The following is a 177,718-nucleotide window of genomic DNA, read 5'->3' as shown; positions in this document are numbered from 1 at the left end:
AGCCTGTGCTCCCTTCATTTGATAATTTATTATATCATTCTAATGAAGTTTACACAGACTATTTTACACTCTCATGTTTTTTGTTATATTAAGAAAATTATAATGTTAGCATTAAATATCATGTTTGTGAAATCTATGACTTCACAGTCAACTAAGATTTTTATGGATTTTATTGATAAATCATTTTAGGTTGAATAACTTTAGGATCATATCCGCTATCCTTGAGAGCTCTAATGATTGCTTCTTTGTGATCATGTCCGAAGGTTTCCATTGTGATATCAAGTTCAACTGCACTGTTACGATTAATGCTTACAAATTGATTGTGATCAAGTTTGATTATATTACCATGAGCTTCTGCAATTACCTTAGATACATTGGTTAATTCTCCAGGTTTATCTGGAAGTAAAACAGAAACTGTACAAATACGTTCTCTTTCTATTAAACCATGTTGCACTAGGGATGCAAAGGTGATTACATCCATATTACCACCGCTTATAATTGATACAATCTTTTTATCTTTTACATCTAAGTGTTTTAAAGCTGCTACAGTTAATAAGCCTGAGTTTTCAGCAAGCATTTTGTGATTTTCGAGCATATCTAGGAATGCTCCTATAAGTTCGTGATCCTCGATAGTTATGATATCGTCGAGATTTTGTTGTATATATGGAAAAATCTTAGAACCAGGGGTTTTGACGGCAGTACCATCAGCTATTGTATCTACTGAAGGAAGAGTAGTTACATCTCCATTCTTTAAAGAAACTTGCATGCAGTTTGCGCCAGCAGGCTCTACCCCTATAACTCTTATATTAGGGTTTAGAAGTTTTGCAAGTGTAGAAACACCTGTAGCAAGTCCGCCGCCACCTATTGGAACTAAGATTATATCAACAGTTGGCAATTCTTTTATGATCTCCATTGCTATTGAGCCCTGACCAGTTGCTACGTCTAAGTCATCAAAAGGATGAATAAAAGTATAACCTTCTTCTTCAGCAAGTTTTAAAGCGTAATTGCAAGCCTCGTCATAAACATCTCCGTGTAAAATGACTTCTGCGCCATAGGCTTTTGTACGATTAACTTTCATTAGAGGAGTAGTGGTTGGCATTACAATTATTGCTTTTGTGTTATAGGCTTTGGCAGCATAAGCTACCCCTTGAGCATGATTGCCAGCAGAAGCTGTCACAAGACCTTTGCTTCTATCTTCCTCTGAAAGCGTGCTGATCTTATAGTATGCCCCTCTGATTTTATACGCCCCCGTTTTTTGCATATTTTCAGGCTTAAAGTAAACTTTATTTCCTGTAATATCTGAGTAATAGTCGCTAAACACTAACTTGGTTTTTAAGATTACTTTTTGTACGATTTCATATGCTTCTTCAAATTTATCAAGTGTCATCATTTTTGTAATATCCCCTTTATATGTATATTGCTTTTAGCTAATAGTTTTATGATAACATGTTAGCATTTTATGTCAAGTAAGAGTTTTTAAGACAATAAGTTTTGTGAATTTAAATCAAAAGGTAACTCTAGGAATAAGGAATAATAAAAAATAACAAGTTAAGATGATGCTGTAATACTATAATTAAATAAATATATTTATCAAAAAGATATATTTATTAGTATTAAAGTGTTAATAGCATTTTTAACTTGTTATTTCTGAGCATTTTAGATAGGAAAAAATTCATAATATATAGTTAAGATATATGATTTTCATAAAGAACTTTTATTGTTAATGTCCTTTATGCTTTTCAAGCTTTTTCTTTTTTCTTAACTCGAACTTTCTTTGCTCTTCTTGCTCCTTTTGTTCTTTTGATTTTTGTTTGCGTACAATTTTGCTTTGTTTATGCTGTAATTGCATTGCTATTTGGGCTTTAGTTCCTATGCCTTTAACATTAACCTCTTTTCTAATGCTTCGTTGAAGCCTTTTAGGATTAGGTTTTGCTGGTGATTCAAAGTCATCAGACAATACTGGCGAACTAAAATTTAGACGATAGAATTTTTTCAGTATGAGCTCGTAAACTTCCTCGTCTTTTGGTTCTGAGCCGAAGGTAACTTTGCATACCTTATATTCACCATTTTCAATACTTTCAAAGACACCAATCCAAAATGGATCATCAAAAAGAACTGTTAATTTAATTATTGTTATCATAATTAAATCCTCCTGTAGTATAGAAATTCACAGAGAATGGACAACCCCAGGAGGGCAGGTTACTGCTATATTATAATATAGGTTCTGACTACCAACAGAAACAGTGTTTTTATCTCTTTAAATATTATTATAGTAGAAGAGTATACTAATGAAAAGAGAGGTTGTTATTAATTATATTTATATTATGTCTTCTATGACTTAGTAGATAATCTAGATAAAGCCTATAAAAATAGAATTATTGATAAGTTTTATAGAGAAATTTAGGTTGAAACATAAAAAAAATAGCCGGTTTTAATAAACTGACTACATTTTTTTATTAACTGACTATATTATTTTAGTTGTCCAATCTTCGCAATTCCAAGTTTCTGTTATTATATCTCTATAAAATTCAGGTTCATGCGAAACTAACAGAATTGTTCCTTTATATTCTTTAAGCGCTCTTTTTAACTCATCTTTTGCGTCAACATCTAAGTGATTAGTAGGTTCGTCAAGTATTAATATATTAGTTTCATTATTTATAATTTTACAAAGTCTAACTTTTGCAGCCTCACCACCAGATAGAACTCTTATTTGTGATTCTAATTGCTTAGTTGTAAGTCCACATTTAGCAAGAGCAGCTCTTATTTGATATTGAGTATATCCAGGGAATTCCTGCCATAATTCATCTATACATGTATTGCTATTATTGCCTCTATCTTCTTGTTCGAAATAACCTATGTATTGATAATCTCCTAAATGAACTTCTCCACTTATTGGTTTTATTATACCAAGTAAACTTTTTAGAAGAGTTGATTTACCAAGCCCGTTAGCCCCGACTAATGCTATTTTTTGTCCTCTTTCCATATATAAATTTAATGGTTTTGTAAGAGGAGAGTCATAACCTATAACTAAATCTTTAGTTTCAAAAATAACTTTGCCTGAAGCTCTAGCAGATTTGAAGTTGAATTCTGGCTTTGGCTTTTCTTTTGAAAGTTCAATTATATCCATCTTATCTAGCTTCTTTTGTCTAGACTTAGCCATATTTGCAGTAGCAACATTAGCTTTATTTCTTGCTACGAAATCTTCAAGTCTTGAGATTTCTTTTTGTTGCTTTTCATAAGCAGCTTCTAATTTTTCTTTATTTATTGCATATATCCTTTGGAATTCATCATAATCTCCAACATATCGTGTAAGTTTTCTTTCATCTACATGATATATTAAATTAACTACTGAATTTATAAATGGAACATCATGGGATATTAATATAAACGCATTTTCATATGATTGAAGATATCTTTTTAGCCATTCGATATGTTCTTCATCCAAGTAGTTTGTAGGCTCATCTAAAAGTAAAATATCAGGAGATTGTAATAATAGTTTTCCTAGAAGGATTTTGGTTCTTTGTCCACCAGATAAATCATCAACGTCTTTATCTAACCCTAGGTCTAAAAGCCCAAGACCCTTTGCAACTTCTTCAACTTTTGGATCAATAACATAAAATCCGTTATGATCAAGCATGTCTTGAATTACAGCAGTTCTTTCCAGCATTTTATTTAACTCATCCTCAGTACAATCCCCCATCTTTTCGTATAAAGAATTCATTTCTGCTTCTAGATCAAAAAGATATTTAAAAGCATCTCTTAAGGCATCTCTTATACTTTGACCTTTCATTAATGCTGCATGCTGATCCATGTAACCAACTCTAACATTATTAGACCAAATAACATTCCCTTCATCAGGCATTAGCTTACCAGTTACTATATTCATAAATGTAGATTTACCTTCTCCATTAGCACCAATAAGACCAACATGTTCACCCTTTAATAATCTAAATGAAACATCTTCAAAAATAGCTCTATCTCCAAATCCGTGATTCATATTTTTAACAGTAAGTATGCTCATCAATTACCTCCAAAAAACTTATAAAATTTGCAACTAAGTGAAAAGACTCCTAAAATAAGAGAAAAATAATAAGCTTATAATCACTTTTTGTAGTTGCGTATCCATAATAGTTTAAAGTATAAAAAGCCAGTATGTCAAAGTAAATTTAAGAAAATTTGTGTATATTAAAAATATAGATGAGAAGAGTATTGAAACTATAACAATATATTCATAAAATAGTAAAATTCATTAAAGCTAATATTTATCAATTGCCCAAAGCACCCTGGGTATAAATTGTAGTTGCATATTTACATAATATGTTATAATTTTAGTAATAAAATCCGTGTGTCTATAAATTAAAGAATGTTAATAATTGTTTAGAGAATTTACTCGATAAAACTTTTAGTTCAATGTGTTAGAAACGAAAAGAGGATATGCTGGAGGCGTAATTAGATATTTGACCAGATTATATAAGGGGGAAGCAAGATGGAGGATTTGGTTACTGATAGATTGCTATTAAGAACATGGAAAGAGGATGATTACAAAGATTTATATGAATATGCCAAAAGTGAGTTGGTGGGTCCTAACGCTGGTTGGATGCCGCATAAAGATGAGGATGAAAGTAGAAAAATAATAAGAATGTTTATTAGAAATAATGAAACATATGCTATAGTTTTAAAATCAGAAAATAAAGTTATTGGTAGCATAGGGCTTCATGATAGAAAGCCTGATAATAATTTGTTGAAACTAAATCAGAAAGAAGTGGGGTATGCTCTCAATCCTAGATACTGGGGAAAAGAAATCGTTCCTGAAGCTGTAAAATCTTTAGTGGACTATGGGTTTAATAAACTAAATTTAGAATTAATTTGGTGCGCACATTTTGATTTTAACAACAACTCAAAAAGAGTAATTGAAAAGTGCGGATTCAAATATAAATTTAAAAAGTTCGAGAGATTAAAATTTCTAAATAATAAAGAGGTAACCACATTGTATTATTGTATTTTTAGAACTGAGTATAAAAATAACTTAAGAATATAACCAAATGTTATGAATTTACATGATTCTGACTACAATAGAATGTCTAAAGAACTTTTAGAATAATTAGTTAGTAAATTAATATTTTGTTTAATAGTAAGAGAAAAGGCACGAAATTAAGCTAATGGATAAGAAAATATCTATTAGCTTAATTTTTATATTCAGATAAAAGTTGTTTTTGTTTGCAAGTAATTAAGAAAATAATTTAGCCGAATTTCTATAATAATATTCCTATTTTGGGGCAAACTTTTAGTATAAAAAAATTTTTTATTGATGGTATTATAAATTGCGTAAATTATTATATGAAAGGAGATACTATGATGTTAGATTTAACTAAGGAAATAAAAGAAATGGCAGAAAAAATTGGTTACGAAATGAAAGGCTTGGCAGAAGATATGGGGAATGAAATGAGAAACGTAGGAGAATTAGTAAAGTCAAAAGCAGAAAAATTAACTGATGAAATAAAGAATAGAATGACAAGGTGAATATAAAGAAGATAGTAATTACATTATTAGTGTGAATGCTATCTTCTTTATATTTATTTAAAAGTAACATAAAAAAGTAGAAATCATATTATATAGTGGACATGGTTATAGGGTAAATAGACTACCTCGATCTATTAATTTCCCTTTTCTTAGTGCAATGGGTAAGACGTCATATTTAAAAAGAAATTTCTTTATTTGATCTCCCCATGTGTAACTATCTAAATCACCAAAGAAAGCCATCTTATTATTAGAGACCATACCACCGACCCCGCCTATAAAACCATAATTTAGTGAAGGTAGTAGTATATCTCCAGGAGGAAGCAGAAGGATGTCAAAATCGTAATTTTTAAGAGAATTAAAAATCCCTTTATCACTTGTGATTAAGGCTTTTTCTCTAACATGGAGAATAGAACATTTTGTGTAACCTTGAGGAACATCAATGTGTATTTTTGAATTTTGAGAGTTTAAGAGATTTTCATCGCTATATTTTAAAGTATGTATAAAATAGTTTTCTAAAATTAAAGAATTTAAAATAATATCGTTTGGATATGTATTGGACAATGTGTTTTTTGAAACAATATAATTTATGTCGTTTAATTTAAGGATCTCTTTGAAATTTTCTGAGATATTTCGTTGGATAATTATCTTATTAAATGAATCATTTTTTAGTACATTTAATTGAATATCAGGATGACCATTTATGGCATCATAAACATCATTACATTTAGGGACTAATATTGGTTTTAGGTCTAGTTTGGAAAGGCTAAGTAATTCTTCTTTAGTAATTCTATAATCGACAAAACAATGCATATAAATTCTCCTTATAAGAATGTATAACTGATATTTAAAGGCAAAATAATCAATACTGAAATTATTATTTTAAATTATATTTTGCACTTTAAAGACAGATATGTCAATTAAGTAACTGCTAGAATGTATAAAAATTAATATTTTATCAACTAGAAATATATCATATGAATTTTGCATATCCTCAAATTTTTAATACATACTAATATTAAGAAGGGAGTGAAATCCATGCTTATTTTAAAATTAGCTTATAGTGAAGACTTGACTTTTTCCCGTGACCTGCAAGAGCTAAAAGAGCTACTAAAGAAGAAGGAGATTTTAATAGGATTTGTTGAAAGTATAGAAGGAAAAACTCATATAATAAAGATAATTTGTGAAGAAAATTGTTATAATGAAAAAGTAAAAGAGATTATTAACTTATATGTTAGTAATATTTTATATAGAATAGTTATTGATAATTATAGAAAAAAGGAAATGTTTGAATTTATAACGGATAATTATTTTTTCTTAAAGCAATCTGAAATATTAGAGGTTGAAGATCAAATACTAAAGGTGTTAAAGTATGAAGAAGTAGATGCAAATGAGGATACTATATTTTGTTTAAATAAAATTAATTCTATGGTAGAAAAGATTAGAGACTGCATAAGTGAAAAACAAGAGATTAATATAGATGGATTTATAACTTTTAGGATGAGAAAATTAAGAGAGGATATAGAAAAAGTTATAGATAAAGTAGTAGAAAGATATATGGTGGAAAAAGAATATAAGGAATTTATAAAACTACTAAAGTACTTTGTAGAAATACAGGAATGTAAAATAGAAGAAATAAATATAATAGTAGAAGATAATAATTATATAGTAAGAGATAAGGAAGGCAAAGATTTATATTACGATTTTTTCAGTGAAATTGCAACAGATCAAAATAAAGCTGAATTAAATATGGAAGATATATTAATTAGCGGACTAATAACAAGTGCACCTGAAAATATAAATATCTATGGAAAAGAAAAATGTAGCAATAAAGAATTTTTAGATACTATTCAAAATGTATTTGGAGATAAGGTTCATTTTTATGAAGCAAATAGCGACTATAATAAAATTGGTCAAATAATAGCAAAAAAATATTGACATGGATTAACAACAATGATATACTCATACATGTTAAGAAGAAACAGCCGTTTCTCACCCTGCAGTGTTGAATTTACTAGTATGGGTTTTATGTGATGTCTATACATTGAGTATTGATAATTTGAGGCGGCAGTTATGCCGTCTTTTTATTATGTATATAGTTTTTCGGAGGTGAAAAATATTAATAAAGATTTTTCTATGAATGAAGAAATTAGAGAAAAAGAGATTAGACTAATAGGAAGTAACGGGGAACCATTAGGGATTGTCCCAACTATTGAAGCAAAAAAACTTGCTGAAGAAAAAGATATGGATTTAGTTATGATGTCTCCTACTGCGAAACCACCAGTTTGTAGAATTATGGACTATGGTAAGTATGTATATGAGCAATCTAAAAAAGAAAAAGATGCTAAGAAAAAGCAAAAAATCATATCTATTAAAGAAGTAAGATGTAGTCTAACTATTGAGGAACATGACATTGATATAAAAGCAAAAAATGCTAGAAAGTTCCTATTAGAAGGAGATAAAGTTAAAATCACTGTAAGATTTAGAGGTAGGGAAATGGAACTTGCCCACATGGGACAAAAGATTCTTGATAACTTTGCAGCTAAATTAGAAGATGTCTGCCTAGTAGAAAAAAGACCTAAAAGAGAAGGCAGAAATATGACAATGGTTTTAGGGCCTAAAAAGGCGTAACTTGAGAGGAGGATTTAATCATGCCAAAAATGAAAACTCATAGAGGTGCAGCAAAAAGATTCAGAAAAACAGGTACAGGAAAACTTAAGAGAGGTAAGGCATTTAGAAGCCATATCTTAACAAAGAAGAGTTCAAAAACTAAGAGACATCTTAGAAAAGCTGGATATGTTTCAGATTCACAATTAAAAGTAATGAAGAAATTATTACCATACCTATAATATAGGGGTAATGCAGGAGGTTTAAGTAATGGCAAGAGTAAAGAGAGCGAAGAATTCTCGTAAAAATCATAAAAAAGTTTTAAAACTTGCAAAAGGATACTACGGTGGAAAAAGTAAGTTATATAAAACTGCTAATGAATCAGTAATAAGAGCATTAAGAAATTCTTATGTTGGAAGAAAGAATAAGAAGAGAGATTATAGAAGTTTATGGATAGCTAGAATTAACGCAGCTACAAGAATAAACAACTTATCATATTCTAAATTCATGAATGGAATCAAATTAGCTGGAATAGACATCAACAGAAAGATGTTATCTGAAATAGCTATAAATGATCCAAAGGCATTTACTGAATTAGTAGAAGTTGCTAAGAAACAATTAAATGCTTAGTACATAAAATGCGGCTTATGTCGCATTTTATTTTTATATTCAAATATAAATAATAATACTATTATTTTTCCATAATCCTATAGTTTTGAGGTGTAAAACTTTGATATATATAGAAAGTAAAGAAAATAATTTGTTTAAGAATACAAAAAAGCTTAAAGAAAGAAAGAATAGGACTAAAACAAGTAGATATATAATTGAAGGATTTAGATTAGTTCAAGAGGCATTTAAGGCCAAAGTCGATGTAGATTACCTAATTGTGACTGAAGATGCACAGGATAAAGTAGACGAATTTTTGGGCAAATATATAAATGATGAAATTAAGATTTATGAAATTTCTAGCAATTTATTTAAAGAACTTATTTCTACAGAAAATCCCCAAGGAATACTTGCTGTTATAAAAATGAATACAATGGAATTGAAATTCGATGGAGATTTTTACTTGCTTTGTGACAAGGTGCAAGATCCAGGGAATCTAGGGGCTATAATAAGAACTGCACATGCAGCTGGAGTACAAGAAATTATATTAACAAAGGGTACTGTGGATATATATAATGAAAAGACAATTAGATCTACAATGGGATCTATATTTTATATTCCTATTTATTATGATGATGAGAATCTCTCTTTGGTAAAAGAATTAAAGGGGAAAGGTTTTAATTTAGTAGTGACATCCTTAGATGCAGATAAAAATTTCTTTCAAGCAGATTTAAGAGGGAGAGTTCTCTTAACTGTTGGGAATGAAGGAAATGGAGTGAGTAGAGAAGTGTTAGAGATGGCGGATACTAAGGTTAAGATACCAATGCCAGGCAATGCTGAATCTTTAAATGTAGCAGTAGCTTCATCTGTTATAATGTATGAGAAAGTAAGACAAAATCAATTGTGATTAAATCTTATTAAAATAGGAAAGTATATTAATAGGTTTCTAGGAAAATTTGAAACTATTTAAGAATGAAAGTAGATTTGAATATTTCTAGGAATCTATATTAATATGAAAAAATTTTAAAATTTATATATTTATCTATGTAAATAGTAAAATATATAAATATTTATAGGAAACATCTGGTGTTCAGAGGTTTTATATTTAAAATAGAATAATTATGTTAAGATAAAATATTTAATTTGATTTGGGAATATACTTATAAATATGGTATATTAGAAAAGCAGTAGATTTATATATAAATTTTGAAAATAGTATTGATATTTTATATATTTATTTGTATAATGAGTTGTATTAATTGAACATTGAAAAACTGTGAATGAGAGAGTAGATATTAGAAAAGTTTTAAGGGAGAGAGGGTCATGGACTGTAAGCCTTCTTAAATAATATAATATTGAAGTTCGCTCAGGAGTTCTAGCTGTGAAATTTATAGTAGTAGCTAGCGGCGAGAAGAGTCGTTAATTAAATTGAGTTGGGTACTTTTTTAGTTCCAATTAGGGTGGTAACGCGGATAATTCGTCCCTTTTTATGAGGTGGCGTTTTTTTTATGCAAAAAATCTTTTTAATTGCCAACAAATGATTTTTAAAGAAATATTTATAGGTCTATTATTATTTTTATATGTCTTATTGAAAGGAGAAACAATCAATGAAAGAAAAACTTAAAGAATTACAAGAACTTGCATTAAGCAAAATTGAAGCTGTTAAAACCAGCAGTGAATTAGAAGAAATTAGAGTTAAGTTCTTAGGAAAAAAAGGGGAACTTACTACAATATTAAGAGGTATGGGGAATCTTTCTCCAGAAGAAAGACCGATTGTAGGAAAATTAGTTAATGAAGCTAAAGCTGCTGTTGAAGAAAAATTAGAAAGCGTATTAAAAGCTATTAAAGATAAAGAAAAGGCTGAAAAGCTTGCAGGTGAAACTATAGATATTTCTCTTCCAGGAAGAAAGAAGGTTATAGGAAAGAGGCATCCGTTAGATTTGACTCTTCAAAGTATGGAAGAAATTTTCGTTTCAATGGGGTTCACAATTGAAGATGGACCTGAAGTTGAATATGATCACTATAATTTTGAAGCTTTAAATATCCCTAAGGATCATCCGGCTAGAAGTGAACAGGATACTTTATATATAAATGATAAAATAGTACTTAGAACGCAGACTTCACCAATTCAAGTTAGAACTATGGAGAATCAAAAGCCACCAATAAAAATGATTTCCCCTGGTAAAGTATATAGATCAGATTCAGTAGATGCTACACATTCACCTATATTCTATCAAATGGAAGGATTAGTTATAGATAAAGGAGTTACATTTGCTGATTTAAAAGGAACATTAGAATTATTTGCAAAAAAAATGTTTGGAGACAAGGTTCAAACTAAATTCAGACCACATCACTTCCCATTTACAGAGCCATCTGCTGAAATGGATGCAACATGCTTTGTATGTGGCGGTGAAGGCTGTAGAGTATGTAAAGGCAGCGGTTGGATAGAGCTTTTGGGTTGCGGAATGGTTCATCCAAATGTTCTTAGAAACTGCGGACTTGATCCAGAAGTATATAGTGGATTTGCTTTTGGTTTTGGTGTTGATAGAATGGTAATGCTAAAGTATGGAATAGATGATATAAGATTATTATATGAAAGTGATATGAGATTCTTAAATCAATTCTAAAAGCTTAATTTTATTTGAAATTCAAGAATTTAAGAATATACATTCTTAGGAATATTTATTCTTTAGAATATTACCATAAATATTCTAAAGATATGCCCATATGAAAAAAGCAGCCATGCTGCAACTAAGAACTTATTAACTTGAAAAAGCAGCTATACTGCAATCAAGAACTTTTGAAACTAAAAAAAGCAGTTATGTTTCAATTAAGAACTTATCACCTTAAAAAAGTAGTTATGCTGCAATTAAGATTTTTTGAATATTAAAAATGGTGTAGCTATGCTACCCATTAAGAACTTTTGTATATTTAAAATGAGGGTTAGTGAAGAAATTGGATTAAAATAAGATGCTATACCCAGCAATAAAAGGAGGAAACAAAATGAAAGTACCATATAATTGGCTTAAAGATTATGTTGATATAAATGTTAGTCCTAAGGAATTAGGAGATAAATTAACTCTAACTGGTTCACAACTAGAAGAACTTGTTATCCAAGGAGATGTAATTCAAAATGTAGTTACAGGAAAAATTACTAATATTGAAAAACATCCTGATGCAGATAAGTTAAGCATATGTAAAGTTGATATAGGAAGTGAACAAATACAAATAGTTACAGCTGCAACGAACATGAAAGAGCAAGATGTTGTGCCGGTTGCTCTTCATGGTTCAACACTTGCCGACGGAACTAAAATAAAAAAAGGAAAACTTAGAGGAGTAGTATCTAATGGTATGTTCTGCTCAGAAGAAGAATTAGGTACAGCTGGAGATGAGCCGGTTCATGGATTGATGATCTTACCTACTGATACTAAGCTTGGAGTTGATATTAAGGAACTTTTAGGATTAAATAAAGCTATCTTAGATTTTGAAATTACTTCAAACAGACCTGACTGCCTAAGTATGGTAGGGATGGCAAGAGAAACAGCAGCAGCTCTTAGAACAACTTATAAAATGCCAAATTTAGAATATCAAATTAAAAATTCTAAAAATATAAATGAAGAGTTAACTGTTGAAGTTAAAGATACTCTTTGCAATAGATATATGGCAAGAGGAGTAAAAAATGTTAAAGTTCAGCCATCACCAGGCTGGATGCAAGAAAGACTTCTTGAAGCTGGTATAAGACCAATAAATAATATAGTTGATATAACAAATTTTGTTATGCTTGAAACTGGTGAACCAATGCATGCTTTTGATAAAAGAGAAATTGCTACGAATAAAATAGTAATTGAAAGAGCAAAGCAAGGAGAAAAGTTTACAACTTTAGATGAAGTAGAAAGAGAATTAGATGATTCGATGCTTTGTATTAAAGATGGAGAAAATATTATCGGTCTTGCTGGAATAATGGGTGGTTTAAACTCGGAAATAAAAGAAGATACTACAGAAGTTGTTTTTGAATGTGCAAATTTTGATGGAACTAACATAAGAGTGAATTCAAAGAAATTAAATCTAAGAACAGAAGCTTCTGGAAGATTTGAAAAAGATATAGATCCTAACTTAGCTGAAATTGCATTAAATAGAGCATGTAGCTTAATCTGTGAATTAGATGCCGGAGAAGTTATGGAAGGTACTATAGATGTTTACAACAACAAGAAAGAAGTATCAACTGTAACTGTTGACTCAAATTGGGTAAACAGCTTCCTTGGAACAGATCTTTCTAAAGAAGAGATGAAGAGATGTTTAGATAGTGTTGATTTATTTACAGAAATAAATGGTGATAACTTAGTTGTGACAGCTCCAACTTTTAGAGTTGATATTGCAATTAGAGAAGATATAGCTGAGGAAATTGCAAGAATTTATGGATATGAAAAAATTCCTACAACAATTTTTAAAGTTTCTACAGAAAGAGAGCCAAGATATAGAAAAGGATTATTAGATAATAGAGTAGTGATGCTTGCTACAGGAAGTGGATTAAATCAATCTATTAGTTATTCATTTGTATCTCCAAAGGTTTTTGATAAAATTAATTTACCAGAAGATAGTGATCTTAGAAATGTAGTTAAGATAAGAAATCCATTAGGGGAAGATTATAGTGTAATGAGAACTTCAACACTTCCATCAATGATGGAATCACTTGGAAGAAATTATTCTAGAAATAACTCATATGTAAGATTGTTTGAAATGGGGAAAGTTTACATTCCAAATGTGGATGAAACAAAACTTCCGATAGAAAAGAATATTTTAACTATAGGTATTTATGGAGATTGTGACTACTTAGATCTTAAAGGTGTTGTTGAAAATATAACTGATGGATTAGGTATAAAGAGTGTTAAATATGAAAGAGAGAGCGAAAATGTAAGTTACCATCCTGGAAAAACAGCTAAGATAGTTGTTGGTAGAACTAATGCTGGAACTTTAGGAGAAGTTCATTTAGATGTATGCGAAAATTACGGTTTGGATGTGCCTTGTTATGTGGCAGAATTAGATTTGGACGTTTTATATGAAAATGCTGATATGGATAAAAAATATAAAGCACTTCCAAAATTCCCAGCAGTAACACGAGATATTGCATTACTTGTTGATGATAGTCTTTTAGTTCAAGAAATTGATGATACAATAAAAAGAGCTGGTGGAAATTTAGTTGAAAAAGTAGAATTATTTGATATATATAAAGGAAAACAAATTCCAGATGGTAAAAAGAGTATAGCTTATGCAATCTGGTACAGAGATGAAAATAAAACATTAACAGATAAAGATGTTAATAAAGTTCATGAAAAAATCCTAAAATCTTTAGAATATAAGCTTGGAGCTACATTAAGAGATTAAAATATAATAACTCAAGCTTTGCTCCATGAAAGCTGCTTCAGAAATAAGTTTTATTATTTTTGAAGCAGCTATTTTTATTTATACAAAAAAATATAAGTTTAAAGAAGGAAATATCATGTTTCTATAGAATAAGTATAGATAAAGTGGTTAAAAGTGGTGTTAAGTGGTTTAAAATAGAGGGAAATTACCTAATCAATAAAAGTAGGAGCTGAGAATATTGTTCATTGGGGAATATCAACATGCGTTAGATCCTAAAAATAGAATAATTGTTCCAGCAAAACTAAGAGATGGACTTGGTAATAAATTTGTTATTACCAAAGGACTTGATGGGTGTTTGTACGCTTATCCACTTGAAGAATGGAAAATATTGGAGAATAAATTAAAAACTTTACCTTTAACAAATAAGGATGCTAGATCCTTTGTGAGGTTCTTTTTTTCTGGAGCTTGTGAAGTCGAGTTAGACAAGCAAGGAAGAGGATTGATTCCACAAAATTTAAAGGAATATGCAGGTATAGAAAAGGACATAGTAAGTATTGGAGTATTATCTAGAGTAGAAATATGGAGCAAGGAAAAGTGGAGCGAATATAACGAATCAAATATAGACTTTGATTCAATTGCAGAAAAAATGAATGATTTAGGAATATAAGGAGTTTTTATTATGGAATTTAAACATGTATCGGTCTTATTAAATGAATGTATAGAGGCATTAAACATAAAGGAAAATGGGATTTATGTTGATGGTACTTTAGGAGGAGCAGGACACTCATCTCATATCTTAAGCAATCTTTCCAAAGATGGGATGCTTATTGGGATAGATCAAGACCAAGACGCTCTAAAGGCAGCAAAAGAAAAACTTAAGGATTTTGAAAATGTAAAGTATGTTCATAGCAATTTTTATAATATTGATAGTATTTTAAACGATCTAGATATTGAAAAGGTTGATGGAATTTTGATGGATCTTGGAGTTTCATCATATCAACTTGATGAAGCATCAAGAGGTTTTAGTTATATGAAAGATGCTCCGTTAGATATGAGAATGAATAGAGAAAGTGATTTTTCCGCGTACAATATTGTAAATAATTACGATGAGGACAGCTTATATAAAATAATAAAGGACTATGGTGAAGAAAGATTTGCTAAAAGGATTGCGAATTTTATTATAAATAGAAGAATTGAGAAGCCGATAGAAACAACTTTTGAACTTGTAGACATTATCAAGGCTGCAATTCCAGCAAAGATGAGAAGAGAAGGGCCTCATCCGGCTAAAAGAACTTTTCAGGCAATTAGAATAGAAGTTAATTCAGAATTAAAGATACTTAATAAAACTATAGAGGATGGAGTGAATAGATTAAATAAAGGTGGAAGAATGGCTATTATAACTTTCCATTCTTTGGAAGATAGAATAGTGAAATTAAAGTTTAGAGAATTAGAGAATCCATGTAATTGTCCAAAAGAATTTCCAATGTGTATATGTGGAAAATCACCATTAGTTAAAAATATAGCTAAAAAAGGTATTGCACCAACTAAAGAAGAGATTGAAGAAAATCCAAGGAGTAGAAGCGCTAAGCTTAGAGTAATTGAGAAATTATAATTATTATTATGTTATAAATGAGTTGGGATGTGAATAAATTGGGAAGAAGAGAATATGATTATATAAAAGGGAATACAGTATTAGCTCCAGAAAGAAAAACAAGAGTACGTAAACCGGATAAAAAATATAAACAAATACAAAGAAGAAAACAAATTATAAATAAAAATATCCTATTAAAAAACAGGAGAAAAAATGATAGGAAATACTTACTAACTGTGGCAGTTGTCATATTTAGTTTAGGGTTTATTACTATTCACGGAGATAACAAGGTTTATACTATGGAAAGCAATGCGAGAAACTTGGATACTCAAATAAAACAAACACAAGAAGATAATGAGGCATTAAAAGTAAAAATATTGAAATTTTCTTCATTAAATAATATTCAAAAAAGTGCTGAAAGTAAATTGGCAATGGCTATTCCAAAAAAAGAACAAACTATAAAAGTTGATTTTTCACAGAATTATTTTGAAGATTTAAAACCTAAAAGTTCCGAAAATACTGCTAAAAGTAAGAACATATTCTCTAAATTAATAAGTTTAATAAAATAATAAGTTACTTAAAATAATAAAAAATAAGTAATTATATTAGAAAATTAATTGGCTTTATCTTGGTTCTTTTGGGTTTTATGTAAAAGAAAGTGTGCATGGGGGAAATAAAAGTTGAAAAAAAAGAATTATAAAGATAGGGCAAAGATGCGCCAAAGGATGAGTATAGCAGCTTTTGCGTTGACAATTGTTTTTGTAATATTAACTCTTAGACTTTCTTATATAATGATAGTTAAAAGAGCTGATTATGCAGCAAGAGCAGAAGAACAGTGGACAAGTGAGGTAAAAATAGATGCCATAAGAGGAAGGATATTAGATAGGAATGGTAAAGAATTAGCGGTATCTGCGAATGTTTATAGAGTAGACTTCGATTTGAACTCTATAAGAGCATATTTATCAAGAGGATTAAAGGATTTATCAAAAACAGAAATAGAGCATATGAAAAGTGTAGGAATTCCAATACCTTCTGGAGATGATGGATTAAAAACTGATGATATTGCGCCTGTTATTGCAAAGGCATTAGATTTAGATGTAGATAAAGTAAAAGATAAGCTTGAAACAAGGCTTCCAAGTGGAGCAAAGGCTGGATCTGCTACTTTAATTAGAAGGATAGAAAAAGAACAGGCAGATAAGGTAAAAGATCTTAATATAAGTGGAGTTTTAGTATCACCAGATACTAAAAGATATTATCCGAATAATAATTTCTTATCACATGTACTTGGAAGTACTAATGTTGATGGTAAAGGGCTTACAGGAGTAGAGCTTCAATATAATTCGTATTTATCAGGAATTCCTGGAATGAAGATAGCAGAACTTGATAAAAATAATAGAGATTTACCTTATACAATATCTCAGTTTACAGCACCGGTAAACGGTAAAGATGTTACACTTACAATTGATGAGAATATACAAAATTTTGCGGAAAAAGCTGCCACACAAGCTTATAATGATACAAAAGCTAAGGCAGTCTCAATTCTTGTTATGGATCCTAAAACAGGTGAAGTTTTAGCAATGGTAAATAAACCTGATTTTGATCCTAATAATCCGCGTGATGGTGCAGATAAATTTGATGGAGCAAATTCAGATGACAAAGTACAAAAAATGTGGAGAAATAGGCTTGTAAATGATACTTTTGAACCTGGTTCAATATTTAAGGTAGTAACAGCTATTACAGGTCTTGAAGAAAACATTGTAAATAAGGATAGTAAGTTTTATTGTGGAGGTTCATTAAAAGTTGGAGGAATTACTCCTAAGTGCTGGAGAACTCAGGGGCATGGAGCAGAAGTATTCCCAGACATAATTCAGAATTCATGTAATGTAGGCTTTATGGAGCTTGGAGCAATGATTGGAAAAGAAAAATTATGTGAATATATTAATAAATTCGGTTTTGGAAAAGCGAGTGGAATTGATTTACCTGGAGAAGCAAAAGGAATTGTTAAACCAGTTGATAAGGTTTCTGAGGCAGATCTTGCTACAATATCTTTTGGTCAAACTAATACGGTTAATTCAGTTCAATATATGACTGCGTTTAATGCTATTGCTAATGGTGGAACTTTGATACAACCACATGTAATGAAAGAAATCACTCATGAAGATGAAAATAATGTTAATATTGTCGATGAAGCTTTTAAGCCTAAGACAACAACAGTTGCAAGTACTGAAAAGACAGCAGAACTTAGAAGTTATCTTGAAAGGGTTATTACTGGGGGATCTGGAACAGGAACATTTATAGAAGGTTACCATATAGGCGGTAAAACAGGTACAGCTCAGAAAGTTATTGATGGAAGATATCAAGAAGGTAAGTATATATCTTCATTTGTTGGAATGGCGCCTGTGGATGATCCTAAAATTACTATGATGGTGACTATTGATGAACCAAGTAATGGTGCTTATTATGCGGCACAAGTAGCTGTACCGCCAGCAAAACCATTATTTACTGATATTTTTAATTACCTTAATAACAAATTTTCTGATGAAAATATGGGACAAATTACTAGAGATGTTATTATTCCAGAAGTTAGAGGAATGAAAGTTGATGATGCTAAAAAAGCGTTGAAGGATGCCAAGTTAGATTTTAATATAGATGGTGATGGGGAGTCAGTAGTAAACTTAACACCATATCCAGGATATTCGGTAAAAGAAGGGTCAAAAATAAATCTTTATACAAGTAGCGATGGAACAAATAATAATAATGTTGTAATGCCTGATGTTAGGGGATATTCAAAGGAAGATGCTAATACACTATTGAAGAAGCTTGGAATAGTGCCTGCCTTTGAAGGAAGTGGAGCAGTCTCAGAACAAGATATTTCTCAAGGTGAAGTTATAACAAAGGGAACAACTGTTAAGTTGACATTAAGTTCAGACTATAAGGATTAAAAAGTGAGAATAAATTAATACTAAAACTTTAAAACGAAACGGGTATGTTTTGTAAGGGGGTTGGTATGAATTATACAAATGAAAAAATATTAGTATGTGAGAATTCTCGCATACTAATATTTTTTAGTAATAATATCCGTTATATATTTAGGTATTTTATTAGAATTGTTAAAAGCAATACTCAGCTAATAGGTGAATATCTAAATTAGTGCTTTATTCAGAGGAAAATAAATGGAGGAACAGGCATTGAAAAAGAAAAAACATGTAAGTAAAGTAAAAATACGAAAGAGAACGAGAAGTGTCGCTTTTTCATTAACAGCTATTTTTGCTATATTAATAATTAGACTCTCTTATATAATGATGGTTGATGGAAAAGACTATTCTGCAAGAGCTGAAGAACAGTGGACAAGTGAAGTGAAAATAGATGCTAAAAGAGGAGAGGTTCTGGATAGAAATGGAAATGAGCTGGCTGTATCTGCTAATGTCTATAGAGTGGATTTTGATTTAAATTCAATAAGGAATTACTTGAAAAGATCTGTAAAATCCATTCCAAATAAAGAGCTTACCAATATGAAAAGTGTAGGAATTCCGATCCCTACAGAAGGAAGTGGCTTAACAAACGATGATATTGCACCCGTAATTGCGAAAGTATTGAATATGGATGTGTCAGAAATAAAAGCGGATTTAGAAAAGAAGCTTCCAAGTGGGGCAGATGCATTTTCTGTGACTGTAGCACGGAAAATAGAAAAAGATATAGCGGATAAAGTAAAAGAACTTAATATAAATGGAATTATAGTTTCGCAAGATACTAAAAGATATTATCCTAATAATAATTTTCTATCGCATGTTTTAGGAACTACTGATCCTGATGGCAAAGGATTAAGTGGTGTAGAACTTCAATATAATTCATATTTGTCGGGAATTCCTGGAATGAAGGTTGCGGAGCTTGATAAAAATAATGAAGATTTGCCTTATACAGTTTCTCAATATACGGAACCTGTAAATGGAAAAGATGTTACTTTAACTATCGATGAAAATATCCAGAACATTGTTGAAAATATAGCGCAAAAGGCCTATAAAGATGATAAAGCTAAAGAAGTTTCGATATTAATAATGAATCCTAAGACTGGAGAAGTTCTAGGAATGGTAAATAAACCAGATTTTGACCCTAATAATCCATATGATGGAGCAAGTAAATTTGATGGAGCAGATCTCACTGATAAGATACAGAAAATGTGGAGAAATAGGTTGGTAAGTGATACGTTTGAACCAGGATCAATATTTAAAGTGATCACTACCATATCTGGTTTAGAAAACAATGTTGCAAATAAAGATACACAATTTGTGGATAATGGATCAATATCTGTAGGTGGAATTGTAGTGAAGGATGCGGAACGAGAAAATAAACTTCAAAATTTACTTCAAATCATTCAGAATTCATCAAATGTGTGTTTTGTAAAATTAGGACAAATGATTGGTAAAGATAAATTATATGAATCTATTAATAAGTTCGGATTCGGAAAAGTAAGCGGAATTGACTTACCAGGGGAGGCATCTGGAATTGTGAAACCAATCGATAAAGTTTCAGAAGCGGATCTTGCAACAATATCATTTGGACAGACTAATACAGTAAATTCTGTTCAATATATGGCTGCATTTAATGCTATTGCTAATGGAGGTACTCTAATTCGACCTCATGTAATGAAAGAAATTACTCATAATGATGAAAATAGTGTTAAGATTGTTGATGAAACTTTTAAGCCTACGACTGCTACAGTCGCAAGTGCAGAAAAAACAGCAGAACTTAGAAGTTATCTTGAAGGTGTTGTAACTGGAGGAACAGCAACTGGAACTTTTATAGAGGGATATCACATTGGGGGTAAAACAGGAACTGCAGAAAAGGTTGTTGGTGGTAAGTATGGAGAAGGCAAATATATATCTTCATTTGTGGGAATGGCTCCAGCTAATGATCCTAAAGTTACAGTTATGATAACTGTTGATGAGCCTAGTAACGGTGAATACTATGCTTCACAAGTAGCAGTACCATATGCAAAAATGCTGTTTACAGGTATCTTTAACTATTTAGATAGTGCATCTTCTAATGAGAAAATTGTTAAGGATATTATTATCCCAGAAGTTAGAAACATGAAAGTTTCAGATGCTGAAAAAGTATTAAAGGATAAAGGCCTAGATTTTAATATAGATGGAAATGAAGAAACAATATTAAGTATGAAGCCATATCCAGGTTCATCAGTAAAGGAAGGTTCTAAAATAACTCTTTACACAAGTGGGGATGCGACTTATAATAATAATGTTGTAATGCCAAATGTTAGGGGATATTCAAAAGAGGATGTGACTACTTTATTAAAAAATCTTGGAATAACAGCAACTTTTGAAGGGAATGGAGTTGTTTCAGTACAGAATATTTCAGAAGGTGAAGTTATACCTAAAGGAACAACTGCCGAGTTGATTTTAAGTTCGTATTATGAAGATTAAGAATAATGGTAGATATATAGGGAATTTAAATTAAAATCGCTTTTTGCGGAAAATTTAAAGTAAATTGGCGAATGATAAAATACTAGCATGTGGGGGTGCTCGCATGCTATATTTTTTTATCATATAAGTTCTAATTAATGGATTTCATAGTTCATAAGATCATTACATACAAAATAAATCATATTCGTTGAGATTAGATAATAATTGCGCATTTAATTTTCTTAAACGTAATAATTATTAATATAAAATATAAATTAAAATATTCATATACGATAAGTTAATTAGGAGGAATTCAATATGAATTTGAAAAGTATTTTAAAAGGAATAGATTATGAATCAATTCAGGGTGATATTGATATTGAAGTTAACAAAATAAACTATGATAGCAGAAAAGCTGGCAATGATGATGTTTTTGTCTGTATAAAAGGATATGCAACTGATGGCCATAAATATATAGAAAAAGCTATTGAAAACGGAGTAAAAGTTATAGTAATCCAAGATGATATAGAAATAAAGGATGAGAATATTACCATTATTAAATGCAATGATACAAGAAAAGCATTGGCATTAATGGGAGCAAATTATTATGATAATCCTAGTTCTAAAATGAAGATAATTGGAGTTACTGGAACTAATGGGAAAACTACTACAGCTTTTATGATTAAGCATATTTTAGAAGAAAGCAATAAAAAAGTTGGTCTTATCGGAACTATTGCAAATTTTATAGGTGATGAAAAAATTCATACTGAAAGAACAACTCCAGAATCATTAGAGCTTCAAGAATTATTTTCTGAAATGGTTGATAAAGGTGTAGAGTATTGTGTTATGGAAGTGTCTTCCCATTCATTAGCATTAGATAGAGTTTATGGTATTGAATTTCAGGTTGGAATATTTACTAATTTGACTAGAGATCATTTGGATTTTCACAAGACTTTTGAAAATTATTATAAGGCAAAGTTTAAATTGTTTGAAAGATCTAGAATAAAAATTGTTAATGTTGACGATAATTACGGGAGACAAGTAATTAATGATTTAAACAATTTAAAATGTGATGATATATATTCATTCTCAGTAAAAAGCATTTCAGATTTTAAAGCTTTTGATGAAGAAATGGGAAGTAGAGAAATCAAATTTAAACTCAACTTGAAAGAAGATGAGCAATTTGTTTTAAATATACCAGGTGAATATAATATATATAATGCGTTAGGTGCAATAGCAGCGTGTTTTAAACTAGGTATGCCTATAAAGGATATAAAAAGCGGCATTGAAAATGTAGTAGTTTTGGGAAGATGTGAAAGAGTAGCAAAAGAATATAATTTAGGTTATGAAATCATCATAGATTATGCACATACTCCAGATGGTTTAGAAAATATATTAAAGACAGCTAAGGCATTTACAAAAGGAAGATTGATATCTGTGTTTGGTTGTGGGGGAGACAGGGATAAGGTAAAAAGGCCTGAAATGGGTAAAATATCTACAGATATTGCAGATATTACAATTGTGACATCAGATAACCCTAGAAGTGAGGAACCTCTAAGTATAATAAAAGATATTGAAGCTGGAATTGATAAGGATAATTATTTTGTAATAGAAAATAGAAAAGAAGCAATAAAAAAATCTATAGATATAGCTCTAGATAATGACGTAATAGTTATTGCGGGTAAGGGTCATGAAACTTACCAAGTATTGAAAGATGAAACTATACATTTTGATGAAAGAGAAATTGTAAAAGAAATATTAGATAACATGAACAATTAGGGAGCTTATTCATAATGTAACAATGACGGATTTAAGCGATATTTAGGATTGTTATTTTGGTGATGAAGTTAACAGGAAAATAAGGGGTGGATGAACTTGGATTTAAATTTAGCGGAAATAATTAAGGCAGTGGATGGAGAAATAATAGTTAAAAATAACGAAGGTATTTTTAATAAGATTTCAACTGATACTAGAAAAATTCAGGAAAATAATTTATTCATTGCATTAAAAGGAGAGAATTTTAATGGCAATGATTATACAATACAAGCTATCGAAAAAGGGGCATCTATAATAATAATTGATGATGTGAAGTTTAAAATTGAAGAGTTAAAAAATAGGGGAACTATTATTAAAGTAAAAGATACTAAAGAAGCTTTAGGAGATTTGGCTAGGTTTTACAGAAAGAAAATTGGAGTAAAGGTAGTTGGAATAACAGGATCTACTGGTAAGACTTCAACAAAAGATTTAGTAGCTGCATTTCTAAGTGGAAAATACAAAGTTTTTAAAACTCAAGGAAATTTCAATAACGAAATTGGATTACCACTTATGATATTTGAACTTTCTAAAGATTATGATATAGCTGTCCTTGAAATGGGAATGAGTAATTTTGGAGAGATAAACAAGTTAGCGAGTATTGCACTTCCGGATGTTGGTGCAATAACTAATATTGGAGTGGCTCATATAGAATATTTGAAGACTAGAGAAAATATACTTAAAGAGAAGATGTCTATAACAGATTTCTTTGAAAACAAAAACTCATTAATAGTGAACTGTGAAAATGATATGCTAAAAACAATAGTTGAGTGTGATAAGTTTAATTTAGAGAGAGTAGGTTATGATTCTACTTATAATCTTTACTCTAAGAATATAAAATTAACATCTGAAAATACTTCATTTGATGTAGTTACTGATGATAATGAAAATTATAGATTTACTCTAAATATGGTCGGAGAACATAATGTTTTAAACGCACTTATAGGAATACAAATAGCAAGAAATTTTGGGTTGACTTTTGAAGAGATGGAAAAGGGGTTAGGGAATTTTAATGCTACTTCTATGAGACTTGAAGTTATAAATAAAGATAAGTTTACTATTATAAATGATTCTTATAATGCTAATCCAGATTCAATGAAAGCTGCACTTGAAGTGCTAAAAAATTATTCTGGATCAAGGAAAATCGCAGTACTTGGAACTATGGGTGAACTTGGAGATTATGCGGAAGAAGCACATATCCAAGTTGGTGAATTTGCGAAAGATAAGGCAGATATTTTATTGACTACTGGTGAATTTAAAGAGTATTATAAGAAAGGCTTTGGAGAGCGTACAATGGTGTTTGAGAGTAAACAAGAATTAATGCAGAGGTTAACTGATATGATTAAAGTAAATGATACTATTTTAATTAAAGCATCTAGAAGTGCAAAATTTGAGGAAATAACCAAATATCTATAGAATTTAAAATAACACGAAGGAGGTGACTTGCCTTAATTAGGATCTTCAAGAAAATAATTACTTAGCATGATTATTTTCTTTCGGATATTTTAGGCAACACTGGATGGGGGAAGCAATAAACTTATTAATTAACTCAAAAATTTTAGCACCATTAATTATGGGGTTCTTATTTTCAATAGTACTTGGACCAATATTCATACCGATATTACACAAGTTAAAATTTGGTCAAAATATAAGAAAAGAAGGACCTAAAAGTCATCAGAAAAAATCTGGAACACCAACAATGGGCGGTCTTATATTTTTTATAGCTACAGCTACAGCTATATTAATTATGGGGCAAAAACCTATGAGTAGAGAAATGATATTACTTTATTCATTTTTAGCTTTTGGATTTATTGGATTTTTAGATGATATTTTAAAAATAATTCATAAAGATAATCTAGGATTAAGAGCAGCGCAAAAGATGATTTTGCTAGTCTTATTTTCAGTAGCTTTAGCATGGTATGGATATACAAATGTAGGTACAGATATTTTGATTCCATTTATAAATCAAAATTTTAGATTGAATTTAGGAATACTATACATACCATTCATAGTAGTATATTATGCAGCAGTAACTAATGCTGTAAACTTAACTGACGGAATAGATGGACTTGCAACTTCAGTTACGGTTATAGTGTTAACTTTCTTTGCTATCATTGGTTTTAGAACACAGAATGTTGAAGTAGCAGTTTTTGCAATAGCATTAGCTGGAGCATTACTTGGATTTTTAAAATTTAATGCTTTCCCTGCAAAAATATTTATGGGTGATACAGGTTCGTTAGCTCTAGGGGGAGTTATCGGAACAATAGCATTAATGTTAAAAATGGAGCTGTTTGTGATTATAGTTGGAGGAATATATTTAATTGAAACATTATCTGTTATAATTCAAGTTACATCATTTAAATTAACAGGTAAGAGAGTATTTAGAATGTCTCCAATCCATCATCACTTTGAGCAAGTTGGGTGGAGTGAAGTAAAAATAGTAACGATTTTTTCAAGTATTACAGCAATTTTATGTATAATTGGCTTTGTAGCACTTTAAGTTAAGTAGTAGATTTGGAGGATTTATGTATGAAGGTCATTGGGTCCAAAAGAAAATCAAAAATGGGTGAAATAGATTATGGAATATTTTATACCGTAGCATTACTTTTAACAATTGGTGTGGTTATGGTATATTCTGCAAGTTCTTATTATGCCATGTTTATGTATAAGGATAGTATGTTTTTTTTGAAAAAAGAATTGATGGCAGGTGTTGTTGGAGTTATAGCGATGGCAGTAGCGATGAGTGTTGATTATCATAAGATAAAGAAATATACGGCTATAATAATGATAGCGACTATACCTATACTATTAGCAGTATTTCTTTTTCCAGGAACTAATGGAGCGCAAAGATGGATTAATTTAGGTCCGTTAAGCTTTCAACCATCTGAGCTTGCGAAATATGTTGTGGTGCTCTTTTTAGCAAGAAGCCTTGAAGTGAAAGGTGAAGGAGTAAAAGATTTTAAAACTGGAATAGTTCCTTATTTAGCTACATCAGGATTTTATGCAGCTATTGTATTAGCTGAAAAAAATTTAAGTATAGCTTCTGTTATAATGATAGTTACATTTCTTGTTTTGTTTGCAGCAGGTGGAAGAATAAAGCATTTATTTGGAATTGTTGCGCCAGCATTAGTTGCAGCAGCAGTTGCATTTACAGTATTAGAACCATATAGAATGAAAAGGTTAATGAGTTTTACAAATCCATGGAAAGATCCAATAGGAGATGGATATCAACTTATACAATCATTTTATGCATTAGGTGCTGGAGGAGTTACAGGGCTTGGCCTTGGCCAATCAAGGCAAAAAACTTTGTATATGCCAGAGCCACATAATGATTTTATTTTCTCCATTATCGGCGAGGAATTAGGGCTTATTGGGTGTATATGTATAATATTACTTTTTGTAATATTTGTTTGGAGGGGAATAAGTGTAGCTATGAAAGCTAGAGACACATATGGTACTCTTCTTGCAATAGGCATAACTGGAGTTGTAGCAGTTCAATCTTTAATAAATATTGCAGTTGTTACAGGATCGATGCCAGTTACAGGGGTTCCGCTACCGTTTATTAGTTATGGGGGAACTTCATTAGTAATAAATATGACGGCAATAGGAATACTTTTAAACATATCAAGGCAAACTGAAGGAAAAGATGAATTTAAGGAAATATAAGAAAATACAGGGCAAAGAATTAGAATACAAGTCTTTGCCCTGTATTTTTTAGGTAATTATTTAAAGTAGTTTTAAATTTTAGATGAAAATATATCGTTAAAGTGGTATTATTATATATGAAATTTATACTAAAGATTATAAAATAATAAGTGTTAGAATATATAAGGCATAGATAAGAATAGGGATGGGTATGGTAAAAACGAATAATAATAAATTGATCTTGAGGTCGCAAAGAAGAAGACTAATAAGGAAAATAATTATGACTATTATAGTCCTATTTATAGTGGGAACAATTTTTGCAATAAAATCGAATTTTTTCATTATTAAAAAGGTTTCTATTTTAGGTAATCCAGTAATGAGTGGAGAAGATGTTAAGAATGGTACAGAGAATCTAATAGGACAGAATATTCTATTTATAAATAAACAAAATATAATAAGCAATGCTAAAAAGAATCCATACGTAGAAAATGTTGAAATAAGCAAGTCGTATCCTAAACAAGTTAATATAAAGATCTCAGAAAAAGAGGGGATTTATTATGTTGAAAAAGATGGATATAAATATGTTTTGGATAATGATGGAAATTTTCTTGAAAAAACAGATAGCGTTGAAAATAGAAGTTTAGTTAATGTTAAAGGAATAGATTTAAAAGATGTAGCGCTAGGACAAAAGATGATAGATGACAGTAGAGTATTAGATTTTTTAGATGTTTTTTATCAAATTATAAAGATCAATCCGACAAATTATAAAATTGATTATGTTGATATAAGTGATTTTACTAACATAAAAGTATATGTTGGTAAGGTAGAAGGAAGAATTGGTAATGATGAAAATATACCAGATAAAATGAATAAATTATTACATATAATTCAAAATCCTGATATAGGGATTGTTAAGGGATATGTAGATGTAGGATTTAATGGTGCGCCTGTATATTATAAGGAAGAAAGGTAGGTAATTAATGAAGATATCTAGATCACAATTATTTATAGCAATTGTTTGTGGACTTTTAGGCTTTTTATTAGCATATCAATTTAAGGTATTATCAAATAAGAATATAGAGTCAAAAATTAGTAATTATGATAAAAACGATATTATTTCAGAAGTTGAATCTCTAAAAAAAGAAAAAGAAGAATTAGCGTCAACAAATTCAAAGTTATCCGATCAGTTAAAACAAATGGAAGAAACAGCAGCTAAAAATGGTGACATGGGGCAAGATATAAAAAATCAACTTGATGAGGCTAGAATGCATTTAGGTATAGTTGATGTTAAAGGGCAGGGCATTGTTCTTACAATAACACCTAAAACATCTATTTTTGGTTCTACGACAAATGATAGTAGCAGAGATCTAGGAGAAGATGAATTGGTTCATATAGTTAACTTACTTTGGTATTCAGGAGCTGAGGCAATATCTATAAATGATATTAGAATAACACCACAAACGGGAATAAAAACTGCTGGAAATGGAATAGCCATAGGTTCGACTGGGAAAGTTTATCCTAGAGATAAAATTATAATTAAGGCAATTGGAGACAAGGGCAGACTTAACGTTGGAATTTCTTTCCCAGGTTCATTAGAATATCTTGCTCTTCCTAACTACAATAATGAAGTTAAATCAGAAGATGATATATTTATAGGAAAATCAAAGCAGTCATTGAAGAGTGACTTTATTAAATCAGTTAAAGAATAGGAGAGAGTTAATTTGATAGCAATTATAGGACTACTAATCGGAATAATACTTGGATTTGTATTAGATGTTAATATATCTGATAAATTGTCACCATATATGTCTGTCGCAATACTAGCATGTTTAGATTCAGTTTTTGGAGCAGTCAGAGGAAATCTCTCTAAAAACTTTCAAGCAGATATATTCATATCTGGCTTTTTTGGAAATGCATTACTTGCAGCAGGACTTGCTTATTTAGGTGATAAGCTTGGAATACCTATATATATGGCAGCGGTAATAGTTTTCGGAGGAAGAATATTTGATAACTTCGCAATAATACGCAGACTATTATTAGAAGAATTTAAAATAAGAAGAAGAAATAGGTCTAGAAATAATTCTATAGATAAAGAAAATCATGATGATAAATAGAGAGGTGATGTGATGAAAAATAATAAAGGTTTTTTCTTTGTTTTCATTGCAACCATAATATTAGGGGTTTTAATATCAATGAATTTTAATTTTAAAGGTATTCAATCCTATAGTCAATTAAATGCAACAGAGTACCAAAATGCCGTTGAAGAAAGGGCAGCATTATATAGAGACATTGGAAATCTTCAAGAAGATAATAATGAGAAAAAAGATAAGATTAGGAATTATGCTCAGAATGATAAAAAAAATGATAAGATCCTTGATGATATGAAAACTCAAATTAGTGATTATAAATCATTTATTGGGTCAAATAACGTAGAGGGACCAGGAATTATACTTAAGATAAATGATGGAACTACAAATGCTCTTGAAGAAAATACAGATGAAATAAATAATAAGCTTTTACATGATAATGATATGGCTCTTGTTTTAAATGAACTTAGAGTGGCTGGAGCTGAGGCGATTAGTGTCAATAACCATAGAATACTTCCATGGTCTGGAGTAATTTGTAATTGGGCATTTTTAGGGTTTGATGATGGTGGAATGGAGTATGCTCCTTTTAATATATATGCCATAGGAGATCCAGAAAAATTGAAGGCGGCTTTACTTGAAGATGGAAGTCATGTTAAACAATTAATGCTTAGAAAACTTTATGTTGATATTAAAGTTGTAGATAAAATAATTATGCCACCAACGACAGCAAATTCAAATGTAAAATATATGAGTAGAGATGAAAGTAAAAAATGAAATTAATTGATATTTAGGAAGGAAATTTTAAGTTTATATAGAATATTATACAAAGTGATAAAGAAAGGAATAATTTAGTAAGGTGTTATAGTATGGGAATTAAGCAAAATATTGAAGAACTAAGATCCAAAATTCCAGAACAAGTAACGCTCTTAGCTGTTTCAAAAACGAAGCCATTAGAGTATCTAGAAGATGCGTATATGGCAGGAATGAGAGATTTTGGGGAAAATAAAGTTCAAGAATTAGTAAAAAAATCAGAAAATTTTCATGAGGATGTACGATGGCATTTTATAGGACAGCTTCAAAGTAATAAAGTTAAGTATTTAGTAGATAAGGTACATTTGATACATTCTTTATCTAGTATTAGTTTGCTAAATGAAATTGAAAAGCAGTTTAGTAAAGTTAACAAGGTTGCTAATACTTTAATCCAAATTAATATTGGAAGAGAGGAAAGCAAAAGTGGAATTTTGGAAGAAGATTTATATGAATTCATAGAAGCAATTGAAAAATGCAAATTTGTTTCTGTAAAAGGTATAATGGTTATTATTCCAATAGGGGATGAAGAAAGCAATAGAAAATATTTTAAGAAAACAAAAAAAATATTTGATGAGCTTAAGGAAAAAAATTATAATAATATTAGTATGAAAATATTATCAATGGGGATGACTCATGATTTTATGACAGCTATAGAAGAAGGTTCTAACTTAGTAAGAATAGGAACAGGAATATTTGGAGAAAGAAATTATAATTTAGGAGGCGAAAATAATGGGTAATGTTATATCAAAAGTTAAATCTTTATTAGGGTTTGAGGACTACGAGGAGTATGACGAGTACGAAGAAGAACAATACGAAGAGCAGGTGAAGGATGAAGACGAAATAGAACCTGTTATTACCAATAAGAAGAATAGCAAGGTTGTAAATATCCATACATCTTCGACTACAAAGGTAACAATAACTAAGCCAATCGATTATGAAGAGGCTACTGAAATTTGTGAAGCACTTAAGAATAGAAGAATAGTATTAGTAAACACAACAGTTTTAGAACTAAAGATTGCACAAAGATTATTAGATTTTATCAGTGGTTCATGTTATGCTTTAGGCGGAGAATTACAACAAATTGAAAAGGGAGTATATATTCTTTCACCATCAAATGTAGAAGTAACAAATGAATTAAAAAATGAACTAAGTTCAAAAGCTCTATTTAATTGGTCAAAATAGGAGGTATAAATTATGATATATAGTGTTTACATAGTTATTGATATGTTTCTAAACATATTAGAGCTAGCTATATTCATAGAATGTATAGTTTCGTGGATACCACAAATTCAGGGGAATAAATTTATTGATTTACTACACAGTTTTGTTAATCCCGTTTTAGAACCAATTAGAAAGTTACAATATAGATTAAGTCCTGGATTACCATTGGATTTTTCACCTATATTTGCATTGATTATTATAAATTTTTTACAAAGGATTATACAATAAATTATGAAAGAAAGAATAGCAAAGTATTTTACAGATGATGATAGAAATGATGCATTGAATTTATATGAGAAATATTTACTAGCTAGAGATAAAAACATGACTGTATTTGGAAAAAGTTTTTATACACCAAATATATGGATGTGGTTTGAGAAAAACCTCTCTAGCAATGATTTAAAAATTGAAAGTAATGGACTTTTAGATGATTCTGAAAGAAGGATGGTATCTTTTAATAACATATATAAAAGTCCATTTCCTATGAAATTGATTAAAATTGAAAGTACTTCGAAATTTTCTAATCTTACTCATAGAGATTTTTTGGGCGGAGTTCTATCTCTAGGAATAGAAAGAAATAAAATAGGTGATTTATTAGTAAATAATAATACATGTTATGTGCCAGTTCACGAAGAAGTAGAAGATTTTATTATATATAATTTAAACAGAATTTCTAAGGTTATTTGTAATGTAAAAGTGGTGGATGATTTTGAATTTTTACCAAGAGTTAATTTCGAAGAAGTAGTAGTTTTAGTTTCTTCTTTGAGAATTGATGGAATTGTCTCTAAGATTATAAATATATCTAGATCTAAAGCTCAAGCAATGATCGAGCAGGGTCAAGTGCTTATAGATTACGTTAAGATAAAAGATAAAAGTTATGAACTAAAAGGACAAGAAAGAATTACTATAAGAGGTTTTGGAAAATTTATAGTTGGTAATTCTATTGGGAATAGCAAAAGTGGAAGGATAAAAATTATTATCAAAAAATATACATAATAGAGGTGAAAGTATGAAGTTGACACCAATGGATATAAACAACAAGGAATTTAAAAAGGGATTAAGAGGATATAATTCTGATGAAGTTGATGAATTTTTGGATGAAGTAGTAGATAACTATGAAGAGCTTTATAAAGAAAATGCAAATCTAAAAGAGAAGCTTGCTAATTTGAATGAAAAGGTAGAGCATTACTCTAAAATCGAAAGTACTATACAAAATACATTGATATTAGCTCAAAATGCTGCAGAGCAAGCAAAAAATTCGGCTAAAAAAGAAGCTGAATTTATGATGAAAAATGCTAACGAAACTGCTCAGAAGGTTATGGATAAGGCACATAATGATGTTATTCAAATAAATGATGAATATGAAAGAGTTAAACAAGAATTTATTAAATTTAGAGCAAAATATAGAAACTTCATGAATGCACAATTAGAAACATTTGATGATTTAGAGAAGGATTTTATAAAAAATTATAATGTATCTGATCCTATAGAAGATGATGAAGTAACTAATATAGAAAAAATAGTTGAAAAAGAAGTTACAAGCATTACGAGTGGATTAAGTGAAAATATAGAGGCTGAAGAAAATGATCCTTCATTGAATGATGAATTAAATGAGATTAAAAGTTTTTTTGTTCAAGGTGAATAAATTTACTATCCCACAGAAATAATGAATAAAAATTATACATATTTTATTTACATAACGTAATAAAATGAAGATTATGTATTTTTTGAATAATAGAAAAGCTATCCTGAAGCGATTAAGGATAGCTTTTCTATATTGGCTTAATTAATGTTATTCTTTTGGGATTTCAGAATTATTAAATTTAGTATTTAGTATTACTATATCAACTCTTCTGTTTGCAGCTCTGCCATCTTCGGTATTGTTATCTTTAACAGGCCTATACTCTCCGTAGCCTACTGAAGATAATCTCTCGGGTTTAACGTTTCCCTTAGAAATTAAAAACTCTACTACATTTGCGGCTCTTACAGCTGAAAGCTGCCAGTTAGAATGAAAATAATCATTATTAATAGCAACATTATCAGTATGTCCTTCAACATGTATATAGTTATCAATATCGTTTAAAATCTTTGAAATAGATATTAATTTACCTTGCCAATCAGGTTTGATAGTAGATTGTCCACTATTAAAGAATACGCTATCATTGAAGCTTATTATGAGTCCTCTTTCTTGAATGGATGTAGTAACACTTCCTTTTAGCTCGGAATCATTGACAAGATCATCTACTTTCTTTTTTACATCGGATAGTTTTTCTTCTTCTGCTATAGAGTCTGAATTGTTCTGAGTATTTTGTTGATCAATTACAGTAGGAGGAGAATTTGAGCTATCAGATACTGCTATTACGTTTTCTCCATTACCACTATTAAATCCGATTTTCAATGAATTTGCTAGAGTTTGAGATTTTTTAGTATCCACATTAGAAATAGCATACAGCATTAAAAAGAAAATCATCATTAATGTTATGAAATCTAAATAAGATAACATCCATCTCTCGGTATTATCTTTTTCTTTCTTTGTATTTTTTTTCATAATCATACCTCTTTAAATTTCTTCTAAATCTCTAGCTTCATCTTCAGTTAGATAGCTAACAAGTTTACTTACTAGTGTATTTGGGTTAATTCCTTCTTGAATAAGTAATACAGCTTCAATGATCATTTCTTTTTCAGCGATTTCCTCTTTATCGATTTCTCTTAATTTACTTGCTATAGGAAGCCAAAAAAGATTTGCAGTAGCAAGACCATATAGAGTAGCTACAAATGCAACAGCAATTTTTTCTCCCATTGCGGCAACGTCACTTAAAGAACTCAGTATTATAACTAAACTAGTTATAGTTCCTACTATTCCCATAGTAGGAGCATAGCCACCAGCAGATGTAAACATTTCGATACAGTTTTCATGTCTTGTAGAAAGCTGCTCCAGTTTTGTATTTAAGATGCTTTTCACAGAGGATGGATCTATACCATCCACAACCATTTGTAGCCCTTTTTTTACAAATGGATCTAAGGCATCATCTGTTAGCTCAGATTCTAAACTCAAAAGCCCATCTCTTCTAGTTTTAAGTGATACTTCTTTGAAATAGGCTATATATCCCTTAAGATCAATTTCTTTCTTTTTGAAAGCTATTGCTAATACTCTTGGGAATTTTTTTAATGTCGAGGAAGGAAATGAAATTCCTACGGCACCTATTGTTCCTCCAATAACTATCATTGCAGCAGTGGGTTGTAATAAAGCTACCGGATTTCCTCCTTCAATGATAAAGCCTACTATAATACAAATAAATGCAAATAGTACACTTAAAATTGTCATAATATCCATAAAATTATCCCCCTTGAATATATGAAATTCTAGCTCATATGTAGCATTTTTCATACTGGTTAATATATATTTATGTAAATCTGATACAGTATATGAATTTATATACTTATACAAAAATAATAGCATATTATAAAAAATATGTAAAATAATTATATATTTAGGGGAGAAGTTTATGTATGACCGTTAATTCACATAAATTAATCTAATAAATTTCAGGTGTTAAGTAATTGTAAAGTCTAAGTTATTATATTATAATGTTGAAAGAATATGCTAAATAGGAAGGGATATTGATTTATGGAGAAAAATGTTTTTATAGTTGATGAAAAAGATAGAGGAGAGCGAATCGATAAGTATTTAGCTGAAATTTTTGTTGATAAATCAAGATCTTTTATTCAAGGACTTATTGAAAAGGATGGTATTAAGGTTAATAATAAAACTCCTAAGAGTAATTATAAACTAAGAGCTCTTGATGAAATAGAAGTAACATTTAGCGAGCCTGAAGTATTAAAAGTAGATGCTGAAGAAATACCTATTAATATACTTTATGAAGATAAAGATGTAGTAGTTGTTAATAAACCACAGGGGATGGTTGTGCATCCTGCGCCAGGAAACTATAATGGAACATTAGTTAATGCTCTGCTTTATCATTGTAAAGATTTATCTAGCATAAATGGAATTATAAGACCAGGAATAGTTCATAGAATTGATAAAGATACATCTGGAGTTTTGGTTGTAGCAAAAAATGATGAGGCTCATAATAAGCTTTCAGATCAATTAAAAGATCACTCAATGAAGAGAGAATATTATGCTTTGGTTGAAGGAAGACTAAAGAATGATAAAGGTATAATTGATAAACCTTTGGCTAGAAATAAGAGAGATAGATTAAAGATAGGAATTGTAGAGGGAGGCAAAAGAGCTGTAACACATTATGAAGTCTTAGAAAGATTCAATGGCTACACATTGATAAAATGTGTATTAGAAACTGGAAGAACACATCAGATAAGAGTTCATATGGCATCTATCGGATTTCCGCTAGTTGGTGATCCTCTTTATGGATTTAAGAAACAAAGATTCAAATTGAAAGGTCAAGTGTTACATGCGAAGACATTAGGTTTTGTTCATCCAAGCAAAAATGAGTATATGGAATTCACAACAGAATTGCCAGAATACTTTCAAGAAATAATAGAAAAATTAAGAAATGAAGTAAGATAAAAATATGGAGGAATAACATGAAATTAAAATCAGTTTTATTAGATGAAAAAGCTGTTAATAGAACACTAATAAGAATTTCTCATGAAATAATTGAAAGAAATAAAGGAATAGATGAACTAGTTTTACTTGGAATTAAGACTAGAGGGTATCCGCTTGCAAAAAGAATTGCTAGCTATATAAAGGGAATAGAAGGGGTAGATGTTCCAGTTGGATCTGTAGATATAACATTGTACAGAGATGATTTAACTAAGATAAGTGAAGATTTAGAGATTAAGAATTTAGATTTAGGTCTTGAAATAAAAGATAAAAAGATAATTATAATTGATGATGTTTTATATACATGTAGGACAGCAAGAGCAGCTATAGATGCAATTATGGATGTAAATAGACCTAGAGGTATTCAATTAGCAGTTCTTATAGACAGAGGGCATAAAGAACTACCAATTAGAGCAGATTATGTGGGTAAAAATATTCCAACTTCTAAAAATGAGGTTATAGCAGTATCTCTAAAAGAAATTGATGGAGAAGATTCAGTGAAAATATTTGATAAATAGATAAAAAGGGAGAATGCAAAAATATGTATGAGTTAATTGCAACAAGTACTTTCGGAATAGAAAGCATAACTGCAAAAGAATTAAGGGCACTTGGTTATGAAGATTTGAAAATTGAAAACGGAAGAGTAACTTTTGAGGGAGACGAAATGGATATAGCAATTTGCAATATTCACTTAAGAACTGCGGATAGAGTACTTATAAAAATGGCAGAATTTGAAGCTAAATCTTTCGAAGAACTTTTTCAAGGGACCAAAAAAGTAGAATGGAGTAAGATAATTCCTGAAGACGGAGTTATGCATGTTGTTGGCAAAAGTATTAAATCAACGCTTCATAGTGTTCCTGACTGCCAATCTATAGTTAAAAAAGCTGTTGTTAAAAGTATGAGTGAAAGCTATGGAATAGAGACATTCAGCGAAAGTGGACCAGTTTATAAAATAGAAGTAGCTATCTTAAAAGATATAGTTACGCTTACTATAGATACAACAGGACCAGGATTACATAAAAGGGGTTATAGAGAACTTGCTGGAGCAGCACCATTAAAAGAAACTTTAGCAGCTTCAATGCTTCTAATCTCAAGATGGAATGACGGGTTTGAATTAATAGATCCATTTTGTGGTTCGGGGACAATTTTAATTGAAGCGGCTATGATAGCTCAAAATATTGCACCAGGAGTAAACAGAAGTTTTGTATGTGAAACATGGCCTTCAATTACTAAAGATATATTTGATTCAGTAAGAGAAGGTGCAAAGAAATCTGAAAAGAATAAGGATATAAAACTAATAGGATACGATATAGACTATAGAGTTCTTAAAGTTGCTATGGAAAATGCAAAAAAAGCAGGAGTTGATAAATATATACAATTTCAAAAGAGAGATTTTATGGAATTTTCAACTTCAAGAAAGTATGGATTTATAATTTCAAATCCACCATATGGAGAAAGAATCGGTGAGAAGGAAATATTACCTACACTATATAAACATATGGGAAATGCAAAGAAAAAGCTGGAAGATTGGGATTTTAACATATTAACATCTTTCGAGCCATTTGAAAAAACATTTGGATTAAAATCAACAAAGAATAGAAAATTATACAATGGAAAAATAAAATGTTATTATTATCAATATTTTCACAATGATAAAATTAAAAATGCTGGTGATATATTAATAAATGAGTTAATAAAGTAAAGTTTAAGGCATCAGAAAGATTTGAAAACATATTTACAAAGTTTTCTTAAAGTGATAAAATAAATTTAAATAAAATTTGATAGCAAAGGCGCTAACAATCAGTTGGAATTGTTAGCGTCTTTTTTTGTTAAAGAGTTTCTGCATATGATAATTGAAATAAAAATATATAAGATATACAAGTTTCAATAACAAATTTAAATTTAGAAATTTAATAATCTAAATTTTTAGTTACAAGTAAAATGTAGAGAATCAATTGTAATATGCATATTAGAAATTAATAATTTGAGAAATGAGATTGTAAAGAACTTGAAACTAGTAGTCAGATAGATACTCTTAAATTGCCAAAAGAAAGGAGTTTAAACTATGTCAGAGGTATATCAAAAAATGGCAGAAAAAATACCGAATATGAGCAAAGCACAAGAAAAAATAGCAAAATATATATTAGCGCACCCAAATAGTACGCCTTTTCTAACTGTTGAAAAGTTAGCTAAATTATCAGGAGTAAGCATAGCAACTGTCACGAGGTTTGTGATTTTTTTGGGATACAAAGGTTATCCTGAATTTTTAAGAGATACTCAAGAATCCATGCAACAGCAAGTATCTAAAGCTAAGCGTATAAGGATTGATTCTGATTCAAGTGATAGTGAAGAAAGAGATATTTATAACATATTTGAAGATGACGTAAATAATATTAAGCTGACAATGGAGGACTTAAATATATATGAATTAAGAAAGTCTGTTAATTTGCTATTAAATGCGAAAAGAATATATATAGTAGCAAGAAGAAGTTCTGCTGTACTCGGAATGTTTCTAAAATATTATCTGGATTTAATGTTTAATAACGTAAATTTAATTGAGCATATAGAGCAAATTCCAAAGCAGATTAGTGGAGTTAATAATGAAGATGTAATTATAGGGATTACCTTTGAGAAATATGCAAGAAGTACAGTAGAAATTTTTACACATCTAAAAAGAAAAGGAGCTACAACAATATCAATAACTGACAGTATGTTGTCTCCGCTTGTTCCATATTCTGATATAACGCTAACAGCTATAAGCAAGGGAACAAGGTTTATAGAATCTTTTGCTGCACCATTGAGCCTGATTAATGCTTTGATTGCATCTATTGAAAAAGAAAAGAAAGACTTTTTTAATAGTAATGTAGAATTGCTAGAGGAAGCGTGTAGAAAGTTTGATTTGTTCATTTAAATCTAAAAATATTATATGTTTACTAAAAAAGAGATATATCCTAGGATTAAGATATATCTCTTTTTCAGTAGATTATGAATTAAATATGTTATTAAAGTCAGCAGGGGTTACAATTAGAGTTTTATTAGTATGGTAAATTACCATTCCAGGTTTTGCCCCATTAGGCTTTTTTAATTCTTTAACTTTTGTGTAATCAATAGGTAATTTTAATGAATCTTTTCCTTTGCTATAATAACCTGCGATTATAGCTGCTTCCTCAAGAGTTTTGTCTGGTACATCAAAAGAGCAAACTATAACATGAGATCCAGGAATATCTTTTGCATGGAGCCACAGATAGTTTTTATTTGCAAATTTTAAACTTAGATAATCATTTTGCAGATTGTTCTTACCAACATAAATATCAATTCCATCGCTTGAAACAAAGTGATTAGGCTTAGAAGTCTTTACCTTTTTTGAATTCTTGTTGTTTTTTCTAAATCTTATATATCCAGTTTCAATAAGTTCGTTTTTTATTTCATCAATTTCATTATAGCTTTCAGCATTTAGAATATTAGTAAGTACAGAATTTAAATATTTCATTTCTTCATCATTTTTCTTGAGTTGAACTTTAGCGTATTCCTCAGATGTCTTTAACTTATTATATTTTTTATAATAATACTGAATATTTTCAGCAGGTGTTTTGGTTTTGTTTAAAGAGATAGTAATATATTCTTCTTGATTTTCGTTATAAAAATTTAGTAGAGTACATTCGCTATCACCTTTTTTTATACTATAAATATATGAAGTTAAAAGATCACCTTTTATTCTAAATGATTCTTTTTCATCGCACTCACTAAGAGTTTCATTAAGTATTTTTAATTTTTTATTACATCTATCGATATTTGTATGAATAAGCTTTTGTAAGTCAGTAGATTTATTTTGTAATCTATCTTGTTTATCTTTCTTCTCATAAAAGGCATCCATTAATATATTAGGATCATCATATGAAATTGATAAATAATCTTCATTTAGTGAATTTAATTTTAGAGAATAAAAATCTTTTACAATTCCTAATTTATTTGTATACATATTGTAAGAGATATTTTGATTTGAATCATAAATGAATTTATTAAAATTTTCATAAATTTCACTTATTGTAGGTGAATTATTATGATTTGTAATGTTATAATATAAATCATTAGACAGTAGATTACTTATTCCTGTGAAACAATTAAAATAAAATTTATTATCAAAAACAATAGAATTTTTGTTTGTAAAAGAGGATAGTTCTTCTAAAGTAATAGAAAAAGGATTTAACTTAGTAGAAGATGGGGGATAAATAAAATTAACACCAGGATATAATACTCTATAACTATTTATATCAGCAGTTATATGTTTTATTGATTCCATAACTTTATTATCTCTATTTCTAACAAGTGTGATATTAGAGTGTCGTCCCATAATTTCAACTATAAGAGAATATAAACTATCAAATCCTAGTTCGTCTCTATTTTCAATTTCTATTATTAAGATTCTATCGTTATCTTTTTGAGTAACATTTGTAATTCTACCGCCTAGTATATATTTTCTAAGAACCATTAAATACATAGGAGCTTTAATAGGATTCTCTTTCGTGCTATTTGTTAAATGTATTCTGGCAAACCTAGGGGATGCTGAAATTAAAAGTTTGATATTCTGACGATCTTTTCTTAGAGTCAGAATAATTTCATCTTTTTCAGGTTGATTTATCTTATCTATTTTGGAATTTAATATTGATTTTTCTAAATTATTTACTAAACTATATAGGTAGATACCATCTAATGCCATTTTATGTCATCCTTTCTTAGTGTAACTATAAATAGTATAACATTATAGGCATATAATTATCAATTAATAGCAAAAATGAGAAGAAGGGTGAATCAAATTCATACATAGATGTTATATTGATGTATTATAATATAGTTTTATCATTGTAATCCTAATTGAGTTTTTGGATTGCTAAAATACCAAATGTAAACTTATATTAAAAAATTATATATTATAAATGTAAAATTAGAATAATAGAATGAAAAAAGAGCTAAATATTATAAAAAAATTTAAAAAAGTATATAGAAAAATTTTTAAATAAGTTATAATTTAAACTTGGTGATATTATTAATGATTAAATACAAAAGTTTAATATTAAATAGTTGAAGCTTATGAAATTATACAATTACTAATTATAAGAAATACAGTTAATCAGTAGGGGGAATTTAGATGAACTTTTATAAAATGCAAGGGGCAGGAAATGATTTCGTATTTATTGAGGATTTCGATAATAAGATTAAAGATGAATGCTTATTAGCAAAGAAGCTTTGTGACAGACATTTTGGAATTGGTGCCGATGGTCTTGTGATTGTCAGAAAATCAGAGCTAGCTCATGCTAGAATGGTTATAATAAATGCCGATGGTTCAAGAGCTAATATGTGTGGAAATGCTATAAGATGTTTTGGAAAATATGTTTATGAACATAAAATAGCTACGGGTGATAAATTTTCAGTTGAAACTGGTGATGGAATTAAAGAGATTGAAATAATATTAGAAAATGAAAAGGTTAAGTATGTGAGAGTTTATATGGGGAATCCATCTTATAACGGATGCGATATACCTTTAAATAATTTGGAAAGTCTTATAGAAAAAGAAATTGCAGTAGATGATAAAAAGTATAAGATGACTACGTTGCTCCTTGGAGTTCCTCATACAATAATTTTCGAAAGTGATAGAGAATACAATGTTATTCAAGAGGGATCAAAGATAGAAAAATTGGATATTTTTGGTGAAGGAAGTAATGTGAATTTTGTGAAAATAGTTGATGATACCCATATAAGAGTTAATACATGGGAGAGAGGCGCTGGAGCTACGTTAGCTTGTGGAACAGGATGCAGTGCTTCAGTAGTAGTTGCTAAGAAGTTGGGATTTGTTAATAAGGATAAAGAAATTTTTGTTAAAGCTCCTGGAGGAGAGTTAATCATAGAAGTTTTAGGTCAAGATGTTTATATGAAAGGTCCTGCAGAAGTGGTTTTCAAGGGTGAACTTTCTTTATAAAATTATAAAAAACGAGGAAACAAAAAATGAATTCATTAGTAAGAAAGTGCTTAAGCATTTTTGCTTTCATTGCAATTCCACTGTTTGTCTTAGGATGTGCATCTAAAAAAGAAGACATACCTAATGTGACAGAGGATATTAAGTTAAATATAGGAGCAGTTCTAAAAAGCGAAGACGGTAATTATAAACTATATAATTATGACAATGGTAAGTATGTGGAGACAAAGGAAAATAAGGTTATCATAGATTATGATAAAAGTAGTTCTAATTATATATATGTAGATAGTGGTAAAAATTATGTAGTTAATAACGGAAATAGATATGAAATCCAAGATGAAAATTATAGTGGATTAAAATTATCAAAAGGTGGAAATTATATTTCTTACTTTATAGATGATAATGGGCTTAAGTTAAAAATATTCAATACAAATGGAAATAAAGAAATTGAAATGAAATCTAATGTTTCAATATCGGGAACATTATATGATTGGTATGATACAGATACATTGGTTTATTATGGAGTAAGCAATGATGGCGTTAATGGATTATTTACTTATAATATAAAAGAAAATAAAGAAGAGTTACTTTATAAGATTAATGAAGGCTATTTAGCATTTATAAAATCAAGAGATGACGATGTAGTATTTTTACAATTAACACTGGAAAATAAAAGAGAAGTAATGATGATAAACAAAAAAACAAAGGATGTTAAGCTTTTGGCAGATAACATAGAAGAGATTTCAGATATAATTATAAATAAAGATAAATTGTATTTTACAGGAAAAGCGTATAATAATGTTAATTCTTTATATGAATTAATAGATAATAAGGTAAAAAGATTAGTTTTTGATTTTCCGGGTACTGTAAAAATAGAAAAAGGATTAGAGGTAAGTGAAAATGGAGATGTTTTATTTATAGGTTCTAGTAATGGAGATCTCAAGAAAGAGCAAATTTATACATACACTCAAGATGGTAGCATAAGTGAAATAGGGAATAGTTCATCAGAATATGTTTTTTTAGCATATACGCGGTAATTTAAATTTAGAATTCTTTATCATGTTTTTATATGATGGAGGATTCTTTATTAATATAAAAAAGTATTGACTCTTACCTTAGGTAGGAGTATATGCTATTCTTATCATAAAAATAATAATATACATATTGCAAAAATAATTCTTCATCATAATTCTAAAAATATTAAAAGAATTTTAGCTGTAATTGTGAATTATGAAATATGCATTGCGAATTGCAACATATATATTAAAAAAGGAGATAGTAGAATGGATCTAAAATTACAATATAACTGTAGTAATATAGATTGGGAAGAGGTATCTAGTATACTAGAAAAAGTAGGGATGAGTCATTATGAAGGCGAAATACATAAGAAAGCATTTGAAAATAGTTATGCTGCTGTATTTGCTTTTGATAATGATAAGTTGATTGGCTTTGGACGAGCAATCTCTGATGGAGTTTATCAATCTGCAATTTATGATATAGCTGTGCTACCTGAATATCAAGGTAAGAGTATAGGAAGTAAGATTGTTAATAAAATCTTAGAATGCGTTCCTACATGTAATGCTATATTATATGCTTCACCTGGAAAAGAAAAATTTTATGAAAAATTAAATTTTAAAAAGATGAAAACAGGAATGGCTTTTTTCAGAAATTCAATTAAAATGCAAATGAAAGGTTTTATAGAATAATAAAAGAATAAGTAAGAGTTAATGGATAAACTAAAGCTTTAAAGATAATAATATCTTTAGAATTTAAAATTGTGATATAGGAGCGTAGAAAATGAATAAATTTGATAAAGCTATTAACCAAAAGACGAGTGAATTAATAACAAAGAACTTACTTGGGCAAGAAGTTAATGAAGAAGAGTTTAGAAAATTTAAAATTATTGCTAGAGCAATTGTTAGAGAAGAAATGAGGGGAGTTAAGCCAAATAAAAATCCTAAGTCATTGTACGGTAAAACATGGAAAGCTGCAAGAAAATATAGTGATGTTAAGAAATAAAAAGTATGTATTAGAATTTGATTCGTTAAGTTATCATGAAATCCTAGGCATTTTAATTAATGTCTAGGATTTTTAATTTAAAAGTTTAGTAATTTCTATTATTTAGGCGATAAAAAAGATTACATTATTTGGAATGTAATGAATAATTACTGAGATTTTGGTTCAAAATTTAAAATAGAAACTAAAAAATATAAAATTAGATAGGTGTGTTTAAAATTAAGGAATATGAAATTGAAGATGTAGATTTAGGAACCGCTAAAAATTTAAAAAAAGAAATTTGTGAGAAGTATAGAGTTATTCCAATAAAGGAAAAATTGGACGAGGTAATAGTTTTGTCATATGGAGTAACTGAAGAAGCAAAAGAATATCTAAGATTTATATATAACAAAAACATAGTTATCAAGGAAATCGAAGAGAGAAATTACGAAAGCTTAAAAAATATAATATTTGGTATAGATGACAAATCATTAGAAGAAATATTGATAACTAATGCAATAAAGGTTAATGCCAGCGACATTCATATAGAACCTCAAAATGGTTGTGTTTATGTACGATATAGAATTAACGGTAGTTTAGTTTTGGTGCACAAAATAGATTCTGATGAATATATAACTCTTGCATCGAAGATCAAGCTGAAAGCTAATATGGACATAACTGAAAAAAGAAGACCTCAAGATGGAAAAATAATAGTTAATTATAATAATCTAAAATACGATTTAAGAGTATCTTCAATACCTGTAGTATACGGAGAAAAATTAGTAATTAGAATATTATATTGTGATAACTTTGACTATAATCTTGAGGATTTAGGATTCTCAGAAAGTCAAATTAAACTAATTAGAAAAATAATATCTTTGAAGAATGGACTTATATTAATTAGCGGCCAAACTGGTTCGTGAATAAAAGTGCAACAAAAGAGGATCGTTAGTAATCTCTTTTATGAAGGTATTATAGCGTTTTTTTTTACTTCCACCAGAACCTATAGGATATATTTCTAGTAGCTCAGTTTCAGCATCATATATTATTTCTTCGATTAAAAAATTTATAATCCTTCTTTTACTTTCAACAGATTCATTTTTTATGTTTACACATTTATCTAATACTGCATTTATAAATTCAATATCATAAAGCTCAGAAGAATTATTTTCTATATTTTCTCCTATGGATTTCAAGTTTTCTTCTAACTGGGAGATCTCACTTTTTAGTGATCTTATTTTATTCATGAAAATATCTAGTAAATCATCGGCTACAGATAATTTATCAAGTAATCCATTCAACTGTTTTGTTTTATTTGCTATTTGCTTTTCGAGAGTTGATTTTTTTAATTTATCTTCTTTTAACTTTTTATTTTCTTTTTTAGACTTTAGTATTCTATCTAAAAAGGCTTTTTTATTTTTAGCCATTTCTACTAAGCTATCTAATACGCACTCATCTACTTTGTCTCCAATTAAATTTTTACTATTACAGAGATGGCCACTGCTACGCCTTTTTAAATTACATCTATAATAAACTTTACATAATCCGGTTTCATTAAGCCTACGGCCAAGTGCTACTCCCATTGAGCTTCCGCAGCATTTACACTTTAATTTGCTAGTAAGTAAAGCATTATTAGTCTTACCAAGGTTAGGAGATAGAGCACTATTAGTCTTAAGTTGCTTTTGAGTTTTTAGCCAAGTGTCAGAATCAATAAAGCCTTCACATCTTTTACTTACTGCTGCAATCCATTCAGATTTATCTTTAAAAGGGGTCGTTTTTTTACCATCTCTAGCTATCACAGATGTTTTATTGTACTCTAAGATTCCATGAATGCCATCTGGAGAGCCAAAAATATTAATACCATCATCTTCAAGATATTTTAGAATTTCGTCTGAACTTTTAGCATAAAGAGGATTTTTCAAAATTTTATGCATTGTAGAGGTTGCGAAAAGTTTACCCGAAGGTGCACATATACCATTGTTCATTAGATATCTTTCGGTTTGGTGTATAGATCCAAGCTTTAAATATGTTTCATAAAGCAGCTTTACTAATTTTACTTCATCAGGTTCTTGAACTAAAAATGAGATTGCTTTTTCATTTCCGTTTTCATCATAACAAGTTTCTCTTTTTCTAGAATATCCAAGAGGGGGAGAACCGCCCAACCATTGACCGTTTTTTGCAAGCTCTATCATATTATCCCTTACACGTTCTGCAATCGTCTCACGCTCTAATTGGGCAAATACAGAGGCAATATAAATCATAGCTCGTCCCATTGGACTTGTAGTGTCAAATTGTTCTCTTATACTTACAAAGTCAACTCCATAGACTTGAAGTTCATCAAGAGTAGAGGAGAAGTCAGCAACATTACGAGAGATACGATCTAGCCTATAACATATTAAAACATTAAATTTCTCTTTTTTTATATCATTTAGTAGCTTTTGAAATTCAGGTCTGTTAGTATTCTTACCTGAAAAGCCTTCATCTTCATAAATGGAATATTCAATTTTTTTATTTTTATATAGATTTTCTATGTAGTCTTTACACATTTGAATTTGATTACCAATGGAATCACCTTTTCCTGTGTATTTGGATTTTCTTGAGTAAATAGCAACTTTCATATTTATCACTCCTAAGAATATATGTTTGTATTTTATTAGCAATATTATAACATTATTTGATAGGATGTGCGAATGTATGTTTGTTAATATAAATGTAGCTTAAAATAATAATAAAAAATTGTTTGAAGAGAATAATAGGGTATGTAAGGCAAAGTGACTATTGCTTTAAAAATTATATTAATAAAATAAATATCGAGGTGTTTAAGATGGAATATAACTTTAAGAATCTTGTATTCGAGGGTGGAGGTGTAAAAGGAATTGCATATTTAGGTGCTTTAGAAATACTAGAACAGAAGGGGATACTTCAGAGCATTAAAAGGGTTGGAGGAACTTCTGCAGGAGCTATTATAGCGCTCATGGTTGGATTAGGTTATTCAAAAGAAGAGCTTTATAACACTTTTAATGAGATGAACTTAAGAAGCTTTATGGATGATGATATAGGCTCAATAAGAGATTTGTATAGATTGCTTATTAAAGGGTATGGGTGGTTTAAAGGAGAGGCTTTTACTAGATGGTTAGAAAATATCATTGAAAAGAAAACAGGAAATAAAGATTCTACATTTAAGGAAATTAAAGATAGTGGCAAATTTAAAGAAATGTTTTTTCAAGGCACAAATTTAACAAAGCATGAAGTTGAAACTTTTTCCGTTGAAAATGAAAAATATGAAGATATGCCAATTAAGGATGCGGTTCGTATTTCCATGTCAATTCCATTATTTTTCGAATCTGTCAAAATGAATAATTGTTGTTATGTTGACGGTGGCATTCTATCAAATTATCCAGTAAGACTTTTCGATCGAAAGATATATGTAGAAGAAGACGAAAATTATTTTATACCAGAAGAATATGAGAAACTGTTACATGATAAAGTTGGTAATACTTATGTATACAATAAAGAAACACTTGGGTTCCGTTTAGATAGTAAAAATAAAATAGATCTATTCAATGGTAGGACTCAGCCGAATGATCACACAATTAATTCCTTCTTTAGCTACTCATGGAATCTTATTAGTACGCTTATGGAAAATCAAGATATTACACACTTAACTGGAGATGACTTCGACCGTACGATTTATATAGATTCAATGGATGTTTCTACTACTGACTTTGAGATTGATTATGAAACTAAGATGAAGCTTATAGATTCGGGAAGAATAGGTACCATAGAATATTTTGAGGAATATGATAAGGGCGAACTTAAAAATTATACGAATTAGGTTTATTTTTTAAACAATTATCTTTAGATAAAATAAATATATGGAAAATAAGGAACGACAGTATTATTATTAAACAATAAAAGACAAGGTAGACGTCATAAAAACTGTCTACCTTTGTCATTATGATATATTATTGGTTCTCACTCCAGTGGAATCAACATTATAGCCATCAGGGGTAGTTGCATTGGTTAACATTTCTCCATTTTCATTGAAATAGTACCATTTACTATCATCAGCATTAAGCCAACCCTTTTGTAATCCTAAATTGGTACAATAGTACCATTTATTATTATCTTCAACCCAACCGAGTTTAACTAAGCCGTTGTCTAAATAAAACCAATCACCTTCAAGCTTTTGCCAACCATTTAAAGGCTTATAATCATTTTTAACTTCTTTAGCTTGTGGAACTTCGTTATTTCCAATCTCAATATTATCTATTTTAGTTTCTTGTTTTTGGGATTCGGATTTTATATTATTAACAGAGCCACATCCATTTACTAATAAAGTTAAGGAAATGCTTAAGGTAAGATATATAAGTTTATGTTTATTTAATAATTGTAACACTTAAAATCCACCTCCATATTTTATAATACTATTTAACTATAATTATCTATGCTTGGCCAGTTACATTACCTGTATAAGTAACTATCCAGTATCCATCACTTTGGTAAGCACTTGTAAAATATAAATATCCCGATACATTTGAACCGGCATAATATCCACTATACCATATCTTTGATGGATAATTATCACTACTATAACGTTTTGTTTGTGATATCTTATATGATACCATTGCATCTGGAGTGATAATTGAATTAGTACTTTGAATTCCACTTGGTTTTTCTGCTGCAAATACTGGCAGTGCAAATAATGAAGATGTTACTAATAATAAACTTAATGTTTTTACTAAATTTTTTTTCATGAATAAACCTCCTATTTTTCGATAAATTTAATTTATATGTTAAATTTAACATAATAATATATATATTATATTTTATAGTATAAACTATATTTAATAACTTTTATGTCAAAAAAAGTAATTAAGGTTTTGAAAATTTCATTCATATTTCATTGATTTATATTTTTTTTATACAATCATATATTTAATTAAATAGATTATCTATAATATTTATATTTAAATATTATAAATAATCTAAGCTAGCAAGTTTTATAAATTAATCCATAATTAATAATTAGGTTACTTATTGGTTTTTTATTTGGTTTTGATTATATATAAATAAATTTACGTCAATGATAGATGATCTTTGAGGGAATTTAGGAGATATGTCTGTTATTAACATTTAAATGGTTGAATTTACAGGTAATGATATTGTGTTAATTTCGAGAGAATCTGGATATAATAACTTAAAATATAACGTGGATAAGTATTTAGCAATTAAATTAAGGAGTGTAAAAGGTACTGATATTAGTAGTAAGTTAGAGGTGAGGTGATATTTTAAAGATACTATGAAATCCTAAAAATTAGTATTAATTTAATATTTCATTGAAACTCAATACATTCCAATGGATCAATTCAACAATTTAAAAAATACATTAGAATTATGGTTCTATCAAATTAAAAAATAATAGTATAAAATTTAAAAACTATGTTATAATATAGATATAAAAAATAGGATGCTAGTAACACCCTATTAGTATACGAAACAGTATGCAACTGTTACCATTAATTTAATATATTGAATTAAAAAAATAGTAGCTAAGATTTGCGGTCATGGGCTACTATTTTTTTATGTTTAAAATAAGTAATACAATAAAAGTTAATAGGGCAATTAAAAACGTGCCCCCGCTAAATAGCAAACTTAATTCATTACTCATATATACCACCCCCTAACATTTAGGGTTGTGGTAACAGTAGCCCGACTGAATCGTACTAGTATATTATACTATAATAAAGTCCGTAAGTAACTTAGTTATTATCTCAGTAAAAAAGCGCATCTGCTCCTTTTTTAAGATTTTATATATTTCTATAAAATTTAAGACAAAAGAAAAGGACCCTCCCATCAAGTAAAGTCCTTTTCTAACCCAAAATAACATCTAATAGCCCTAAAATTAAAAACGTTCTAGGGAAAGTTAGTGTTACAGCACTAACTTTTCTTATTTATATTATACCAAATATTTAAAGAAAATAAACATCAATTTTCATAAATTAATTAATGAAAAAGCATTTAAAAAAATTTAGAATTGCCAAATTGTTAATACCACATTATTCAATAAAATGAATTTGTGGTATTTTTGTCATTTTATATAATATAATTATGTTAACTATTAATATAAGACTAGAACTGAATTAAAGATGAGGGATAAGTGATGGAGAAAAAATTAATTAATGGAAAAGTATATAAGGAAACAGATTTTGAGGAAGTTGTAAGTAGTCATAATGAAGATGGTAGTGTTTTTTATCATATTTTCTATGGAGATGTAGATTGGCATAAGAACGGGAATAGACAGAAAGCAATATGTGTTTTTATGAGATATGGTGATAGAGTTAATGTCAGAACACCAGCAAACATTTTATTAAAGGATTTATTAAAGGTTGAGGAAGCTATAGCAATACTTAAATCACGTAATATGGAAGTTGAATAAATAATAATATTAAATTTTGGAGGATTTTCTATGGAAAGAGATACAGGAAATATAAAATTTCCAATTTGGATTATAGGAGATTCAGAGCCAGATAGATGGAAAGATAGCTTATCTACTCCTTTTGATCCGCGACACCCTATAAGACATAATATTATTACTTCTGTGTTTGATGTTGTTCAAGATAGTATTTTTAGAAATTCAGGAAAACGAGTTGATACATCTAAAATATACATTCGTAATGCTGTATCGGAAGCAAGCTCCAAACCAGCAAGAAATGAATTGCTTTGGAACATAAAGTTAAATAATGAAATTATGATGCTTAAAAGCCTTTTAAGTAAGAATAACCCAGTATTAATACTTACCTTTGGTGCTTTTGCATATGAATTTACTCGTAGAGCATTTGATAAGGAAGTTCATAAATATAATTATTGGACAACCGAAAGACTTGGTGATGAGTTTAGAAAGAATACATCAAATATGCAGGGGAGTAATCCAATAATTATCCCATTGCTCCATAGGAGTATAGCTGGTGGACATTTTATAAAAAGTCATGAAAATTATTGTAAGAATATTGGTGCTAATTATTTTGATTTTGTTGGAACAGAAATTGCAAATGTTACAATGAAAATATTATATGATAGTGATATATGGGTGACAATATCAAAGACTAATTAATGGATGATTACTATTGTAACATCACATAGAAGAAGTACAATAATCGATGCAATTTGTAATGCTACAAATGATATAATTTACTTATATGTTTTTATTATGGGGGGATAATAATGTTCAAAATTGAAAGAACCGAAGAAGGCGAATTACGTTTTATAGGGCAATTTGATTTGGGTTCGCTTGGTAAATTTCCAAGTGAAAAAATTGAATTTGATATGAATGAGTTTGCACCATTAGATAATGATGTAGACTCTGATTGCCAAGATAAAGAAGGTAAGTATTATCAAAATAGATTTTCTAGATTATCAAAAATTATTAGAACGGATATGAGTGAAAATGAAAAGCTAGAAAAGCTTGGAGCGTTTTATGAAGAAAAGCAAAAAGAAGTTATTGAAAATTTAGATGTGATTGAAGATAGATTTTTAAAATTCATTATTATGGACTTTGTTGATTGTGATTTCCCATTTTGGGAAGAAGCTGATGGGAGCTTAACATCATTTATAATTCCAGAAAAAATGCCTAATCATTTATCAAATAATGAGGAGGAATTAATAGAGTTAATTTATGGTGATCTACCAGATAATATTTATGAGCTGATTGATACAGAATATGAGCCAGGCAAAAGTGTCATGTCGGCGAGAGAAATTTGTTTGAAGTATTTTCCTATGATAGATATAGATAATCTTATTTCAACAATATATCCAGATATATTAGTATTAAATGGGGATATCTTAATATTTCAGTGTTCAAGTAATGTTGGAGATGGGATGATTATATGTTCGGCTTATGCAGAGATATTACCAAATTATAAATTCGATGATTGGCATAATCACTAAGTTAGAATATTAATTTTATATAACAAACAAATAGAAAAGATAAAGGCGTATAATACAAGAAATACCACAATATTCAGAAATGAATCTGTGGTATTTTGTTATTTATAGAAAAATATTGGAAAGTGTGATATTGTATAAATATAATATTTTGTGTATGAATTTATAATATAAAGGGAGAGAATATGAAGCCATTAGAAAGATTATATTCGATTGTATTTACTATAACAACAGCAGTTATATTTTTTTTGTGGGGGTATATTGAATCGACAATCGTGCAAAAATCAATTATTGGTATTCCGTTAGGAGCATTAATTGCACTAGGTACATATAGGAGTGTTCTTGAAATTATAATTTATTTAATTAGTAATATCTATGGAGCTAAAAAACTATTTTTTGGAAGATATTATCTGGAAGGAGTATGGGTTGGGTGTTATCTGAGTAAAAATAAAACTCCTGTTTATTTTATTGAAGAATATGATCAAGATTTTGATACGTTGATAATAAGGGGAAGATCTTATTTTCATAATGGTGCGTATAAAGGATCATGGACATCTGAAAAGGTCAGCATAGATGTAGAAAAGGGAAAGATATCATATAATTACCTCACTGATTTTATCAATAATACTCATATAAATCAGGGACAAGCAGAATTTAATTTCATACGTAAAGAAGCTGGTAAAGCACCATTTATGCTGGTTGGATTTAGCAGCGATTTGTATAACAATGAAAAGAACAAAAATTTTTATATTACAGATTAAGGAATACGTCACAGCAACTTTAATTACTTATAAATACCACAATATTCAGAAATGAATTTGTGGTATTTTTGTCGATTTATAGAGTTTGTTTACCTAAATATGTTAAAATAAATATATATTCAGATTATTATATAATTAGTGTAATTTACAGGGGGGGAAGAGATTGGATATTTCAGTTATAAAAGATTATCTATCAGTAATTACTGCAATTGTTGTAGCATTTTTGACCTACTTATTAGGTATTAGGAAAAAAAAGCAAGATAAATTTAATGAACAAATAGAGGACAGCTTAAAGGTAATATTGAGTCCAATGGTAAATGAAATTAGACTTATAGATCGAGAAGAGGATTCAATTCGCAGACAAATGATGTTAAGAAAATTTTTTGATAAATATAATAAAGAAGATACACGATTGTTTAAAATGCCTAGTAAATTTATTCACGATTTTTATTATAAGACAGAAGAGTTATTTTGGAAATTTGACAAAAGCAAAAAACAAAATGATTGGGATATATTTTGGATACATTTTCATAAGCTTTATATAATGATAAGAGATGAATATACTATAATGAGAGAAAATATTTATTCTGATTACAAATGGTTAATTGATTTAAATAAAAAAAATCCATTTTTGAGAATCACACTTGAGTTTTTTATAGTAATATTCGAAGGAGCAAAGTTTCTAATTTTAATAGATTTTATGAGCATTATCTTTATTTTAATTGATAATAGGATGGATAAATTAATACCGATATATATAAAAAAGGGAATAGTGATATCATTAGGTGTAAGTATGGTTATTTACATTCTATTAATAATGGTTTTGGCAGAATACTATGCTGCCAAAAATATGCAAAGAGAGAATATTTTTAGGACGTTAGTTAAAAAGATTGAAAACAAATTTTTACCTGAAAAAGTAAGAAAAATAATAGATATGGATATTGATATAGAGAAAGAAAAGAAAAAGATTATTATACCGAGTATGTATAATGAGTAACTAGACTTAATACCACATTATTCAGTAATGAATTTGTGGTATTTTATTGCTAATAGATAGAAATGGAAAATGATGCTACAATAAAAGCATAGTTGAAATAAAAAATACGAAAAGAATAATAATGAAACATTTTTTAGAAAGGCTGAGAAAGGTGAAAATAATAGGTTATCTTTCATAAATGGAGTTATGTAAAGGAAGATTTGATAGAACTGGAGAAAAGTATAGATATTTTATCTATTATATTGAACAGAAGATTAATTTAACAAAGTTATATTTAGAATTAGTATAAGACCTATAGAATTCCACTTTTTAAGAGATCTTTTGAAGAGGTTAAATTATATACTATGACATACAATCAAAGTCTATGGGAAAAATAATAATTAATTATTAGGGGGAATTATGGAAAAATCAACAATGTATATAGATGATTTAATAAAGGTACCAGTATGTACTTATGGTGATAAGATATATCATTATACAAATGCAGAAGGAGTTAAAGGTATAATAGAAAATAAAGAGTTTTGGGCTACAAAAAGTGATTTTCTAAATGATAAACTTGAATTCCAATATGCGCGAGAAGTAGTAGAGGAGTTATGCAAAGTTTGTATTAAAAATATTGAAATACAGTCTACTTTCATAAAATATGCGAGTGATGAATTTGATAGATTAAGCGATAGTAAAAATGGAATATTGAGTGGGTATTATGTTATTTCATTTTCAAAAAAGCAAAATAGTTCTTTGCTTTGGTCAGAATTCTCAGATTTTATGGGATATTGCATAGAGTTTGACTTTAAAAAATTATTATTAGGGATACAGAAAAGGGAGAGCTTTTTTTGGCATGGATCTATCATATATAATAAGGAGCAGCAGATTGAATGTTTACGAGAGATTTTAATGGCAATAGTTAAACAATTTGCTGAGGAGGAGAGGGCAGACTTAAACGAGATGTTTGAGTCCAATGCTTGTATATCAAATGATTCTTTAAAAATGGTAGCAGAACACCTAGCAATGTTCTGTTGTTTATATGCCATGTTTTTTAAAAAAGAATGTTTTCTAGGAGAAGAAGAATATAGATTTGTATTTTTTGCATTACATGAAAAAAATAATAACTTGGATAAGATAAAAACTAAAATGATGAAATTTAGAGAAAAGAATCAGTTTTTAATACCATATATTATCGTTGAGTACAAGGATGATTATGATCAAATTCCTGTTGAATCCATATTAGTAGGACCGAAGAATAATATCGATCTAGCAGTAAAAGGAATTGAGTATTTTTTAAGAAAAGAGAATATTGATATACCTGTTAAGAAATCAGATATTCCACTAAGGTATTAATAAAATTGCAATTAAAGCTTCATATTACTACATTTCAACTGAAATATTGAAATGTATGAAAGTAAACTTTAAAAATATTATAATAAAGCTAACGCTACCTATGTGTGAAAGTAAATGAATATAGTATATTATCTTATTAATATACATTTCTTACAAATATTCTTTAAGAGAATTAAGGAGAAAATATGGACAAAATAATTGTTGAATATATAGATAATAATGAAAACATATACTGGATTAATGATGAAAAAATTTCGAATATACATGAAGGTAGAATTTACCCTACTCAAATATCAAATGTTACTACATCTAAATCCGTTGCAATTTATAGGATTAATGAATCAAGTGAGAAAATAAAAATTGCTCAACTTGCCTGTGTTAATTACGAATTGCTTAAACAAAAATATTATGATGGAGAATATATTAATCTTAATTATACATACATTAATAATTTTGAATGGCTTGGAACAAACAAGTTCTATGAGTACAATGAGAGTTGTTTAAGAGATATCAAAGGGATAAGTGCATGTTGTTCATTTTGGAATGCAGAATCTCAAAAAGATAAATTAATATCATTCATGGTACTAAATATTATGAACAATGGTATATGCTTTGAATATTCTATATTCAATAAAATAGATTTGGATTTGTCAAATATAAATATTATAGGGGGAACTGTAAGTGTTAATAATTCAAAGTTTTGGTCATCAAGTTTTAGCATAGTTGGAATAAATTTTGGTGGGAACAGCTACAATGAATCAAAGATTTCAATGGATTATACCGAGTTTATTGATTCAACAGCATTTTTTTCTATATTAATAAATAATCCAAGCATTAGTTTTCTTTTATCAAAAATGACTAGAACAAAAGTTAATATAAACAACGCAAATTATGGAATTAGAGAGATATGCTTGACTAAATCAAAGTTAGATGAATTGATAATTGATTTTTGCAAGATAGAAGAAATTCGTGCCGGAGAATGTGAAGTGAAATCATTATTATTTAGAAATTGTAAATTGAACGGATTTTGTGACATAGAGTTGAAAACAAGGTCTGAATTAATATTTAAAGAATGCATTGTAAACTCAATATTAAAACTTGATATTGATAAGAATCCTTTAAAGATTAGTTTTGAAAATACAATAAATAATGGAAGGGTTTATTTTAAAAAATTTCAGCAATTGTTAGATGAAATTTTAAAAAATGTCGAAGAGACATCTGATATAAATCAATTATTAATGTTAAAGGAAAATTTTCGTTCTTTGGGTGATTATATCAATGAAGATTTATGCTATGCAAAATATAGAAAAATGGAGAATGAACTGCAGAATTGTAATATTTTTTTGAAAATATTTAATTATGGTATTTGGGGAATTAGTGATTATGGAACAAAACCACTGAGAGTGTTTATTTCTATATTGCTATTAGTAGTCGGTTTCTCTATATTTTATTATTTTTTACCATTTATTAGTTTTAGTAATACATCATCATTTATAGATTATTTATATGTAAGTGGAGTAACCTTTTTTACAGTTGGATATGGAGATATATTGCCACTTAATTCAATAACTAAGATGTTAGTCCTTTTAGAAGCTTTTCTTGGTGTTGCAACAATGAGTTACTTTTTAGTTGTTTTATCTCGCAAAATTATTCGATAGTTATGAATTTAAAAAATCATTAACCTATAAACTAATTATATAAATAATAATTTAAATGTTTATGTTAGGAAAATGAATATTCAATTTATTAAATATTTAAATACAGCAATACTGTAAATTCAAAATTAAAGAGGGGTTTAGATGAATAGTGAAATATATAATTATTTTTATGATAATGTAAAAAAGAGAATGGGAGATTTGGAAATTTTATCACTCGAAGAAATTAATTCAATGTTAGAGGAAATGTATACAATGAGCGATGTAGATAAAAGCGTAAGTAGTGAGTTCAATGACATCATAGAAGTTAGTAAAATGGGATGCTTAGTTTTAGGATTATTAGCTTTATTTTTTAAAAATAGTGAAAAGAGCAATAAGGTAAAAGGAGAAAATGTAGTTTATAGCTCTTTGTTAACTACCATTGCAAATAATTCGTTAGCTATTATGAAGTTAATATTAATTGGATTTGACTATCAAGTAGGAATACTATTAAGAAGTACATATGAATTATTTTTTACATTACTAACAATTATGTTAGATAAAAAGAAATGCGACTTATATTACGACTCAGCCAGATTGAATAATTCGAATGAGATTTGGAGAGATAATTTTAGAATGAAGGATATGAATGCGGAACTAGAAGGATATGAAAACAGCATAACAAATAATAGTGAATTAAAGTTTTTTAAGAAATGGAGAAAAACAAATTATTCTTACTATTCAAAATTTGTTCATAATAGTTTCTTTACCTGCTTTAGTCATTGTCATACATATTCTAATAGTAATGAACCAGAGGATTTATTAAAGTATAATTTATGGGGGGGAAATGTTACACGAGTTCAGATATATTTGACTAGCTTAAACGATTTAACATTCTGGGGAATTAAATATTTTTACTCTATACTGAAGAATTCAACTTATATTAATACTAAAGAATTACTTTTGAATAATGGAAAGTCTATTTTAGAGAATGCTATGGCATTATCATCATTTTATGAGAGCATGTTTTTAAAAATAGAGAAATAAGAGCGAGGGTTATAAGGGAGTGATTAAATCATAAATATAATATAATAAAATATTAAATTATATATTTTGATTATGTTAAATTTAATATCTATAAATACCACAACATTCAGAGATGAATTTGTGGCATTTTTGTTATTTTATAGAAATTTATCAGTAAAACATGCTACAATAAGTATATAATTGTTATATTATGTAATTAATAATTCTTTAAAGATGGGAGAGACATTTAATGAATATATTAGTCATAGGAAATGGATTTGATTTAGAACATGGATTACCAACTAAATATGGGAATTTTTTAGATTTTATTAAAGGAATTCTTAGTATATCTAAAGAAGAATATATCGACTGCAAAGACAAGTTTAGAGAAGAAAAATTAGATAATGTGGAGGATACTATAAAACAATACTTACTTAGTGATGAAGTATTCAATGACTGGAAAGAGAATAATGTCCTAAAAGAATTAATAACACTTTCTAAAGACAATATATGGATTACATACTTTTCAGAAGATCAAAATTATAGGGAAAAAGGTTGGATTGACTTTGAGTCTGAGATTTGTAATGTAATCATGAGTTTAGATTATATGAAAAAATATAGAATTAATGAATTAAATGCAGGTAGAGTCAATGAGATGAATTGTAATCAAATAAAATTAAAGTTAGAATCAAAAATTTGTGATTTAATTGTATATGCGATTAGAAATAAAGAAAGAAATTTTACTACTGAGGGAGGGATGCTTGATATTAAGAATACTAGTCTTAATAATTATGAGTATAGCGAAAAGATTATTAAAAGACTTAATACTCATTTGAATGATTTAATACGCTGTTTAGAGATTTATTTAGAAGAGTTTATACGAAAAATAGATAAAGAATACATTTCTCCTGATATTAAGGATATTAAATTTGATAAAGTCTTAAGCTTTAATTATACCAATACATATGAAAGAATATATGGATTTAATAGTAGCGACATAGAATATCATTATATACATGGAAAGGCTGATATTTCACGTGTTTCTGATGAAAATAACATGGTTTTAGGAATAGATGAGTATCTTGGTAAAAAAGCGAAGAATAAGGAATTAGAATTTATTGCTTTTAAAAAATATTTCCAAAGAATATATAAAAAGACAGGAAATGAATATAAAAAATGGATTAAAAAAATGGAAAACAATAATCAATCATATATTGATTCATTAAAAGGAGTAACTTCAGCTAGTAAAAATAAAATATGTATTTTCGGTCATTCACTTGACATAACAGATAAAGATATAATAAAGGAATTAATTGAATGCCCTAATACAGAAACAACAATTTTTTATTACAATAAGTATGTTTATGCTCAACAGATTACTAATATGGTTAAAATAATTGGACAAGATGAGCTAATAAAAAGAGTTTCAGGAGCAAATCCAACTATTATTTTTAAACAACAACAAAAAAGAATTAGGAGTCAAGAATAGAAATGAAAAAAGCGTTATTAATTGGTAATCAAGAATATAAAAATATGGGTAAATTAAATTTACCCCAAAATGATGTAAATACTTTTAAAGATATACTAGAATCCATTGGTTTTTTAGTAACATATCACTTTGATGTTACATATGAAGTTATGAGAAAATGCATATTAGATTTTAGTAATAGTATAAGTAATGGAGATGAAATTGTGTTTTATTTCTCAGGTCATGGATATAGTTTTGAATCACATAATTATATTACCCCAATAGATTGTTCTGATGATTCAACAATTAGTAAATTGGATATTCTTGTGAAAGGTTATGAGAATTCTGTAAAAGCTATTGATGTAGATTTAATAACTAACAATCTAAAAAAAAATTCAGATGGTATTAACATAGTTTTATTGGATGCATGTAGAGAAATTTATGAAAAAGAAATGTACAATGAAAGAAAAATAGGTGATTTAATTGAACCTCCGAAACAAAGTGATAATGTTTTTTTATCTTATGCAACTAGATTAGGAGAAAAGGCAGACGATGGCGTTTATATGGAAGCGATTAGTAAATTCATATATAGAAAATTTCAAACTTTAGATGACTTATTTTATTGTGTTTCTGATTATGTAATGAATAATAGTAAAGGTCAAATGCCTAGCGTTAATAAGATAATAACTAAATCATATTCGTTTATAAATGAAGTTAATTATTGTATACAAGTAGAAAAGCAACATTATGAAGAATTATTTGAAATATATGAAGTAATTTACAATGAGTTGATAAATAAGAATATTAGTCCTTACTATTTGAAGCAACAGATACATGATTCAATAAAAGGAACTATATATTATCCATACAAGTTACTCGATAATTATGTAAAACAAGTAATTACAGCTCTTGAGGAAAAGTTGGGTATTATTTACTTATTATTAGAAGATGAACACTTTACACGGATTGATGTTCACGAAGATATTATATTTATTGAATCAAAATTTTCAGGAGGTTATAGATTTGAAAATAACGATTATTATGAATTTAATAAATGTTTAGAATTTATAAAAACTCTTCATTGTGAGAGTGAGGGGATTTATAATTATAAAAACAAAACAATATTAGTTTTCAGCCAATCATATTTTCAAATTATTCTCTGTGATAAAGAAGCCACGTTAACAGAACTAGTCTGCAATCCTATAAAAAAAATTGTAAAAAATAATACAAGTATATATATCGAGAATATGATTAATTCACGAGCAATATGTATTAAGAATTTAATTATAGAGTACATAAAAAATAAAAAAAATGTTTTAATTGTGGGTAGTCCAAAAACAAATAAGGAAGAATTGGTTTCTGCTTTTACTGAGTATTTTAGTGTGAGAGATAAAATATTAATTTTAAATGATGATAAAAAAATTCTCACTCACAAAGGGCAACTTTGCGAAAGTTCTACAGATTTTGAATGTTTAGCAAATAAAGATACAAATCAACTAGAAGAATATAATATGTTAGTGAATAGCAAAAATATTAATAGACTTATATATCAAAAAAAAGCTTTTAGACGGAATGAAAATATTTTTAAGATGATAAATAATATACAGTGTGAACAATTTATAGCAACATATGATTATAATAAAGACATTTTTATAGATATAATTAATAATAGCTGTAATGATACAACGATATTAAATGCCGAATTAATTGTTATATTAAATAATGTATATAAGATTGGAAGTTTTGTGAACTATATTTATGAAAAAAATAGAGATAAATTTGAATGTACTGCTAAAATAGAAATTGATTATAAAAAGTTAGATTTATTAATTGAGAAAAAACATTAGTGCTTTGAATTTATCGTTTATAAAAATTAATATTTTGCACTAATCCTATTAGTGTTATAAAAGAAATGCATTGTTGAGTTTACTGGAATTTGCACTGTAGTTAGTTAAATAGATTATAGGTTGATGTAATCTTGTAAAAAACTTAAAAATATTAATGAATATACAGATGGTCAAATTTAAATCTTATAATTTCAGGTGAAACATAATATTTGATTACTATCAAACTACTCAAAAGGAACTCCATATATATAACCATTAATGCATTAATAAATATGCGAATTATTTGAAATACATATAATATATATAAATAATTAAGGGGAAATTTACATTGTGAGGTGGTTATAATAATACGTATAGATATATCTAAAATAGAAAACTGGAGAAAAGTTATTGAATTTCACAAAGATTATGTTGAAAATAATATACTTCCTAAATTAATAGAAAATATTAATTCTGATATTTCATATATATTATTAGGAGTCAATGAATTAACTGATAAAGAAATGATAAATAAACAATTATTAAAGCTTACATTAGGAAAAAAAGAACAATGGACTGAATTTATTGAAAGATACAATAAAAAAATTTTAACGCCAGAATATATAATAAGAAATGAATTTGAAAAAAGCAATTCTTATAGTAAAAATATAATAGAAAACATAAGAAAAAGATTTAAAGATAAGCAGGATGAAATAATAATTCTAAATAAGCTCGGTGAGAAAATAAATAAAGGAACATATACACCTGATAAAAAGTTGTCCTTAGAAGAGAAACGGGAAATTATGAATGGTTTAATAAATGATTCATCAGTGGAAATAATAAAAAAGATTGAAGCAATTTTTAATTATAAGGAATTTGGGCAAGGGACAAAATGGAATAGAAATATATTCTTAACACTAACCGGAGTAGAAGTTTGTCCTTACTGCAATAGGCAATATATTACTTCTTTTAATATTGATGAACAGAACAGAACAACTGCAGATTTAGATCATTATTATTCACAATCTAAATATCCTTTCTTAGCATTATCAATTTATAATTTTATACCTAGTTGTGCAATATGTAATAGGAACTTTAAGAATGATAGTGATAAGGAGGTAATGTATCCTTATGATGAGTGTTTTGATGATGAAGATGTGAAATTCATTACGGACTTTAATGATAAAAATGAATTTACATATTTAATAGGAGAAGACTTAAAATTTAATTTGGAACTTACTGAAGGCAAAAAAAATAATGAAGAAAAATTTAAAAGAATTGAAAATAGTAAAAACGTATTTAACCTAGAGAATGTCTACTTCAGCAACAAATCATATGTTAAAGATTTGATAAAAAGGTTTTATTATTATAATGAAAAATGGATTGATGAAGTAGAAAATACATATGGATCAATATTGTCATTGAATAGGACCGAAATAATTGAATTAGAATTTGGAAATTATTTATCAGCTGAAAATTTTAGTAAAAAACCTTTAGCGAAACTAACAAAAGATATTTTAGATGAACTAGGTTTAAATATAGAATAAGAATATTGGAGAAAATTTATGACTAATAATATTAAGTTATGTTATATGTATAGTGAGAATGAAGAAGATAAAAATAAAGAGATAAATTTAGATAATGACTTAGAATTTAAATGGACTGAAACAAAACTAATTATTACTAGGAAAAAAAATTATATTAAAAATTTTTACGCAAATAATATAAATAATTTTAATTTAATCATCGGAAAAAACGGTTCAGGAAAGACATACTGTCTTAAAAAAATAATCAACTCAGTCAATTCATTGCAGGGGAAAATGATAAAAATAGTACAGATAAATGAAATATACTATGTTTTCTACTGGAATGGATTTAAGCTTGAAGAAATAATTGACGAAGCAGGAATTGGCATAAATAATATGAAATTTGAATCATATGAGTGTGATGAATATGGGATAGGAAAAATTGATATTGACTCAGAACATTACAAAAATTTGCAAAATAAATCATGCGGATATCATACAATTTTTTTCACTAATCAATTCAGCATATCAACACAAGATTTTGAAACAATTTTGGAAGGAATATACGATCCATATAATAGTGGGCTAAAACATTTATTGCGCTTTCCAGAAAAAATGTTTGGAAAAAAATTAGAAGCTAGTAGTAATGTTGTTAATTTATATGATAATTATTTTTACTATACATTGGCTAAATTTTTTTGCGAAAAGGATAGTAAAGAAATTCTTGATGGATTCAATTTAGAGATAAAACAAGAAATGGAAATTGTTAAAGCCAGTTTCCCACAATTAATATCAAATATAAATGATCTAGTGATCTCGTTGCGTTATGGACATAGAAAGAAAATGACTCTTGAGAATTTAATAAACAAAATGAAACAATTTAATATAAATAATATTGTATTTATATCTATACTTGATACAATTTTAAGAAGAGTTGAAAAAATTGAGTATTACAATAGAACAAGCGAGATAGATTACAAAGAAGAGTTGATTAATCTAACATTTAATTGGTTTAGTGTAATAGATACATCTTATGAAAACGTTGATTATTATGTAGAAAAGCTAGAAGAACTTAATCAAATATATGAAAAATTTATAAAAGAAACAGAAGAAATTTATAAAGAAAGTTTCAATATATATAATATTTCAATAATAAAAAGAGGAATTAATTTATTAAAGTTTATCAATGATTTTGATGCATTAATTATAGAAAATAAAAATTATACATTTACAGCTAGTATTAAGCTTAATGACGAAAATAAAAATTTCATTAAAGATATTTTATATATGATATCAAGTACAATCGATGAACATAGACATTATTTTAGTTATAATTTTAATGGTACACAATTATCTTCTGGAGAAGAATCATTATTATCTATGTTTAGTAGAATAAATTTTGCGACTGAAGAAATTATGAAAATAAATGATTCAGATGAGTTTGAAGAGAAAAGCAAGAAGAAAATTAAATCATTAATTATATTACTAGATGAGCCAGATATATATTTACATCCTGAATGGCAAAGAACTCTATTAAATTATATATTTAAATATATTAAGAAAAAGTTTTGTGATATAAATATCCAATTAATAGTAACTTCTAATAGTCCTATATTAGCAGGGGATATACCGAAAAAAGATATAGTATTTTTGGGGAATGAAGAAGTGGGCAAAGAAGAGACATTTTCTAAAAATTTGCTGTCCTTATTTAAAGAAACATTTTTTATGAAGTCAGTTTTGGGAGAGTTTTCAACGGAAAAGATAAAAAATATTATCGATGATATTAAAAATGGAAATAAAAAAAACAAAGAAATACAAGAAAAAATTATAAACATTATTGCTGAACCTGTAATAAAGCGGAAAATAAAAAAGTTATTCGATGATTTACATTCAGATGAAATGAATGGTATAGAATATAAAATAATTGAAAATGCAATTAATATGGGACTCAATAATGAACAAATTAAAGAGTTGACAAAGCGGACAGAGGAAGAAATTAATGAAATAAGACTAACTTTAGTGTAGTCGAATTGAAATAAAGCATCTAGCGTAAATCTCCTAGAACCTATATAACATGATAATTTATATACTATGTTATATAGGTTTTATATAATTAGTTACTATTAAATTTCAATCTCATAATATACACAGGAATGCAATAGCTCCTAGCCAACTGATCCAAAGAAAAACCATCCACTTCAAGCTGATCCACTGCCACATCATCAATTAAAAATTCAGCGATAAAATCATTAGCTTCATTGACTAAACTTAATATTATTTTAAAATAAACTCAATAGAAAAGTGAAAACTTACGAACATATGTTTGCATAGAAGCGAATATTATTGTAAAATGGTATTAACATTTGTAGGGAGATGAAGCTATGGAAACAAAAGTAAGTGAATTGTTGTTGAAAGGATTAAAAATTAATTTTAGTTATAAGGAACTACAAGAGTTATTGAATAGAATTTCTATAGTAAAAAATGAATATGTATCTTTATGTAATAAAAAAAATCAGGATGAACTTTAATCATCTTGATTTTTTTTTATTTTGCGCTAATGTTATTTTAGCTGCCAATATTAAATTTGGTAAATCTTCTTCAGTAATTGTATAGCCGTCTTTTTCAAGCTGTTCAATAAGCTTTAAAGCAAACTGCTCTGCTAAATTAGATTTTTGTTGTTTATCTGGAGCAATAATGTCAGCTCTGCCTAGAAGATAATCAACAGATACACCGAAGAAATCAGCTATTTTCACTAGAGTTTCTTGATCTGGTTGTCGAGAACCTTGTTCATAATTTCCAACCTGTCCACGCGAGAACCCCAATTTATCTGCAAGTTCATATTGAGTGAGTCCTTTTTCTTTTCTTAAAGTTAAGAGTCTATTTTTAAATAACATTTTCTCATTCATATTATATCACCTATTCTAATTATAGAAACTAATTGTTTCATTTTCTATAAATGACACGAAAAGTTTCTAAAAAATATTGACAGAAACAAACTGTTTCATTATAATTAAAATATAAAGAAACAAAGTGTTTCGAAATGAAAGGAGGGAATTAAGTGAGAAATGGGTTAATAGAATTAAGAGGGGATAGGAGTAGACAAGAAATAGCTCAAAAATTGAAAATAACACCTCAAATGTTAGGCTCAATTGAGAGGGCGTCTAGAAACCCATCATTAGAGTTAGCGGTTAATATAGCTAAGACATACAATATCACGCTAGATAAGCTTATTTTTTTACTTAATTTAGACACATAATGTTTCTAAGGGCTTGTGATTATATTATATCATTACAAGAATTCAAACCCAATTGACACTCACTCACTAAAGAAAAGTAAAATAAGCAATTTCAATACTTGCAAAAAGAGAAATTATGGAAGGGGACTAAGTTAAAAAAGTGGAGAAAGGAGAATAAATGAATAGTAAAGCATTAAACAAGAATGACACAATTTACAGAAAGGCAAGAAAAAGAGCATCAGAATTCAATGAAAAGTTTAAAAGCATTGAGGGCGCTAGTGAAGCAATAGGAGTTAGTAAAGATCAACTTTCTAACTATGAATTAGGTTTATATAAGCAACTGCCAGTAGATTCAGTTGTAAGAATGGCAGATGCCTATAATGCACCAGAATTAATGAACTATTATTGCTGCAATGAATGTGTAATAGGGAAGCTTACGATGTCACCAGTTGAGATTTGTAGTATTGAAAGGCTAACTATTCAGATACTAGCAGTTTTAAATGGTACAAGCATAAACAAAATAAAAGAATCGCTAATCGATATAACTGCAGATGGAAAGATCACAAAAGATGAGCTTCCAAGGTTGCAAGAAATAATAAATACATTAGATGAAATTTCAGCTAAATCACAGTCTTTAAAATTATGGGCTGAGAAATACTTAATAAATTGTTGTAGGAGTGATGTTTGATGAAAGCAATTTGGCATTTTAATAATGAAGAACATGAAAAAGAAATTAAGGGTAAATTATTGGACATGCTTGTTGAGGATGCAATAAATATTTATCCTATAGAGCAAATTGATGCGATGATCAGATTTGGAAAGGAAGGAAAATTAAATTTAGAGTGATGGGGAGTGAAGAAATGTTTTATTTATTCTTAGATGTACTAAGATCACAAACTACAAAAGAAGAATTTACTGAAATAGTTACTATGACAGATGATGATATTAAGTTTAATAGAGTTCATTTTGGAAAGACAACTAACTTAAAACAATATATTAGAATTTGTACTTCATGTACTAAGGCATTTTCAAGAACAGTAACAAAGAGTATGAAAGAGATCCTAGATTCACTAGATAGAATAGTTGATGCAACTTTTGAAAGAAGTGATAAAGGAACCTATAAATCATTGGGAGAGATATTATCGGAAGAAGTTAAAAAAGTAAGAAATCAGGAGGGGAATTATGCAAAGCATATTAATTAAAAAGCTAATAATTAAGAACTTTAAAGGCATAAAAGCGCTGGAAGTTGATTTTGGAAATGTAACTAATATTTTAGGAGGAAATGCAACAGGAAAGACAACAATATTTGATAGCTTTTGTTGGTTGTTATTTGGAAAGGATAGTAAGGATAGAAAAGACTTTGAAATAAAAACATTAGATACTGATGGACAAGCAATACATGGATTAGAACATAGTGTGACTGGAATATTAGAAGTAAATGGAGAAGAAATAGAACTTCAAAGAATACTTATGGAAAAATGGACAAAGAAAAAAGGACTTGCAGATAAAGTTTTCTCAGGTCACGAAACAACTTACTATATCAATCAAGTCCCTGCCAAACAAAAAGAATATAACGAAAAGGTAGATTATATCTTGCCGGATACAACCTTTAAGTTAATTTCTAATCCACTCTATTTTAACAGCATAGAGTGGAAAAAGCAAAGGGAAATATTATTGGAAATCATTGGATATATCGAGCAAAGTAACGTAATTAACTACAAAAAAGAATTAAAACCATTAGAGCAGTTATTATCAAATAATACACCGCTTGAGGACTTCAGGAAGAAAGTAAAAGCTCAAATATCTAAATATAACAAGGATAAAGAATCAATTCCTTTTAGAATTGATGAATGTAATAACTCAATAGTAGAAGATGATTTTAAAATTTTAGAGTCTAGAAGAACAACAATTCAAGGAGGAATAAATGCTTTAGCTAAACAAATAGCGGCAGGTGATAATAGCTCTGAAAGAATGAAATTAGAAAAGGAATTAGGGGACTTGAAGCTTGAATATAGCACTAAGTATACAAAAGCTAAAGAAAGCGTAAATGAACCACTAGATGAATTAAATATAAAGATATCAGGTAAAAAGTATGAAATAAGTGATCTGGAACATAAGATTCAAATTTTAAATAGAGATAAGGCAGATGTTGAGGAAGCAATAAAAAATGCTGATTCAGCTATTATAAAACATAAAGAGAAACAGCAATCTTTGAGAGAAGAGTGGAGACGGGAGTTTAGCACAATATTTGAATTTGATGAAGATGAGAAGTTTTGTCCAACTTGCCATAGAGAATATGAAAGTGAACAGATAAAAGATATTAAGGATAATGCAGAGAGATACTTTGATGAGATAAAGACAAAGAAGCTTAATTCAATAAACAAACAAGGTAAAGAACTCGGAAAAAAGATAAAAGAACTTGAAGCTTTAATTGAAGAGAATAATGTGGAAATAGCAAATTATACAGAAAAGCTAGATGAATATGGCTTTAAGATAACTCAACTTAAAACTGAATTAGAACAGCTAGAGATTCAGAAACAAAGCCTAAATACTGATAAGACAATAACATTTGAGGGTGAACAAGAATTGATCCAAGCCATAAATGAATTAAAAAGTAGGATTGAAGAATTTAAATTAACTGATACTACAGAACTTACAAACAGAAAATTAAACCTAGAAAAAGAACTGGAGAATATCAATAAAAGGCTTGGACAGATAGAGATTAATGAAACTCTTAGGAATAGAATTCAAGAGCTCCAGGAGGAAGAAAGAAATATAGCAAATGAAATTGCAAAACTAGAAGGATATGACTTCTTATGTGAAGAGTTCATAAGAACTAAAGTTGAACTACTAGAGGAGAGAATAAATTCTAAATTTAAAACAGTAAGATTTAAATTATTTGAGCAACAAATAAATGGAGGACTGAATGAATGCTGTGAAGCTTTAATCGATGGAGTACCATTCTCAAATGCTAATACAGCGAGTCAGATAAACGCAGGAATAGAGATTATAAATACACTATCAGAATTTTATGGAGTAACTGCTCCGATATTTATTGACAATAGAGAAAGTGTTAATGAGATAGTTCCAACAGAGAGCCAATTAATTAACTTAATAGTAAGCAAAGATAAGAAATTAAAAATAGAGAGTGAGAAAGAGCAGGAAGTAGCTTAATGAACTCAATTGGAAAATTAAAAATCTTTATTAAATATGGAGCGTGAATAAAAATGAATGATAGATTATTAGCAATATTAGATTATTTATCTGACTTTAATACAGAAAAGTCTAAGTGTATGACCACACCTGAGGAAAGAAAAAAGCAGAAAGAAAAAGCTGCAGAGATTTACAAGATTCTAGTGAATGAAATAGTAGATTTGTTCGTAGATTCAAGAGTTATAGAGGAAACTACAAAAGCCAATGAGGATAACAAAATGAAGGAAAATAGCTTTGAAGAATTTTTTAAAGTATTTTCAGAGAATCCAGGTATAAAGGTAACAATTGTACATGATCTTATAAAACCTAAATGGGCACTTCAAGAAGTTAGTATGAGTGATGTTATGTATGCACTAGGCTATAACCTTGATTCTCAAGATATAAATAAAGCATTGAAAGAAGCAAGATTTTATATTAAGGAGGAAAAGTAATGGCTGAAACAGGATTAGTTTTAAGTAAAGAAGATGCATTTAATAATGTTATGGCTAAGATAGCCGCACTAGAAAAAAATAATGGTATTAAGTTACCTAAGAATTATTCAGCGGAAAATGCAATTAATTCAGCTTGGTTGATGCTTCAGGAAGTAGTAGATAAAGAGAAAAAGCCGGCACTTGAAGTATGTACAAAAACTTCGATAGTTGAAGCTTTATACAACATGGTATTGCAAGGATTAAGCCCTTCCAAAAGACAATGTTATTTTATAGTGCATGGTAGCAAATTAACTCTTATGAAAAGCTATATGGGAAGTATAGTTGCAACAAAAAGATTAAGTGGAATAAAAGATGTAAAAGCCTTTGTGATATATGAAGGTGATGTATTTGAAACAGTATTCAATAATGAAACATATACCATTGAATTTAACTATCAGCCAAAGTTTGAAAATATAAATTCAAACAAGATAAAAGGTGCATTTGCATTAATAATAGGTGATGATAATAAGTTACTTCATACTGAGATAATGACAATAGATCAAATAAGAAAGTCGTGGGGTATGGGTATAGCTTATAAAAGCGGAAAATCAAATACACATAGTGACTTTGGAGAAGAGATGGCAAAGAAGAGCGTTATAAATAGGGCTTGTAAGAGATTTTATAATACATCAGATGATAGTGATGTATTAATAGAAAGTTTAAATAACACAGACGAAGATTATGATGAAGCAGATATTATTGAAAATACTAAAGAGCAGGTACATGAAGAAATTAAAGCTAATGCAAACCAAGAAGTAATAGATGTAGATCCAAAGCAAGTAACAGAAATTGATAATGACAATAACGAAAATCCAATTCAAAAAGATTTAAATAATAAGAAAACTGAAAAAGCAGAACAGCAAATGATGTGTGAATTTTAATGATTAAGGTATTAGCATCAGGAAGTACAGGAAACTCTTATATCATTCAGGCAGAAGAAGAAATTCTTTTGCTTGAATGTGGCATAAACTTTAAAGAAATTAAACAAGGATTGGATTTTGATTTAAGTAAAGTAAAAGGTTGCTTGATTACACATGAGCATAAAGATCATTCAAAAGCTATAAAGGATGTATTGGCTGCTGGAATAGATATTTATATGAGTAAAGGTACAGCAGCAGGTATTAATTTAGAGGATGAGAGATATAGCTATAGGTTGAATTATTTAAGGCATAAAATACCTAAACATATAGGAGGTTTTACTATAATTCCGTTTAGTGTAGAGCATGATGTAAATGAGCCACTAGGATTTTTAATATATCATCCTAAAATAGGTAAGATTGTTTTTGCAACAGATACGTATTATTTGAAACCAGTATTTAAGAATGTAAATCATATTTTAATAGAATGTAATTATTCAGAAGATATATTGCCTCAATTGCCTGCGTGGAGGGCTAGAACTATTAAAAGCCATATGAGCTTAGAGACTTTGAAAGAAACGCTAAAATCGTGGAAATTAGGCAATACAAAAGATATAACACTAATTCATATAAGCAATGATAATGGAGATCCTGAAAGATTCAAAGAAGAAATAGAGAATCTCACAGGAATTAAAACATATGTAGCAGAACCAGGTTTAATAATTAATTAAAAGGAATAAATAAAGGCGGGTGGGCTTATGGCAAGACCAGTAAAAGAAGGCTTATCTTACTTTCCTTTTGATGTAGATTTTTTCTCAGATAGAAAAATTAAAATATTGAAATCAAGATACGGAGCAGATGGGATTACATTATATATGTATCTCTTATGCGAAGTATATAAAAGTAACGGATACTATTTAGAAACTGATGATGATTTTTTATATATCATATCAGATGATCTTAACATGAGTTATGAGAAGATTAGGCAGATTATGAACTTCTTACTTGAACGGTCACTGTTTGACGATACACTTTTCAAGTCGGACAAGGTCTTAACCTCCATCGGAATACAGCGCAGATTTCAAGAAGCTATTAAATCTAGAGCTTCTAAAAGAGCTGTGGAAATCACAAAGTTTTGGCTTTTAGAAAAAAATGAGACTCAAAGCTTTATTAAAGTGAACCCAAATCCAAATAAATCTGAGAATAACTCGAATAAATCCGAGAATAACTCAAGTAAATCTGAGATTAATGACACAAAGAAAAGTAAAGTAAATAAAAATAAAGTAAAAGAAAGTAAAGTAGATAATAATATATTCTTCGTTTATGAGAATTGTGGTTTTGGTACGATTAATAATTTTACAAAAGAACAACTAGAAGTATTGGTAAATGATTTTAGTTTTGAGTGGACCAAAGAAGCCATTGAAATAGCAGCTACTAACAAAGCTAGAGATCTTAGATATGTTCAACGCGTTTTAGAAAACTGGCGAGATAGAGGAAAAAATTATGTTCCTACTTACAGTAAAAATAACGTCAAGGTTTTAAAGTTCAACAACTTTGAGCCTAGGGAATATGACTATGACAAATTAGAGAAAAGGTTATTGGGGTGGGATGATGATTGATAAAAATGATATTATTCCAGGTCAAGTAAGTATATTCGATTTAGAAATTATAAAGCCTCAGGAACCTAGAGAGAAATTAAAGCCAGTATCTATAACTAAACCTAAGGAAAATGAGAATAAGTTTGCTGAGATTATTAATTTATATAGTTTTGCTGCAGCAAGAATAGTTAAACAAGTATGTGGAGCTTTGCTAGTAGAACTTGAAGATAAAACATTATATTTTAATCCAGATGGAGTACAGGAACTAGAGCTGAAGAAAGATATGGAGTTAATGCCGGCAGATGAAATTTTAGTTGTAAATCAAGATAGAGATCTTAGTAATCTACAGCTTAAAAAATTAGAGGACATGCATGTAAATCAATATATTAAGCGTAAAGGTGATGCCAATATAATCATAACATTTCCTGGGAAAACAATTGTTATAAATCAACGTGGTTGGGTATTGGAATACCAGCAGAAACCTAGATATCACGATAGCGAACTATTTATCACAGAAATGGCTAAGAAAAGCACAGATTTGGCTAACAATGTTACGGAAATAGATAAAAATATTACAAAAAGTGTGAACGAAGATGCTGAATCTAAGAACGATGAAAGTGAATTAGGAAATCTACAGATTGGTGATAAAGTTGAATTTAACTATGATGGTCCTCAAGTAGGTAATATAACTAGCATTTACAACAATGGAGAAACGGTAAGTGTAGTCTGGAACCATAAGAATACAGCATTTTATTATAAGTGTGTTAAGAAAATATCTTAGGAATGGGGGATGAAAATGACACCGCAAGAATGGAGAGAGAAAACAGTAAGGGATATTGAGTTAAAAAGAAAGAAGAAATTAGAAGGACAAAAACAAGCTAAGAACTTTAGTTTTGAAAGTATAATGAGAGTTCAAAGGAGACTGAATAAATAATGGATAATGCATTAGAAATGCATAAGATTTTTGAAAAGTATTATGAATTATCAAGTATTGAGTGGAGAAAAACAATTGTTGGATATGAGCCGCTTAATAAAAGTATAGAGCTTCCTAGTGGAGCAGATAGTAGAACTGCTATTAAAATTTCGTTTAAGAATAAAGATTGGATAAGGGTTTATAGGATCGGAAATAAAGTTGAGTGGTATTAAAATGCTACTGGATTATAATGCGTGAGATTAGAACTGCATGTTTAAATAGGAGGTGATTCCCCTTTAAAATGAAAGAAACATAATCTCAAATGCATTGATTTTAGGTATTGAAAGAAGGTGTTGAAAGTGGCTAGACCTAAAGATTTACCCAATCGTTTAGAATGTGCATATTGCAAAAGAAGTTATAAACATGGTGGGGAGTGCAATGGTAAAAGCATTAATAGAAACGAGGACGGTTGTTTATATTTCAGCATGGATCCAAAAGGTTGCATAAGAAACTCAGATTTAGATGTTCCGCTAAATTTATATGAGGATTTTCCACCACTAGGGAAATGGGAAGATAGGTGGACACTATATGACAATGAAACCCTTATAAGATTTAATAAAATTTACGGTTTAAGTTGGAATAAAGCAAAAGGAAAGCTATATGTAAAAGCTAATTGTGATTATTACGTTAACGAATTTGTAGAATGCTACGGGAAAGAAAAAAATAAACCAGATTTGAAAGTTATTAAATGATGAGTAACTTTCGTATTTGATGAAGTAAGTTAGAATATGTTCTTTGAAAATTGAATAATGCGATATTTACAAGGTATGTTATAATTGATAAATGATAGTAAATTATAATGAAAGAAAGGGGACATAATGAAGAAAAAACCGTTTGATATTAGTTGTATTTCTTTGGTTTCTTTGATTTCAATTTATATGATATTAGAATATATAATATTAAGGCTAATTAATCTTGCTTTTATGAATAATGTTGTTTATATATTTGTTTCTATTTTTACAATTTTGATAATGCTAATTTTAATAAAATCAGGTATTGGAAATGTGGCTGCTTTTATTAGCATTATAATTTTGTTTGCATTTGGATTTTTAGTATTTGTTTTTACATATAAACCTGAACATATTATAGAAAAAGATGGAAAACAGATGGTTGCTTATGTTGATAGTTTTTTAGACGTTCATATTTATTATTATGATTATATAAATCCAGTTGTAAGAGGAAGTCAACTTAAGATTTATGAAAGTTATGGTAGTGGAGGATATGATCCTTTTAATCGAGAAGAAATGCCAGTAGTAAAGCAATATATTTATTATGATGAAGATGGAAAAGTAATTAAATCAAGTAATAATTAATAATTATTACAATCTCCTATTAAACAATTTTCGTATATTATAAATCAATAAAAATTAATGACAAATTGTAAAATCGTATTATTCAATGGATTGGATTTACGATTTTTTTTTTGCGTAATTCTAAAAAATGAAGAAAGAAGGTTATAACATATGGACAATTATACAGCTATAGCTTATGCGGTAATAGCACTTGATGAGCTAATTAAAGAAGGTAACGATGTAACTACACAAAAACTTAAGGATAGAATGCTCTATCTTATGGATATGAATACAGAATCTATGATATATAAAAAGGCACAAGAAAAAGGACTAATATAGGATTTGCAAATAATTATAGATAAATAAAAAAGAGAGCTTTCGCTCCCACAACCTAAACTCATTATATTTGATTTTGAAGATAATATCAATAATATTCAAGGAGGGCGAAAGCTATGGGTAAAGTAAATAACAGTTTAAAAAAGGAGAAAAATACTCCTATGAATGTAAATAAGACTATTGAGAAAACTGCGATGGAAACAGCTAAAGCTATAGTTGCAGAATTAAGAGTTCAAAATATGATTAAGAAAGAATTAAGTTATTATAAGAAAGTTGAATTATTATTATACAATTATGAAAATTTAAAGGATGCAATAAAGCAGAAGGATGAGGAAATTAGGCATATAGAAAGATATGGATTACCACAAGCAAGTGGGTCTATTGTTGTTTATCAAACTTCAGGAGGAGGAATAAGTCCAGAAGATAGGTATTTACAATTGATAGACAAGTATAAAGTTGAGAAGGTAGAAACTCAAAGAGATTTGATAAGAATAGAAAATGCTTTGGATAAGATTAGAGAAGATAAATACTTTGATATTATACAATTAAAATATTTAAATTTACAAAAAGACAAACTTGAAACAGATGAGAAGATTGCTGAGAGATTAGATAAAGATCAGAGTACTGTTACTAGGAATAGGAAAAGATTGATGAATAAGTTGATTACCATATTGTTTCCGGAATCAATTAGGGAATTTGCCTAAGCTGTACTCAAATATCTATAAAATATTTTTGACATCTATTATAAATATAGGTGTCTTTTATTGTTATTAACAGATAAATTATGTAAAATAATATGCGGAGGATGATTAGATGAGATTTTTAGATAACTTTGTGTCAAATGTTGCAATGAAAAATTTTAGAAATGATTATTATAGAATAGAATATGACAAAAATAGAAAAATGATAAAAAAATATTATATAGAAAAATTTAAAAATAATAAGGGTGATATTAAAGCAGAAAAAGAGCGTGTATGTCAATTTAAAGAGTCTTTAAAAGCACCTTTTATATCAATTATAATAGCAATAGCAGCAATATTTTTATCAGCAATAACTACTATATTTGTAAATATTAAAGTGCCTAATGAAATTATATTTTCTTATTTTATAATTGCCACACTAGGATTTATATGGTTGACAGCATTTGCAGATAAAAGATTTGATTTTTACTGTATTGCAGAGCAAGTATTAGAAGAATTATTAGAAGATGATATAACTTTAAATGAATTGGAGAAATGCAACTTGAATAATATGAAAAAAGATAAAAAATTAATCTTATCTATATTTGTGCTAACTATTATAATATTTCTACCAATAGCGGTAATAAAATTAAATTGGTTGAAAAATTTAATTTTATTATTATTTAATACAAAAGAAAATGCAATTTATTATTTACAATATTTTGGAGCATTAGTAGGGGGAATGGCTACATTTGGTGCTGTGATAATTACAACAAGACAAGCCAAGGAACATCAAGAACAAAATTTAGCTGAGACTAGAAGAATTCAAGAAGATAATAGAAAAAATCAGCAGGATTTATTAGAATTAAAAGAACAAACCGAAGTTAAAACAAATGCATTTATATTAGAAAATGATTTAAAGGTATGCTTTAGAGATATATTTAGAATGCTTGTCAGATATTCCATAGCTAATAGTTATATAACTATTAAGGTAGAAGAGAGAAGTAAATGGATTTTAGCTTGGAAAGAAATACTTAGAGAATTTGAATATTCGTCAAAGTGGAGAGAAGGAATTAAAATATTATCCAATTCTATGAATAAAGATAGTTTGAGGAAAATTTACGAAATATATATATTACTGGATGAAACTAAGCACCGTCTTGGATATGTAGTCAAGGATAATATAAAGTATAATGAATTATATAGAAATATCGCATTAATACCTAGAGAGGAAATTTTTAATGAAGAATTTAATGAGAAATTTATAAAACTACAATATGATATTGAAAGTTATAATGATTGTAATGAAAAAATTGAAAAAGATCCAAGGAAACAAGAGTTAGAAAAGTATGAAAAAAAGAAATCTGAATTAGCCTGTAAAATATATGACGGAGTAAGTTTCTTTGAGGGATTAGGAAATAATGAACAGGATTTAGGGAAAACAGAATTTTATGTTTATATGAAAGAAGAATGGAAAGAAATATTTAATGAACTAGGCAAAATATTGATGTAAAATATTGATAATCACTTTTTATACCATATTGCATAATTAGCGCATATTGTGTGCAATTGTATGTGTTAAATATATATATTAGTATGATATTAGCAACTGTCATAAAAGCAATACAAAATAGATTAAGTAGAAAAAAATTCATAGAAATATGAGTTTTTTTATTTTATTATAATTTTTATGTCAGATAATTAATTGTATTAACGAATATTATATTGAGTGTATTAAAACCAATTACCTTATACCCCTTATACGGTTGTATAACATTCATATTTATTATACTTACTATACGCCAAGTATCCTGCATTAGTTGAAGATTTAAGTTTACACTTGGGGAAATACAGACAATGCAGGATATTTTATAATAATGGTTTTCCATAATTTGTGCATTGAATATGTTATATATATGTATTAATATAAAAAAGGTGGTTTTATGGAAATATATTCATAATGCCTCAGTAATGTATAATTGTATGGAGAAAAGGTGTGGGTACTTTAGAGGAATATGAAATAAGAATCTATGAAATGAGACAAGCATTATATGCACTCATAGACAAGAAAGAAAATTTGTTAGATATGGAAGTAATAGCTGCAAGTCAAGAACTTGATAAAGTTTTGAATGAACATAATAGTATTCAAAGTAGGCTATTGAAATAAGAAAGATAAATAGATTATGAGGTGAGACTAGTGAGTAATGACGTAAATATTGTATTAGAAGAAATAAAAATGGCACCTAAAGTACGTTCTGGTAATGATTTAATAGTGGTATTATCTAGTAACGCCGTGAAATTAAGCACTGAGAGATTTAATGAAGCTGTTGAGTACATTTGGGAATGTAAATTAGTTAAGATATTAAAAGTAGAGCGTAGAGGCATCTATATAGCAAAGATATATGTAGATGTAACAACGTAATTTTTGAGAACTCTAAAAATAGGGTTCTTTTTTTATGTAATATAATAGCACCAAAATAATAGAGTTAAATTAAAGAAAGGAGATTTATCATGGAAAGGCCTAAAAGAAAGAAATTAAAGCTAAATATAAAATTCAATCAAGAAATAGTTGTATGTGCTAAATCTCCGTCAGAATGTAGTGGATGCAAAGAGTGCTGCGAACTAATGGAATTACACTATTATTCATTTAATGGAGGAGATATAAAGGAATGCTTTAAAAACGATGAAAGGAGGAGATAACATGTAGAGTAGGATTAAATAATGCAATTTTATTATAAAAGTATTCGTAAAAAGTATTTCTAAGAAAACCTTAAATTTTAATATTGAATTTAAGGATGTGTAATATGATAAAATTATTAAGTTTGTTTAGTGGAATTGGAGCTTTTGAAAAAGCATTAGAAAATTTAAATGTTGATTATGAATTAATAAACTATTGTGAGATTGATAAATTTGCAAGTTATGCATATAGTATTTTGCATAAAGTAGATGAGAGTTTAAATCTAGGTGACATATCAAAGATAGATGTAGAAAATCTAAATGATTTTGATTTGCTTACATATGGATTTCCATGCCAGGACATTAGTTTAGCTGGCAAGAAGCGAGGCATTATAAAGGGAGAAACTAGAAGTGGATTGCTATTTGAGGCACTAAAAATTATTGAAGATAAAAAGCCTAAGTATGCTATAGCTGAGAATGTTAAGAATCTTACAAGTAAAATGTTTATTGATGATTTCAATAATATGATAGAAGAATTAAATGAAATTGGTTATAACTCTTATTGGAAAATATTAAATAGCAAAGACTACGGTGGGACTCAATCAAGAGAAAGAGTATTTATTGTTATTATCAGAAAAGATATAGATAATGGTGACTTTAAATTTCCTGAGTCAATGAATAGCCATATTCCACTTAGTGAAATTACAGAAAAGAATATAGACGAAAAGTATTATTGTAAAGAAAATATTCATATAAAAAAATTCTTAAATCATGTAAATAGAAAGATTGTAGATTTTAAAAATCCAAGTAAATTTGGACTTCTAAGAGTTGGAGAAATTGATAATCCTAATATGCTAAATATGAATAAAAGAGTATTTTCTGATTTGGGAGTTAGTCCGACAATTACAACTGGTTCTGATAGCATTCCTAAAATAATTCAATGCAGGATCAGAAGATTAACGCCATTGGAATGTTGGAAACTTACTGGATTTACATATAAAGATTATTGGAATGTAAGAAGAGCTTTAGAAAAAAGGTTTTATGGGAACAAGGATAAAACAGATACTCAAATGTATAAGATGGCTGGCAATAGTATTGTAGTAAATGTTGTTGAGAGTATATTTAAAGTATTATTTAGTAATGAGCTATAAATTAAGGCTCATTTTTTTGTTTCCCAAAAAGATAATAAGGTAAAGTGAGATGGTGACGATGAGAAATGACTAGAACACCAAATGAAAAAAGTGAGGTTAAATCTGATAATTAAATTATTACCTGTTTTACATATATTAATTAAAATTGACAAAAATTATGTAAAGTGTACAATTAAATTATATATGTTTAGGGGGGGATAATAATGAAAAATTTTAAATTAAGAAAATTAGTGGTCAGCTTATTAATAACAGCTTCAGCATTGGCGATAAGTCCAGTAGCTGCTAGTGCAGAGTGGAAACATGATAATGTGGGCTGGTGGTATGCTGATGGTAACTCGTGGTATACAGGATGGAAGAAAATAGATGCAAAGTGGTATTACTTTCAGAATAATGGATACATGGCTCATGATCGTTATGTTGATGGCTATTATTTGAATAGTGAAGGATATTGGGATATATATTCACTTCCGTCTACAGTAAGTACAACATTGCAAGGAGTCTCAGTAAAATATCCTTCAACTTGGAAAAAAGTAAATGTGAATGGTGTTACTGCTTATGGTTTGGATAATAAAGGGACAAATGTAATTGCAGCAACATCAAGTATGCAAGGTCTTACGCGTAAAGATTATTTAGATGCAAATATTGAAAGTATAAAGAAAATTTTAGGTACTAACCAAGTTAATACTTCAACACAAATAATTAATGGTAAAACAGTAGATATATTAGATTATGAATATAAAAGTAAATCGAATCTTCTAGTAAATTTGCATCAAGTGATTTTTTACAATAATGATAAAGTATATATATTCTCTCTTACTAGAGCGAATGATACTTCAAGTACAGATATTATGGATTCTTTTAATGAGATGTTAAAAACTGTTACATTCGAATAAAGTTCTTATTTTTATAATTGAATTTTAACTACTTAGAGTAAATACTATAAACAAGGGTATCAGAATATGGTGCTCTTTTTTATTTTCAGATAATTAAAATAAGAAGATAAAGTGAAGCGAGGTGGTGAACGTGAGGAATGTCTAGGGCACCAAACGAGAAACAAATAGAAGCTAAGAAATTATACTACAAAGGTTGTAAGCTAATAGAGATATCGAAAAAGTTAGATATTCCAGAGGGAACTATTAGGAGCTGGAAAAATAGATATAATTGGGATAATGAAAATAATGCAACGTTGCAAAAAGAAGAAAAGAAGAAACGCAACGTTGCAAATAAAAATACAGTTAAAAAGAAATTGAAAAAGGAAGTCATTGCTGATGAAGTTAAGGAAGTTATGGAGAATGATGAATTAACTGATAAGCAAAGACTTTTTTGTGTTATATATGCTAAAAGAATGAATGCAACAAAAGCATATCAACAGGCTTATCGCTGTAGTTATGAGACTGCTATGGTAAATGGTTCAATGTTACTAAGAAATACTAAGATAAAAGAGCAAGTAGATATATTAACCGCATTGCAATTGAATAAAGAGTTTTTAAGCAGAGGAGTTATTCAAAAGTATATTGATATTGCATTTGCTGATATTACTGATTATGTGCAGTTTGGACAAGATTATTATGTAGTTAAAGATAAAGATGGTAATCCTATGCTAGATGATGAAGGAAATGTTGTTACTAAACCATATAACTATGTTAGACTTGGTGAAAGTAATCAGGTTGATGGAACTTTAATATCAGAAATAAGCGAAGGAAAAGATGGAGTTAAGATTAAACTTGCTGATAAGATGAAAGCATTAGATTTTCTTACTAAACATTGTAATCTATTATCTGATGAAGAAAAGATTAAGCTTGATATTGAAAATAAAAGACTTCAAAATACAAAGCTTGAAGTTGAAATTAATAAGGCTAAAGGTAATAGTAAAGATGATAAAGCTAAGTCATGGGCTGAAGTAATACAAGAAATAGCAGCAAAGAGACGTGATAATAATGGATAAATCATTAATAACTTTACTAGATACATATTGGGATAATCCGGTGTGGTTCGCAGAGGATATGATGAATTTTCATGCTGACAAATGGCAAAGTGATGTCCTAATGGCTTTGGCTCAGAGTCCTAAAGTTAGTGTGCGTTCTGGCCAAGGTGTAGGAAAAACTGGATTAGAGAGTATAGTTGTTACCTGGTATTTATGTACTAGACCATTTCCTAAAGTTATTGCAACAGCTCCAACTAGACAGCAGCTTTATGATGTACTATGGGCTGAAATATCTAAGTGGTTAGCCAGTAGCAAAATAGAGAATCTATTAGAATGGACTAAAACTAAAATTTATATGAAAGGCTATAGCGAACGTTGGTGGGCAACTGCTAAGACTGCTACTAGACCTGAAAATATGCAAGGTTTCCATGAAGATTATATGTTGTTTGTAGTTGATGAAGCATCTGGTGTAGCTGATCCTATTATGGAAGCTATATTGGGAACATTAACTGGATATGAAAATAAGCTGCTTATGTGTGGTAACCCAACAAGAACATCTGGAACCTTTTACGATAGCCATAATAGAGATAGAGATTTATATAAAACATTTAAAGTATCATCATTGGAGAGTCCAAGAACTAGTAAAGATAATATAGAAATGTTAAAAAGAAAATATCATGAGGGTTCTGATGTATGGAGAGTCAGAGTTGAAGGAGAGTTTCCTAAAGGGGAAAGTGATTCTCTTATTAGTCTTGAGTATGCAGAAACAGCTACAATGACAAGGATTAATAATATCCATAATAACTTTACTCTACATATAGGTGCCGATATAGCTAGATTCGGTAATGATGAATCAGTTATAGCTCCTAGAATAGGCAATAAGGTATTTGATTTATTGACATACACTAAAAAAGATACTATGGAGACTACAGGCAATATATTAAGAGCAACAGATAGATTCAAGAGTGAGTATAAGCATATTAACAAAGTAAAAATAAGAGTTGATGATGATGGGCTTGGTGGAGGCGTAACTGATAGGTTAAGGGAAGTTATAAGGCAAGAAGGATTAGGATATGAAGTAATGCCAATTAAGAATGGATCTAAAGCTAATGATGAAGAACACTATTCTGATAAGTCAGCCGAGATGTGGGGGAATATGAGAGATATCCTTGAAGAGAATTTTACTGATTTTGTGCAAGGTAAAGAACCTACAATAGAATTACCGAATAATGATAAGCTTATTAAACAGCTATCTAATAGAAAGTTCAGAATAGATTCTAAGGGAAGGATAGATCTTGAGAAGAAAGAGGAAATGAAAAAGAGAATAGGAGAATCACCAGACTTAGCAGATGCTGTTATATATTCGTTTGCTGAGAATGGAATTAGTGATTTATCTTTACTGAAAGGAGGACGAATATGGGGTTAAAATCATTTATTAGTAGTTTCTTTAAGAAGAAACCTAGTGGAGAAATGATGAGATCAGAAGGTGGTTCTTATGGTGGAGTTTACTCTTTAAATTCAAGCAAAGTTAACTATGAAGTGGCCAGACAACTCTACAATAACACAAAAGATGATTATAAATTGGGAAGCTCATTTGTAAAACCTATTATAAATAGTACAGTAGGCTTTATGGGAGTACCACATTTTATTACAGAAGATGAAAATGCACAGCCAATATTAGATGATTTTATACTAGATAATACTTCAAAAATGCTAAGGACCCATAGTAATGCATTAAAACTAGGAGATTGCTATATATGGATTACTAGAGAAGAAAAAGAAAATCCTTTGTATCCAGATAAACCAGTAATGCTAATGTACAATATAATTCCTCCTGAAGAAGTAGAGGATATAATTTTAGATTCAACAACCAAAGAACCTATAGCATATATCTTAAAAAGTGAACAAGAATGGACAGATTTAGAAGGCAATAAAAAGAAAGCTAAGATCAGACAAGTTATAACGGCGGAAAAGAGGATCATTGAGGTTGATGGGGATATTCCAGAAGGAATGGAATCAGGTGAAACACAAAATCCATGGGGATTTGTTCCCATAGTACATTTTAAGAATGAACCAGATGAAACGATGAAGTTTGGACAGTCAGATATTGAACCTATAGAACCACTTTTAAAAGCCTACCATGATGTTATGATGCATGCTCTTAAAGGAAGTAAAATGCATAGCACACCCAAGCTTAAGATAAAGCTTAAAGATGTAGCAGGATTTTTAAGAAATAACTTTGGTGTAGAGGATCCAGTAAAATTTGCAAAAGATGGAGGTAAAGTAAATCTTGATGGCCATGAAATATTATTTTTAACCGAAGGAGAGGATGCTTCATTTGTAGAGGTTAATAGCGCTACAGGAGATGCACAGATATTATTAAAACTTTTATTCTACTGCATAGTAGATGTATCAGAAACACCAGAATTTATATTTGGAGTTCATACTCCAAGTGCATTAGCTAGTGTAAAAGAACAAATGCCAATAATGGTTAATAAAATAAGGCGTAAGAGAGAGCAGTTTACAGAACAGTGGCAAACACTAGCCAGAATGATTTTAATTATGTCAGCTAAATCTGTAGGAGCTAATTTTACTTCTTATAGCGTTACTTTAGGTTGGGATGAAGTTAATTCTAAAGATGATAAAGAACTTGCTGAGACTCTTGAAAAAGTATGTAATGCCTTAGATAAAGCTTTAACAGGTAACTTTATTAGTGAAGAAGCAGCTGTGAACTTTTTATCTAAATATATTGATACAATGAGTGACTACATAAGCGATGATCCAGAGGTAGTAGGAGAAAGAGAAAAGATAATAAAGACTAAGATGCTTAGATATAGGCTTGATGATGCTGGAGGATTGGAGGATGAGAAGGATGACATAGAAGATGAAATAGGCAAGGTTGATAAAGATGAGTAAGGAAATTGATGAATTAAAATCAATAGCTGGAGAATATAAAACATGGGCATTACAAGCTAGAAAAAAGTTTATAGATTTAAGACTAAGGCAAGATGTAGAAATTAGAAATCTATATATAAAGCTTACTCGAAATATATCTAAAGAATTAAAAAAGGGAGGACTTTCTTCTATAAATAAGAAAAAGCTACAGCAGATATATAGTGCTTTAAAAAAAGCTGAAGATAATTTAAATGGTCAACTCACCATTAATTTTGAAAAGTACACTAGAGAAAACATAGAAGCTGCTACAGGATACTCAAAAGCAATTACAATAGATGTTATAGGAAAGTCTGGCATAAATAAAATAACTGCATCTAATATAAATAAAGTATATTTCAAAGTAAATGAAAGAGCAGTAGAAGCGATATGGAGCAGAACACAAAATGGTCTATATCTTTCAGATAGAATATGGTCTAAAGCTCAAAAGTATAGAAAGAATATGGCTGATATAATTCAAGCAGCAGTAGCGGAAGGACAAGATTGTACTAAAACTGCAAGAGCATTAGAACAGTATGTGCTAAAAGGAAAGAAAACACTAGCATCAGAATATCCAAATATGATGGCTAGAATAGGAAATAGAGTACCGAGTGATGTGAGTTATGAAGCTTTAAGGCTTGTGAGAACTGAAATGACATCAGCTTTCGGTGAAGCTACTTTATCAGCAGCTAAAGTTAGTCCAAGTTGTAGAGGAGTTAAGTATATACTTTCAGCCTCACATCCAAAACCGGATGTATGTGATGATATTACCGGCACGGACAAACATGGATTAGGTATAGGTGTTTATCCTATGGACGACGCACCAATGTATCCATTTCATCCTAATTGCCTATGTATAACAACTACAGTAAATGAAAGACCAGAAGATTTTGTTCAAAGGTTAAAGAGATGGGATAAGGATCCAACGAGTGAGCCAAGTATTGAAAGCTGGTATCAAGATGTTTATAAAAAAATGAATAATATCTAATAAGTTAGGTTGCTTAGTATAAAGTCTTATAAATGAATTAAGGCTTTTTTATTTTCTGAAAGTAAGTGAAATACTCTTAATTATGCTTTCAGATTTAATTATATGAAAGGTGGTGAAGTAAAAATGTATATTAATAAAGCAGTGGGTGAAATGTCTGAAACTTATGGAGAAATGGACTCTGTAAGTGCTGTTATATCTCAAATAAAACCAGGTGATATTCCATTGGCACAAGGAGTAGATTTAGACTCTATGAAATCAATGGATAGTGATCCTTTGGAGATAGTTGTAGAAATACCAGCAACTAAAAGTAAACGCGGTTGGAATTATACTCCTAAAAGTTTAAAAGATATTGTAGATTACACCAATGAAAATACTCTTAATGGCTTTTTAGGGCATCAAAAAGCAGAGAATATAAGTACAGAGTTTGTTCCTCCGGCTACACATTGGATAGGCGCTGAAATGAAAGATAATAAGGCTTATTTTAGAGGCCTAGTTGATGCAGATGCTACAAACTTAAAAAGGTGGATAAGAACAGGTAGGATAAAGGAAGTAAGCATATTTGGCTATCCTAAACTAAAAAAGGGAGCTAAAGGAGAGATGGATGTAGTAGGATATAATCCATTATCTATAGACTGGACGCCTTTGCATAGACCAGGTATGCCTACAAAAATAGTAAGTATGGAAATGGCTGATGTGGAAGACCAGATAGGTGGAGAGCAACTAGATGGTACATTTGAAAAGCTTAGAGAAGATTTAATGGATGCTGCTAAAGTTTACTTTAATGCTAACAATAATGGAAGTTATGTTTGGGTAAGAAGTATTAGATACGATGACAGCACAGTTATAGTTGAGTATGAGCAGCAAAACTTGCCTACTAAGCTATATAGTATTCCATTTACTATAAACAATGATCAAGTTGTTCTAGGAGATAAGATAGAAGTTTCAGAGAAAAGAATATATGAACCTGTAACTACAGGGGAAATGAGTCAAGGAGGAAGTGAAAGTATGAATTTTGCAGAGATAATGAAGAATCTTAAAGGGTTACTACAAACTGGAGAAGTAACATATTCACAAGTATTAGGAGAAATGAGCCTTACAACAGATAAAATTGCAGGAGAAATGGAGGATATTAAAGTAGCGGTAGAAGCGCAAGACACTTTAAACAAGGTAAAAGAAGCTTTAAATGTAAGTGGTGAAATGGATGTAGTAGAAGTTGCTAAAAAGGCAGGCGAAGCTATAGAGCATAGTAAGAAAGACAATCTTGCTAAAACAATTGATGAGGTTATTAATGAAAAAGTAGTTGGAGAAATGGCTCAAGGCTTAGTTAAGAAAATGCTAAAAGTAGGAGAAGGAGCAACTAAAGAAATCATAGCTGGAGAAATTGATTCTATATTAGCAGATGATTTTATAAAGAATCTAATTTCTAGTAATCATGTAGATATGCCAGCTGGAACTGCGACTCCAAGTAATGGAGATAAAACAACATCAACATTAAAAGTAAAAAGAGCAAGTATTTAATAAGAGGAGGAATGGATAATGGCATTTAAAGGTCAACCAGTACCAACAACATTAGAAACTATTGCAGGTTGCAAAATAAGTGATGGTAAATCAGTAAGAGTTGTATCAAGTTAAGCAGTGGAAGACGGTCATTTTTATTTAATAAATAACTTTTTTGGAATGGCAGTTCAATCTGCAGGAGTTAGCGAAGAGGTGATTTTAAGCATTGAGCAGGCTGAATATGAAACTGAACAAATAAATACTGAAGAAGCTTTTGCAGTAGGTGCAACCATTTATTATGATGATGAACACAAAAGATTAACTGAAACAGAGGGGACAAACAGAAAGGTAGGAAGAGTTACTGCAGCTAAAGATACCAATAATGTAATTTGGTTCATATTGGGGCCACAAGTATAGAAAATCTAAAGGAGTGATTAAAGTATGTCAGTAAAAATTTATAGTGTAGAAACGTTAAAAAGTGCAAGACGTAATCAAAGCATCGAAACTAAGGTTCCATTTATATTAAATGGACAAGAAATTGAAGTAGATAAGAAAATAGTTAATGGAGAGATGGAAACTTTTGAACTTACTAGGCCTATAGGAGAAATGCTTAGAAGTGGAAGTTTAGCTCAATATAAAGATTTAGTAAGAAAGGTTGTTCTTGATGTTGAACTTGGAAGAGAACAGGTACCTTTACTTTACAAACCTATATATGAATTACTATCTGATCCTAACATGCCTAAGGTTATTGATGCTAAATGGGCATTATATGGAACAGTTATATTTTCTGAGCATATGGAAGGTCAAGAAATTAAATTCGGTTCCCTTCAAGCAGAACATGGACCTGTTGCTAGAATTATGACTTATACAGCAGGATTTGAATATACAAAAGAGATGAAGGATTTTAATGATAGTTTTTCAGTTGAACTTTTAAATAAGGCTATGGGAGAAGCATACAATGCATTACTTAATCATATGTATTTGTCTCCAATTATAAAGGCTAATTATAAAGCTGATAATAAAACATCTTATCAGGGAACAGCAGAAGATGATGTTTGGGTAAGATACTATAACACTTTTAACAAAGCATTGAGTGATAGTAGAACCAAGAAGAGACCAGGAACAATATTATTAGCCTCAAGTATGGATAAAGACAACATAGAGATGGCTCTTAAAGGTGGATATCAAATTAATGGGACCACTTATCCAGCAGTTAGTGGTATTGATTCAATAATTTATTATGACGGTTGGGAAATAACAGTTGGAAAGAAAGATTATTCATATCCAGGAGTAGAACAAGGAAAAGCTTATTTAATAAGACCAAGAAGAGGATTTAAAGAATTATTGAAGAAAGATCTTGAAATTGAAGCTGCGTCTGGCGATCTTTCTAGATTAGTAGAAGAGCAAATAGTTGGATATGCATATAGAGGACTTTACGCAGCAATAGATGAAAATGTTCAAGAAATAACTTTAAAATAATAATTATTTATATAAGGTGGTGGGAATATGACACCTACAGAAACTACGAGAATTAAATTAAGATTGTTATTAAATGATAAAGATAAAAAGTCATTTACAGATGATGAAATAGACATGCTATTGAATGAAGAGGATTGTGTTTATTGTGCTGCAAGCCAAGGATGGATATTAAAAGCTACTATGTATGAAAATTCAGTAGGAGAGATAACAGAGTATAAAACAGGTGAAGAAAGCTATACAAGTGCTAATATAAAAGACTTAGTAACAGTTGCATATAAAAATGCAGATAGATATAAATCTATGTGCGTAAATCAATGTGGAAGTATTATATTAGGGCTTGATACTGAGGTAAATATATAATTACACCTGAAAGAAGAAAGGCTGATATTTTAAAAAGTATTAGTCTTAATCCTACTGAAATTAAAATTAAGCAGGTAGTTAAAGTTTTGAAGGATGGGTATTTCGATGAAGAGGAAAAAGAATATAATCTTACAGTTAGAATATATCAACAACGAAAAAGTAATATAGAGATATCTTCAGGTACTATAGGAACAGCTTATAAATCTAAAAGTTATGGTATGTTGGCAGATTATGAAGTCAATTTAGAAGTTGATCCACAAAATGCTATTGAATTCGATAGTATATATGGTCATATGAAAATGATAGCAGTATATCCACAGATAATTAAAGATGAATTATGTGGTTATCAAGTAGACCTCGAAAGAATAAGGTAAGGAGGTTTTTTATATGGGCTTTAGAGCTATAGATTATATTCAAAGGAAAGCAGCTGGAATGTATGCTCTTTGTGATAACTGGGCTAATATTTTAAGAGATGAAGTAAAAATAAATGCAAAATGGAAAGATAGGACATCTCATGCAAGGCAAGCTATTCATAGCGATGTAGAACCAGGTAATAATGAGTATACGATATATATTTCTCATGGAGTTCAATATGGAGGATATCTTGAAGAAGGAACACCACCACATATCCATAAGACCTAAAAATAAAAAAGCTCTATATTGGAAAGGTGCAGCACATCCAGTAAAGCAGGTTAATCATCCGGGAACCAAAGGGTTCAAAACTATAGAAAATACAATGCTAGCTAATAAAGAAAGAATAAAAAATACTATTATAGATTATTGGAGTGATTAAGTATTAAATGAGAGCAGGAATTAGACAGCATTTAATAGATTCAGTTGCAGATCTTAAAGATTGTTATGAACCTACAGTACCAACTATGGACACATTAAAACCTTATGCAGTAGTACTTCAGGGTTCAGATAATGACAATGGAGAAGTTATTGGGTTTAAAAGAACTATAGAAATATGGCTATATGAAAAGAAAACAACTTTTAAGAATCTAGATGTATTGTCTGAAAAAGTTATTAAAGCATTGCATATGCAAGTGATATCTGATGTAGAAGCAAATGAAACTTTCACATGCAAGTTTGAAGAAGCAATAGGACAAGATGTTATAGATGAAGAATGGAACGCTATAGCTAGAGGATTAAAATTTACTGTAATAGCATTACATGAAGAGGATCAAGTTAATGCGGATCCATGGCTTGATGCTTTAAGTGAGTACACTAAGAAAATCATAGATTATAAAGTGTATTTAAACACATGGAAAAAGGATTTTGAAGTTCCAAGTATTCTATGGAGAGTAAAAGATTCAAGTAAGGAAAGAGAAACTAATGCTGTTATTAAAGAGAATAAAACTCTTATATGTCATGTTGCTAGTAATAATAAAAATGAAATTAATAAATTGCTGGAAGACATAGAGAATAAACTTATTTCTGATTTGAAAATACCTTTAGATCTGGAAGATAGGCGCTATTTGACTATAGAAAGCATCAATGAGGATAGAGAAGCTGATATGTTATCTAAAGGTCAATTAACAGTTAAGTTTTTTAGAAGAAAGATGATACAAATTAACGAAAAGCCTACTATCGATAAGATTCATAGTAGAGGAAACTTAAAGAAGGAGTGATATTTGTGGAGGATGTCGAAGCAAATGTTTCAGAAATTTCTGATGAAAATAATAATATAAATTCAGAACCATATGACACTGCAGCAGATAATGAACAAAATCAATCTAAAGAAGAATTTAATAATAAGGAGGAAACTATAGTGGCAAGTCAAACGATAATAAATGACGAACCAACATACTCAATACAAGAATTTATAGATAATAGTAAAGCGCTTGGCTACAAGAAAGAAGTAGTTGCAGGTGCTTTATTTAATTGCAAAAAATCTGAACTTACAAAAACAGAATTTGAAGCAATGGTTAAAGAATTTTTAGGGAAGAAGGTTGAATAATGGCAACAGGTAACTGGGATGAAAAAAATAAGCCAACTATACCAGGGTGGTATAACAGATTTAAGAATAAGGCACAAGAAAGAATTGGGACAGGTATTCATGGTATTTTAGCTATGCCGGTTAAAGCTAACTGGGGGCCTGTTAATACTGTTACAGCTATAACTGTAACATCAACGTCAGAAAACACATTAAAGAAAACATTTGGAGAAGATCCTGATTATACTGCGTATAGATTAGGAAAATTGGCTTTACTTGGGCAGCCTAAAGCAGTTTTATTTTATAGACTTGTAGATGGTTCACAAAAGACTGCTACGTTAAATCTTAAGAATAATGAATCAACACCTGCAGATGCAATTAAACTTGAGACTAAGTATCCAACTACAAGAAAGTTCAATGTTACTATTCGAAATAATATAGCTGATTCGTCTAAGGTAGACTTTATATTATATGAGGGAGCAACTCAATTATTTTCTATGAGTGCTATAAGTGGAGCTATAGATGAAATAATTGCTGCTATTAATTCAAACATAGAAAATGAATACCTTATTGCGACTAAAGTTTCAGGAGCTACAGGAACAATAGGTAATGTAGCAAATCAAGCTTTAACAGGTGGAAATGATGGTACTGCTGGAATAACAAATGAACACTATGTAGACGCAATGAGTGCATTCGAAGGATATGGCATGGATGGATTCACATTAGATGGAATTTCAGATCAATCACTTCAAGCAAGTGTAAAGGCTTGGGTAATTAAAAATAAAGAAGAGGGAACAAATATAATTGCTTTTGTAGGTGGACCACAAAGCAATTATTCATTAGAACAGGCAAATAGCAGATCAAAAGAATTTAATCATGAAGATATAGTCAATGTTTTTGCTACAAGTGCTACTTATGATGGTGATACATATACAAGTTCAGAGGTGGCAGTTTATATAGCAGCATTAGCAACAGCAGCAGGGTTAAAAGATAGCATTTGCAACGCAGTTACTATCTTTGACGACATACAACCTAGACTGAATAAAACGGATACTGCAGCAGCACTAGCAGCTGGAACATTAGTATTAGCCAAAGATGCTGATGATGTTATTGTAGTTGACGATGTTAATACCTTTAAGAATTATACAGATGATAAGACAGAGGTATTTGGAAGTATAAGAGCAATAAAGTTTATGAATGCTGTAGATGGCGATACATCACTTAAGAGAAAAGATTTCGTAGGAAAAGTAACTAATGATGATACAGGTAGAACATTAATAATTATAGCTTTAAAGCAATACTTTGAGACTTTAGTTGCAGCTGGTGTAATTAAAGATGATTTTACAGTTGAGATTGATACGGAATTACAAGCAAATGCCAAGTCAGATGAATTCTTTTGGAAATGGGATGCTACTTATCTTGATGTTATTAAAAGAGTTTATGGTACTGGAAATGTTACAAAATAGGAAAGGTAAGGTGATATAAATGAATGATGTATTAGATGCGAGCAGAGTTTGCTCTGGAACTTATGGCAAAATTTATCTTGATGGTAAATGGCATAACAACGTTAGTGAATGTACTGCTGATGTTGAAACAGATATGAAATCAATTATTACATGTGGAAGTGAATGGGAAGATAATAAAGCTGGAGCTAAAAAAGGTTCAGGAACTATAAAGGGTTATAAAGTTACATCAGACATGATTAAGCAGGGCTTTAAGAAGTTTGAATTACTTGCAGAGCTAGACGATCCAGAAGCCTATGGAGCTGAAAGAATTAGATTAAAAAATTGTAAAGCTAGTAAAGTTAGCTTAGTTAACTTTAAAGCTGGTGATATTTGTGAAACAGAAACACCATTTGTATTTAGTGGATATGAGCTTGTAGATCCAATAGAAGCTGAATAAAATATAGGGCCAAGCAAGGGGCAGTGTACCTTGCTATTATTATATAGTGAATTTTTAGGAGGAATTTTATTATGAAGAAAAATGAAAAAGATGAAGTGTTAGCAATGAAGGAAGAGGATATATTAGCGAAATTACTTGAGACTCATGATGTTCCGGTGGCTATTATCCAAGTGCCAAGGTTAGGAGTAGAAATACAACTTAAAGGATTAACCGAAAAGGAAATTAGCAGATTAAGAGAAGAATGTACAACTAAACGAAAGATTAATGGAAGAAATGAGACTAAATTAAATAATGCTGACTTTGATGCTGCACTTATTGTTGGTGCTACAACTAACTTTAATTGGAATAATCCAAAGTTAATAGAGCCACTTAATCTTAGTGACGGAAAAGCATATATAAGAAAAAAACTTTTAGCAGGTGAAATATCATTCTTAGCTAATAAAGTACTGGAGTTAAGCGGATTTAATGATGAATTAGAGGAAAAAGAAGATATAAAAAACTAATAAGTTGGGGCGGAGATATAACCGCATTGTATAACTTATTTACAATGCATAATATCTGCCCTGACGAGTTTTATGGTGTAGAAAGAAATGATATGGCTAGGAGGTTAATCTTAGCCTTTTCTTCATATGAGGTAGAGCAAAATAATAAACGAGCTACCCCAAAAGCTGGGAGGTGATAATTCTGGCTAATAAAGAAGTATACAGGCTTGATATAAAAGTCGGAGTTTCAGGAGACTCAGAATCAAAAAGTAAACTTACTGCAGTTGAAAAAATGACTCAACAAATAGAGAAGAAAACAAAGGCGTTAAGTAAAATAACTGCGAATGCTACTGCAAAGCTTAAAGATGAGGCATCAAGTAAAATAGAAAAGTTAGAGTCTAAGGTTAATAAATTAAAAAGCACTAGTATGACTTTAACAGCAAAAATCAAGGATGAAGCTTCATCAGTAGTCGATAAAATACAAAGTAAAACAAAAAAGGTAAAGCAGGCAAATGTAGTAGTTAAAGCTAAAGATGAAGCCAGTAAAGTTATAACTGGAATTGAGAATAAAATTAACGGATGGATTAAGACAGGAGCTAAAAAGATAATATCTATTGGAACTGCAGGTGTAATAGCAGCGGGGGGAATAGGCCTTGGCACATCGATAAAAACTTACTCTGAATATGAAAAAGGATTATCGAACGTTAAGGCAGTAACCAATGCAACTAATTCACAGATGGAGCAGTTAGATGCTGCAGCTAAGAAGTTTGGTTCTACAACTGCATGGAGTGCTAGACATGTTACACAAGCTGAAGAATTATTGGGACAAGCGGGATTTAGTGTTAATGAAACAATAAGTGCATTGCCAGGTCTATTAAATCTTGCAAGTGCTGGAGATCTTGATTTGGCATCAGCTACAGATATAGCAAGTGGTACATTAAAAGCATTTAGCTTAAATGCGAAAGATTCATCCCATGTAGCTGATGTATTAGCGTTAAGTGCTAGTGCAACTAATTCAGATGTTACAGATTTAGGAGAAGCGATGAAGTATTGCGCGCCTGTCAGTCAATCATTAGGAATAAGTCTTGAAGATACTGCAGCTGCTGTAGGATTACTTTCTAATGCTAATATAAAAGGCTTAAATAAAAATTGTGGGCCAGTTGTGAAGAAATTCGCAGCTTAAAAAACTGATTTAATTCGGTGAACTCTAAGTTTATATTGCTTTTAATATTTGAATTAAATATAATCATCTATAGAAGTAGGTGGTTATATGCCAAAGAAAATGGAACATACAGAATTTATTAAGAAGAGTTGAAGAAGTTCATAAAAATAATTTTGAAGTATTGGGGAAGTATATTGACTCAAAAACCAAAATATTAGTGAAACATAATGTATGTGGATATACTTGGGAAACAAGTCCTCATAGTTTCATAAATGGTCATGGTTGTCCGTTATGTGCAAACAATCTAAAGAAAGATACTGAATGGTTTAAGAAAAAAGTGTTTGAATTAACAGGAAATGAATATAGTGTTTTAGGGGAGTATGTAAATAATTCTACTAAAATTAGAATAAAACATAATTTGTGTGGAAATATATTTGAAATGAAACCAAATGCTTTTTTGGATAGTGGTCAAAGATGTCCTAAAGAAAGATATATAAAATCATCAGAAGGGAATAGACAGACACAAGGCAAACCAGATGAAAAAAATAAAATAATAAAAGAGATTTGTGAAAAAGAAGGATATAAATTAATAAAAGGTTATGTAAAAGCAAATGTAAATTTAATATTAAAGCACTGCAAATGTGGAGCTATATCTAAAATAAGACCATACCATTTCATAGTAACAGGAGTAAGATGTCAATGTGAGACTGAGTCTAGGGGTGAAATGGTTATAAGAGAATGGCTTGAAGAAAATAATATTAAATTTAAGCGTGAGTATAAAATTGCTGAGTGTATAGGAAAAGAAAGAGCTTTATCTTTTGATTTTGCAATATTTAATGATAATGATTTGGTTTGTTTGGTTGAATTTGATGGCGCACAACACTTCACTCCTAAGTTTGGAATGGATAATTTCAAACAAACAAAAATGAGCGATGTGATTAAAAATGGTTATTGCAGTAAAAATAATATAAATTTAATTAGGATAAAGTATAATCGTTCAGAGAAATATAATCTTTTCAAGGAAAAAATTATAAATGAACTTCAAAACAAACTAAGCAATATAGATATGACAATACCGAGCCAAGCCTATAAGGAAACTTTAGGAAGGTGTAACGACTAGATAAAGTAAGCTACGTAAGAAAATATTCTTGTATATTTTAATATAAGAGTATCTTTTTTATATGCAGAAATATCCACGAGCGGTCAGAACCTTAGCAAGTAATGTTGAAGGTTAAGAGATAGTCTGAGCTTATAGGAAACTATAAGATGTAAAGGATAAAGAACCTTTACGATAACAATATGCTCAATCGGGTACAGTATTAAGGCAAACAATGGCTAGGCTTGCGAGTCCGACTAAAGATGCAGCAGATATGATGTCAATGTATGGAATTAATGCCTTTGATGCACATGGTAATATGAAACCTTTAAGCGATGTTGTAGATAACTTAAATGGTTCATTAGGAAAGCTAACAAGTCAAAAGAGAGCAGATGTAATAAGTACAATATTTGGTACAGAATCTATGTCTGGAGTACTTGCATTAATGAATCAAGGCGGTAAGAGTGTTAGTGAATTAAGTAGGCAGCTTAAAGATGCTAATGGAGCTGCACAAAAAATGTCCGATACAAAACTTGATAATTTGCAAGGACAATGGATTAAGCTTAAAGCAGCAGTTGAACATATGCAAATTACTTTAGGTGAGAAATTAGCACCATATGCAAAGCAATTTGTAACATGGTTAACAGGAAAAATGCCAGCACTTACAGATAAGATTGTTGAAATGGTCGATTATGTAAGTAAACATACTGAAGAAATTAAATCACTAGCAGAAATAGTAATAGGGTTAGGTGCTGCATTTACAGCTTTGAGCGTAGCTGGGAAAATAGGTAATACAATTTCAGGAATTAGTAGTCTAGTAGGAATAGTTAAAGGAGCTAAGATATCTACAGAAATAGCTGAAGCAGCGGGAGAAATTTCAAAATTAGGTGTAGTAGGCAAGTTATTACCTGCAATATTTACTCCAGCAGGTCTTGCAATAGCTGCATCAGTTGCACTTATTGGGACAGCAACAGTTGCGCAAAGCAATCTTATGAAGAAGAGTGTTACAACAACTACAGAAGAATTAGGACCTATGGAAAAAGTAATGAATGCATTAAACGGCCATATAAACAAGTCAAAGAAAGAAATGGTTGATGCAGGTATTATTTATGATGATTTTGGAGAAGGCATTTCAGATAGTTTTAAAAAAGGTGTTCAAGATGCATCAAAAAGTTTGTTAAAAATCGAGATGGATATAAATAGAATAACAAGCGATAACATACTGGATGGAGCTGAAAATAATCAATTAAAGAACTGGGCTAACGATATGGCTTATGAGGGAATTAGCGCAATAAGAGAAAGACAATCTGAAATTAAAAGTGAATTTGAAAAAACATTTAGCCTTGATGGTGTAACAAGTACAGCTGAACAAAGCACCATAGACTATATAAATACTTATTTTGAGAATGGTGCAAATAAAGAACTTGAAATAAGAAATGAAATGTATAAAATCGGTGATGATGCTATAAAGGATCATGGGAAAATATTAGATAGCGATATAGAACTATTAAAAGAAAAAGCAGCCGAATTAGAAAAGATTAAACTTCAATATGCTAATGCACAAAATGCAGGAGAAAAAGAATATGCTGATAATAAATTTACAAGAAAAGCAGAACAGGTAAGTGGATTAGATGGAGCAAGTGAAGTACTTAAAGAAAGAATTAAAGAATATGAGGATGCAAAAGAAAAAATTCATAAAGATTATGATACGACTATTGGTGAAAGTAAATACTTTCTACAACAAGAGAATGATCCAGAAAAGAAAGCTATATTGCAAAAAACAATAGATGAAAATACAGCAGCAAGAGATAAAGCTTTAGGTGAAGTTGATCAGAGTAAAAAAACAGATTTTGAAACACTATACAAACATTATGAAAATGCGAGAGGTATGATTAATGAGAAAACTGGTGATAAATTTAGTGATGAGGATATAGTGGCGCATAAAGGTACAGATTACTTAAAAAGCCATTTTCAAAACTTGGACCAAGTTACTCAAGAAGGTTGGTATAGGATTAAAAATACTACAAGTGGGGAAATGGAAGATATTTATGCTACAGTTGATAAAGATACTGGAGAAATCAATGGAGCATGGAGCAAAACTGCTGGATGGTCTGGTGGATATACTGATGAACTGAAGCAAAAAGTAAAAGAACTTGGAGAAACACATGAGTCAGAGAGATCAAGAATACAAAATTCACTAAGTGCACTTACTGGTAGTACATTAGATTCCAATAATCAAGTAATTAGTTCAACAGGAAATGTAATTGGTCAATTGAAGGGCGTTCAAGGCGCTACAGATGGAGCAATTACAGGAATAATAGATATAAATGGAACACACATGCAGATAACTTCCAATGCCTCAGGGCAAATAACAACTATGCAACAATATAAAGGATCAATAGATGATATTCCTCCTGATGCAGATGTTCATATTAATAGCAATGCTAGTAATACCATATCAGATATGCAAAAGGTAAAAGAAGAAGTTAATAGTGTTGATGGTAAGGCTGCAACAGTAACTATAAATGCCGTATTTTCAGGTATAGCAACGAACCTTGGCCAAGGATTAGGAAGTGGTGCAGTAAACAGTGCGGTAAATGCAGCATCAGAAGTTATAAAGAATATACCACAACATTATAATGGTACAGATAATGCAGAATCCGGAATAAATTCAGTTGGAGAACGTGGAATGGAACTAGTGTTAGGAAGAAGGTTCTATAATTTCAAAGGTGGAGAAAAAGTTTTAAATAATAGTCAAACTGTCAAATTATTAAAAGGCAGAAATGAACAAAATAATGAACCATTCCAAGTTAAGCAAGGACAATATAAGTTAGCTCAACCACAACAAGTACAAGTTGTTGGCGGGAATGGAAATTCTATTCAAGTTGATGTACAAGTTAATGGTGGAAATCAAGATGTTGAAAAATTAATTGTAGAAGTAACTTATGAAGTGGGAAGAAAGCTTAAAGAAGCTTTTAAAAATATTAAAAAATAGATAAATATATGGTATAAAAGGAGGATTAATTAATGAATAAAAAGTTAATTAGGAAAACATCGTTGGGAATTCTAATAATTATAGGATTCGTTATTATTGGGTTTGTATCTTGGAATATTTGCTTTGATAAAAAGAAAGTAATACAAACATCCAACATAAGTGTAAGCCAAGCAACATATAATCCTACTGCAGAAGAAAAAGCAGTATTAAAAAAATCATATGAGGATTTAATTGGCAATAATGATTATGCAACATATAGCGACTTAGATAAAAAATATGATTCAATGAATGAATCTGAAAGACAAAGCATAAAAACTGATATTGAGAGATTGAGAAAAGAAAAGAACATTTATGATGAAGAATGCAAAGAGCAATCAGAACAAAATAAACAATCATATGATGATCTGATAAAAGAAATAGAGAGCAGTTATCCGAGTATGAAGGTTAGTAGTATATATGGAAAAGATGATAAAAAATCATTAGTTATATTTATGAATTTACAACACAACATAAATGCGACAGAAGAAGAAAGCTGTTCACTAACAGTAACGAAAGAAACACGAATGAAGGAGATTGGGATAAATGATATATGCATTTTTATCCGAGATAAAAATGAAAAATCACATGGATCGATAATATTTAAGTTAAATCAAGGAGAATATAAACCATTCGCAAATACAATAAATTAGAATTATATAATTAAGTCATTAATGTTTAGTTAGAGAATATCCAATTGGTAAATAAAAAGCACTTATTATAGGTGCTTTTTATTTTATAATTAATTTTGGAATGGAGCTGAGATATTGGATGTATATTTAAAAGATGAATCAAAAAATTATACTCTGCAATTTCCTGTTAATCCACTAGATAAGATATCTAATCCAAAAGAGAAAAAATATATAACAGCAGATATTATAGATTTTGGAGAAGTTGATATTTCTCAAAAGGGAAGCAAAATAAGAGAAATAAGTTTTAATTCATTATTCCCAAAAGAATATGATTCCTATTGTAGATATGTTCCGAATATGATGCCTATTGATTATGTTAATACAATTCAGTTTTGGATAGATGCAGATGTACCAGTTAGGCTTATAATAACAGATTTAAATATAAATGAGTTAGTTAATATAAGTAAGTTTGAACCGGAAGTACGAGGCGGAGAAGTAGAGGATATTTACTTTAGTATTACTTTTAGAACTTATAGGGAATTGAAAATTGAAACAGTAAACAACTCTTCAAGTTCTTATTCAGGTGGTCTTCAGGATAATAGAGCAGATAATAATTCAAGTCAATATGTAGATGGCGATGTGGTTAAAGTAACTGCAAGTGCATTGAATGTAAGAGATGGACCAGGAACTGATAACAATGTTTTAGGCGTAGTTTATAATGGTGAACAATTAACAATATTCAGACAGTATGGCAATTGGGCTGATACATACTGGGGAAATCATGGAGGTTTTGTATGTTTAGACTATGTAACAAAGGTGTGATTATATGGAACTTGTTTTGAAAAATAAATATAAAATACAAATATTAAGTGAGTCTGTAACACTTAAAGAAGCTATAGATGGAATAGCTTATACATTAAATATATCTCTCATAGAAACTCAAGAATTAGAAAGTATAGGTATTAATAAAGGGGATTCTATAGAGCTTTTTGATAATGAGTTTAGTAGTGGATCTTATACTCAAGTTTTTAACGGAATTATATGGGAGATAAATAAAAATAAAAAATCCAAGAAAATCACAATAACAGGAAAAGAAAGAACAGTTGTTATTGAAGAGTCTGAGGATGAATACTTGTGGAGTGATGGACAGACAGCGTCACAAAGGACTAAGATAATTTGTGATGATTGGGGGATACCTATAGGTAATCTTATAGAAACTGGAACTGGATTGGCCAAAGATAAAAGAAAAGAGTCCTTGTATGGAATGATAAAGAAAGACTTAAAAGAGACAGCTCAAAAAGGTGGAGAGCTTTATAAGCTAAGAATGAATACAAGTTTAGATATAATTAAGCTTGGAGCCAATGAAACTATTTATAAATTAGATAATATCATTGAAGAGTTAGAGGAAAAAGATAGCTTAGATGGTGCAGTAACTCAAGTTAAAGTACTTGGGAAAGAAGATGCAAAGAAAAAAGGTGAAAAAAGCAAGTCTGATAGTTCTGGGAGTTCAGATGAGAAGGAGCTTGTATTATCTCCGATTATAGGAGTATTTAAAAAAGACACTGAAACTTATGGAACGCTACAAAAAATAGTAGATGATGATAAAGTAGACGATTATGCTAAAGCACAAGCTAAAGCTAATTGTCTTTTTTCGTCTGGTGAATCAAGTAAAACAGTTAATTGTTGTAAAGATATAAATATTCTAAGAAGTGGAGACAAAGTCAGTATTTATGATGAAGATGTTATTATAACTGATATAACTCATAATTTAGGTTCAGGAGGAAAAATGACATTAACTGTCATGAAAATTGATGATGTAAGGAGGAAATTCTATAGTGAGTAATAATGATGGAGATGTATTTTATGAGATTAAAAGATTAATGGATAGTAATACAAGCGGGGCTATTGAAGGAGCTATAGAAGGAACCGGTCTTACATTAGGAAGTATAACAGAGACTGGCCTTAAGCTAGACAATTTTAAACATGAATTTACTGATTATATGGTTTTGGATTATTTAAAGATGGAAGACAACTATTATACAGAATCAGCAGGTGATCCAAGTCATTCTCATGAAATTAAAACACCTAGTAATCTTACAAGATTAAATATAGGAGATAAGGTTTTAGTTGCTCAGTTTGGAGCAGATAATGTGGTTATAGGAAGGGTGGTTTCAAATGTCTAATTTATTTCCAAGTGGAAGTTTACAATCCACCGACTTAGGGAATAACCCCTTAACCACTAAATTTAAAGGATCATATGCAATTAATTTTGAAACTGGAGAGTTTATAAAAAATCCAGATGGAACTATAAAAATATTAGATGAATTTGAAGCTTATATTCAATGGTGTCAAAAGGCTATGATTACTGCTAGATACAAGTACAGAGCCTACTCTAATAGATATGGGAGAGATATTATAGGCTCAAGCTTGGATGAAAAGGCAATAGAATTAGAAATAAAGAGAGTTACTCAAGAAGCATTAATGGTGCATCCTATGACAAGCAGTGTAGATAATTTTTCCTTTGAGTGGGGAAATGGTGAAGTTTACTACGAGTATGAAGTAAAGTCTATACAAGGACAAACACAAGTGCTTAATAGTAAAGAAAAAGTGGGGTGATTAGATGGCCAGTGAATTAGCTATCCCGGATTTTCTAAATGAAAGTGCTAATGATATTCACGCTAGGATGTTAGCAAAGGCACCAGATAATATTTCAACAATAGAGGGAGATATTTATTGGGATGCTACAAGGCCTAGTGCAGAAGAAAAAGAAAGATTATTAAAGATCCAATTGCAAAATATATTAAAAATGGCGTACACTCAAACTGCTACAGGTAAATATTTAGAATACTTAGGTGAATGCAAGGGATTATATAAGAATATTCCAACAAAATCTATAGGCAATATACAAGTGACAGGGATACCAGGAGCTACAATTTTAAAAGGCAAAATAGCTGGTACGCCTTCAAGTGATGAAAAAGAATCAATTCAATTTGAAGTAGTAGAAAATGTAACAATAGATAGTACAGGAGTGGCTACAGTGCCAGTAAAATGTTTAACAGCAGGAGCCATTGGAAATGTAGGACCAAACACTGTGACAATATTATTTTCTAGTATTGATGAAGTTAAATCCATAACTAATTTAGAAAAATTTACAGGTGGAACTGACATAGAAGACGAAGAACATTTTAGAGAGAGAATTATAGCAGCTGAGCAAGAGGATCAATTAAGCGGAGCTGATAGCGATTATGAAAGATGGGCGCTAGAAGTAGATGGTGTTGGATCTGCATATGTAATCGAAGAGTGGAATGGTCCAGGTACTGTTAAAGTTTTGATATTAGATAAGAATGGTGATGCAGCTACAGATGAACTTATTAATGCTGTAAAGAACTATATTTATCCAGATAAACTTCCAAGTAAAAATAGAGGCGGAAAAGCTCCTATTGGTGCAACTGTAACTATAGCTACACCTTCAACATTAAAAATTAACGTAAGTGCTAAATTTATATTTACAGAAGGATTTGATGCAACATCTATTTTTAGTGCATTGAAAGATAAGATTAGTGATTATTTAAAGAAGATTAAAATTAATGGAATTGTTAATTATAATGCAATTCATACCATTATAGGATCTTATATTTTATTAGAAGAAGGTATTGAAGATTTTGATAACTTAACAGTAAATAGCGGAATATCAAATATTCAGCTTTCAGACCAAGTTCCAGTAATGGGAGAGGTGATTAATGTAACATGATTAATATAGATTCAAAAAAAGGACAAGAAATGTTAAATTCTGTGTCACCTATATATGATCAAAATGTAATAATGAAAGGGATCTTTGAGGCTATAGGAAGTGAAGCTGATAGCTCAAGTGATTTAGCAGATGATTTATTACTACAATTTTTTCTGCAAACTGCTACATGGGGATTAGATATATGGGAGCAAAGGCTAAACATTACTACTAATCACAATGAAGAAATAACAACAAGAAGAGCTAAAATATTAACTAAATTACAAAGTAAAACTATTATTAATCCAGAAAAAATGGCTTATATATTAAAGAACTTTGTGTCAGCAGATATAGATATAAAAGAAAATATAGCACCATATACATTCAAAGTTGAATTGCTGAGCTACACAGGATTTCCAAACGATTTGAAGGATTTATATAATACTGTAAAGAGAATAAAGCCATCTCATTTAGCCGTTGAATATAATTTAATATCTATTCTTCAATCGGATATATATTATCACTTAGCTATAGTGACAGGAGAAAGTATTGAAGTGTATCCTTGGGCACCGAAAGATATTGAGTCAAAAGGTAAATTTGAAATAGGCATAATTCAAAGTTCAGGGGCAGAATGTATTACAACATATCCTAAATAAGGGGGAATAAATTTGGCTGAAAATTTTTATACGATATTGACGACAACAGGTAAGGCTAAAATTGCTAACTCAGCAGCACTAGGCACTAAAGTAAACTTTAAGACTTTAAAAGTAGGAGATGGCAATGGAGCTTATTATGAACCAACAGAAAATCAAACATCATTAATAAATAAAGTGTGGGAAGGAAATATTGGTGCTGTTACAGTTGATGAGACAAATTCAAATTGGATAGTTACTGAAACTACAATACCAGCTAGCGATGGTGGGTTTTTCATTCGTGAGGCGGGTATTTTTGATGAAGATGGAGATTTAATTGCTATTGCTAAGATGGCAGCAACGTATAAACCAGTTGCAGCAGAGGGAACTACAAAAGACTTATCTATAAGAATTATTTTAGAAGTAAGTAATTCATCTAGTATAACTTTAAAAGTTGATCCTAATGTAATAATAGCAACTAAAAAAGATATTCAGATTATAAGTAATTCTATCAGTAGCATTAATACGCAATTGTCAGATATGGTATATCAGGCAGTAGGTGGATCAGCTACAGCAATAACACTTACAATTAAAGGAACGTTAGTAACTGGATATCCAATAACTTTTATAGCAAGTGCTAATAATGGCGGAGCTGCAACAACTATAAATGGTAAAAAATTATATAAACCAGGAACAACAACATCACCCAACCTAATATCAGGAAAGGCGTATACGGTTTGGTATAACTCAACAGGTGATTGTTTTTTTATCAAAGCTAGTGCGGAGGGTACTGCACTAGCATCTGATGTACGTAAAAGTAAAACATTCAGCAATGATAATGACACTGGCATAGTTGGAGATCTTGATTTATCCTTATTGGTTTCAGGAAATATAAGAGCTGGTATTACTATAGACGGAGTTACTGGTAAGTCAAGTGTTGTAGATACAGCAGATGCAACAGTGGTTGCTAATCATATGCTCTCAGGAGAAACATGTTATAAAAATGGAGCAAAGATAACAGGTACAATGGTGGACAGATCAGGTGATACAGCATGTGTATCAAGTAGTATTAGTGGAACAACTTTAAAACTCAAAGCTAGTGAAGGGTATAGAGACGGTGTAAATGACAATGTAACAATTACAGATGAGGATTTTATAGCGGCTAATATTGTTAAGAATAAAAATGTACTCGGATTAGTTGGAACTCATGAAAATTTAACACCATTTATAGCTGGTACAACACAAGAATTGTATAACAGTAATGCTGATTCGTACCTACTCTATGCAGTCAATATGACTAAAGCTTGTTCATTTACAAGTACGTTAGCGAGAGGTACAGTCACAGTAAATTTTAGATTATTATTTAATAATGCTAGTACAACGGCTGCACAAATATATGTCAATGATGTTGCTAGAGGCGTATACCATGTACCACCATCAAGTTCTTCCCTTTTTTATACGGAAGATATTTCTGTCGAAGTAGGAGATATAATATCAATATATGTGAAATCAGGATATACGTCAGGCATATATGTTAAAGTAGATGATATCACCATAACTTGTGGTAATTCCAATACTTATAGTATGTTCTCTAAATAGGAGGAATAAAGAATGGAATATAAATATGAATATAAAACAGAAGAAGAAAGACTAAATATTTTAGCAGAGTGTAGTGAATTGATTTTAATAGAAGAGCAAAATATTACAGAAGGAAATTTTTTATTATTTATTGACTTGCAAACTCAACAAAAAAAACAAGAAACTCAAGAATTAAGTAATAGAATTTCAGATATATCAGAATATGTGGCAAGTTCAGATAAAGCTACTATAACAGAAATAGAAAATTCAATATTAGAAATAGAAAAAAATAAAATAATAAATGGAGGAATGTAAAATGACAGCTATTCAAACACTCTTAGGAAATATTTTAAGAAATAGGATTAATGCAGAATTAAAGAAAGAGGTAAAAGATTTTACGACAATTCAAGAAACTATGGATATATTTCTTGCAGGAGATAAAGTCACAACAGAGCAGTATGCAGAATTTACAAATTTAATAACACCAGTAACTGCATCATAGGTGCGTAGGAAGTAGTAAATAAAAGAAGTTCCTTATTTGAATTTTTGGGGCTAGATTGAGATATATCTAGTCTTTTTATTATGGTTATTTTTTACTATAGAAAAATTATAAGAATATTATAGAAACGGTATAGAAAGTCTATAAGAATTTTAGTATCACATTATTTATAATAATAAGTGAAGATAAAAGTTTAATGCATTGATTTTTATTGAAAATAATTTAGAACATTAATACTAAAAACAAATCAGGAAAAGAGCTCTTTTTCAAGGAAATAATTTAATTATACAAGGAGGAATTAAAATGGATATTAAAATTAAAGATTTAAATCAAGTAGTTCCAAATTTAACAGATTTAGTTTTAATTAGTCAAGATGAGACATTGAGTGGTTCAACTGTGGAAGATGTAAGGGATAAAGAGTTAAGGGCAGAAGTTGAAACTGCAAGGGGAACATATTCAAATTTAGGAGCGAGGTTAGATGGAATTGATTCATCGGTTTTGAAAGTTCAGGATGCTATAAATCCTATTGACTGTGGAATTTTTTAAAAAGGTGAAAATAATTAAATGAAAGAGAGTGTGATATAAAATGGCACAAACATTAAAAATTAAAAGAGGAAATAATGCAAGTTTAGGAAGTTTAACATTGGAAGCTGGTGAACCAGCCTTTGTATTGGATACAGGAAAACTTTACGTGGGAAATGGCAGCAATAAAGTCTTAATCAATCCAGATATACCAACAAATTCAGAAAGCTCAGACAAATTAAATACAGCTAGAACAATTGCCTTAAGTGGTGATATTACAGGAAGTGTTTTATTTGATGGAAGCAGTGATGTAACAATAGTAACAACTGAAAAAGCATCTGGAGTAATTGCAGGAACCTATACTAGGGTTACAGTTGATAAAAAAGGTAATGTAATAGATGGTTCGAGATTAACAGCAGATGATATACCTTCATTGACATTAACTAAAATTAGCGATGCTGGAACAGCTGCATCTAAAAATGTAGGAACTGCCTCAGGAAACGTACCGGTATTAGATAATAGTGGAAAATTAGATTCGAGTGTATTACCAGCAATAGCTATAACAGATACCTTTGTTGTAGCAACAGAAGCAGAAATGTTGAAATTAAATGTACAAGTAGGAGATATTGCAGTAAGAACAGATTTAAGTAAATCTTTTATATTAAAAACTGCTGATGCAACTGTATTAAGCCATTGGCAAGAATTACTTACTCCAGTTGATTCAGTATTAAGTGTTGCAGGAAAAACAGGTGTAGTTGTTCTTAATTCATCAGATGTAGGACTTGGAAATGTAACAAATGAATCAAAGCAAACAATGTTCACCAATCCAGTATTTACAGGAGTACCAGTAGCACCAACAGCAGTAAAGGGAACTAGCACAACGCAAATTGCTACTACTGAGTTTGTAACTAAAGCTCTTGGAGATAAGACAAATATATCTGGGAATGCCGGAACAGCTACAAAATTAGCAAATCCAATAAACATATCATTAGTCGGTGATGTAACAGGTTCTGCAAGTTTTGACGGATCAGCTAATATTTCAATAGCAGCAACTATAAATAGCATAGATGGCGGAACATTTTAATAGAGAAGATAAAAAATGCAAGGAGGAAAGGTAAATGTCAAATAAAATACAAATTAAAAGAGGACTAAAAGCCAATTTACCAATTTTAGATGCTGGAGAGCCAGCGTTTACGACTGATACAAAGGAGTTTTTTGTGGGAGATGGAAAAAATAATATTGAATTTGCTAAACAAGCAGATTTAGAAGTAATTAATAATCAGGTATCAGATTTAAATTTTCAAACTGCAGGTGGAACAGGGACAGCAATAACTTTAAAAATAAATCAAACAATGACAAATGGACTGGCTGTAACTTTTATCGCAAGTACTAATAACAGTGGAGCTGTCACAACTATAAATGGAAAACTACTTTATAAACCAAATACTAAAACAGTTCCAAACCTTATGGCTGGAAAGGCTTATACAGTTTGGTATAACTCAACTGGTGATTGTTTTTTTATCAAAGCTAGTGCAGAAGGTACTGCACTAGCGTCTGATGTACGTAAAAATAAAACTTTTAGTAATGATAATGACACTGGTGTAGTTGGAGGTCTTGATTTATCTTTATTAGTTCCAGGAAATATAAGAGCAGGTATTACTATAGATGGCGTTGCAGGTAAATCTTCCGTTGTAGATACAGCAGATGCAACAGTTGTTGCTAATCATATACTTGCTGGAGAAACAGCTTATAAAAATGGAGCAAAAGTAACAGGTACAATGGTGGACAGATCAGGTGATACAGCATGTGTATCTAGTAGTGTTAGTGGAACTACTCTAAAATTAAAGGCAAGTGAAGGTTATAGAGACGGTGCAAATGATAATGTAACAATTACGGATGCTAACTTTATAGCCACTAATATAATAAGTGGTAAAAGTATATTTGGAGTAGTTGGAAATGCATCGATAGAAAGTCTAGGTGGAAGACAATTTAAAAGTGGTTCATTTGTTGGAAATAATGGTGCAGTTACAATAAATTTACCCTTTAAACCTAGTATAGTTTATATGTATTGGAATTATAGTGCTGCTAACGCTTTAATAAAGAGTGTTCTTTTTAGTGTTGTTGATCCAAATACGTTCTATAACCTGAGTGGAACTGGTACTTCAGTAGGTAGTGTTGGAAATAACTTTTTCACAAGAAATGATACAGGTAGTAATACTTGGTATTGGTATGCTTGGGAATAAATTTAATTAAAAATGGGGAGCGAACAATTATGAAAACATTAGTAATATATGACAATGTAGGTCATGTATATTTACAATTAACATCAGATAACAATAGAATACCACAAGTAGGTATTAATTATTTAGAAGTAGAAGTTCCAGTGGGGAAAACTATAAAAAGTATTGATGTTTCCATTACACCAAACGAACCAATATATGAAGATATACCAAAATCAGAATTAGAACTTTTAAAGGAACAAGTAAATGACTTAGCAGAAGCAAATGCAGAGTTAACAAGTACAGTAGCAATGGGAAATACAAATGCTTAGTATAATAAATTTGATCTTAAGGAGAGTGTTTAAAATGCAATTTAACAAAAATAGTGGATGCGTAAAAGTATGGGTTACATTAATAGTAGGAGGTACTTACGAATATAAGGATGTTCCTAATCTTTTGGATTTACAAGAACAGGTAAAATTAGTCCTTGTAGATATGGGAGCTATGGAAGATACAACCACAGAAAGTACTGCATCATAGAAAAATAGGATATAGTAAATAAAATGGGATAAGTAATAGATTAGCATCAATAAGGTGTTTTTCTATTGCTTATTTAAAAATGTTACTTTTAGAAAGATTATATTTATATTTGTAAAAAATTACTTGATTTTGAATATATAAAAGAATTTGTATTACGATTTTACTTGGATTAAATTGGTATAGAAGTTACTATAAATATAAAGAAAAGAACGCGCGTTCATTTATTGTTCAAATTATTTAATAAGGGAGAAATGATAAATGAAAAATTACTTTAAGAAGTTTAGTATAATCTTTGTGATGTTATTAGCTATTATTGGTGTTGGAGTAATTCAAGATGGTAATGTGGCTAATGCTGCTACAATTGGACAGCAATTAGTTCAGCCAGAGGATGGTTGGCGAAGATATGATGATACTGATAGTAAAATACAGTATTTACCTGAAAATTATTGGGGAACAGCAACAGTTACTAATTTATATAATGGGAGTGCACATGGTACAGGTTTGCCATCAAATAATGCGAATATTGAAGCGTATGCTAATTTTCGATTTAAAGGAACTGAATTAAGACTTATAGGATGGGGATATGGTGGATATCCTGATAATTGTAAAATTACTATAGATGGGACAGTTTATAATTTTTCAACAAAGTATGGAGGAACTATATATCAATGTTTAGAATTTGAGGTAACAGGTCTTAGTGATGGCGTTCATAGTGTAAGAATAGATCAAGGCACTGATAATTCTTATCAAAGGCTATATATTGACGCCATAGATATAGATTCTACTGGATCTTTATTGCCTTATGACTATGATAAGTCAATATCATTAGATAAGTCATCAATAGATTTAACAGTAAATGATTCACAAACATTAATAGCAGTAACAAATCCAGTAGGATTGGTGACCACATGGAAATCTTCAGATGAATCAATTGCAAAATATGATTCGACTACGGGGAAAGTAATAGCAGTAGGAGAAGGAAGTTGCACTATCACTGCAACCATAGATGATGGATATAATGTAAGTGCGTCATGTACAGTCAACGTTACAACAAATCCAATAACCTCAACTATAGCATTAAATAAAACATCTGATTCTTTAGTTGCAGGCGAAACGGATAATTTAGTTGCTACAACAACACCAGCTGGAGCGACAGTAAATTGGACATCAAGTGATTCTTCAATAGCTACAGTAGACTCAACTGGTAAAGTTACGGCTCTAAAAGAAGGACAAACAACAATTACAGCAACAACTGCTGATGGTTTAACTGCAACATGTGTAGTAACTGTAATTCCAAAAACTTCTGAACCAACAAATCCGGATCCAGATCCAACAGATTCAGAGAAAATAGTTAATATTGCTCATGCAAAAGGTGATAACACTAATAATGCTGGCGGAGATGTTACAATTATATTTCATGGAGCAGCTGATACTACATTGAGTGTAGTAAAAACAGCAGATGTAAAGGACGTATGGGTAGGAGATAATTTTACATATACTATAGTAGTAACTAATACTGGTACAAAGACAGCTAAAGCAGTAGTAGTAAATGATCCTGCTCCTAATCATATTGATTTTGTAGTAAATGGAATAACAACAACTCAAGGTACAGTTGATACAAGTTCAACATCTAAAAATATTATAGTTAATGTTGGGGAGATTGCTCCAGGTGCAACAGTTACAATTAAAGTACCAGCTACTGTAATTCTTTAAATATATGACTGATTGGAATCACGATAAAATAAGGGAGAAATGATAAATGAAAGATTACTTTAAGAAAATGGGCTTAATGTTTGTTATATTATTCACTATTATAGGTGGTGGAGTAATTCAGAATGATAATATTGCTAGTGCAGCTACTGTTGGACAACGATTAGCCCAACCAGAAGACGGATGGCAAAGATTTGATGATAAGGATATAGAAATATCGTACACCGGAAAAGAATGGGAAAGTGGCTCGGACGTATACGCTTATAATAGTTATATACATTTTTCTCATACTCCAATATCTAATAAAATAAATTTTAACTTTAATGGGACTAAAATTAGGCTAATAGGAACAATAATGGATAAATATACTGATGCTGGAGTTATAACTATTGATGGAAAATCAGAAACATTTAGCCAAAAACGTGCAAAAAATGGTTATACAGTTGAACAAGCTTTAAATTATGAAAAATTAGGACTTACACCAGGAGTTCATACTGCTGAAATAACATTTAAAAATGGTTCATTAATGTTTGATGCAGTAGATATAGACTCAACAGGACAATTACTTCCATATAGTGAGTCTATATCATTAAATAAATCTACAGATAGCTTACAAGTAGGGCAAATAGATGATTTAATTGCTACAACTACACCAGAAGGTGCACAAGTAAATTGGTCATCTTCAGATGAATCAGTAGCAACGGTAGATTCAAATGGTAAAGTAACAGGAGTAAAAGAAGGTCAGACAACAATAACAGCAACAATAAATGACGGAAGTAATATAAGTGAATCATGTACAGTAAATGTAATTCCAAAAACTACTGACCCAACTGAACCTCAAGATCCTACAGGAGATGGAACGTTATTCATAGAATTAGTGGATGGAAATATAAAAAGCTATGATGTTTCAAGTCAAGAAATAACTAATTTTACAAATTGGTATAAAAACAGAGATTTAGATGATTCACAATCACCAGTGTATAAATTCAAAAAAGGTGATTATATAGACTATGTGGTACATGATAAAATAGATTGGTTTGAAGTAAGGTAAAATTAAAAATTTTAGAAATCCTAAATAATAACTATAAAAAATTAATACTAGAATCATTTATAATAGTAAGTGAACTAAAGACATCTACAAAAGTGTAGGTGTCTTTTGCTATATGAAAATAACTAGTAGAAAGAGGTGTAATATGAATGAAGAATTAGTAAAAGACAAAATTGAAACTCACGAAAGAAGGCTTAATAATCATGGCGATAGGCTTGATAAGCTTGAACAGGATGGGAGGGAACTAAAGACAGAATTAAAGAACTTATGTGAAAATCTGAAAAACTTAACTAGTATGATGAAGTGGTTTATAACTGCAATGGGAGGAGCTTTAATTAGCTTCTTTTTTTATGCAGTTCAAACAGGAATATTTAATAAATAATTGGAGGTATATAAAATGATAAGAACAGCATTAAAGTTAATAATTAAGTTATTAGAAAGTAAATTAGTTAAAAGTGGGCTAGAAGAAGTAATATTAAAGAACAAAAATTATGTTACTGTAGGAAAAGCTATTTGGAACATAGTAGATGAGAATTTTAGAATAAGCAAAACTGTAGAAGAAAAAGTATTATCTAAGGCAGATCAGTTTGATAAATTGTTATTAGTTAAGTTTCCAGAATTAAGCCAAGATGATGTTGCAGAAATTAGGCAAGCAATTGCAGGGGAGATAAATCAAGGAAAAACTGCTGTTGTAGATAATTCTACCTTAATTAAGCAGTTGAAGGATGATAATACAAATCTAAAAGCTGAATTAGCAGCATTAACAGAACAATTTGATAAAGTACAAGCGTTATTAGTAAAACCTGCTGATGTAAGCACACAACAAGTAACAGCTTAATTCTAGAGTAGCCTTTATGGGTTACTCTTATTTTTATATTTAAAATAAGAAAGGAAGATATAAATGAAAGGTATAGATGTAAGTAATCATAACGGAAATATAAATTTTAACCAAGTAAAAACAGAAGGAGTAGAAGCTGTTTATATTAAAGCTACAGAAGGAACAACATATAAAGATAGTTATTTAGATACTAATTATTCAAATGCACATTACGCAGGTTTAAGAACAGGATTCTATCATTTCTTAGTTGGAACCAGTGCTCCAGAAACTCAAGCAAATAGTTTTTATAATGCTATTAAGGATAAAGCTAATGATCTAATTCCTATGCTAGATGTAGAAACTAATTTTGATGGTCTAATGGACTATATATTAAGATTCATTGCTAAATTCAAAGAGTTGTCTAATATGCAAATAGGTATTTATACTTACACTAGTTTTATGGATAATTTAGATAATAGAATTGCAGATTGTCCATTATGGGAAGCAAATTATAACAATACTCCATGGAAATTAAATTCTAATTTCTTTAGTAATAGAGTAGGACATCAATATAGTGAAACAGGATCAGTAAGTGGAATAAATACTGATTGTGATATGAATGAATTTAATGAAGGAATATTAAATAAAACTACTGGATATGTTGTTACAAATTATTTACCTAATGGTTATCAAGGAAATAATGAATTTGAAGGTGTTGATTCTGACTATGTACTCCAATATTTTACAGGAGTTAGGTGTTATTTTAGAGGGAATGAGAAGGGGGTGTGGATTGAAACTCAGAATATATCCATGAGCAAATGCCTAGAGCTAAAAGAAACTTTGGGAAGCTGGTTTTATGATATAAAGTAATATGGTATAATGATTATTACTAAATTGTATATACTCTGTTTAGTAAAGGTAGACTAGGTAGAAATACTTAGTCTATCTTTTTGTTTTAGTATAATAATTATTATAAATCAGATAAAAATAGTCTTGTATAATCTGTGGAACTATGATAGTATAATATTACACACAAAGCTAACAGCGATAGTAGATAGCGTTAGACTCCCAATATAATTATAGATTATTTTTAAGCATTAAGTCTTGTAGGGTAGTAAAGAGAAATCTTTATTACCCTTATTTTTTTGCGCCAAAATAGAGATAGCTAAAGAATCAGGTGAATGACAGTAAAGCTATCTCTTTTGGATTAATTAATGTTATGTTTTAGTTATTAACACTATTTGAATAAATTATACGTAAAATTATAAAAAGTGAAAAGGCAGCGACCTAAGTCACCACCAGTCCATTTTGCATAATTAGTATAACTTAAATTGATTATTGAGGTCAAGAAATATAAGATAAACAATATATGTTATAATTGATTTATAATGGTAAGTTATTAGATAGCAATTAATAGCTAATGGAGGATACGTAATAATGAAAAAATTAGCATTTGTATTATTTTTGTGTTTCATGCTTATTTGTGGTTGTACAAATATTTTACAAGCAAAAGCAGAAAAAGAAAATGCAGATCAAGAGATATCAATATCTAATAATAATGAGTGGCCAACTTTTACAGACAAAGACGTTGAAGAAGCAAAAGAAGTTGCTAAAGAGTATTATAAGCATATTAAGCTGCCACATGATATTGAAAATATAAATTATAGTATGAGTAATGATGAAAAGGACGAAATATATAAGGCTTTTATAGGAAGGGATACCTCAAAATATAGGAATAGCAATTCAATTTTCTTCTTAGTTGCTACTAAGGATGAAGATGGTTGTAAACAGTCAAGGTTCATTTTATTGACAAGAGAAAATAAAGATAGCAATTGGAAAGTAGTAAATGAAGGACTTTAAATAAAAGTTATTAGGCTAAATTTATTTTCTGCGTAATGGTAAATTATTGTGAAATAAAGATTATTTATATAATAGAAATATGGGGAGAATGAAATTATGGATCAAAAGGATAAGGAAAATAAAAATACAAAGATTGATGATGAAAAAAATGAAAGTTCTGAAGAAAAAGAAGAAGATAATTATTTGGCAGTAGGAATGTGCCTAGGGATTTGTTTTGGGATTGCTGTAGGTCAGTTGATTTTCAAAAATATTAGTACTGGCATGTGTATTGGTATGTGTTTGGGATTAGCAATTGGTTCAAGTATAAAAAAGAGATAGCAAAAAGAATGGGAGTGCTATCTCTTTTCTTCGATTAAGTATCTAAATTTCTAGGTTTGAGCAATTATATTGTTTGTATAATGTTAAGAAATATGCATTAAAGCCAATACATAATAACATTAAATTTACTACCCAATTTATTCTAATATGACTTTCTTTTATAATACAGCTCATAATTTAGATCTTATTGTATTTGACAAAGTTTCCAAATAATATACAATTATATTTAGAAAAACATTTAGGGGGAATAATAATGAAAAAAATACTTAGTATTTTATTATGCAGCTTATTACTATTTACTATAGTAGGTTGTGGGAGCTCAGCAAAGAAATATACAGCTGAAGAATACGGAAATATGCTAAAAGATGCTGGAGTTACTATTGAGAATATGGAAGTTACAACTACCGAGAATGATAAAAATCAGTTGTTGGGTAGACCAAATCAATATACATCTAAAGTAACTTTTACCAATGGTAGTATAGAGGTATTTGCTAATAAGGAAGACGCTACTAATAGAAAAGAATACATTGATAATATAGGTAAGAAAATGCCTTTAGTAGCTGAATATAACTACGTAAATGATGCAGGAGCATTATTAAGACTTGATAAAAAATTAAATCCAGATGAGGCTAAAAAATATGAAGATGCATTTATGAAAATTAAATAATATTCTATATGTTAGGATTAATTTCCTAGCTTTATTTTTATGTATAAAAATATTTTGAAATAATTAAAAAAGCAACAGCCGAAGCTGCCACCAATCCATTTTGCATAATATTAATAAGGTTAAGATGAGATATGTAGTTGTTGGATTAATGTTATTTATATTGAAGGAGTGAAATGTTTATGTCTATTTTTAGTATTAATGATAATCCATTTGGGATGATATTAATTATATTTCCGCTACTTACATTTATAATATCTATAATTTTACAACTTTTAATTAAGAAAAAAGTAATTATTTTAAGTATTATTTTTATAGGGTATTTAATTGCTACATTTACTTTATTTAATTCAACTTTCCTAATATGGTGTTTTGTTTATACGGGTATATCATTAATCGGAACATTTAGTGCAGATTTAATTCTTAAACATAAGAGATAGCTTACGTTATAATTCTTTTATAAATAGTAGATATATTACAATCAGTAATACTTATATTTATTAATTTTCATTAAACACCATAATTTACTTGATATTATCAATCTCTATATTAAAGGGATTTAGAAGAAAATGTAGAAATTAAAGTATTGAAAGTAAAATTTAAGGGGATGTTTTAATGAAAAACTTTAAGAGATTGGTAGCTTGTTTTGTTACATTAATAACAATATTAGCAGCAACACCGTTAGCAGCACACGCAGAATGGAAAAACAATTCTACAGGATGGTGGTATACTGAAGGAAACTCATGGGCTACTGGATGGAGATACATAGATGGAAATTGGTATTATTTCTATTCTAATGGTTACATGGCTAAAAATTGTTATATTGGAGATTATTATTTACGTGGAGATGGAGCGTGGACAACTCCTCCTTCAGATAGCAGCAGTAGTAGTGGAAGTACAGCAAGCGATGCTAATACTAGTAACGACCAAAGTCAAACAGTATATGTATCAAAGAATGGTATATATCATTCAAGTCCAAATGCACATGGTATGAAATATTATACTACTATGTCTTTAGCTGATGCTCAAAAGGCAGGGTATAGAGCTTGTGAAAAATGTTATTAATATAATAAAGTAAAACATATAAAAAATAGAGGTAGTACTAAATGCTTTTAAGTACTATCCTCTATTTTTATTAGATGGAATAATTATGATTTCTTCAATAAATAATTATTGACACAATATAGAAAGAATATACAATAATAGTAAGCAAAGGGGGATTAAAATGCCAAAAACTAAAAAAGTCATAAGCTTATTACTAGCAATATTATTTTCATTGTTTCTAATATCGTGTGGTAAGAGCTCACAAGTCAATAATACTAATAGTACAACAGCAGCTACTGCAGAAACAAAAATAGAAACTCAAAAAACTTTAGGAGATTTAAAGATACATTATATAGATGTTGGTCAGGGAGATTCAGAATTAATTCAAGTTGATGGAAAGAACATTCTAATTGACGCAGGAACTAGTGATAAGAAGGCTTTAGATTATCTTAAATCAATTGGAGTCACTACAATAGATTATGCAATTGCAACTCATCCACATGAGGATCATATAGGTAGCATGGATGATGTTATCAATAATTTAAAAGTTGGAACTTTTTATGCACCTAAAGTAACAACAACAACTAAGACATTTGAGAATATGGTAGATGCTTTAAAAAACAAAAACTTGAAAATGAATGTACCAAAAGTAGGAGATCAAATTACGGTAGGAGACGCAACATTAACATTTTTAGCTCCTAATAGTGCTAAGTATGAAGATTTAAATAATTATTCTGTGGTTTGTAAGCTAAAGTATGGTAACACTAGCTTTATATTTATGGGAGATGCTGAAGATGTAAGTGAGGGTGAGATACTACAAAAACAATTAGATATACAGGCTGATGTTTTAAAAGTTGGGCATCACGGAAGTCATTCGTCTACAACTCAAGCGTTTTTGGATAAAGTTAACCCTAAATATGCAATTATAAGTTGTGAAAAAGGTAATGATTATGGACACCCACATGAAGAAACTTTAGATAAACTAAATGCTAAAAATATTAATGTATTTAGAACAGATTTAGAAGGAACAGTAATAGCAACAAGTGATGGAACAAATATAACATTCAATGTTAAGCCAGTTGATAAGGCGAATGACATAGCTCCTAAAAAAACTAATAAAAAAGATAATTAAATTTATATATCAGTAGTCATTATGGCTGCTGATTTTTTATATCCATATATTAATATTCTATAAAATAAATACAAATATAATTATAGGAAAATCATTAAGTTTCTATCATTTCATTTCGATAATTTGCATTATGTAATAATATATTTTCTGGATAAAAGCATATGAATTTAAAGAAAATAAATTATTATATGGGAAAAGTAAGCGGAAAATTTTCTTTACAAGATAACGCAGGTTCAATATAATATATTTATGAGAACGTATGTTTGTGTAAGGCGCGGATTTTATTAAAGGAATCGAGAAAATATTGAGCTTAAGTATGATAAAAGGAATGATAGCTATGGTAATAAAAGATAAAGAATTAGATATAAATTTAGTAAGTGCAGTGGAGAAATACTTAAAACTAAATTACAGTGATCTATATAATAAGAATAATCTAGGAAGAGTATTTGAAGAAGCTAAGGAAGACAATGAACTTAAGTTAAAAATATTTAATTCAATAAGAAGATTTATAATGAATTAACGTAAAAAGATATTTAACAACAAATTGCCGTTAGAAATTATATATTATGTTAAAATCAAATTGAAAATTTAGAGTTTTCTTAGAAATCACCCAATAACGCAATTTGATATCTTATATCAGTATTCGTTATTGGGATAAATATATAGAAGCTTTTATAATAAATAAATTTATAATTCCTGGTATAGGAGATGACACATATGATAAGAATTTGTTTATCTAGAGTATTAGGGGAAAAAAGATGGACTCAAGCTTATTTGGCTAAAAAAACGGATATAAGACCTAATACTATTTCGGAACTTTATCATGAATTAAATAATAGGGTGAATTTAGATCATATTGATAAAATATGTGAAGTGGTAGGGTGTGATCTTACAGATATATTAAAATATGAACCTAATAAAAAGAAAACTGATTAATTTTTATTGCGGAAGAATTGATTAATTAGTGAATCTCTTGTATTTCGATAATGCGAGAGATTTTTTAATTTATAATATTATATTTGTATTTTGAAAATCCACAAACTTTGTTTGAACTAATGTTAGCAGATGCTGATAGAATCGGATTAAAATTGAAGAGTCTACATTTACAATTTATGTTATAATTCATTAAGAATAGTAAATTATTGCAAATTATAATAGAAGATAATAAAATGGAGTGATTTTATTGAAAACAGAAGATATTATTGCAATTGTGGTTATAATCGCATTATTTGTTATAGCCATTAAAGTGTATATTGAATCAGAAAAGAATATTAATAGGTATATTAATATTTTAAAAAAAGAGGCGATAATTTTAGTTCCTATGTCAATATTAATGTTAATGTATCAAATATATAAATCTGGACAATGGTACTTATCACCAGAAACAAGTTTATATATTTCTGTATTTTTTAATCTCATATGCATTTTATTAATTCTAGGTAATAAATCTTCACTAATTAGAAGGAATGATAGATACTTACTAGCTCTGAGTTTATGTATAGTTTTTGGCCCAGTATTGAACATAGTTTTTTTCATAATAGCTATATTGGGAATATAATAATGTACAATCTTAATACAGTATGAATTACTAAAAATAAACAACAAATTTGTAAATCGTATTATTCAGATATTGAATTTACGTTTTTTTTAATAAGCTATTCTAAAATTGCAAGTAGTTTGTAGAAAGGCACTAGAAACATGAATAAAAGGCTTAGAAAGAAAAAAGGATTATCCAAAATACAAAATAATGAATGTTGGAATTTAAACTCAACTATAATAAATTTTGTATTACCAAGATTGAGAAAATTTAAGCAAATAAATATTAATTCTTATCCTGATAAATGTGGATCCATAGAAAATTGGCATAAAATAATAGATAAAATAGTATGGAGTTTTCAATTTGCTAAAGATATTGCAGAATTAAATTACAGTAATGAATATAGGACGGATGAGGGGAATTGGAATAAATACAATGAAGGCATGGGATTATTTAAAGATTACTTATTAGATTTATGGGATTAGATAACTATATAATACTACTATAGAAAATAGTAAGAGGAGCATATTAAGAGAATTTCTAATTCTTTTAATATGCTGCTTTTTATTTTTCTAATTAAATTACCATAAAAGTCTAAATATAAATTTTCCTACATTATAATATAAGAAATTTAATCAAGATAATTTTTAGGAAGATTGAATGCTTTAATTATTTTCTTCTTTGATGGCAAACTTGGATTAAAAATTCCTCTTTCCCATTGACCAACGGTGACTACTTTTCTATTGACCTTTTTACCGAATTCAATCTGGGAAAGTCCGCTAAGATATCTAAGTTTACGAATTCTGTTTGTTATATTATCTTCAAGGTCATTAAAAATAGCATTAGCCAAAAATCCCCTATAATTAACAGTAAATAGCTCGAATACACTTCTAAATGTTGCACTTTTATACAGGTTGCAACCGGTTCTGGTAAAACTACTACAATCTACACAATATTAAAGGAAATCGATTCCAAGGCTTTAAATATAACGACTTTGGAAGATCCAGTTGAGATAGTCATGCCTAATATCAACCAAATGAGTCTAAATAAAAAATTGGACATAGATTTTTCGAATGGCCTTAGAAGTATATTGAGACAGGACCCAGATGTGATTATGATTGGGGAGATAAGAGATGAAGAGACTGCAAGCATGGCTGTAAGAGCATCTATTACCGGGCATAAAGTATATAGCACTATCCACTGTAAATCAGCAAGGGAAGTTTATATAAGATTAGAGAATATGGGGATTAAACCATATCTATTAAGTGATGCGATAGTTGGAATAATATCGCAAAGATTAGTTAAGGTTTTATGCGATAATTGTAAGAAGATAGATGATGAAAATTCAGTGAACGGAAGGATGTTATATAAAAAATGTGGCTGTAAAATGTGCAATTATTCAGGGTATGCAGGAAGACAAATAATCAGCTCGGTTCACTTCTTGCAGGACAATAGTGAAAAAAGGATGATGGATTTGTATAAGGATAGCAAATACCTATCAAATGAAAATATGAAGAAAGATTTGGAAGAACTATTACTTCAAGGAAAGATATCTAATAGTGATTATATAGAATTTATAGAAGGGGAAAGATTGAATGAATAGTAATAATTCGGAAAATTCAACTTATAGAGGATTTAAAAATATAACATATTTTAGCTTTAAAAAAGGGATGAAGATTAAGCATAGAACAAATGAAAAACAGCTGGCATTAATATCAGGAAGTTTAGCACAGATTTATAAAGATGGAATAAGAATAACCGAAGCATTAGATTTAGTGGCTGATATATTATCAAGTAAGATCTATAAGGATAGTTTATATGGAGTTTTAGAGTTAATAAAACAAGGCAGTAGTTTGTCGCAAGGATTTTCAGAGTTTAAAGACTTATATCCAGAATTCTTCATAGGAATTATTTCAATTGGCGAGAATACGGGAAAACTATATGAGGTGTTAAAGGGATTAAGTATTTATTATGATAAATCGATATTTATTAAGAAAGAAATCAAAAATGCATGCATTTATCCGGTGTTTGTATTTATTTCAATGATATTACTTAGTATATTTTTGGTAAATGAAGTGATTCCGAATTTCTTTGAAATTTATAAATCTATGAATATTAAATTACCAAAAGGTTGCCAAGTCATATATGATATGAGCATTGCTTTTAAGGACAATCATCTATTTACTAGTGTGGCAATTTTTTCTTGGAGTGTAATATTAATAATTTTAGCAAAGTGTTTATCTAATCAAATCAGCATAAACAGGCTAACGAAAATAAGTATAGTAAAATCTTTCTTTGAGTATATAATGGTATTGCTTTTTTCTATAATAACAAGTACTGGAATAAACATTTCACAGGCTCTTAAATATTGTGAAAATAGTATGAGTTTTATCTATTTACGAAATAAAATTACTGAAATAAATTCAAATATTATAAGCGGGGAAACTCTAACCGAGTCGTTAGAGAAAAGTGGAGTCTTTTCAAAATATGCGTTAGCTATTGTAAGGATTAGAGAGGAAGGTGGAACAATAGAAGAAGGTTTTAAAGAATTAGCCAATACTCTAGAATATAGACTTAATGAGAAAATACAAAAATATTTAAAAATGATAAACCCGATTTTCATAATTATGATGGCAAGCTTCATAACTCTATTTCTACTGATATTTGTCCTTCCGTTGTTTAATAATCTTCAGGGTGGAATAAGAAAATGAGAAGCGATGGATTCACTTTAATAGAAACTATGGTAAGTGTTTTTATACTAACAATTTTACTTAGTGTAGGAATATCATTAAGTAAATTTGCTCGGAATGTATCAAAAAATATGGACAATTCGGAATATATTTATGAGATTCAAAATTTACTTTCATATGGCAAAGCGGTTTGTAGAGAAAGGAATAACTATGGAAAAATAACTGTAAATGCAAGTAAAAATGAAATTAAATTTATAGATGGATGGGATAGTATAGAGAAGACTGTATGTATTCCGAAGGAAATAAAAATCATTAGTGGAGATATAAATATATTGGTAACGCCAGATGGGAAAATATCTAGGGGGAATACAATAAAGATAATAGATAATTGCGGTGTAAAGCAGGATATAACGATAGGCGTTGGAGTGGATTTGATTAGTATAAAGAATGGTGAAGCAATATGAAAAAGCAGGGCAGTATATTAATTGAAACATTAGCGTCTGCAATGATTTTAACTTTGAATGCTACATTTATTATAAGTACGAGCATAGAAAATTCTAATATACTAAGGGAAAGAATTTTACAAGAAGAAGTCGATAGGGCAATAAGTAATTTGGAAAATGAATTAAAATACAATACATCAAATGAAGAAATGCATGAAATGTTAGAAAATAAAATTGGATTTAAATATAATGGGGATTTTAGTAGAGAATTAACATATAAAAGTCTAGATGAATTAGAAGATGGTGAAGACATTAAGTTAAACAAAATAAGTGAGGATGACATTGGCTTGAATTTAGAAATAGTAGCTAATATTAAGGTCGGAAAAAATGAAGTGAATGTGGAAAAAAAGTTTACTAAAAGTTGGTGGATGGATGAAGTATAAAATTGGATATGTTTTTAAAAAGAAGAGAGGATTTACTATTATTGAATCATTAGCGTATATTTTTTTAACAACAATGATTTTGGCATCTGGAATAAGTTTGTTTACATCCATGTATAGAGCGTATTTAGAATCAATTCAGTTAAGTATAAAGTATAATAACTATCAAAATTTTTTTATAGATTTAGATAATATTATAAGTGAAGGTGGAATTAAGCAGATAACAGTTAATAATAACCAAATTAAATTTTTAAAGAATGATGAATTCAATAGCATGGATAAAATAATTAAATCTTATGACGGAAAAATTTTTATAAAATATACAAGAAATGATGTTACACAAACAATAAATACTATGCTTGAAGATATAGACAATCTTGAAATTAAGGGAAAAGGAAAATTAATTTATTTTATACTACATGACAAAGATGGGAGGGAATTTATTAAGTGCATTTGAAGAAAAAAGGAACTGTATTAATAAGTACTATGATAGTATTATCTTTAATGAGCATTCTAGGGTGTTTTATGTTTAAAATGATGAAAAACAACAATGAACTAAGCTGTTTATACAAATTTGATAAAGATAGGTATGATTTGAATTCAAATGAGGAGCAAGTGTTAAATAAGTTTATGATAGAGATTAATAGAGAGAAAGTAAATAGTGAGAAACTGAATGAAGATATGTTTTCAGAAAACTTTAATAAAAAAATAGATGACAATATAATCGAATACAATAAAGATAATAATAAACTTCTATTAACAACTTACAAAGAAGATGATGTAATAAGAAAAAGATCAATTATTTACAGTTTTAAGGGGGAAAAAATAATTTTAATTCCAACATATAATTTTGATGACTATAATAAATAGCATCTATGATAATGTGAATAATTATAAAAGCATTTAGACTAAGAGTTTATAAAAGAGGTATTTAATGAGAAAATCAATAATATTTATTAAAAAAAATTATTGCACATATGATGGAAAAAAATATGATTTTAATGAATTTAGAGAATTAAGTGGTTTATTAACTTCAAATATAAAGGTGGTAATACTTCAAGAAGAATTATTTGTGAGCCATTTTGAGAATGCTGTAAGAAGATGTAAATTATGCAACTTTGTAGATTCAAAAATTAGAAATGATTTTCCTCAAAATGGAGATATACTATATGATTTTGAGAAAAAGGGAAATGTAATTTCAATATACTCTATAAAGGGGTCTAAGAGAGTTGAAAAAGTAGTGGAGAAGGCAATAAATATAGAAATTAAGCCAATTCAATTTATAATAAAAGATGCTTTGATGAAAATAGTTAGAGATAATAATAGAAATTTTAAAGCACTAATAAAATATGATACATGCTATTATTATGTATCATTTAGGGATAGATTATATCATGATGGATTTGTTTCTGAAAATAAACATATTGTTGAAGAGAAACTTTTAAAGAAAGGTGATCTCGAAGGAATATACGTTGATGACAATACGGTTGATATTATTTCAGACAATAACAAATCTAAGGCTAAAAAAGTGAATATAGGAGAATTTATAAATGAAAATATATACGAAAAACAAAGATTTTATTCCAGAAAGATTTTTTAACAAGGCTGAAATGAACACAATTAGAAAGGAGAATAAAGTAATAATATTATTTTTAATTATTAACTTAATTGCTTTTCCGTTTGTAGTTCAAAATATAAGTGAAACTAAAGAAAGTTCTAAATTAAATAGAAATAGTAACCTAGAAGAAGGTAAGATTAAGTTTGAAGATATTAGCATTTGGGTAAAAAATTTAATGAAAGACAATATTGAAGAGGCACACATAACTAATAATGGCGGGGATATAATAGTAAATAATTTAAGTGATATAGATGAGTTAAGTTCCAATGGTTTTATAGAAATACATGATATGAATTTAAATGATAATGAAAAATATAAACTAGGAGTAAGCTTATATGAATAGACTACTCAAGCATATAATTTTAATCATAATGATAATATTAGCCTTTACGCAAATACTATGTATAAATAATATAAAAAAAGCTAATAATATCAAAGTATACAATTATCAAAATAAATTTTACGATCATAAAACTTTAAAACAAATTAACAGAGATTTAGATTGCTTAAATGAAAAGAATATTCTTTCTGCTAATGAAAAAGACGGTAAATGGTATGTGAAAATAAAAATATCCGGTAGTAAAGATGATCTATTAAATGAGTTGCCTAAATTAAAAAATTATGATGTGAATAACTATATTATAGATAAAAATAAGGACGAAACCTCTATTATATTAGATATAAGCACTAAGGAAAGTGTTTAAAAGGTTATAAAATTATAAAATTTTACTGGAAAATAATCAGAAAGATTGCAATTATCATTGTCTTTTGATAAAATATGAGTGTTATGTCAACGATTAAGTATATTAGCTTAATATTTGGAAAAAGTTACGCGGTAATTAGGCATATTAAAAAAATAACAAGTCATTATGATAGTCTGTTTTGTATAATACTAAAGTAATATATTTACTGAATAATATATTACTTTGATGTAATGTTGTTTATTTAGTAACAAAAAGAATACAGAACATCTTAGAGGTGTTATTTATTATATGTCTTATTTTATAAATTTGGAGGGATCTTTAATGATAACAGCAGGAGATATAAGAAAAGGAACAACGTTTGAATTGGATGGACAAGTATTTACAGTAGTAGAATTTTTACATGTTAAGCCAGGTAAAGGAGCAGCATTCGTAAGAACTAAACTTAGAAATGTAATTTCAGGTGGAGTTACAGATACAACATTCAACCCAACTACAAAATTACAAGAAGCAGTAATTGAAAGAAAAGAAATGCAATATCTTTATTCAGATGGAGAATTATATTACTTCATGGATCAAGAAACATATGAGCAAATTCCTTTAAACTATGAAAAAGTTGAAGATGCAATAAGATTCTTAAAAGAAAATATGTTTGCAACAATAAAATTCTTTAAAGGTGATGCATTCTCAGTAGAAGCTCCAAACTTTGTTGAATTATTAATAACACAATCTGAACCAGGTGTTAAAGGAAACACTGCTACTAATGCAATGAAACCAGCTACACTTGAAACAGGTGCGATAGTTAATGTTCCTATGTTTGTTAATGAAGGTGATGTTATAAGAGTAGACACTAGAACTGGCGAATACATGGAAAGAGTTTAAGCTATATAGTTGCTAAGCGAGAAGCTTAGCAACTTTATTTTATATTTAATCTCAACATTTTTACAAATAAAGAGAAGGAAGTGAAAAGATATGGAAGAGCTTAGCAAAGAGATTGAAGCTTTAAAAAAGAATTTATCTAAAATAGAAAATAAGGATTATAAAGAATGTTTTGATAATGTATATTCTATTTTAGAAGTTATGAATCAAAGAATAGAAGAGTTGACTGTAAATCAAGAAACATTGGAAGAAAATATTAGATTTATGGATGATGATTTATCAAATATTCAAGATGAACTATTTGAAGAGATGTCTATAGATGAATTAAATGATATCGAAGATGAATATACGGAAATAAACTGTATTCATTGTAATAAACCAATTTTTATTGAACAATCTACCCTAAGCAATAACGAAGAAATTCCATGTCCTTATTGTAAAAAGAATATAAAAGGATAATTAATTATTAAATATATAAATAAAATGGCTATCTTAAAGTTAAATTTAAGATAGCCATTTTTTAATTTACATATTTTTATTATAATTCAGTAATATTTTGGGGAGATATTAAATATTAATTAATTAAGAGAACGATGGAGGAGGCAGTGGAGTTTTGATTGGTGAAGAAGAGATAGTAGGAATTTTTCCAACTAAAATAGGCAATTTACTTAAGGATAGGCTTAATAAGGAACAGGTATATGAGCTTAGAATTAAAATTGGGAAACCAATTTTAGTTTACTCAAAATATGGAGAAAGTATTATTAATTATATTTCTACAAAGGAAGATATGAAAAGTATTATGCAAAAAGTTTCCAATTATTCATTATATGCCTATGAAGAAGATATAAGGCAAGGATTTATAACAATTAAAGGTGGACATAGGATCGGCATAGCTGGTGAATGTGTAATGGAAAAGGGTGAAGTAAAGACTATACGAAATATTTCATCTGTAAATATAAGAATTTGCAGAGAAGTAATTGGATGTTCAAATAAGGTTATGAAATATATTACATCAGCATATAAAGTTTATAATACTATAATAATTTCTCCACCTAAATGTGGAAAGACAACAATTTTACGAGACATAGCTAGAAATATATCAAGTGGAATGCCATCTTTGGGGATTGCTGGTAAGAAGGTGGCGGTGATAGATGAACGAAGTGAAATAGGAGCCTGCTATTTTGGAATTCCTCAAAGCGATTTAGGAATCAGAACAGATGTATTAGATAACTGTTTAAAAAGAGAAGGGTTAATCATGGCAATTAGAAGTCTTTCTCCGGAAGTACTAATTTGCGATGAAATAGGCACTAAGGGAGATGTAGAAGCACTTATTATGGCGTTCAATTCTGGCGTAAATATAATAACAACAATCCATGGTTTTACAATAGAAGATCTATATAAGAGAAGGGTCCTTAGTGACTTATTAGATAATGAGATTTTGGAAAGAGTAATAATATTAAGTAATAGAAATGGTATTGGAACAGTTGAAAATGTGTATAGCATAAAAGGAGGTGAGAGTATGTGCTTAAATTAATTCTTATAGTATGCATATTTATTATAAGCACATATATAGGATTTGCATATGGAGAAACTTTCAAGAAAAGGCAGGAGCAGCTTAAAGAGATATTGAAATCTTTAACAATTCTCCAAAATGATATAGTTTATGGAACAACTCCTTTGCCTGAAGCTTTAGGAAATTTATCACATAAAGTGTGCAAGCCTCTGAGCAATTTTATTGAATTAGTGGTTAATAGATTACTAAAAGGGAATGTAGAAAGCGTATATGAAGCAGCATTAGAGGAGTTTGAAGTGTTGGAAAATGAATTTTATCTTGAACGTGATGACAGAAAGATAATGTCAGATTTTTTTAAGTCTCTTGGAGAATCAGGTGTTTATGGACAAGAAAAAATATTCTTATTGGCGATTGAAGGAATAAAAATAAATCTAAGTGATGCAGAGGAAAATGCAAAGAAGAATACAAAACTTTATAGATATCTTGGAGTATGTTTGGGAGCAATGATAATCATATTTATGATATGAGGTCATTATAAATAATTTATAATAGCTAAAATAATTATACTAAATAAGGATTGGAGGAAGATAAATGCATGATATAACTATACTTTTTAAAATTGGAGGAGCTGGGATACTTTTAGTAGTATTAGATAAGGTTCTTACTAGCAGTGGAAAAGGTGAGATTGCAGCTATAACAAATATTGCAGGAGTTGTAATAATTCTGCTTATGATAGTTTCGATCATAGGGGATTTATTTAGTACTGTTAAAACTATGTTTGTAATGTAGGGATGCAGATTATGTTAATAGTAAAAATTGTAGGCATAGCGTTTATAACATTATTTATTATGCTATTATTCAAGCAATCTAAAAATGAATTAAATACATTCCTTGTTCTAACTGCGGGTGCATTAATTCTTCTTATTATGATAGAGCCACTTAGACAAGTGATAGACTTTGTAAAAGAAATTGCAGATAAAGCCAATATTGATATGGTCTATATTGGAATAGTACTAAAGATTTTGGCTATAGCATATATAGCATCATTTTCAAGTGCATTATGTAAGGATGCTAATGCCGATAGCCTTGCGACTCAAATAGATTTATCAGGTAAAATAATGATTTTAGTACTAGCAATTCCGATACTTATGGCAGTATTAAATTCTATATTGCAGATAATGTAGGTGTTTATATATGAAGATGATAAAAAGAGTTACGTTTATAGTATTAATGAGCCTTATGATTAACATATTTATTTCGGCTGTGACAGGTGATTCTTTTATTGAATCGAGAACTATTTATGCGGCAGAAGTAAATAATAAAGTTGATATTGAAACAGGTAATAACACAAACTTTTATGATAAGAATAAAAGTAAACAATCTTCTGAAAATGAAGTTAACATAGATGAATTAGGGGGAAGTGCGAAAGAAGAAATTAATTCGCTATATGAATATATAAGCAAAATGAAAACAGATGTTGAGCTCATGAACAATTTAAATCCAGTTGAATATGTCGAAACTTATATCAAAGAAGGTAAAGGGAATCTTTCAATTGATACACTTCTAAAAGCAGCATTAAGCATAATATTTAAAGAAGTGAAAAGTGTATTATCTTTAGTAATATCAATAGTTACAATAGCAATAATATGTTCACTACTAAAAAATCTACAAGATGCATTTTCAGGTGAAAGTATATCCCAAGTAGCATTTTATGCATGCTACGCCTTAATAATAATGGTGCTATCAAAGAGTTTTATAATTTCAATTTCAGTTGCTAAAGATGTAATAAATAATATTTCAGATTTTATGAGTGCGCTTCTCCCTATTCTTGTGACTATGATTTCTCTTGCTGGAGGAATAGCAGCGGCTACTACATTAGATCCTATAGTACTTGGTGCAGTTGTATTTATACCTAAAGTTTATTCCAATGTGATAATTCCAATGATATTAATGGGATTTGTATTAGAATTTGCGAATAACATATCAGCAGAGCATAAAATAAATAATTTGTGTAAGTTGTTTAAGCAGATCATTATATGGTTTCAGGGAATCATAGTAACAATTTTTATAGGATTATTAACGATTAGAGGGATTACATCAACTACGATTGATGCAGTAACACTAAAGACGGCAAAATTCGCTGTAGACAACTTTATTCCTATTGTTGGAAAAGCCTTTTCGGATGCGATTACTTCTGTTGCTGGATATTCACTTATAATAAAAAACGCTATAAGTTCAATAGGGTTAGTTGTAATTATCTTAATTCTCTTACATCCCCTTATTAAGTTGGTTCTTATAGAGTTTATATATAAATTATCAGCAGCATTAATAGAACCAATAAGCGATTCGAGAATAACGAAGTCATTGGAGGCAGCGGGAAGTTCCATGATGCTTATAATATCATGTGTATTAACTGTAAGCTTTATGTTTTTTATATTAATAGGCATCATGGCATCCACTGGTAGGTTTATAGTTGGAGGATAAAATACTATGTTTATGGAAGCTTTAAAAAAATTTGTAATTACCCTTGTGACTGTTCTTATATTTATGAGCGCTGTAGAGATGATTGCTCCTAGTAAGATGAAGAAATATATAAAATTTGTATTGGGATTAATATTAATAACGATTATATTAAATCCAATCTTGCAAATTGTAGAAGGTGGAGAAAAAAACTTTACAGATGTCATTAATAATTATGAACAAGCATTTTCAAAAGATAGAGATACAGCTAATTTTGACAGTATAGATACATTAAGCAAAAGTAATACAGATGATGGGAGAAAAAAAGCATTTGTAGCCAACTTTAATAAAAATTGTGATAACATTTTAAAAAATAATTTCAAAGACATGAATTTTAAGAGTGAAGTTGATTGCGATGTGGATTTTAGTAAAGTATCTATAAATGTAAAGAAACTTAGGATAGGTGTAAGTAGTAATAAAATAAATAAAATAAAAAAAATAATAATAAGCAAAGGTGCAGATGAAAATAACGAAGGGAAAAATGCAGAATATAGTGAAATAGCTGATTTTGCAAGCAATGAATTAAACATTCCAAAGGAGAAAATAGAAGTATATGGATTAGAGGAGTAGGAGGTATATATATGGATAAAGATAAATTTAAAAAAGAATTTAGCAAAATACTAGAGCAGAAAAAGATGAAAAGTCTTATAGCAGTTTGTATAATACTTGCATTTATACTTATTGCTATGAATGTATTTTCATCTGGCAACAATAATTTTAGCAGCAATAAACTATCATCTACCGCAGCTAAAACAAATGCAGAAAATGTAGATGATACTAAAATAAATAATGAATCAGATGAAAAAAATTATGAAGAAAAACAAAAAAATGATTTAAAAAACATATTAAAGAAAATGAATGGAGTTGGTGATGTTGAGGTAATGATGTCTTTTGAAAATGGGGGAGAAAAAGTCCCAGCGTATGATAAGAATAATCAAAAGTCAACTACAGAGGAAAATGATACCGAGGGTGGAAAAAGAGTTACAAATCAAGACACAGATGCGTCAAAAACTGTAATGACAACATCTGATGGAAATAATGAACCATTTATTTTGAAAACATATAAGCCTAAAATTACTGGGATAATAATACTTGCAGAAGGTGCTGACAATAGCAAGATAAAATATGGAATAGAACAAGCTGTGTCAAAACTATATAACTTAAGTTTAGATAAGGTTAATGTATATAGCATGAAGAAGTAGCATATAATTTTATAGAAAAAGAATGGGAGGAAGAATATTATGACAAAGAAACAATGTGGGATTATATTTACATTATTAGCATTAATATTATGTGTAGGAATGCTAGCAGCAAAACTTAATAACGGAGGGCTAAATGATCCAACAGATTTAAGCCAGGTTTTATCTACTGATCAATCAAAAACTGAACAAGATACACAGGCTTTAAGTCAACAAAATTATTTTTATGATGCGCGAAGCGAAAGAGATCAGCAGGATTCAACTACAATACAAACTTTAAATTCAATAATTTCAGATGCAAATACATCAAAGGAGCAAAAGGATCAAGCAACAAAAGAGTTAACACAAAAAACAATGACAAAAGATAGTGAAGGAAGAATAGAATTAAGTATCAAAAATAAAGGCTATGAGGATGCTTTATGTATGTTACAATCAGATAAAGCAACAGTAATTGTTAAATCACCTAATGAACTTCAAGAAAGTGAAACTGTGGCTATACAAGAAATAGTTCAAGAGATATCAAAAATTAAAGACGTAATAATACAAGTACAAAAATAGTATAAAAACCATAATATATTTGTAATGTTAAATTATATTTGATATAATGAACACAAGATTATCATGTTTTGTTATCACAAAACCTAGGAGGTTAAAGTAACATGGAAGATTTAGTTAGAGAAGAAAATATCGGAGTAGTTAAAATTTCTGATGAGGTAGTAAGCGTTATTGCAGGAATTGCTGCTCAGGAGATTGATGGAATATTAGATGCTCAAATGGGTGTTGCAAACAACTTAACAAACATATTTAAAGGTAAAAAGAACACCGCTAAAGCAAGTAAAGTTACTCTAGAAGAAGATAAAGCAATTATAGATATGAACGTATCAGTTGAATATGGTAAAAAAATAATGGAAGTTGTGCCTCAGGTGCAAGATAATGTTAAGAAAACCGTGGAAGCTATGACGGGACTATATGTTGAAGCCGTTAATATCTATGTTCAGAATATTTATATATCAAAAAAGGAAGAAAGTGAATCTAACTAGTTTGATTTTCACCCTCTGAAGCTTTCAGAGGGTGTTTCTATGCTGAAATTAACCAAGGTTTAAAAGAAAGCAAAAGTGTGTATAATGATAAATGTACATAATTAACTATGATACATATTTAGGAGGAATATATGAACAGAAAATTATCAAGGGAAAAGGCTATGGAGTTACTATTTGGAATGACTTTGAGCAAAGATACAATGGAAGATGCAGTGGAAGCATTTGTAGAGAATTATGAAGGGGATATAAAAGAGATTGACTTAACATATGTAAAACAAGTGTTAATTGGTGTAAACAATAATAAAGAAGCAATTGACAAAGTTATACAAGAGAATTTACATAACTGGAAAATTGAAAGAATATCTAAAGTTAATTTAAGCATTTTAAGAATTGCAACATACGAATTATTATATGATAAGGAAGTACCAAGAGGTGTTGCAATCAACGAAGCTTTAGAAATTACAAGAAGATATTCAGATGAAAAAAGTGTATCGTTTATAAACGGAGTACTAGATAAGATTAAGCAGGACTAATTTTTATATACTAATACATTTTAAATATACATGATTTATAATTTAATTATGTTTAGAATATTTGCAATAAAGATACTTAAAATTATATAAAATAGGATTACAAAGTGAAAGTAGGTAGAATGATAAAATGGGGCAAATTATTAATGGTAAAGAAGTTGCATTAAAAGTGAAAGAAGAAATAAAAAATTTTGTTAATAATAGAAAAGAAAAAAATCTTCAAGTTCCTAAAATTGCATCAATATTAGTTGGAAATGATGGTGGATCTATTTATTATATGGGCAGTCAAGAGAAAGTAGCTAATTCTCTTGGAGTTGAGTTTCTAAAATTAACTTTACCAGAAACTTGCAATGACGAAGATGTTATAGCAGAAATACATAAATTAAATGAAGATAATAATATTCATGGAATTATTCTACAGTTGCCACTTCCGAATAATTTTGATGAAAAGAAAATTATCAAGCAAATATCTCCTAATAAGGATATTGATTGTCTTACATTTGAGAGTCAAGGAAAACTATATATGGGAGAGCCAAAATTTTTACCTTGTACACCTAATTCAGTAATTACCTTAATTAAAAGTCTAAACATAGATATTGTAGGGAAGAATGTTGTAGTCCTTGGAAGAAGCAACATAGTTGGAAAGCCAGTAGCTCAGCTTTTATTGAATGAAAATGCAACAGTTACAATTTGTCATTCAAAAACTAAGAATCTCAGGGAAGTTTGCAAGAATGCAGATATTTTAGTAGTAGCTATAGGAAGACCAAAATTCATTGATGAAACATACGTAAATGAAAATGCGATTGTAATAGATGTTGGAACATCATCTTTTGAGGGTAAAATAACTGGAGATGTAGATTTTGATAAGGTAATAGATAAATGTAGATATTTAACTCCAGTTCCAGGTGGGGTTGGCTCGTTAACAACTACTTTATTAATAAAAAATGCATGTGAGGCTTTACAGGAAAATGAATATTAAGACTTTAACTGTTTCAGAGGTCACAAATTATATAAAAAGAATGTTAGACAATGACTTTATCTTAAGTAATCTCTCTGTAAAAGGGGAGATTTCTAATTTGAAGTATCATAGTAGTGGGCATATTTACTTTACGCTTAAAGATAGTAGTGGCAGAATAAATTGCGTTATGTTTAAAAGTAATGCAGTATTATTAGATTTTCCATTAGAAGAAGGAATGGAAGTTATTATTAAAGGTAGGGCATCAATATATCCTGCCACTGGAAGCTTCCAACTTTATTGTGATGAGATAAGAAAAGAAGGATTAGGAGATTTATTCATTAAATTTGAGAAACTTAAAGAAAAACTATCTAAAGAAGGATATTTTGATGAAGCATATAAAAAGGAATTACCAAAGTATCCTCAGAGAATAGGAATAGTTACATCGCCAACAGGAGCGGCAATAAGAGATATTATAAATGTTTCAACTAGAAGAAGCAGTCTTGTGGATGTAGTCCTATATCCGGCAAAAGTACAAGGTGCAGGTGCCTACAAGGATATCATTTCTGGAATTAGTTATTTTAATAGAAAGAAATCAGTAGATATAATTATAGTAGGCAGAGGCGGAGGTTCCATAGAGGAATTATGGAATTTTAATGAAGAGGAGTTGGCTAAGGCGATTTTCAACTCTAAAATACCCATAATTTCAGCAGTAGGGCATGAGATAGATTTTACGATTTGTGATTTTGTAGCAGATGTCAGGGCAGCAACACCTTCTCAAGGAGCCGAGATTGCTGTTCCGCTTAGTGATAATATAAAAGATAGATTACTAGATATTTCAAAGAATTTAGATAAGTATATAAGTGATAGATTAGATACTTGTAGAAATAATTTATCAGGAGCTCAAAGAATTTTAAAGGTTCATTCTCCGATGGCTAAAATATCTAATTCATATTTAGAAGTGGATAGATTACAAGATAGGTTGAATTTTGCAATGAGAACGAAAATTAAAGGAGAAAAGAACAAAGTAGAAAATTTAAATAATTTGCTTTTTGCTCATAATCCAATTAAGGTAATTTCAAAAGGATATGCTATAATAAAAGATAATGAAAACAATATTATTACATCGAAAGAACAGCTAAATGAAGATAAAAATATAGAAGTTATTCTTAAAGATGGTAATATAGAAGGAAAATTCATACCATCAAAATGAGGAGTTTGAGATATGGCTAAAAAAGAAAGTTATGAAGAAATGTTAACTAAACTTCAAGATATATTAAGCAATTTAGAAACAGATGACTTGAATCTTGAGGAATCTATGAAATCTTATGAAGAAGGTGTTAAACTTGTAAATAAGATTTATAAGATTTTAGATTCCTATGAAGCTAAAATTTCTATAATTAAAGATGATAAAGAAGTGGAGTTTAGTGAAGATTATGGAGATAAATAATTTAAAAAAAGATATTAATGAATATTTGGAAAATTACTTCAGTCAAAAAGGAAGTTTTAATAGAATTATATATGATTCATGTAGCTATAGTTTGAATATAGGCGGAAAAAGAATACGACCAATATTGCTTTCGCTAACTTATTATATATATAAAGAAGATTATAGGAAAGTTATACCAATGGCGGCTGCTATGGAAATGATTCATACATATTCATTAATTCACGATGACCTTCCTTGTATGGATAATGACGATTTAAGAAGAGGGAAACCAACAAATCATATTAAATTTCAGGAAAATATAGCAGTTCTTGCAGGAGATGCTTTATTAAATGAAGCTATGATAATAATGATGGATTATGCGATAAAAAGTGAAAACAATGCTTTAAGAGCAGCACATGAGATAGCAGTTGCGGCAGGCGCAGAAGGTATGATAGGAGGTCAAGTAGTAGATATTATTTCAGAAGGAAAGAAGATATCAAAAGATGAGTTAGAATATATGCATGCTAAAAAAACAGGTGCACTTATTAGAGCGGCAATAGTTTCAGGAGCAATTTTAGCTGAAGCGCCTGAAGATGATTTGAGATTATTAAGGGAATATGGTGAAAAGCTAGGGCTTGTTTTTCAAATAAAAGATGATATATTAGATGTTATTGGAGATAGTAATGTATTAGGTAAAAATATACATGCAGATCAAGAACATAATAAAACAAATTTTATATCGGTTTTTGGATTAGATAAGTGTAAAGAACTATGCGAAACTTTAACTAAAGAATGCATATCTATTCTTAAAAGTTTGAGTGTTAATTCAGATTGCTTAGTTGAACTTACATATACTCTTTTAAATAGAGAAAATTAATAGAGGGAATGATTGTTATGAACTTACTGGATAAATTAAATTTTCCAGAAGATTTAAAAAAGCTTAATGAAGAAGATTATAAAGTTTTAAGTAGTGAGATTAGAAAATTTTTAATAGATAGTGTATCTAAAACTGGTGGCCATTTAGCATCTAATTTAGGGGTTGTTGAATTAACATTAAGTTTATTTAAAGCCTTTAGTTTTGATAAAGATAAAATAGTATGGGATGTAGGGCATCAGAGTTATATTTACAAAATTTTGACTGGAAGAAAAGAAGGATTTAAAAAGCTTAGGAAATATGATGGAATAAGTGGATTTCCTAAGAGAAATGAAAGTAAATATGATTATTTTGACACAGGCCATAGTAGTACTTCAATATCAGCAGCTCTTGGAATTGCAAGGGCAAGAGATTTAAAGAAAGAAAAATATAATGTTATCTCTGTTATAGGTGATGGTGCGCTAACAGGTGGAATGGCAATCGAGGCTCTAAATGATGTTGGGTTTAGAAAAACAAAATTAATAATTATATTAAATGATAACCAGATGTCAATTTCAACAAATGTCGGAGGATTATCACGATATTTAAATAAACTTAGAATAGCTCCAGTATACAATAAGTTAAAGACTGATATTCATGCATCTTTAGATAACTCAAATCTAGGTAAAAATATAGCGGGAAAAATATCTAAAGTTAAAGATAGCATAAAGCAATTAATAGTTCCATCTATGTTTTTTGAAAACATGGGGGTAAAATATATTGGACCAATTGATGGGCATGATATCGATGCAATGACAGAGGTGTTTATAAAAGCAAAAGAAATAAACGAACCAGTAATAATACATATTTTAACTCAAAAAGGAAAAGGTTATGCGCTAGCAGAAGAAAGTCCAAGTAAGTACCATGCGGTAGGAGCATTTGATTTAGAAAGCGGTGAATCAAATGCATCACCAAAGAATAGCTATTCAAAGGCATTTGGAAAGGCACTAGTAAATCTTGGAGCTCAAGATGAAAAAATAGTTGCAATTACAGCAGCTATGCCAGAAGGTACAGGACTTAAGTGTTTTTCACAGAAATTTAGAGATAGATTCTTTGATGTTGGAATAGCAGAAGAACATGCAGTTACTCTTGCTGCTGGGATGGCGAGTAATGGTTTAAAACCTGTTTTCGCAGTTTATTCAACATTTCTACAAAGGGCGTTTGACCAGGTATTGCATGATGTTTGTATTCAAAATCTTCCAGTAGTATTTGCGATAGATAGAGCGGGAATAGTTGGAGAAGACGGTGAAACTCATCAAGGTATTAATGATTTATCCTATTTATCTATGATCCCTAATATACATATAGTTGTACCAAAATGTCTAGAAGAAGTTGATGTTTTATTAAAATGGGCAATTAACAAAAATGCGCCAGTTGCAATAAGATATCCAAAGGGTGGAAACATAATTGATACTCTTTCACCAATTAAAGAGGTAGTAGAAGGACAATGGGAAATAGTAAATAGAGGTTCTAAGGTTTGTATTATTGCAACTGGCAGGATGGTTCAACATGCAATGATTGCAAAAGAATTCCTATATGAGAAAGGATTAAATCCAACGGTTATTAATGCAACATTTGTTAAGCCAATTGATAAAAAATTACTAGAAAATATAAAAAAAGAAGGATATAATATTTTAACAATAGAGGATAACATTATAAAAGGCGGATTAGGTTCAGCTGTAAAAGATTATTTAAGTGAAATAGATTATAAAGGAACTATTAGATCACTTGGATATGATGATGAATTTATTCCTCAGGGAAATGTAGAAATCTTGTACAAAACATATAAATTAGATTACGAGAATATAAGCAAGATTGTTATGAAGCTTTATGATTAAAAGGAGAAACAAATGGCGGAAAAAAAAGAAAGACTTGATTTACTTTTAGTAGAAAAGGGCATAATTAATTCTAGAGAAAAAGCAAAAGCTTGTATAATGGAAGGTAAAGTTTATGTTGATGGCCAGAAAGTAGATAAGGCTGGTGAGAAAGTAAGTTCTAATGCTAATATTGAATATCGAGGAGAAACACTTAAGTATGTTAGCAGAGGTGGACTTAAATTAGAAAAAGCAATGAAAACTTATAGCATATCATTAGAGAATAAAGTGTGTATGGATATAGGGGCATCCACAGGCGGATTCACTGATTGCATGCTTCAAAACGGTGCTTCCAAAGTGTTTTCTGTAGATGTTGGGTATGGACAGTTTGCATGGAAACTTAGAACTGACGAAAGAGTAGTTTGTATGGAAAGAACAAATATAAGATATGTTACTCTAGAAGATATAGGAGAACCTTTAGACTTTGCATCTATAGATGTATCTTTTATATCACTAAAAAAAATAATGCCTGCGACAATAAATTTGCTAAAAGATGATGGAGAAGTTGTTGCACTTATAAAGCCTCAATTTGAAGCTGGACGCGAGAAAGTAGGAAAAAAAGGCGTTGTAAGAGAGATAAGCACACATAAAGAAGTAGTGCATGATATTGTAGACTTTTTATTACAGCAAAACTTAAATGTTTTAGGTGTGAGTTTTTCTCCTATTAAAGGGCCAGAAGGAAATAGAGAATATTTAGTGTATTTTACAAAGGATAAAAATAAAAAGAGTGATTTTGGAAAAGATGATATAGATGAAGTTGTTGAAAATTCACACATAGAAATTTAACTTCCTTGGAGGGGCTATGAATAATATTGGGATTGCAATTAATCCATCAAAAGATGTAGATAATAGAATATTGAATATGGTTGTAAAAAAGTTTAAGGAAAAGTTTAACTTGAAAAATATTGAAGTTTTTAATTCATTCGATATAGAAGAGCAGAATTTAGCAGATATTGATTTGCTTATCGTATTGGGTGGAGATGGTACACTCCTTGGAATAGCTAGATCTTTAAACGATAGTTTTGATTCACCTATCTTAGGGATTAATATAGGCAATTTAGGATTTTTGTCAAGTGTAGATATATCAGATATTGATATTGCTCTTGAAAAATTGAAAGACGGGAAATATAAATTTGTTGACAGAATGATGTTAAATTGTAAAGTTGAATCAGATGAAAATAAAGAAGAACTTAAGGCTTTAAATGATGTGGTACTGGCTAGAGGAACTCTTTCAAGAATGGTGAAATTTACGATATTTGTAGATGGAAAGATATATTCTACATTCAAAGGTGATGGACTTATTATAGCAACACCTACTGGATCTACAGCATACTCATTTTCAGCAGGAGGACCATTTATATATCCGGATTTAGAACTTATAACAATAACTCCTATATGTCCTCATACTAAAAGTATGCAAACTATCGTATTAAAAGGAGACAGTGTTATAGATATATATGCGGACCATGAAGAAGAAAAAATTTATTTGACTGTAGATGGTCAAAAGGCTATTAAAATTAATCATGAAACTTCGGTAAAGGTAAGTAAAAATAAAAAAAGTGTAAAATTACTTGTATTTGATGATTATGATTATTTTAAAGTCTTGAGAAGTAAGATTTTGAATAATTCTAAAGAATGTGATGGTGAGAAACTTTGAAATCAAAAAGGCATACTAAAATATTAGAAATCATAGGCTCAAGAGAAATAGAGACACAAGAAGAGTTGGCAGATGCATTAAAAAAAGAAGGATTTGATGTCACACAAGCGACTGTATCTAGAGATATAAAGAATTTAAAGTTAATAAAAATGCAATCGACTAATGGTAAATCTAAATATGCTGTGTCTACAGGAGAACAAAAAAATATCATTGATAGATTAAGCAATATTTTAGCTAATACAGTGCTTTCAGTAGAAAATGTAGATAAAATGGTTGTAATAAAAACTATAACAGGGTCGGCACCAATTACAGCTGAAGCTATTGATAATTTGGAAAGTGCGGATATTGCAGGAACAGTAGCAGGAGATAATACTATTTTCATTTTAGTTAGAAGTTTGGAAAGTGCTGAAGATTTGGTTGATAAAATAAGAAAAAGAATGTCATCATAAATATTAAGGGTGGGATGAAATGCTAATTCAATTAAATATCAAAAATTTTGCATTGATAGAAGACATGACGATAAATTTTAGTGAAGGGTTTAATATACTTTCAGGAGAAACTGGAGCAGGAAAGTCCATCATGATAGATGCAATCGACTTTGTTCTTGGTGGAAAGTTCTCGAAAAATTTAATAAGAACTGGTGAAGATAGAACATATGTAGAGGCATTATTTTCATTAGAAAAATCAAAAGTTTCTGAGGTATTGGAAGAATTAGATATTGAGTATGAAGATGTCTTAATAATTTCGAGAGAAAGTCATGCGAGTGGGAAAAACTTGATAAAGGTAAATGGGAAAAGCTTAATTACTTCACAACTTAGAAAAATTAGAGCAAAACTTTTAGATATTCATGGACAACATGCTAATCAAGAACTTCTACAAAGAAATACTCATATATCATATTTAGATGGATTTATAGGAGATGAGATGATACATCCTATAGGTAGATTTAGCGATTTAAGGGCAGATTTAATAAAAATAAGAGAAGAAATTAATAGGATTTGTGGCAATCAAGATAGAGAAAAATTGCTAGACTATCTTAAATTTCAAATTGAAGATATTGAGAAAGCTAAATTAAAAAAGGATGAAGAAGAAACTTTAAAAGAAGAATATAATATTTTAGCAAATGCTGAAAAAATTAATAATAGTTTATCTATCTCATATGGAATACTTAGTGGAAACGAAGAGTTAAATGTGATTGATTCCATATCAAAGATAATGCACGAACTATCTAATGTAGAAAATCATTTTGAAAAGATTAAGAAGAATAAGCAATTAATTGAAGAAGCATTTTATACTTTAGAAGAAGCTAGTCGTGAGATCCGTGACATGGCAGAAGAGATTGTTTTTGATCAAGATGCGTTGGAGAAAGTAAATGCTAGAATTTATGAAATAAATACTTACAAGAAGAAATATGCGCCAACAATTCCAGAGATCTTAGATTATTATGAAAAAATAAAAAAAGAATATAATGAAATATTAAATTCTGAACAAATAATAGAAAGTCTTAAGGAAAAAGAGAAAGAAATTTTATCTAAAATGGAAAAAGAAGCGTTAATTCTTCATGAACTAAGAGTAAGAAAAAGTAAATTCTTAGAAGAAAAAATATTAAGAGAACTTACGTTTGTTGGTCTTGAAAAATCAAGAATGGAAATAAGTATAGTTCGTCAAGAAGAGTTTAATGAAAAGGGATTTGATGATGTTAGTTTTTTAATATCTACAAATCCAGGAGAACCACTTATGCCGCTTGAAAAAGTATTATCAGGTGGAGAACTGTCAAGAATAATGTTAGCTTTAAAATGTGTTTTTGCTGAGAAGGATGAAATACCAACATTAATTTTTGACGAAATAGATACAGGAATAAGTGGAGCAGTTGCACAAAGAGTTGGAGAAAAGATGTATCAATTATCAGATACGCATCAAGTTTTATGCATAACTCATTTGCCGCAGATTGCTGTATTATCTGATCATCATTACTTTGTTATGAAAAAAGTTAAAGATAACAAAACATTTACAAAGATAAAGGTTTTAAAAAAGGAAGAAAAAGAACTTGAGATAAGTAAAATGTTAGCAGGAGACGATGTAACAGAAGCTACATTAAATAATGTTAAGGAAATGATAAAATTAAGTGAACTAAAAAAGCTAGAAATTCAAAAATAAATACATATAGAAAATAAAATTGGTAAAAATAAAACCATGTAATTGCATGGTTTTATTTTTTTATTTTTATAATTTTGGAAATTTATATATAAAGTAAAAGAAATAAAGTTATATACTTTTAAAATTTAGTATAAGCTAAATTTTTTGACTACAATAACAAAGTTCTTATAGGATAAGACTTGAGTGCAGTGGGAAAATTAAATTTAGTAAGTAAAGGAGGAGAGAAATATGAAGAGAAAAATTTTATGTGCTACTAGTTTAATTATGACTCCAATCCTTATTCTAATTTTATTTACCACGATGAGCATAAGGAAATTACCAAGTAAGATTTATACAAGAGATGAAAAGACAGTACAATCAATTGCACCCATAGGAAACACCATAAGTAAGATTGGTAATAACGATAATGAGTATGAGATAAAATTTTTGGGAATGATTCCTCTGAAAGCTGTCGAAGTACAAAAAATTAAAGATTTAGAGATATGTCCAGGCGGAAATCCAGTCGGAGTTAGAGTGAATAGTGAAGGCGTGATTATTGTTGGATATTCTGAAATTGAAATCAATAATAAGAAAGAAGAAAGTCCTGGTAAGGCTGCTGGGCTTGAAATTGGTGATGTAATACTAAGAGTAAATGGTGAAAATATGGAGAATTCCATGGATTTATTAAAAACAATTAAAGAATGTGATAATGAAAGTATAAAGGTTGATATTTTAAGAAATGGTGAGAATCTCACAAAAACAATACATCTAAAAAAAGAAAATAATAAAGATTATAAAATAGGATTATGGATAAGAGACTCAACTGCAGGAGTGGGAACAATGACTTTTTTTGATCCAACTACTAAAAAGTTCGGAGCATTAGGACATCCGATAACAGATGCAGACACAAATGAACCATTTCTAGTAAAGAAAGGAGACTTATTAGAGTCATCTATAATAAGTGTTAGAAAAGGAGAAAAAGGATCACCAGGTGAATTAAAAGGAATTTTTTTAAACGAAGAGACACCAACTGGAAACATTGAAAAAAATACGCAAAGTGGAATTTTCGGTGAAATCAAAAATACTCAAGTATTAAATAATAAAATTAAACCTCTTAAAGTTGGGTTTAGGGATGAGATATCTGTAGGAAAAGCTAAAATAATTACAACAGTAGATGAGAGTGGTCCACAAGAATTCGACATTGAGATTGAAAAGACTTTAAATCAATCTATTCCAGGATCGAAAAGCATGGTAATAAAAATTACTGATCCAAGGCTATTACAAAAAACAGGTGGAATTGTTCAGGGAATGAGTGGAAGTCCTATAATTCAAAACGATAAAATAGTTGGAGCGGTCACTCATGTACTAATAAATAAACCTGATACCGGATATGGTATTTATATAGAGTGGATGCTTCAAGAAGCAGGAATAATAAAATAAAAACAAATGATGGGTAGCGTATTTAAAAATCGCTACCTATATTTGCTTTTGTTTTGAGTTTAATATAAAATTATTTGAATTTATGGAATATAAAATAAACATAGGGAAATATAGTATTAATTTATGGTGTTATATTATATAAAAGTACATAATTTTAAAATAATTATTAATATATAATTTCGATATAGATTGTAGAAAAAGAAATATAATTATATAATAAATATGTATTCGCTTAATAATTGAGAATTTAGGAAATATATAGTTACATTTTTACTTAAAAAAATACTTTAAAAGTATTTTGTCAGAACCTATTTACTTTCTGAGAAAAAAAGTGTATAATTTACAAATAGTGGAAGATGATAAAGTAATATTAATCGGACTTAAGAGATATTTATGTAAAAGGGAATATATTAATAGAAAAATTACTATTGCAAATCTAGACGTACATACCCTATTAATGTCAAGGATCTTACAATAATTTGTAGAAGTAATATATTGTGTTATATTGTACAATGATGGAACTATTTAATAAGATATGGTTATAGGGGTTAAATAATATATTAAAATACAAACATAATAAAAGAATGGACAAAAGGAGAGAAAAAATATGGAAGATTCAAAAATATCTGTACTAATTGCTGATGATAACAAAGAATTTTGCAGTATATTAAATGATTATCTACTTAATCAAAAAGATATAGTTGTCACAGGAATTGCAAAAGATGGTAGAGAGGCTTTGGAGTTAATAGTAGAAAGAAAGCCTGATTTAGTTATTCTTGATATAATTATGCCACATTTAGATGGATTAGGTGTTTTAGAAAAATTAAATACAATGCAATTGGAAAAGGTTCCAAGAATAATAATATTATCAGCAGTAGGCCAAGATAAGATTACTCAACAGGCAATAACTCTTGGTGCAGATTATTATACTGTAAAACCTTTTGACATGGAAGTATTTACAAAGAGAATCAGAGAAATGTTTAATAGCTCTGCAGCAGTTCAAGAAACAAATATGAGAAATTCGTATGCATCATCAATGATATCTACTCCAAGTGAAAATAAAACAAAGGCGCCTATTGATTTAGAAACGGAAATAACTAATATAATACATGAAGTTGGAGTGCCAGCTCATATTAAAGGTTACATGTATTTGAGAGAAGCTATAACAATGGTTGTTAACGATATGGAATTATTATCAGCAGTAACTAAAGAGTTATATCCTTCAATTGCTAAAAAGTACAATACAACAGCTTCAAGAGTTGAAAGAGCAATAAGACATGCAATAGAAGTAGCATGGGGAAGAGGTCAAATTGAGGCTATTAACAGGTTATTTGGATATACAGTGCATAATGATAAAGGTAAGCCAACAAATAGTGAATTTATAGCTATAATAGCTGATAAATTAAGACTTAAAAATAAAGTTAGCTAATTGGCTTGAAGTAATGTGAAAAGCTACGTTGAAGGTAATGGAAAATATCTTTCATCTATATTTTAATAGCAACTAATAGTTTTTCATATCAATTAACACTCTAAATTTATGTAAGACTAATACCTTTTATTAGTTGGGTGTAACAATCTAACTAATAGGAGGTTATTTTTATGCCAAAAATAAAAACAAAAGATTATAGAGGAAAGCAACATAAATTAACCATCCTTTTTAAGTGGAAAATTTAAAGCGGACATGTTATAATTAAAGTGTTAGAATTTAAGATATAGAAAGACAGAGGATTAAAGTGTATGGAAATAAAAATTAATATTCCAGTATTAAAAATATTAGCGATAACTATTTCGGGAATATTGGGTTATATAACTGGAATAATAGTATATAAATAGATATGATATTTTAGACTAAGGAGATATAATTATTCTTTGGTCTTTTTTTTTATGTAAAAAAATAAATTAATTAACAAGAAGGTCATGATATTTCAAAAGTAGATTATAGTATGTGAAAATATAATTCTATGGTATACAAGCGTTAATAAAAAGTGAATAAGTATATTTCTATCAAGAAATATATTACGATAGTAAATTATTAACGACACAAAAGTTTATGTAATGTTATAAATTTACAATACATCATGTATAAAAAAGAGAAAATGATGCTTTTAATGCTGAAAAATGTGGAAATAAAAGTTAAAATAAAGATTACAGAAAGAAGGTATTTGTATAAGAATGTAGAAATATATGATTAGGTAAAAGAGATTCGATCTTGATAAGTATATCGAGTCAATTTAACTAAAATTATATTATGGAGGTATTATAAAAAAGAGAATCAACTTAAGAATAATTTATGCATTAATGAAGGGTGGTTTTTTATGGAATTTAATTGGGATAAGAAATGGTCAGTGGGTATTGATAAAATAGATCATCAACACAAAGAATTGTTTGATAGAATTAATAAGTTAGTAAGTGCGATGAGAGAGGGAAAAGGAAAAGATGAGGTTATAGAGACTTTAAGCTTTCTAGAAGAGTACGTTATTAAGCATTTTAATGATGAAGAAGAGATGCAAAGAAAGAGCAATTATCCTAAATACGATATTCAACATAAGCAACATGAAGAATTCAAAGAGGAGCTTAGAGAATTAAGAAAAGTTTTTGAAAAAGCTGGTGTCTCAGCATTGTTTGTTATAAATGTACAACAAAAGATGTCCAGTTGGTGGAGAAAGCATATTAGAGAATTGGATAGAGATCTAGGAGGATTCTTAATAGAAAGTTCTAAATAGTACTGTTTACTGAAGGTATGATGGAATCGAATTATACTACAAGATAAAAAATCTAATCATTTGAATTTGGTAAATTATTAAGAAAAATCAATGAAAAGGATAGCTTATTTAGAAATATAAGCTATCTTAAAATTGGTTGACGATATTTTTTTGAGGTAAAAAAATAATGAAAATTGTTTATATTGATATTATAACTTAAGATTGTTACAGGATTATGACAAGGCTAGTATATAAATTAATTCTTATTGAATTTTAAGTTTATGAAAAAATTGTTTTATATTAGAAAATATCGATAACACAGTTTTATAAATAAAAATCTTATACAGAATAACATAAATACTGCAGATTTGAAAAAGGGATTTTATATAATTTATAGAATATTTTTAGTTATAGAAAAGGGGTGAGGGTATGGGAGAAGTAAAAGATGAAAAGCTAACAAAGGATCAACAAAAAGAAGCATTAAAAAGCGCAATAACAATAATAGTAGAAAACTACAAGATGTTGCTAATAAGTAATAATAATATATCAGGCCTAGATAAACAAAAATTATACGGTGATCTTGAACATAGTGTGGCAGCAATAGAATTTATAACACAATGTAAGCTTGATAAAGGTGTTTTATGGGAAGGAATATGAAACTAATCTAAATAATTAGAATAGATATAGTGTTATTAAAGTATAATTAGTGCAGCATAAAAAATATTTCACATAACAAAAAAGAATAGTTCACTAGGGTGAAATGAACTATTCTTATATTGGTCATAGTATTTTTAATAGGAGTAAAATAATGTTTTATCTTGTTTCAAGTAATAGTATAAATATATATTGTGGCAATATTATGACAACAATAAAAAAACTAATATTAAAATTTCAACAATAATATTTAAAAAAATTGCACAGAATTGTTGACAAAACTCATGAATATATGATATTTTTGTAAAAGCATACTTTTAATTTAGTTCAGAGAAGCTAAGAAGGGGGAACATATGATGAATAATAAATCATTAAAAAGCGAAAAAAATTTTATAGATGTAAAAGAGAAAGTTTCTTTAAAGAGAGCAATTCCATTAAGTATCCAACATTTGTTTGCAATGTTTGGAGCTTCAGTATTAGTACCACTTATTTTTAAAATTGATCCAACAACAGTGCTATTTTTTAATGGTATTGGTACATTACTTTATGCCTTTATTACTAAAAAAAGTATTCCAGCTTATTTAGGATCAAGTTTTGCCTTTATATCACCAGTATTACTTTTATATAGTCAAGGATATGATTTTCAGACTATACAAGGCGGTTTTGTATTTGTAGGTATATCATTTTCAATAATAGCGATTATTGTTGGATATACAGGCATGGGATGGATAAATAAATTATTTCCACCAGCTGCTATGGGATCAATAATAACAATTATAGGTTTAGAATTAGCCAGTAATGCAGCAGATCAAGCAGGTTTTCCGGTTGGATTAAGTAATTCTCCAACTTTAAACATAACATGGGTAATTGTTTCGATGGTTACTTTAGCTACAGTGATTTTATGTAATATCTTATTAAAAGGATTCTTGAAAGTTATACCTATATTAATAGGGGTAGTAGTTGGATACATAACAGCATTCTTTATGGGATTAGTAGATTTTAGTACTATAAATAATGCAAATTATTTTGTTTTACCTAATATAAAGGTTGCACATTTCAATTTAAATGCAATTTTAACTATACTACCTGCAACATTCGTAGTGATTGCAGAGCATGTTGGTCATTTAAAAGTTACTAGCAGCATTGTTGGAAGAGATTTATCAAAAGATCCTGGACTTCATAGATCTTTACTTGGAGACGGGCTATCAACTATAATTTCGGGAATGTTTGGTTCTGTACCAACAACAACTTATGGTGAAAATATAGGAGTTTTAGCTCTAACTAAAGTGTATAGTGTATATGTAATATGTGGGGCCGGCTTAGTATCAATTTTGCTAGGGTTTTCTGGGAAAATGTCAGCACTTATCAGCACAATTCCAACGCCTGTTATTGGAGGAATAAGCTTCTTATTATTTGGAACTATTGCAACTTCAGGATTAAGAACTTTTATTGAAGAAAAAGTTGATTTTTCTAAATCAAGAAATTTAATATTAACTTCGGTAGTATTTATAGTAGGATTAAGCGGCATAAAATTAACTTTAGGGACTATTGAACTTAAAGGAATGGGACTAGCAACAGTAGTTGCTATGGTGTTAAGTATAAGTTTTATGATATTTGATAAATTAGGTATAATGAACGAAGCGGAATAAGATAAAAGTTTATAAACAAGGAAATTAATTATAAGAATGCTGTTAGTATTAATGAAAATACTAATGGCATTTTTTTATTTTAAAGAAAAGAAGTATAAAATTAAAGAAAGTAGATATATTTAACTATTTATATTTTTATAGTTAATTTATGAATATATAAGAGTATTAAAAGAGAAACTATGTATGAAGATAAATGTATAGGAGGAATACAAATGAAATTAAAAAAATACATAAAAGTATTAAGTTATTTTATTATTTTTAACGTACTTATGAGTTTGGCCTTCGTTGGCGCTGATGCTAATACTGTGAAAATAACTACCGATAAGGAACCATTATATACAGTTGAGTACGATGGCTATGATCTTACAGCGAGAAGAATAAGAGTTGCTGGAAGCAACAATGTTGCATATTGCTTAGAGATAAATGAAAAATATCCATCTGGGCAAAATTTTTCGTCAAATAGTAATCTAAGTGAATCAGTTCGTAATGTTATTGCTGCCGGATATCCAAATAGATCTGTAGCTGAATTAAATTTAGACAATGAAAACGAAGCGTATTTCGCTACTCAGATAGCAATATGGAGTTCAATGGAAGGATATGATGTGAATAAAATAAAAGGAAATAACTCTAAAATAGTAGATGCGATAAAGAGCATATATAATGATGGAGTAAATGGGAAATATTCAAGTAAAATAAGAAGTAAAGTATATAAAACAAGTGATGAATCTATACAAGAAATAATAGTTGTATATACTGATGATTTAGTATCTGAAGAAAAAGGAGAATCAATTCAAACAGAATATGCACCACAAGAAGGATAAATAAAATTACAGATTACATGTTAATGCTGTTACATAATGAATGTTTTATGATTAGTCTAAAGAATTTACCTTGTAACAGCATTAATAGTTAATTAGAAGGAAATCTTGGCTATGATTGACACCAATTCTATAAAATGATAACCTTTTGTTAGATTATTAGAAGTAGTAAGGTGGTGAAGAAGATTGCTGCTAAAGGATTATAGTAAGGAACAAATTAGGAATTTAGTTGAAATTATTAAAGATTGTGTTCGTGAAGATATGTATACTATATCTTTAGAAGAAAATAAGGCAGAAAATATTCAATTTATAGAAGAATACAATATAAATGAAAAGAAGAGAATAAGTATACTATGCGGTATAGACTACAAAGATTTTTGTTATGGCCTCCAAAATGTAAAAAATGGAGTTGAGCAAAATGATCTTTACGTATTTTGTTTACAAAAAGAATTGTATAATGTTGAGGATAAGAGAGAAATAGTAGATATTTATTTGAAATTTAATGTAATATGTAATGAAGTGAATAGTAGTAGAGTATTAGTCTCTCTACATAAAAGAAACAAGCCTATTACATATCTTTTTAGATAAAAAGAATTGTCTTCATTTCTAAAAGGAGGGATAAACTCATGAAGAAATCAGCATTTTGTGAATATTGTTTTAGCGAAAGAGAATATCAAGTATATAAAGTAAGAAGAACATCTATACTAAAAGAAGAAGAGGTAAGCTACAAGGCTAAAGAAGCTGTTTGTAACGTTTGTGGTAATGAGATTTTTGTGTCAGACATATGTGAGTATAATTTGATGAACTTATATAAAGAATATAGAAGGAATTATAATATTATTAGTACGGATGAAATAGAAAAAGTTAAAATAAAGTATTCAATTAATTCAGAAGCACTTTCACTAATATTAGGATGGAATAGTAAGACTATAGAACGATATTTAGATGGGGATATGATTGGAGTCTCCAATAGTGATTTACTAAGAAAAGTATATGAAAATACCAGTTATTATTCTATCATATTGCAAAATAATAAGGAAAGAATAAATCCAGTAGATTACAATAAAAGTAGACAAGCTATTAGATATATTTTAGATCAAGATGAGATAGAAGAAAAAATCGACGCAGTAATAAAATATTTGTTGATAAGATGTGAAGATTTCACAGCTTTATCAATCCAAAAACTTCTATATTATGCACAAGCATTTCATTATGTCTTTACTGGTAATTTTATGTTTGAAGAAGATTGCGAAGCTTGGAAGGATGGTCCGTTTTATCCAAGTTTATATGAAAGATATGAACAATTTGGATATGAAAAAATTAATAAAGATATAATGGCTAATGATAAGTTAAGGTTGGAGAATTTTGAACGGAATATTGTAGAAAGTATAATAAAATTTTATGGTTGTTATAGTGGAAAAATATTAAAGGAGATGACTAAAAGCGAAGCTCCTTGGATATTAACAAGAACTAATTCTATTAATGGAAAGAGTATCAAATATGGTAAATTTAATACTGTGATTGAAAAAAGTTTGATCCAAGAGTATTTTGATAGTATTAAGGAAAAATATAATATTAGTAGTTTATTAGATATACAAAATTATAGTAGAGATTTATTCGATAGGATATATATTTAATATGAAGTTAGGAAAGAGGTAAATTATGAAAACTACATTATTACTTATTAGACATGGCGAAACAGAATGGAATGCTTTAGGAAAATTTCAAGGGTGTACAGATATAGAGTTATCAGAGGAAGGAATAAAGCAAGCGCAAATATTAAAAAATAGGCTTAATGGAGAATTTGATTGGATATATGCTAGTCCGTTAAGTAGAGCTTTTAAAACAGCAAATATATTAGCATCAATTACGGATAAAGAAGTTATAATAGAACCTGAGATAAGAGAAATTAATTTTGGTGAATGGGAAGGATTAACTGTTAAGCAAATTAGTGAAAAATATCCTGATGTTTTTAAAGCTTGGAGAACTGATAAAAAAGAAAGTTATATTTGCGGTGGAGATTCTAGTATATGTAATGCGGTAGGTAGAGCTAAGAAGTGTATTCTAGAAATAGTATCTAAACATAAAGGTGAGAAGATAGTAATTGTTGCTCATGGAGGAATAATAAAAGCTGGACTTATAGGAATATTTGATTGGGATATGACAATGTATCATAAAGTAGCACTTGGCAATACTTGTATTAATAAAATAACTTTCAATGATGATTTAATGCCAATGTTAGTTAGTTTAAATGATACAAGTCATTTAGATTAAATTACGGAAGTTATATGAATTAATTAAAAAATGCAATTCTATAAAAGGCCTCAAAATATACTAAATGTTAAACATAAAATAATTATTCTAAATAAATAGATAAGATTTATTTTACCAATGAAGTTTATAAAATTATCGTAAATGTATTTTACGATGATTCATAAGGAGTAAAAAAGAATGATATACATGATGATAAGTATTATATTGATTTTATATTCTGGAATAAATTATTACATTAGCATATGGTTTTGGAAAAATTTATGTAGTATGATTCCTTTTTTTAATAGTGAAATGTACTTTAGCTTCTTTTTTATTATATTTATAATAAGCTTAGTTGGAGTTATATGGAATCGCCATATACCTAAGTTTCTCCAGGATGGAATTTACTTGATAACATCGTATTGGCTTGTTTTTATAGTATACTTTGCAATATTTATTGGCATAATTGAGTACTTTTTTATTTTAGGCAATATTTTACAGTTTATACCTATTAATATTAAACTTAATGCAAATATTTTATTTTATATTGCTTTGATAATTCTTTTTACTGTAATGATTATAATTCTATACGGAACGATAAATGCTAAAAATGCAACAATTACACCATATAATATAGATTTACCTAGAAAGGCAGGAAAGATAAGTAAATTGCAAATAGCGCTTTTATCAGATATTCATCTTGGTAATTTAATGGATAAAAGAATAGATAAACTAATAGATAAAATTAATTCTATACAACCAGATATTATTTTAATTGCAGGAGATATAATTGATTCTAATAGAGATATGATAAATTGTGATTTTTCTAAGATGCAAAGTAATTTTAAAAAAATAAAAAGTAAATATGGGATTTATGCATGTTTGGGGAATCATGACTATGATCATAAAGGTGATTCATCAAATAGAATAAATAATTTCAAAAAAGTAGGAGTTAATATATTACGAGATAGTTATGTAAAAATTGATGATAGTTTTTATGTTATAGGGCGTGAAGATATCTCTTATGAAAGAATAAGCGGGATAAGAAGAAAAAAACTATCAGAAACTGTAAATGAAATTAGTGGAGAATTACCTATAATAGTGCTTGATCATCAGCCCAATAATTTAAATGAACCTGTGAGTGAAGGAATTGATTTACAATTATCTGGTCACACACATAAAGGACAGTTTTTTCCTTTTAATTTAATAACGAAAAGAGTATTTAAAATTGATTATGGATATCTAAAAATGGATAAATTTCAAATAATAGTTTCATGTGGCACAAGAACGTGGGGACCGCCTATAAGGATTGGAAGTAAATGTGAGATAGTAAATATAAATGTAACATTTAAGTAAAGGATTATTTTTAGTGTCTACAAGCAATTAAATAGATAAACTATAATGAATCAAAAATGAACAATATGTAAACATAAAAAATTGAATGGAATATATGTCCTAAAAATATACAGTGTAATAAAATTGAACATTTTATTTACAAATTGTATTTTTTTGATACAGTAAATTTGTGTTAGAAAAACTACATTGTTAATAATTAGATTATAAAATTTCAATAAATGGAGAAATAAGTCTACTAATATATTTTGAAAAATTCACGTAGATTGATGAATTAGAACCTTGTATTTACAGGCAAATATATCCTTATTTGTATTAGTATGAAATAAAAATTATGCGATAAATTATACCAGAATATTACATAAACCTATATAATAAATTGATAAAATAATAACATTTGGCATAAATATTGCTTTACATAATTAATGTGGTTAAAAGCAAATAAATATGACAGATGAATTTTAGGAGGTATAAATTTATGGCACGTTTTACTTTACCTAGGGACTTATATCATGGAGAAGGGGCGCTTGAAGTACTTAAAACTTTAAAAGGCAAAAAAGCTTTTGTAGTTGTTGGTGGAGGATCAATGAAAAGATTTGGTTTTCTTAAACAAGTTGAAGATTATTTAACAGAAGCAGGAATGGAAGTAGAGCTATTTGAAGGAGTAGAACCAGATCCATCAGTAGAAACAGTAATGAAGGGTGCCGAAGCAATGAGAAACTTCGAGCCTGATTGGATAGTTGCTATGGGTGGAGGATCACCAATAGATGCTGCAAAAGCTATGTGGATATTCTATGAATATCCAGAATTTACTTTTGAACAAGCAGTTGTTCCATTTGGTTTACCAGAGCTTAGACAAAAAGCTAAATTTGTAGCTATTCCATCAACAAGTGGTACAGCTACAGAAGTTACAGCATTCTCAGTTATAACAAATTACACAGAAAAGATTAAATATCCTTTAGCTGACTTTAACATAACTCCAGATATAGCAATAGTTGATCCAGTATTAGCTCAAACCATGCCAAAAACATTAACAGCTCATACTGGAATGGATGCACTAACTCATGCTATAGAAGCATATACTGCATCGCTTAGATCAAACTTTTCTGATCCTTTAGCAATTAAAGCATTGCAAATGGTACAAGAAAATTTACTCAAGTCTTTTGAAGGAGACAAGGAAGCTAGAAACTTAATGCATGAAGCTCAATGTTTAGCAGGAATGGCATTTTCTAATGCATTACTTGGAATAGTTCATTCAATGGCTCATAAGGTTGGTGCTGTATTCCATATTCCTCATGGATGTGCGAATGCTATATTCTTACCATATGTAATACAATATAATAGAACTAAATGCGAAGATAGATATGCTGATATTGCTAGAGCATTAAAATTAGAAGGAAATACAGATTCAGAATTAACTGATTCATTAATTGGAATGATTAATAAAATGAATAGTGATTTAAATATTCCTCATTCAATGAAAGAATATGGGGTTACAGAGGATGATTTTAAGGCAAATCTTTCATTTATTGCTCATAATGCAGTGTTAGATGCATGTACAGGATCAAATCCTAGAGAAATAGATGATGCTACAATGGAAAAATTATTTGAATGCACATATTATGGGACAAAGGTTGAACTATAGTACTTAGATGTATAAATTTAATAACATAAGAATAAAATAATATAATTGTATAAATCAATATTTTTGATTTTCATAATAAAAAGCTCTCTTTTGAGGGCTTTTTTATTATGAAAAAATTATGGGGAAATTATAATATTTATTGTTATTTTTTTATTTAAATGATAAAATTACTTTAATATTAAGAAAATAACAATTGCTATGAGATGAATGAAAGTCACATAATGTAATTTGGTGTAATAAATAAAAGAGTGTGATTAACTGTTTTTAGTAAATATTATAGTAGTTTGCAGTTAACATTACAAAAGACCGGTTCAAACTTGATAGTTTCAATTGGTCTATTATTATATTTTAATAGATTAAATATTAAACAGCTAAAGATTAAACGATTAAATTAGTTTTTAATGCTTAAAGGGGGACTAAATATGATTAATAATTTAAAAGTTAAACAGAAAATTTTCTTATTTTCGGGGATAATGATTTTACTGATTATTTTTATGGGGGGAATTGGATATTATTATAATTTACAATCAAATTATAATGTAACATCTATGTATAAAGATAGATTGCTTCCTGTACAGTGGTTAAATGATAATAGAAACCAATCAAGGGCAATAGAGGCAGATACATATAATATTATTTTGAATGTAAAAGATACTGAAGAACAAAATAAGAAATTAAATGATATTAAAGATAGAGTAAAGGCATATGATAATAACTGGCAGGCTTATAAAGGGAATGAGGTTGATCAATTCGAATTAGAAATTATACCTTTAGTTGAGAATGATCTTAAAGAATATAGAGCAGCAAGAGATGAAATTATAAAGTTAGCCATGGATGGGAAGCAAGAAGAGGCTTTAGAAAAATATAAATCAATAACAGGGAAAGTAGATGAATTTCAAAAAAACTTAAAGACTTTGGCGATATATAATGCTGATAAAGCACAAGAAATAAATGTTCAAAATAACAATAGTTTTAGTTATTCTAGAAAGATTTTTATAATACTAGGTTTTTTGTCAGTAGTGATAGCAGCTACTTTATCAGTTATTATATCTAAAACAATTGCTAACCCATTGAAATTATCAGTAGAGTGCATTAGAGTTTTAGCTAAGAGAGATTTTACAGTATCAGTTCCTGAACTGCTTTTAAAACGAAAAGATGAAATTGGAGATCTAGCTAATTCAATATTTTTAATGAAAAATGATATTAGTATTTTAGTAAAGGAGATAATGGAAAGATCACAGGATATGAATGCTTCTAGCCAGGAACTTTCTGCTACTGTAGAGGAATTAACAACGACTATAGAGAGTATAGACGCATCAATTAGAAATATATCAAATGATATACAAGAAACAAGTGCATCATCGGAAGAAATAAGCGCATCCATTCAGGAAGTGGATTCTAATATTAATTTACTATCAGGTAAAGCAATGGAAGGAAGCAATAATGCAAGTAAATCCAAAGAAAGAGCTACAGAAGTACAAGGTAAAGGTAAAGTGTCATTAGAGGAAGCGGGAAGATTATATGAAGAAAAGAGAGAAAAAGGGTTTAAAGCAATTGAATCTGGGAAAGTTGTAGAAGATATAAAAGCGATGGCAGATACTATAGCTGATATATCAGAGCAAACAAACTTACTTGCTCTTAATGCCGCAATTGAAGCAGCAAGAGCAGGAGATCATGGAAAAGGTTTTGCGGTAGTAGCAGAAGAAGTTAGGAAGTTAGCGGAAGAGGCATCTCAGGCTGTTACTATTATAAAAGATACAATAGTAAAAGTACAAGCTGCGTTTAGAAATCTTTCTGATAATAACGTAGAAGTATTAGATTTTATAAAAGAAGATGTAAATTCTAAATTTGAGGATATGAAGAATATGGGGAATCAATATTATGATGATGCAGAATTTGTAGCAAATATGTCAGAGGAAATAGCTTCTATGTCAGAGGAACTTACAGCAACAATTCATGAAATAACTAATGCAGTACAAAATACAGCTGAAATTGCACAGAAATCATCTGAAAACGCTGAAACAATAAAAGATAGTGTAAGCGAAACAACAATTGACATAGAGCAGCTAGCGAAAGCTGCGGAGCAGCAGGCTCTGCTAGCAGAAAAGTTAAATGAAGTGGTGAACAAATTTAAGATATAAGTAATTATATATAAGTAGATCTCTTTAAAATTATAGTATTTAAAGAAAAAAAGATAGCATTTTCAAGATGAGGTGCTATCTTTTTTTGTGAATTATTTTTCATTTAATGAGAAATCTTCCTCGCATAAATATATTGGTATAAGTTCATAGGTAAATCTCTAATAATAATATTTATTTAAAATGTATATAATTTGTGATTGGAATGTAACAAAACTGTGACAATTATTTTCTAGAATGTAAATATAGATTTAAAAGAGTTTATAACTCAACATTTAATTTATAAAAGATATTTGAGGTGATAAATATGAATGATAAAACAGTTTATTCTGTTATAGTACCTTTATATAATGAGGAACTTGTTGTAAATCAAAGTTATAAAAGACTTAAAGAAGTTATGGATTCTACAAATGAAAGTTACGAAATTGTATTTGTGAATGATGGAAGTAAAGATAGAACAAGAGAAATAACAGAAGAAATATGTAGCAGAGATGAGAATATAAAACTCATTAATTTTTCAAGAAATTTTGGTCACCAAGCGGCTATAACTGCAGGTATGGATTTAGCATTAGGAGATGCAATTATTGTAATAGATGCTGATCTCCAAGATCCACCAGAAGTAATGCTTAAAATGATTGAAAAATGGAAAGAAGGTTATGAAGTTGTCTATGGAAAGAGAGTAAAGAGAGAAGGTGAAACCTTTTTTAAAAAATTTACGGCAAGAGTTTATTATAGATTATTAAGAAGTATGACAACAGTTGACGTTCCAGTAGATGCAGGAGATTTCAGGCTTATAGATAGGAAGGTGTGTAATACACTAATAGCTTTACCTGAAAGGAACAGATATGTAAGAGGGCTTGTAAGTTGGGTTGGCTATAAGCAAACTTATGTTGAGTTTATAAGACAGGAAAGATTTGCAGGAGAAACTAAATATCCTTTAAAAAAGATGCTTAAGTTGGCATGTGATGGTATAACAGCACTATCATATAAACCACTTATTATTGCGGGCCATTTTGGGATTCTAGCTTTGCTGGTTGGAATGATTTTAATGTTTGTTGATATTATGAAAGCTATAATTAATAAAAGCAGCTTGTTGAATTTTACTATGATGATAGGAATTAACATGATGATGTTTGGAGTAGTTTTAGGTTGTATTGGGATAATGGGTCAGTATATTGGAAGAATATTCGATGAAAGCAAAGGTAGACCAATTTATATAATTTCTAGTACAACAAATTATAATAGATCAAGTAAAAAATATAATATTATTGATCTAGATAAAAAGACTTTATAGAGGGGGAACGAATTTGAAGAAACTAAAATTAACTAAAGAGAATATAAGTATATCTTTAATTTTAATATTATCTGCGGTATTGAATTTTGCTAATATAGGAATTGAAGGATATGGTAATAGCTACTATGCTGCTGGAGTAAAGAGCATGACTATGAATCTTAAAAATTTCCTTTTTGTATCCTTTGATCCAGGGAGTTTTGTTACAATTGATAAACCGCCAATGGGATTTTGGATACAGGCTCTATTTGCTAAGATACTTGGATTTAGCGGATGGAGTATATTGTTACCGCAAGCACTATCAGGGGTAATTTCAGTTTATCTTATATATTATCTTGTTAAAAAATCTTTTGGAAGTTTAGCTGGAAACATTTCAGCTTTATGCCTAGCTGTAACACCAGTTTTTGTAGCTGCAAGTAGAAATAATACTATAGATAATTTACTTGTTGTAACGTTATTATTCGCTTGCTTAGCTCTCACTAAGGCAACTGAGAAAGGAAAAGCTAGATATCTTTACATAAGTTTACTCCTTGTAGGTATTGGGTTTAATATAAAAATGCTAGAAGCATACATGATTGGACCTGCAATATATATAACATATCTTCTTTCTACAACTGTATCATTTAAGAAGAGAATAGGTCATCTTATTGTTTCTACAATTATATTATTTGTAGTATCTTTCTCTTGGGCTATAATTGTTGACTTAGTACCAGCAAAAGACAGACCATATATAGGCAGTAGTACAGACAATAGTGTTATGGAACTTATAATTGGACATAATGGTTTAGAACGACTTGGCCTAAGTGGTAAAGATAAAGGCTTTGGGGGAAATAACAGGCAAGATGATGGAAAAAGACAATCAGAGAATAACGCTGATGTAAGTAGTGACAATAATAAGAATCAACAAATGTCACAAGATAATTTTAACGGAGACAACCAAGGAGGAGTTTCAGGTGGAGCACCAAATGGAAATAATGAGGCAATGGTACCAGCTGAGATAACAAACAACCAAGGTGGTAACAACATGCAGCCGCCTAATGGTGGAATGCAACAAGGAATGCAGGGAGGACAAGGAGGAATTCAAGGTTCTTTTGGAGGACAAACAAAAGCGGGATTAACAAGATTATTTTCTAAAAATAGTTTGTCAGATCAAATAGTTTGGTTCTTACCACTTGCATTATTCGGATTTATAGCAGGTGCGTTGAGGGAAAAATTGAAATTTAAATTAGATAATAAAAGAAAATCATCATTGGTATTATGGATTACATGGTTAGTTCCTGAATTTATTTACTTTAGTTATACAACTGGATTATTCCATCCATATTATTTAACAATGATGGCGCCGCCAGCAGCAGCATTATCAGGAATTGGAATTACTACAATGTGGGAATTTTATAAGGAAGGTAAATGGAAAGCGTGGCTTTTACCAATAGCCTTTGCTATAGAGGGCATAACACATATGATTATGTTGTCATATTTCTCAAGCAATTTATCATCAGTTGTAAGAAATATAATTCTAGTATCATTAATAGCATGTTTTGCAACTTCAGCAATATTGGCTTTATTAAATATATTAACCTATATTAAAAGAAAAAATACTATTGATTTTTATACTGACAATATGAAATTAAAGAGAATATTGTCAGTAATTGCTACTATATCAATTTTAGTGACACCATTTATTGGAGCAAGTGCAGCAATTACTCATAGTGTGAATAGTTCAATTCCTACTGGAGGATTAGAACTGCTTTCCAATAGTGATAAAGGTGGCTTTGGAGGTGGAAGAAATAACAGTAATGAAAACTCAAAGCTAGTTAATTTCTTGGAAAGTAACAAAACAAATGAGAAATATTTACTTGTTGTATCTTCATCTCAAAGTGCAGATAACATGATAATTCAAACAGGTATGCCAATAATGGCTCTTGGAGGTTTTTCAGGTTCTGATAATATACTTACTTTAGATCAATTTAAGCAAATGGTTAAAAATGGTGAGGTTAGATATGTACTTACAGGAGGTATGGGAGGAAGAGACGGCAGCAATGAAATCATGAGCTGGGTCACTGAGAATGGTACTAAGGTTTCTGAAAGTGAATATAAAGATACATCATCTAATAACGCAGAAAACAATAAATTGGCAGATAATTATAATGATTCAAAGAGTGTTTCAGGTAATAATGAACAAAATATAAATTCTGATACACAAAATGCATATGAACATAATAATAAGGACTCAAATTTAAGAAGACAAGGTTCAGGAGGTTTTGGGGAAAACAATTCTGAAGTGCTGTATGATTTAAAAGATGCAGCAGCAACTTTAAATTAAAGCTATATCTATAAATATAAACTACTTCACTAATAGGGGGGATACATTAATTCATGTTTTACAAAAGTATGCCCCTTATTTCTGATATATATATAATATTATATATCAGTAAGTTTAGTTGAAAATGTATTACAAGTATGACTAAACTCATAATTTTTTCATGATTTAGTATTTTAATGTTATTGAAAGGAAAGTAAGAAAATGAAGAAAACTAATTTTAAGAAATATATATTTAGAATAAGTTTAGTTCTTGCTTTATTAGTATCAGCAGGTTTAAGTATTTATGCAATGCAGAATTATAAAAGCAATAATGCTATGACACAAAATATGCCTTTTAATGGTGAATTTAATCCTAATCGGAGTGATGGGGAAGATATGACACCACCAAATGGTGGTGGAAGATTAGCTTCTGATGATCATAATGAGCAGCAAGTTCAAAATGAAAATGGACAATCTAAAGGAAATAGAAATAATCAACAAGGAAAAGATGGAAGTCATCAGAATGACACTAATAACAACAGGCCAAAAGGTGAAAATAATATGCCGCAAGGAAAATCTAATAATAAGATGAATATGGGAACTATAGACACAAAATATCTTGAATCTCTTAACATATATAGTGGAATAATTTTAATATTATCATTCGTTGCTTACTATTTATTTGAACTTAAAAAAATTAAAATTAAAATTACAGATGAAAAACTACTTATAGTTACATTATTAGCTGTGGGTTTTTTCTTAAGAATTGCAGTTTCAAATCTTACAAATAGCCATAATGATATTAATTTATTTAAAAATTGGGCAGAAACTGCGGCAAACGGTTTTTCGCAGTTTTATGCTAATGCTGGACAAGCCGATTATCCACCTGTATATATATACATATTAGGGTGCATAGGAAAAATTGCAAATATACAAATATTTAATTCTTATTATATATTACTACTTAAAATTCCATCTATAATAGCAGATGTTGCGACAGCTTATTTTATATATAGAATTGGGAAAAGGTTTTTAAATACAGTAACTAGTACTTTTTTAGCTACATTTTACATCTTTAATCCAGCAATTTTTATAGATTCTACATTTTGGGGACAAGTTGATTCTTTATTTACATTACTTATTGTTATTTCAATATATCTGTTATATGAAAAAAAATATGTATTTTCATCAGTAATGTTTGCATTATCTGTACTTATGAAACCACAGGGAATTATATTTCTTCCAGTACTTTTCTTTGAATTAGTTAGACAAAGAAAAATTAGAAATTTTATATATGCTGCAGTTTCAGCGGTAGCAACTGTAATTGTAATTATAATTCCTTTTTCGGTAAACGAACAAAGTCCAACTTGGATTTTTAATCTCTATTTAAAGACAATATCAGAATATCCATATGCTTCTGTAAATGCGTTCAATTTTTTTGGTTTAGTAGGAGCAAATTATAAAAATGATAATGCTACATTTTTTATATCTAGCTATCATACAATTGGAATTATGTTTATAATTCTAACAACTTTAATTGGATGGATTTTATATATAAAAGGGAATGACAGAAAGTATATTTCGGCAATATCCTTACTTCAAATTGCAGGAGTATTTACATTTTCGGTTGGAATGCACGAAAGATATTTATTTCCAGCGGTAGCATTATCAATTTTAGCATTTATATATTCAAAAGACAGGAGATTTTTTATAATGGCTATTGGGTTTAGTATTACTAGCTATATTAACATCTCTACGGTTTTCTTCAAAACAAACACATCAGTTTTTGAGGTTTTATTGAAAGTAACTTCATTATTTAATGTAATATTAGTTTTATATTTAGTAAAAGTTATTATAGATAACACTGTTAAAAAATTTTCTTTAAAAATTGATAATAAGGAGAGTGAATTGTTATGAACGTAAGAAAAGCAGTAATACCTGCAGCCGGCCTTGGAACTAGGTTTTTGCCAGCAACTAAAGCTCAACCAAAAGAAATGTTACCTATAGTAGATAAACCTACTATCCAATATATAGTAGAAGAAGCAGTTGAATCTGGCATTGAGGAAATACTTATAATAACAGGGAGAAATAAACGGGCTATAGAAGATCATTTCGATAAATCTGTAGAGCTTGAAGATGAGCTTGAGAATAGTAAAAAAGACGATTTACTTAAGATGGTACAAAGTATATCTAATATGGTAGACATTTACTATACACGTCAAAAAGAACCTAAAGGACTTGGAGATGCAATAAGTCATGCTAAAAACTTTGTTGGAAATGAGCCTTTTGCAGTAATGCTTGGTGATGATATAGTTGATAATGAAGTTCCATGCTTAAAACAATTGATAAATTGCTACGATAAATATAAGACTTCAGTATTAGGCGTTCAAGAAATCTTAGAATGCAATATACCGAAATATGGAATAATAAAAGGGATAGAGATTGATGAAGGACTTTATAAGGTTAGTGATATGGTGGAAAAGCCTAAAATCGAAGAGGCACCATCTAACATAGCTATTTTAGGTAGATATATAATAACGCCAGATATATTTAATATACTTGAAAGTACCAAACCAGGAAAATCAGGAGAAATTCAATTGACAGATGCGCTAAAAGAATTAACAAGACAAGAAGCAGTATATGCTTATTGTTTTGAAGGAAAAAGGTATGATGTTGGTGATAAGTTAGGATATCTTCAAGCTAATATAGAATTTACTTTAAAACGTGATGATTTAAGGGATGATTTTATAACGTACTTGTCAGATTTAAGAGATAGAAGTGCTAATCTAGATTTAATTCATTAAAACATAATACATTGTCTAGGTGATGCAAACTTTATATAATTTTCCCCGTTTGTATAAAAGTATTTTATAAATAAATGAATATATCAATAGTTAGGAAAAACAAATTTATAGTATGAGTATAGTTAATTAATGTTGGGTATATTAGTAACGTAAGATAAAAAGTAATCAAAGTAGGAGAAATATAAGTAGTTCAACTATGACTATTGCGACTAAAAAAATTAGAACATAAGAATCAAAATGTTATAATAACGAATTCAACATCTGAAACAATTGTTGTATATGGACCAAGAAGAGAAACAGATGGAGGAAACTATGATAATTCGTGGTATTTTCTCCACTCAGGAGAAAATATAAGCATGGCAGCATATCAAATCCAACCCAATAAGAGGTTTTAAATCTTTCTTAAAAATAAAAATCCATGGATTACTTCTTAGTAATACGTGGATTTTTTAAATAAAAAATTAGATAATATAAAATTAAAATTGAAAGTCTTGCAAATAAACAAATATTTGTGGATTATCACTATAAATATATAAGGGCAAAGGAGTGAAAAAAATGTCAAAAGCTTTATTTGTAAATATGTTAGGTCACGGACATGTTAATCCAACTATAGGAATAGTTAGGGAGCTCATAAATAGGGGAGAAGATGTTACATATATAGCAGGAGAAGAGTTTAGAGATAAAATAGAAAAAACAGGTGCTAAGTTTATTGGGCATAAAAATTTATTTGATTTATCTAGTTTAATTACCAGTAGTTTAAATTTAGAAACTAATGAAAAACTATTGAATGCCCTTAATACTTTTAAAGAAATAATCGAAGAGATCTTCAAATTAGATGAAAAATTTGATTATATTATTTACGATTCTTCGTTTGTATTAGGTGGAGAAGTGGGAAGAGTATTAAATATACCAACAATTTCTTCTAGTAGCATTTTTGCAATAAATGAAAAAATAATAAAAAGTTTGTTAGATCTACCAATCTCACAAAAATTTAAGTTAAAGATGGAAGGAGCTAAGCCAAAGATTAAAGAAATTCTAAGCAGTCATAATTATGTGGACTTTGTCAATGAATTACAAGAGAAGTATAATATAAAGTTTCCTAGCATGGTAGATAGATCTGGAAAGAAAGGAATGCTTAATATTGTATATACATCTAAGTACTTTCAACCATATAGCGAAAGTTTTGATGAAAGTTATAAATTTATTGGGTCATCAGTAATAGATAGAAAAGAAAGTATCGACTTTGATTTATCAAATGATGAGGATAAGAAGGTAATTTATATATCTCTAGGAACTATATTCAATAATTCTATTGAATTCTATGAGTGTTGCTTTAAAGCTTTTTGCAATATGAATGTAAAAGTTATTATGTCTGTAGGCAGAAAAATTGATATAAGCATATTTAAAAATATCCCATCAAACTTTATAGTTCGTAACTATGTACCACAATTAGAAGTATTAAAATATGCAGATGTATTTATCACTCATGGTGGTATGAATAGTACAAATGAAGGTTTATACTTTAACATACCGTTAATTTTAATACCTCAATCGGTTGATCAACCTTTTGTGGCTAATAGGGTGGCTGAACTTGGCGCAGGAATTGTGATAGAAAAAAATAGAATTACGCCGGAAGCACTAAATAAATGTGTAGCTGAGATACTATCAGACGATAACTTTAAGATTAACAGTGAGAAGATAGGTGAATCTTTAAGGGAAGCAGGAGGATATAAAGTTGGAGTTGATGAAATAATAAAACTAAAAAATTCTATGAAATAGGATTTAGCTATTGATAAATCAAAGTTAATTAGTTTAGATTTATTGTATATAAACATAAGATGATAGAATATCGCAAATTCATTTGAATTATGCGATATTTATTTTAAAAATTTATAATTTATATGGAAGAAATTCGCATTAAATGAAATATAATATTATAATTTATGATAGTATATTTATTATAATATTTCAAAAATGAATAAAGCTTATATATGATTTAAGTAGTAGGTTTATATTAATTGAATGGGAGATGTAATATGGAATTAAGAGATATATACAATAGTAAAGGCTATAAAACCGGATTAAAAAAAGAACGGTCCGAAAAGCTAGAAGATGGTGAATATTATTTGGCAACTGAAGTCTGGATAATTAATAGCAGCAGCAAAATATTAATTCAACAAAGATCAAGTAATAAGGATGTACTCCCTAATACGTGGGGGCTAACTACAGGATGTATGGTTAGTGGAGAGGGCACAGCGGAAGGAGCTTTGAGAGAAGTTAAGGAAGAGATAGGATTATCTATCGAAAAAGATGAGTTGAATTTTATTCGTAGAATATTTCGTGAAAATTCTATTTGGGATATATATTTTGTATATAAAGATGTTGAATTATCTAAATTAATCCTTCAAAAGGAAGAAGTTAGTAACGTGAAATTCGTATCTATTGAAGAATTTAATAATATGCTTTTATCTGGGGAGCTATTTGAATATCCAGAAATTTATGATATGTTATCCCTAATTAATGATAAAGTTAGTGAATATTAGAGGCAATTAGTTATATCAAATAAGACAAGAAAATTTATAATACATATCTTAATATTTGTTTATTTTAAGATAACAGAATGATCTGTGACATGTTTGTAACAAAAATTAGCTATAATAAAAATAATTGATATTTTTGTGGAGGTATATAATGAAGGGGAAAAGGATACTAGTTGTTGATGACGAACCATTAATAAGAAAGCTCGTAACAGATTTTCTGAAAAAACAAGGGTATGTAACAATTGAGGCTGATGATGGAAAGAAAGCTATGAATTTGTTTTCGAGTGAGGAAAATATAGATTTAATAATTCTTGATGTAATGCTGCCAGAATATGATGGATTTACTGTATGCAGAGAGATAAGAAAGAAATCTAAAGTTCCCATTATTATGCTAACTGCAAGAGGAGAGGAATTTGATGAAGTTTTTGGATTAGATATTGGAGCTGATGAATATATATCAAAACCGTTTAGTCCTAATATACTAATAGCGAGGGTTAATGCTGTTCTGAGAAGGGCAAATTCAGAAGATAAAGGTAAAGAACTCAAAGATTTTAATGGATTGACAATAGACCATAGTGCCCATCAAGTAGTTATAGATGGAGAAGTTGTTGATTTAAGTCCTAAGGAATATGAACTATTGATTTATCTTTCTGAAAATTATGGGAAAGCATTAAGTAGAGAGCAAATATTAGATAAGGTATGGGGATATGATTATTATGGAGACTTAAGGACAGTGGATACACATATAAATAGATTAAGAATAAAGTTAGATAGAAAAAGTGATTATATACAAACAGTACGCGGTTACGGTTATAGGTTTGAGGAATAAGTATGAATAAGTCATTAAGATCAAAACTTTTTTTATCGATAACTTTATTGTTAGTTTTTTTTATCTCTGCTTTATGGATATTAAATAACTTATATCTTCAGCAATACTACATTAAGAATAAAGAAAATATGCTTGAAAATAATGCAAAGCATTTAGTTGATATGTATACTGGAGATCCAAATGATATTCAGGATGAACTGGATAGAACCGCTAATATAGTAGGTGGCAGCATAGATATTAGAGATAAAGATGGTAAGCTAATATATAAATCTTCAAGACGGCTGCCAAATGAAAAAAATATAGTTGATAATATGGGAAATAAATTTAGACCTAATGTGGAGCCACCACCAGATTCTGATGTTCAAAACGATAAGATTAACAATACATATAGTGAGGGAAAGTATACATTTGAAAATAGAAGGGATGTTCAACTTAAAATAGACTTTCTAACGCTTGTAACCAAAATAAGTAATGGGGACATCCTTGCTATAAGAGTTCCATTAGTCTCAATAAGTGAAAGTGTTGATATTGCAAATAGATTTATATTAATTATTGGAGGAGTAATTATACTTTTAGGGAGCTTATGGGCATTTTGGTTTTCAAAAAGATTTACAAAACCAATACTAGAATTAAATAGCATAGCGCAGAATATGGCTAAATTCGATTTTGGGAAAAAATGTAGTATGAATGGAAAAGATGAAATTGGCCAACTTGGACAAAGCGTTAATTATTTATCTGGAGAGCTAAGCCGGGCAATTACGGAATTGAATATAAAAAATAAGAGATTAGAAGAAGATATAGAGAAGGAAAGAAAAATAGATGAAATGAGAAAAGAATTTATCTCAAGTGTTTCTCATGAGTTAAGAACTCCGCTATCAGTAATACAAGGCTATGCGGAAGGTCTTGTAAGCAATGTTACAGAAAGTGATGAAGATAGGAAATTTTACTGTGATGTTATTATGAATGAAACTGATAAAATGAACAAATTAGTAAGAGATTTATTAAACTTATCACAAATTGAATCTGGTTATTTTCATATAGAAAAAACAGAATTTAATTTAGTATCATTAATAGAATATGTACTTAATAGATATAAGTCAACTTTCGAAGAAAAAAACATAGAAATCAAATTTGAACCCGGAGAAAGCGTGATTGTATACGGAGATATGACTCGTATAGAGCAAATACTTACAAACTACATTAATAATGCAATTAATCATGTAGACAATAATAAGATCATTAGGATAACTAAGATTAATGTCAAAGATAAAATAAGAATAAATGTATTTAATACAGGAAAGCATATACCAGATGAATATTTGGATAAGATATGGAGTAGCTTTTATAAAGTAGATAAAGCTAGGACAAGAGCTTATGGGGGTTATGGCTTGGGCTTGTCTATAGTAAAGGCAATAGCAGATCTTCATCGTAATGCTTATGGAGTGGAAAACGCTGAAGGTGGAGTTAACTTTTGGTTTGAAATTGATAAGATGGATTTAAGTTCAGCAGCAAATTAAAAATAAAAATACAAAGGGAGTTGTCGATATATCAGATTAAAATCTGTTAGCGGCAGCTCCCTAATTTATATAAGTTTTCAATAAGATAATTTATTCATTATAAAATTAGTTAGTTTATATAGATTAATAGCCTAAGATAAGTTTCAATGAACTAAATTTTTTAGAAAATACATATTATAAACTATTTTTAATTTTTATTTTGTTCGAAATACCAATGCTTGTACCAGTTAAAACACCACATAACATAGAGTAAACAATTGTAGGGATTTCAATCACATAAATACCAATAGCGGCAATAAATAATAAAGAAATCGCTAAAAAGAGTATACAAATAGATTGTTTCCATTTTTGTTGAACTTTAATTTTTGAATTTATTATATCTGTAAATTTGTATTTTTCATCGAACTTTAAATAGATAGCTTGACTCAGTATTAGTAAGAATACCATAGGCAATAATTTATAAAGTAAATCTATCATATTATTTTATCATCCTCCACGAAAATAATTTAGTTATTTAGGTATTTAAGCTCTAATAATAGATATTTTTATACCTAATTATAATATGAGAGAAATAAATAGACAAATAGTTCTTTATTACATTAGAGTAATTATATTCTTTTATAAGTGTATTCTACTAGAGAATAGTTATTATCCTTAATATTTACCTATACGCTGAGAGACAATAATGATAAAGAAATAAGTAAAAATTCAGCTTGAATGTTTGTAAAATAAGGAAAAATGTTTTAGAAAAACAAATTTAATGAATCAAAAGTTATGATATAATTATTGTAAAATTATTACAATAATTATATCATGCAAAACTAAAGGACAACTTAATTTCTATAAATTATTTAAGATTAAGAAGTGTTTGGTTCCATATTCTTAGATTATTGGAATGATTTAAAATATGCATAGCTAAAAGGAAAACAATAATGAATAAAAGGAGGAATACAATGGGGAAGGTGTTGGGAAATAGATATAATAATAAATTAACAAGATTTATTCTAAGTTGCATTGCAATAACAGCAGTATTTTTTACAAATTTTATAGTTGCTAAAGCTACGCAAGAAAATAGTCTTTATGAAATAAGTTCAAATAACATGGATAAGATGAAGGAACAACATAAATTTATTATTGATGCACCTATAAAATTTTATAATGACATAGAAAGAGTGGAGCAGGTATCGGACTTTAGATTTAAAGTTCCAGATTTTTTTCCAGAGGGCTACAAAGCTCAAGAGCTTCAATTGAAAAGGATTTCTGATAAAGATAACGTTTTAGAAATAGTTTACGGAAATAAAGATGGAATATATTCGTTACAAATATCGGAACAAGATCCTTCAGAATCATTAAAAGTGATAGAAAATGGGAAATCTAAGGCATTAGAAAATTCTCAGGTGGAAATCTCCAAGCAACCAATGAAAATAGGCGATATAAATGGATTAAGTGTTATTTTAACAACTACATTTCCGGTAAAAAAAGCTATGGAAAAACAATTAAGTGAAATAAAAGCTGTTAATAATTATTTTTCATGGAAAGATGATGGATTATGGTATAGTGTGGAATATAAATCGGAGTCTAAAAGCGAAAAGAGTAGTAATAACTCATTAGAACTTTCAAGTGATGATATAAAAAATATAGTAAAATCGTTAAAGTATCCTGAAGATACAAAAGATTCAAATTATTGCATAAAGAATTTTAATGATGGAAATATAGAAATGAACATTTATGATAAAGAAGATATAGAAGAAGCAAAAAATGCTCTCGGATTTGATCCTAAATTTCCAATTAGAATTAGTGATGATATAAGTATAACTAACTCTACTGCTAGATTAGTTGGAGATTTTAATAATAATAAAGAAAAAACATGCTATGAAATAAATAATTTTTATTCAAACCAAAATGGTTCGATAACATTTAGCCAGTCCGCGAATTCATCAGTTTATGATGAAATAATGAAAAATAAGTATATTAAAATTAATGAAGAAAGAAATGTAGAGAAGAAAGTTAAAGAATTGAGAATTGAAAATAATCAAGTATTTAAAAGTTCACAAGAAGGTATCGTGCCTCAGGTTAATTATGTCTGGAAAGAAAATAACATCTACTATAATGTGATATTTTTTATAAATATTGAAAATTGTGATGAAATAGTTAAAGAATTTATGAATTCAAAGCCTCTAGAATAAAGTTATTTAAATAGAATATTGATAAATATATTATGGTAAGAACACTTTTATAAAAATAGTAGGGACTATAACAGACAGACCCTACTATTTATTTTTAAATTCATAGGTCAATTAGCGTTAATTATAGGGGATTCATCCCAAATTTCATTTGTAAAGTTAGTGCCAATTTTAAAGTAGATTGTAGGATAGTCTCCATAGTATATATAACCATTCCTCAATATCGTAAAAGGAATATTTTTACTACCATTTTTTAGATCCAAAAATATCTTTTTACATTTATCATTATTTTTATAGTCATCTAAAGGATTCTCTATATTGTCCGGTAGATATGGGGTTGAATTGTCTAGTTCACGAACAAAAGAATTAAGAAAATTGGCATCACTAGTTGAATAGAAGTTTTCTTTTTCATTATTCGACTCACTAAATGTTTGAGTTTGAATTCTGGCATTTGCGATATTTCCCGGGAGATTAAGCTTTCCAAAAAAGTCATTGCCAGTAGTTATTGTAATTCCATTAAGGCACTCATAAATTTCCGGATGACTTGTCCCATCAGCTAAAGTTATATTAGTCATTATTCTAAAATCCTCATCATATCCGTTTACTGCATATACATCAGTAGGGCCTATGTTAGAAACTATATTTTTAGAATAGGTGTTCACAGGATTAATCTCATTTAATGCACCTAGTGTAGTACCGATTTTTCTTCCTAAAATATTTTTTGAGCTTTTTGAATCTATCGATATAGGGGATTTGAGATATACATTTCCATTGTAAATAATTAACGGAACCATTTTTGCTAATTTAGTTTTTTCTTGAATATTTGGTATCTGGAATTTTGGAATGTATACTGCATTCGAACTAAAACTTCTCAAGGTTGAATTAATGGACAAAGCCCCATTCTTGTTAGAATCATCATTAGTAGTGGTCGAAGTTGTTGCATATTGTGATGAATTTATATCGTTTGAAGGTGTTAAATTATTATCATCAGAATTTTGTGAAACTGATGCTATATTTTTATTAGTGTTAGTATTTCCTGAAGGTGTCTCTTTAGAATATTTAACTTTATTATTACTACTATTATTATTATTGTTATTGTTATACTTATTGTTAGTACTTGGCGAATTATCATGAGAATTTGAACTATTTTTTATACCAGCAGAGTTTTGAGCTTTTACATTTGATTTACTATTATCAATAGCATGGTCATCATTTTTGTTAGAAACAGGAGAAGAAATTGAATTATCATTAGTGAATTTATCTACTTCATCTTTTGAGACATACGTCGTATTTCCTGCATCTATATTTTCTGGTTTATATGTATTGTTTATAATTAGCTTAAAACTAGCAGTGCCTAAAAATATTAATAATACAGCAGCAACTTTTAATCCAAATGGATAATAATTTACAGTTGCTTTTTTCCCTAATTGTGAAGTATTATTTAGCAATTCCATTTTTAGATTGTCTTTAAATTCTTCACTTGCTTTTATTTTGGAAAAAGAGCTCTTAATTTTATTCATATTCAAAATCCTCCTTTAGTATAGATTTTAGCAATTTTCGTCCTCTGCTAAGTTGTGAACCTACAGTAGATTCCTTTATGTTTAAAATATTAGAAATTTCAGAAATACTATAATTCTCATAATAATATAAAAAAACTATACTTCTATATTTTAATGGCAGACTAAGTACTGCTTGGATTACATCAGTATCCTCCTGAGTTGTATCAACAAAATCATCTTCTAATGATGTAGTATTTTTAAAATAAGAAGACTTTAACTTATCTTTACTTAAATTTATAGCAACTCTAATTAACCAGGATTTCTCATGTGTTTTGTTCTTAAAATCAGGTCGTTTTTCAAGTAGTTTTATAAAAACCTCTTGGGTTATGTCTTCGGCATCACTTAAATTTTTCATATATGAATACGAAATTCGAATCAGCATATCGGAATACGTTTCTATTAAGTAATGAATGTAACTTTTGTTATTATCCAACTCATCCATTTTATTTTTACCCCCTCCAATACTTAATACGATTTATATCAACAAAATTTTGCACACAATAATAATTTTCTTAGTTTATGATAAATTTCAATTTATTAGAATATTTATATACGAGTGATAATCGTATATAGAATACTTTAAAAGATATTAGGAGTTTAATCAATTAAAAGTCGAAAAATAATATTTTCATAAATGTCTGTCATTAAACTAAAAAACATATAATATAAAAACACTTTTTCTGAAATATAGTCTAGCAACTGATAAGGAGAAATCAAGGTAAAAGAAAACTATCTCTTTTTAGTAATAGAAATGAAAAAGCTGTGCAAACTTATATATGAATAATATAGTAAGGGAGATAGATATATGAACAAAGTATTATATATTAAAGCAAATGCAAAACCAGAAGGAAAATCAAGAACTTTTAAAATTTCAGATGTACTTATAGATGAATATAAAAAAAATAATCCTGATGATGAAATTATTACATTAGATTTGTATAAAGAAGATATAGATTTCTTAAGAAGTAAGGATTTAGATACAGTATTTGGACCTAAAAATGAGGAAAGTAAAAATCATCCAACACTTAAGTATGCATATCAATTTGCAGAAGCTGATAAATATGTAATAGCAGCACCAATGTGGAATTTAAGTGTTCCAGCGATATTAAAGGCATATGTTGATTATATAAGTGTAGTAGGAATTGCGTTTAAATACACACAAGAAGGAGCTGTAGGACTTTTAGAAAATAAAAAGGCTGTATATATTGCGGCAAGAGGTGGCTCATATGCTGAAACACCATATGAGCTTGATGGTATCTATTTAAGAAGTATACTAGGCTTTTTTGGAATAAAAGACATTACAACTATTTCAGCTGAGAAATTAGATGTACAAGGAGAAAATGTTGATAAAATACTAGAAGAAGCTATAGATAAAGTAAAGGAAACTGCCAAGAATTTATAAATTTAATAATATTATTTATTAATCATTATTAGCTATTAAATTAACTAGTTAATAATGATTAATTTTATTTATCCGGTTATTTTTATATGTAAATGTCAGAAAATTTTCATAAATTATAAACAAATCTTTTTATGTAGTAATCATGAATCTTAATGCATTTTTTATATTGTAAAATAATTTGGTAACTATTAAACTAAATTATATATGTTACAATAATAAATCTATATTTAAAGATTTAATAAGCAGCAAATTATTCTATTAAGATTAAATGCAGAGAGAAATATGTTATACGACGGAGGAATTTTGCATGAATGATAAAAGCATAGAAATTATGAAAAAAATAATTGAGGAAAAGAAACAAAAAAATAATAACAGTAAAAATAATCAAAGGGCAAAAAAAGTTATAGGAAAACATTCTAAAGGTGTAAAAGTGGGTAACGGTGGAGGTTTATTTGATAAGTAATAAGGCCATAGAATAATAAATTCATTACGAATAAAACTTTCAAAAGTAACTTGAACAGCACAAAGTAAGTATTTAATACTAAATTTATATTAACTAGAAGAAGTATATTATAAATGAAAGGCGGAGAAACTTAATGATGATAATAATTTCCCCAGCTAAAACTTTAGATTTTTCTAAGTTTAATGAGACATTACCAATGACTAAGCCATATTTCTTAAATGAGGCTAGAGAATTAGTTGAGGAGTTGAAAAAATATGATAATTTCTCTTTGGAAAAGCTTATGAAAATAAGTTCTAAGCTAGCTAAATTAAATACCCAAAGATTTCAAAATTGGTCAGAGTCTTTAGAATCTGCAAGACAGTGTCTAGTTGCATTTAAAGGTGAGGTTTTTAAGGGAATTGATGTAGGGAGTTATACGATGGAAGATTATTTTTATGCCAATGATAATCTAAGAATCTTATCAGGACTTTATGGAGTTTTAAAGCCTTTTGATGGAATAAATCTTTATAGGTTAGAAATGGCAACAAGGCTAGGTATTGGTGGGTTTAAAAATTTATATGATTATTGGGGGAATAAATTAATAGATAATATTCTGAAAGATATAGAAAGACGTGAAAATAAGGCCATTGTTAATTTAGCTTCTTATGAATATTTTAAAGCAATAGAAGATATTAAAACAATAGGCGACATAAGGGTTATAACACCAATATTTAAGGAATATAGAGATGGAGAATATAAAATAATAACTATAATGGCGAAAAGAGCAAGAGGGCTGATGACCTCTTTTATTATAAGAAATAAGATAGAAGATTTAGAAGAATTAAAAGAATTCAATCACGATGGTTATGAATTTAATGAAGAGTTATCTAATGAAGCAGACTTGGTATTTACTAGAGATATACATAATAGGAACTAGATAATTTTGGATTTACTTGCTTTTAGACAAGCTGATTTAATGTATTTTACATAAAGGAGGTGAAATTAGATGATTGATATACTTTTATTAGGTTGCGGAGGTGGAATGCCTATGCCCAATAGATTTCTATCAGCTACACTAATAAATTATAGAGGAAGGAAAATTCTGGTTGACTGTGGTGAAGGAACTCAAGTATCAATGAGAATATCAAATACAGGATTTAAGTCTATAGATGTTATTTGCATTACTCATATCCACGGCGATCATATTGTAGGACTTCCAGGACTTCTTGGAACGATAGGTAATAGTGGAAGAACTGAACCCATAACAATTATAGGACCAGAAGGAATAAGAGAAACAGTAGAAAAATTAAGAGTAATAGCAAATTGGTTGCCTTATGAAATTAATATAATAGATAATCCTAAAGAAACATTTAAATTATTTGATGGTAGTATAAATTTAGATGTAGATATATCAGTTCTAGAGTTAGATCATTCTTCACCATGTATAGGTTATTGTTTTTATTTTAAACGGCAGCCAAAATTTGATGTAGAGAAAGCTGAAAAAAATAAAGTTCCTAAAATTCTGTGGAATAGGTTGCAAAGAAATGAAGAAAATATTGTGCTAGATGGTGCTTTATATACTAATGATATGGTAACGGGAGAAGAGAGGAAAGGAATAAAAGTCAGTATAATTACAGATACAAGACCAATTAAAAATATAATAGAATTTATTAATGATAGTGATTATTTCATTTGTGAGGGTACTTATGGAGATGATAAAGATTTACCTAAAGCTATTAAAAATAAACATATGACTTTTAGAGAAGCAGCTGATTTAGCACTAAAAGGCAATGTTAAAAAACTTTTATTAACTCATTTTGGAACGGCCATGAACGAGCCGGAAGAATACTTAAATAATGCAAATGAAGTTTTCGATAAAACTATAATTGGCTTTGATAGGTATAAAACAACTTTAAATTTTAATGAAGATTAATCCAGGAGAAACATAAAACCGATTATGAATATTAGTTTTATGTTTTTTTACTTTTAGTATTTGAGTACATTAATCTAAATGTGTATATGGTTTTTAAGTTATACTTGATAGTAAGAAGATTAACATGAATTTGAGTTAGTTGTGAATTTGAAAAATGAAATTATATAATTTTTACATATATAAATAGCCAATGTAATAAAAAAAGAGTATAATATGGTAGAAATTATATAATAATTGGAGACGAAAGAAAAAGGAGAAATCAAGAAATGTTTTTAAAAAAAATATGTTATGTTTTTTATATGCTGTGGGTAAGGATAAAAGGAGTTAAGCATACATTTATTTTGAGAACTCAGGGTGATGAATCTGCTGAGGAGTATGTAAGAAAAACTGCATATCTTTGGAGTAAATTCACTTTAAAAATAATAGGAATAGAATTAGATGTGACGGGCACGGAAAATATACCTGAAGAGCAATGCGTGTTTGTAGGTAATCATTCAAGTATATTAGATATAATAATATTGCTTTATACTGTGAATAAGAAGATGGGATTTATTGCTAAAAGGGAATTGCTAAAAACTCCAATACTAGGTTACTGGTTGAAAAAGAGTAAATGTGTACCTTTAGACAGAAGTAATACAAGAGCTGCCATTGCATCAATAAATGAAGCAATTGAAAATATTAAGAATGGAAGTTCAATGGTTATATTTCCAGAGGGAACTAGAAATAAAGAAGGAAAAGTAGGGCAATTCAAAAAAGGAAGTTTGAAATTAGCAACTAAATCTCAAGCTATGATAGTGCCAGTAAGTATAGATAGGGCTTCTAGAGCATTTGAAGATACTAGAAAATTTAAACCTACAAAAATAAAAGTGGTATTTGGGAAAACTATTGATACTAAAAATTTATCTAAAGAAGAAGAGTATAATTTAGCAGAGAATATAAGAAATACAATTATAGATAACTTAAAATAAAGAATAGTTAATAATTTTTAGAACTAAATTATTTGTATTAATACTAATGCACAATTTTCAGTAAATAATTTTACGGGAAGAAGAAATTTATTTTATATAATAATTATTATGATAATTATAGATATAATTTAAATTATGTTTTTTCTTTGAGATTACTTAGTTGAATATTGTGCATTTGTTTTATATTACTTCCAAATAATTTATGTGATATACTCTAAGTAAATACTAGTAGAAGATTAAGGTAAATAATTATTTTATAAATAAACTATAAGGATGATTTGATGAAAAAGACAATAGGGATTTTAGCACATGTTGATGCAGGGAAGACTACATTTTCAGAACAAGTACTTTATCATACTAAAAGTATAACAAATAGAGGACGAGTAGATCATAAAGACTCATTTTTAGATAGTCATAATATAGAAAAAGAAAGAGGAATAACTGTATTTTCTGATCAAGGGACTTTTGAACTGAATGGTTCTACGTATTACTTAATTGACACTCCAGGACATATTGATTTTAGCACAGAGATGGAAAGGTCTATAGAAATTATGGATTATGCGATAATCATTATAAGCGGAGTTGAAGGAGTACAGGGTCATACAAAGACAGTGTGGAATTTATTAAAAAAATATAAGATTCCGACTATATTTTTCATTAATAAATTAGACAGAACTGGAGCAGATAAAGATAGAGCTATAAGAGAAATAAAAAGAGATTTATCGAGTGATGCGTGTTATATAGATAATAATTTTATTTATGACAGCAAAAAAGAAATAGATGATATAAACAAATTTGATGAGTTCAATTTAAATGAGTATTTAATAGAATTTATAAGTGAGCATAATGATGGACTTTTAGAAAAATATATTGAAGGAAACTATGATTATGATCTTTGGATAAAAACGTTTATATCACTCATAAAAGAAAACAAATTATTTCCATGTTTTGGGGGATCTGCACTTCAAGATGATGGAATAATAGAATTTCTAAATATTATTGATAAATTAACATATACAGAGTATAAAAGTAATGAAAAATTTTCTGGGCGTGTATATAAAATTCGTCATGATGAAAATGGAAATCGTGTAACTTTTATTAAAGCTTTAAAAGGAAAGTTAAAGGTTAGAGAGGAAGTAAGCTATGGTGTTCAATTCGTAAAAGAATTAGATCATGTACAAAATAATTCTAACAAAATTACTGAAAAAATAAGCAGTATAAGAATATATAATGGGAAAAAATTTAAAGCAGTAGATGTTGTAGAAGCTGGAGATTTATTTGCTGTGACAGGTATTTCAAAGGCAGTAGCAGGAGATGGTATTGGGGATCTAAAAGAAAAAACACAATACGAAATGACTCCAACCTTAATGTCTAAAGTGATTTTTGATAAAAATTGCAATGCTCGTGAAGTTTTAAGGTATTTCAAGGTGCTAGAATCAGAAGACCCATCACTAAATGTTACATGGAATGAAATTTTTCAAGAAATCGATGTACATGTAATGGGGAAAATTCAGCTAGAGGTATTGAAGGAGTTAGTTAAAGAAAGGTTTAGTTTAATAGTTGATTTCGGTAAGTGTCAAATTATTTATAAGGAGACTATAGCAGAAGCATCTATAGGTCGTGGACACTTTGAACCATTAAGACACTACGCAGAAGTGCATCTTAAACTTGAACCATTGTCAAGGAATAGTGGAATTGTTTTTGAAAATAAATGTCATGACGATGATTTGACTCAAGGAAATCAGAATTTAATTAGAACGCATATTTTTGAGAGAGAGCATCATGGTATATTAACAGGATCGTCTATAACAGATATAAAGTTAACATTATTAACTGGAAGAGCCCATAATAAGCATACTTGTGGGGGAGATTTTAGGGAGGCAACATTTAGGGCATTAAGGCAAGGATTAGAGAAAGCTTATAATATACTATTGGAACCATATTATAAATTTGTAATAGAAGCCTCTAATGAACATGTTGGAAGAATTTTAGCAGATATTCAAAAACTAAGTGGAACTTTTGAACCTATAGAAATGCTAGAAAATAAAGTGATAATAAATGGGAGGGGACCAGTATCAACATTTATGGATTACAGTATGGAAGTTATAGCTTTTACAAGAGGGAAAGGCAGCATAAACTTAATATATGATGGATATGATTTATGCCATAATAGTGAAGAAGTAATAGAAACTAAAGCATACAATAAAAACGCTGATATTGAATATACGTCAACATCAGTATTTTGTTCGCATGGTCAAGGCTATTTGGTCACATGGGATAGAGCTGATGAGGAAATGCATATTGAATTTGATGCATAAATAAGTTACTATAGTAAATTTGCATTTAGGTAATTACTCATTTTAATAATTATAATGCAAATTTAATAATTTGGAGATAAAATGAAATATAAATTGGAGTTTGAAAAGAAGATTATAGAATTTGAGTTAATTCGGAGGAAAAGAAAAACTATATGTATTAAAATTGAAGAAAGTGGAAAAGTTGTTGTTAGTGCTCCTTTAAAAACTAGCAAAGATTATATTATGTTAGTTGTGAGAAAAAGGTCAGATTGGATTTTTGAAAAGCAGAAAGAAATGATTCAAAGAAATTCAAAAAAGACTAAGAGAGATTTTACACCAGAAAGCACATTTATATATTTAGGAAAAGAGTATTCTTTTAAATTAATTTTTGATGAAAAAATAAAGAACATATCTATTCAACTTAGTGGAAATTTTAATAATGTATATAGAAATGGTGAAGAGCTATTAGGAGATATAGATATCAGTAATGAGGAGAAATGTTTTATAATACACACAAATACAATGGAAATAGAAAAATTAAGGGCAGCATTTGAAAAGTGGTATAGAAAAGAAACTTTGGAGATTGTTACACAAAGAATAGGTTATTATTCAAAGAATTTTAGAGACAAGGTTACAGGTATAAGAGTTAAGGAACAAAAAAGAAGATGGGCAAGCTGCACATGGAAAAATGTTATTCTATTTAATTGGAGATGTAGTATGGCAAGACCTGATGTTTTGGATTATATTGTTGTACACGAAATGTGCCATATGGACCACAGGAATCATTCAAAGGATTTCTGGAATAGAGTTCATGAAATAATGCCGGATTATAAAGAAAAACATGAATGGCTTAAATTAAATGGATTAAATATGTATTTATAGGATAAACACTGTAAAATAGAGTCTGTCAAGACTTTCGTGTAAACTTCAAAAAGTAATATGTTTATTTTATAAGGTTGGAGGTAGAATAAA

General features: G+C 29.0%; 195 protein-coding genes, 2 pseudogenes and 2 other annotated features. Of the genes and pseudogenes, 181 read left to right on the top strand and 16 right to left on the bottom strand.

The annotated features are described in order from the left end of the window. Positions 1-169 precede the first annotated feature (169 nt). The 3 genes from ilvA to L3B96_RS12150 form a co-directional block, all read right to left on the bottom strand. Positions 170-1,390, bottom strand: coding sequence for a threonine ammonia-lyase (gene ilvA / locus L3B96_RS12160; protein WP_041895711.1), 1,221 nt, complete (start codon positions 1,388-1,390; stop codon positions 170-172). Between the two features lie 330 nt (positions 1,391-1,720). After that, a complete protein-coding gene (locus tag L3B96_RS12155; RefSeq protein ID WP_238861160.1) occupies positions 1,721-2,140 on the bottom strand; it encodes a YjdF family protein in 420 nt (139 codons plus the stop codon). A gap of 324 nt (positions 2,141-2,464) precedes the next feature. Continuing rightward, positions 2,465-4,021, bottom strand: coding sequence for an ABC-F family ATP-binding cassette domain-containing protein (locus L3B96_RS12150; RefSeq protein ID WP_041895714.1), 1,557 nt, complete (start codon positions 4,019-4,021; stop codon positions 2,465-2,467). 465 nt (positions 4,022-4,486) lie between these two features. On the opposite strand from L3B96_RS12150, the gene L3B96_RS12145 reads away from it, so the two are divergent. Continuing rightward, a complete protein-coding gene (locus L3B96_RS12145; RefSeq protein WP_011968891.1) occupies positions 4,487-5,038 on the top strand; it encodes a GNAT family N-acetyltransferase in 552 nt (183 codons plus the stop codon). Positions 5,039-5,337: 299 nt separating this feature from the next. Beyond that, positions 5,338-5,520: a hypothetical protein gene (locus L3B96_RS12140; RefSeq protein ID WP_238861158.1), complete on the top strand. Its 183-nt coding sequence runs from the start codon at positions 5,338-5,340 to the stop codon at positions 5,518-5,520. A gap of 105 nt (positions 5,521-5,625) precedes the next feature. On the opposite strand, the gene L3B96_RS12135 is transcribed toward L3B96_RS12140, so the two are convergent. Beyond that, complete coding sequence (locus tag L3B96_RS12135) at positions 5,626-6,330, bottom strand: DUF6873 family GME fold protein (protein ID WP_238861156.1); 705 nt, start codon at positions 6,328-6,330, stop codon at positions 5,626-5,628. 225 nt (positions 6,331-6,555) lie between these two features. Here L3B96_RS12135 and ytxC point away from each other — a divergent pair, with 225 nt between their 5' ends. From ytxC to L3B96_RS12010, 25 genes are all read left to right on the top strand, one after another. Beyond that, entirely contained in the window at positions 6,556-7,455 is a 900-nt protein-coding gene (gene ytxC, locus L3B96_RS12130; protein ID WP_011968894.1) for a putative sporulation protein YtxC, read from the top strand. Between the two features lie 29 nt (positions 7,456-7,484). Continuing rightward, positions 7,485-7,611: a sequence feature (ribosomal protein L20 leader region), on the top strand. A 15-nt stretch (positions 7,612-7,626) separates the two neighbouring features. Then, positions 7,627-8,148, top strand: a complete 522-nt coding sequence (gene infC, locus L3B96_RS12125; RefSeq protein WP_023974742.1) for a translation initiation factor IF-3 — start codon at positions 7,627-7,629, stop codon at positions 8,146-8,148. A gap of 20 nt (positions 8,149-8,168) precedes the next feature. Further along, positions 8,169-8,366: a 50S ribosomal protein L35 gene (gene rpmI, locus L3B96_RS12120; RefSeq protein WP_011968896.1), complete on the top strand. Its 198-nt coding sequence runs from the start codon at positions 8,169-8,171 to the stop codon at positions 8,364-8,366. Positions 8,367-8,394: 28 nt separating this feature from the next. Beyond that, a complete protein-coding gene (gene rplT, locus L3B96_RS12115) occupies positions 8,395-8,754 on the top strand; it encodes a 50S ribosomal protein L20 (protein ID WP_011968897.1) in 360 nt (119 codons plus the stop codon). A gap of 100 nt (positions 8,755-8,854) precedes the next feature. Continuing rightward, entirely contained in the window at positions 8,855-9,637 is a 783-nt protein-coding gene (locus L3B96_RS12110) for an RNA methyltransferase (protein ID WP_238861155.1), read from the top strand. A gap of 360 nt (positions 9,638-9,997) precedes the next feature. After that, positions 9,998-10,218, top strand: a binding site (T-box leader). A gap of 119 nt (positions 10,219-10,337) precedes the next feature. Continuing rightward, entirely contained in the window at positions 10,338-11,357 is a 1,020-nt protein-coding gene (gene pheS, locus L3B96_RS12105) for a phenylalanine--tRNA ligase subunit alpha (RefSeq protein ID WP_017208858.1), read from the top strand. Between the two features lie 376 nt (positions 11,358-11,733). Next, positions 11,734-14,112: a phenylalanine--tRNA ligase subunit beta gene (gene pheT, locus L3B96_RS12100; RefSeq protein WP_238861152.1), complete on the top strand. Its 2,379-nt coding sequence runs from the start codon at positions 11,734-11,736 to the stop codon at positions 14,110-14,112. Between the two features lie 217 nt (positions 14,113-14,329). Then, positions 14,330-14,758, top strand: coding sequence for a division/cell wall cluster transcriptional repressor MraZ (gene mraZ, locus L3B96_RS12095; protein WP_238861150.1), 429 nt, complete (start codon positions 14,330-14,332; stop codon positions 14,756-14,758). A gap of 12 nt (positions 14,759-14,770) precedes the next feature. Then, on the top strand, positions 14,771-15,703 hold the full coding sequence (gene rsmH / locus L3B96_RS12090; RefSeq protein ID WP_238861148.1) for a 16S rRNA (cytosine(1402)-N(4))-methyltransferase RsmH: 933 nt from the start codon (positions 14,771-14,773) through the stop codon (positions 15,701-15,703). A gap of 29 nt (positions 15,704-15,732) precedes the next feature. After that, positions 15,733-16,251, top strand: a complete 519-nt coding sequence (locus L3B96_RS12085) for a cell division protein FtsL (RefSeq protein WP_238861164.1) — start codon at positions 15,733-15,735, stop codon at positions 16,249-16,251. A 111-nt stretch (positions 16,252-16,362) separates the two neighbouring features. Further along, positions 16,363-18,624 (top strand): stage V sporulation protein D, encoded by a 2,262-nt coding sequence (locus L3B96_RS12080; RefSeq protein ID WP_023974740.1) that lies wholly within the window; start codon positions 16,363-16,365, stop codon positions 18,622-18,624. Positions 18,625-18,855: 231 nt separating this feature from the next. Continuing rightward, positions 18,856-21,120, top strand: a complete 2,265-nt coding sequence (locus L3B96_RS12075) for a stage V sporulation protein D (RefSeq protein WP_238861146.1) — start codon at positions 18,856-18,858, stop codon at positions 21,118-21,120. A gap of 297 nt (positions 21,121-21,417) precedes the next feature. Then, positions 21,418-22,878: a UDP-N-acetylmuramoyl-L-alanyl-D-glutamate--2,6-diaminopimelate ligase gene (locus L3B96_RS12070; protein ID WP_238861144.1), complete on the top strand. Its 1,461-nt coding sequence runs from the start codon at positions 21,418-21,420 to the stop codon at positions 22,876-22,878. Between the two features lie 96 nt (positions 22,879-22,974). Next, positions 22,975-24,327, top strand: coding sequence for a UDP-N-acetylmuramoyl-tripeptide--D-alanyl-D-alanine ligase (murF, locus tag L3B96_RS12065; RefSeq protein WP_011968907.1), 1,353 nt, complete (start codon positions 22,975-22,977; stop codon positions 24,325-24,327). A gap of 103 nt (positions 24,328-24,430) precedes the next feature. After that, positions 24,431-25,411, top strand: coding sequence for a phospho-N-acetylmuramoyl-pentapeptide-transferase (gene mraY, locus L3B96_RS12060; RefSeq protein WP_011968908.1), 981 nt, complete (start codon positions 24,431-24,433; stop codon positions 25,409-25,411). Between the two features lie 29 nt (positions 25,412-25,440). Further along, complete coding sequence (gene spoVE / locus L3B96_RS12055) at positions 25,441-26,577, top strand: stage V sporulation protein E (RefSeq protein WP_017208869.1); 1,137 nt, start codon at positions 25,441-25,443, stop codon at positions 26,575-26,577. Between the two features lie 190 nt (positions 26,578-26,767). Continuing rightward, positions 26,768-27,529 carry an FtsQ-type POTRA domain-containing protein gene (locus L3B96_RS12050; RefSeq protein WP_238861142.1) on the top strand — a complete coding sequence of 254 codons (762 nt, stop codon included), beginning with the start codon at positions 26,768-26,770 and terminating at the stop codon, positions 27,527-27,529. A gap of 7 nt (positions 27,530-27,536) precedes the next feature. Continuing rightward, on the top strand, positions 27,537-28,265 hold the full coding sequence (locus L3B96_RS12045) for a DUF881 domain-containing protein (protein WP_011968911.1): 729 nt from the start codon (positions 27,537-27,539) through the stop codon (positions 28,263-28,265). Between the two features lie 12 nt (positions 28,266-28,277). Then, the gene (locus L3B96_RS12040) at positions 28,278-28,670 is read left to right on the top strand and encodes a small basic family protein (RefSeq protein ID WP_011968912.1); all 393 of its coding nucleotides are present in this window, start codon (positions 28,278-28,280) and stop codon (positions 28,668-28,670) included. Between the two features lie 12 nt (positions 28,671-28,682). Beyond that, entirely contained in the window at positions 28,683-29,417 is a 735-nt protein-coding gene (locus L3B96_RS12035) for a DUF881 domain-containing protein (protein ID WP_011968913.1), read from the top strand. A gap of 92 nt (positions 29,418-29,509) precedes the next feature. Continuing rightward, positions 29,510-30,190 carry a YggS family pyridoxal phosphate-dependent enzyme gene (locus L3B96_RS12030; protein WP_077828821.1) on the top strand — a complete coding sequence of 227 codons (681 nt, stop codon included), beginning with the start codon at positions 29,510-29,512 and terminating at the stop codon, positions 30,188-30,190. Continuing rightward, the gene (sepF, locus tag L3B96_RS12025; protein WP_011968915.1) at positions 30,183-30,635 is read left to right on the top strand and encodes a cell division protein SepF; all 453 of its coding nucleotides are present in this window, start codon (positions 30,183-30,185) and stop codon (positions 30,633-30,635) included. The genes L3B96_RS12030 and sepF overlap by 8 nt, the downstream gene beginning before the upstream one ends. 12 nt (positions 30,636-30,647) lie before the next feature. Then, the gene (locus L3B96_RS12020; RefSeq protein WP_041895730.1) at positions 30,648-30,902 is read left to right on the top strand and encodes a YggT family protein; all 255 of its coding nucleotides are present in this window, start codon (positions 30,648-30,650) and stop codon (positions 30,900-30,902) included. A gap of 3 nt (positions 30,903-30,905) precedes the next feature. Then, positions 30,906-31,670, top strand: a complete 765-nt coding sequence (locus L3B96_RS12015) for a YlmH/Sll1252 family protein (RefSeq protein ID WP_238861140.1) — start codon at positions 30,906-30,908, stop codon at positions 31,668-31,670. 13 nt (positions 31,671-31,683) lie between these two features. After that, positions 31,684-32,319, top strand: a complete 636-nt coding sequence (locus tag L3B96_RS12010) for a DivIVA domain-containing protein (protein WP_041895733.1) — start codon at positions 31,684-31,686, stop codon at positions 32,317-32,319. Positions 32,320-32,466: 147 nt separating this feature from the next. Here L3B96_RS12010 and L3B96_RS12005 read toward each other — a convergent pair whose 3' ends face one another. Next, the gene (locus tag L3B96_RS12005) at positions 32,467-33,222 is read right to left on the bottom strand and encodes a flagellar motor protein MotB (protein ID WP_171788564.1); all 756 of its coding nucleotides are present in this window, start codon (positions 33,220-33,222) and stop codon (positions 32,467-32,469) included. 12 nt (positions 33,223-33,234) lie between these two features. Beyond that, complete coding sequence (locus L3B96_RS12000) at positions 33,235-34,008, bottom strand: flagellar motor protein (RefSeq protein ID WP_238861138.1); 774 nt, start codon at positions 34,006-34,008, stop codon at positions 33,235-33,237. A gap of 294 nt (positions 34,009-34,302) precedes the next feature. Here L3B96_RS12000 and L3B96_RS11995 point away from each other — a divergent pair, with 294 nt between their 5' ends. The 4 genes from L3B96_RS11995 (at position 34,303) to L3B96_RS11980 (ending at position 38,167) form a co-directional block, all read left to right on the top strand. Further along, positions 34,303-35,220 carry an RluA family pseudouridine synthase gene (locus L3B96_RS11995; protein WP_238861136.1) on the top strand — a complete coding sequence of 306 codons (918 nt, stop codon included), beginning with the start codon at positions 34,303-34,305 and terminating at the stop codon, positions 35,218-35,220. Between the two features lie 17 nt (positions 35,221-35,237). Beyond that, a complete protein-coding gene (gene pyrR / locus L3B96_RS11990; RefSeq protein ID WP_011968922.1) occupies positions 35,238-35,774 on the top strand; it encodes a bifunctional pyr operon transcriptional regulator/uracil phosphoribosyltransferase PyrR in 537 nt (178 codons plus the stop codon). A gap of 23 nt (positions 35,775-35,797) precedes the next feature. Further along, on the top strand, positions 35,798-36,958 hold the full coding sequence (locus tag L3B96_RS11985; RefSeq protein WP_011968923.1) for a class I SAM-dependent RNA methyltransferase: 1,161 nt from the start codon (positions 35,798-35,800) through the stop codon (positions 36,956-36,958). A gap of 363 nt (positions 36,959-37,321) precedes the next feature. Next, positions 37,322-38,167, top strand: a complete 846-nt coding sequence (locus L3B96_RS11980) for a MurR/RpiR family transcriptional regulator (RefSeq protein WP_011968924.1) — start codon at positions 37,322-37,324, stop codon at positions 38,165-38,167. A 72-nt stretch (positions 38,168-38,239) separates the two neighbouring features. Here L3B96_RS11980 and L3B96_RS11975 read toward each other — a convergent pair whose 3' ends face one another. After that, positions 38,240-39,973, bottom strand: coding sequence for an NFACT RNA binding domain-containing protein (locus L3B96_RS11975; RefSeq protein ID WP_238861134.1), 1,734 nt, complete (start codon positions 39,971-39,973; stop codon positions 38,240-38,242). Between the two features lie 429 nt (positions 39,974-40,402). On the opposite strand from L3B96_RS11975, the gene dapF reads away from it, so the two are divergent. The 5 genes from dapF to L3B96_RS27455 all read left to right on the top strand — a co-directional run bounded on the left by dapF (position 40,403) and on the right by L3B96_RS27455 (position 44,145). Beyond that, positions 40,403-41,230: a diaminopimelate epimerase gene (dapF, locus tag L3B96_RS11970; protein WP_238861133.1), complete on the top strand. Its 828-nt coding sequence runs from the start codon at positions 40,403-40,405 to the stop codon at positions 41,228-41,230. A gap of 26 nt (positions 41,231-41,256) precedes the next feature. Beyond that, positions 41,257-42,264 (top strand): hypothetical protein, encoded by a 1,008-nt coding sequence (locus tag L3B96_RS11965; protein ID WP_238861131.1) that lies wholly within the window; start codon positions 41,257-41,259, stop codon positions 42,262-42,264. A gap of 246 nt (positions 42,265-42,510) precedes the next feature. Beyond that, positions 42,511-42,933: a GNAT family N-acetyltransferase gene (locus L3B96_RS11960; protein WP_023974727.1), complete on the top strand. Its 423-nt coding sequence runs from the start codon at positions 42,511-42,513 to the stop codon at positions 42,931-42,933. 91 nt (positions 42,934-43,024) lie between these two features. Next, the gene (locus L3B96_RS11955) at positions 43,025-43,246 is read left to right on the top strand and encodes a hypothetical protein (RefSeq protein WP_011968929.1); all 222 of its coding nucleotides are present in this window, start codon (positions 43,025-43,027) and stop codon (positions 43,244-43,246) included. Between the two features lie 206 nt (positions 43,247-43,452). Further along, positions 43,453-44,145, top strand: a complete 693-nt coding sequence (locus L3B96_RS27455; RefSeq protein WP_238861129.1) for an ATPase, T2SS/T4P/T4SS family — start codon at positions 43,453-43,455, stop codon at positions 44,143-44,145. Here L3B96_RS27455 and L3B96_RS11945 read toward each other — a convergent pair. Next, positions 44,119-45,840: a recombinase family protein gene (locus L3B96_RS11945; RefSeq protein ID WP_238861127.1), complete on the bottom strand. Its 1,722-nt coding sequence runs from the start codon at positions 45,838-45,840 to the stop codon at positions 44,119-44,121. The genes L3B96_RS27455 and L3B96_RS11945 overlap by 27 nt on opposite strands. A 206-nt stretch (positions 45,841-46,046) precedes the next feature. On the opposite strand from L3B96_RS11945, the gene L3B96_RS11940 reads away from it, so the two are divergent. Then, on the top strand, positions 46,047-47,057 hold the full coding sequence (locus tag L3B96_RS11940) for a patatin-like phospholipase family protein (RefSeq protein ID WP_171788560.1): 1,011 nt from the start codon (positions 46,047-46,049) through the stop codon (positions 47,055-47,057). A 120-nt stretch (positions 47,058-47,177) separates the two neighbouring features. Here L3B96_RS11940 and L3B96_RS27450 read toward each other — a convergent pair whose 3' ends face one another. Both L3B96_RS27450 and L3B96_RS11930 read right to left on the bottom strand, forming a co-directional pair. Further along, positions 47,178-47,621 carry a hypothetical protein gene (locus L3B96_RS27450; protein ID WP_171788559.1) on the bottom strand — a complete coding sequence of 148 codons (444 nt, stop codon included), beginning with the start codon at positions 47,619-47,621 and terminating at the stop codon, positions 47,178-47,180. Between the two features lie 46 nt (positions 47,622-47,667). Then, a complete protein-coding gene (locus L3B96_RS11930; protein ID WP_171788558.1) occupies positions 47,668-47,979 on the bottom strand; it encodes a hypothetical protein in 312 nt (103 codons plus the stop codon). 383 nt (positions 47,980-48,362) lie between these two features. On the opposite strand from L3B96_RS11930, the gene L3B96_RS11925 reads away from it, so the two are divergent. Then, a complete protein-coding gene (locus L3B96_RS11925) occupies positions 48,363-48,509 on the top strand; it encodes a hypothetical protein (protein ID WP_207716513.1) in 147 nt (48 codons plus the stop codon). Between the two features lie 288 nt (positions 48,510-48,797). Here L3B96_RS11925 and L3B96_RS11920 read toward each other — a convergent pair whose 3' ends face one another. Next, a complete protein-coding gene (locus L3B96_RS11920; RefSeq protein ID WP_171788557.1) occupies positions 48,798-48,893 on the bottom strand; it encodes a putative holin-like toxin in 96 nt (31 codons plus the stop codon). Positions 48,894-49,385: 492 nt separating this feature from the next. Here L3B96_RS11920 and L3B96_RS11915 point away from each other — a divergent pair, with 492 nt between their 5' ends. The 13 genes from L3B96_RS11915 to L3B96_RS11855 all read left to right on the top strand — a co-directional run bounded on the left by L3B96_RS11915 (position 49,386) and on the right by L3B96_RS11855 (position 64,270). Continuing rightward, positions 49,386-49,661 (top strand): hypothetical protein, encoded by a 276-nt coding sequence (locus L3B96_RS11915; protein ID WP_171788556.1) that lies wholly within the window; start codon positions 49,386-49,388, stop codon positions 49,659-49,661. A 30-nt stretch (positions 49,662-49,691) separates the two neighbouring features. Continuing rightward, positions 49,692-50,336 carry a hypothetical protein gene (locus L3B96_RS11910; RefSeq protein WP_171788555.1) on the top strand — a complete coding sequence of 215 codons (645 nt, stop codon included), beginning with the start codon at positions 49,692-49,694 and terminating at the stop codon, positions 50,334-50,336. A gap of 110 nt (positions 50,337-50,446) precedes the next feature. Further along, a complete protein-coding gene (locus L3B96_RS11905; RefSeq protein ID WP_238861125.1) occupies positions 50,447-51,169 on the top strand; it encodes a hypothetical protein in 723 nt (240 codons plus the stop codon). Positions 51,170-51,351: 182 nt separating this feature from the next. Then, positions 51,352-51,927: a hypothetical protein gene (locus tag L3B96_RS11900; RefSeq protein WP_238861124.1), complete on the top strand. Its 576-nt coding sequence runs from the start codon at positions 51,352-51,354 to the stop codon at positions 51,925-51,927. A gap of 163 nt (positions 51,928-52,090) precedes the next feature. Further along, positions 52,091-52,924, top strand: a complete 834-nt coding sequence (locus L3B96_RS11895; protein ID WP_238861122.1) for a hypothetical protein — start codon at positions 52,091-52,093, stop codon at positions 52,922-52,924. A gap of 399 nt (positions 52,925-53,323) precedes the next feature. After that, positions 53,324-54,262, top strand: coding sequence for a DUF2971 domain-containing protein (locus L3B96_RS11890; RefSeq protein ID WP_238861120.1), 939 nt, complete (start codon positions 53,324-53,326; stop codon positions 54,260-54,262). A gap of 185 nt (positions 54,263-54,447) precedes the next feature. Further along, on the top strand, positions 54,448-55,920 hold the full coding sequence (locus L3B96_RS11885) for a potassium channel family protein (protein ID WP_238861117.1): 1,473 nt from the start codon (positions 54,448-54,450) through the stop codon (positions 55,918-55,920). 141 nt (positions 55,921-56,061) lie between these two features. After that, positions 56,062-56,943 carry a hypothetical protein gene (locus L3B96_RS11880; protein ID WP_238861115.1) on the top strand — a complete coding sequence of 294 codons (882 nt, stop codon included), beginning with the start codon at positions 56,062-56,064 and terminating at the stop codon, positions 56,941-56,943. 229 nt (positions 56,944-57,172) lie between these two features. Then, positions 57,173-58,411: a bacteriophage abortive infection AbiH family protein gene (locus L3B96_RS11875; protein ID WP_238861113.1), complete on the top strand. Its 1,239-nt coding sequence runs from the start codon at positions 57,173-57,175 to the stop codon at positions 58,409-58,411. 2 nt (positions 58,412-58,413) lie between these two features. Further along, on the top strand, positions 58,414-60,237 hold the full coding sequence (locus tag L3B96_RS11870) for a caspase family protein (protein ID WP_238861111.1): 1,824 nt from the start codon (positions 58,414-58,416) through the stop codon (positions 60,235-60,237). Between the two features lie 335 nt (positions 60,238-60,572). Continuing rightward, positions 60,573-61,763 (top strand): hypothetical protein, encoded by a 1,191-nt coding sequence (locus L3B96_RS11865; protein WP_238861109.1) that lies wholly within the window; start codon positions 60,573-60,575, stop codon positions 61,761-61,763. A gap of 18 nt (positions 61,764-61,781) precedes the next feature. After that, entirely contained in the window at positions 61,782-63,767 is a 1,986-nt protein-coding gene (locus L3B96_RS11860) for an AAA family ATPase (protein WP_238861107.1), read from the top strand. A gap of 356 nt (positions 63,768-64,123) precedes the next feature. Further along, complete coding sequence (locus tag L3B96_RS11855) at positions 64,124-64,270, top strand: hypothetical protein (protein ID WP_158380890.1); 147 nt, start codon at positions 64,124-64,126, stop codon at positions 64,268-64,270. Here L3B96_RS11855 and L3B96_RS11850 read toward each other — a convergent pair whose 3' ends face one another. Continuing rightward, entirely contained in the window at positions 64,271-64,648 is a 378-nt protein-coding gene (locus L3B96_RS11850; RefSeq protein WP_238861105.1) for a helix-turn-helix transcriptional regulator, read from the bottom strand. It abuts the gene before it with no gap. A 152-nt stretch (positions 64,649-64,800) separates the two neighbouring features. On the opposite strand from L3B96_RS11850, the gene L3B96_RS11845 reads away from it, so the two are divergent. The 71 genes and pseudogenes from L3B96_RS11845 to L3B96_RS11500 all read left to right on the top strand — a co-directional run bounded on the left by L3B96_RS11845 (position 64,801) and on the right by L3B96_RS11500 (position 117,975). Continuing rightward, positions 64,801-64,998 carry a helix-turn-helix domain-containing protein gene (locus L3B96_RS11845; protein ID WP_238861103.1) on the top strand — a complete coding sequence of 66 codons (198 nt, stop codon included), beginning with the start codon at positions 64,801-64,803 and terminating at the stop codon, positions 64,996-64,998. 157 nt (positions 64,999-65,155) lie between these two features. Further along, positions 65,156-65,665 carry a helix-turn-helix transcriptional regulator gene (locus L3B96_RS11840; protein ID WP_171788541.1) on the top strand — a complete coding sequence of 170 codons (510 nt, stop codon included), beginning with the start codon at positions 65,156-65,158 and terminating at the stop codon, positions 65,663-65,665. Continuing rightward, entirely contained in the window at positions 65,665-65,823 is a 159-nt protein-coding gene (locus tag L3B96_RS11835) for a hypothetical protein (RefSeq protein ID WP_171788540.1), read from the top strand. Before L3B96_RS11840 ends, L3B96_RS11835 begins: the two co-directional genes overlap by 1 nt. A 14-nt stretch (positions 65,824-65,837) precedes the next feature. Next, a complete protein-coding gene (locus L3B96_RS11830) occupies positions 65,838-66,179 on the top strand; it encodes a hypothetical protein (RefSeq protein ID WP_171788539.1) in 342 nt (113 codons plus the stop codon). Continuing rightward, positions 66,160-68,151: an AAA family ATPase gene (locus L3B96_RS11825; protein ID WP_238861101.1), complete on the top strand. Its 1,992-nt coding sequence runs from the start codon at positions 66,160-66,162 to the stop codon at positions 68,149-68,151. The genes L3B96_RS11830 and L3B96_RS11825 overlap by 20 nt, the downstream gene beginning before the upstream one ends. A 53-nt stretch (positions 68,152-68,204) precedes the next feature. After that, positions 68,205-68,621 carry a hypothetical protein gene (locus L3B96_RS11820; RefSeq protein WP_171788537.1) on the top strand — a complete coding sequence of 139 codons (417 nt, stop codon included), beginning with the start codon at positions 68,205-68,207 and terminating at the stop codon, positions 68,619-68,621. After that, positions 68,621-69,541, top strand: a complete 921-nt coding sequence (locus tag L3B96_RS11815) for a RecT family recombinase (RefSeq protein WP_171788536.1) — start codon at positions 68,621-68,623, stop codon at positions 69,539-69,541. Before L3B96_RS11820 ends, L3B96_RS11815 begins: the two co-directional genes overlap by 1 nt. Continuing rightward, positions 69,541-70,248: an MBL fold metallo-hydrolase gene (locus L3B96_RS11810; RefSeq protein WP_171788535.1), complete on the top strand. Its 708-nt coding sequence runs from the start codon at positions 69,541-69,543 to the stop codon at positions 70,246-70,248. The genes L3B96_RS11815 and L3B96_RS11810 overlap by 1 nt, the downstream gene beginning before the upstream one ends. Before the next feature lie 27 nt (positions 70,249-70,275). Beyond that, positions 70,276-71,136, top strand: coding sequence for a Lin1244/Lin1753 domain-containing protein (locus L3B96_RS11805; RefSeq protein ID WP_171788534.1), 861 nt, complete (start codon positions 70,276-70,278; stop codon positions 71,134-71,136). Then, on the top strand, positions 71,129-71,896 hold the full coding sequence (locus L3B96_RS11800; protein WP_238861099.1) for a hypothetical protein: 768 nt from the start codon (positions 71,129-71,131) through the stop codon (positions 71,894-71,896). The genes L3B96_RS11805 and L3B96_RS11800 overlap by 8 nt, the downstream gene beginning before the upstream one ends. Before the next feature lie 15 nt (positions 71,897-71,911). After that, complete coding sequence (locus L3B96_RS11795; protein ID WP_171788532.1) at positions 71,912-72,049, top strand: transcriptional regulator; 138 nt, start codon at positions 71,912-71,914, stop codon at positions 72,047-72,049. Then, positions 72,049-72,261, top strand: coding sequence for a hypothetical protein (locus tag L3B96_RS11790; protein WP_171788531.1), 213 nt, complete (start codon positions 72,049-72,051; stop codon positions 72,259-72,261). The genes L3B96_RS11795 and L3B96_RS11790 overlap by 1 nt, the downstream gene beginning before the upstream one ends. Positions 72,262-72,387: 126 nt before the next feature. Beyond that, on the top strand, positions 72,388-72,780 hold the full coding sequence (locus L3B96_RS11785) for a hypothetical protein (RefSeq protein ID WP_238861098.1): 393 nt from the start codon (positions 72,388-72,390) through the stop codon (positions 72,778-72,780). 126 nt (positions 72,781-72,906) lie between these two features. Further along, positions 72,907-73,401, top strand: a complete 495-nt coding sequence (locus tag L3B96_RS11780) for a hypothetical protein (RefSeq protein ID WP_238861096.1) — start codon at positions 72,907-72,909, stop codon at positions 73,399-73,401. 150 nt (positions 73,402-73,551) lie between these two features. Next, the gene (locus L3B96_RS11775) at positions 73,552-73,719 is read left to right on the top strand and encodes a hypothetical protein (protein ID WP_238861094.1); all 168 of its coding nucleotides are present in this window, start codon (positions 73,552-73,554) and stop codon (positions 73,717-73,719) included. Positions 73,720-73,832: 113 nt separating this feature from the next. Next, entirely contained in the window at positions 73,833-74,420 is a 588-nt protein-coding gene (locus tag L3B96_RS11770; RefSeq protein ID WP_238861093.1) for a hypothetical protein, read from the top strand. Between the two features lie 109 nt (positions 74,421-74,529). Next, entirely contained in the window at positions 74,530-75,909 is a 1,380-nt protein-coding gene (locus tag L3B96_RS11765; protein ID WP_238861091.1) for a hypothetical protein, read from the top strand. Positions 75,910-76,392: 483 nt separating this feature from the next. Then, positions 76,393-76,563, top strand: a complete 171-nt coding sequence (locus tag L3B96_RS11760) for an aspartyl-phosphate phosphatase Spo0E family protein (protein ID WP_238861089.1) — start codon at positions 76,393-76,395, stop codon at positions 76,561-76,563. Positions 76,564-76,593: 30 nt separating this feature from the next. Continuing rightward, entirely contained in the window at positions 76,594-76,818 is a 225-nt protein-coding gene (locus L3B96_RS11755; protein WP_077843394.1) for a hypothetical protein, read from the top strand. A gap of 89 nt (positions 76,819-76,907) precedes the next feature. Then, positions 76,908-77,096, top strand: coding sequence for a hypothetical protein (locus tag L3B96_RS11750; RefSeq protein WP_238861087.1), 189 nt, complete (start codon positions 76,908-76,910; stop codon positions 77,094-77,096). A 104-nt stretch (positions 77,097-77,200) separates the two neighbouring features. Further along, positions 77,201-78,223, top strand: coding sequence for a DNA cytosine methyltransferase (locus L3B96_RS11745; protein WP_238861086.1), 1,023 nt, complete (start codon positions 77,201-77,203; stop codon positions 78,221-78,223). Between the two features lie 203 nt (positions 78,224-78,426). Beyond that, positions 78,427-79,116: a cell wall-binding protein gene (locus tag L3B96_RS11740; protein WP_238861084.1), complete on the top strand. Its 690-nt coding sequence runs from the start codon at positions 78,427-78,429 to the stop codon at positions 79,114-79,116. A gap of 137 nt (positions 79,117-79,253) precedes the next feature. Continuing rightward, entirely contained in the window at positions 79,254-80,168 is a 915-nt protein-coding gene (locus L3B96_RS11735) for a terminase small subunit (RefSeq protein WP_238861082.1), read from the top strand. Further along, the gene (locus L3B96_RS11730) at positions 80,161-81,573 is read left to right on the top strand and encodes a terminase B (RefSeq protein ID WP_238861081.1); all 1,413 of its coding nucleotides are present in this window, start codon (positions 80,161-80,163) and stop codon (positions 81,571-81,573) included. Before L3B96_RS11735 ends, L3B96_RS11730 begins: the two co-directional genes overlap by 8 nt. Beyond that, positions 81,564-83,063, top strand: a complete 1,500-nt coding sequence (locus L3B96_RS11725) for a phage portal protein (protein ID WP_238861079.1) — start codon at positions 81,564-81,566, stop codon at positions 83,061-83,063. Before L3B96_RS11730 ends, L3B96_RS11725 begins: the two co-directional genes overlap by 10 nt. After that, on the top strand, positions 83,056-84,066 hold the full coding sequence (locus L3B96_RS11720; protein ID WP_238861077.1) for a hypothetical protein: 1,011 nt from the start codon (positions 83,056-83,058) through the stop codon (positions 84,064-84,066). Before L3B96_RS11725 ends, L3B96_RS11720 begins: the two co-directional genes overlap by 8 nt. Before the next feature lie 123 nt (positions 84,067-84,189). Continuing rightward, complete coding sequence (locus L3B96_RS11715; RefSeq protein ID WP_238861075.1) at positions 84,190-85,584, top strand: hypothetical protein; 1,395 nt, start codon at positions 84,190-84,192, stop codon at positions 85,582-85,584. A gap of 117 nt (positions 85,585-85,701) precedes the next feature. Continuing rightward, positions 85,702-85,980 (top strand): DUF2190 family protein, encoded by a 279-nt coding sequence (locus L3B96_RS11710; protein WP_238861073.1) that lies wholly within the window; start codon positions 85,702-85,704, stop codon positions 85,978-85,980. A 24-nt stretch (positions 85,981-86,004) separates the two neighbouring features. Beyond that, the gene (locus L3B96_RS11705) at positions 86,005-87,042 is read left to right on the top strand and encodes a hypothetical protein (RefSeq protein ID WP_238861071.1); all 1,038 of its coding nucleotides are present in this window, start codon (positions 86,005-86,007) and stop codon (positions 87,040-87,042) included. 27 nt (positions 87,043-87,069) lie between these two features. Next, complete coding sequence (locus L3B96_RS11700; RefSeq protein WP_077843384.1) at positions 87,070-87,402, top strand: hypothetical protein; 333 nt, start codon at positions 87,070-87,072, stop codon at positions 87,400-87,402. Positions 87,403-87,488: 86 nt separating this feature from the next. Next, the gene (locus tag L3B96_RS11695) at positions 87,489-87,776 is read left to right on the top strand and encodes a hypothetical protein (RefSeq protein ID WP_238861069.1); all 288 of its coding nucleotides are present in this window, start codon (positions 87,489-87,491) and stop codon (positions 87,774-87,776) included. Positions 87,777-87,789: 13 nt separating this feature from the next. Then, positions 87,790-88,044 carry a hypothetical protein gene (locus L3B96_RS27445; RefSeq protein WP_343073092.1) on the top strand — a complete coding sequence of 85 codons (255 nt, stop codon included), beginning with the start codon at positions 87,790-87,792 and terminating at the stop codon, positions 88,042-88,044. Continuing rightward, positions 88,007-88,195, top strand: a complete 189-nt coding sequence (locus tag L3B96_RS27440) for a hypothetical protein (RefSeq protein ID WP_343073091.1) — start codon at positions 88,007-88,009, stop codon at positions 88,193-88,195. The genes L3B96_RS27445 and L3B96_RS27440 overlap by 38 nt, the downstream gene beginning before the upstream one ends. A 7-nt stretch (positions 88,196-88,202) precedes the next feature. Beyond that, entirely contained in the window at positions 88,203-89,033 is an 831-nt protein-coding gene (locus tag L3B96_RS11685; protein WP_238861067.1) for a hypothetical protein, read from the top strand. Positions 89,034-89,038: 5 nt separating this feature from the next. After that, a complete protein-coding gene (locus tag L3B96_RS27230; protein WP_275297167.1) occupies positions 89,039-89,362 on the top strand; it encodes a hypothetical protein in 324 nt (107 codons plus the stop codon). Beyond that, positions 89,362-90,804 (top strand): phage tail sheath family protein, encoded by a 1,443-nt coding sequence (locus L3B96_RS11675; RefSeq protein WP_238861065.1) that lies wholly within the window; start codon positions 89,362-89,364, stop codon positions 90,802-90,804. Before L3B96_RS27230 ends, L3B96_RS11675 begins: the two co-directional genes overlap by 1 nt. Before the next feature lie 19 nt (positions 90,805-90,823). Beyond that, entirely contained in the window at positions 90,824-91,240 is a 417-nt protein-coding gene (locus L3B96_RS11670; protein ID WP_011968974.1) for a phage tail tube protein, read from the top strand. A 71-nt stretch (positions 91,241-91,311) separates the two neighbouring features. Continuing rightward, a complete protein-coding gene (locus L3B96_RS11665; protein ID WP_171788505.1) occupies positions 91,312-91,743 on the top strand; it encodes a hypothetical protein in 432 nt (143 codons plus the stop codon). A gap of 172 nt (positions 91,744-91,915) precedes the next feature. Beyond that, on the top strand, positions 91,916-92,905 hold the full coding sequence (locus L3B96_RS11660; RefSeq protein ID WP_238861063.1) for a phage tail tape measure protein: 990 nt from the start codon (positions 91,916-91,918) through the stop codon (positions 92,903-92,905). Between the two features lie 160 nt (positions 92,906-93,065). Then, positions 93,066-94,004, top strand: coding sequence for a hypothetical protein (locus tag L3B96_RS11655; RefSeq protein WP_238861061.1), 939 nt, complete (start codon positions 93,066-93,068; stop codon positions 94,002-94,004). A 196-nt stretch (positions 94,005-94,200) separates the two neighbouring features. Beyond that, positions 94,201-96,975: pseudogene (locus L3B96_RS11650) on the top strand (phage tail tape measure protein); the annotation flags it as partial. A gap of 32 nt (positions 96,976-97,007) precedes the next feature. Further along, positions 97,008-97,664 (top strand): hypothetical protein, encoded by a 657-nt coding sequence (locus tag L3B96_RS11645; RefSeq protein ID WP_238861057.1) that lies wholly within the window; start codon positions 97,008-97,010, stop codon positions 97,662-97,664. 114 nt (positions 97,665-97,778) lie between these two features. Continuing rightward, positions 97,779-98,465 carry an SH3 domain-containing protein gene (locus L3B96_RS11640; protein WP_238861055.1) on the top strand — a complete coding sequence of 229 codons (687 nt, stop codon included), beginning with the start codon at positions 97,779-97,781 and terminating at the stop codon, positions 98,463-98,465. Between the two features lie 4 nt (positions 98,466-98,469). Then, entirely contained in the window at positions 98,470-99,486 is a 1,017-nt protein-coding gene (locus tag L3B96_RS11635) for an XkdQ (protein ID WP_238861053.1), read from the top strand. After that, positions 99,479-99,826 carry a hypothetical protein gene (locus tag L3B96_RS11630; protein WP_238861051.1) on the top strand — a complete coding sequence of 116 codons (348 nt, stop codon included), beginning with the start codon at positions 99,479-99,481 and terminating at the stop codon, positions 99,824-99,826. Before L3B96_RS11635 ends, L3B96_RS11630 begins: the two co-directional genes overlap by 8 nt. After that, a complete protein-coding gene (locus L3B96_RS11625; protein ID WP_238861050.1) occupies positions 99,819-100,259 on the top strand; it encodes a DUF2634 domain-containing protein in 441 nt (146 codons plus the stop codon). The genes L3B96_RS11630 and L3B96_RS11625 overlap by 8 nt, the downstream gene beginning before the upstream one ends. A 4-nt stretch (positions 100,260-100,263) precedes the next feature. Further along, a complete protein-coding gene (locus L3B96_RS11620) occupies positions 100,264-101,394 on the top strand; it encodes a baseplate J/gp47 family protein (RefSeq protein ID WP_238861048.1) in 1,131 nt (376 codons plus the stop codon). Next, positions 101,391-102,026: a putative phage tail protein gene (locus L3B96_RS11615; protein WP_238861046.1), complete on the top strand. Its 636-nt coding sequence runs from the start codon at positions 101,391-101,393 to the stop codon at positions 102,024-102,026. Before L3B96_RS11620 ends, L3B96_RS11615 begins: the two co-directional genes overlap by 4 nt. A gap of 12 nt (positions 102,027-102,038) precedes the next feature. Further along, positions 102,039-103,601, top strand: a complete 1,563-nt coding sequence (locus L3B96_RS11610; protein ID WP_238861044.1) for a phage tail protein — start codon at positions 102,039-102,041, stop codon at positions 103,599-103,601. A 12-nt stretch (positions 103,602-103,613) separates the two neighbouring features. Beyond that, entirely contained in the window at positions 103,614-103,895 is a 282-nt protein-coding gene (locus tag L3B96_RS11605; RefSeq protein ID WP_238861042.1) for a hypothetical protein, read from the top strand. A gap of 1 nt (position 103,896) precedes the next feature. Further along, positions 103,897-104,082, top strand: coding sequence for a hypothetical protein (locus tag L3B96_RS11600; RefSeq protein ID WP_238861040.1), 186 nt, complete (start codon positions 103,897-103,899; stop codon positions 104,080-104,082). Between the two features lie 300 nt (positions 104,083-104,382). Then, positions 104,383-104,625 (top strand): hypothetical protein, encoded by a 243-nt coding sequence (locus tag L3B96_RS11595; RefSeq protein ID WP_238861038.1) that lies wholly within the window; start codon positions 104,383-104,385, stop codon positions 104,623-104,625. Between the two features lie 40 nt (positions 104,626-104,665). Beyond that, the gene (locus L3B96_RS11590) at positions 104,666-105,685 is read left to right on the top strand and encodes a hypothetical protein (RefSeq protein ID WP_238861037.1); all 1,020 of its coding nucleotides are present in this window, start codon (positions 104,666-104,668) and stop codon (positions 105,683-105,685) included. A gap of 34 nt (positions 105,686-105,719) precedes the next feature. Next, complete coding sequence (locus L3B96_RS11585) at positions 105,720-106,844, top strand: hypothetical protein (RefSeq protein ID WP_238861035.1); 1,125 nt, start codon at positions 105,720-105,722, stop codon at positions 106,842-106,844. 29 nt (positions 106,845-106,873) lie between these two features. Beyond that, positions 106,874-107,152: a hypothetical protein gene (locus tag L3B96_RS11580; protein ID WP_238861033.1), complete on the top strand. Its 279-nt coding sequence runs from the start codon at positions 106,874-106,876 to the stop codon at positions 107,150-107,152. 34 nt (positions 107,153-107,186) lie between these two features. After that, positions 107,187-107,360 carry a hypothetical protein gene (locus tag L3B96_RS11575; protein ID WP_238861031.1) on the top strand — a complete coding sequence of 58 codons (174 nt, stop codon included), beginning with the start codon at positions 107,187-107,189 and terminating at the stop codon, positions 107,358-107,360. A 258-nt stretch (positions 107,361-107,618) separates the two neighbouring features. After that, the gene (locus L3B96_RS11570) at positions 107,619-109,073 is read left to right on the top strand and encodes an Ig-like domain-containing protein (RefSeq protein WP_238861029.1); all 1,455 of its coding nucleotides are present in this window, start codon (positions 107,619-107,621) and stop codon (positions 109,071-109,073) included. 46 nt (positions 109,074-109,119) lie between these two features. Further along, complete coding sequence (locus L3B96_RS11565; RefSeq protein ID WP_238861027.1) at positions 109,120-110,121, top strand: Ig-like domain-containing protein; 1,002 nt, start codon at positions 109,120-109,122, stop codon at positions 110,119-110,121. A 142-nt stretch (positions 110,122-110,263) separates the two neighbouring features. Next, on the top strand, positions 110,264-110,500 hold the full coding sequence (locus L3B96_RS11560; protein WP_171788494.1) for a hemolysin XhlA family protein: 237 nt from the start codon (positions 110,264-110,266) through the stop codon (positions 110,498-110,500). 15 nt (positions 110,501-110,515) lie between these two features. After that, positions 110,516-110,956, top strand: a complete 441-nt coding sequence (locus L3B96_RS11555; protein ID WP_238861025.1) for a hypothetical protein — start codon at positions 110,516-110,518, stop codon at positions 110,954-110,956. Positions 110,957-111,019: 63 nt separating this feature from the next. Then, the gene (locus L3B96_RS11550) at positions 111,020-111,805 is read left to right on the top strand and encodes a GH25 family lysozyme (protein ID WP_238861024.1); all 786 of its coding nucleotides are present in this window, start codon (positions 111,020-111,022) and stop codon (positions 111,803-111,805) included. 567 nt (positions 111,806-112,372) lie between these two features. Next, a complete protein-coding gene (locus L3B96_RS11545) occupies positions 112,373-112,795 on the top strand; it encodes a hypothetical protein (protein WP_238861022.1) in 423 nt (140 codons plus the stop codon). 96 nt (positions 112,796-112,891) lie between these two features. Beyond that, complete coding sequence (locus L3B96_RS11540) at positions 112,892-113,113, top strand: hypothetical protein (RefSeq protein WP_238861020.1); 222 nt, start codon at positions 112,892-112,894, stop codon at positions 113,111-113,113. Positions 113,114-113,366: 253 nt separating this feature from the next. Next, positions 113,367-113,780 carry a hypothetical protein gene (locus L3B96_RS11535; RefSeq protein WP_238861018.1) on the top strand — a complete coding sequence of 138 codons (414 nt, stop codon included), beginning with the start codon at positions 113,367-113,369 and terminating at the stop codon, positions 113,778-113,780. 179 nt (positions 113,781-113,959) lie between these two features. Beyond that, positions 113,960-114,217 (top strand): DUF2651 family protein, encoded by a 258-nt coding sequence (locus L3B96_RS11530; protein WP_238861016.1) that lies wholly within the window; start codon positions 113,960-113,962, stop codon positions 114,215-114,217. A gap of 175 nt (positions 114,218-114,392) precedes the next feature. Beyond that, positions 114,393-114,842, top strand: coding sequence for a cell wall-binding protein (locus L3B96_RS11525; RefSeq protein ID WP_238861014.1), 450 nt, complete (start codon positions 114,393-114,395; stop codon positions 114,840-114,842). A gap of 160 nt (positions 114,843-115,002) precedes the next feature. Further along, positions 115,003-115,953 carry a ComEC/Rec2 family competence protein gene (locus tag L3B96_RS11520; protein WP_238861012.1) on the top strand — a complete coding sequence of 317 codons (951 nt, stop codon included), beginning with the start codon at positions 115,003-115,005 and terminating at the stop codon, positions 115,951-115,953. A 304-nt stretch (positions 115,954-116,257) separates the two neighbouring features. After that, a complete protein-coding gene (locus L3B96_RS11515; RefSeq protein ID WP_238861010.1) occupies positions 116,258-116,473 on the top strand; it encodes a hypothetical protein in 216 nt (71 codons plus the stop codon). Between the two features lie 197 nt (positions 116,474-116,670). After that, positions 116,671-116,889 carry a helix-turn-helix transcriptional regulator gene (locus tag L3B96_RS11510; RefSeq protein ID WP_238861008.1) on the top strand — a complete coding sequence of 73 codons (219 nt, stop codon included), beginning with the start codon at positions 116,671-116,673 and terminating at the stop codon, positions 116,887-116,889. 247 nt (positions 116,890-117,136) lie between these two features. Further along, complete coding sequence (locus L3B96_RS11505; protein ID WP_238861007.1) at positions 117,137-117,511, top strand: hypothetical protein; 375 nt, start codon at positions 117,137-117,139, stop codon at positions 117,509-117,511. A 140-nt stretch (positions 117,512-117,651) separates the two neighbouring features. Further along, positions 117,652-117,975 carry a hypothetical protein gene (locus L3B96_RS11500; protein ID WP_171788485.1) on the top strand — a complete coding sequence of 108 codons (324 nt, stop codon included), beginning with the start codon at positions 117,652-117,654 and terminating at the stop codon, positions 117,973-117,975. Positions 117,976-118,121: 146 nt separating this feature from the next. Here the strand turns inward: L3B96_RS11500 and L3B96_RS11495 are convergent, their stop codons facing one another. Further along, entirely contained in the window at positions 118,122-118,340 is a 219-nt protein-coding gene (locus tag L3B96_RS11495) for a helix-turn-helix transcriptional regulator (protein WP_238861005.1), read from the bottom strand. Here L3B96_RS11495 and L3B96_RS11490 point away from each other — a divergent pair. From L3B96_RS11490 to L3B96_RS11240, 51 genes and pseudogenes are all read left to right on the top strand, one after another. Next, positions 118,314-119,093: pseudogene (locus tag L3B96_RS11490) on the top strand (ATPase, T2SS/T4P/T4SS family); the annotation flags it as partial. The gene L3B96_RS11495 and the pseudogene L3B96_RS11490 sit on opposite strands and share 27 nt — an antisense overlap. Then, entirely contained in the window at positions 119,086-120,201 is a 1,116-nt protein-coding gene (locus L3B96_RS11485; RefSeq protein ID WP_238861003.1) for a type II secretion system F family protein, read from the top strand. The pseudogene L3B96_RS11490 and the gene L3B96_RS11485, both read left to right, overlap by 8 nt. Then, positions 120,198-120,644 (top strand): prepilin-type N-terminal cleavage/methylation domain-containing protein, encoded by a 447-nt coding sequence (locus tag L3B96_RS11480; RefSeq protein ID WP_238861001.1) that lies wholly within the window; start codon positions 120,198-120,200, stop codon positions 120,642-120,644. The genes L3B96_RS11485 and L3B96_RS11480 overlap by 4 nt, the downstream gene beginning before the upstream one ends. Then, positions 120,641-121,066 (top strand): hypothetical protein, encoded by a 426-nt coding sequence (locus L3B96_RS11475; RefSeq protein WP_238860999.1) that lies wholly within the window; start codon positions 120,641-120,643, stop codon positions 121,064-121,066. The genes L3B96_RS11480 and L3B96_RS11475 overlap by 4 nt, the downstream gene beginning before the upstream one ends. Next, positions 121,056-121,520 (top strand): hypothetical protein, encoded by a 465-nt coding sequence (locus tag L3B96_RS11470; protein WP_077830376.1) that lies wholly within the window; start codon positions 121,056-121,058, stop codon positions 121,518-121,520. The genes L3B96_RS11475 and L3B96_RS11470 overlap by 11 nt, the downstream gene beginning before the upstream one ends. After that, positions 121,511-121,933, top strand: a complete 423-nt coding sequence (locus L3B96_RS11465) for a hypothetical protein (protein WP_238860997.1) — start codon at positions 121,511-121,513, stop codon at positions 121,931-121,933. The genes L3B96_RS11470 and L3B96_RS11465 overlap by 10 nt, the downstream gene beginning before the upstream one ends. Positions 121,934-121,997: 64 nt before the next feature. Next, the gene (locus L3B96_RS11460) at positions 121,998-122,663 is read left to right on the top strand and encodes a hypothetical protein (protein WP_238860995.1); all 666 of its coding nucleotides are present in this window, start codon (positions 121,998-122,000) and stop codon (positions 122,661-122,663) included. Continuing rightward, entirely contained in the window at positions 122,614-123,024 is a 411-nt protein-coding gene (locus L3B96_RS11455) for a hypothetical protein (protein ID WP_017208891.1), read from the top strand. Before L3B96_RS11460 ends, L3B96_RS11455 begins: the two co-directional genes overlap by 50 nt. Then, a complete protein-coding gene (locus tag L3B96_RS11450) occupies positions 123,017-123,385 on the top strand; it encodes a hypothetical protein (RefSeq protein ID WP_238860993.1) in 369 nt (122 codons plus the stop codon). The genes L3B96_RS11455 and L3B96_RS11450 overlap by 8 nt, the downstream gene beginning before the upstream one ends. Positions 123,386-123,706: 321 nt before the next feature. Next, entirely contained in the window at positions 123,707-124,264 is a 558-nt protein-coding gene (efp, locus tag L3B96_RS11445; RefSeq protein WP_023974718.1) for an elongation factor P, read from the top strand. Positions 124,265-124,354: 90 nt separating this feature from the next. Further along, entirely contained in the window at positions 124,355-124,720 is a 366-nt protein-coding gene (locus L3B96_RS11440; protein ID WP_011969015.1) for a CD1247 N-terminal domain-containing protein, read from the top strand. A 154-nt stretch (positions 124,721-124,874) separates the two neighbouring features. Then, positions 124,875-125,795, top strand: a complete 921-nt coding sequence (gene spoIIIAA / locus L3B96_RS11435; protein ID WP_023974716.1) for a stage III sporulation protein AA — start codon at positions 124,875-124,877, stop codon at positions 125,793-125,795. Continuing rightward, the gene (gene spoIIIAB, locus L3B96_RS11430; RefSeq protein WP_023974715.1) at positions 125,783-126,301 is read left to right on the top strand and encodes a stage III sporulation protein SpoIIIAB; all 519 of its coding nucleotides are present in this window, start codon (positions 125,783-125,785) and stop codon (positions 126,299-126,301) included. The genes spoIIIAA and spoIIIAB overlap by 13 nt, the downstream gene beginning before the upstream one ends. 64 nt (positions 126,302-126,365) lie before the next feature. Next, a complete protein-coding gene (spoIIIAC, locus tag L3B96_RS11425; protein ID WP_011969018.1) occupies positions 126,366-126,563 on the top strand; it encodes a stage III sporulation protein AC in 198 nt (65 codons plus the stop codon). Between the two features lie 11 nt (positions 126,564-126,574). Further along, entirely contained in the window at positions 126,575-126,958 is a 384-nt protein-coding gene (gene spoIIIAD, locus L3B96_RS11420) for a stage III sporulation protein AD (protein WP_011969019.1), read from the top strand. Positions 126,959-126,968: 10 nt separating this feature from the next. Next, positions 126,969-128,258, top strand: a complete 1,290-nt coding sequence (gene spoIIIAE, locus L3B96_RS11415) for a stage III sporulation protein AE (RefSeq protein WP_023974714.1) — start codon at positions 126,969-126,971, stop codon at positions 128,256-128,258. A gap of 6 nt (positions 128,259-128,264) precedes the next feature. Next, positions 128,265-128,864 carry a stage III sporulation protein AF gene (gene spoIIIAF / locus L3B96_RS11410; RefSeq protein WP_238860991.1) on the top strand — a complete coding sequence of 200 codons (600 nt, stop codon included), beginning with the start codon at positions 128,265-128,267 and terminating at the stop codon, positions 128,862-128,864. An 11-nt stretch (positions 128,865-128,875) separates the two neighbouring features. Beyond that, positions 128,876-129,496 carry a stage III sporulation protein AG gene (gene spoIIIAG / locus L3B96_RS11405; protein WP_017208896.1) on the top strand — a complete coding sequence of 207 codons (621 nt, stop codon included), beginning with the start codon at positions 128,876-128,878 and terminating at the stop codon, positions 129,494-129,496. A gap of 39 nt (positions 129,497-129,535) precedes the next feature. Next, complete coding sequence (locus tag L3B96_RS11400; protein ID WP_011969023.1) at positions 129,536-130,051, top strand: SpoIIIAH-like family protein; 516 nt, start codon at positions 129,536-129,538, stop codon at positions 130,049-130,051. A 101-nt stretch (positions 130,052-130,152) separates the two neighbouring features. Then, positions 130,153-130,533, top strand: coding sequence for an Asp23/Gls24 family envelope stress response protein (locus tag L3B96_RS11395; RefSeq protein WP_011969024.1), 381 nt, complete (start codon positions 130,153-130,155; stop codon positions 130,531-130,533). 131 nt (positions 130,534-130,664) lie between these two features. Then, positions 130,665-131,066 (top strand): transcription antitermination factor NusB, encoded by a 402-nt coding sequence (gene nusB, locus L3B96_RS11390; RefSeq protein WP_011969025.1) that lies wholly within the window; start codon positions 130,665-130,667, stop codon positions 131,064-131,066. Positions 131,067-131,193: 127 nt separating this feature from the next. Beyond that, the gene (locus L3B96_RS11385) at positions 131,194-132,042 is read left to right on the top strand and encodes a bifunctional methylenetetrahydrofolate dehydrogenase/methenyltetrahydrofolate cyclohydrolase (protein ID WP_023974711.1); all 849 of its coding nucleotides are present in this window, start codon (positions 131,194-131,196) and stop codon (positions 132,040-132,042) included. Next, the gene (xseA, locus tag L3B96_RS11380) at positions 132,032-133,231 is read left to right on the top strand and encodes an exodeoxyribonuclease VII large subunit (RefSeq protein ID WP_017208899.1); all 1,200 of its coding nucleotides are present in this window, start codon (positions 132,032-132,034) and stop codon (positions 133,229-133,231) included. Before L3B96_RS11385 ends, xseA begins: the two co-directional genes overlap by 11 nt. 12 nt (positions 133,232-133,243) lie before the next feature. Then, the gene (locus tag L3B96_RS11375) at positions 133,244-133,468 is read left to right on the top strand and encodes an exodeoxyribonuclease VII small subunit (protein ID WP_017208900.1); all 225 of its coding nucleotides are present in this window, start codon (positions 133,244-133,246) and stop codon (positions 133,466-133,468) included. Next, the gene (locus L3B96_RS11370) at positions 133,455-134,324 is read left to right on the top strand and encodes a polyprenyl synthetase family protein (RefSeq protein WP_017208901.1); all 870 of its coding nucleotides are present in this window, start codon (positions 133,455-133,457) and stop codon (positions 134,322-134,324) included. The genes L3B96_RS11375 and L3B96_RS11370 overlap by 14 nt, the downstream gene beginning before the upstream one ends. 17 nt (positions 134,325-134,341) lie before the next feature. Then, a complete protein-coding gene (dxs, locus tag L3B96_RS11365) occupies positions 134,342-136,198 on the top strand; it encodes a 1-deoxy-D-xylulose-5-phosphate synthase (RefSeq protein ID WP_238860989.1) in 1,857 nt (618 codons plus the stop codon). Positions 136,199-136,210: 12 nt separating this feature from the next. After that, positions 136,211-137,020, top strand: coding sequence for a TlyA family RNA methyltransferase (locus tag L3B96_RS11360; protein ID WP_023974707.1), 810 nt, complete (start codon positions 136,211-136,213; stop codon positions 137,018-137,020). A 16-nt stretch (positions 137,021-137,036) separates the two neighbouring features. Then, on the top strand, positions 137,037-137,891 hold the full coding sequence (locus L3B96_RS11355) for an NAD(+)/NADH kinase (RefSeq protein WP_238860987.1): 855 nt from the start codon (positions 137,037-137,039) through the stop codon (positions 137,889-137,891). Then, a complete protein-coding gene (locus L3B96_RS11350; protein WP_011969033.1) occupies positions 137,888-138,340 on the top strand; it encodes an arginine repressor in 453 nt (150 codons plus the stop codon). Before L3B96_RS11355 ends, L3B96_RS11350 begins: the two co-directional genes overlap by 4 nt. A gap of 19 nt (positions 138,341-138,359) precedes the next feature. Continuing rightward, positions 138,360-140,048, top strand: a complete 1,689-nt coding sequence (recN, locus tag L3B96_RS11345) for a DNA repair protein RecN (protein ID WP_041895753.1) — start codon at positions 138,360-138,362, stop codon at positions 140,046-140,048. 228 nt (positions 140,049-140,276) lie between these two features. Beyond that, on the top strand, positions 140,277-141,467 hold the full coding sequence (gene spoIVB, locus L3B96_RS11340) for a SpoIVB peptidase (protein ID WP_017208905.1): 1,191 nt from the start codon (positions 140,277-140,279) through the stop codon (positions 141,465-141,467). A 607-nt stretch (positions 141,468-142,074) separates the two neighbouring features. Then, positions 142,075-142,896 (top strand): sporulation transcription factor Spo0A, encoded by an 822-nt coding sequence (gene spo0A, locus L3B96_RS11335; RefSeq protein WP_011969036.1) that lies wholly within the window; start codon positions 142,075-142,077, stop codon positions 142,894-142,896. Between the two features lie 886 nt (positions 142,897-143,782). Next, entirely contained in the window at positions 143,783-144,190 is a 408-nt protein-coding gene (locus L3B96_RS11330; RefSeq protein WP_011969037.1) for a bacteriohemerythrin, read from the top strand. Positions 144,191-144,598: 408 nt separating this feature from the next. Continuing rightward, positions 144,599-144,826 (top strand): hypothetical protein, encoded by a 228-nt coding sequence (locus L3B96_RS11325; protein WP_238860985.1) that lies wholly within the window; start codon positions 144,599-144,601, stop codon positions 144,824-144,826. Positions 144,827-145,179: 353 nt separating this feature from the next. Beyond that, on the top strand, positions 145,180-146,472 hold the full coding sequence (gene uraA / locus L3B96_RS11320; protein WP_173709560.1) for a uracil permease: 1,293 nt from the start codon (positions 145,180-145,182) through the stop codon (positions 146,470-146,472). A 212-nt stretch (positions 146,473-146,684) separates the two neighbouring features. Next, a complete protein-coding gene (locus L3B96_RS11315) occupies positions 146,685-147,293 on the top strand; it encodes a thioester domain-containing protein (protein ID WP_026015633.1) in 609 nt (202 codons plus the stop codon). A gap of 183 nt (positions 147,294-147,476) precedes the next feature. Continuing rightward, the gene (locus L3B96_RS11310; protein ID WP_039770537.1) at positions 147,477-147,878 is read left to right on the top strand and encodes a hypothetical protein; all 402 of its coding nucleotides are present in this window, start codon (positions 147,477-147,479) and stop codon (positions 147,876-147,878) included. Between the two features lie 38 nt (positions 147,879-147,916). Further along, a complete protein-coding gene (locus tag L3B96_RS11305) occupies positions 147,917-148,927 on the top strand; it encodes a type II toxin-antitoxin system antitoxin SocA domain-containing protein (protein WP_238860983.1) in 1,011 nt (336 codons plus the stop codon). Between the two features lie 25 nt (positions 148,928-148,952). Then, a complete protein-coding gene (locus L3B96_RS11300; RefSeq protein ID WP_238860981.1) occupies positions 148,953-149,564 on the top strand; it encodes a histidine phosphatase family protein in 612 nt (203 codons plus the stop codon). Positions 149,565-150,095: 531 nt separating this feature from the next. Then, positions 150,096-150,899, top strand: a complete 804-nt coding sequence (locus L3B96_RS11295; RefSeq protein WP_238860979.1) for a metallophosphoesterase — start codon at positions 150,096-150,098, stop codon at positions 150,897-150,899. Positions 150,900-151,374: 475 nt separating this feature from the next. Then, positions 151,375-152,541, top strand: a complete 1,167-nt coding sequence (locus L3B96_RS11290) for an iron-containing alcohol dehydrogenase (RefSeq protein ID WP_077868095.1) — start codon at positions 151,375-151,377, stop codon at positions 152,539-152,541. 422 nt (positions 152,542-152,963) lie between these two features. Further along, complete coding sequence (locus tag L3B96_RS11285) at positions 152,964-154,682, top strand: methyl-accepting chemotaxis protein (protein WP_238860976.1); 1,719 nt, start codon at positions 152,964-152,966, stop codon at positions 154,680-154,682. A 304-nt stretch (positions 154,683-154,986) separates the two neighbouring features. Then, complete coding sequence (locus tag L3B96_RS11280; RefSeq protein WP_238860974.1) at positions 154,987-155,973, top strand: glycosyltransferase family 2 protein; 987 nt, start codon at positions 154,987-154,989, stop codon at positions 155,971-155,973. A 13-nt stretch (positions 155,974-155,986) separates the two neighbouring features. Beyond that, complete coding sequence (locus L3B96_RS11275; RefSeq protein ID WP_238860972.1) at positions 155,987-158,293, top strand: glycosyltransferase family 39 protein; 2,307 nt, start codon at positions 155,987-155,989, stop codon at positions 158,291-158,293. A gap of 201 nt (positions 158,294-158,494) precedes the next feature. Continuing rightward, entirely contained in the window at positions 158,495-160,189 is a 1,695-nt protein-coding gene (locus L3B96_RS11270) for a glycosyltransferase family 39 protein (protein WP_238860970.1), read from the top strand. Further along, positions 160,186-161,076, top strand: a complete 891-nt coding sequence (galU, locus tag L3B96_RS11265; protein WP_238860968.1) for a UTP--glucose-1-phosphate uridylyltransferase GalU — start codon at positions 160,186-160,188, stop codon at positions 161,074-161,076. Before L3B96_RS11270 ends, galU begins: the two co-directional genes overlap by 4 nt. Before the next feature lie 203 nt (positions 161,077-161,279). Beyond that, entirely contained in the window at positions 161,280-161,471 is a 192-nt protein-coding gene (locus L3B96_RS11260) for a hypothetical protein (RefSeq protein ID WP_238860966.1), read from the top strand. A gap of 160 nt (positions 161,472-161,631) precedes the next feature. Next, positions 161,632-162,855: a macrolide family glycosyltransferase gene (locus tag L3B96_RS11255; RefSeq protein WP_238860964.1), complete on the top strand. Its 1,224-nt coding sequence runs from the start codon at positions 161,632-161,634 to the stop codon at positions 162,853-162,855. A gap of 257 nt (positions 162,856-163,112) precedes the next feature. Beyond that, positions 163,113-163,619 (top strand): NUDIX domain-containing protein, encoded by a 507-nt coding sequence (locus L3B96_RS11250; protein ID WP_238860962.1) that lies wholly within the window; start codon positions 163,113-163,115, stop codon positions 163,617-163,619. A gap of 148 nt (positions 163,620-163,767) precedes the next feature. Continuing rightward, on the top strand, positions 163,768-164,445 hold the full coding sequence (locus L3B96_RS11245) for a response regulator transcription factor (RefSeq protein ID WP_017208924.1): 678 nt from the start codon (positions 163,768-163,770) through the stop codon (positions 164,443-164,445). 2 nt (positions 164,446-164,447) lie between these two features. After that, positions 164,448-165,962: a HAMP domain-containing sensor histidine kinase gene (locus tag L3B96_RS11240; RefSeq protein WP_238860960.1), complete on the top strand. Its 1,515-nt coding sequence runs from the start codon at positions 164,448-164,450 to the stop codon at positions 165,960-165,962. Positions 165,963-166,136: 174 nt separating this feature from the next. On the opposite strand, the gene L3B96_RS11235 is transcribed toward L3B96_RS11240, so the two are convergent. Then, positions 166,137-166,439: a hypothetical protein gene (locus L3B96_RS11235; RefSeq protein WP_017208926.1), complete on the bottom strand. Its 303-nt coding sequence runs from the start codon at positions 166,437-166,439 to the stop codon at positions 166,137-166,139. A 476-nt stretch (positions 166,440-166,915) separates the two neighbouring features. On the opposite strand from L3B96_RS11235, the gene L3B96_RS11230 reads away from it, so the two are divergent. Beyond that, entirely contained in the window at positions 166,916-168,148 is a 1,233-nt protein-coding gene (locus L3B96_RS11230; protein WP_238860958.1) for a hypothetical protein, read from the top strand. 107 nt (positions 168,149-168,255) lie between these two features. Here L3B96_RS11230 and L3B96_RS11225 read toward each other — a convergent pair whose 3' ends face one another. Further along, positions 168,256-169,665 (bottom strand): hypothetical protein, encoded by a 1,410-nt coding sequence (locus L3B96_RS11225; RefSeq protein ID WP_238860956.1) that lies wholly within the window; start codon positions 169,663-169,665, stop codon positions 168,256-168,258. Continuing rightward, complete coding sequence (locus tag L3B96_RS11220; RefSeq protein WP_017208929.1) at positions 169,658-170,146, bottom strand: sigma-70 family RNA polymerase sigma factor; 489 nt, start codon at positions 170,144-170,146, stop codon at positions 169,658-169,660. Before L3B96_RS11220 ends, L3B96_RS11225 begins: the two co-directional genes overlap by 8 nt. Positions 170,147-170,509: 363 nt before the next feature. On the opposite strand from L3B96_RS11220, the gene L3B96_RS11215 reads away from it, so the two are divergent. The 7 genes from L3B96_RS11215 to L3B96_RS11185 all read left to right on the top strand — a co-directional run bounded on the left by L3B96_RS11215 (position 170,510) and on the right by L3B96_RS11185 (position 177,628). Continuing rightward, on the top strand, positions 170,510-171,106 hold the full coding sequence (locus L3B96_RS11215; protein WP_238860954.1) for an NAD(P)H-dependent oxidoreductase: 597 nt from the start codon (positions 170,510-170,512) through the stop codon (positions 171,104-171,106). Positions 171,107-171,413: 307 nt separating this feature from the next. After that, positions 171,414-171,569 carry a hypothetical protein gene (locus L3B96_RS11210; RefSeq protein WP_011969062.1) on the top strand — a complete coding sequence of 52 codons (156 nt, stop codon included), beginning with the start codon at positions 171,414-171,416 and terminating at the stop codon, positions 171,567-171,569. Between the two features lie 133 nt (positions 171,570-171,702). After that, positions 171,703-172,485 carry a peroxide stress protein YaaA gene (gene yaaA / locus L3B96_RS11205; protein ID WP_238860952.1) on the top strand — a complete coding sequence of 261 codons (783 nt, stop codon included), beginning with the start codon at positions 171,703-171,705 and terminating at the stop codon, positions 172,483-172,485. 69 nt (positions 172,486-172,554) lie between these two features. Next, the gene (locus L3B96_RS11200) at positions 172,555-173,481 is read left to right on the top strand and encodes a ribonuclease Z (protein ID WP_238860950.1); all 927 of its coding nucleotides are present in this window, start codon (positions 172,555-172,557) and stop codon (positions 173,479-173,481) included. Between the two features lie 266 nt (positions 173,482-173,747). Beyond that, positions 173,748-174,449, top strand: a complete 702-nt coding sequence (locus tag L3B96_RS11195; RefSeq protein WP_011969065.1) for a lysophospholipid acyltransferase family protein — start codon at positions 173,748-173,750, stop codon at positions 174,447-174,449. Positions 174,450-174,730: 281 nt separating this feature from the next. Continuing rightward, on the top strand, positions 174,731-176,767 hold the full coding sequence (locus tag L3B96_RS11190) for a TetM/TetW/TetO/TetS family tetracycline resistance ribosomal protection protein (RefSeq protein ID WP_238860948.1): 2,037 nt from the start codon (positions 174,731-174,733) through the stop codon (positions 176,765-176,767). 81 nt (positions 176,768-176,848) lie between these two features. Then, positions 176,849-177,628, top strand: a complete 780-nt coding sequence (locus L3B96_RS11185) for a SprT family zinc-dependent metalloprotease (protein WP_011969067.1) — start codon at positions 176,849-176,851, stop codon at positions 177,626-177,628. The last annotated feature ends 90 nt before the right edge of the window (positions 177,629-177,718 follow it).

Origin of the sequence: Clostridium sp. YIM B02569, assembly GCF_022320765.1 — a bacterium.
Lineage (GTDB): Bacteria > Bacillota > Clostridia > Clostridiales > Clostridiaceae > Clostridium > Clostridium beijerinckii.
The sequence above is the reverse complement of the archived record's forward strand: the minus strand, read 5'-3'. Positions and strand labels throughout refer to the sequence as shown.

Bases quoted from the DNA above. Each gene is read 5' to 3' on its own strand.
- L3B96_RS11525 (WP_238861014.1), top strand. From the start codon at position 114,393: ATGAAAAACTTTAAGAGATTGGTAGCTTGTTTTGTTACATTAATAACA.
- L3B96_RS11615 (WP_238861046.1), top strand. From the start codon at position 101,391: ATGATTAATATAGATTCAAAAAAAGGACAAGAAATGTTAAATTCTGTG.
- L3B96_RS11740 (WP_238861084.1), top strand. From the start codon at position 78,427: ATGAAAAATTTTAAATTAAGAAAATTAGTGGTCAGCTTATTAATAACA.
- rpmI (WP_011968896.1), top strand. From the start codon at position 8,169: ATGCCAAAAATGAAAACTCATAGAGGTGCAGCAAAAAGATTCAGAAAA.
- spoVE (WP_017208869.1), top strand. From the start codon at position 25,441: ATGAAGGTCATTGGGTCCAAAAGAAAATCAAAAATGGGTGAAATAGAT.
- L3B96_RS11325 (WP_238860985.1), top strand. From the start codon at position 144,599: ATGGGAGAAGTAAAAGATGAAAAGCTAACAAAGGATCAACAAAAAGAA.
- L3B96_RS11620 (WP_238861048.1), top strand. From the start codon at position 100,264: ATGGCCAGTGAATTAGCTATCCCGGATTTTCTAAATGAAAGTGCTAAT.
- L3B96_RS12075 (WP_238861146.1), top strand. From the start codon at position 18,856: ATGGAGGAACAGGCATTGAAAAAGAAAAAACATGTAAGTAAAGTAAAA.
- L3B96_RS12045 (WP_011968911.1), top strand. From the start codon at position 27,537: ATGAAGATATCTAGATCACAATTATTTATAGCAATTGTTTGTGGACTT.
- efp (WP_023974718.1), top strand. From the start codon at position 123,707: ATGATAACAGCAGGAGATATAAGAAAAGGAACAACGTTTGAATTGGAT.
- L3B96_RS11875 (WP_238861113.1), top strand. From the start codon at position 57,173: ATGAATATATTAGTCATAGGAAATGGATTTGATTTAGAACATGGATTA.
- L3B96_RS11825 (WP_238861101.1), top strand. From the start codon at position 66,160: ATGCAAAGCATATTAATTAAAAAGCTAATAATTAAGAACTTTAAAGGC.
- spoIIIAE (WP_023974714.1), top strand. From the start codon at position 126,969: ATGAAGATGATAAAAAGAGTTACGTTTATAGTATTAATGAGCCTTATG.
- mraY (WP_011968908.1), top strand. From the start codon at position 24,431: ATGGGGGAAGCAATAAACTTATTAATTAACTCAAAAATTTTAGCACCA.
- L3B96_RS11855 (WP_158380890.1), top strand. From the start codon at position 64,124: ATGGAAACAAAAGTAAGTGAATTGTTGTTGAAAGGATTAAAAATTAAT.
- rplT (WP_011968897.1), top strand. From the start codon at position 8,395: ATGGCAAGAGTAAAGAGAGCGAAGAATTCTCGTAAAAATCATAAAAAA.
- L3B96_RS11570 (WP_238861029.1), top strand. From the start codon at position 107,619: ATGAAAAATTACTTTAAGAAGTTTAGTATAATCTTTGTGATGTTATTA.
- L3B96_RS11820 (WP_171788537.1), top strand. From the start codon at position 68,205: ATGAATGATAGATTATTAGCAATATTAGATTATTTATCTGACTTTAAT.
- L3B96_RS11890 (WP_238861120.1), top strand. From the start codon at position 53,324: ATGGAAAAATCAACAATGTATATAGATGATTTAATAAAGGTACCAGTA.
- L3B96_RS11500 (WP_171788485.1), top strand. From the start codon at position 117,652: ATGAATAAAAGGCTTAGAAAGAAAAAAGGATTATCCAAAATACAAAAT.
- L3B96_RS11885 (WP_238861117.1), top strand. From the start codon at position 54,448: ATGGACAAAATAATTGTTGAATATATAGATAATAATGAAAACATATAC.
- ytxC (WP_011968894.1), top strand. From the start codon at position 6,556: ATGCTTATTTTAAAATTAGCTTATAGTGAAGACTTGACTTTTTCCCGT.
- L3B96_RS11545 (WP_238861022.1), top strand. From the start codon at position 112,373: ATGAAAAAATTAGCATTTGTATTATTTTTGTGTTTCATGCTTATTTGT.
- spoIIIAG (WP_017208896.1), top strand. From the start codon at position 128,876: ATGGATAAAGATAAATTTAAAAAAGAATTTAGCAAAATACTAGAGCAG.
- L3B96_RS11905 (WP_238861125.1), top strand. From the start codon at position 50,447: ATGTTCAAAATTGAAAGAACCGAAGAAGGCGAATTACGTTTTATAGGG.
- L3B96_RS12035 (WP_011968913.1), top strand. From the start codon at position 28,683: ATGAAAAATAATAAAGGTTTTTTCTTTGTTTTCATTGCAACCATAATA.
- L3B96_RS11455 (WP_017208891.1), top strand. From the start codon at position 122,614: ATGAAAATATATACGAAAAACAAAGATTTTATTCCAGAAAGATTTTTT.
- L3B96_RS11485 (WP_238861003.1), top strand. From the start codon at position 119,086: ATGAATAGTAATAATTCGGAAAATTCAACTTATAGAGGATTTAAAAAT.
- L3B96_RS11780 (WP_238861096.1), top strand. From the start codon at position 72,907: ATGAAGAAAAAACCGTTTGATATTAGTTGTATTTCTTTGGTTTCTTTG.
- L3B96_RS11330 (WP_011969037.1), top strand. From the start codon at position 143,783: ATGGAATTTAATTGGGATAAGAAATGGTCAGTGGGTATTGATAAAATA.
- L3B96_RS11315 (WP_026015633.1), top strand. From the start codon at position 146,685: ATGAAATTAAAAAAATACATAAAAGTATTAAGTTATTTTATTATTTTT.
- L3B96_RS11795 (WP_171788532.1), top strand. From the start codon at position 71,912: ATGACACCGCAAGAATGGAGAGAGAAAACAGTAAGGGATATTGAGTTA.
- xseA (WP_017208899.1), top strand. From the start codon at position 132,032: ATGAATATTAAGACTTTAACTGTTTCAGAGGTCACAAATTATATAAAA.
- L3B96_RS11665 (WP_171788505.1), top strand. From the start codon at position 91,312: ATGAAGAAAAATGAAAAAGATGAAGTGTTAGCAATGAAGGAAGAGGAT.
- L3B96_RS11835 (WP_171788540.1), top strand. From the start codon at position 65,665: ATGAAAGCAATTTGGCATTTTAATAATGAAGAACATGAAAAAGAAATT.
- recN (WP_041895753.1), top strand. From the start codon at position 138,360: ATGCTAATTCAATTAAATATCAAAAATTTTGCATTGATAGAAGACATG.
- L3B96_RS11730 (WP_238861081.1), top strand. From the start codon at position 80,161: ATGGATAAATCATTAATAACTTTACTAGATACATATTGGGATAATCCG.
- L3B96_RS11305 (WP_238860983.1), top strand. From the start codon at position 147,917: ATGAAGAAATCAGCATTTTGTGAATATTGTTTTAGCGAAAGAGAATAT.
- L3B96_RS11940 (WP_171788560.1), top strand. From the start codon at position 46,047: ATGGAATATAACTTTAAGAATCTTGTATTCGAGGGTGGAGGTGTAAAA.
- L3B96_RS11985 (WP_011968923.1), top strand. From the start codon at position 35,798: ATGTATGAGTTAATTGCAACAAGTACTTTCGGAATAGAAAGCATAACT.
- L3B96_RS11675 (WP_238861065.1), top strand. From the start codon at position 89,362: ATGGCAACAGGTAACTGGGATGAAAAAAATAAGCCAACTATACCAGGG.
- L3B96_RS11750 (WP_238861087.1), top strand. From the start codon at position 76,908: ATGGAAAGGCCTAAAAGAAAGAAATTAAAGCTAAATATAAAATTCAAT.
- L3B96_RS11590 (WP_238861037.1), top strand. From the start codon at position 104,666: ATGGCACAAACATTAAAAATTAAAAGAGGAAATAATGCAAGTTTAGGA.
- L3B96_RS11575 (WP_238861031.1), top strand. From the start codon at position 107,187: ATGCAATTTAACAAAAATAGTGGATGCGTAAAAGTATGGGTTACATTA.
- L3B96_RS12140 (WP_238861158.1), top strand. From the start codon at position 5,338: ATGAAAGGAGATACTATGATGTTAGATTTAACTAAGGAAATAAAAGAA.
- L3B96_RS11770 (WP_238861093.1), top strand. From the start codon at position 73,833: ATGGGTAAAGTAAATAACAGTTTAAAAAAGGAGAAAAATACTCCTATG.
- L3B96_RS11555 (WP_238861025.1), top strand. From the start codon at position 110,516: ATGATAAGAACAGCATTAAAGTTAATAATTAAGTTATTAGAAAGTAAA.
- L3B96_RS11225 (WP_238860956.1), bottom strand. From the start codon at position 169,665: ATGAATAAAATTAAGAGCTCTTTTTCCAAAATAAAAGCAAGTGAAGAA.
- L3B96_RS11775 (WP_238861094.1), top strand. From the start codon at position 73,552: ATGGACAATTATACAGCTATAGCTTATGCGGTAATAGCACTTGATGAG.
- L3B96_RS11625 (WP_238861050.1), top strand. From the start codon at position 99,819: ATGTCTAATTTATTTCCAAGTGGAAGTTTACAATCCACCGACTTAGGG.
- L3B96_RS11980 (WP_011968924.1), top strand. From the start codon at position 37,322: ATGTCAGAGGTATATCAAAAAATGGCAGAAAAAATACCGAATATGAGC.
- L3B96_RS11530 (WP_238861016.1), top strand. From the start codon at position 113,960: ATGTCTATTTTTAGTATTAATGATAATCCATTTGGGATGATATTAATT.
- L3B96_RS11370 (WP_017208901.1), top strand. From the start codon at position 133,455: ATGGAGATAAATAATTTAAAAAAAGATATTAATGAATATTTGGAAAAT.
- L3B96_RS12010 (WP_041895733.1), top strand. From the start codon at position 31,684: ATGAAGTTGACACCAATGGATATAAACAACAAGGAATTTAAAAAGGGA.
- L3B96_RS11600 (WP_238861040.1), top strand. From the start codon at position 103,897: ATGACAGCTATTCAAACACTCTTAGGAAATATTTTAAGAAATAGGATT.
- L3B96_RS11235 (WP_017208926.1), bottom strand. From the start codon at position 166,439: ATGATAGATTTACTTTATAAATTATTGCCTATGGTATTCTTACTAATA.
- L3B96_RS11975 (WP_238861134.1), bottom strand. From the start codon at position 39,973: ATGGCATTAGATGGTATCTACCTATATAGTTTAGTAAATAATTTAGAA.
- L3B96_RS11995 (WP_238861136.1), top strand. From the start codon at position 34,303: ATGGAGAAAAATGTTTTTATAGTTGATGAAAAAGATAGAGGAGAGCGA.
- L3B96_RS11850 (WP_238861105.1), bottom strand. From the start codon at position 64,648: ATGAATGAGAAAATGTTATTTAAAAATAGACTCTTAACTTTAAGAAAA.
- L3B96_RS11385 (WP_023974711.1), top strand. From the start codon at position 131,194: ATGGGGCAAATTATTAATGGTAAAGAAGTTGCATTAAAAGTGAAAGAA.
- L3B96_RS11900 (WP_238861124.1), top strand. From the start codon at position 51,352: ATGAAGCCATTAGAAAGATTATATTCGATTGTATTTACTATAACAACA.
- L3B96_RS11535 (WP_238861018.1), top strand. From the start codon at position 113,367: ATGAAAAAAATACTTAGTATTTTATTATGCAGCTTATTACTATTTACT.
- pheT (WP_238861152.1), top strand. From the start codon at position 11,734: ATGAAAGTACCATATAATTGGCTTAAAGATTATGTTGATATAAATGTT.
- L3B96_RS11965 (WP_238861131.1), top strand. From the start codon at position 41,257: ATGAATTCATTAGTAAGAAAGTGCTTAAGCATTTTTGCTTTCATTGCA.
- L3B96_RS12015 (WP_238861140.1), top strand. From the start codon at position 30,906: ATGAAAGAAAGAATAGCAAAGTATTTTACAGATGATGATAGAAATGAT.
- L3B96_RS11440 (WP_011969015.1), top strand. From the start codon at position 124,355: ATGGAAGAGCTTAGCAAAGAGATTGAAGCTTTAAAAAAGAATTTATCT.
- spoIIIAF (WP_238860991.1), top strand. From the start codon at position 128,265: ATGTTTATGGAAGCTTTAAAAAAATTTGTAATTACCCTTGTGACTGTT.
- L3B96_RS12005 (WP_171788564.1), bottom strand. From the start codon at position 33,222: ATGAAAAAAAATACAAAGAAAGAAAAAGATAATACCGAGAGATGGATG.
- L3B96_RS11915 (WP_171788556.1), top strand. From the start codon at position 49,386: ATGGAGAAAAAATTAATTAATGGAAAAGTATATAAGGAAACAGATTTT.
- L3B96_RS11255 (WP_238860964.1), top strand. From the start codon at position 161,632: ATGTCAAAAGCTTTATTTGTAAATATGTTAGGTCACGGACATGTTAAT.
- L3B96_RS11230 (WP_238860958.1), top strand. From the start codon at position 166,916: ATGGGGAAGGTGTTGGGAAATAGATATAATAATAAATTAACAAGATTT.
- L3B96_RS11560 (WP_171788494.1), top strand. From the start codon at position 110,264: ATGAATGAAGAATTAGTAAAAGACAAAATTGAAACTCACGAAAGAAGG.
- L3B96_RS11720 (WP_238861077.1), top strand. From the start codon at position 83,056: ATGAGTAAGGAAATTGATGAATTAAAATCAATAGCTGGAGAATATAAA.
- L3B96_RS11460 (WP_238860995.1), top strand. From the start codon at position 121,998: ATGAGAAAATCAATAATATTTATTAAAAAAAATTATTGCACATATGAT.
- spo0A (WP_011969036.1), top strand. From the start codon at position 142,075: ATGGAAGATTCAAAAATATCTGTACTAATTGCTGATGATAACAAAGAA.
- L3B96_RS11195 (WP_011969065.1), top strand. From the start codon at position 173,748: ATGTTTTTAAAAAAAATATGTTATGTTTTTTATATGCTGTGGGTAAGG.
- galU (WP_238860968.1), top strand. From the start codon at position 160,186: ATGAACGTAAGAAAAGCAGTAATACCTGCAGCCGGCCTTGGAACTAGG.
- L3B96_RS12135 (WP_238861156.1), bottom strand. From the start codon at position 6,330: ATGCATTGTTTTGTCGATTATAGAATTACTAAAGAAGAATTACTTAGC.
- L3B96_RS11190 (WP_238860948.1), top strand. From the start codon at position 174,731: ATGAAAAAGACAATAGGGATTTTAGCACATGTTGATGCAGGGAAGACT.
- L3B96_RS11880 (WP_238861115.1), top strand. From the start codon at position 56,062: ATGAATAGTGAAATATATAATTATTTTTATGATAATGTAAAAAAGAGA.
- L3B96_RS11520 (WP_238861012.1), top strand. From the start codon at position 115,003: ATGCCAAAAACTAAAAAAGTCATAAGCTTATTACTAGCAATATTATTT.
- L3B96_RS11645 (WP_238861057.1), top strand. From the start codon at position 97,008: ATGAATAAAAAGTTAATTAGGAAAACATCGTTGGGAATTCTAATAATT.
- L3B96_RS11210 (WP_011969062.1), top strand. From the start codon at position 171,414: ATGAATGATAAAAGCATAGAAATTATGAAAAAAATAATTGAGGAAAAG.
- L3B96_RS11550 (WP_238861024.1), top strand. From the start codon at position 111,020: ATGAAAGGTATAGATGTAAGTAATCATAACGGAAATATAAATTTTAAC.
- ilvA (WP_041895711.1), bottom strand. From the start codon at position 1,390: ATGATGACACTTGATAAATTTGAAGAAGCATATGAAATCGTACAAAAA.
- L3B96_RS11725 (WP_238861079.1), top strand. From the start codon at position 81,564: ATGGGGTTAAAATCATTTATTAGTAGTTTCTTTAAGAAGAAACCTAGT.
- L3B96_RS11285 (WP_238860976.1), top strand. From the start codon at position 152,964: ATGATTAATAATTTAAAAGTTAAACAGAAAATTTTCTTATTTTCGGGG.
- L3B96_RS27445 (WP_343073092.1), top strand. From the start codon at position 87,790: ATGGGCTTTAGAGCTATAGATTATATTCAAAGGAAAGCAGCTGGAATG.
- L3B96_RS11475 (WP_238860999.1), top strand. From the start codon at position 120,641: ATGAAAAAGCAGGGCAGTATATTAATTGAAACATTAGCGTCTGCAATG.
- L3B96_RS11585 (WP_238861035.1), top strand. From the start codon at position 105,720: ATGTCAAATAAAATACAAATTAAAAGAGGACTAAAAGCCAATTTACCA.
- L3B96_RS11830 (WP_171788539.1), top strand. From the start codon at position 65,838: ATGTTTTATTTATTCTTAGATGTACTAAGATCACAAACTACAAAAGAA.
- L3B96_RS11565 (WP_238861027.1), top strand. From the start codon at position 109,120: ATGAAAGATTACTTTAAGAAAATGGGCTTAATGTTTGTTATATTATTC.
- dxs (WP_238860989.1), top strand. From the start codon at position 134,342: ATGAACTTACTGGATAAATTAAATTTTCCAGAAGATTTAAAAAAGCTT.
- L3B96_RS11815 (WP_171788536.1), top strand. From the start codon at position 68,621: ATGGCTGAAACAGGATTAGTTTTAAGTAAAGAAGATGCATTTAATAAT.
- L3B96_RS11635 (WP_238861053.1), top strand. From the start codon at position 98,470: ATGGAACTTGTTTTGAAAAATAAATATAAAATACAAATATTAAGTGAG.
- L3B96_RS11375 (WP_017208900.1), top strand. From the start codon at position 133,244: ATGGCTAAAAAAGAAAGTTATGAAGAAATGTTAACTAAACTTCAAGAT.
- L3B96_RS11745 (WP_238861086.1), top strand. From the start codon at position 77,201: ATGATAAAATTATTAAGTTTGTTTAGTGGAATTGGAGCTTTTGAAAAA.
- L3B96_RS11860 (WP_238861107.1), top strand. From the start codon at position 61,782: ATGACTAATAATATTAAGTTATGTTATATGTATAGTGAGAATGAAGAA.
- L3B96_RS12145 (WP_011968891.1), top strand. From the start codon at position 4,487: ATGGAGGATTTGGTTACTGATAGATTGCTATTAAGAACATGGAAAGAG.
- L3B96_RS11245 (WP_017208924.1), top strand. From the start codon at position 163,768: ATGAAGGGGAAAAGGATACTAGTTGTTGATGACGAACCATTAATAAGA.
- L3B96_RS11540 (WP_238861020.1), top strand. From the start codon at position 112,892: ATGGATCAAAAGGATAAGGAAAATAAAAATACAAAGATTGATGATGAA.
- L3B96_RS11810 (WP_171788535.1), top strand. From the start codon at position 69,541: ATGATTAAGGTATTAGCATCAGGAAGTACAGGAAACTCTTATATCATT.
- L3B96_RS11700 (WP_077843384.1), top strand. From the start codon at position 87,070: ATGACACCTACAGAAACTACGAGAATTAAATTAAGATTGTTATTAAAT.
- L3B96_RS11945 (WP_238861127.1), bottom strand. From the start codon at position 45,840: ATGAAAGTTGCTATTTACTCAAGAAAATCCAAATACACAGGAAAAGGT.
- L3B96_RS11800 (WP_238861099.1), top strand. From the start codon at position 71,129: ATGATTGATAAAAATGATATTATTCCAGGTCAAGTAAGTATATTCGAT.
- L3B96_RS11250 (WP_238860962.1), top strand. From the start codon at position 163,113: ATGGAATTAAGAGATATATACAATAGTAAAGGCTATAAAACCGGATTA.
- L3B96_RS11270 (WP_238860970.1), top strand. From the start codon at position 158,495: ATGAAGAAAACTAATTTTAAGAAATATATATTTAGAATAAGTTTAGTT.
- dapF (WP_238861133.1), top strand. From the start codon at position 40,403: ATGAACTTTTATAAAATGCAAGGGGCAGGAAATGATTTCGTATTTATT.
- L3B96_RS11360 (WP_023974707.1), top strand. From the start codon at position 136,211: ATGGCGGAAAAAAAAGAAAGACTTGATTTACTTTTAGTAGAAAAGGGC.
- sepF (WP_011968915.1), top strand. From the start codon at position 30,183: ATGGGTAATGTTATATCAAAAGTTAAATCTTTATTAGGGTTTGAGGAC.
- nusB (WP_011969025.1), top strand. From the start codon at position 130,665: ATGAACAGAAAATTATCAAGGGAAAAGGCTATGGAGTTACTATTTGGA.
- L3B96_RS11450 (WP_238860993.1), top strand. From the start codon at position 123,017: ATGAATAGACTACTCAAGCATATAATTTTAATCATAATGATAATATTA.
- L3B96_RS11920 (WP_171788557.1), bottom strand. From the start codon at position 48,893: ATGAGTAATGAATTAAGTTTGCTATTTAGCGGGGGCACGTTTTTAATT.
- L3B96_RS11870 (WP_238861111.1), top strand. From the start codon at position 58,414: ATGAAAAAAGCGTTATTAATTGGTAATCAAGAATATAAAAATATGGGT.
- L3B96_RS11605 (WP_238861042.1), top strand. From the start codon at position 103,614: ATGGAATATAAATATGAATATAAAACAGAAGAAGAAAGACTAAATATT.
- L3B96_RS12030 (WP_077828821.1), top strand. From the start codon at position 29,510: ATGGGAATTAAGCAAAATATTGAAGAACTAAGATCCAAAATTCCAGAA.
- L3B96_RS11790 (WP_171788531.1), top strand. From the start codon at position 72,049: ATGGATAATGCATTAGAAATGCATAAGATTTTTGAAAAGTATTATGAA.
- spoIIIAD (WP_011969019.1), top strand. From the start codon at position 126,575: ATGTTAATAGTAAAAATTGTAGGCATAGCGTTTATAACATTATTTATT.
- L3B96_RS11670 (WP_011968974.1), top strand. From the start codon at position 90,824: ATGAATGATGTATTAGATGCGAGCAGAGTTTGCTCTGGAACTTATGGC.
- L3B96_RS12000 (WP_238861138.1), bottom strand. From the start codon at position 34,008: ATGGATATTATGACAATTTTAAGTGTACTATTTGCATTTATTTGTATT.
- pyrR (WP_011968922.1), top strand. From the start codon at position 35,238: ATGAAATTAAAATCAGTTTTATTAGATGAAAAAGCTGTTAATAGAACA.
- L3B96_RS11185 (WP_011969067.1), top strand. From the start codon at position 176,849: ATGAAATATAAATTGGAGTTTGAAAAGAAGATTATAGAATTTGAGTTA.
- L3B96_RS11955 (WP_011968929.1), top strand. From the start codon at position 43,025: ATGAATAAATTTGATAAAGCTATTAACCAAAAGACGAGTGAATTAATA.
- L3B96_RS11840 (WP_171788541.1), top strand. From the start codon at position 65,156: ATGAATAGTAAAGCATTAAACAAGAATGACACAATTTACAGAAAGGCA.
- L3B96_RS11735 (WP_238861082.1), top strand. From the start codon at position 79,254: ATGTCTAGGGCACCAAACGAGAAACAAATAGAAGCTAAGAAATTATAC.
- L3B96_RS11925 (WP_207716513.1), top strand. From the start codon at position 48,363: ATGGTTGAATTTACAGGTAATGATATTGTGTTAATTTCGAGAGAATCT.
- L3B96_RS11705 (WP_238861071.1), top strand. From the start codon at position 86,005: ATGTCAGTAAAAATTTATAGTGTAGAAACGTTAAAAAGTGCAAGACGT.
- pheS (WP_017208858.1), top strand. From the start codon at position 10,338: ATGAAAGAAAAACTTAAAGAATTACAAGAACTTGCATTAAGCAAAATT.
- L3B96_RS11685 (WP_238861067.1), top strand. From the start codon at position 88,203: ATGAGAGCAGGAATTAGACAGCATTTAATAGATTCAGTTGCAGATCTT.
- L3B96_RS11470 (WP_077830376.1), top strand. From the start codon at position 121,056: ATGAAGTATAAAATTGGATATGTTTTTAAAAAGAAGAGAGGATTTACT.
- L3B96_RS11960 (WP_023974727.1), top strand. From the start codon at position 42,511: ATGGATCTAAAATTACAATATAACTGTAGTAATATAGATTGGGAAGAG.
- L3B96_RS11805 (WP_171788534.1), top strand. From the start codon at position 70,276: ATGGCAAGACCAGTAAAAGAAGGCTTATCTTACTTTCCTTTTGATGTA.
- L3B96_RS11355 (WP_238860987.1), top strand. From the start codon at position 137,037: ATGAATAATATTGGGATTGCAATTAATCCATCAAAAGATGTAGATAAT.
- L3B96_RS11220 (WP_017208929.1), bottom strand. From the start codon at position 170,146: ATGGATGAGTTGGATAATAACAAAAGTTACATTCATTACTTAATAGAA.
- rsmH (WP_238861148.1), top strand. From the start codon at position 14,771: ATGGAATTTAAACATGTATCGGTCTTATTAAATGAATGTATAGAGGCA.
- L3B96_RS11290 (WP_077868095.1), top strand. From the start codon at position 151,375: ATGGCACGTTTTACTTTACCTAGGGACTTATATCATGGAGAAGGGGCG.
- L3B96_RS11200 (WP_238860950.1), top strand. From the start codon at position 172,555: ATGATTGATATACTTTTATTAGGTTGCGGAGGTGGAATGCCTATGCCC.
- L3B96_RS11765 (WP_238861091.1), top strand. From the start codon at position 74,530: ATGAGATTTTTAGATAACTTTGTGTCAAATGTTGCAATGAAAAATTTT.
- L3B96_RS11215 (WP_238860954.1), top strand. From the start codon at position 170,510: ATGAACAAAGTATTATATATTAAAGCAAATGCAAAACCAGAAGGAAAA.
- L3B96_RS11400 (WP_011969023.1), top strand. From the start codon at position 129,536: ATGACAAAGAAACAATGTGGGATTATATTTACATTATTAGCATTAATA.
- L3B96_RS11930 (WP_171788558.1), bottom strand. From the start codon at position 47,979: ATGAAAAAAAATTTAGTAAAAACATTAAGTTTATTATTAGTAACATCT.
- L3B96_RS11595 (WP_238861038.1), top strand. From the start codon at position 104,383: ATGGATATTAAAATTAAAGATTTAAATCAAGTAGTTCCAAATTTAACA.
- L3B96_RS11395 (WP_011969024.1), top strand. From the start codon at position 130,153: ATGGAAGATTTAGTTAGAGAAGAAAATATCGGAGTAGTTAAAATTTCT.
- L3B96_RS11580 (WP_238861033.1), top strand. From the start codon at position 106,874: ATGAAAACATTAGTAATATATGACAATGTAGGTCATGTATATTTACAA.
- yaaA (WP_238860952.1), top strand. From the start codon at position 171,703: ATGATGATAATAATTTCCCCAGCTAAAACTTTAGATTTTTCTAAGTTT.
- L3B96_RS12020 (WP_041895730.1), top strand. From the start codon at position 30,648: ATGATATATAGTGTTTACATAGTTATTGATATGTTTCTAAACATATTA.
- L3B96_RS11300 (WP_238860981.1), top strand. From the start codon at position 148,953: ATGAAAACTACATTATTACTTATTAGACATGGCGAAACAGAATGGAAT.
- L3B96_RS11910 (WP_171788555.1), top strand. From the start codon at position 49,692: ATGGAAAGAGATACAGGAAATATAAAATTTCCAATTTGGATTATAGGA.
- spoIVB (WP_017208905.1), top strand. From the start codon at position 140,277: ATGAAGAGAAAAATTTTATGTGCTACTAGTTTAATTATGACTCCAATC.
- L3B96_RS11510 (WP_238861008.1), top strand. From the start codon at position 116,671: ATGATAAGAATTTGTTTATCTAGAGTATTAGGGGAAAAAAGATGGACT.
- spoIIIAC (WP_011969018.1), top strand. From the start codon at position 126,366: ATGCATGATATAACTATACTTTTTAAAATTGGAGGAGCTGGGATACTT.
- uraA (WP_173709560.1), top strand. From the start codon at position 145,180: ATGAATAATAAATCATTAAAAAGCGAAAAAAATTTTATAGATGTAAAA.
- L3B96_RS11280 (WP_238860974.1), top strand. From the start codon at position 154,987: ATGAATGATAAAACAGTTTATTCTGTTATAGTACCTTTATATAATGAG.
- L3B96_RS12070 (WP_238861144.1), top strand. From the start codon at position 21,418: ATGAATTTGAAAAGTATTTTAAAAGGAATAGATTATGAATCAATTCAG.
- L3B96_RS12155 (WP_238861160.1), bottom strand. From the start codon at position 2,140: ATGATAACAATAATTAAATTAACAGTTCTTTTTGATGATCCATTTTGG.
- L3B96_RS11715 (WP_238861075.1), top strand. From the start codon at position 84,190: ATGTATATTAATAAAGCAGTGGGTGAAATGTCTGAAACTTATGGAGAA.
- L3B96_RS11240 (WP_238860960.1), top strand. From the start codon at position 164,448: ATGAATAAGTCATTAAGATCAAAACTTTTTTTATCGATAACTTTATTG.
- L3B96_RS11480 (WP_238861001.1), top strand. From the start codon at position 120,198: ATGAGAAGCGATGGATTCACTTTAATAGAAACTATGGTAAGTGTTTTT.
- L3B96_RS12150 (WP_041895714.1), bottom strand. From the start codon at position 4,021: ATGAGCATACTTACTGTTAAAAATATGAATCACGGATTTGGAGATAGA.
- L3B96_RS12050 (WP_238861142.1), top strand. From the start codon at position 26,768: ATGGTAAAAACGAATAATAATAAATTGATCTTGAGGTCGCAAAGAAGA.